Source organism: Streptomyces odontotermitis (assembly GCF_050510915.1).
Taxonomy (GTDB): Bacteria; Actinomycetota; Actinomycetes; order Streptomycetales; family Streptomycetaceae; genus Streptomyces.
The window spans coordinates 55658-281921 of sequence record NZ_JBNJLS010000010.1 but is presented as its reverse complement, the minus strand read 5'-3'; the positions used below and the strand labels follow the sequence as shown (position 1 = coordinate 281921).

Genomic DNA, 226264 nt, shown 5'->3' with positions numbered 1-226264 from the left:
GACGTCCAACTCCCAGTCGTGCCACAGGACATGACCCCGCAGCAGCGGATCGACGCCACCGGGATGGTCGGTCACGCGATACGCGTACCGCCGCCACACGGCGGAGAACCGCGCGTTGAACCCGGCGGGAGCCTCGGCCGCCCTCCACACCCGGACGTCGTGCGGCAGCCGCCCGGCCAGCCGCCGCAGCAGCTTCTCCCGGTGCTCGGCCCACACGCTCTCCGGCAGGTCCACATGGGCCACCTGCCCCCGCGCGTGCACCCCGCTGTCGGTCCGCCCGGCGACGGTGAGCTCGTACGTCTCCTGCGACCGCGTCACGGTCCGCAGCGCGTCCTCGATCTCCCCCTGGACGGTCCGCTGGCCCTCCCGCTGCTTGGCCCAGCCGGAAAAGTCCTTCCCGTCGTACGAAAGGTCAAGGCGCACCCGTACGAACCCGGGCTCTACTTCATCGCTCACACCAGTCATCCTCTCAGCACCCCGCACATGCGAGAGCGGGCCCGCCCCACAGGGGCAGACCCGCTCACGGCAAGGCGCGGCCTTACTTGGACTCGTCGCCCTCGGGCTTCGCGTCCTCGACGACCTCGTCGGCCTTGGCCTCGACGGCCTCGTCCTTCTTGAGGGCGTCTTCCTTGACGGCACGCTTCGTGGCCGCCTCGGCCTCACCGGTGGCCTGCTGGGCCACGGTCAGGGCCTCCACCAGCTCGATGACGGCCATGGGCGCGTTGTCGCCACGGCGGTTACCGATCTTGGTGATGCGGGTGTAGCCACCCGGGCGGTTCTCGTAGCGCGGGCCGATCTCCGTGAAGAGCGTGTGCACGACGCTCTTGTCGGTGATGACCTGCAGCACCTGGCGGCGGTTGTGAAGGTCGCCCTTCTTCGCCTTGGTGACCAGACGCTCCGCGTAGGGACGCAGACGCCGGGCCTTCGCCTCGGTGGTGGTGATGCGACCGTGCTCGAACAGGTCCTTGGCGAGGTTCGCCAGCATCAGCCGCTCGTGCGAGGCGCTGCCGCCCAGACGGGCACCCTTGGTGGGCTTCGGCATGGTGTTTCTCCTTGTGATCTGCCCCGGCCGTGTCAGGTACCGGGGTCAGTGGACCCGCGCCCCGTAAGGGGCGCGGGGAGCTGCGCGAGCAACCACAACGCACGCGCAGCCAAATTCAAACGACCAGTCCCGAGCTCTTAGTACTGCTCGGTCTCGACGAAGCCCGCGTCGGCGTCGTCATCCGCGCCGAAGGCGTCCGCCGCGGCGGTCGGGTCGAAGCCGGGGGGCGAGTCCTTCAGCGCGAGACCCATCCCGTTGAGCTTCATCTTGACCTCGTCGATCGACTTCGCACCGAAGTTGCGGATGTCGAGCAGGTCGGCCTCGGAGCGGGCGACGAGCTCACCCACGGAGTGGATGCCCTCGCGCTTGAGGCAGTTGTACGACCGAACGGTGAGCTCGAGCTCCTCGATCGGCAGCGCCAGATCGGCGGCCAGGGCGGCGTCCGTCGGGGACGGACCCATGTCGATGCCCTCGGCGTCGATGTTGAGCTCACGGGCCAGGCCGAAGAGCTCGACCAGCGTCTTACCGGCAGACGCCATGGCGTCACGCGGACGCATGGCCTGCTTGGTCTCGACGTCGACGATCAGCTTGTCGAAGTCGGTGCGCTGCTCGACACGCGTGGCCTCGACCTTGTACGTGACCTTGAGAACCGGCGAGTAGATGGAGTCGACCGGAATGCGACCGATCTCCTGGCCCACCTGCTTGTTCTGCACGGCGGAGACGTAGCCGCGACCGCGCTCGACGGTCAGCTCCATCTCCAGCTTGCCCTTGCCGTTGAGCGTGGCGAGGACGAGGTCGGGGTTGTGCACCTCGACACCGGCCGGGGGCGCGATGTCGGCGGCGGTGACCAGACCCGGGCCCTGCTTGCGCAGGTACATCACGACCGGCTCGTCGTGCTCCGAGGAGACGACCAGCTGCTTGATGTTGAGGATCAGGTCGGTGACGTCCTCCTTGACGCCCGGCACGGTGGTGAACTCGTGCAGCACGCCGTCGATGCGGATGGACGTGACCGCCGCACCCGGGATCGAGGAGAGGAGGGTCCGGCGGAGGGAGTTGCCGAGGGTGTAGCCGAAGCCCGGCTCCAGCGGCTCGATGACGAACCGGGAGCGGAACTCGTCGACGACCTCTTCGGTCAACGAGGGACGCTGAGCGATCAGCATGAAGTGATTCCTTCAGTCAGGGGCACCCACTATTTGATGCCCTGATTCGTTACAAGGGTACGGGCGATACGGCCCCGAAGAGCCGTACCGCCCGAATCCTCAAGTCAAGCGACGTACGAACGTCAGACGCGACGACGCTTGGGCGGACGGCAGCCGTTGTGCGGCGTGGGCGTCACGTCCTGGATCGAGCCGACCTCGAGGCCGGTCGCCTGCAGCGAACGGATCGCGGTCTCACGGCCGGAGCCGGGGCCCTTCACGAACACGTCGACCTTGCGCATGCCGTGCTCCTGCGCGCGACGGGCGGCCGACTCGGCAGCCATCTGCGCGGCGAACGGGGTCGACTTGCGCGAACCCTTGAAGCCGACGTGGCCGGCGGAGGCCCACGAGATCACGTTGCCGGTCGGGTCCGTGATGGACACGATCGTGTTGTTGAACGTGCTCTTGATGTGCGCGTGGCCGTGAGCGACGTTCTTCTTTTCCTTGCGGCGCACCTTCTTGGCAGCGCCCTGACGACCCTTGGGGGGCATCTATAACTCCTACGGGAGGTGGTCGGTCCTGCAGCGCCAGCTGTCGATAGACCGCTGAGCGAGGACTACTTCTTGCCCGGCTTCTTCTTACCGGCGATGGCGCGACGCGGGCCCTTGCGGGTGCGAGCGTTGGTGCTGGTGCGCTGACCGCGGACCGGCAGGCCGCGACGGTGACGCAGACCCTGGTAGCAGCCGATCTCGACCTTGCGGCGGATGTCGGCCTGGATCTCGCGACGGAGGTCACCCTCGGTCTTGATGTTCGCGTCCACGTACTCGCGGATCTTGACGAGGTCTTCCTCGGTCAGGTCGCGAACACGGGTGTTGCGGTCCACCTCGGTGGCGTCCAGCGTCTGCTGAGACAGCGTCCGGCCGATGCCGAACACGTAGGTGAGGGCGACCTCGATGCGCTTGTCGCGCGGGAGGTCAACACCTTCAACGCGTGCCATTCATGGCTCCTGTGAATCTTCGGAGGTGTGTAGCAGAACCACTCCCAGGTGCCGTATGAGGTACAGCCTGGGTCCCCGGCCTCCGACCGAGGGTGTCGCCCTCCATTACCTGCGATGGAGCTGAAGAGGGACGGGTCCTGCGTATGTACTTGCTGTGCGTCGCGCGAAAATCTGCGAACTGCAGTCGTGCGTCAGCCCTGGCGCTGCTTGTGGCGCGGGTTGTCGCAAATGATCATGACCCGGCCGTGACGGCGGATCACCCTGCACTTGTCGCAGATCTTCTTGACGCTCGGCTTGACCTTCATTGGTGAGGTTCTCCGGGTCAGTGCCACCACCCCGCCGGAGCGGAGTGCGGGCAAGATCTACTTGTACCGGTAGACGATCCGGCCACGCGTCAGGTCGTACGGAGACAGCTCCACCACGACCCGGTCGTCAGGGAGGATGCGGATGTAGTGCATGCGCATCTTGCCGCTGATGTGTGCCAGGACCTGGTGGCCGTTCTGGAGCTCCACCTTGAACATGGCGTTCGGAAGAGACTCGACGACAGTGCCTTCGATCTCGATGGCACCTTGCTTCTTGGCCACGCTTCGCCCTTCGAATCGACTACCTTGATCGACTCCCACCCCGTAGGACCTACAAGCCTGTAGACATACGGATGCACGAGAGCCGACGAGTCAGTCTACGTCAGGGCACCCGGAAAGACGAATCGAGAAAGAATGCCCCATCGGCAAGATCCTTAAGCAAGCGGGAGGTCAGGCCGCGGGATCGGGCGCCGCGACGATCCCCAGCTCCGCCAGCTTCGCCTTGCCCCCATCGGGCGAGGTCAGCACCAGCGGGCCCTCCTCCGTCAGCGCGATGGAGTGCTCCCAGTGCGAGGACCAGGTGCCGTCCGTCGTGATGACGGTCCATTCGTCCTCGAGGACCTCGGTCTTCGGTGTGCCGAGGCTCACCATCGGCTCGATCGCCAGGCAGAGGCCGGGGACCAGCTTGGGGCCGCGGCCGCGCCGGCGCTCCACGTAGTTCAGCAGGTGCGGGTCCATGTGCATCTCGGTGCCGATGCCGTGGCCGCCGTAGTCCTCGATGATCCCGTACTTGCCGCTGGCCGGACGCGGCTGGCGGCGGATGTACGTCTCGATGGCGCGGGAGACGTCGACCAGGCGGTTGCCCTGCTTCATGGCCGCGATGCCCGCCCACATCGACTCCTCGGTCACCCGGGAGAGCTCGACCAGCTCCGGTGCGTGACCGGTGCCCACGAACGCGGTGTACGCGGCGTCGCCGTGCCAGCCGTCGATGATCGCGCCCGCGTCGATGGAGATGATGTCGCCGTCCTTGAGGACGGTCTTGTCGTCTGGGATGCCGTGGACCACGACCTCGTTGACCGAGGTGCAGATGGTCGCGGGGAAGCCGCCGTAGCCGAGGAAGTTCGACTTGGCGCCGTGCTCCGCGATCACCTTGCGCGCGACCTCGTCGAGGTCCCGCGTGGTGGCGCCGGGCACGGCCGCCTCACGGGTGGCCGCGTGGATCGCGGCCACGACCAGTCCCGCCTCGCGCATCTTCGCGATCTGCTCGGGGGTCTTGATCTGCACCATGGGGCTTCAGCTCTCCGTCTCACGTACAACCGTTGTGCACACAACACTACGGCCGCGGCCCCCGTGACGGGGACCGCGGCCGAAGCAGCGTGCTGAAAACTACTTGTCGCCCTTGAGGGCGTCCATCGCGCGCTTCGTGACCTCGTCGACCTTGCCGAGCGCGGAGATCGTGACCACCAGGCCCTGCGAGCGGTAGTAGTCGATGATCGGCTCGGTCTGGGCGTGGTAGACCTCGAGGCGCTTGCGGACGGTGTCCTCGCTGTCGTCGTCCCGCTGGTACAGCTCGCCGCCGCAGACGTCGCAGACGCCCTCGGCCTTCGGCTTGCTGTACGTCACGTGGAAGACGTGGCTCGAGTCCTTGCGGCAGATGCGGCGGCCCGCGATGCGCTTGACCACCTCGTCCTCGGGGACCTCCAGGTCCAGGACCGCGTCCAGCTTCGCGTCGTCGGCCTTGAGGGCCTTGTCGAGCGCCTCGGCCTGCGAGACGTTGCGCGGGAAGCCGTCGAGCAGGAAGCCGTTCACGGCGTCCGGCTGCTCCATGCGGTCCTTGGCCATCCCGATGGTGACCTCGTCCGGCACCAACTGGCCCGCGTCCATGTAGGACTTGGCCTCGATGCCGAGCTCCGTGCCCTGGCTGATGTTGGCACGGAAGAGGTCGCCCGTGGAGATGTGCGGGATCGACAGGTTCTTGGCAAGGAACGCGGCCTGCGTACCCTTGCCCGCACCGGGCGGCCCGACGAGGACGATTCGCATCAGCGGAGGAACCCTTCGTAATTGCGCTGCTGGAGCTGGCTCTCGATCTGCTTCACGGTCTCCAGACCCACACCCACGATGATGAGGATGCTTGTCCCGCCGAACGGGAAGTTCTGGTTCGCGCCGAAGCCCACCAACGCCATCGTCGGTACGAGAGCGATCAGACCCAGATACAGCGAGCCCGGCCAGGTGATCCGGTTGAGCACGTAACTCAGATACTCAGCGGTCGGACGGCCAGCCCGGATGCCCGGGATGAAGCCACCATACTTCTTCATGTTGTCAGCGACTTCGTCGGGGTTGAACGAGATCGCCACATAGAAGAAAGCGAAGAAGACGATCAACAGGAAGTACGTGACGATGTAGTACGGGTGGTTTCCCTTGGTCAGGTGCTGGTCGATCCAGGTCTTCCACTCCGAGTTGCCGCCCGCGAACTGGGCGACGAGCGCCGGGATGTAGAGCAGCGACGAAGCGAAGATGACCGGGATCACACCCGCCTGGTTGACCTTCAGCGGGATGTACGTGGACGTACCGCCGTAGGACCTGCGGCCGATCATGCGCTTCGCGTACTGGACCGGAATGCGCCGCTGCGCCTGCTCCACGAAGACCACCAGGCCGACCATGACCAGGCCGACGAGGATCACGGTGCCGAACTCGATCCAGCCGCCCGCCAGGTCGCCCTGCTTCTTGATGGCCCACAGGGCGCTCGGGAAGGTGGCGGCGATCGAGATGAACATCAGGATCGACATGCCGTTGCCGATGCCCTTGTCGGTGATGAGCTCGCCGAGCCACATCACACAGGCGGTGCCCGCGGTCATGGTGATGACCATGGTGACGGTCACGAAGATCGACTGGTCAGGCACGATCTCGCTGGCCACCTGGCAGCCCTGGAACAGGGTGCCGGTGCGGGCGGTGGCCACCAGGCCGGTGCCCTGGAGGATCGCGAGCGCGATGGTCAGATAGCGCGTGTACTGCGTGATCTTTGCCGTGCCCGCCTGGCCCTCCTTCTTGAGGGCTTCGAGGCGCGGGATCACCACAGTCAGCAGCTGAAGAATGATGCTCGCCGTGATGTACGGCATGATGCCGAGCGCGAAGATCGTGATCTGCAGCAGCGCGCCACCACTGAACATGTTGACCAGACCGAACAGCCCCTGATTGGCGTTGGCCTGGTCCATGCAGGTCTGGACGTTCTTGTAACTGATGCCGGGAATCGGGACGTGCGTACCGATTCGATAGATCACGATGATGCCGAGCGTGAAGAGCAGCTTCTTGCGCAGGTCGGGCGTCTTGAACGCTCGGGCGAACGCGGTGAGCACGGTGCCTCCTGCGACCCCCGCGCACGTGCGTCAGAGGTAGTGGTCTTGGGTTCGACGAATTCGTATAACAGCCAGAAAACCGTGCGGGCAGACCGCACGGACTTTAGACAGTGCACGCCACCTTACCGGCGACCGTGCCCCCCTTGGAACGACCAACCGGGGATGCCCCTTTTGTGGGGCATCCCCGGTTGGGATCGCTCAAGTCATCGAGACGCCTGGGTGATTCAGACGAGCTCGGTGACGGTACCGCCGGCGGCGGTGATCTTCTCCTTGGCGGAGCCGGAGACGGCGTCAACCGTCACCTGCAGCGCCACGGTGACCTCGCCCTGGCCGAGGACCTTGACAAGGCTGTTCTTGCGAACGGCGCCCTTGGCGACCAGGTCGGCCACCGTGACCTCTCCACCCTCGGGGTAGAGGGAGGTCAGCTTGTCGAGGTTCACGACCTGGTACTCGGTCTTGAACGGGTTCTTGAAGCCCTTGAGCTTCGGGAGACGCATGTGGAGGGGCATCTGCCCACCCTCGAAGCGCTCCGGAACCTGGTAACGGGCCTTGGTGCCCTTGGTACCACGACCAGCGGTCTTACCCTTGGACGCCTCACCACGACCCACACGGGTCTTGGCGGTCTTGGCGCCCGGGGCAGGACGGAGGTTGTGGACCTTCAGCGGGTTCTGCTCCGCCATGTCAGTCGACCTCCTCAACCGTCACGAGGTGGCGGACGGTGTGCACCATGCCGCGGAACTCGGGGCGGTCCTCCTTGACGACGCTGTCACCGAGGCGCTTGAGGCCCAGGGTGCGCAGCGTGTCGCGGTGGTTCTGCTTGCTGCCGATGTACGACTTCGTCTGCGTGATCTTGAGCTGTGCCATTACGCACCTGCTCCCGCACGCGCACGAAGGAGAGCCGCGGGGGCGACGTCCTCGAGCGGCAGACCACGGCGAGCCGCGATCTCCTCGGGACGCTGCAGGCCCTTGAGGGCCGCCACGGTCGCGTGCACGATGTTGATCGCGTTGTCGGAGCCCAGGGACTTCGACAGGATGTCGTGAACGCCGGCGCACTCCAGGACGGCGCGCACCGGGCCACCGGCGATAACACCGGTACCGGGGGAAGCAGGCTTGAGCAGGACGACGCCCGCGGCCTTCTCACCCTGGATGGGGTGGGGGATGGTGCCCTGGATGCGGGGGACCTTGAAGAAGTGCTTCTTGGCCTCCTCAACACCCTTGGCGATGGCGGCCGGCACCTCCTTGGCCTTGCCGTAACCGACACCCACGGTGCCGTCACCATCGCCCACCACGACCAGCGCGGTGAAGCTGAAGCGACGACCACCCTTCACAACCTTGGCGACGCGGTTGATCGCGACAACGCGCTCAACGTACGCGGTCTTCTCGGCGGCAGCAGCGCCGCCGTCACGGCCCTTCCGGTCCCGCCGCTCGCCGCCACCGGCACCGCTTCCGCGGCGCTGGGGTCCAGCCATTGGAATTACCTCTCTCTGTTTCCGCTAGCTACGGAACCGGCTCAGAACTTGAGCCCGGCTTCGCGGGCGGCGTCCGCCAGGGCGGCGATGCGCCCGGCGTACTGGTTGCCACCACGGTCGAATACGACAGCCTCGACACCCGCGGCCTTGGCACGCTCGGCGACGAGCGCACCGACCTGCTTGGCCTGGGCCGACTTGTCACCCTCGCCACCGCGGATCGAAGCGTCCAGGGTCGACGCCGACGCAAGGGTGTGACCCTTGAGGTCGTCGATGACCTGAGCAACGATGTTGCGGTTCGAACGCGTCACGACGAGGCGCGGACGCTCCGCCGTACCCGACACGTTCTTGCGGATGCGGATGTGGCGGCGCTGCTTGGCGGCGCGCTTGTAGGCGTCACCCTTAGCAATCTTCACACCGTATGCCATGGCTTACTTACCCGCCTTTCCGACCTTGCGGCGGATGACTTCGCCCTCGTACTTGACGCCCTTGGCCTTGTACGGGTCGGGCTTGCGCAGCTTGCGGATGTTGGCCGCAACCTCGCCGACCTTCTGCTTGTCGATGCCCTCGACAGACAGCTTGGTGGGCGACTCGACCTTGAACGAGATGCCCTCGGGCGCCTCGACCAGGATCGGGTGGCTGTAACCCAGCGAGAACTCCAGGTTGGAGCCCTTCGCCAGGACGCGGTAACCGACACCGCTGATCTCGAGCTTCTTCACGTAACCCTGGGTCACACCGGTGATCATGTTCGCCACCAGCGTGCGGGACAGGCCGTGCAGGGCCTTGTTCTGACGCTCGTCGTTGGGGCGGGTGACGTTCAGAACGCCGTCCTCGCCCTTAGCGATCTCGATCGGCGCGGCGACGGTGTGGGTCAGGGTGCCCTTGGAACCCTTCACCGTGACCGTGCGGCCATCGATGGTGACGTCCACGCCGGCGGGAACCGTGATGGGGAGCTTGCCAATACGCGACATAGCTGTTTCCTCCGTTCCCTTCCGCTACCAGACGTAGGCGAGGACTTCCCCACCCACGCCCTTCTTGCCTGCCTGCTGGCCGGTCAGGAGACCGTGCGACGTGGAGATGATCGCCACGCCCAGGCCACCGAGGACCTTCGGCAGGTTGGTGGACTTCGCGTAAACGCGCAGACCCGGCTTCGAGATCCGCTTGATGCCGGCGATCGAACGCTCACGGTTCGGGCCGAACTTCAGCTCGAGAACGAGGTTCTTGCCGACCTCGGCGTCCTCGACCTTCCAGCCGGTGATGAAACCCTCCTGCTGGAGGATCTCGGCGATGTGCGACTTGATCTTGCTGTGCGGCATCGCCACGGTGTCGTGGTACGCCGAGTTCGCGTTCCGCAGACGCGTAAGCATGTCTGCGATCGGATCAGTCATGGTCATGAATTGGCCTTCGGCCTCTCTCGCCGGGGTTTCCTGTATGCGCCATCCCTCTCCCCACTCATGGGCGGGACGGGTGCGGCGCGGGGACCTACGGCGTAGTAAGTCGTACGGGGCGGCGGGCGCCCAACCCTCCTAGCCTAAGCCATGAAGAGCAGGGCACCCTACCGTCCCATTGCTTACCGAGAGCCCTCAGTAATCCCAACTAGGGGATTACCAGGAGCTCTTGGTCACGCCCGGCAGCTCGCCACGGTGAGCCATCTCACGGAGGCACACGCGGCACAGGCCGAACTTGCGGTACACGGAGTGCGGACGGCCGCAGCGCTGGCAGCGGGTGTACGCACGCACACCGAACTTGGGCTTACGAGCAGCCTTGGCAATCAGAGCCTTCTTCGCCATCTCGCTTACGCCTCCTTGAACGGGAAGCCGAGGTGACGGAGAAGGGCACGGCCCTCAGCGTCGTTGGTCGCCGTGGTGACCACGGTGATGTCCATACCCCGGACGCGGTCGATCTTGTCCTGGTCGATCTCGTGGAACATGACCTGCTCCGTGAGACCGAAGGTGTAGTTGCCACGGCCGTCGAACTGCTTGGGGGACAGACCACGGAAGTCGCGGATGCGCGGCAGCGCGAGCGACAGGGTGCGGTCCAGGAACTCCCACATGCGGTCGCCACGGAGCGTGACGTGGCAGCCGATCGGCTGGCCCTCGCGCAGCTTGAACTGCGCGATGGACTTCCGGGCCTTCGTCACGGCCGGCTTCTGGCCGGTGATCGTGGTGAGGTCGCGGATGGCGCCGTCGATCAGCTTCGAGTCACGGGCGGCGTCGCCGACACCCATGTTGACCACGATCTTGACCAGGCCGGGGACCTGCATGACGTTCTCGTACTTGAACTCGTCACGCAGCTTGCCCGCGATCTCCTCGCGGTACTTCGTCTTGAGACGCGGAGTGGTGGTGGTCGTCATCAGATGTCCTCACCCGTCCGCTTGGCAACGCGGATCTTGTTGCCCTCGTCGTCGAAGCGGTAACCGACGCGCGTGACGACCTTGTTGCCGTCCTTCTCCACGACCAGCTGGACGTTGGAGACGTGGACGGGGGCCTCGGTGGTCACGATGCCGCCGGCCTGCGAGCCGGAGGCCGTGGGGCCGGCCTTCGTGTGCTTCTTGACCCGGTTGACACCCTCGACCAGGACGCGCTCCTCGCGCGGGTAAGCGGCAATGACCTTGCCCTGCTTGCCCTTGTCCTTACCGGTGATGACCTGGACCAGGTCGCCCTTCTTGATCTTCATGCTTACAGCACCTCCGGCGCGAGCGAGATGATCTTCATGAACTTCTTCTCGCGCAGCTCACGGCCCACCGGGCCGAAGATACGGGTGCCGCGAGGGTCGCCGTCGTTCTTCAGAATGACGGCGGCGTTCTCGTCGAAGCGGATGTACGAGCCGTCCGGACGGCGGCGCTCCTTGACGGTGCGAACGATGACCGCCTTGACGACGTCACCCTTCTTCACGTTGCCACCGGGGATCGCGTCCTTGACGGTGGCGACGATGACGTCACCGATGCCCGCGTAGCGGCGACCCGAGCCACCGAGAACACGGATGGTGAGGATTTCCTTCGCACCCGTGTTGTCGGCGACGCGAAGTCGCGACTCCTGCTGGATCACGTCTATCTCCTGTTTGTCTGCCGGTTCCCGGCAGGGACCTTGTCCGTCAAGGGAGTTGGTCCCTGCCGAGCCTGGCGGAACGAACTCCGGGGGAAACCCCCCGGAGAATTACTTGGCCTTCTCGAGGATCTCGACGACGCGCCAGCGCTTGGTCGCCGACAGCGGACGCGTCTCCATCAGGAGGACGCGGTCGCCGACGCCGGCAGCGTTCTGCTCGTCGTGCGCCTTGAGCTTGTTCGTACGGCGGATGACCTTGCCGTACAGCGCGTGCTTGACGCGGTCCTCGACGGCGACGACGACGGTCTTGTCCATCTTGTCGCTGACGACCAGACCCTCACGGGTCTTGCGGAAGCCGCGCTCGGCCTTCGTCTCTTCAGTCACGTTGCTCTCGCTCATCAGGCGCTCTCCACCGTCTCGATGCCCAGCTCGCGCTCACGCATCAGGGTGTAGATCCGCGCGATGTCCTTGCGGACGGCCTTCAGCCGACCGTGGTTCTCGAGCTGACCGGTCGCCGCCTGGAAGCGGAGGTTGAACAGCTCTTCCTTGGCCTCGCGGAGCTTGGCGACAAGCTCCTCGTTGCCCAGCTCGCGCAGCTCGGACGCCTTGGTTCCGGCCGACATCACGCCTCACCTGCCTCGCGCCGGACGATGCGGCACTTCATCGGAAGCTTGTGAGCAGCGCGGGTGAGCGCCTCACGAGCAATCTTCTCGTTCGGGTACGACAGCTCGAACATCACGCGTCCGGGCTTGACGTTGGCGACCCACCACTCCGGCGAACCCTTACCGGAACCCATGCGGGTCTCGGCAGGCTTCTTGGTGAGGGGGCGGTCCGGGTAGATGTTGATCCAGACCTTGCCGCCACGCTTGATGTGACGCGTCATGGCGATACGAGCAGCCTCGATCTGACGGTTCGTCACATACGCCGGGGTGAGCGCCTGGATGCCGTACTCGCCGAACGCAACCTGCGTGCCACCCTTGGACATACCGCTGCGCTTCGGGTGGTGCTGCTTGCGGTGCTTGACCCTACGGGGGATCAGCATTTCGGTCAGGCCTCCGTTCCGGTGCTCTCAGCAGCCGGAGCGGCAGCGGCGGGAGCCTCGGCCTTGGGGGCCTCGGCAGCCGGCGCGGACTGCTGCTGCGGCTTGCGACCGCGGCCGCCACGCTCGCCACCACGGCCACCACGGGCCGGGCGGTCGTTGCCACCACGGGCCGGGCGGTTGCCGGCGCGGGCAGCGGCGTTCTCGGCGCGGACCTCGGCGATGTTCTTGACGTCGCCCTTGTAGATCCAGACCTTCACGCCGATGCGGCCGAAGGTCGTCTTGGCCTCGAAGAAGCCGTAGTCCACGTTGGCGCGGAGCGTGTGCAGGGGCACACGGCCCTCGCGGTAGAACTCCGAACGGGACATCTCGGCACCGCCGAGACGACCGCCACACTGGATCTTGATGCCCTTGGCGCCCGCCTTCATCGCCGACTGCATGCTCTTACGCATGGCGCGACGGAAGGAGACGCGGGAGGACAGCTGCTCCGCAACGGCCTGGGCCACGAGCTGAGCGTCGACCTCGGGGTTCTTGACCTCGAGGATGTTCAGCTGGACCTGCTTGCCCGTGAGCTTCTCGAGGTCACCGCGGATGCGGTCGGCCTCGGCGCCACGGCGGCCGATGACGATGCCGGGACGAGCGGTGTGGATGTCCACACGCACGCGGTCACGGGTGCGCTCGATCTCCACCTTCGAGATGCCGGCGCGCTCCATGCCGGACGTCATCATCCGACGGATGGCGACGTCTTCCTTGACGTAGTCCTTGTACAGCTTGTCGGCGTACCAACGCGACTTGAAGTCGGTCGTGACACCGAGCCGGAACCCGTGCGGGTTTACCTTCTGGCCCATTACCGGGTTCCTTCCTTGCTGCTGACGACCACGGTGATGTGGCTGGTCCGCTTACGGATCCGGTAGGCACGGCCCTGGGCGCGCGGACGGAACCGCTTCAGGGTCGGGCCCTCATCGACGAACGCCTCGCTGATGTACAGCGACGAAGCGTCCGTGTGGTCGTAGTTGTGCGCGGCGTTGGCGATGGCGCTGTCCAGCACCTTGCCGACCGGCACGCTCGCGGCCTGCGGGGCGAAACGCAGGACCGCCTGAGCCTCCGTGGCGTCCATGCCACGGATGAGGTCCACCACGCGGCGGGCCTTCATGGGCGTGACGCGGATGTACCGCGCCTGGGCCCTGGCTTCCATGGTTGTCCCTTCGGTGTTAGTCACAGTCGTTCACACCCCGCTTAGCGGCGCTTCGACTTGCGGTCGTCCTTGACGTGGCCGCGGAAGGTGCGGGTCGGCGAAAACTCACCGAGCTTGTGGCCGACCATCGACTCGGTGACGAACACCGGGATGTGGGTCTTGCCGTTGTGCACCGCGATCGTGTGCCCCAGCATGCTGGGGATGATCATCGAGCGCCGGGACCAGGTCTTGATGACGTTCTTAGAGCCCGCTTCGTTCTGGGCGTCCACCTTCTTGATCAGGTGGTCGTCGACGAAGGGCCCCTTCTTGAGACTGCGCGGCATCTAAACCCGCTCCTAGCGCTTCTTGTTCGACTTGCGGCGGCGGACGATGTACTTGTTGCTCGCCTTGTTGCGATCACGAGTACGACCCTCCTTCTTGCCCCACGGCGAGACCGGGTGGCGACCACCGGAGGTCTTGCCTTCACCACCACCGTGCGGGTGGTCAACCGGGTTCATGACGACACCACGCACGGTCGGGCGGACGCCCTTCCAGCGCATGCGGCCGGCCTTGCCCCAGTTGATGTTCGACTGCTCGGCGTTGCCGACCTCGCCGATGGTGGCGCGGCAGCGGACGTCGACCAGGCGGATCTCACCGGACGGCATGCGAAGGTGCGCCATGGCGCCTTCCTTCGCGAGCAGCTGCACCGAGGCACCGGCCGAGCGGGCGAACTTGGCGCCGCCGCCCGGACGCAGCTCGATGGCGTGCAGCGTCGTACCGACGGGGATGTTGCGCAGCGCCATGTTGTTGCCGGGCTTGATGTCGGCGCCAGGGCCGTTCTCAACCCGGGCACCCTGCGCCAGACCACGCGGGGCGAGGATGTAGCGCTTCTCGCCGTCCGCGTAGTGCAGCAGCGCGATGCGCGCGGTGCGGTTGGGGTCGTACTCGATGTGCGCGACCTTGGCCGGCACGCCGTCCTTGTCGTGACGACGGAAGTCGATCACGCGGTAGGCGCGCTTGTGTCCGCCACCCTGGTGGCGAACCGTGATCCGACCGGCGTTGTTACGGCCGCCCTTGCTGTGCAGCGGGCGGACCAGCGACTTCTCCGGCGTGGACCGCGTTACCTCGACGAAGTCGGCGACGCTGGAGCCACGACGGCCCGGCGTAGTCGGCTTGTACTTGCGGATTCCCATTTCTCAGTCCTCGTCCGATATTCGGACCAGGGCGCTCCGTTAGGAGGCCTGGCCGAAGATGTCGATACGGTCGCCCTCAGCAAGGGTCACGATGGCGCGCTTGGTGTCGGCACGCTTGCCGAACCCGGTGCGCGTGCGCTTCCGCTTGCCCTGACGGTTGATCGTGTTGACGCCGGTGACCTTGACCGAGAAGACCGCCTCGACGGCCTGCTTGATCTGGGTCTTGTTGGCGCCCGGGGCCACGATGAACGTGTACTTGCCCTCGTCCAGGAGCGCGTACGACTTCTCGGAGACGACCGGCTTGACGAGGACGTCGCGCGGGTCCGAGAAGGACTTGCTCAGCGGGGTGGGCTCAACCTCGAACTTGCCCTCGGTCGCGATGCGCTTCGCCTTGGCGACGCGCGCGGCCTTGGCGGCCTTCGCAGCCTTGGACGCAATGCTCTGGTGACGGATGGCCATCAGGCGTCGCTCCCTTCGGTGTCATTGGCCTTCGGGCCGGACACGAAGGACTCGAAGGCGGCCTTGGTGAAGACCACGTCGTCCGAGACGAGAACGTCGTACGTGTTCAGCTGGCCCGGCTCCAGGATGTGGACCTGGGGCAGGTTGCGGGCGGACAGCAGGGCCTTCTCGTTCTCCCGCTCGACGACCAGGAGCACGTTCTTGCGCTCGCTGATCTTGCCGAGGAGAGCCTTGGCGGCCTTGGTGGAGATGTCGCCCTCGACCACGTCGGCGACGACGTGGATACGGCTGTTGCGGGCCCGGTCGGTGAGGGCGTGGCGCAGGGCCGCGGCCTTCATCTTCTTCGGGGTCCGCTGCGAGTAGTCACGCGGCACGGGGCCGTGGACGACGCCACCGCCGGCGAACTGCGGCGCACGGGTCGAACCCTGGCGCGCGCGGCCGGTGCCCTTCTGGCGGTAAGGCTTCTTGCCACCGCCACGGACTTCGCCGCGGGTCTTGGTCTTGTGCGTGCCCTGACGGGCAGCGGCCAGCTGCGCGACAACGACCTGGTGGATCAGCGGGATGCTGATCTTCTCGACGTCGAAGATCTCCGCGGGGAGCTCGACGGTCCCGGCCTTGTCGCCTGCCGGCGAAAGGATGTCAATGGTGCTCATCGGTTCCTCAAGCCCCCTTGGCCGCGGTACGGACCAGGACGAGGCCGCCGTTCGGACCGGGAACTGCGCCCTTGATGAGCAGCAGACCCTTCTCCGCGTCAACGGCGTGGACGGTCAGGTTCTGGGTGGTGACCCGCTCGTTGCCCATGCGGCCCGCCATGCGCATGCCCTTGAAGACACGGCCGGGGGTGGCACAGCCACCGATGGAACCGGGCTTGCGGTGCACACGGTGAGCACCGTGGGACGCCTTGCCACCGTGGAAGTTGTGGCGCTTCATGACACCGGCGAAGCCCTTGCCCTTGCTCTTGCCGGTGACGTCGACCTTGACGCCGGCCTCGAAGGTCTCGGCAGTCAGCTCCTGGCCGAGGGTGTACTCGCTGGCGTCAGCGGTACGGATCTCGACGAGGTGGCGACGGGGGGTCACGTCGGCCTTGGCGAAGTGGCCCTTGAGGGGCTTGTTCACCTTGCGCGGGTCGATCTCGCCGAAGGCGATCTGGACCGACTCGTAGCCGTCGGAGTCATTCGTACGGACCTGGGTAACGACACAGGGCCCGGCCTTGACCACGGTCACCGGGACGACACGGTTGTTCTCGTCCCAGACCTGGGTCATGCCGAGCTTCTCGCCCAGGATGCCCTTGATCTGCTTGGTCATCTCTCCAGCGCCCTTCAGAGCTTGATCTCGATGTCGACGCCGGCCGGAAGGTCCAGGCGCATCAGCGAGTCAACGGTCTTGGGCGTCGGGTCGAGGATGTCGATCAGGCGCTTGTGCGTGCGCATCTCGAAGTGCTCGCGCGAGTCCTTGTACTTGTGCGGCGACTTGATGACGCAGTACACGTTCTTCTCAGTGGGCAGCGGCACCGGGCCCGCGACCGACGCACCAGTACGCGTCACCGTCTCGACGATCTTCTTCGCCGAGGAGTCGATGACCTCGTGGTCGTAGGCCTTGAGCCGGATGCGGATCTTCTGTCCCGCCATGGCTACTTAGTAGTCCTTTGTCTCGTAACGCTCTGGAACCCGGCGGGTTCTTGCTTCTTCCGACCCACGCGGTCGGGCGTGTCGCAACCTCGCTGACACGGATATCCCAAGGGATTTCCCTGCTAGGGGCTGCGGCCCGAGGCCGCGTCCGGGGGAAGAAACCCACCGGGTGCCTGGCTGAGGCACCCCGCCCACGCTTCCCAGAAGATTCCCGTACGTCCGCTCCAGCGCTGCCTTTCGGCAGTTGGGGCGACGAGTACTGTGGGACTCGCTTCCGGTCCTCCCGGCGGGAGGCGCGCAGCATCGGCACTCAACCGAGCAACCCCGACAGTCTGCCATACGGGACGTATCCCTGGCCAATCGAGGCGGGATCGTACCCCACTCCCCGCGTGGTCATGCCCACACCCTCACCCAGCGCTCCTACTTTGCGCCCCTCGGGTGAACAAAAGATGTACATGCATGGAACCTGCACACTCCGCTAACCCTCTTTCCAGACGAAACAACTGGACAGCAGCGCGGCCCCCGACCGCTGCACAGGGTGGACGGAGAGAGGCACGTGCGAGGTTGGCCTGCCTGGAGGACCGGCCGGGGACGGGGCGAAGCCCCCGCAGCCCCGCCCCAGACCCAGGACATACGGGACCCGGGTGCGCCCGGGAAGCGTCCCCGGCGCGGCCCTGCCCCCGCCCGCCGCACCCTCCTCCTGGGCACCGCCGCCGTCGCGGCAGGCTCCGCCGCGGCCGCCTGCACCCGCACACCCGAGGCTCCCCCGCGCAGCAGTACCGCCGCCCCCTCCCCCGCCACGGGCCTGCCCGCCACCCAGTCCGACCGGGCGCTGCTCCTGCAGTTCCTCGCCCACCCGGACGACGACCTGTTCTTCATGAACCCGGACACCCAGCACGCCGTGGCCGCGGGCACCCCCCTGGTCTGCGTGTACGTCACCGCGGGCGAGGCCGACGGGGTCAACAAGATCCCGGGACAGCCGCACCCGCCCGCCGACCAGCCCGCGTACGCGGCCGCCCGCCACCAGGGCCTGCGCCAGTCGTACGCCGAGCTGATCGGGCTGCCGCTGTTCACGCCCTGGCAGACGGGCACCCTCAAGCTGCCCGGCGGCCACCGCGCCGAGGTGAACACGCTGGAGCACGGCGACCGCCGCGTCGACCTGATCCACCTGAACCTCGCCATGCACACCCCGGCCTGGCACATGGGCGCCCCCGCCCTCTGGCGTCAGCCGGGCCTGACGCTGCGCACCGTCATCCCGCAGGGCTCGCCGCTGCGCTCGGTCCAGACGTACGACCACGAGGCCCTGATCGACGTACTCGTCGGCCTCCTGGAGCGCTACCGGCCCACCCTGGTGCAGACGCTCGACCCCGACCCCGACATCCAGCTCAGCGACGAGCGCACCCGCATCCGCGACAGCGAGCAGCCCGGGTACTCCGACCACGCCGACCACACGGCCGTCGCCTCGTTCACCTGGGCCGCGCTGATCCGCTGGGCGCAGACGGCCGAGGGCGGCCCGCCCCCGTTCGTCACCACGGCCTTCCGCGGCTACTACAACAACCACTGGCCGAAGAACCTCCCGACCGCGGTGCTCAAGGCGAAGGCGGCACTGCTGCGGCCGTACGGCGCCGCGCCCGAGTGGCAGTGCGGCAACCCCGCGGGCTGCGGCGACTACAACGTCGGCGGCAACCGCCCCCTGACCAACCGCAAGGGCTGGGTGCGCGCCACCCACTACCGCTACCCGGGCCCGCGGCTGCAGCTGGCCACCGGCCCCGACGGCAGGCTCACCGCGTACGGCGTGCTCGGCCTGCGCGCGGTGCGCTACCAGGAGCGGGCGAACGGGACCTTCGGGAAGCCCGTCGACCTGGGCGGCGGCCCCCTCGCCCCGGTCCTCGGCGCGGCCAGGCTCCCGGACGGGCGCCAGCTCCTGTTCGGGCTCCGGCTCGCCTCGGTGGAGGGGCGCGGCGCGCAGAACGTACGGGAGATCGTGCTCCTGGAGGAGCGCGCGACGGGCACGAAGCGGTCGGGCTTCTCCGCGTGGACGGGGCTCGGCAACCCCGAGCCCGAGCCCGTGCGGGGGCGGCGCATCGGGGTGCCGGTCGCGGTGACCGCGAAGGACGGGCGGGTGCACCTCTTCGTGCGCAACGCCGACCAGGGCATCAGCACGCGTGTGCGCGGGACCGACGGGGTCTGGTCGCCGTGGCGCGACCTCGGCGGCGGCCAGGTGCAGGACGGGCTCACCGCGATCGCCGGGGACGACGGCCAGGTGCATGTGTACGCGCCGGGACGCGAGACCGTGCACCACTGGACGCAGGACGGCCCGGTCCCCTCCGCCGGCCTGCCCGTACCGGCGGACTCCATAGCCGCCCTGGGCAGCCGCCTCTACTACCGGCCGCCCGCCTCGACCGAGCTGATAACCATCGGCGGCGACCCCGTCCGATTCCCCGGCTACGGCCCCGTGTCGGCCGCCGGGGAGTACCTCCTGGGCCGCGATGTGCGCGGCGCCCTGCAGCTCCTGCACCGCGGCCGCCTCACCCACCCGGCCACGGCCCGCAGCAGCCTGGGCGGCCCCACGCTCGCCGACACCCGGCTCGGCCCCGCCGTCGCGGGCCTCTCCCCCGACGCCCGCCCCTGGCTCTGGCGGCCCAAGCAGTCGCAGGCGTAGCCCCCGCGCGCGCCCGGGACAGCCGGGCGCGCGAAAGCAAGCGCGAAAGCAAGCGCGAAAGCAACAAGGCAAGCGAAAGGGCCCGTACGACCGAAGTCGTACGGGCCCTCTCAGGTGCTCGCTGGAGCTACCAGGCTGTCAAGCCAACAAGACTTACTTGTTGATCTTGGTGACCTGGCCGGCGCCCACGGTCCGGCCACCCTCACGGATGGCGAACTTGAGGCCCTCCTCCATGGCGACGGGCTGGATGAGCTCCACCTTCATCTCGGTGTTGTCACCCGGCATGACCATCTCGGTGCCCTCGGGGAGGGTCACGACGCCGGTCACGTCCGTCGTACGGAAGTAGAACTGCGGGCGGTAGTTGTTGAAGAACGGGGTGTGGCGGCCACCCTCGTCCTTCGACAGGATGTACGCCTGCGCCTCGAACTCGGTGTGCGGGGTAACCGAACCCGGCTTGATGATGACCTGGCCGCGCTCGACGTCCTCGCGCTTGATGCCACGGAGGAGCAGACCGACGTTCTCACCGGCCTGGCCCTCGTCGAGCAGCTTGCGGAACATCTCGATGCCGGTGACCGTGGTGGTGGTCTTCTCCTGCTTGATGCCGATGATGTCAACGGTCTCGTTGACCTTCAGGACACCACGCTCGATGCGGCCGGTGACGACGGTGCCACGACCGGTGATCGTGAAGACGTCCTCGATCGGCATCAGGAACGGCTTGTCGACGTCGCGCTCGGGCTCCGGGATCGACTCGTCGACGGCCTTCATCAGCTCGAGGACGGAGTTGCCCCACTCCTTGTCGCCCTCGAGGGCCTTCAGAGCGGAGACCTTGACGACCGGAACGTCGTCGCCCGGGAACTCGTACTCGGAGAGGAGCTCACGGACCTCGAGCTCGACGAGCTCCAGGATCTCCTCGTCGTCCACCATGTCGGCCTTGTTCAGGGCGACAACGATGTACGGAACGCCGACCTGGCGGGCCAGGAGCACGTGCTCCTTGGTCTGCGGCATCGGGCCGTCGGTGGCGGCGACCACGAGGATGGCGCCGTCCATCTGCGCGGCACCCGTGATCATGTTCTTGATGTAGTCCGCGTGACCGGGGCAGTCGACGTGGGCGTAGTGACGCGCCTCGGTCTGGTACTCGACGTGCGCGATCGAGATCGTGATACCGCGCTGGCGCTCCTCGGGAGCCTTGTCGATCTGGTCGAAGGCCGAAGCCTCGTTCAGGTCGGGGTACGCGTCGTGCAGCACCTTGGTAATGGCGGCCGTGAGGGTCGTCTTACCGTGGTCAATGTGACCGATGGTGCCGATGTTGACGTGCGGCTTAGTCCGCTCGAACTTCGCCTTCGCCACTGGGGTCCTCCTGTGGAGTGGTTCTGTACGCCTTACTTCATCGGCGCCAGGTGATCTTTGCTGGGGTGCCCGGGGCCCGGGTCACTCCCTCCCGATTGGGGCGGGAATGACCCGGAGGCTCCGGAGTCAAGCCTAAAGCGTGAACTCGAGTGAGTTACTCGCCCTTGGCCTTCGCGATGATCTCCTCGGCGACGTTCCGCGGAACCTCGGCGTAGGAGTCGAACTGCATCGAGTAGCTTGCGCGACCCGACGTCTTGCTGCGGAGGTCTCCGACGTAGCCGAACATCTCCGACAGCGGGACCAGGCCCTTGACGACCCGGGCGCCACTGCGCTCCTCCATGGCCTGGATCTGGCCACGACGGGAGTTGATGTCGCCGATGACGTCGCCCATGTAGTCCTCGGGCGTGGTGACCTCGACGGCCATCATCGGCTCGAGCAGCACGGGGCTGGCCTTGCGCGCGGCCTCCTTGAAGGCCTGCGAACCGGCGATCTTGAACGCGAGCTCGGAGGAGTCGACCTCGTGGTAGGCACCGTCGATGAGCGTGACGCGGACGCCCGTCATCTCGTAGCCGGCCAGGATGCCGAACTGCATGGCCTCCTGCGCACCCGCGTCCACCGAAGGGATGTACTCCTTGGGGATGCGGCCACCGGTGACCTTGTTCACGAACTCGTACGAAGCGTCGCCGCCCTCGATCGGCTCGATGGCGATCTGGACCTTGGCGAACTGACCGGTACCACCGGTCTGCTTCTTGTGCGTGTAGTCGACGCGCTCGACGGCCTTGCGGATCGTCTCGCGGTAGGCGACCTGCGGCTTACCGACGTTGGCCTCGACCTTGAACTCCCGCTTCATGCGGTCGACAAGGACCTCGAGGTGAAGCTCGCCCATACCACCGATGATGGTCTGGCCGGTCTCCTCGTCGGAGTGCACCTGGAAGGAGGGGTCCTCCTCCGAGAGGCGCTGGATGGCGACACCCAGCTTCTCCTGGTCACCCTTGGACTTCGGCTCGATGGCGACCTGGATGACCGGCGCCGGGAAGTCCATGGACTCCAGGATCACCGGCTGCTTGTCGTCACAGAGCGTCTCGCCCGTGGTGGTCTGCTTGAGACCCATGACGGCGACGATGTCACCGGCGCCCACCGACTCGATCTCCTCACGCTTGTTCGCGTGCATGCGGTAGATCTTGCCGATGCGCTCCTTCTTGCCCTTGACGGAGTTCAGCACCGCGGTGCCGGAGTCCAGGCGACCGGAGTAGATCCGGACGAAGGTGAGCTTGCCGAGGTGCGGGTCGCTCGCGATCTTGAAGGCGAGAGCCGACAGCGGCTCCTCGTCGGACGGCTTGCGCTTGACGACCGTCTCCGGGTCCTTCACGTCGTGGCCCTCGATGGCCTCGACGTCCAGGGGGGACGGCAGGTAGCGCACGACCGCGTCGAGCAGGGGCTGAACGCCCTTGTTCTTGAACGCGGTACCGCAGAAGACGGGGGTGACGGTGGTGTCGCCGCCCTTGCCGGAGGCGATGGTGATGCGACGGATCGCCGCGTACAGCTGCTCCTCGGAGGGCTCCTGGCCCTCGAGGTACAGCTCCATCATCTCCTCGTCGTTCTCCGCGACGGCCTCGAGCAGCTTGCCGCGGTACTCCTCGGCAGCCTCGGTGTGCGTGTCGGGGATGTCGACGATGTCGTAGGCCTCGCCCATCTTGGTCTCGGCGGACCAGACGAAAGCCTTCATGGTGACGAGGTCGACGACGCCCTTGAAGTCAGCCTCTGCACCGATAGGCAGCTGCATGACCAGCGGGGTCGCACCGAGGCGGTCGACGATCATGTCGACGCAGCGGTGGAACTCGGCACCCGTGCGGTCGAGCTTGTTGACGAAGCAGATGCGCGGAACGCCGTAGCGGTCCGCCTGACGCCACACGGTCTCGGACTGGGGCTCAACGCCGGCGACGCCGTCGAACACCGTCACGGCACCGTCGAGCACGCGAAGCGAACGCTCCACCTCGACGGTGAAGTCGACGTGGCCCGGGGTGTCGATGATGTTGATGGTGTGGTCGACGTCGTTCAGCGGCCAGTGACAGGTGGTGGCAGCAGAGGTGATCGTGATGCCACGCTCCTGCTCCTGCTCCATCCAGTCCATCGTGGCGGCGCCGTCGTGGACCTCACCGATCTTGTACGAGACACCGGTGTAGAACAGGATCCGCTCGGTGGTCGTCGTCTTGCCCGCGTCGATGTGGGCCATGATGCCGATGTTGCGCACCTTGGCCAGGTCAAGTGAAGTGGTAGCCATGTCGGCTCAGTCTTCTCTCGGTCTCGATGTGGGTAGCGACTACCAGCGGTAGTGCGCGAAGGCCTTGTTGGACTCGGCCATCTTGTGGGTGTCCTCGCGCTTCTTCACAGCGGCACCGAGGCCGTTGGAGGCGTCGAGGAGCTCGTTGAGCAGACGCTCGGTCATGGTCTTCTCGCGACGGGCGCGGGAGTAACCCACCAGCCAGCGCAGGGCCAGCGTGTTGGCACGACCGGGCTTGACCTCGATCGGAACCTGGTAGGTCGCACCACCGACGCGGCGGGACTTGACCTCGAGGGTCGGCTTGATGTTCTCGAGAGCGCGCTTCAGCGTGATGACCGGGTCGTTGCCGGTCTTCTCGCGCAGGCCCTCCATGGCGCCGTAAACGATGCGCTCGGCGGTGGAGCGCTTGCCGTTCAGCAGCACCTTGTTGATGAGGGAGGTCACCAGAGGAGAACCGTAGACCGGGTCGATGATGACCGGGCGCTTCGGGGCGGGGCCCTTACGAGGCATTCTTACTTCTCCTTCTTGGCGCCGTAGCGGCTGCGGGCCTGCTTGCGGTTCTTGACACCCTGGGTGTCGAGGGAACCGCGGATGATCTTGTAGCGAACACCAGGCAGGTCCTTCACACGGCCACCACGCACGAGCACGATGGAGTGCTCCTGCAGGTTGTGTCCCTCACCCGGAATGTAGGCCGTGACCTCGATCCCGGAGGTCAGACGCACACGCGCGACCTTCCGCAGGGCCGAGTTCGGCTTCTTCGGGGTGGTCGTGAACACACGCGTGCAGACGCCACGACGCTGGGGGGAACCCTCGAGCGCGGGCGTCTTGTTCTTCTCGACCTTGTCCTGCCGGCCCTTACGGACCAGCTGCTGGATCGTAGGCACTACTTCTCCGGTTTCTGTGTGCCGAATAGTAAAGCTAACCTGGAACGTTGCCGACCCACGCGGTCGGGTGTGTCGAATGCTGCAGACTCCCGCTGAAGGCGAGAAGGGCGCAGATTTCGGCGGCCACTTTCGAACCCGCGCTGCGGTCAGGACACGCGCGCGAGCCCAGGCACACCCCAGGCACAAGGTCTGAGCGTACCTAGCTCATCGACTTGGGTCAAAACAAATGGCCACGCACGGAATGCCACGTGCAGTGCGATACGTCACCGCTCTCCCGCCCCGACCGAAGAATGAGACGCCAAGTCTCAGCACCCGGTACCAAAATGCGCCGCCGGGCCATTCCTGCGTCTCCGAGCTCTCCCGCACGAACGCCGAAGGGCGGCCACCCCGGTGGGGTGACCGCCCTTCAACTCACTGGCGCGCCTTACTGGTTGTACGGCCCGTAGTCGTAGTCCTCCAGCGGAACGGCCTGGCCGGAGCCCGTGCCGAACGGGGAGTAGTCGATGTCGTCGTAGCCGACGGCCGAGTACATCGCGGCCTTGGCTTCCTCGGTCGGCTCGACCCGGATGTTGCGGTAGCGGGACAGGCCCGTACCGGCCGGGATGAGCTTACCGATGATGACGTTCTCCTTGAGGCCGATGAGGCTGTCGGACTTGGCGTTGATCGCCGCGTCCGTCAGAACTCGGGTCGTCTCCTGGAAGGAGGCGGCCGACAGCCAGGATTCCGTCGCCAGCGAAGCCTTGGTGATACCCATCAGCTGCGGACGGCCGGAGGCCGGGTGGCCGCCTTCCGTCACGACCCGACGGTTCTCGGTCTCGAACTTCGAGCGCTCGACGAGCTCGCCCGGCAGCAGCTCCGCGTCGCCGGACTCGATGATCGTCACGCGGCGCAGCATCTGCCGGATGATGATCTCGATGTGCTTGTCGTGGATCGACACACCCTGCGAGTTGTAGACCTTCTGGACCTCGCCGACCAGGTGGACCTGGACCGCGCGCTGACCGAGGATCCGCAGCACGTCGTGCGGGTTGGTGGCACCCACGGTGAGCTTCTGGCCCACCTCGACGTGGTCGCCCTCGCCCACGAGCAGACGGGCGCGCTTCGAGATCGGGAACGCCGTCTCGTCGCTGCCGTCGTCCGGGGTGATGACGATCTTCTTGGTCTTCTCGGTCTCCTCGATGCGGACACGGCCCGCGGCCTCGGAGATCGGGGCGACACCCTTCGGCGTACGAGCCTCGAAGAGCTCGACGACACGGGGCAGACCCTGGGTGATGTCGTCACCGGCCACACCACCGGTGTGGAAGGTACGCATCGTCAGCTGGGTACCGGGCTCACCGATGGACTGGGCGGCGATGATGCCGACCGCCTCACCGATGTCGACCAGCTTGCCGGTGGCGAGCGAACGGCCGTAGCAGAAGGCACAGGTGCCGACCGCCGACTCACAGGTCAGGACCGAGCGGGTCTTGACCTCCTCGACGCCGTTGGCGACCAGGGCGTCGATGAGCACGTCACCGAGGTCGACGTTGGCCGGGGCGATGACCTTGCCGTCGACGACGACGTCCTCGGCCAGCATGCGGGCGTACACGGACGTCTCGACGTCGTCCGTCTTGCGCAGGACACCGTCCTCGCCGCGGACCGCGATCTTCAGCTTCAGACCGCGCTCGGTGCCACAGTCCTCCTCGCGAATGATGACGTCCTGCGAGACGTCGACCAGACGACGGGTGAGGTAACCGGAGTCGGCGGTACGGAGAGCCGTGTCCGCAAGACCCTTACGAGCACCGTGAGTCGAGATGAAGTACTCCAGCACCGACAGGCCCTCACGGAAGGAAGCCTTAATCGGACGCGGAATCGTCTCGTTCTTCGCGTTCGACACCAGACCACGCATACCGGCGATCTGGCGCATCTGCATCATGTTTCCTCGGGCACCCGAGTCAACCATCATGAAGATGGGGTTGGTCTTGGGGAAGTTCGCGTTCATCGCCTCGGCGACCTCATTGGTCGCCTTGGTCCAGATCGCGATGAGCTCCTGCGTGCGCTCTTCCTTGGTGATCAGACCGCGCTCGTACTGCTTCTGGACCTTCTCGTCCTGCGCCTCGTAGCCCGCGACGATCGCCTTCTTGGCCTCGGGGACCACGACGTCGGAGATGGCCACGGTGACACCGGAACGGGTCGCCCAGTAGAAGCCCGCCGCCTTCAGGTTGTCGAGCGTCGCCGCCACGATGACCTTGGGGTAGCGCTCGGCGAGGTCGTTGACGATCTCGGAGAGCTGCTTCTTGCCGACCGAGTAGTCGACGAACGGGTAGTCCTCAGGCAGCAGCTCGTTGAAGAGCGCGCGGCCCAGGGTCGTACGCAGCCGGAAGCTGTCGCCCTGCTGGTACTCCTGCTCGCCCTCCTCGACGGCCGGCGGGGTCCAGCCGCGCGGCGGGATGGTGCCCACCGGGAAGCGGATGTCGACCTTCGCCTGCAGCGAGAGCTCACCGGCGTCGAACGCCATGATCGCCTCGGCCGTCGAACCGAACGAACGGCCCTCGCCCTTGACGTCGCGCTCCTCCTCGTCCGTGGTGAGGAAGAAGAGGCCGAGCACCATGTCCTGGGTCGGCATGGTGACCGGACGGCCGTCAGCCGGCTTCAGGATGTTGTTCGAGGACAGCATCAGGATGCGGGCCTCGGCCTGCGCCTCCGCGGAGAGCGGCAGGTGAACGGCCATCTGGTCACCGTCGAAGTCCGCGTTGAACGCGGTGCAGACGAGCGGGTGAATCTGAATGGCCTTGCCCTCGACCAGCTGCGGCTCGAACGCCTGGATGCCGAGGCGGTGCAGCGTGGGCGCACGGTTCAGCAGAACCGGGTGCTCGGCGATGACCTCTTCGAGGACGTCGTACACGACCGTGCGGCCGCGCTCGACCATCCGCTTGGCGCTCTTGATGTTCTGCGCGTGGTTCAGGTCGACCAGGCGCTTCATCACGAACGGCTTGAAGAGCTCCAGCGCCATGGCCTTCGGCAGACCACACTGGTGCAGCTTCAGCTGCGGACCGACGACGATCACGGAACGCGCGGAGTAGTCCACACGCTTACCGAGCAGGTTCTGACGGAATCGACCCTGCTTACCCTTCAGCATGTCGCTGAGGGACTTCAGCGGACGGTTGCCGGGGCCCGTCACCGGGCGACCACGACGGCCGTTGTCGAAGAGGGCGTCGACCGCCTCCTGGAGCATGCGCTTCTCGTTGTTCACGATGATCTCGGGCGCACCGAGGTCGAGAAGCCGCTTCAGGCGGTTGTTGCGGTTGATCACGCGGCGGTACAGGTCGTTCAGGTCGGAGGTCGCGAAGCGGCCACCGTCCAGCTGCACCATCGGACGCAGGTCCGGCGGGATGACCGGCACGCAGTCGAGCACCATGCCCTTGGGGCTGTTGCTGGTCTGCAGGAACGCGGAGACGACCTTGAGGCGCTTGAGCGCACGGGTCTTCTTCTGGCCCTTGCCGGTACGGATGATCTCGCGGAGGCGCTCGGCCTCCTCGTCGAGGTCGAAGGTCTCCAGGCGCTTCTGCAGGGCAGCCGCACCCATGGAGCCGTCGAAGTAGGTGCCGAAGCGGTCGCGCAGCTCGCGGTAGAGCAGCTCGTCGCCCTCGAGGTCCTGGACCTTGAGGTTCTTGAAGCGGTTCCACACCTCGTCGAGACGGTCGATCTCGCGCTGGGCACGGTCGCGCAGCTGCTTCATCTCGCGCTCGGCGCCCTCGCGCACCTTGCGGCGCACGTCGGCCTTGGCACCCTCGGCCTCGAGCTCGGCCAGGTCGGTCTCGAGCTTCTTGGCGCGGGCCTCGAGGTCGGCGTCGCGGCGGTTCTCGACCTGCTGACGCTCCACGGAGACGTGCGCCTCCAGGGAGGGCAGGTCGCGCGTGCGGCGCTCCTCGTCCACGAACGTGATCATGTACGCCGCGAAGTAGATGACCTTCTCGAGGTCCTTCGGGGCGAGGTCGAGCAGGTAGCCAAGGCGCGACGGGACGCCCTTGAAGTACCAGATGTGCGTGACAGGCGCGGCCAGCTCAATGTGGCCCATCCGCTCACGACGCACCTTGGCGCGAGTGACCTCGACGCCGCAGCGCTCGCAGATGATGCCCTTGAAGCGGACACGCTTGTACTTGCCGCAGTAGCACTCCCAGTCCCGGGTCGGACCGAAGATCTTCTCGCAGAAGAGTCCGTCCTTTTCGGGCTTCAGGGTGCGGTAGTTGATGGTCTCCGGCTTCTTGACCTCACCGTGGGACCACTGTCGGATGTCGTCCGCGGTCGCGAGGCCGATCCGCAGCTCGTCGAAGAAGTTGACGTCGAGCACTTGTCGTCAATCCCTCTTTCGGGGTCGTGTCTCAATCATGGTCTGAGGGGGTCCGGGGTGGGGCCGGGTTCTCATCTCCGTACTGCACTTCCGTACGTCCATGAGAACCCGGCCAGACCCGTCAGACCTCTTCGACGCTGCTCGGCTCGCGCCGGGACAGGTCGATGCCGAGCTCTTCCGCGGCGCGGAAGACGTCCTCGTCGGTGTCGCGCATCTCGATGGACATGCCGTCCGAGGACAGCACCTCCACGTTGAGGCACAAGGACTGCATTTCCTTGATGAGCACCTTGAAGGACTCGGGAATGCCGGGCTCGGGGATGTTCTCGCCCTTGACGATGGCCTCGTAGACCTTCACGCGGCCGGTCACGTCGTCGGACTTGATCGTCAGCAGCTCCTGGAGGGCGTACGCGGCGCCGTAAGCCTCCAGCGCCCACACCTCCATCTCACCGAAGCGCTGGCCACCGAACTGAGCCTTACCACCCAGCGGCTGCTGGGTGATCATCGAGTACGGACCGGTCGAGCGAGCGTGCAGCTTGTCGTCGACCAGGTGGTGCAGCTTGAGGATGTACATGTACCCGACCGAGATCGGGTCCGGGAACGGCTCACCGGAGCGGCCGTCGAACAGCCGCGCCTTGCCGGACGGGAGGACCATGCGGTCACCGTCGCGGTTCGGGATGGTGTGCTCGAGGAGACCGGCCAGCTCGTCCTCGCGGGCACCGTCGAAGACGGGCGTCGCGACGTTGGTGCGCGGGGCGACCTGGTCGGCCTCGATGGCCTGCAGGCGCTGCGCCCAGTCGTCACCGAGCGAGGAGACGTCCCAGCCCTGGCTGGCGAGCCAGCCGAGGTGGATCTCCAGGACCTGTCCCGGGTTCATTCGGGACGGCACACCCAGCGGGTTCAGGATGATGTCGACCGGCGTCCCGTCCTCGAGGAACGGCATGTCCTCGATGGGCAGGATCTTGGAGATGACGCCCTTGTTGCCGTGACGGCCGGCGAGCTTGTCACCGTCCGTGATCTTGCGCTTCTGCGCCACGTAGACACGAACCAGCTGGTTCACGCCCGGCGGCAGCTCGTCGCCCTCTTCACGGTCGAAGACGCGGACGCCGATGACCTTGCCGGTCTCGCCGTGCGGCACCTTCAGGGAGGTGTCACGGACCTCGCGCGCCTTCTCACCGAAGATCGCGCGGAGCAGACGCTCCTCCGGGGTCAGCTCGGTCTCACCCTTGGGCGTGACCTTGCCGACGAGGATGTCGCCGGCGATGACCTCGGCACCGATGCGGATGATGCCGCGCTCGTCGAGGTCGGCGAGGACCTCCTCGGAGACGTTCGGGATGTCCCGGGTGATCTCCTCGGGGCCGAGCTTGGTGTCACGGGCGTCGACCTCGTGCTCCTCGATGTGGATCGAGGAGAGGACGTCGTCCTGCACCAGACGCTGGCTGAGGATGATGGCGTCCTCGTAGTTGTGACCCTCCCACGGCATGAACGCCACGAGCAGGTTCTTGCCGAGGGCCATCTCGCCGTCCTCGGTCGCGGGACCGTCGGCCAGGACCTGACCGGCGATGACCCGCGCGCCCTCGTCCACGACGACCTTCTGGTTCACAGAGGTGCCCTGGTTGGAACGGGAGAACTTCGACAGGCGGTACGTGGTGTACGTGCCGTCGTCGTTGGCGGTGGTGATGTAGTCCGCGGAGACCTCCTGGACCACACCGTCCTTCTCGGCCTTCAGTACGTCACCGGCGTCGACCGCGCAGCGGTACTCCATGCCGGTGCCGACGAGCGGCGCCTCGGACTTAATCAGCGGCACGGCCTGACGCATCATGTTCGCGCCCATGAGGGCACGGTTGGCGTCGTCGTGCTCGAGGAACGGGATCATGGCGGTCGCGACCGACACCATCTGGCGCGGCGAGACGTCCATGTAGTCGACGTCCGTGCCGGGCACGTAGTCGACCTCGCCACCACGGCGGCGGACCAGGACGCGGGCCTCGGCGAACCGGAGCTCGTCGGTCAGCGGCGCGTTGGCCTGCGCGATGACGAAGCGGTCTTCCTCGTCGGCCGTGAGGTAGTCGACCTCGTCACCGACGACACCGTCGACGACCTTGCGGTACGGCGTCTCGATGAAGCCGAACGCGTTGATGCGGCCGTACGAGGCGAGCGAACCGATCAGACCGATGTTCGGGCCTTCGGGCGTCTCGATCGGGCACATGCGGCCGTAGTGCGAGGGGTGCACGTCACGGACTTCGAAGCCGGCCCGCTCACGGGAGAGACCACCCGGGCCGAGGGCGTTCAGACGACGCTTGTGCGTCAGCCCCGACAGCGGGTTGTTCTGGTCCATGAACTGGGACAGCTGGCTGGTGCCGAAGAACTCCTTGATGGAGGCGACGACCGGCCGGATGTTGATCAGGGTCTGCGGCGTGATCGCCTCGACGTCCTGGGTGGTCATGCGCTCACGCACGACGCGCTCCATACGGGCGAGACCCGTGCGGACCTGGTTCTGGATCAGCTCGCCGACGTTACGGATACGACGGTTGCCGAAGTGGTCGATGTCGTCCGTCTCGACGATGATCGAGCGACCGGACTCGCCGACCGTCTCGGTCTCACCGGCGTGCAGCTTCACCAGGTACTTGATCGTGGCGATGACGTCGTCGGTGGTGAGCACGCCGGCGTCCAGCGGCTCGTCCGCGCCGAGCTTCTTGTTCACCTTGTAGCGGCCGACCTTCGCCAGGTCGTAGCGCTTCGGGTTGAAGTAGAGGTTCTCAAGCAGCGTCTGCGCGGCCTCGCGCGTGGGGGGCTCGCCCGGACGCAGCTTGCGGTAGATGTCGAGCAGCGCGTCGTCCTGACCCTGGGTGTGGTCCTTCTCCAGGGTGGCGCGCATGGACTCGTACTCGCCGAACTCCTCGAGGATCTGCTCGGTCGTCCAGCCGAGAGCCTTCAGGAGAACGGTGACGGACTGCTTGCGCTTGCGGTCGATGCGCACACCGACCATGTCGCGCTTGTCGATCTCCATCTCCAGCCAGGCACCCCGGGACGGGATGATCTTGGCGGAGAAGATGTCCTTGTCGGACGTCTTGTCGATCGAGGAGTCGAAGTAGACACCGGGCGAACGGACCAGCTGCGACACCACGACACGCTCGGTGCCGTTGATGACGAAGGTGCCCTTGTTCGTCATGAGCGGGAAGTCGCCCATGAAGACCGTCTGGGACTTGATCTCGCCGGTCTCGTTGTTGGTGAACTCAGCGGTGACGAAGAGCGGGGCGGCGAACGTGAAGTCGCGCTCCTTGCACTCGTCGATCGAGTTCTTCGGGGGCTCGAAGCGGTGGTCGCGGAACGTCAGGGACATCGACCCGGAGAAGTCCTCGATCGGGGAGATCTCCTCGAAGATCTCCTCGAGGCCGGACTTGGTGGGGACGTTCTGTCCGCTTTCGAGAGCCGCCTCGACACGAGCCTTCCACGCGTCGTTTCCGAGCAGCCAGTCGAAGCTCTCGGTTTGCAGCGCAAGAAGGTTCGGAACCTCGAGGGGCTCCTTGATCTTTGCAAAGGAGATGCGCAGCGGGGCGGTGCTTGCGCCGTTGTTCGTATTCGCGGTCGAGGCAGTGCGCGAGGCGGCCAAGAGGGGGTCCTTCCGAGGGCTCGGACTCACTACGCGCGTACCGGTCCCAGCTGGACACAGAGACAGAAAAGCCCAGGTCAGGGCAGTTTCAATCCACGGTGCTCAAGCATGGGCATGCCCCTGGTGACGGGCAGGAGGCAGCTAACAGGCAGCGCAAAGGGTCAGTGTAGCCAGTAGGCCCACTGATGTCCAGTGCGGGTTTTGGGAGACCCTCGTTGTTCTCAACACCTGCGGCAAGCCACGTCCTCAGCGCACATCGATACTGCCCTCTTCGCCGCCGATCCATGCCTCGGATGCGGATCGTTGTGACGACGCGTCCTGAGAATTGCGCGCTGCGTGCGGTTCGTCAAGGCCCCCCTGCCCAGACAGGGCTCCGACATCGTCACCGCCAGGGGCCGTTTCGTGGCACAACGAAGATCACCATACTCGCCGGGGCGGACAGTGCAAGGCAGCCGTCACGGGAACGCCAAAGGGCGACCACCCAGATGGGTGATCGCCCTTGGTGAGCGCCTCAAACGGCACTCAGAAGAGTCAGACGACTCGTGAGGTCACTTGACCTCGACGGAGGCGCCGGCGCCCTTGAGGGCCTCGGCGGCCTTCTCCGCGGCGTCCTTGGCGACCTTCTCAAGGACCGGCTTCGGGGTGCCGTCGACGAGGTCCTTGGCCTCCTTCAGACCCAGGGAGGTCAGCTCACGCACGACCTTGATGACCTGGATCTTCTTGTCGCCGGCACCCGTGAGGATGACGTCGAACTCGTCCTGCTCCTCGGCGGCGGCGGCGTCGCCACCGGCAGCGGCACCACCGGCAACGACGACCGGCGCGGCGGCGGCGGCGGTGACGTCGAACTTCTCCTCGAAGGCCTTCACGAACTCGGAGAGCTCGATGAGGGTCATCTCCTCGAACTGCGCGAGCAGGTCGTCCTGGCTGAGCTTCGCCATGATGGCGGTCCTTCCACTAATTCGGCTGGTGCCGGAGTTACATGTGAGGCGGGCGTACATTCAGGCCCGCTGCGACCCGCGCCCTACGCGGCGCAGATCATGACGCGAGCCGAATTACTCGGCACCGCCCTGCTCGGCCTGCTTGGCGCGAAGCGCGTCCACGGTGCGGACGAGCTTCGACGGGAGCGCCTGGAAGACAGAGGCAGCCTGGGACTGCTTGCCCTTCATGGCACCCGCCAGCTTGCTGAGCAGAACCTCGCGGGACTCGAGGTCCGCAAGCTTCTTGATCTCGTCGGCGGACAGCGCCTTGCCATCAAGGACACCGCCCTTGATGACGAGAGCGGGGTTGTCCTTGGCGAAGTCACGAAGACCCTTCGCCGCCGTGACCGGGTCACCGGTCACGAAAGCGACAGCCGTCGAGCCCTTGAGGTGCTCGTCCAGCGGGATCCCGGCCTCGTCGGCCGCGATCTTGGTCAGCGTGTTCTTCACCACACGGTACTGAGCGTTCTCGCCGAGAGAACGGCGAAGCTCCTTGAGCTGCGCCACGGTCAGTCCGGTGTAAGAAGTCACAACAGCAGCGTTGGAGTTGCGCAGCTTCTGCGTGATCTCCTCGACAGCAGCGACCTTGTCGGACGTCGCCATGAGCCTCGGCCTCCTTCCGGGGTGATGATCCTCGACTGACCTTCCGATCAGCCGCACGTCGCCGGACCGCCTGAATCAGGCACGTGAAGAAGGGGCTCTGCAGCAAAACGAAACGCCCCGGCGCAGGCGCACGGGGCGTGAGCTCAACCGGACAGCATGCATCCGGGATCTCTTCCACAGTCACCTGCGCGGGTCGTCCGCAGTTCAGCGGATCCTTCGGCCGCCGCGCACTCGCGAGAGCACACAGCAACGACCAGCGGTCTTTGGCTTCTGTGGAAGAGTACGCGAACGGGTCCGCGTCAAGCAAATCGCTCAGATACCGCCCAGACCGGCGGACCCTCCTGCGCCCGCTCCGCCCTTCTCGAACCCTTCCTTGAGGGTCTTGAACAGGTCGAAGGTGTCCTTGGCGGGCGGCGGTGTCACCTTGGCGGCGGCACCGTAGTCCGAGTACGTCTGCGAGGTCTTCACCGTGCCCTCGGGCGACTTGATGTCGATGTCCATGCGGACCGGGTAGTCGTCCTCGTTGACCCAGACCTCGGTGTCGTAGCCCTTGATGCCCGACTTGTCGATGTTCTTGAAGAGCTGCTCACGCTCGCGCTTGCTGAGGACGTCGTCCAGTGCCTTGTTGGTCGACATCATCTCCTTGACGGTGAGGCGGCCCTTGTAGCGCTGCGTCTGCACGCCGTCGACCGTGGCGGAGCCGAGGTGCTTCAGGTTGGGCGACCCCAGGAGCATCGCGAGCTGCTGCGCCGGGCTCTGGTTCATGTTGTCGAGGCCGCCGGTCAGCATCTTCGTGAGCTTCGGGTCGCCGGCCTCCTCCGCGATGGACTTCATGTCCATCTTCATCCAGCGCTTGCCGTCCATCTTCTTGGCCCCGGCCGCGCCCATGTCCGCGTACATCACGTTGTCGCTCCAGAGCATCCGGATCTTCTCCGGTGCGTCCGGGTCGCCCTCCGTGAGAGCGGAACCCGACATCGTCACGTCCATGACGGACGGGTCCCAGCCCATGACGCCGGTCATCTTCATCTCGCCCGTGCCGCCCATGGCCTTGCCCATCGCTCCGGCGGGGGCCGACATCGTCATCCGGACCTTGGCGGACTTCGCGGCCGAGGTCTTCTTGTACGCGGCGGTGATGACGTCCGTCACCTGCGAGCGGGACTGCGGCTCCCCGGCCTTCCCCGCGCCCTTGTCCGACGAGTCGCCGCCGGAACAGGCCACCGCTCCGGTGCAGAGCAGCGCGGTGGCGAGCACGGCGCCCGCCACCCGCTTGCGGCCCAGATTTCCACGGACAACACCAGTCATGACCCCACCCCTAGGAACACATGATCGACACATTTCGTGTCCTGAGCGTACCTGAGGTGCGATTGTGGATCTTCTGGTTATGCCGCGGGCTGCTGGTTCATGAGCTCCTTGAAGTTCATGGTGTCGGTGGACGAGGGCTTCGCCACGGAGACCGGGGTGCCGTAGTCGCTGTAGTAGGCGGTCTGGGAGAACGTGCCGTTCTTCGTCTCGCCCTTCTCGATCTTCTTGACCAGCAAGTCGTCGCCGTTGACCCAGATGTCGATCTGCTCGGTGCTCATGCCCATCTGATCGAACTGCTTCTTGAGCTCCGACTTCTGCTGCGCGTCCAGATTCGCGCTCTTGCCGGTGAAGTCCGCCACGTCGACCGTGCCCGAGTAGTGGGTCGCCTTCGTGCCGCGGACCGTCTCCTCGCCCACGCGCTTCACATCGCCCGAGGCCAACAGCATCTTCACCGACTGGTTCGGAGTGGTGTTCTGCATCTGGTCCTTGAAGGCCGCGCCCGCGGCACCGCTCATCTTGGCGAGGCTGTCGTAGTCGTACTCGACCCAGTGCTTGCCGTCGCCGGCCTGCGCCGCGAACTTGTCGCCCATGTTCGCGTAGAAGCCGTTCTTCAAATAGCGGTAGTTGATCTTCGGCTGGCCGAGCGCCTTCATCTGCTCGGCCTGGGCGCCGCCGGTGAACGTCACCGTGACGTCCCCCGTGATGCCGTCCGACCAGGCCATGGCACCGTCCATGTCCATCGTCGACTGGCTGCCCATCTGGGTCGTGCCCTCGACCTTGGCGGAGTCCGCCTTGTCCGTCGTCTTCGCGATGCCACGCAGGGCGGCTATGGGGCTGAGCGCCACGCTCCCCTTGTCCTTGGAGCCCTCGTCCTTGCCCGAGCCCCCGTCCGAGGAGCCACAGGCCGCCACGGACGTCAGTGCGGCCGCGATCGCGATGGCCAGGCCCGCCCGGCGCACGGTCGTCGTGCTGTTCATTCGTCCCACCCCTTGTGTCCACACAGAGCCTGCACGCTAGCGCAGCCCTCTGACATCGCGTACCCGCGAACTCAACAAACAAGGACGGGCCCCGCACCTCGAAAGGTTGCGGGGCCCGTCCACGGAACGCGCCGGAGCGCGTCACCTACGCGTACGCGCGACTGCCGTCAGACTGCTCAGACGGCGGCCGGGTCCTCCTCGGTGAGGAGGTTGCGGGTGCGGTTCGAGTCGAGCGGAATGCCGGGGCCCATCGTGGTGGTGATGGCGGCCTTCTTGATGTAGCGACCCTTGGCGGCGGACGGCTTCAGACGGAGGATCTCCTCCAGGGCCGCGCCGTAGTTCTCCACCAGCTTGGTGTCGTCGAAGGACACCTTGCCGATGATGAAGTGCAGGTTCGCGTGCTTGTCGACACGGAACTCGATCTTGCCGCCCTTGATGTCGTTGACAGCCTTGGCGACGTCGGGGGTCACGGTGCCGGTCTTCGGGTTCGGCATCAGACCACGCGGACCGAGCACGCGGCCGAGGCGGCCGACCTTGCCCATGAGGTCCGGGGTGGCGACGACGGCGTCGAAGTCCAGGCGACCCTTGGCGACCTCGTCGATCAGCTCGTCGGCGCCGACGATGTCGGCCCCAGCGGCTTCCGCGGCCGCAGCACGGTCACCGGTCGCGAAGACCAGGACCCGGGCGGTCTTACCGGTGCCGTGCGGGAGGTTCACGGTGCCGCGGACCATCTGGTCGGCCTTGCGCGGGTCAACACCCAGACGGAAGGCGACCTCGACGGTGCCGTCGAACTTGGTCGTGGAGGTCTCCTTGGCGAGACGGACGGCCTCGAGCGGGGCGTAGAGCTTCTCCCGGTCGATCTTGGCGTCCGCAGCGCGGAGGGACTTGCTGCGCTTCACTTCTACTCCTGAGGTTCAGGTATGGAGTTCGTGGTCCGAGCCAGCGCCGGCCCTACCACTGAAAGGTCAAACGGGGTGAGGTCAGCCCTCGACCGTGACGCCCATGGAGCGCGCGGTACCGGCGATGATCTTCGCCGCGGCGTCCAGGTCGTTGGCGTTCAGGTCGGCCATCTTGGTGGTGGCGATCTCGCGGACCTGCGCGTCGGTGATCTTCGCGACCTTGGTCTTGTGCGGCTCGCCGGAGCCCTTCTCGATGCCCGCGGCCTTGAGGATCATCTTGGCAGCCGGAGGCGTCTTGGTGATGAAGGTGAAGGAACGGTCTTCGTAGACCGTGATCTCCACCGGGATGACCCAACCGCGCTGCGACTCGGTCGCGGCGTTGTAGGCCTTGCAGAACTCCATGATGTTGACGCCGTGCTGGCCCAGCGCGGGGCCGACCGGCGGAGCCGGGTTGGCAGCGCCGGCCTGGATCTGGAGCTTGATAAGCCCCGTGACCTTCTTCTTCTTGGGAGGCATGTGCTCTCTCTCCGGGTCTTAGTGAGAGTGTTCAGCCATCCAGTCCGGATCATCCGGATGGAGGCATACCGCACAACGATAACGGGTATCCATGCGCGGCCAAAAACCGAGCAGGTCAGACGGGCTTTGGCAGCCCGTCTGACCTGCTCGGAAGCGTGCGGTCCGGAAGAACCTAGTTCTTCTGGATCTGGTCGAAGCTCAGCTCGACCGGGGTCTCGCGACCGAAGATCTCGACGAGGCCCTTGACCTTCTTCGAGTCGGCGTTGATCTCGTTGATCGTCGCCTGCAGCGTCGCGAACGGGCCGTCGGTGACGGTGACCGAGTCGCCCACCTCGAAGTCCAGGACCTGGACCTCGACCTTGCGCTGCGGAGCGGGCTTGCCCTCGGCCTCGGCGGCCTCGCGGGCGGCCTTCTCCTCGGCCTCCGGGGCGAGCATCTTGACGATCTCGTCCAGGGTCAGCGGGTACGGGTCGTAGGCGTTGCCCACGAAGCCGGTGACGCCGGGGGTGTTGCGGACGACGCCCCAGGACTCGTTCGTCAGGTCCATGCGCACCAGCACGTAGCCGGGGAGCTTGTTCTGACGGATGGTCTTGCGCTCGCCGTTCTTGATCTGCGCGACCTCTTCCTGCGGCACCTCGGCCTGGAAGATGAAGTCCTCGACGTTCAGCGAGACGGCGCGCTGCTCGAGGTTGGTCTTCACGCGGTTCTCGTAACCGGCGTACGTGTGGATGACGTACCACTCGCCGGGGAGAGTGCGGAGCTCGTCGCGGAGGGCGGCGATCGGGTCGACCGGCTCGGCCTCTTCCTCGGTCTCGACGGGCGCCTCGTCCTCGGCGCTCTCCTCGTCGGCGACCTCGGCGACAGCGGCCTCGTCCTCTTCGGACTCCGCGACAGCCTCGGCGTCGCCCTCAAGGTGGAGGGCGGCCTCTTCGGCGGCTGCGCCTGCGGCGGCGTCGGCAGCCTCGGCCTGGTCCGGGCCCTCGGCGTCCGCCGCCTCGACGATGTCGATCTGGTCCTCCACGGACTCCGCCGACTCGATGGCGTCGTTCAGGTTCGGGTCAGACACGGTGGCTGCTTCTTCCTGGATACAAGGGGTGGAACACGCGAATAGGGGCGCCGGGAACGGCGCCCTTCGCTTTCGGCTCAGCCGAAGATGTAGCTGACTGCGTGGTTGAAGCCATAGTCAATCACGGTCACAAGACCAATCATGATGACGACGAAGACAATCACCACGGTGGTGTACGTCGTGAGCTGGCCTCGCGTCGGCCAGACGACCTTGCGGAGCTCGGCGACGATCTGGCGGTAGAAGAGCGCGAGCCGGCCGAAGGGGCCCTTCTTGCCGCGCTTGCCGCCCTTACGAGCCTTCTTCTTCGACTCCGGCGCCTCATCCTGGGCATCAGGCATGTCGATGGAGCCCACGGCGTCCGTCACTCGTCCTCACCTGATTCCGGGTCGTGGCCGTGCCGCGCCCGGTTGAGCCGCACGGCGGTGCATTGCAGTACGTACATGCGCACACATCCTGGCGAAGGAGTGTGTAGCAGGGCCGGAGGGACTTGAACCCCCAACCGCTGGTTTTGGAGACCAGTGCTCTACCAATTGAGCTACGACCCTTTGATTTCCCCCAACCTACCGCATCCGCCCATGTGCACGGAGTGCGTTGAGAGGTTGCGGCCGTTGAAGGCCAACGAGGGAAGAGTGTACGTGGTCTGCGAGCCCCCGTCGAACAGATACGGATCCGATGGTCTTGGAAACCTGTGTGCCGGGCCTCTTGGGGGTCTGGAACCATGGGGCTCATGAGCGCTGCTACTCCTCCCACCGAGCGCCGGGTCTCTGCCCGCATCGGCGCGATCTCCGAGTCCGCGACCCTCGCTGTGGACGCCAAGGCCAAGGCCCTCAAGGCCGCCGGGCGACCGGTGATCGGGTTCGGCGCGGGTGAGCCCGACTTCCCGACCCCGGACTACATCGTCGAAGCGGCCATCGAAGCCTGCAAGAACCCGAAGTACCACCGCTACACGCCTGCGGGCGGCCTGCCCGAGCTCAAGGCCGCGATCGCCGCGAAGACGCTGCGCGACTCCGGTTACGAGGTCGACGCCTCCCAGGTCCTGGTGACCAACGGCGGCAAGCAGGCCATCTACCAGGCGTTCGCCGCGATCCTCGACCCGGGCGACGAGGTCATCGTCCCGGCCCCGTACTGGACCACCTACCCCGAGTCGATCCGCCTCGCGGGCGGCGTCCCGGTCGACGTCGTCGCCGACGAGACCACCGGGTACCGCGTCACGGTGGAGCAGCTGGAGGCCGCGCGCACCGAGCGCACGAAGGTCGTGCTGTTCGTCTCGCCGTCCAACCCGACGGGCGCGGTCTACAGCGAGGCCGACGCGGAGGCGATCGGCCGCTGGGCCGCCGAGCACGGGCTGTGGGTCCTCACCGACGAGATCTACGAGCACCTCGTCTACGGAGACGCGAAGTTCACGTCGCTGCCCGCGATCCTGCCCGAGCTGCGCGACAAGTGCATCGTGGTCAACGGCGTCGCCAAGACCTTCGCGATGACGGGCTGGCGCGTGGGCTGGATCATCGGCCCGAAGGACGTCGTGAAGGCCGCGACGAACCTCCAGTCGCACGCCACGTCGAACGTCTCCAATGTGGCCCAGGCCGCGGCCATCGCCGCCGTCTCCGGCGATCTGACCGCCGTGGAGAAGATGCGCGAGGCATTCGACCGGCGCCGCAGGACCATCGTGCGGATGCTCAACGAGATCGACGGCGTGGTCTGCCCCGAGCCGGAGGGCGCCTTCTACGCCTACCCGTCGGTGAAGGCGCTGCTCGGCAAGGAGATCCGCGGCAAGCGCCCGCAGGACTCGGTCGAGCTGGCCGCGCTGATCCTGGACGAGGTCGAGGTCGCCGTGGTGCCGGGCGAGGCGTTCGGCACGCCGGGCTACCTGCGCCTTTCGTACGCCCTCGGGGACGAGGACCTGGTCGAGGGCGTCTCCCGGCTGCAGAAGCTGCTCGCGGAGGCCCGCGACTGACGCCTTCGCGGTCTTCGCGCTCCACGCGCGCGTGGACGGGCCCCTCCGTAGGAAGTCTCTACGGAGGGGCCCGTTTGTCAGTTCGGGCAGGTACCCGATGGGGAAAAGCGGCTACCGGTACGACAGGTGTGTACGGCAGGATCTTGGGATGGAGCGTGTACGCGACGTAAGAGAGCTGCCGAAGGCCCATCTGCACCTGCACTTCACGGGGTCGATGCGCCCCTCGACCCTGCTGGAGCTCGCCGACAAGTACGGCGTCCGGCTGCCCGAGGCGCTGACCGGCGCCGAGCCACCGAAGCTACGGGCCACTGACGAGCGCGGCTGGTTCCGCTTCCAGCGGCTCTACGACGCCGCCCGGTCCTGCCTGCGGGAGCCCGAGGACATCCAGCGCCTCGTGCGCGAGGCCGCCGAGGAGGATCTGCGGGACGGCTCGGGGTGGCTGGAGATCCAGGTGGACCCGACGTCGTACGCGCCTCGGCTCGGCGGGCTCATCCCGGCCCTGGAGATCATCCTGGACGCCGTGGACAGCGCGCAGCGGGAGACCGGGCTCGGGATGCGGGTGCTGGTCGCGGCCAACCGCATGAAGCACCCGCTGGACGCCCGCACGCTGGCCCGGCTCGCGGTGCGCTACGCCGACCGCGGCATCGTCGGCTTCGGGCTCTCCAATGACGAACGGCGCGGCATGGCACGGGACTTCGACCGCGCCTTCCACATCGCCCGCGAGGGCGGGCTGCTGTCCGCCCCGCACGGGGGCGAGCTGACGGGCCCGTCGTCCGTGCGCGACTGCCTGGACGACCTGCACGCCTCCCGGATCGGGCACGGGGTGCGGGCCGCCGAGGACCCACGGCTGTTGCAGCGCCTCGCCGAGCGGGGTGTGACCTGCGAGGTCTGCCCGGCTTCGAACGTGGCGCTCGGCGTCTACGAGAAGCCCGAGGACGTGCCGCTGCGGACCCTGTACGAGGCCGGGGTGCCGCTGGCGCTCGGCGCCGACGACCCGCTGCTCTTCGGGTCGCGGCTCGCCGCTCAGTATGAGCTCGCGCGGCGCCACCACGGCTTCGACGACGTCGCGCTGGCCGAGCTCGCGCGGCAGTCGGTGCGCGGGTCGGCCGCCCCCGTCGACGTCAAGGAGAAGCTGCTTTCCGGGGTCGACGCGTGGCTGGCTAGCTGATTCCGCTCAGGAGGGTGCGGGCGACGGCGGCCGCGAACTCGTCGACGGGCTGCGGCGGTTGGCCGTCCGGCGTCATTTCGTACGCGAAAGCGCGCTGGGCACAGGCCCCCAGGAGGAGCGACGCGGCGGCGTGGGTGTCGGCGTCCGCGCGGATGCGGCCCGCCTTCTGTTCGGCGCGCAGATAGGCGTCCAGGCCCTCGATGGGCTTGTGCGGACCCGTGCCCATCTCCCGCATGACCTCTTCGTGGCGGCGCTTGAGCTGGGGCTCCGCGTACAGGGAGGCGGCCATCGGGAAGGTCTGGGCGTAGAAGAGGGCCGCCTGGCGGGCGATCTCGGTGAGGTTCTCCTCCACGCTGTGCCCGCCCGAGTCGAGGACGAGCCTGGTCAGGAGCGGGTTGAGCCGGGGCAGCCGTTCGTTGAGGACCGTCACGAACAGCTCCTCCTTGTTGGCGAAGTGCTTGTAGAGAGCCGCTTCGGAGCAGCCGGCCGCCTTGGCGATCTCCTTGGTGGTGGTACGCGCGAGGCCGAGGGTCAGCATGAGTTCGCGTGCGGCGTCGACGAGGCGGGTGCGGGTCGGCTTCTGTTGCATGCGGACTCCAAAAGAAGCTTGACGAGTGGGTGAGTGCCCACTCACCCTAGGGGTGAGTGAATACTTACCCACCTTAGGAGGGTGCGCCATGAAGCTCACAGTTTTCGGTGCGACCGGGGGCATCGGCCAGGAGATCGTCAAGCAGGCCCTCAACGCGGGCCACGAGGTGACGGCGGTCGTGCGGGACCCCGCCCGATTCACGGTGACCGGCGAACGCCTGGAGGTGTTCCGGGCCGATCTCAAGGACGCGGAGGCGCTGCGGCCCGCGGTCGCGGGCCGGGACGCGGTCCTGTCGGGGCTCGGCGCCCGCAAGCGCGCGGACGCGGGGATCGCCACCGAGGTGACCCGTCCGGTGCTGCGGGCGATGGAGGCGGAGGGGGTGCGCCGCCTCCTGGTCGTGAGTGCCGGACCGGTGGGGCTCGAACCCGCGGACACACCGCTGCTGGACCGCGCCATGCGGGCCGTGATCAGCCTGATCCTGAAGGACGTCTACGCCGACCTGACCGCCATGGAGGCCGAGTTGGCGGGCAGCGCGACGGACTGGACGTCGGTGCGGCCGCCGCGGCTGCTCGACAAACCGCTCACGGGCTCGTACCGGACGGCCGTGGGCGGCTTCCCGCGCGCGGGGCGGACGATCGCGCGGGCGGACGTGGCCCACGCGATGCTGGCCATGATCGACGATCCGGCCACCGTGAAGCAGGGAGTGGGGGTGGCTTACTGAAGTGGCCCGCCGGCCACCCTCCGGCCACCGCCTACAGGCTGACGCCCACCGTCACCGGCTCGTTGACCAGCGTGATCCCGAAGGTCTCGCGCACTCCGGCGACGACCTCACGGGCCAGTGCGAGCAGGTCCTCCGTAGTGGCGCCGCCCCGGTTGGTGAGCGCGAGCGTGTGCTTCGTGGAGATGCGGGCGGGTCCCGATCCGTAGCCCTTGGTGAAGCCCGCCTTGTCGATGAGCCAGGCCGCGGAGGTCTTCACACGCCCCTCCCCCGCCGGGAAGGCGGGCGGGGCGGTGTCCGCACCCAGGCGCTGCTCCACGCGCGCGCGGAAGGCGGCGAACTCCTCCTCGGTGAGGATCGGGTTGGTGAAGAAGGACCCGGCCGACCAGGAGTCGTGGTCCTCGGGGTCGAGCACCATACCCTTGCCCGAGCGGAGCTTCAGGACCGTCTCCCGGGCGAGGGCGGCGGGCACGCGGTCGCCCGCCTCCACACCGAGAGTGCGGGCCGTCTCCGCGTACTTGATGGGGGCGCTCTGGCCGCCCGCGTCCTCCAGCTCGAAGCGCACGCGCAGGACCACATAGCGGTCGGGATCGGCCTTGAAGCGGCTGTGACGGTACGAGAAGTCGCACTCGGCGTTCGGAATCGTGACCGTTTCCTGGGTCTTCCGGTCGTACGCGATCACTTCGGTGATCGTCGACGAGACCTCCTGGCCGTACGCCCCCACGTTCTGGATCGGCGTCGCGCCTGCGGAGCCGGGGATTCCGGCGAGGCACTCGACGCCCGCGAGACCCGCCTCGACCGTCCGCGCGACGGCGTCGGTCCAGATCTCGCCGGCCGCCAACTCCAGCTTCGCGCCGTCGAGTTCGAAGCCCTGGGTGGCGATGCGCAGGGCGGTGCCCGCGAAGCCCTTGTCACCGATGACCAGGTTGCTGCCGCCGCCGATGAGCAGCAGTGGCGTACCGGTGTCGTCGGCCTCGCGGACGGCGGCGATCACCTCGGCGTCGGTCGTCGCGGTGATCAGGCGGGTCGCGGGGCCGCCGAGCCGGAAGGTGGTCAGCGGGGCGAGGGGGGCGTCGTGAAGTTCCTGCACGTGCACAAGGGTACGGTCCGTGGCCCCACCGCTCGGGCGGGGCCACGGACCGCGGGAGCCGCCGTGGTCAGACACCGGCCGGGGCGCGCTCCTCGGCCACGGTCTCCACAGCTGCCGAGGCGGAACCCCCGGCCGCCGGCCGCCGCCGCGGCAGCAGCGCCGCCGCCACCGCCGCGAGGGCCACCACCGCGGCGCCCACCCAGAGCGCGGGCTGCAGCCCGTCCACGGCGGCCTGCGGCGACTCCCAGCCGCCCTGGCCGGAGAAGACCGAGGCCAGGATCGCGATGCCGAGGGCGCCGCCGACCTCCCGGAGGGCGTTGTTGGCGCCGGACGCGATGCCCTGCTCCGAGGGGCGGACGCTGGACATGACCAGGTCGGCGGCCGGGGCGAAGTACAGGGCCATGCCGATGCCGCTGAGGATCAGGGCGGGGAGCTGTGCGGCGTACGACACGTCGGTGGCGACGACGGCGGCGAACCAGCCGAGGCCGACTGCCTGCAGCGCGAGCCCCGCGGCGACGACCGGGCGGCCGCCGATCCGGCCCGAGAGATAGCCCGCGATCGGCGAGACGAGCATCGGCATGCCGGTCCAGGGAAGCATCCGCAGCCCCGCCTCGGTGGGCGAGTAGCCGAGGACGCCCTGGAGGAACTGGCTGAGCAGGAAGATCGATCCGAACATTCCGACGAACATCAGCAGGCTGGCAGCGTTGATCGCGGAGAAGGCGCGACTACGAAAGAGGCGCATGGGGAGCATGGGGTTGGCGTTGCGGATGCCGTGATGGACGAACCCGGCAAGGAGTGCGGCGCCCGCGAACAGCCCGGTGAGGACCGGCATGCTGGTCCAGCCGTCGATGTTGCCGCGGATCAGGCCGTACACGATCCCGAAGAGGCCACCGCTGGCGAGCACGGTACCGACGATGTCCAAGGGCGCCCCCGTGCCGTACGACTCCGCGAGGCGCAGCCGGGCGAGCGGCAGCAGGGCCAGGCCGATCGGCACGTTCAGCCAGAAGATCCACTGCCAGGACACGTGTTCGGTGAGGCTGCCGCCGATGAGCGGGCCGCTGGCCACCGCGAGGCCGTTGACGGCACCCCAGATCCCGTACGCCATACCGCGCTTGGCCACGGGCACGGCGGCCGTGAGCAGGGTCAGCGTCAGCGGCATCATGATCGCGGCGCCGACGCCCTGGACCGCGCGGGCGGCGATCAGCCCGCCGATGCCGGGCGCGAGCGCCGCACCCGCGGAGGCGCCCGTGAAGATCACCAGGCCCGTGAGGAAGAGCCGTCGGCGGCCGAAGCGGTCGCCCAGGGCCGCGCCGAACATCAGCAGCACGGCGAAGGTGAGCGTGTAGGCGCTCACGGTCCATTCGAGGTCCTCCAGGGCCCCGCCGAGGTCCTTTCGGATGGAGGGCAGGGCGGTGGTGACCACGAGGTTGTCGAGCGCCGCCATGAATCCGGCGGCGCTGGTGACGACGAGGGCCCAGACGACTCCCCCGCGACGTTCGGCTTGCTGTGACATTGCTTCCCCTTGTTGTTAGTTATCAATGACTAACTTTTGCGGACACAGAAAGCCCGCCCCCATTCACCTGCGCACGACTCAGCCCTTGGGCTGCGACGAGTCGTAGAAGCCCGTCCAGACTCGGTGATCGGGCTGAAAGCCCATCGAGACCAGGACGTTGATGAGCATTCCGTAGGCGAGGAACTGCGTCGTCTCGCCGACGTCCGCCCCCAGCGCCAGCCGGCACACGTCGTACATCTCCATCCACGCCGACCGGAGTGCCTCGCCGAACTCGTGGTCCCCGGCCGCCTCCGCGGCGGCCACGGCGACGTAGATCTGCATCTGCATGAGCAGCTTGTCCGGGTCGTCGGCGATGAGCGCCTGGTAGGCCGCGCCCATGGCGTGCAGGGCGGCCTCCCCCTCGAGCCCCTCGGACGCCTTCCTGAAGACTTCGGTGGTCTCCTGGCAGCAACGCAGGGACGCCGCCTGGAAGATGGCCTGCTTGCCAGGGAAGAGGCGGAAGAGATACGGCTGCGAGACGCCGACCCGCTTGGCGATCGCCTCGGTGGAGGTGCCCTTGTAGCCGCCGCGGGCGAACTCGGTCATCGCCGCGCGGATGACGCTCTCGCGTCGCTCCTCTGCGCTCATCCTTGCCATGCGAGGAAGTTAGTGGCTAATCACTATCTACGTCAAGAAGGTGGACGCCGCCCTGCACCGCATGAGCCCCGCTGCGTACGCGTAAGGGGCACCCGCAATGGCCGGGTGCCCCTTACTGCTACTACGCGCCTTCGAAGTCTGCGAAGGTCAGGCAAGGCGGACGACCGCGCGCGACATGCCGAGGACCTTCTGGCCCGCGCTCATCGCCGTGAGGTCAACCCGCACCTGGCTGTCGTCCAGCTTGGCGGCGACCTTGGCGCTGACCTCGATGGTCGCGCCCTTGTCGTCGTTCGGGACCACGACGGGCTTGGTGAAGCGCACGCCGTACTCGACGACGGCGGCCGGGTCGCCCGTCCAGTCCGTCACCACGCGGATCGCCTCGGCCATGGTGAACATGCCGTGCGCGATGACGTCCGGGAGGCCGACCTCGACCGCGAACTTCTCGTTCCAGTGGATCGGGTTGAAGTCCCCGGAGGCGCCCGCGTATTGGACGAGCATGGCGCGCGTCACAGGGAAGGTCTGGGCCGGCAGCTCCGTGCCGACCTCGACGTCGTCGTAGGAAATCTTCGCCGCCATCGCTTACGCCTCCTCGACCGCACGCGCGACGAGCTTGGTCCACGCGGTCACCACGTGCTCCCCCGCCTCGTCGTGCACCTCACCCCGGATGTCCAGGATGTCGTTGCCCGCCATGGACTTGATCGCCTCGATGGTCGACGTGACCGTGAGCCGGTCGCCCGCGCGCACGGGGCGCCGGTACGAGAACTTCTGGTCGCCGTGCACGACGCGGCTGTAGTCGAGCCCCAGCTGGGGGTCCTCGACGACCTGGCCCGCGGCCTTGAAGCTGATCGCGAAGACGAAGGTCGGCGGGGCGATCACATCCGGGTGCCCGAGCGCCTTGGCGGCCTCCGGGTCGACGTACGCGGGGTTGGCGTCCCCCACGGCCTCGGCGAACTCCCGGATCTTCTCCCGGCCGACCTCATAGGGGTCGGTGGGCGGGTAGGACCGCCCCACGAAGGACTGGTCGAGCGCCATGGCTCGGCACCTCCTGCAGCTGAAGGTCGACTGGCCGAAACAGATGCGGCCTGATCTGTAAACGCCGCGAGGCCGCCCCCAGCAATCGGGGACGGCCTCACGAACGAGCCTGTATTTATCGCGTTTCGCGGTGCGCGGTGTGCGCGTTGCAACGCGGGCAGTGCTTCTTCATCTCAAGACGGTCCGGGTTGTTGCGCCGGTTCTTCTTGGTGATGTAGTTCCGCTCCTTGCACTCCACGCAGGCCAGCGTGATCTTCGGGCGGACGTCGGTGGCAGCCACGTGAGTGCTCCTTGACGGACGGATGGACGGATGAACGCAAAAAAGAGTAGCCGATCGAAGGACCGACCCCACAATCGGCTACCAGGAGTAGCGGTGACCGGACTTGAACCGGTGACACAGCGATTATGAGCCGCTTGCTCTACCGACTGAGCTACACCGCTGCGATGCCGGATCCCCTCGCCCGAAGGCGAGGATCACTCGACATCAGAGCCCCAATGCGGAATCGAACCGCAGACCTTCTCCTTACCATGGAGACGCTCTACCGACTGAGCTATTGGGGCGAGCGATGAAGACATTACACGCTCGGTCGCCGATCGCCCAAATCCGTTTCGCCAGGGCCGTCCGGGGGCATGGGCAGCCTCGTCACTGGCGTCTGGATACGCCCCATCGGTACCCCGCACCACACCGGTACGACTATTGCGCTCCTCCTCGAAGCGGGCCGGTCGTCACCCTAGGCTCGACTCACGCTGCGTGATCTTGTGCGCCTCGTCGCCCCAGCAGCCGCCCCCGAACCACAGGAGCGCGATGCCCGACAGTCAGCCGCAGCAGCCCCACTCCTCCGGGTCCTCCAGCGGCGAGTCCGCCGCCGAGGCGTCTTCCTTGCTGCTGTGCGGGGCCCGGCTCACCGACGGCAGGACCGTGGACGTGCGGCTCGGGGGCGGCCACATCGAGGCGGTCGGGACCGCCGGCAGCCTCACCGCGCACGCCGCGCGCGTGGACCTCGGCGGCTATCTCCTGCTGCCCGCGGCCGCCGAGCCGCACGCCCATGGCGACACCGCGCTGTCCGCGGACGCCGAGGGCCCCGTCTCGTACGAACTGGCGGACGTCCAGCGGCGCACCACCGAGGCCGCCCTGCTGCAGCTCGGCCACGGGGCGACGGCGCTGCGCTCGCATGTGCGCATCGGGGACCTCCAGGGGCTGACGTCGATGGAGGCGGTGCTCCAGGCGCGGCGCTCGCTGCGCGGGCTCGTCGATCTGACAGCCGTGGCGATGCCGCGGCTGCTGACCGGGGTGGCCGGGGCGGACGGGCTCGCGATGCTGCGGGACGCCGTGAAAATGGGCGCCTCTGTAGTGGGCGGCTGTCCCGATGCCGACCCCGATCCGACGGGCTACGCGGAGGCCGTCCTGGAGATCGCGGCGGAGCACGGCTGCCCCGTCGACCTGCACACGGACGGGAGCGACCCGGCGCGGCTCGCCCGGCTCGCCGCGATGGCGGGCGGGCTGCGGCCGGGAGTGAGCATCGGGCCGTGCGGCGGACTCGGGCGGCTGCCCGCCGACGTGGCCTCACGGGCCGCGGATCAGCTGGCGGCGGCCGGGGTGACCGTGGTCTGCCTGCCGCAGGGCGGGTGCGGCGGGGCGGAGAGGCGCGGGGTGGCGCCGGTGCGGCTGCTGCGGTCGGCGGGGGTACGGCTCGCGGCGGGCAGCGGGGCGATGCGCGACGTGTCGAACCCCGTGGGGCGCGGGGATCCGCTGGAGGCCGCCTATCTGCTGGCCTCACGGAGCGGGCTGCGGCCTGAGGACGCGTACGGGGCGGTGAGCGGGGCGGCGCGCGCGGCCATGGGGCTGCCCGAGGTCCGCGTGGAGGCTGGTTTTCCGGCCGAGCTGCTCGCCGTGCGCGGGGACCGGCTCGCGGGCGCGCTCTCGCTCGCGTACAGCCGCATCGTGGTGCACCGGGGGCGCGTGGTGGCGCGGACCAGCGCGGTGCGCGAGTACTGCGATTCGGCGGCTGCCGTCGCGCTCGACCTGCCGCGGCAGGGACGGTCGAAGGGCAGCGAGCAGGGGCGTGCGAAGGGCGGCGAGCCGTCCTGACACGCGCCGGGGGCCGCCGGGCCTGAGCGGACGGACCCGCGTGCCTGTCCGGAAGCGCGCTGCCGGCTGTGGGGGCACGCGCGCGTGCCGGGGCGAAGCGGTCGCGCCTGCCGTACGGTCGGAAGCATGCGCATTGTCATCGCTGGGGGACACGGTCAGATCGCGCTGCGGCTGGAGCGTCTGCTCGCCGCGCGCGGTGACGAAGTAGCCGGGCTGATCCGCAATGCCGGGCAGGAAGCCAATCTGCGGGACGCCGGGGCCGAACCGCTGCTGTGCGACCTGGAGTCGGCGTCCGTCGACGAGGTCGCGCGCCACCTGGAGGGCGCGGACGCGGCGGTGTTCGCCGCGGGCGCGGGGCCCAACAGCGGCGTCGACCGCAAGGAGACCGTCGACAGGGGCGCCGCCGTGCTCTTCGCCGACGCGGCGGAGCGGGCCGGAGTGCGGCGCTATGTCGTGGTGTCCTCGATGGGCGCGGATCCGGCCCACCCGGGCGACGAGATCTTCGACGCCTATCTGCGCGCCAAGGGCGAGGCCGACGCGAACGTACGCGCGCGTGCCGGGCTCGACTGGACGATCCTGCGGCCCGGGATGCTCACGGACGACGCGGGCACCGGTCTCGTACGCCTGGAGGCGTCTACGGGGCGCGGGCCGGTCCCCCGGGACGACGTCGCCGCGGTCCTGGCCGAGCTTCTGGAGAGCGCGGCCACGGCAGGGCTGACACTGGAGCTGGTCAGCGGCTCCACGCCCGTCTCCGTGGCGGTCAAGTCCGTGGCGGGCAACTGAGCTTCTGAGCGCGGAGCGGGCGCGTCAGAACAGCGGCAGCTGGCCCGGGAAGTCCGGGACCGTGTAGCCGTCGAGAGCCGGTTGTGCGGCGCCGAGTTGGGCCAGCCTGCGGGAGCCGGGGCAGGAGACGAGCTCGCCGGTGCCGTGCGCTCCTGGAGGGTCGTGGCGTGCGAAGCGGCCCGCGACGACGGCGATCTCGCGGCGGCACTCCGGGCAGTTCCTGCGACGGGACGACATGGGGACAGTCTGCCCGCGCCGCCGCGGCGTGCATACGAAAAAGCCCCCTCCATGCTGCGTTTCCGCAGTTGGAGGGGGCTTCCTCAATGTGGCGGCGCCAGGATTCGAACCTGGGAAGGCTGAGCCGGCAGATTTACAGTCTGCTCCCTTTGGCCGCTCGGGCACACCGCCTGGGTCGCTGCCTGAGATCCGCTTTGGGGCGGCGCTCCGTGGCAACGACGTAAACGATACCTGATGCACAGGGGTGCTTCGCCACCCGATTGATCGGCACCCCGCGCGGGGGCAGTGGCTAGGCTTTGCGGGATGCGGTCGGCGGCTGTAGGCCGTGTATCCGCTGAGTACGCATACCCCGATACAAGGAGCCACAGGACATGGCCGACTCCAGTTTCGACATCGTCTCGAAGGTCGAGCGGCAGGAGGTCGACAACGCCCTCAACCAGACCGCGAAGGAGATCTCGCAGCGCTACGACTTCAAGGGCACGGGCGCTTCGATCTCGTGGTCCGGCGAGAAGATCCTGATGGAGGCGAGCGGCGAGGAGCGGGTCAAGGCGATTCTCGACGTCTTCCAGTCCAAGCTCGTCAAGCGGGGCATCTCGCTGAAGGCGCTGGACGCGGGCGAGCCCCAGATCTCCGGCAAGGAGTACAAGATCTTCGCCTCGATCGAGGAGGGCATCTCCCAGGAGAACGCGAAGAAGGTCGCCAAGATCATCCGTGATGAGGGCCCCAAGGGCGTCAAGGCGCAGGTCCAGGGCGAGGAGCTGCGTGTCAGCTCCAAGAGCCGCGACGACCTGCAGGCCGTGCAGGCGCTGCTCAAGGGGCAGGACTTCGACTTCGCGCTGCAGTTCGTGAACTACCGCTAGGCGCAGGCGAATCGCTCTCCAGAAGAGGCCGGTCCGCGATCGGCGTCTTCTGGAGAGGGCCGACAGACGTGGGGCGGGCACCCGGACCGGGTGCCCGCCCTTGCTGCTGGCTGCAGTTCTTGTGTCTACGGAGAGGTCAGCGACGGGAATTGCCGAAGAGGAGGCGGTAGGCGATCAGCAGAACCAGGGAGCCGCCGATCGCGGCCGCCCAGGTGGCTCCGTCGAAGAAGTCCTTGACTATGGGGCGGTCGAAATACCGGGCGGAGAGCCAGCCGCCGATGAAGGCGCCGGCGATGCCGATGACCGTCGTACCGACGAAACCGCCCGGGTCGCGGCCCGGCAGCAGGACCTTGGCGATGGCTCCGGCGATGAGGCCCAGAAGGATCCAGCTGAGGATGCCCATGCGGTGACCTGACCTTTCGTGCGCTGTTGTCGGGGAAGACGCCGCGCGGACGGGGCGCGGTTGCGGTGATCAGTAGGGTGCGGCGCATGACACAACCAGAGCTGCGACGGACGTTGGGGGTCGCTGATGCGGTCGTGGTCGGGCTCGGGGCGATGGTCGGGGCGGGCGTCTTCGCCGCTCTGGGGCCCGCGGCGGAGGCGGCGGGGCCGGGGCTGCTCGTCGGCCTCGGGATCGCCGCTGCGGTGGCGTACTGCAACGCCACGGCGTCCGCGCGGCTCGCCGCCAGGTACCCCGCGTCCGGCGGCACCTACGTGTACGGGCGGGAGCGGCTCGGGGAGTTCTGGGGATACCTCGCGGGCTGGGCCTTCGTCGTCGGGAAGACCGCCTCGTGCGCGGCGATGGCGCTGACCGTGGGGGCGTACGCCTGGCCGGGGCAGGCGCATGCGGTGGCGGCGGGGGCCGTGGTGGTGCTGACCGCCGTGACCTACGGAGGCGTGCAGAAGTCGGCGTGGCTCGCGCGCGTGATCGTGGCCGTGGTCCTCGCGGTGCTCGCGGCGGTCGTCGCCGTCTGTCTCGGTTCGGGAGCGGCGGAGGCCGGCCGGCTCGACGTGGACCTCTCCGGTGGGGCGGGCGGGGTGCTGCGGGCGGCGGGGCTGCTCTTCTTCGCGTTCGCCGGGTACGCGCGCGTGGCGACGCTCGGGGAGGAGGTGCGCGATCCGGCGCGGACGATTCCGCGGGCCGTCCGACTGGCCCTCGGGATCACGCTGTGCGTGTACACGGCCGTGGCGGTGGCCGCCCTGTCGGTGCTCGGTGCGGGCGGGCTCGCCGGGGCCACGGCGCCGCTGGCCGACGCGGTGCGGGCCGCGGGAGTGCCGGAGCTCGCGCCGGTGGTGCGGGCGGGGGCGGCGGTGGCTGCGCTCGGGTCGCTGCTCGCGCTGGTCCTCGGGGTGTCGCGGACGGTGCTCGCCATGGCGCGGGACCGGCATCTGCCGGGGGCGCTCGCGGCGGTGCATCCGCGGTTCCGGGTGCCGCACCGGGCGGAGCTCGTGGTGGGCGCGGTGGTGGCGGTGCTCGCGGCGACGGCGGACGTGCGGGGTGCGATCGGCTTCTCGTCGTTCGGGGTGCTGGTGTACTACGCCGTCGCCAACGCCTCGGCGTGGACGCTGAGTTCGTCGCCGCTCGCGCGCGTGGGGCCGCTGGTGGGGGGCCTGGGGTGTGTGGTCCTCGCCTTCGCGCTGCCGGTGGGGGCGGTGGTGGCGGGGAGCGCGGTGCTGGGAGCGGGGGCCGCCGTGTACGGGGTGCGGAAGTGGTTGTCCCGTGGGTAGTTGGGGCGCGCGGCCCGCTGGGCCCGGCCGACGGGGTCGGGACAGCCGGCGTCAGGCGAGCTCGACCTGGACGTGTGCCTCCGCGAGGAACGTGAGGATTTCCTCGAAGGTGTGCGGACGCTGGTCCACGCGCGGGGTAAGGCCCAGGCAGGACCGGGCGATGTGGGCGTCGTGCCAGACGAGGGTGAAGGGCGAGCGGGCGCCGAAGCCGCCGCGGAGGCAGTCGTTGACCGCGTCGAGGTTCCGGCCGTAGTAGCCCCCGGGCCCGTTCACCGCCTCGCTCAGCGCGCAGTAGAAGCCCGGTACGTCGGTGATGTGGCGGCCGTCCAGGTGGTACGTGGCTCCGGGGCCCGCGTCGGGGGTGTACCGCGCGCGGTTGACCAGGGCGGTGCCCATCCAGTGGTGGCGGCCCTCGGTGGTGAGCGGCGCCCACAGGTTGGGCTCGGTGGGGCGGCCGGGCCACCACGTGTCCCAGACCTGCCGGGCCACGGGCGGCGGACGGTCCGACCACGGGTCCAGGGAGAGGTCGACGAGGCCGCGCCCGCGCGCGGACGGGATCCACGCGATGAGCTCGCCCTCCGCGGCTTCCTCCAGCGTCTTACCGGACTCGTCGAGGCGGAGCAGCGCGGCGTGGCCGAGGGCCTCCTTGCCTGCGTCCAGGGCCGTGCGCAGGGCGCCTCGGGGTGCGCAGCCGAGGAGTCGTACCGGGGGCTCCTCCGGTGCGGCCGCCGCGGGGTCGCCGTCCCGTACGCGGGCCAAGTCCCGGCAGGGGCCCCACGGTTCGTCCGCGGGGCCGAGGAGCCGGTAGCCCGGGGACAGGGGCGGGCACTGCGGGTAGTCGGACTGCTCGTCCGCCTCGGACGCCTCGACGGCGAGGTCCAGGCGGGACAGGTCGCGGGCGCAGCGGCGGGCGCCGAGGACCCGTACGTCTTCCAGGTACCACTCCCCCACGCCCGTGTGTGCCTTGTCGAGGATCTCCAGGGCGAGGAAGCCGAGCGGGGCGGAGCCGTCGGCCAGCGCCGCCTCCACGGCAGCGGCCAGCTCTCCCTGCGGGATGCAGCCGAGGAGTTCGTAGCGGGCACGCGCGCGTGGCGGCGGGTCGGCGAAGAGGGCCTCGGCGTCCTCGCAGAGGGCCCAGATGTCGTCGTGCTGGAGGTCCTCGGCGTCGTACGCCGCGAGGGCGTACTTCGGGAGGTGCACTACCAGGCCGCGAACTGCTGGTCCGTGGGCACGATTTCGCGGCCCAGCGGCAGCAGCGAGACCGGGATGAGCTTGAAGTTGGCGACGCCCAGGGGGATGCCGATGATCGTGACGCAGAGCAGGAAGCCGGTGACGATGTGGCCGAGCGCGAGCCACCAGCCCGCGAGCAGCAGCCACAGGACGTTGCCGATGCAGGAGGGGGCGCCCGCGTCGCGGCGCTCAACTGTCGTGTAGCCGAAGGGCCAGAGGGCGTAACGGCCGATGCGGAAGCTCGCCAGGCCGAAGGGGATGCCGATGATCGTGATGCAGAGGATGACACCGGCCAGGAGGTAGCCGAGGAACATCCAGAAGCCGCAGAGGACGAGCCATATGACGTTGAGGATTGTCTTCACTGCTGACGACCTGCCATCCGCTCGAGCCGGGCGATCCGCTCCGCCATCGGCGGATGCGTCGAGAACATCTTGGACATGCCCTGGCCGGGCCGGAAGGGGTTGGCAATCATCATGTGGCTCGCCGTCTCGATCCGGGGCTCGGGCGGCAGCGGGAGCTGCTTCGTACCCGCGTCCAGCTTGCGCAGGGCGCTGGCCAAGGCTAGCGGGTCGCCGGTCAGTTGGGCTCCGGAGGCGTCCGCCTCGTACTCCCTGGAGCGGCTGATCGCGAGCTGGATGATCGAGGCGGCCAGCGGGCCGAGGAGCATGATCAGGAGCATTCCGAAGATGCCCGGTCCGTCGTTGTCGTTCGACCGGCCGACCGGGATCAGCCAGGCGAAGTTGACCAGGAACATGATCACGGAGGCGAGCGCTCCGGCGACCGACGAGATCAGGATGTCGCGGTTGTAGACGTGGCTGAGCTCGTGGCCGATGACGCCGCGCAGCTCGCGCTGGTCCAGGAGGCGGAGGATGCCGTCGGTGCAGCACACCGCCGCGTTACGGGGGTTGCGGCCCGTCGCGAACGCGTTCGGCGCTTCCGTGGGTGAGATGTACAGGCGGGGCATCGGCTGGCGGGCCTCGGTGGAGAGCTCGCGGACCATGCGGTACAGCTCGGGTGCCTCGAACTCGCTCACCGGGCGGGCGCGCATGGCGCGCAGGGCCAGCTTGTCGCTGTTCCAGTACGCGTACGCGTTGGTGCCGAGCGCCACGAGGACGGCGACGATCAAGCCCGTACGGCCGAAGAAACTGCCGATGACGATGATGAGAGCGGACAGTCCCCCGAGCAGTACGGCGGTCTTCAGCCCATTGTGCCGGCGGTGCACGGTGGCCCTCCTGATGGTGCGTGGGGGAACCCTCTGCTGACTGGTCTTCCACTGTTCAGTGGACCCTCCCGTACTGGTCAACGCCAGGCGAGGAGCGCTAGTTCCCTTGTGCGCGCAGGAGCGGTGTGGGCCTTACGGGTGACGGCCTCGGGCCGGTGTCCGGGGGCCGGTCGGGGGCGGCCGTCAGAACAGGCCGGTGTCCGCGAACCGCAGCACGAGCTGGGGCGCTCCGGAGAGGGCCACGGCGAGGACGGCGGTCAGGGAGATGGCCACGGTCAGCGGCGCCGGGACGCGGTGCTTCTGTGGCTCGCCCTCAGGGGCGCGGAACAGGAGCGCGGTCCACTGGAGGTAGTAGTAGAGCGCGATCACGACGTTGGCCGCCATGATCACCGCGAGCCAGCCGAGGCCCGCGTCGACGGCCGCAGAGAAGACCGTGACCTTCGCGAAGAGGCCGATGATGCCGGGCGGCAGGCCCGCGAGGCAGAGCAGGAAGAAGGCCAGGACGATGGCGGCGAGCGGGCTGCGCGCGTACAGGCCACGGTAGTCGCTGACGCGGTTCAGGCGCCGGCTGCGGCCCACGAGGGCGGCCACGGCGAAGGCGCCCAGGTTCACGGCGGCGTACATCAGGGCGTAGGCGACGGTGGAGCCGACCGCCTTCTGCGCGGCGGGGCCGTCGTCCGCGTACCCGGCGGACGCGATGGGCACCAGGAGGTAGCCCGCCTGGCCGACCGAGGACCAGGCAAGGAGGCGTACCGCGCTGTACGCGCGCGTGGACTGCTGCCGCAGCGCGGCCACGTTGCCGACCGTCATGGTGAGCGCCGCGAGCACGGCGAGGGCCGGGCCCCAGACGTCCGCGTACGACGGGAAGGCGACGACGGTGACGAGGATCAGGCCGGTGAAGCCGACCGCCTTGCCGACCACGGAGAGGTACGCCGCAACAGGGAGAGGCGCGCCTACGTAGGTGTCGGGCACCCAGAAGTGGAAGGGGACGGCCGCGACCTTGAAGGCGAAGCCGACCAGGGTGAGGACGACTCCGGTCTGGGCGAGGGTGTCGAGCTGCCCGTCGACGTGCTGGAGCTTGCCTGCGATCTCCGTGAGGTGCAGGGTGCCCGTCGCCGCGTACACGAAGCTGACGCCGAGGAGGGTCACGGCGGTCGCCGTCACGGAGGACAGGAAGAACTTGAGGGCCGCTTCCGAGGACCTCTTGTCGCCGCGCTTGATGCCGACCAGGGCGAACGCGGGCAGCGAGGCCACTTCGAGGGCGACGACGAGCGTGGCGAGGTCGCGGGAGGCGGGCAGGAGGGCGGCGCCCGCCGCGGAGGAGAGCAGCAGGAACCAGAACTCCCCTTCGGGGAGTTCCCGGTCCGCGCGCTTGGCGTCCTTGAGGGTGCTCATCGACAGCAGGGCCGCCAGCAGCGCCCCGCCCAGGACGAGGAGTTGGATGACCAGCGTGAAGCGGTCGGCGGTGTAGCTGCAGGCGTCCGCGCCGCCGCCGGTCAGGCAGAACGTGGAGCGGTCGTCGTCGAGGAGCGGCAGCAGGGCGAGCGCGGCGGCTGCCAGGCCCGCCACGGAGATCCAGCCGAGGAGCGGCTTGCGGTCCCCGGGCAGGAAGAGGTCGGCGACGAGCACGACGAGGCCCACGACCGCCGCGATGGTGGGCGGCGCGATCGCGAGCCAGTCGACGGACTGGACGAGGCTCGCGGCGCTCTCGGTGACGGCTGTCGATGCGGCCACGGTCACGACTTGCCTCCTGCGAGGAGCTGCTGCACGGCCGGGTCGGTGAGGCCGAGGAGAGCCGCGGGCCAGAGTCCGGCGAGGACGGTGAGGGCGACGAGCGGGGTCCAGGCGGCGAACTCGTAGCCGTGGACGTCGGCGAGGGCCTTGGGCGCGGGCTCGTCGCTCGCGGCCCGCGGCATCGGCCCCATGCAGACGCGGCGTACGACGACGAGCATGTACGCGGCGGTGAGCAGGGTGCCGAACGCGGCGATCGACATGAAGGTGAGGAAGGCCGGGCGGCTGAGGTCGTCGGCGGGCCGGAACGCGCCGAACAGGGCGAGCATCTCGCCCCAGAACCCGGCGAGGCCGGGAAGGCCGAGCGAGGCGACGGCGCCGAACGCGAGCAGGCCGCCCAGGCGCGGGGCCCTGCCGTACAGCGCGGCGCCGGACTCCTGCGCCAGGCTGTCGAGGTCGGTGGTGCCCGTGCGGTCCTTCAACGCGCCGACGAGGAAGAACAGCAGGCCGGTGATGAGGCCGTGGGCGATGTTGGCGAACAGCGCGCCGTTCACGCCGGTCGGGCTCATCGTCGAGATGCCGAGCAGCACGAAGCCCATGTGGCCGACGGACGAGTACGCGATGAGGCGCTTGAGATCGCCCTTCGCGCCCTGCTTGGCGAGCGCAAGGCAGGCGAGGGATCCGTAGATGATCCCGACGACCGCGAAGGCCGCGAGGTACGGCGCGAACTCCCGCATTCCGTCAGGCGCAACGGGGAGGATGATCCGGACGAATCCGTACGTACCCATCTTCAACAGCACGCCGGCCAGCAGGACCGAGCCGACGGTGGGCGCGGCGGTGTGGGCGTCCGGCAGCCAGCTGTGCAGCGGCCACATCGGCGTCTTGACCGCGAGCCCGATCCCGATCGCCAGAACGGCGATGACCTGCACGGACGTGGTCAGCCCCCGGCCGTTGTCAGTGGCGAGTGCCACCATGTCGAATGTGCCGGACTTGAGCCCGATGAGGAGCAGGCCCAGCAGCATCACGACGGAGCCGAGCAGCGTGTAGAGGATGAACTTCCAAGCCGCCTGGGTCCGTTGCTCACCGCCCCAGCGGGCGATGAGGAAGTACATCGGGATGAGGACCATCTCGAAGGCGAGGAAGAACAGCAGCAGATCGAGGACGGCGAAGGTCGCGAGGGTGCCGGACTCGAGGACGAGGATCAGCGCCACAAATGCCTTGGGGGACGGGCCCGTCGGCATCTTGAAGTAGGAGTACAGCGCGCAGAGGAAGGTCAGCAGCGCGGTCAGGACCAGGAGGGGGAGCGAGATGCCGTCGATGCCGAGGTGGATGCGCACGTCGAGTGCGGGGATCCAGCTGATATCGGTCGTGGCCTGCATCTTCGACGGATGGTCATGGTCGAAGCCCAGCGCGAGGACGATCGCGGCGAGCAGGATCACGCCGGTCACGGTCACGCCGTGGCGCAGCACGGCCTGCTCCGGCGACTTCCCCTTCAGCCCGGGCGGGGCGGGCAGGAAGGCCGCGGCGGCGCCGATGAGCGGGCCGGCCACGATCAACGCGAGAAGGAACTGCATCACGGATTCGCTGATATCGATCACGGCTGCTCACGCTCCGGCGGTGGCGACGAGGACGGCGGCGACAGCCAGGACGACGGCGCCCGCGAGCAGCGCGCTGAGGTAGGTCTGCACGTTGCCCGTCTGGGCGCGGCGCACCGCGGCGCCCAGCCAGCGGGGGGCGGCGCTCGCACCGCGTACGTAGGTCTCGACCACCTCGCGGTCGAGGAAGCGGACGAGGCTCGCCGCGGCCTGGACCGGGCGCACGAACAGGGCCGCGTAGACGGCGTCGAGGTGGAAGCCGACGGCCGCGTGCCGGTGCAGGGGGCCCAGCAGCAGACGGCCCGGGTCCGCCGGGTCGGGGGCGCTCGCCGGGTCGCCGTACTCGACGGTGTGCGTGGCGATGGCCTCGGCCTCGACGAGTCCGCCGTCGGCGTCCGGAAGGTCGGCGGCGACGGCACCCAGGGGGACGCGGGCGGCGAGGGCCGAGGTGTGCCGCCACGCGCCGTAGGTGACGAGGGCGCCGACCAGGGCGAAGCCCGTGCCGAGGACGGAGGTGGTCAGGGTCGGGGTGAGTTCGCGGCCGTCGAACCAGTCGGGAAGGACACCGACGGAGAGGCCGAAGGCGAGTGAGGGGATGGCGAGCACCCAGAGCACGGCGGTCATGGTGACGGGCTGCCTGCCGTGGTCGGGGGCCGCGGCTCCCTTGCCCCGGAAGGCGAGCAGCCACAGGCGGGTCGCGTAGGCGGCCGTGAGGAGGGCGGTGACCAGGGCGGCGACGAGGACGATCCAGCCCGCCGCGTGCGGGACGGACTCGGCGTGGCCGGTGGCGGCGTGCTCGGCGGACCCGAGCACCGCCTCCTTGGAGAAGAAGCCGCTGAACGGCGGGATCGCGGCGAGCGCGAGGAGCGCCACGCTCATCGTCCAGTAGGCGTCGGGCACGCGGTCGCGGAGGTCCTTCATGCGGGACATCGCGGCCAGGGAGTTGGTGCCCGCGGCGTGGATGATCACGCCCGCGGCGAGGAACAGGAGCGCCTTGAAGGCGCCGTGAGACAGGAGGTGGAAGACGGCGGCGCCGCGGTCGCCGACCGCGAGGGCGCCGGTCATGTAGCCGAGCTGGCCGATCGTCGAGTACGCAAGGACGCGCTTGATGTCGTCCTGGGCGAGCGCGGCGAGGGCCGAACCTGCCATGGTCACGGCGGCCATGACCGCGAGGACGATCAGCGCCGCCTGCGAGGCGGCGAAGACCGGGAGGAGCCGGGCGACGAAGTAGACACCGGCGGCGACCATCGTCGCGGCGTGGATCAGCGCGGAGACGGGCGTGGGGCCCGCCATCGCGTCGGGCAGCCAGGTGTGCAGCGGGAACTGCGCGGACTTGCCCGCCACTCCGGCGAGCAGGAGCAGGGCGATCAGCGTCGGGTGGTCGAGGCCGCCGTCCGCGACCGTCGCGAGGATCTTCGTGATGCGGAAGGAGCCCGCGTCCGTGGCGAGCGCGAACAGGCCGATCAGGAAGGGGACGTCGCCGAGCTTGGTGACCAGGAACGCCTTGAGCGAGGCGGCGCGGGCCTCCGGGGTCTCCCAGTAGTGGCCGACGAGGAAGTACGAGCAGATGCCCATGACTTCCCAGCCCACCAGGAGAACCATCAGGTCGCCCGAGTAGACGACGAGCAGCATCGCGGAGGTGAACAGGGAGACGAGAGCGGCGTACGAGGGGTAGCGCGGGTCGTCGCGCAGATAGCCCGTCGAGTAGATCTGCACACAGGAAGCGACCACGCCGACCAGGACGGCGACGAGGGCCGCGAAGCCGTCGATGTGCAGGGCGAGTTCGATGGGGACCGAGCCGGTCGGAGTGAGCTCGGTGGCGGCGTCGACGGACTGATCGCCGCCCTGGCGGACGGCCACGAGCACGGCGAGCACAAGGGCCGTGAGCGTGGGCAGGACGGCGAGGGGGCGGACGAGACCGGGGGCCCGGCGGCCGAGGAGCAGACCGGCGGCCGCGCCGAGGAACGGCAGGAGGGGGACGAGTACGGCGAGGGTGGTCGTGGTCACGCGGTGGCCTCAGCCTTCTGTGACGGCTCCGCGGGGGCGGGTTCGTCAGCGGCGGCGCCCTCGGCACCGTCGTCCGGGTCATCGGGGTCGTCGGGGCGTTCGGCGGTGTCGCGGAGGTCGTCGACGGCGGACGTGCCGCGGTTGCGGTAGACCGCCAGGACGATCGCGAGGCCGATGCCGATCTCGGCGGCTGCGATGGCGATCGTGAAGAGGGTCAGCGCCTGCCCGGCGTGCAGGGCGTCGCGCAGCCAGACGTCGAAGGCGACGAGGTTGAGGTTGACCGCGTTGAGCATGAGCTCGACGGACATCAGGACCAGGATCGCGTTGCGGCGGGCGAGCACGCCGTAGAGGCCGACGCAGAAGAGGAGGACGGCGAGGACCGCGGGATAGGCGAGGTGCATCAGTTGGTCTCCTCTCGATCCGAACGATCCGAACGATCCGCGCGGCCTGAACGGCCCGAAGCGGTGCGCCGGGCGGGGGCCTTTCCGTCGGTGCTCTCGTCGGCGTCCTTCTTGCGGGACAGGACGATCGCGCCGACCAGGGCCGCGAGGAGGAGGACCGAGAGCGCTTCGAAGGGCAGCACCCAGTGGCGGAACAGGATCGATCCGGTGACGTCGGTGGAGCCCTGCGGGGAGTCCACGTCGATCCACTGCGCGCGGAAGGCGTCGACGACCACCCAGACCAGGGCGGCCGCGGCGGCGACGGCCACCGCGAGCGCGACCGGCCGGTTGCCCGAATCGGCCTCCGGGGAGCGGCCGATGGGCGCCCTCGTGAGCATCAGACCGAACAGGAGGAGGACGACGACGGAGCCCACATAGATCAGGACCTGGACCCAGGCGATGAACTCGGCCGTGAGGAGCAGGTATTCGACGGCGAGCCCGCCGAGCGCCACGACCAGCCACAGCGCCGCGTGCACCAGCTGCTTGGTGGTGACGGTGATGACCGCAGCGCCGAGGGTGACGAGGCCGACGAGCAGGAAGGCGATCTCGACGCCGGTCGGGGAGAGGAAGCCCTGGGGGGCGGTGGCCGCGAGAGTCACGCGTCGCCCTCCGTTCCGGCAGCGGTCCCCGGGGACTCGGCCTCCTGGGCCGCGGCCGCCTGCGCGGCGGCGAGCTTGTCCGCCGCCTTGCGGGCCGCGGCGATCTCCTTCGGCTCCTCGGCGCTCGGGTCGAGGGCGGGCGGGGCCGGGACGGTCCACATCCACTCGCGGAGCTTGTCGCGCTCGTGGGTGAGTTCGTGGATGTCGGTCTCCGCGTACTCGAACTCCGGGGACCAGAACAGCGCGTCGAAAGGACAGACCTCGATGCAGATACCGCAGTACATGCAGAGCGAGAAGTCGATGGCGAAGCGGTCGAGGACGTTGCGGCTGCGCTCGCGGCCGCCCGGGGCGGCCGCCGGGAGCGTCTCCTTGTGCGAGTCGATGTAGATGCACCAGTCGGGGCACTCGCGGGCGCACAGCATGCAGACCGTGCAGTTCTCCTCGAACAGGCCGATGACGCCCCGGGTGCGGGGCGGGAGTTCGGGCTGGACGTCGGGGTACTGCTCGGTGACGGTCTTCTTCGTCATCGTGCGGAGCGTGACGGCCAGGCCCTTGGCCAGGCCGGAGCCGGGGAACGGAGCCACTAGTTGATCGCCACCTTCACGATGCCGGTGAGCGCGATCTGCGCGAGGGCGAGCGGGACGAGGAGGGTCCAGGAGAGCTTCTGGAGCTGGTCCTCGCGGAGACGGGGGTAGGTCACGCGCAGCCAGATGACCACGAAGGCGAGGACGGCCGTCTTCAGCAGGGTCCACAGCCAGCCGAGGCCGTCGGCGCCGCCGGGGCCGTGCCAGCCGCCCAGGAAAAGGACGGTGGTCAGGCCGCACAGGACCACGATCCCCGCGTACTCGGCGAGGAGGAAGAGCGCGAAGCGCAGGCCCGTGTACTCGGTGTAGGCGCCGAAGATGATCTCGGAGTCGGCGACCGGCATGTCGAAGGGCGGGCGCTGGAGTTCGGCGAGGCCCGCCACGAAGAAGACCAGGGCGCCGACGATCTGCCAGGGCAGCCACCACCACTCGAAGGCGTGGAGGATGCCGGGCAGGGAAACCGTTCCGGCGGCCATCGCGACCGAGGCGGCGGCCAGCAGCATGGGGAGTTCGTAGGCGAGGAGCTGGGCGGCGGTGCGCAGGCCGCCGAGGAGGGAGAACTTGTTGGCCGAGGCCCAGCCCGCCATGAGCGAGCCGAGGACGCCGACGCCCATGACGGCGAGGACGAAGAAGATGCCCGCGTCGACGAGCTGGCCGACGGCGCCGTCGCCGGGGCCGATCGGGATGGCGATCAGCACGAGGAGGTAGGGCAGCAGGGCGACGGCGGGGGCGAGTTGGAAGACACGGCGGTCGGCGTCGGCCGGGACGACGTCTTCCTTCTGCGCGAACTTCACGCCGTCGGCGACGAGTTGGGCCCAGCCGTGGAAGCCGCCCGCGTACATGGGGCCGAGGCGGCCCTGCATGTGGGCCATCACCTTGTGCTCGGTCTGGCCGATGACCAGGGGCAGCACGAGGAAGACGACGAAGACGGCGAGGAGCCGCAGGGTGACGTCGAGGGCGTCGGTCACTCCGTTCCTCCTGGATTGTCTTCTGACTCCGGCTTGGCTTCTGGCTCCGGCTTGGCTTCTGACGTCAGCTCGGCTTCTGGCTCCGGCTTGGCTTCTGGCTCCGGCTTGGCTTCTGCTTCTGCTTCTGCTTCTGACGCCTGTGATTCCGGCTTGGCTTCTGACGTCGGCCTGGCTTCCGGCTCCGCCGTCGGCGCCGAGTCGGGCTCCGGCTTGGGCTTCGGGTCGTCGAAGGCGGGCTTCGCGTGGTGCCAGGGGGCGTCCGGGCTGCCGGTCGCCGGGGGTTCCGGCCTCGTCGGGCGCTCCGGGGTCGTCGAGGGCTCCGGGGCCGTCGCCCGCTGGCTCGCCGAGCCCTGGCTCGCACTGCGTGCCCGGCGCGGAGGCTTCGCCTCGGTGGGCTCCGGCGCGCCCGTCGCGGGGGCGGCGGCCTGGCTCGCCGAGCCCTCGCCCGCCGTCCGGGTCCGCCGCGCAGGGCGCTCACCCGCGGCGCCCGCGCGGCCCGCGCCCCGCGCCGGTCGCGCCGGGGCAGGCGGGAGCTGGCCCTTGAGCGGGCCCCACTCGTTGGGGTCGGGCACGCCGGGGGGCAGCATCTGGCGGCGCTTGGGGGCGCCGTGCCCCGCGCCCTCGCCCGGCTCCTTCGCGCCCGGCCACGCCTTCGCGACGCGCGCCGCGAGCACGAAGTCCTTGCGCAGCGGGTGCCCCTCGAAGCCCTCGGGGAGCAGCAGCGGGACCAGGTGCGGGTGGTCCTCGAAGCGGACGCCGAACATCTCGTGGGTCTCGCGTTCGTGCCAGGCGGCGCCCGCGTAGACGTCGACGGCGGAGGCGAGGACCGGGGCCTCGTGCGGCACCGTCGTACGGACGAGGAGGCGGCGCACCGGGGCGAGGGCGACGACGTGGGCGCAGACGCGGAAGCCGGTGCCCGGTTCGTCGACGGCGCTCAGCCAGTCGAAGTAGGTGCAGTTCAGGGTCGTGCGCGCCGTCTCAAGTGCCGTGATCCAGGCGGACGCAGGCACGTCCACCGTCAGGACCTCGTACGACTCCTCGGCCGTCGCCTCGGCGCCGAAGAGCTCCTCCACGGGGCTCGGCAGCCAGCCGGTCATGCCTGTGCCTCCCCCGGCGTCGGCGGTTTCACCAGGTCGCTGCGGAGGGCGGCCGTCGAGGGCCGGCCCGAGCCGTTGGAGCCCCCGCCGTTGGAGCCGTACCGCTCCCCCAGCGACTCGCGGGCGATCTTCTCCTGGAGCTTGAGGATGCCCTGGAGCAGCGCCTCGGGCCGGGGCGGGCAGCCGGGCACGTACACGTCGACGGGGATGATCTGGTCGACGCCCTTGGTCACCGAGTACGAGTCCCAGTACGGGCCGCCGCAGTTGGAGCAGGCGCCGAAGGAGATGACGTACTTCGGCTCGGGCATCTGCTCGTACAGGCGCTTCACGGCGGGGGCCATCTTGTCCGTGACCGTGCCGGAGACCACCATCAGGTCGGCCTGGCGCGGCCCCGGCGCGAACGGGATCACGCCGAGCCGGATGAAGTCGTGGCGGGCCATCGACGCGGCGATGAACTCGATCGCGCAGCAGGCGAGGCCGAAGTTGAAGACCCAGAGCGAGTAGCGGCGGCCCCAGTTGAGGACCACCTTCATCGGCTCGGGCGCCAGCCGGGCGAGCGCGCCCAGCCGCTTCGGCTCGGGCAGCAGGACGGGCACAGGGTCCGGGATCGCCGGGTTCACCGCGTTCTGGTTCTCCGGGGTCACGTCCACGTGAGGACGCCCTTCTTGTATGCGTACAGCAGTCCCACGGCCAGGAAGCCGAGGAAGATGAACATCTCCACGAGCGTCGTCGCGCCGTAGCCGGGCGCGGCGAACACGGTCGCCCAGGGGAAGAGGAAGATCGAGTCCACGGCGAAGATCACGTACAGGAACGCGTAGACGTAGTACCGGACCTGGGTGTGCGCCCAGCCCTCGCCGACGGGGTCGACGCCGCACTCGTACGTGAGGAGCTTCTCCGGGGTCGGCACGACGGGGCGCAGCAGCCGTCCCGCGCCGAACGCGACGCCGACGAAGAGGACGCCCACGAGCGCGAGCAGCCCGACGACGGAGTACGACTGGTAGTAGCTCGCGGCGAGGTGCGACACATGATCGTGCGTCATGTGGTCGTGCGCCGGTGCGTGCACGTCGGCCCTCACTCCCCTGCTTCCACACGGATGTTTCCCTGCGGACCCGCTTCGACGATCTGTACGGACGGGAGTCTAGGCCCTGCTAAAGGTTCGGTAAGCAGAGCGTCAGGCATCTGTCACGGCCATCCCGCCACCGGGTCGGGGAGCGTACCGGGAGGAACCCGGGGCGGAGAGGGGGGGGGTTATCCCCCGTACGCCCCGGCAGCGCACCTCATGGCGTCGCGGCGCGCGGCCGGGCACGCTTGCGCGTATGACCGCGAGCACTTCGACCTCCTCCGCCGCCGCAGCCGCGTCCGCGGGCGCGTCCGCGGGCGCGTCCACGTCCGCCGACGGGCCGCCGCCCGCCCGGTTCGCGTACGGCGGGCACACCTGGCGGGAGATCGCCCATCTGCTGGTGAACCTGCCGATGGGCGTCATCGGCTTCGTCTACGCCGTCACCGTGGTGTTCACGGGCGGCATGCTGTCGGTGACGGTCATCGGCCTGCCGCTGCTCGCCCTCGGCCTTGCCGGCGCGCGGTGGTACGGGCGGATGGAGCGGGCCCGCGCCCGGAAGCTGCTCGGGCTGCACGTCGACGAGCCGAGCCCGCTGCCCGCCGCGCGGCGCAGGGGCGGATTCTTCGGCTGGCTGTGGACCGGGCTCAAGGACCCGGTGGGCTGGCGCACCATGCTGTACGCGGTCATGCGGCTGCCCTGGGGCGTGGTCACCTTCGCGGTCACCGCGGTGGGGCTGTTCGTGCTGTGGCCGGTGCTGCCGTTCGTGGTGCGCGGGCTGACCAACGTGGACCGGGCGATGGTGCGCGGACTGCTGTCCCCGTCCGACGAGTTGGAGCGGCGCATCGCGGAGCTGGAGTCGGACCGGGGCGTCGTCGTGGACACGGCCGCCGCCGACCTGCGCCGCATCGAGCGCGATCTGCACGACGGCGCGCAGGCCCGCCTGGTGGCGCTCGCCATGGGACTCGGCCTCGCCAAGGAGAAGCTCCTGGAGGACCCGGACGCCGCCGCCGAGATGGTCGGCGAGGCGCACGGCGAGGTGAAGCTCGCCCTCCAGGAACTGCGCGACCTGGCCCGCGGCATCCACCCCGCCGTCCTCACCGACCGCGGCCTGAACGCGGCGCTGTCCGCGGTGGCCTCGCGGTGCACCGTGCCGGTGAAGGTGACGGCCGAACTGCCCGAGCGGCCCGCGGAGGCCATCGAGGGCATCGCCTACTTCACGGTCTCCGAGCTCCTCCAGAACGTCAGCAAGCACAGCGGCGCCCGCTCGGCGAGCGTCGACGTGTGGCGGTCCGACCGGCGGCTCCTGATCCAGGTGTGGGACGACGGGCGCGGCGGCGCCACCCTCGACGGCGGCACCGGCATGGCGGGCCTCGCGGACCGGCTCGGCGCGGTCGACGGGCTCTTCGTCATCGAGTCGCCGCAGGGCGGGCCGACGACGATCACGGCTGAACTGCCGTGGCGGGACCGGAAGTCGGCTCCCTAAGGAAGTACCCGTAGAGGGTGCCCGTAAGGAAGTACCCGTAAGGAAGTGCCCGTAGAGGGTGTCCGTAAGGAAGTGCCCGTAGGGGGTGAGTGGGTCCCCTGTGTGATCCCTGCCCATCGTCGAAGCTCGCCAAAGGTAGGGAAAACCCCCGGGCCAAGACGCCGACGTGCTCCATGGCAGCGATGCTCCGGGGCGCGGATTCTGGAGGCACAACTTCTGGAGACACGACGCACGGGGCGGACGCGGTCGCCGTTCGGGACAGCGCATGGCCCGGACGCAGCCGCCTCCCGGAGCAGCAACGGAGCAGAAACGGATGACGCCGATGGTCACGGAGTACGGACAGGGGCAGGGGTACGCGCCGGAGCGGCGGCATCGGGTGCCCTCCGGGCTGCGGGCGCCGCTCGCGGCCCGTACTTGGCGGGAGCTCGGCTATGTGGTGCTCTCGCTGCCGATCGGCATCTGCGCGTTCGCGTTCGCGGTGTCGGTGATGTCGCTCGGCGTCGGGCTCCTGATCACGTTCATCGGCATCCCCGTGCTCGCGTTCGGCCTCTTCGCCTGCCGGGGCTTCGGCGCCCTGGAGCGGCAGCGGGCCCGCGCCCTGCTCGGCCTCGAGGTGGATGCGCCGGAGCCGCTGCGGACCCGGGGCGGCGGGGCGTTCGCGTGGATGGGGGCGATGCTCAAGAGCGGTGCCTCCTGGCGGCATCTGCTGTACGCGCTGATCCACATGCCGTGGGCGCTCTTCTCGTTCGCGGTGGGGGTGGGCTTCTGGTCGTACGGCTGGGCGATGCTGACGTATCCGCTGTGGTTCTGGGTCTTCCCGATGTACGCGGGCCAGGGCGGGCTGCAGATCTACGGCGACGACCAGCACCGCATCTACCTCGACAACCCCTTCGAGATCGGCCTCGTCGCGCTGGTCGGCCTGCTGGTGACGCTCGCCACGCCGTGGATCCTCCGGGCCCTGACCACCGTCGACCGGCTGCTGGTGTTCGGGCTGCTCGGGCCGTCGCGGCTGGCGTCCCGCGTGGTGGAGCTGGAGTCGGACCGGGGCGTCGTCGTGGACACGGCCGCCGCCGACCTGCGCCGCATCGAGCGCGATCTGCACGACGGCGCGCAGGCCCGGCTCGTCACCCTCGCCATGGACCTCGGCCTGGCCAAGGAGAAGCTGACCGAGGACCCGGAGGCCGCCGCGCGCATGGTCGACGAGGCGCACGGCGAGGTGAAGGTGGCCCTGCAGGAGCTGCGCGACCTGGCCCGGGGCATCCACCCCGCCGTCCTCACCGACCGCGGCCTGAACGCGGCGCTCTCGGCGCTCGCCGCCCGCTGCACGGTGCCGGTGCAGGTCGAGGTGGACCTGCCGTCCCGCCCGGCGGCGGCCATCGAGGGCATCGCCTACTTCACGGTCTCCGAGCTCTTGCAGAACATCAGCAAGCACAGCCGGGCCACGCAGGCCGGCGTCGAGGTGTGGCAGGTCGAGAACCGGCTGATGCTCCAGGTCTGGGACAACGGTCAGGGCGGCGCCGACGCGAGCGCCGGGTCCGGTCTCGCGGGGCTCGCCGGGCGGCTGGACGCGGTCGACGGGATCCTCGTGGTCGAGTCGCCGCAGGGCGGGCCGACCACGGTCACGGCCGAGCTGCCCTGGCGCGGCTGAGCGGAACAGTTCGGAAAGCGGCCGAGCGGAACAGTCAGAAGGCCAGTAGGCGGCTGAGCGGAACAGCCGGAAAGCCAGTAGGCGGCTGAGCGGAACAGTCGGAAAGCCAGTAGGCGGTTGAGCGGAGCAGTCAGAAGGCGGCTCTGAGCGGAGCAGTCGGAAAGCAGTCGCGGGCGGCCCGGGGAGCACCCCGGCGTCCCGCATGAGGGCGGGCCCGCCGAAGGCATGGCGCGGCCCGCCCTCATGTGCCGTATCCGGGCTCCGTCCCGCGCCCCTCGGATGCGGGACACCGCTGGTGCAAGGGCACCGAAGCCTGTCGTATCCCCGTCGCTCGGGCGCGTGCGGCTCGCGATGCTGGGATGCTGGATGCTGTTGCACCGGGGCGGGGACAGGGCTGGGGGGCCAAGAACATCGTGGAGGACAAGGTGCGGGTGGTCATCGCCGAGGATTCAGTGCTGCTCAGGGAGGGCCTGACCCGGTTGCTGACCGACCGCGGCCATGACGTGGTCGCGGGTGTGGGTGACGCGGAAGCACTGATCAAGACGGTCACCGAGCTCGGGGAGCAGGGCGCGCTCCCGGACGTGGTGGTGGCCGATGTGCGGATGCCGCCGACGCACACCGACGAGGGGGTGCGGGCCGCGGTCCAGCTGCGCCAGCGCCACCCCGGTCTCGGTGTGCTGGTCCTGTCGCAGTACGTGGAGGAGCAGTACGCGACCGAGCTGCTCGCCGGGTCGAGCCGCGGCGTCGGCTATCTCCTGAAGGACCGGGTGGCCGAGGTCCGCGAGTTCGTGGACGCGGTGGTCCGGGTGGCGGAGGGCGGCACGGCGCTCGACCCGGAGGTGGTGGCCCAGCTCCTGGGGCGCAGCCGCAAACAGGACGTTCTCGCGGGGCTCACTCCGCGTGAGCGGGAGGTCCTCGGTCTGATGGCCGAGGGGCGCACGAACTCGGCGATCGCCCGTCAGCTCGTGGTGAGCGACGGGGCCGTCGAGAAGCACGTCAGCAACATCTTCCTGAAGCTCGGCCTGTCCCAGAGTGACGGGGATCACCGGCGCGTGCTCGCCGTCCTCACCTACCTCAACTCCTAGCAACCTGACACCCTGTCAGATACCGCACCGGCCACAGCACCAGTCACGGAACCGCGCGCAGCAGTACACGCAGCACCACTCCTAGAACACAGTCCTAGAACCAATGGATGAGCGAGGAGCGTCTTTCCATGAAGGGCGAGGGGCGGGTCAGACCATGACGAATCAGGGCATCGCGACGTCTCAAAGTAGCGTCCAGGATGCGAGAGGCCCGAGGAAGGCAACCCTCACCGACGTAGGGTGGGCCTTGCGAGGGCCGGTCGTCCCGTCCTTCCAGCTCAGCCGCCTCGAGGGAGGTCCAGTTCAGTGACCAGCCAGGTCAGTAGCCCAGCCGAGCAGGCCGACGGGGCTGTCGTCGGAGAGCAACGCAAGCCTGCGGGCGAGAAGGACGTACGCCGTCTCGACCGGGTGATCATCAGGTTCGCGGGGGACTCTGGTGACGGTATGCAGCTCACGGGCGACCGTTTCACCTCGGAGACGGCGTCGTTCGGCAACGACCTCTCGACGCTGCCGAACTTCCCGGCCGAGATCCGTGCCCCTGCCGGCACCCTGCCGGGTGTCTCCTCGTTCCAGCTGCACTTCGCCGACCACGACATCCTCACTCCGGGCGACGCCCCGAACGTGCTGGTGGCGATGAACCCGGCCGCGCTGAAGGCGAACATCGCCGATGTGCCGCGCGGCGCGGAGGTGATCGTCAACACGGACGAGTTCACCAAGCGGGCGATGCAGAAGGTCGGCTATGACGTCTCTCCGCTGGAGGACGGCTCGCTGGACGGCTACAACGTCCATCCGGTGCCGCTGACCACGCTGACGGTCGAGGCGCTCAAGGAGTTCGACCTGTCCCGCAAGGACGCCGGGCGCTCCAAGAACATGTTCGCGCTGGGTCTGCTGTCGTGGATGTACCACCGGCCGACCGAGGGCACGGAGAAGTTCCTGAAGGCGAAGTTCGCGAAGAAGCCGCAGATCGCGGCGGCGAACATCGCGGCGTTCCACGCCGGCTGGAACTTCGGTGAGACCACCGAGGACTTCGCGGTCTCCTACGAGGTCGCCCCGGCCGCCACCGCCTTCCCGACGGGCACGTACCGCAACATCTCGGGGAACCTGGCGCTGTCGTACGGGCTGATCGCGGCCGGGCGGCAGGCGGATCTGCCGCTGTACCTGGGCTCGTACCCGATCACCCCGGCCTCCGACATCCTGCACGAGCTGTCCAAGCACAAGAACTTCGGTGTGCGGACCTTCCAGGCCGAGGACGAGATCGCGGGCATCGGTGCCGCGCTGGGTGCGGCCTTCGGCGGCTCGCTGGCCGTGACCACCACGTCCGGTCCGGGCGTGGCGCTGAAGTCGGAGACGATCGGCCTCGCGGTCTCGCTCGAACTGCCGCTGCTGATCGTGGACATCCAGCGCGGCGGGCCCTCGACCGGCCTGCCGACCAAGACGGAGCAGGCCGACCTGCTGCAGGCGATGTACGGGCGCAACGGCGAGGCGCCGGTGCCGATCGTCGCGCCCAAGACCCCGGCGGACTGCTTCGACGCGGCCCTGGAGGCGGCGCGGATCGCGGTCACCTACCGCACCCCGGTCTTCCTGCTCTCGGACGGCTACCTTGCCAACGGCTCGGAGCCGTGGCGGATCCCCGAGGTGGACGAACTGCCGGACCTGCGGGTGCAGTTCGCCTCCGGCCCGAACCACACGCAGGATGACGGCACCGAGGTGTTCTGGCCCTACAAGCGCGACCCGCAGACCCTCGCGCGGCCGTGGGCGGTGCCGGGCACACCGGGCCTGGAGCACCGGATCGGCGGCATCGAGAAGCAGGACGGCACGGGCAACATCTCCTACGACCCGGCCAACCACGACTTCATGGTCCGCACCCGGCAGGCCAAGATCGACGGCATCGAGGTGCCCGACATCGAGGTCGACGACCCGAACGGGCAGGCCAACACCCTGGTCCTGGGCTGGGGTTCGACGTACGGGCCCATCACCGCCGCCGTGCGCCGGCTGCGCGCGGCCGGGGAGAACATCGCGCAGGCCCATCTGCGCCACCTCAACCCCTTCCCGCGGAATCTCGGCGAGGCCCTGAAGCGTTACGACAAGGTGGTGATCCCCGAGATGAACCTCGGTCAGCTCGCCACCCTCATCCGGGCGAAGTACCTGGTGGACGCCCACAGTTACAACCAGGTCAACGGCATGCCGTTCAAGGCTGAGCAGCTCGCCACGGCTCTCAAGGAGGCCATCGATGGCTGACACGACGACCACGGAAGGTACCGGGGGCACGACCGAGACGCTTCTCTCGCTCGTCCCCAAGGCCGAGGCCAAGCAGTCCATGAAGGACTTCAAGTCCGACCAGGAAGTGCGCTGGTGCCCCGGCTGCGGTGACTACGCGATCCTCGCCGCCGTGCAGGGCTTCATGCCCGAGCTCGGCCTGGCGAAGGAGAACATCGTCTTCGTCTCCGGCATCGGCTGCTCCTCCCGCTTCCCGTACTACATGAACACGTACGGGATGCACTCCATCCACGGCCGCGCCCCGGCCATCGCCACCGGACTCGCCTCCTCCCGGCGGGACTTGAGCGTGTGGGTGGTCACCGGTGACGGCGACGCGCTGTCCATCGGCGGCAACCACCTCATCCACGCCCTGCGCCGCAACGTGAACCTGAAGATCCTGCTGTTCAACAACCGGATCTACGGGCTCACCAAGGGCCAGTACAGCCCCACCTCGGAAGTCGGCAAGATCACCAAGTCGACGCCGATGGGTTCCCTGGACGCCCCCTTCAACCCGGTCTCCCTGGCCATCGGGGCCGAGGCGTCCTTCGTCGCCCGGACCGTGGACTCCGACCGCCAGCACCTCACCTCGGTGCTGCGCCAGGCCGCCGACCACCAGGGCACCGCGCTGGTGGAGATCTACCAGAACTGCAACATCTTCAACGACGGCGCCTTCGAGGTCCTCAAGGACAAGCAGCAGGCCGAGGAGGCCGTGATCCGCCTGGAGCACGGCAAGCCGATCGTCTTCGGCACCGATGAATCCAAGGGCGTCGTACGGGACTCGGTCACCGGGGACCTCAAGGTCGTCGCGGTCACCGAGGACAACAAGGCGCAGATCCTCGTCCACGACGCGCACGCCGCGTCCCCGACGACGGCCTTCGCGCTCTCCCGCCTCGCCGACCCCGACACCCTGCACCACACCCCCATCGGCGTCTTCCGCTCCACCGACCGGCCGGTCTACGACACGCTCATGTCCGACCAGCTCGACACCGCCATCGAGCAGAACGGCAAGGGAGACCTCGCCGCCCTGCTCGCCGGCGGCGACACCTGGACCGTCGTCGGCTGACACCGATCACGTCAACCGCCGCAGTACGAGGCCCGGTTCTGAACCTTCAGGACCGGGCCTCGTCGTATCAGGACCGGGCCTCGTCGTATCAGGACCGGGCCTCGTCGTATGCCACGCGCGCCTTCCGCACGTCGTCCAGGCGCTGCTCCGTCCACGCCGCGAGGGCGCGGACCTGACCGGCGGCCTCGCGGCCGAGGTCCGTCAGGGAGTAGTCGACGCGGGGCGGGATCACCGGCTTGGCGTCGCGGTGGACGAGGCCGTCGCGCTCCAGGGTCTGCAGGGTCTGGGTCAGCATCTTCTCGCTGACCTTGCCGATCGCCCGGCGCAGCTCGCTGAAGCGGTACGAGCGCTCCTCCAGGGCGATCAGGACCAGCACGCCCCAGCGGCTGGTGACGTGCTCCAGGACGAGGCGCTGGGGGCACATCTCGTCGCCGCTCAGATTCCATTCACTTACCGCCATGCCAGTACCTTACTTCAAAGTGGGTACTTTCGAATAGTTAGCGCTCCCCGTACGCTCGGTTCCAGAAGCAGCGGAAGCCCCCCGTACCAGGAGATTCACGACATGAGCATCGTCGTCACCGGAGCCACCGGACACCTCGGCCGTCTCGTCATCGACGCCCTTCTCGACCGCGGCGTGCCCGCGGCCGGCATCGCCGCCGCCGTCCGCGACAAGGGCAAGGCCGCCGACCTCGCGGCTCGCGGGATCGAGCTGCGCATCGCCGACTACAGCGCCCCCGAGACGCTGGCCGGGGCCTTCCGCTCCGGCGACCGCGTCCTGCTGATCTCCGGCAGCGAGGTCGGGCGGCGCGTGCCGCAGCACACGGCGGTCGTCGAGGCGGCGAAGGCGGCGGGCGTCGCGCAGCTCGCCTACACGGGCATCCTCGGCGGACCCGACGCGGACTTCCTCCTGGCCGACGAGCACAAGGTCACCGAGCAGGTCGTCCTCGACTCCGGTCTGCCGTACACGTTCCTGCGCAACGGCTGGTACCACGAGAACTACACGGAGAACCTCGCCCCGGTCCTCGCGCACGGCGCCGTCGTCGCCAGCGCGGGCGAGGGGCGGGTCGCCTCGGCCTCGCGCGCCGACTATGCCGCCGCGGCCGCCGCCGTCCTCACTGGCGAACTCGACGCCCACCTGGGGCGCGCCTACGAGCTGAGCGGGGACGTCGCCTGGTCGTTCGCCGAGTACGCCGCCGAGGTCGCGCGGGCGTCCGGCAAGGAGATCGCGCACCGCGACGTCCCGGCCGCCGCACACCTGGAGGTCCTGACCGGCGCCGGGGTGCCGCAGCAGTTCGCGGAGATCCTGGTCGACGTGGACGCGGCGGTGGCTCGTGGCCGCCTGGCCGGGACCAGTGGGGAGCTCTCCCGTCTGATCGGGCGCCCCACGACTCCGCTGGCCTCGGCGGTGGACGTCGCGGTCAAGGGCTGACTTCCGGGCGGGGCACGGGCCGTCGGACCGGGCCGTCGGACCGGGCCGTCGGACCGGGCCGTCGGACCGGGCCGTCGGACCGGGCCGTCGTGGGTCATGAGTGTTCATCCCTCACGGGCATGACAGATCCAGGTCTTTCCCGATACTTTCACCCGGGCAGCGTGGTGCTGCCGTGCGTGAAGGAGGGGCCGTGGGGTCCAGGAGTGAGCAGCGCGTCGGGCTGCTGAACGGCTTCGCGGCGTACGGGATGTGGGGGCTCGTGCCCCTGTTCTGGCCGCTGCTCAAGCCCGCCGGGGCGGCCGAGATCCTGGCCCACCGCATGGCGTGGTCGCTCGTCCTGGTCGTCGTCGTGCTGCTGTGCGTGCGGCGCTGGGCGTGGGCGCTGGAACTGCTGCGCCAGCCGCGCCGGCTGGGCCTGGTGGCGGTCGCCGCCGCCGTCATCACCGTCAACTGGGGCGTCTACATCTGGTCGGTGAACTCCGGCCACGTCGTGGAAGCCTCCCTCGGCTACTTCATCAACCCGCTGGTCACCATCGCGATGGGCGTCGTGCTGCTCGGCGAGCGGCTGCGGCCCGTGCAGTGGGCGGCGGTCGGCGTCGGCCTCTGCTCGGTCCTCGTGCTCGCCTTCGGATACGGGCGGCCGCCGTGGATCTCCCTCGTCCTCGCCTTCTCCTTCGCCACGTACGGCCTGGTGAAGAAGAAGGTGAACCTGGGCGGCCTGGAGTCGCTCGCCGCCGAGACCGCGATCCAGTTCCTGCCCGCGCTCGCCTATCTGATCTGGCTCGGCACCCAGGGCGGGCTCGCCTTCGGGCAGCACGGCCCGGGGCACGCGGTGCTGCTCGCGGCGACCGGTGTGGTGACCGCCGTGCCGCTGGTGTGCTTCGGCGCGGCCGCAATCCGGGTGCCGCTGTCCACGCTCGGGCTGCTGCAGTACCTGGCGCCGGTCTTCCAGTTCGTGATCGGCATCCTCTACTTCCACGAGGCGATGCCGATCGAGCGGTGGGCCGGGTTCGGCCTGGTGTGGCTGGCGCTCGCGCTGCTGACCTGGGACGCGCTGCGGACGGCGCACCGGGGCCGGGTGGAGCTCGCCCGGGCCGCGGCGGCCACAGCGGCCGCGGAGCGGGAGCGGGCCTCCCGGGAGGGCGCACCCCGGGAGACCGTGGGCTGACTGGCCCGGGAGACCGCGGGTCGGCCCGCGGCTACGACCACGCACCGGCCGCGGCCGCCGACTTCACGTACGCGGAGAAGTCGCGCGGCTCGCGGCCGAGGACGTCCCGGACGCCGCTCGCCACCGAGGAGTTGTGGCCCTCGGAGAGCCAGACCAGGACGTCCGCGAGCGAGCGGGCGTCGGCCTCGGGGACCCCGTCCGCGGTGAGCTCGGCGGTGTACGCGTCGGCCGTGATCGCCTCGAAGCGCATCGGACGCCCGGCCGCCGCGGAGATCTCCGCCACCGCCTCCGCGAAGCTGAGCGCGCGCGGCCCGGACAGCTCGTAGACCTTGCCGGTGTGGCCCTCCTCGGTGAGCAGGGCCACCACGACGTCGGCGATGTCCTCGGCGTCGATCATCGGCTCCGGGACGGCGCCGGTCGGCAGCGCAAGGCGGCCCGCGAGCAGCGGCTTCCGGAAGATGTCCTCGGTGAAGTTCTGCGCGAAGTTGTTGGGCCGGATCACCGTCCAGTCCACTCCCGCCGCGCGCACCACGCGCTCCGCCTCCGCCATCGACGGCTCGAAGGAGTCCCCGTACTTCTCGACGCCCCGGCCCGAGAGGACCACGAAGCGGCGCACGCCCGCGGCCTGCGCCCGCTCGACGAAGGCGGCGATCGGCTCGGGGCGGGGCGGCGGCACCAGATAGACGGCGGACACCCCTTCCAGGGCGGGGCCCCAGGTGGCGCTGTCGGTCCAGTCGAAGGGGGTCTCGGCGGTACGGGAGGCGGCGCGCACGGGCCGCCCCGCCGCCCGCAGCCGGGCCACGACGCGGCGGCCGGTCTTGCCGGTGGCGCCGAGGACGAGGACAAGTCCGGGTGCGGGTGCGGGCTCATGTGTGTTCGTGTCGTAGGTCGTCATGGGTCCAGCCAACCGGCCTTCCGGTACGGGGGACATGGGCGTCCGTCTCGCCCCCATGGGTGTCCGTCTACCGTGGTGGGGTGGACGCTCTGGGGGATCTGATGCGAGGGGTGCGCGCGGACGGCGCGCTGTTCGACCGGGCCGTGCTCAGCGGGCCGTGGGAGCCGCGCCGCACCGGGGGCGCGGCGCTCGAACTGATCACGGTCGTACGGGGCTCCGCCCGCATCACGGACCCGGCGGGCGGCGCCCCGCACGGCCTGCGCGAGGGCGGCGCCGCCGTGATCTGCACGTCGGCGCCCACCACGGTGACCGCCGAGGGCGAACTGGTCACCGGCGCCTACGAGTTGGCGGGCTCGGTCGGGCGGCGGCTGGTCAGCGCGCTGCCGCCGGTCCTCGTCGTGCCGTCCGACGAGGAGTGCCTGCCCATCGTGGAGCTGATCGCCGCCGAGGTGGCCGCCGACCGGCCGGGACGCCAGTACGTGATGGACCGGATGCTCGACTGGATGCTGGCCTGCACCCTGCGCGAGTGGTTCGACCTGCCCGAAGCCTGCCCGCCCGGCTGGTACCGGGCGCTCGGCGACGACGTGGTCGGGCCCGCCCTGCGCGCCATGCACGAGGAGCCCGCCCGGTCCTGGACGGTGGCCGGGCTCGCGGCGCACGCGCAGGTCTCCCGCGCCGCCTTCGCCCGCAGCTTCGCCGAGCTGGTCGGCAAGCCCCCGATGGCGTACCTCACCGAGTGGCGGATGACGCTCGCCGCCGAGCTCCTCGCCGAGCCCGGTGCGACGGTCGCCGGGGTGGCGGGGCGGGTGGGGTACGCCGACGGGTTCGGCTTCAGCGACGCCTTCAAGCGGATCCGGGGCATCGCGCCGAGCGGCTACCGGGCTTCGCTCACGGCCGTGGGCTGAGCGACGTCCGAGCCCGAACCCGCCTGCTCCGGGCGTGCGTTCACCACACCGCCGGGAACCCCCTTGCGGGACCGCAGCCCGAAGACGGCGACCGCCGTGCCGACCGCCACCATCGCCACCGGCACCACGAGCGCCGCCCGGTACGCCGAGAGGGTCTCCCCCGCACCGGCTCCCGCGTCCGGAGAGGCGAGCCCGTACACCGCCGTCACCGCCGAGACCCCTATCGCCGCGCCGAACTGGGTCGCGGTGTGCAGGAGCCCGCCCGCGAGCCCCTGCTCCGACTCCTGCACGCCGTCGGTCGCCGCGATCGTCAACGGGCCGTAGGCCAGGGCGAAGGCGACGCCCGCGAGGAGCAGCGCCGGGAACATCACCGCGTACGTCCAGTCCGGGCCGACCGGCAGGAAGAACCCGTACGCGAGGACCGCGAGGACGAACCCGCCGAGGATCACCCGGGCGTTGCCGTAGCGATTCACCAGGCGGGGCGTCAGCGTGGGCGCGAGCACCACGTCACAGCCCATGGCGATCAGGGCGACGGCGGTCTGCCAGGACGTCCAGCCGCGCAGCTCCTGGAGGTAGAGGGTGAGCACGAACTGGAAGCCGAAGAAGGCTCCGACGAAGAGCAGCGCCCCGAGCCCCGCCCTGACCACCGAGCCCGTACGGAAGATCCCGAGCCGGACGAGGGGCTCGGCCACGCGGCGCTCGATGCCGACGAACACGGCGACGAGCAGCAGCCCCGCCAGCGCCGCGCCCACCGTCAACGGCCAGCCGGCCAGGCCGTGTTCGAGCCGCACGATCCCGAAGGCGAGCAGCAGCATCGCACCGGCCGCGGTGGCCGCTCCCGCGAGGTCGAAGCCGCTCCGCCCTCCCCTTGGCGCGGGCCGGGCGGCGGGCACGGGAACGAACCGCAGCGCCGCCGCGAGGAGGGCGCCCGCGAGGATCACAGGGGCGAAGAACACCCAGCGCCAGCCGAGTTCGGTCAGCAGGCCGCCGATGACGAGGCCGAGCGAGAAGCCCCCGGCACTCGTACCGGCGAAGATCAGCAGGGCCCTGTTGCGCTCGGGCCCCTCCGCGTACGAGGTGGTGATGAGCGACAGCGCGGCGGGCGTCATGAACGCGGCGGACACCCCCGTCACGAAGCGCGCGACGATCAGCATCCAGCCCTCCGTCGCGAAGCCGCCGAGGCCGGAGAAGACGAGGAAGGCACCGAGCCAAATCAGGAACATCCGGCGCCTGCCCAGCAGGTCGGCGGCCCGGCCGCCGAGCAGCGTGAAGCCCGCGTACCCGAGGACGTAGGCGCTCAGCAGCCAGGCCGCCGTGCCCGTGGACAACTCCAGATCGGATCTGATCGACGGCACGGCGACCGCGATCATGGCTACGTCGATGCCCTCCAGGAAGATCGTTCCGCAGAGGACCAACAGCAGTGCCCAGGCGCGTGCGCGCATGACGTTCTCCTTGAGCTCAACACACGGACCACCAGCGGTAGTTACCGAGCCGCCGGTCAGTTCCCTCTTGTAACCACTGCGATGCTGCGGCAGCATCGACGGTCATGGAAGAAGGCACTTCAAAGTCACCGAGTGACTGCGCGAGCACCGTGGACTACGGCGACGCCGATCCCTTCCAATGGGATACGCGCGAGGACTGCCAGGTGCGCCAGATACTCGACCGGATCGCCGACAAGTGGTCGCTGCTCGTCATCGCCCTGCTCGACCGGCGCAGGCTGCGCTTCACCGAGCTGCGGCGCGAGATCGACGGGATCAGCCAGCGCATGCTCACCGTCACGCTGCGCCAGCTGGAGCGGGACGGCCTGGTCAAGCGCACGGTCCACCCCGTCGTCCCGCCCCGCGTCGAGTACGAACTCACCCCGCTCGGCGGGACGTTGCACCACACCATCCAGTCCCTGGTCTCCTGGACGGAGGAGCACCAGAACGAGATCGCGGGGGCGCGGGCCGACTACGACGCGCGGGAGGCGGCCGCCCTGTAGGCGGAGACGACCCCGAGCAGGCAGAGGTCCATGCCCAGCTCGACGACGGCCGCGAACTGGTCCATCGTGAACTTGAAGACCTGCCCGAACAGGATGTCCGCGAGCAGCGCCGCCTGGAACAGCCGGAAGGCGGCCGCCCGGTCCGTGCGCAGCCGTATCAGGCCGGCGACGCCGAGCGCCGCCGAGACCACCTCCGTCAGCGCGACGGCCAGATTGGCGCCCTCCTGCGGGTCGTTCGCCAGTGCTCCGTCGTAGACGTCCCACGACATCATCCCGGCGAAGAGCAGCGCCTCGGTCAGCACGCAGAACACGGCGAGCACGAACACGGCGCGGGTGCGGGCGATCCGGTGCAGGCCGCGCCCGGTCTTGCGGGCCGCCGCCCGCCACCGGGCGGCGGGTGCGGGCGGGCGCTGCGGAAGGGTGGCGAGCAGCCGGGCGAGCGCCACGTCGACCTCGCGCTCCGAACCCGCGAGCAGGCCGAGGGCCAACTCCCGCTGCTCGGTGGTGAGTCCTGAGGTGACGCCGGTCAGGGCGAGGTCGGCGGCGTGTGCGGTGTGCTGGTCGGCGGTCCCTGCACTCCGGGTGCTGCGCGTGCCGCGTGTGCTGCCTATACCTCGCGTGCTGCGTGCGCGGAGCCTGTGCGTGAGGACCAGGAGCAGCGCGAAGCTCGCGTAGATGAGCCCGGCCGCGGGTTGGTAGAAGTAGCCCGGCTCGTCCGTGACCTGCTTGCCGATCTCGTCGATGAAGAGGCCGAAGCCGACCCCGCCGACGACGGCGACCCCGCGCCGGGCCGCTCTGCCGGAGCAGGTGAGCGCGAGCAGAATCGCCGCCGTCATCAGCAGGCCGCCCCAGAGCATGTGGGCGATGTGCAGGCCGCCGCCACCGCCGCTGCCGAGCTTGGGATACCCGGCGAGGGAGAGGAAGGCGCGCGTGGCCAGGACCGTGGCGATCCCGCACAGCGTGAAGGCCATGAGGTGGGCGGGGGCGCCGGGCGTGCGGACGAGCACGCGGGCACGCCGGGCGGAGGGCTGTTGCTGCGCGTACGTCTGCTGCGTGTGCTGCGTGTGCGGCATGTGTGTGCTCTCCCCCGATGGCGGCCCACGGCGCCGAGCCGCTCGTGCCGGGCGGCGCTCCCGTGCGATTCCAGCCTGCGCCCGGCACCCGCCGCCCCGCGATCCGGGATCACCCCGACCCACCCCTCAACTCCCCCTTAGGTGCCGGGAGTCGCACACCCAGGGGTCCGCGGGTCGCGCGCTTGAACCTCACATCAATGTCAGGGTCGACCATCCCGGCATGCGAACTCGAACGCGAACCCTCAGCCCGGACAGCCCTGTTGCGCCTTCCTGGAGCACGCCGCGGGAGGCGGAGCGGAAGCTTCCCCTTCTGGCCCTGCTCGCCCTCGCCACCGCCGTCTTCATCACCAGCCTCACCGAGACCCTGCCCGCCGGGGTCCTGCCCGCGATGAGCGCCGACCTCGGCGTCAGCGAATCCGCGATGGGGCAGTCCGTGACGATCTACGCGATCGGCACGGCGCTCACCGCGATCCCGCTCACCGCGGCCACGGCGGCCTGGCGGCGCAAGCGGCTGCTGCTGGCCGCGATGGCGGCCTTCGCCGTCGCCAACACCGTCACCGCTCTCTCCGCCGACTATCTCCTCACCATGGCCGCCCGGTTCGTCGCCGGGGTGGCCGCGGGGCTCGCCTGGGCGCTGCTCGCCGGGTACGCGCGCCGCCTCGCGCCCCCCGGACTCCAGGGCCGGGCCATCGCCGTCGTCATGACCGGCATCCCCGTCGCCCTGTCGCTCGGGGTGCCCGCGGGGACGTTCCTGGGCGAGGTGCTCGGCTGGTGGGTGGCGTTCCTGCTCATGACGGGGCTCGCGGTCGGCGTGATCGCCTGGATCGCCGCCCTCGTCCCCGACCAGCCCGGTGAGCGCCCGGACGGCGGGCGCGCCCCCGTGATCCGTGCCCTCGCCGTCCCCGGTGTGACCCCGGTCCTCTTCGTCACCCTCGTCTTCGTCCTCGCCCACACCGTCCTCTACACGTACATCGCCACGCTCCTCGACCACCTCGGCATGGGCGACGCCACCGACATCGTCCTCCTTGTCTTCGGCGGCGCCTCCTTGGTGAGCATCTGGGTCGTGGGCGCCCACATCCACCGGCGGGCGCGCGTCCTCATGCTCGCCAGTGCTCTCTTTGTCGCCGCCGGGGCCGCCCTGCTGGCCGTGGTCTCCGTGGCGCCGGGGGCCTCCTGGACCGAGGCGCTGGTCTACGGGGCGGTCGCCCTGTGGGGGCTCGGCTGGGGCGGCGCACCGACCCTGCTGCAGACCGCCGCGGGCGAGGCCGGGGGCGAGGCGGCGGACGCGGCGCAGGCCATGCTCGTCACCCTGTGGAACGCGGCGATGGCCGCGGGCGGTGTCGTCGGCGGTGTGCTGCTCGGCCTGTTCGGGTCGGCGTCCTTCTCCTGGAGCGTCCTCGTGCTCCTGATGCCCGTCCTCGCCGTGGTGATCGCGGCGCGCACGCACGGCTTTCCGGTGCGGCGGTGACGACCTGCCGCCGCGGCGGTGAGGATCCATTGTCAGTGGGCCCGGCTATAACTGCCCCATGACCTTGCACTGGAAGCTCGTCGTCGACGCGACCGACCCGCATGCCCAAGCCGCTTTCTGGGCCGAGGCGTTGGGATATGAGGTGGAGGACAACAGTGAGCTGATCGGCAAGCTCCTCGGCTTCGGCGCCGTACAGGAGTCGGAGACCCTGGAGTTCCGGGGGCGCCACGCCTTCCGCGACCTCATCGCGGTACGGCATCCCGAGGACCCGTACGACCAGGAGAGCGGCACGGGCCTCGGGCGCCGGATCCTCTTCCAGCGGGTGCCCGAACCGAAGCCGGACACCAAGAACCGGCTGCACATGGACGTGCACGCGGCGCCGGGCGAGCGGGACGCCGAGGTCACACGCCTGGAGGGGCTGGGCGCGGGCGTGGTGCGGCGGGTGGCGGCGCAGGGCGGCGAGTGGATGGTGATGACGGATCCGGAGGGAAATGAGTTCTGCGTCCACTGACGGGGGACCAGAATTCAAGGATTTCCGATTCCCCTTTCCGTAAAGGAACTTCAGTACAGCCCAACTGATCCCCAGAACATATCCGCTCTCCCTGGATTCCCGTACGGCGCATATGAAAGTCTCCCTTGCATTCGGCAACGCACAGAATTCACAGGGAAGTTGAGCACGTGCGAAAGACATCCTTCATGGCCGCCGCCGTTGTCGCGGCGTTCGCCCTGACCCTGACCGGCTGCGGCGGGGGCGACGACGACACGGGGGCGGCAGGGAGCGAGGACACCTCCTCGGCGCCCTCCTCCTCCGAAGCCACCCCGAGCACGCGCCCCACCCCCACCAGGCACCCGACCCCCACCAGGACGACCAAGAGCCCCACTTCGAAGGCCACCCCCACCCCACGCCGTACGCCCACGGCCCGCCCCACCACGCCGAGCCGCGCCCCGAAGCCCGCCCCCAGCCGTCCGGGCGGCAACACCGGCGGCAGCGGCGGCAGTGGAGGCAGTGGAGGAACGGGCGGCAGCGGCAGCGGCGTTCAGGGCACCTGGTACCACGCCGTACGCCTGCCCAACGGTCAGCTCGGCGTCCTGACGATCAGGGGCACCTCGTTCTCCGAGTCGGCGGGCGGCAGGACCTGCGCCGGGACCATCGTCAGCATGAAGGTCACCCTCTCCTGCGGCGGCAGCTCCAACACGGGGAGGGCCACCGTCACCGGGAGCGGTTCCGGCCAGAAGATGGCGGTCACCTGGCCCGACGGCAGTGCGGACCGGTACACCCGCACCAAGCCCTCATAATCCCTCGGCCGATCCCTGGCCGGGGCACACAATGGCGGCATGAGCGTCGTCATACGTCCCCTCAGCGGCCCTGAAGAAGTGGGCCTGTTCAATCAGCTCCCGTACACCCTCAACCACGAGATCGCCGAGGACCTCGCGGGCGGCCGTCGCAGGCCCGAGTGGATGTGGGTCGCCCTGCGCGGGGACCAGGTCCTCGCGCGGATCGCGTGGTGGGGGCGGGCGGCCGAGGACGAGCCCCTGGTGCTCGACGTCTTCGACGTGCTCGACACGGGCCCCGCGGACTCCACCGCCGAGGGCGCCGCGTCCCTCCTCCTCGACACCGCCCTGGAGAAGGTCGTCCCGGTCCGGGAGGACCAAGTGCGGCCGGAGTACAGCCGGTTCCTCCCCGGCGACTGGCGCGAGGTAGCCGCCGAGCGGCGTGCCGTGGAGCGCCGCGTCGGGCTCCTGGAGGCGGCCGGGGCCCGGCACTCCGTGGAGCGGCTGCGCCTCCAGTGGGAGCCCGGCAGCCCGGTGCCCGAGCCCGACGGCCGCCTCCTCTTCCGGCCCGTCGAGGAGACCGACGCCGGGACCGAGGAGCTCATCGGCCTGATGACCCGCGCCCTCGACGGCACCCTCGACCACTACAGCCGCACCGAACTCGCCCGCATGACGCCCCGCGAGGCCGCCGTCGAGCACTACGAGGGCGAGCTCGCCCGGTACGGGACTCCCCGCTCCTGGTGGCGCATCGCCACGCTCCCCGGAGGCGAGCCCGTGGGCTTCGTGATCCCGGCCCGCAACAGCTACAACGCGATCATCGCCTACATCGGGATCGTCCCCGAGCACCGCGGCCACGGCTACATCGACCCGCTCCTCGCCGAGGGCACCCGGGTGCTCGCCGCCGAGGACGTGCCCCGGATCCGGGCCTCGACCGACCTCGGCAATTCACCCATGGCGGCGGCCTTCGCGCGTGCCGGATATGTCACGTTCGAGCGGGAATTCAAGATGGCTTGGGGCCGCCCCTGAGGGGAACTCTCACGGCCCCACGAACAGATAGATGAGTGAAGGCTGAAGTCGCCGGGCCTTCACTCAGGGGCACGTGGGAACCAGTAGGGGGCGTCAGCAGCATGGCCGATACCGGGACCCACGCTGATACCGGGATCGATGCCGCTACGGATGCCGATACGGGGATCCATACGGATACGGGAACCCGAGCCGGTACCGGGACCCACGCCGACGCCGGAACACGAGCCGGTACCCGCATCGGCACCCGGACCAGCACCCGCCCCCTCCTCGTCCTCTCCCTCACCTTCGCCCTCCTCTCCCTCGTCCTCGTCCCGCTCAACCTCCCGCTCGGCTGGGACGAGACCGTCTACGCCAGCCGGTTCGGCCCGTACGCGCACGGGCCCGCCGTGCCGTTCAGCGCGCCCCGCACCCGTGGCGTACCGCTGCTCATCGCGCCCGTCGCGTCCTGGAGCGACTCCGTCGTGCTGCTGCGGGTGTGGCTGACGCTGCTGTCGAGCGCCGCGCTCTACCTGGGGTTCCGGCCGTGGCTGCGGGTGCTGCCGGGGCGGACGGCCGTCGTCGCCGGCGCGCTCTACGGCAGCCTCTGGTTCACGCTCTTCTACGCGGGCGCCGCCATGCCCAACCACTACACGGCCATGGGCGCCACGGCGGCCACCGGCCTCCTCCTGCGCGGCAAGGGGCGCCCAACTCCGCGTACGTACGCGGGAATCGCCGTCGGCACGGCTCTGGCCACGCTCATGCGCCCCAACGACGGTGCCGCCGTCGCCGCGCCGCTGCTGCTCGCCGCGGTGTGCGTGCCGCGGTGCCGGGGGTGGGGGCGGGCCCTCGCGGTCGCCGGCGGGTTCGCGGCGGGTGCGGTGCCGTGGGCCGTGGAGGCGGTGGTGCGCTTCGGGGGCGTGGGCGCGCGGCTCCGCGAGGCCAGCGACGTGCAGGGCGGACTGCGGCCCGGCCCCTCGGCGCTGTACCAACTGACGGCGCTGGACGGGCCGTTGCTCTGCCGCCCCTGCGAGGGCGACCGGCTGCAGCCCGTCGCACTGGAGTGGTGGATCGTGCTGCCGGTACTGGTGGCGCTCGGGCTGTGGGCGCTGCATCGCACCAGCACCAGCACCAGCCCCCGCGCCCGCACCGCCGCCTGGCTCGCCCTCGCCGTCGGGCTCTGTGCCGCCGCCCCGTATCTCCTCCTCGTCCCCTACGGGGCGCCCCGCTTCCTGCTGCCCGCGCACGCCCTTCTCTCGCTGCCCGCCGCCCTCGGCGTGCTCGCCGTCGCACGGCTGCTGCGGGCCCGGCTCCGGCCCGCCGCGGCCACGGCCGTCATCGCCGCCGCCGTCGCCGGTCACCTCGGCGCCCAACTCCCCTTCACGTCCACCAATACGGGGATCCAGAGCCGGGCCCGCGGCGACTGGCCGCGCGTCGCCGCCGTCCTGCGCGACGAGGGGGTGCGCGCCCCCTGCGTGCTGCGCGGGAACACCTCGGTGATCCCCATCGCGTACGCCACCGGGTGCGCGGCCGGGCCGCGCGGCACCCGGAGCGGCGGCGCTCCGCCGCCCGACGCCCTCGTCCTGCGGAAAGCGGAACCTCCCGGGTGGGCCCGCGACTGGCCCCGCCACTCGGTTCCGGACACCTATGCCCCTGGCTGGACGGTGGCCCTCAACCCGGAGCCGCCGCAGCACCCTTGAGGGACTTCCCGTGCACCACCTGAGCGCCCTCTGAGTGTCCCCTGAGCGCTCCCCCGGGACACCCCTCGCCGCTATGCGGAACGTACCGTCCGGATCGCGCTCTTGACGTCACGTGAATCCCACCCTCACCATCAGGCTCGCCAACACCCGTTCGGGGAAGACCCGTTCGGGATTCATGGAAATCGGAGCCCCCCACATGAAACTCTCCGTTCCCGGGCGTACCGCGGCAGCCGCCGTCATAGCCGTCGGCGCGCTCCTCACCACCAGCGCGATCGCCGGTGCCGCCCCCACGTCCCAGGCATCCAAGGCCGCGGCCCCCGACATCTCGGTGGCCAACGTCAAGGCGCATCTGAACGAACTGCAGTCCATAGCCGACGCCAACGGCGGCAACCGCGCGCACGGCAGCAAGGGCTACCAGGCGTCCCTCGACTATGTGAAGGGGAAGCTGGACGCGGCCGGATTCACCACCTCCGTGCAGGAGTTCACCTCCAACGGGAAGACCGGCTACAACCTCGTCGCGGACTGGCCGGGCGGCGACGAGGGGCAGACCGTGATGCTCGGTTCGCACCTCGACAGCGTCGACTCCGGTCCCGGTATCAACGACAACGGCTCGGGTTCCGCCGCGATCCTGGAGACAGCCCTGACCGTCGCCAAGGAGAACTACAAGCCCGCCAAGCACCTGCGGTTCGCCTGGTGGGGCGCGGAGGAGCTGGGGCTCGTCGGCTCCTCGCACTACGTCGACAGCCTCGCCACCGGTGACCGTTCGAAGATCAAGGACTACCTGAACTTCGACATGATCGGCTCCCCGAACCCCGGCTACTTCGTCTACGACGACGACCCCACCATCGAGAAGACCTTCAAGGACTACTTCGCCGGGCTCAACCTCGCCACCGAGCCGGACGAGGAGGGCGACGGCCGCTCGGACCACGCGCCCTTCAAGGACGCGGGCATCCCGGTCGGCGGCCTGTTCAGCGGCGCCGACTACGAGAAGACCGCGGAGCAGGCGCAGAACTGGGGCGGCACGGCCGGGAAGCCGTTCGACCCCTGCTACCACTCGGCCTGCGACAAGACGTCGAACATCGACGAGACCGCGCTCGACCACAACAGCGATGCCATCGCGGTGGCGCTGTGGGGGCTCTCCGCGTAACTCCCGTCCCGGGGGCCGCTCTTGAGGGCGGCCCCTCAGGGATGCTCCCCTGGACGCGATTACATGCGTGTGCATAAACTGCACACGCATGTAATCGCGACGAGGGAGTATGGCCATGACCCGGAAGTTCCTGTTCGTGCTCGGCAGCGCCCGCACCGGAGGCAACTCCGAGCTCCTGGCCCGCAAGGCCGCCGAGCAGCTCGCCCCCGACGTGGAACAGCGCTGGCTCCACCTCGCCGAGCACCACCTCCCGGACTTCGAGGACCACCGCCACGACGAGACCCGCCCCCGCGCCCGCCCGCGCCCCGTCGGCGACAACGAGGCGCTGCTCCTGGACGCGACCCTCGAAGCCACCGACATCGTCATCGTGTCGCCGCTGTATTGGTACTCGCTCTCGGCCACCACGAAGCGCTACCTCGACTACTGGGACGCCTGGCTGGAGGTCCCGGAGGTCGACTTCAAGAACGCTCTCGAAGGCCGCACCCTGTGGGGCGTGACGGCGCTCGCGCACAGCGAGGAGGAAGTGGCCGCCCCGCTGATCGGCACCCTGAACCACACGGCCGCCTTCTTCCCGATGCACTTCGGGGGCGTCCTGCTCGGCAACGGCTCCCGGCCCGGCAACGTCCTGACCGACACCGAGGCCCTCGCCCGCGCCAAGACCTTCTTCACGCAGGAGCCGGCGCTGGCCCGCTACCCGTACCAGGACCAGGGCCCGGACCAGGACCAGGGCCCGGACCAGGTCTGACCGCCGGTACTGGCCGCCGGTACTGACCGCCGGGCGCTGGCCGCCAGGAACGGACCGCTGCGCGGCGGCCGCTACGCCGTGATGTCCTTCGCGCCGAACCGCGCCCACGCCGCCGAGCCGAACACCGCCGCGTACAGGCCCTGCAGGCCGAGGTTCTTGACCAGCTCGTCCCAGTACACGGGCTCGCGCATCAGGTCGGCGAAGGACAGCCAGTAGTGCGAGAAGAAGTACGGCTGGACCGCGTGGAGCTGGGGGATCTGGTCGAGGATCTGGACGGTGATCAGCAGGCCGACGGTCGTGGCCATCGCCGCGATGCCGCTGCCGGTCAGGGTCGACACGAACAGGCCGAGCGCCGCGACCCCGACCAGTGACGCGGCCACCACGAGGGCGATCAGCAGCGCGCGCAGCATGCCGTCGGCCAGGCTGATACGGGTACCGGAGATCGTGGTGAGCTCGCCCAGCGGGAACAGCAGGGCGCCGACGAGGAGGGCGGAGGCCGCCACCATCAAGGTCGCGACCAGGCAGAAGGCCATCGTGGTCGCGTACTTGACGAGCAGCAGCCGGGTGCGGCCCGCCGGGGCGACCAGGAGGTAGCGCAGGGTCCCGGAGTTGGCCTCCCCGGCGATCGCGTCGCCCGCGATCACGCCGACGGCCATGGGCAGGAAGAACGGCAGGGTCGCGGCGAGCGCGGTGAAGACCAGGAACAGGCCGTTGTTGGTGATCTGCGCGATGAACGCGGGCCCGCCGCCCTCGCCGCCCCCGCCGACCGTCGAGCCGTCGCTGGTCTCGATCTTCACGGCGACGCCGATCAGGATCGGCACCGCGACCAGCACGCCGAGCAGCGCGAGGGTGCGCCAGCGGCGGAAGGTCACGGAGAGCTCGCTGCGGAGGAGGCCGAAGGTCCACAGGGGGCCGGTGGTTCGGCTGCCCCCGAGGTCGGCTGCCTGGAGTTGCTCAGCCTGCGACATCGAAACCCTCCCCCGTCAGGGCCACGAACGCGTCCTCCAGAGAGGGGCGTTCGAGGCCGAAGCCGCGGACACGGACGCCCGCGCGCACCAGTGCGGCGTTCAGCTCGGCGAGGTCGGTACCGGCACCGGGGCCTGTACTGGTGCCGGGTCCAGTACTGGTGCCGGGTCCTGTACTGGTGTCGGGGCCGGGTGGCTCGCCGGTCACCCGGTCCTCCGTCACCACCAGGTCGGCGACGCCGTGCTCCTTCAGGACGCGGGCCGCTTCGCCGGGGTCCGGGGTCGTCACGGCGAGCCGCCCCCGTACGCCCGCGGCGAGTTCGGCCACCGACCCCTGGGTGATGAGACGGCCCTGGGTCATCACGGCGGCGTGCGTGCAGACCTGCTCGATCTCGTCGAGGAGGTGGGAGGAGAGGAACACCGTCGTCCCGTCCGACGCCAACTCCCGCACCAGCGAGCGGATTTCCCGCATCCCCTGCGGGTCGAGGCCGTTGGTCGGCTCGTCGAGCACCAGGAGGCGGCGTGGCTGGAGCAGGGCGGCGGCGAGGCCGAGGCGCTGCTTCATGCCGAGCGAGTACGCCTTCGCCTTGCGGCCCGCGGCGGCGGTGAGGCCGACCCGGTCGAGCGCGGCGGCGGCCCGGGCCCGGCGGGTGCGCGGGTCGGCTGTGGGATCGGCGGCGTCGTAGCGCAGGAGGTTGTCGCGGCCGGACAGGAACCCGTACAGGGCGGGGCCCTCGATCAGGGCGCCGACGTGCGGCAGGACGGAGCGCGTCGCGCGCGGCATGGCGCGGCCGAGGACCCGGGCACCGCCGGAGGTGGGCTCGATGAGGCCCATCAGCATGCGGATGGTGGTGGTCTTGCCGGAGCCGTTGGGCCCCAGGAAGCCGAAGACGCTGCCCGCCGGGACGGTGAGATCGAGGCCGTCGACGGCGAGATGCCTCCCGTACCGCTTGGTCAGCGCGTGGGTCTCGATCACGCTCTCGGTGTCCTGCACGTGTTCCCCTCCCCTGGCCCGCTACCCACCGTACGGCTGAGCGGCGGGCCGGGGGTGTCGCCCCCTCGGCCCGCCGCTGTCTCCTGCCGTGGTCCCTAGTGCGCCGCGTTCGCCGCCTTCACCAGCGCGTCCTTGGTGACCGCGCCGACGTAGACCTTGCCGTCGTCCGTGATGAGGGCGTTGATCAGGCGGGTCTTGAAGACCGTGCCCGAGCCGAACTTCCCGGTGACCTGGTCGCCCAGGGAGTCGAGGAACTTGGCAGCGTCCGGCGGGAGTTCGCCGGTCTGGGCCGACGGGATGCCGCGGCCGCCGGGCACCTTCAGCTCGGCGATGGCGCCCCAGCCCTCGCCGACCACGTTCACGCCGCCGGGGCCCGCGGTGCCCTCGGCGTCCGCGAACCCCTTGCCGCCGAGGCTCTTGTCGAGGTCCTTGTCGAGCTCCTTGCCCAGCTCCATGCCCTCGCGGGCGTCACGGTGCTTGGCGCCGCGCTGCTCGTCGCCCTCGGTGACCTTCGTGCCCTTGGGGGGCGTGAAGTCGAAGGTGGACGCCGACGGCTTGGAGAAGTCGACCTTCGTGAAGCCCGCGTCCACGACGGCCGCGCCGCCGCCCGCCGGGGTCAGCGTGAACTTGAGCGGCACGCCTTCCTTCGCGTCGACCGCGACGGTGATCTGTCCGACCGTCGAGCCGGACTGCTTGGGCTTGATGACCAGGCGGTAGGCGTCGCGGCCCGCGACCTGCGCGGTGCCGTCGACCTTCACGGACGTCGTGTCGTCGACCGCCTTCAGGGCCTGCTTCGCGAGCTCTTCGGGGGTGGCGGGAACGTCCTTCGGGAGCTTCTTGTGGCCGCTGTCACCGCCCTGGTCGCCCTTGTGGCCCTGCTGCTTGGAGTGGAACGCCTCGTTCGACGCGCTGTCGTACGCCCACATCTCGTCGCCGTTGTGGAAGAGGCTGTACTCCGAGGCGTCGTCCAGGATGGAGAGCTTCTGCTTGTCGGGACCGTCCGCCGCGACCCGCAACGTGTGCGTGCCGGAGGCGAGTTCGAGCAGCTTGGACGAGGGGTCGGCCGACGATCCGCCGTCGCCCCGGCCCCCGCCGCCCCCGCCCGCGAAGCCGCCGGCGAGCCCGGAGGCCACGGACGGCAGGCCGAGGTCGGTGCTGACCTTCACGGTGCCGGACAGCTGCTGGGTGTCCGACTTGGCGATCTTCTCGATGAGTTCCTGTGCCGTGACCTTCGGCAGATCGGGGTCGCCCGAGCTGGCGAGCGCCGGGACCAGCCCGATGGTCGCCGCCGCCACCCCGATCACCGCGACCGGGACGGCATAGCGCGCCGCCTTGCGGCGACGCACGCGCGGCTCCCCGGCTGCGCTGGTGTCCTGCTCCGGTTCGTACGGTGCCATTGTGTGCCCTACCTCCGTGGTCGGCGGCGGCCTGCCCTGTACGTGCGGTCGTCCACCCCGCGCCGCCATTCTCACCCGATTTGGTGAGGAGTGGTTGTTTCTTGCCGGACCTTGCTTCCCTCCATACGACCAAATCGGCCAGGCGGAATCGTCAGACCCCGGGAGCAACTCCACGTACTGCCACGGGATGACGTGAAGAGGCGGCGCCTCCCCCATCCCGTAGGGGAAGGCGCCGCCGACCGTGAGGGGCGCTCAGCGCTGCACGAACACGTAGTCGGCCCGGTAGGGCACGCCCACGACGGCTCCCTTCGCGCAACTGCCGGACGGGGCGACGCCGCCCACGGTGTTCAGGCGGAGGATCTCCGCGGTGCCGGCGAGCAGCCCCTGCCGCTTGCCGGTCCGGGTGGCCCTGAGGTCCAGCTCCGGGATGTTCTCGGCCCCGTTGGGCGTCTTGCTGATCAACTGGCCGGTGACGGCGCTGCGGTCGGGCGCGATCCACTGCGGCGTACCGGAGTTGGGGGCGACGAAGCTGTGCGCGATGTTCCCGCCGAGGCGGGCCCGCACGTCGCGCTGCGCGAAGGCGAACTTCCCGGAGCCGTCGTCCGCCTTCTTGCACTCGTAGATCTGCTCGCCCTGGATCACCGACGCCTGGAAGCTCGCCCTGGCGCTCTGGAAGCCGACGTTCGCCGAGACCGTGTGGAGCTGGCCGCGGACGGCGCCGCCCGGGAACTCGGCGGTGTGCAGGTTGGCGTAGAAGCCGCCCGGGTCGGCCTTCAGCTGCTTCAGGAGCGCGGCGTCCGCGACCTTGACGGTGCCGGTGACGCTGTTGCCCTTGACGGCGCCGAGCAGCTTGGTGAAGTCGACCTTGACGCCGCCGTTGACGCCCTTGCCCCCCTGGTGGATGTGGAGCATGGTGGGCCGCCCGGTGCCGCGCCACTTGACCGTCACCGTGACCCGGTCGCCCTTGACCTGGACGAACTCCAGGGCCTTGCCGTCCTTGTCGCCGACGGCGGGGCCGCCCGGTACGGGCACCTCGTTGGCGCCGTTCATGCTCGCCACGAGGAGCGCGCCGCCGCGGGCGGCCAGGGCGCCGCCGCTCTGGACCTCGGCGGACTGGCTGCGCAGGCCGCTCACACCGCCCTCGGCCGAGTCGCCGTCGCCCGGCAGCACGAAGGCCGTGACCCCGGCGGCGGCAGCGACGACCACGGCAGTCGAGACGAGCAGTACCCGGCGACGCCTCGTGGACGTGGTGGCGGATGCGGACGTGGATGTGCTGAACGTACCCATGGTGTGACTCCCCCCTGCGGGCCGGCGTCCCCAGCGGCGCCGGCTTCTGGGCGGGAGTACGGACCGATTCCTAGCCTGGACTCAATCCAACCTGGAACTCATCGAGTGACCTGCGTCACACTCGGGGGTGCAGCGGGCTCAGCCCGCCCGGTGCACCACCGCGTCGCACAGCTCCAGCAGCGACGTCTTCGCGTCGCACTCGGGCAGCGGCGCGAGCGTCGCGCGGGCCTCCTCCGCGTACCGCACGGTGTCCCGGCGGGCCTGCTCCAGGGCGGGGTGGGCGCGCAGCTGGGCGAGGGCGTCGGCGTGCCGGGCGTCGTCCGTCAGGTCGGAGTCGAGGAGCTCGCTCAGGGCGATGTCCTCGGCCAGGCCGAGCTTGCGCACGCGCTCGCGCAGCCGCAGGACCGGCAGCGTCGGGATGCCCTCGCGCAGGTCGGTGCCGGGCGTCTTGCCCGACTCGTGCGAGTCCGAGGCGATGTCCAGGACGTCGTCGGCGAGCTGGAAGGCGACGCCGAGCCGCTCCCCGTACTGGGTGAGGACGTCCACGACGGTCTCGTCGGCGCCCGACATCATCGCGCCGAAGCGCCCCGAGACGGCGATCAGCGAGCCGGTCTTGCCGCCGAGCACGTCCAGGTAGTGGTCGACCGGGTCGCGTCCGTCGCGCGGGCCCGCCGTCTCCAGGATCTGCCCCGTGACCAGGCGTTCGAACGCCTCCGCCTGGATGCGGACGGCCTCGGGGCCGAGGTCGGCCAGTATGTGCGAGGCACGGGCGAACAGGAAGTCGCCGGTGAGGACCGCGACCGAGTTGCCCCAGCGCTGGTTGACGCTCGGGACGCCGCGGCGCACATCCGCCTCGTCCATCACGTCGTCGTGGTACAGCGTCGCGAGGTGGGTGAGCTCGACGACCACCGCGGACGGCACGACTCCGGGGGCGTACGGGTCGCCGAACTGGGCGGCGAGCATGACCAGGAGCGGCCGGAAGCGCTTCCCGCCCGCGCGCACCAGGTGCTGCGCGGCCTCCGTGATGAACGGGACCTCACTCTTGGTGGCCTCGAGCAGCCCCTCCTCGACGGCAGCCAACCCGGCCTGGACATCGGCTTCGAGAGCCTGGTCCCGCACGCTCAGCCTGAACGGCTCGACGACGGTCACGAGCGGTCTCCTGTCTGCTGACGATCACAAGGTCGGTCATTGGTCGATGACACGGTTTGTCGATGTGTCGCTGCCATCACTCAAGTCAGCGTATCCGGTCGCCTTTCGATCACAGCGGGGGCCCGGCTGCGCTTGAACGAGCGCAGCCAGCCCGGGCGGACCTCGATCACCACCGGTATGTTCGTGATCAGCCTGTATGCCCGAGAGACCCGTCCTAGCACATACGTCACGCAATGAACGGAAGCGGAACCTTTGTCTCGTAATCCGGCTGAGACGCAGCCTTCCACAGAGCCGCCGCCGGGCGACGACACCGCGTTCTTCGGGCAGCCGCGCGGGCTGCTCACCCTGTCGGGCCTGGAGGTCTGGGAGCGGTTCTCCTTCCTCGGCATGCAGGCCATCCTCGTCCTGTACTTCGCGGACTCGGTCGCGAACGACGGCATGGGCATGGACCCCGGAACGGCGGCGTCCGTCTCGGCCGCGTACGGGACGCTCGTCTATCTGGTCTCGGTGGCGGGCGGCTGGCTCGCCGACCGGATCCTCGGCTCGTACCGCGCGGTCCTGTGGGGCGGCATCCTCATCGCCTGCGGCCACTACTCGATGGCCGTGCCCACGCCGACCATGACCTGGGTGGGCCTCGGCCTGATCAGCGCGGGCACCGGCCTCCTGAAGCCCAACGTGGCCTCCATGGTGGGCAAGCTCTACCGCACCGAGGACGAGCGGCGCGACGCCGGATTCGCCCTCTACTACATGGCCATCAACATCGGCGCCTTCGCCGGACCGCTGATCACCGGCTGGCTCGGCGACCACAAGGGCTGGCACTGGGGCTTCTCCGCGGCCGCGATCGGCATGACCTTCGGGCTCGTCCAGTACGTCGCCGGGCGGCGCCACCTTGCCGGGCGCGGACACACCGCGGAGTACGCCCTGCCGCCCGAGGGGATGCGCCGGGCGGTGCGCCTCATGGCCGCCGGGGCGGTCGTGGTGGCCGCGCTCGCCGCGCTGCTCGCGGGCGTCGGCTGGCTGACGATGGACCGCTTCGTGGACGTGCTCACCGTCATCTCCGTGATCGCGCCCGTCGTGTACTTCGCGGTGATGTTCAAGAGCCCGCGCGTGACGGCCGAGGAGCGCGGGCGGCTGCGCCCCTACCTGGTGCTGTTCGTCGCGTCCGTCGCCTTCAACTTCATCCTGTTCCAGGCGTACTCGACGATGATGCTCCTGGCCTCGACGAACGCCCGCACCGAGATCCTCGGCTTCCACTTCCCCGCCAGCTGGTACGCCTCCGCGCTCGGCGCCTTCGAGGTGGCGCTCGCGCCCGTGGTCGCCGCCGTGTGGGCGCGGATGGGGCCGCGTCAGCCGCACGCCTCCAACAAGATCGCGCTCGGCGTGATCCTGGGCGGCCTCTCCTTCGTCCTGATGGTGCTGCCGACGACCGGGCACTCCGGGGACTCGTACAAGATGGCGGCCTGGTGGATCGTCGGGTCCTACCTGCTGCTCGGGCTCGGCGACATCCTTCTGGAGACCTCCGGGATGTCGGCCACCACGAAGCTCGCCCCGAAGGCGTTCGCCAGCCAGACCATGTCCCTGTGGTTCCTGTCGCTGGCCCTGGCCCTGGCCAACGGCATCCAGGCACAGACCGTGAAGCTCTACGGCAAGGTCTCCAACCCCGCGTACTTCGGCGTCAACGGCGCCCTCGCGATCGCCGTCGGCGTCGCCGTGATCGCCCTCGCGCCCTGGCTGCGCCGCACCATGCACCCCGTCCACTGAGGACATCCCGTCCACCGAGGTACCCGTCATCATGACCGACATCCAGATCCGCCACTCCTTCCCGTACGAGACCACGCGCGAGGACGTCCGGATCCCGCTGCCGGACGGAACACGCCTCTACGCGCGCGTGTGGCGCCCGGTCACCGACGAACCCGTCCCCGCCCTCCTGGAGTACCTCCCCTACCGCCTGACCGACTGGACGGCGCCCCGCGACTGGCAGCGCCACCCCTGGTACGCGGGCCACGGCTACGCCTCCGTGCGCGTCGACGTGCGCGGGCACGGGAACTCGGAGGGGCTGCCCGGGGACGAGTACGACGCGACGGAGCTCGCGGACGGCGTGGCCGTGGTCGAGTGGCTGGCCGCGCAGCCCTGGTGCACCGGCAAGGTCGGCATGTTCGGCATCTCCTGGGGCGGCTTCAACTCCCTGCAGATCGCGGCCCTCGCGCCCGAGGCGCTCAAGGCGGTCGTCACCGTCTGCTCCGCCGACGACCGCTATGACAACGACGTGCACTACATGGGTGGTTCCGTCCTCGCCGTCGACATGCACGCGTGGGCGGCCACGATGCTGGCCTTCGTCTGCCGCCCGCCGGACCCGCAGTACATGGGCGAAAAGCGGCGCGAGGAGCGGCGCGAGGAATGGCGCGAGGAATGGCGCGAGCTGTGGCTGAAGCGCCTGGAGGCCGTCGACCCCTTCATCCACACCTGGCTCGGCCACCAGACCCGTGACGCCTACTGGAAGCACGGCAGCGTCTGCGAGGACTACTCCGCGATCAAGGCGGCCGTCCTCGCGGTGGGCGGCTGGCACGACCCGTACCGGGACACGGTGCTGCGCCTCGTCGAACATCTCCCCGGAGACGTACGGGGGTTGATCGGGCCCTGGTCGCACCAGTACCCGGACCGGGGCCTGCCGCCGGGCCCCGCCATCGGCTTCCTCCAGGAGACGCTGCGCTGGTGGGACCACCACCTCAAGGGCGTGCCCAACGACGTCATGGAGGAGCCGAAGCTGCGCTCCTGGATCAGCGAGTCGCACCGGCCCGCGACGGTGTACGAGGAGCTCTCCGGCGGCTGGGTCGGCGACCCCTCCTGGCCGTCCCCGAACGTCACACCCGTCGCGTACGCCCTCCAGGGAACCCCGGTCCGGGTCGACTCCCCCATGCACACGGGGCTGGACGCGGGCCGCTTCTTCCCCTTCGGGAACGACGCCGACCTGCCGCCCGACCAGCGCGAGGAGGACGCGAAGTCGGCATGCTTCGAATTCCAAGTGGATCAGCTGGTACGGGTATTGGGGCGCCCCCGCGTCACCCTGCGCCTGCGCATGGACGTCCCCTACGGGCAGGCCGTCGCCCGGGTCTGCGACGTGGCCCCGGACGGCGCCTCGACCCTCGTCACGCGCGGGGTGCTCAACCTGTCGGCCCGGGGCGGCCGGGACCGCGCCGACGCCTGGCCGCTCGGCGCCACCGAGGACGTCACCTTCGAGCTCAACGGCATCGGCCACACCTTCCCGCCGGGCCACCGCATCCGGCTCGCGGTGTCGTCCGCGTACTGGCCGTGGATCTGGCCGCAGGCGGACTCGGCGGGCTTCACGCTCGACCCGGCGGGCAGCTCCCTGGAACTCCCCGTACGGGACGGCGACTTGGACCCCTCGATCACCTTCGAGCCCCCGGAGCAGTCGGAGCCCCTAGGGGTGATGTTCCCCGCCACGCTCGACGAACAGCGGCCCGAGCGCCTCGTCGTCCGCGACGTGGCCAAGGGCGAGTGGCGCCTGGAGGTCGACCCGCGCTACGGCGGGACCCGGGTCTACCCGGACGGCCTGGAGTTCACCGAGGACGCCCTGGAGACGTACACGATCGACGAGGCGGACCCACTGAGCGCCCGCACCCGCTCCGACTGGCACATCCGCCTGCACCGCCCCGAGCTCGCCTGGGACGTGACCGTCGAGACGCACTCCGAGATCACCTGCGACGCGGCGGACTTCATCACCTCGAACGAGGTGGTGTGCCGGGACGGCGGCGAGGTGGTGTTCCACCGGACGTGGGAACGGCGGATCCCGCGCACGGCGGGGTGAATTCTCAGGACGCTCAGGGCACTCAGGACGCTCAGGGCACTCGGGTCGCTCAGGGCGCGGCGGGGTGAATTCTCACTGCGGGTCGCCCAGCAGCCGCTCCAGCACCACCGCGATCCCGTCGTCCTCATTGGACGCCGTCAACTCATCGGCGACGACTTTCAGTTCGGCGTGCGCGTTGGCCATGGCGACGCCGCGCGCGGCCCAGGCGAACATCGGGATGTCGTTGGGCATGTCCCCGAAGGCGAGGGTGTCGGCGGCCGAGAGCCCGAGCCGCTCGGCCGCGAGCGCGAGCCCCGTCGCCTTGGTCACGCCGCACGGCTGGAGCTCCACGGTGCCGGGCCCCGACATCGTCACCGTGGCGAGGGTGCCCACGGCGGCCCGGGCCACCGCCGCCAACTCGTCGTCCGCGAGGGTCTGGTGGCGCAGCAGGACCTTGCTGATGGGCTCCTCCCACAGCAGGTCGCGCCCCGGCACCCGGACCGCGGGGAGCGTGGGGTGCGGCATCTCGTAGCCGGGCTCGATGAGCGTGAGCCCGTCCACGCCGTCCTGGTCCACGGCCGCGTAGACCATCCCGACCTCCGCCTCGATCTTGCCGAGCGCCGCCTCGGCGAGCTCCCGGTCGAGGGTCACGGACCACACCATCCGGTCACAGCGCGCGTCATACAGCTGCGCGCCCTGCCCGCACACCGCGAGCCCGTGGTTGCCGAGCTCGTCGAGGAGCGGCTTCACCCTTGGGGCGGGCCTCCCGGTGACCACGAGGTGCCGTGCCCCCGCTGCCACGGCCCGTGCCAGCGCGTCCCTCGACCGGTCGGAGACGGTGTCGTCGCCGCGCAGCAGCGTCCCGTCCAGGTCGGTGGCGATGAGGGCATATGCGATCTGAGCGGCCATGATCAGAGAATACGGACCTATGGGCTCACTGGCCCCTCCTCGGAGCGCCCGGCACGCGAACACTCCGCGTCAGCGCGGCATGCCGTACCTTTGGGCCTCGCAGAGTGCCCATGATGCGAGTGCGACGGGGGAACACCACGGGAGGCCACCGGCCGGCGGATCGGCATGTCCTGGATCTGGACAAGGATCCGACTCCGGGCGACCCGCAGCGGGTCCGTCAACTCGCCATGAACCCGCATGACTTCGCGGATGACGTGTCCGATGTGCTCCGTGACATCAAGGGGATGACGGGCGAGGACGCGATCCTGTCCTGGGCGGGCAAGACGGCGGAGTCGTTCACGGCTGAGTTCGAGGACGCTCCGGGGAAGCTGAAGAAGCTCAAGAAGAGCTACGAGATGGCCGGTGACGCGCTCGCGGACTACTGGCCCAAGCTGGAGCGTGCCCAGGCGCTGGCGGACAAGGCGCTGGCCAAGGGCCGCGAGGCCCAAGGGGATTTGAGCGACGCCAAGTCCAAGCTGTCCTCGGCCGACTCGTGGGTGGACCGGGCGGGCAAGGAAGCCGACAAGTACAAGAACAAGGACGGCGACAAGGGCAAGGACGTTCCCAAGCCGGACGAGGACAAGGTCAAGGCCGCCGCCCGCAACGCGCATGCCGCCGAGAAGGCCCAGTCCGACGCGAAGTCAGACGTCTCCAACGCGCAGGGCGCCCTGGACGCCGCCAAGAAGATGGCGGAAGACGCCCGCAAGATGCGCGAAGAGGCCGCGGGCACGGCGAAGAAGAAGATCGACGAAGCCTCCGACGCCGGCATCCACAACCGCAAGTGGTGGGAAGAGGTCGGGGACTGGGTCTCCGACAACTGGGACACCATCGTCGCCGTCTGCAAGGTCGTCGTCGCCGTCCTCGGCATCGTCGCCATGATCATCGGCGGTCCGATCCTCGGGGCAATCGTCCTGGTCGCCGCCCTCGTCGTGCTGGCCGACACCCTCAACAAATACGCCAACGGGCAGGCGTCTCTCTGGGACGTCGCGTTCGCCGCCCTGGACTGCATACCCGGCATGAAGGGACTCACCTCCCTGCGCGGACTCGCCAAGGGACTCAAGGGGCTCAGCAAGATCGGCCTCAAGGGCATGGCCATGGGCGTCAAGGGCATGGGCAAGCGCATGCAGGGCCTGGGCCGGAAGATGAAGGAGCTCTTCACCTGCGGCGACCCCATCGACATGGCCACCGGCCAGATGGTCATGTCCCTCACGGACGTATCGCTGCCCGGAGTGCTCCCTCTCGACCTGGAGCGGAGCCACCGCACGGGCGTGCGGGCGGGCCGCTGGTTCGGCTCCAGCTGGATATCCACGCTCGACCAGCGGCTGCTGGTCGGGGACGACGGACTCCGGCTCGTCGCGGCCGACGGAACGGTGCTGTACTACACGATCCCCGAAGCCGACGACCCGCAGGGCCCGATCGTCGGTCCCAACTGGCCCCTGCACTGGGACGGTTCACCCGGTGGCACGATGACCGTCCAGCAGCCCGAGTACGGCACGACACTCAGCTTCGCGTCCGTGCCCGGGGGCCGGTCCGGCGAGCTGTCCCTGGTCCGGACGGCCGACCGCAACGGCAACACCGTCGACATCCGGTACGCGGCCGACGGCTCCCCCGCCGAGCTGGTCCACCACGGCGGCTACCGGGTCGGCGTCACCACGGACGGGGACCGCGTCACCGCCCTCGACCTGCTGAGCGCACCCGGAGAACCGCGCCTGGTCGCCTACGAATACGACGAACAGCGGCGCCTCGTCGGGGTCACCGACTCGAGCTCCGTTCCCCAGCGCTACTCCTACGACGACCAGCAGCGGATCACCGGCTGGCAGAGCCGTGACGGTGACTGGTACCGGTACGCGTACGACGACGCCGGCCGCTGTGTCCGCACCGGCGGCGTCGACGGCGTCCTCGCCTACACCTACGCGTACGACGACGAGGCCCGCACGACGGTCGCGACCGACTCCCTCGGGCACTCCCTCACCTACCGCTTCGACGAGGGCTACCGGCCCGTCGCCGAGACCGACCCCCTCGGCCACACCACCGTGCGCACCTGGGACGGCCAGGGCCGCCTGGAGTCGCTCACCGACCCGGTCGGCAGGACCACCCGCTACCGCTACGACACGGCGGGCAACGTCACGGAGCTGGTCCGCCCCGACGGCGGCGTCATCACCCGTGAGTACAACGAGCTGCACCTCGCCACCAAGGTCACGCAGCCGGACGGGAGTTCGCTGCACTCCGTCTACGACGACCGGGGCAACCGGGTCGCCGTCGTGGATCCGCTCGGCGCCACGACGTCCTTCACGTATGACGAGCGCGGCGGTCTCACCGGCGTCACCGACGCGCTCGGCAACCGGCAGCAGACCGTCGTCAACGACGCCGCGGGCCTCGTCGTCGAGACCACGGACGCACTGGGTGCCCGCAGCAGCTACGCCCGGGACCCCTTCGGCCGCATCACCCGCCTCACCGACCCCGTGGGTGCCGTCACCGAGGTCGGCTGGACCGTCGAGGGCCTGATCTCCTGGCGCGAGCTGCCGAACGGAACGCGGGAGCACTGGACGTACGACGCCGAGGGCAACCCGATCGAGTTCCGCTCCTCGACCGGCCGCCACAGCACCTACCAGAACACCCACTTCGACCTGGTCACCGCCCGCGAGGACGACGACGGCACGGTGGAGCGATTCACCTACGACACCGAACTGCGCCTGCGAAGCGTCACCAACGCGGCCGGGCAGAGCTGGAGTTACGCGTACGACCCCGTGGGCCGTCTGATCTCCGAGACGGACTTCAACGGCCGCACGCTGACCTACCGCTACGACGCGGTGGGCCGCCTCGTGGAGCGCGTGAACGGTGCGGGTCAGCGCACGGCTTTCCGGCACGATGTGCTCGACAACGTCGTCGCCATGGACGCGGACGGCGCCACCACCACCTACGCCTACGACCGGACCGGCCGGCTCGTCCACGCCCGCAACGCCGAGGTGGAGCTGGGCATCGAGCACGACGCCCTGGGACGCGTCCTGTCCGAGAGCTGGAACGGGCACGCGGTCCGCTCCACGTACGACCTCATCGGGCGCCGCACCGAGCGCAGGACTCCGGGCGGGGCGGTCACCCGGTGGACGTACCGGGCCGAGGACCGGTCCGTGGTGCAGGGGATGGGGCGGCACGACATCACCTTCCAGTACGACATCGTGGGCCGGGAGACGCAGCGGCTTCTCGGCGACGTCGCGCGCCTCACCCATGACTGGGACGCCGAGCGGCTCACGACCACGCAGCGGCTCACCCCGGCCCACGGCGCCCGGTCCCCACTGCGGGAGCGCACCTACACGCACCGCGCCGACGGCAGGCTCGCGGCGACGACCGACCTGCACGACGGCGAGCGCACCTTCGAACTCGACCGCGCCGGACGGGTGCTGGCGGCACGGGGCGGCCCCTGGGACGAGACCTACGCGTACGACGCGCTGGGCAACGTCACGGACTTCGGCACGTCGGCGCCGGTACGGGACGAGGTCGGCCCCGGCGAGCGCACGTACTTCGGCACCCTCGTCGAACGGGCCGGGCGCACCTCCCACCGGCACGACGGCCAGGGCCGGGTGATCCGGCGCCTGACCAGGCTGCTGTCCGGCGGGCGGCGCGAGTGGCGCTACCGCTGGAACGCCGAGGACCAGCTCACCGACGTCCACACCCCGGACGGGCGCCACTGGCACTACGTGTACGACCCGCTGGGGCGACGCGTCGCGAAGCAGCTCCTCGGTGAGGACGGCGTCACGGTCGTCGAGCAGGTCTCCTTCTTCTGGGACGGCGACCATCTCGCGGAGCAGTCCGTCGAGGCGGCGGGCCGGACCGTCAGCACCTCGTGGGACCGGACGCACGGCGAGACGCCGGTGAGCCAGCGGGTACGCACCTCGTCGGCCGCCGGGCTCCCGGACGATGCCCCGCAGGCGGAGATCGACGAGCGCTTCTACGCCATCGTCACCGACCTCATCGGCACCCCGACCGAACTGCTCGACCCCGCGGGCGACATCGTCTGGTCCCGTTCGGCGACGCTGTGGGGCAGCCCGGTGGGCGCGGGAGACGGGGCGGTGCGCCCGGGCGGCGGGACCGGCGTCGACTGTCCGCTGCGCTTCCCGGGCCAGTATCACGACGCCGAGACGGGACTGCACTACAACCACCACCGCTACTACGAGCCCGGCACCGCGCGCTATCTGAGCCCCGACCCGCTGGGGCGGACCGCGGCGCCGAACCACCACGCGTATGTGCCGAACCCGCTGCAGTGGATGGACCCGCTGGGTCTCAAGGCGCCCTGCATGGTGGACCTCTACCACGGCACGTTCGGCAACGCGGCGGACGCGATCCAGCGCCATGGAATCGACGTGACCCGCAGCACCCGCAAAATGGACTTCGGCCGCGGCGGGTTCTATGTCACCAACAACAAGAAGCAGGCCCTGGACTGGGCCAAGCGGCAGGCCGCGAAGGAGGGGGACGACCCCGCGATCCTGCACTTCCGCGTACCGAAGGCCGAGCTGGACAAGTTGAACGGCAAGGTCTTCGACGGCCCGAGCAAGGAACTCGACGACTTCTTCAGAACACACCGCGGTGGCGGCCCCATGCACAGCTATGAAATGGTCGAGGGCCCCATGCTGCGGAATGTCGGGGGGTTCATGAAGAAGGGCGAGGAATCCGTCCTCAGCGGCCACCAGATCGCGATCTTCTCCGACAACGCGGCGAAACTCTTCGACAGATCCCTGTCGACCATCTACGGACCCGGCAGATAGAGCACCATGACAGCTGAATTCCTGATGCGCCTCGACGACGGCATGCTCGCGTTCTTCCGCGAGATCGTGGACGAGGCCGTGACCCGTTTCGGGATCTCCCGGGCCGAAGCCGTGGCCCGGGTCAACGAGCGGTACGGGAGCCTGGAGATCGGGCCCTACCCGGACCTCATGTGCCATGAGATGCCGGAATTCTGGGCGTTCGGGCTGTACTTGAAGGAGCGCCCGGGCGGACCGCTGCTCCCCTCGGGCGACCCGGACGAGGACGTCGACTTCTCCGCCTACGACATCCGTCCCGCGCCGCCCGAGGGCTCCGCCGCCTGGACGCTCCCGTACGACGCCTCCTAGCCGTGCGCCCGCGCCAGATGCCCCGCCAACCGCGGTGACGCATACTCCGTCCCGCACACGAACCGCATGATCGGCCCGTACGAGGAGCCGCCCAGCATGCCCGTGAAGTAGAGGCCCGGTACCGAGGAGACATAGCCGGCGCCCAGCTTCGGGGTGCCGCGGCTGGTGGCGAGGCGGGCGCGGAGGGCGGGGCCGAGGAAGTCCATCGCGTTGACGTCGACGCGGTAGCCCGTTCCCGCGATGACGTGGTCCGCCGCCAGTTCCTCGACGCGGCCGCCGGGGGTGCGGACGGTCAGGACCGGACCGCCGTCGCGCGCCTCCGCCTTGGTGATGGCCGCGATCTCGCGGGTGGTGACCCGGCTCTCGTAGCGGTCGCGCAGCCACCAGGCGCCGAGCGGGCCCAGGATGCGGCGGACCAGGAAGTGCCGGGCCTGCGGGGGCAGATAGCGGTACGGGTGGGGGTAGTAGCTGAGGGCGTAGAGGGACCAGGCGCGGCCGAACGGCGACTCGGGGCGCAGCTTCGGCTGCTTCCACGGGGGCGCCCCGAAGCCGACGGCGCCCTTGCCGCGGGCCACCACCCGCACGTGCGCCCCCGCCTCCGCCGCCAGCACGGCCGTCTCCAGGGAGGACTGGCCGGCGCCCACGACGAGCAGCTGACGGCCCGCGTAGCGGGACAGGTCGCCGTGTTGCGAGCTGTGCGAGACAGGCCCTGTGGGGGTGGGTCCGTCCGGGGCGGCCGCGGCGAGCTCCGGGGGCAGATGGCTGAGTCCGGACAGTCCGGTCGCGACGACGACCGCGCGCGCCGTGAACTGCTCCCCGGAGTCCAGCTTCAGCTCGAAGCCCTCCGTGCCGCGCCGGTCCACGGAGACCACGCGCACCCGCTCGAGCTCGGGCACGAGCCGGCTCTGGAACCAGTCCCCGTACGCCACGAACGTCTCGATCGGGATGATGTCCTCGTCGGTCACGAGGCGCGGGATGCCCGCGTCGTCGCAGTAGTCGGCGAGGGTGTGGCCGCGCTGCGGCGCGTCGATGCTGGAGGCCGCCGGTGTGGACTTCAGCAGCATGCCCTTGGGCATGTGGGTGCGCCAGCTCACCATGGGCTCGCCGAAGACGCGCACCGGGATGCCGCGGGCCCGCAGATGGGCCGCGGCGGACAGGCCGTAAGGACCGGCCCCGATGACTGCAACTGGTTGGATCACGAAGTCCCTCCCCAAGGACGACACTCACTTCGTGCACCGCGGCACTCACTTCGCGCGCCGCGTCAACTCCCGGCGCTCCCCCTCCTGTTGGTGCGCCACAACTGGTACAGATGCTTCGCCCCCGGCCGTACGAAACGCGCGAGCATCGTGAAGAACGGCAACATGTCGTCCGCCGCGAGCCACGCCAGCTCGGTGGAGGACGGGCGGGCCGGCGCGTGCGGCGTCGTGTAGCCGCTGCGGCGGTACGCGAGGAGGGCGGGCAGGTCGATGTTCTCCACCATGTAGCGGTGGCCGGCGCGCTGTTCGCCCTCCGGGACGGCGCGGCCGGTCAGTTGCAGATGCATGGCACGGACCACGTCGATGCCCGACTCGCTCTCGAAGAGGCGGAACTGGGCGCCCATGCGGGGGTTGAAGTCGAGGAGCTTGTACCGGCCGTCACGCCGGTCGAAGCGGAGGTCCAGGTCGATGATGCCGGTGAAGCCGATCTGCTTGATGAACCGCGCGGTGAGGTCGGCGAGTTCGGGATTGTCCACCACGTACGCGTTCGCCGTCATGCCCGCGTGCGGCGGCCAGGAGCGGACCTTCACTCCGGTGAAGAGCGCGAGGGGCGTGGAGTCCGCGTCGAAGTACGCGTGCACGATCCAGTCCTCCGCCTGCTCCCGCGGCAGATACTCCTGGAGGATCACTCCGGGGCGCTCACCCCAGTCCCGGGCGAGGGTGAGCAGGCCCTCGGGGGTCTCGATGCGGGTGGTGCCGTTCACCGCGGGCTGTTTGCGGCGGGTGAACGCCTCGCGGTTCTTGGCGACCACCGGGAAACGGGCCGCCCCGGCGAACTCCTCGATGTCGGCGTACGACTGCGGGAACGCCGCCGACGGGGAGGCGATGCCGTGCTCCACACACAGCTCGTGCAGCCCCTGCTTGCTGGCGAGGCGGCGGGGTAACTCGGGCTCCACACGCGGGAAGAGGAAGCCGCCGAAGCCGCTCTCCTTGTCGCCCAGCTCCTTCTGGTGCTCGGCGATGAGGACGGCCGCCTCCTCGTCCGTGGGGATCAGCACCGTCGGCCGCCCGATGCGGCGCCCGACCCGCAGCAGGCCGTCCACCAGCCGCTCCGGGTCCTCCGTGCCCGTGGTCCGCCACGGGAAGGCGCGGGTGAGGTGGCGGGAGGCGGCCGCGGGGGTGTAGCGGTCTTCCGTGATCGCGTACATGGGCACGCCGAGGCGGCCGAGGCTGCGGATGGCGCCCACGCCGCCGTGGTGCAGCGGGTAGTCGCCGAACTTCACGATCAGTCCGGGCACGCTGCGGTCCGGCTCGAACGGAAGGCTCCTGCTGTTGGCGGCCACACGTCCCCCTCCGACCCGGACCCACCCATCCATCCACGCCCGCTTCCCCCAAAGGACGCTAAGCCGGAACTGAGCACTCCAGCAAGACCTATTCGGACATTGCGAACTCTTTAGGCACTGCCCCTGATACGGGTTCCCACGTAACGTGTGGCACACCCCGATGGAAGTGAGGCAGGTACGCATGTCCGAGCAGACCCCGCTCGATGTCCCCGAGGGCGACCCCTTCGGTCCGCACAACCTTCCCTACGGTGTGTTCTCACTGCGGGGCGCCCCGCAGGGCGACCGGCGGGTGGGGGTGCGCCTGGGCGCGCACGTCCTGGACGCGGGCGCCGCCGCGGCCGCGCTCGGCTCCCCGTATGTCTCCCTGCTCGCGCAGCCCACCCTGAACCCGCTGCTCGCGGCGGGCCGCACGGCGTGGAGCGACGTGCGCCGGGCGCTCACCGCGTGGGTCACCGTGCCCGCCCACCGCGCCGTGGTGGAGCCGCTGTTCCACCCGCTGTCGGAGGTGGAGCTGCACCTTCCCTTCGAGGTCGCGGACTACGTCGACTTCTACGCCTCGGAGCACCACGCCACGCACCTGGGGCAGATCTTCCGCCCCGACGCGCCGACCCCGCTCACCCCCAACTGGAAGCATCTGCCGATCGGTTACCACGGCCGGTCCGGCACCGTTGTCGTCTCCGGAACGGACGTGGTACGTCCGACCGGGCAGCGCAAGACGCCCGCCGAGACCGCCCCCGTCTTCGGCCCCTCGGTCCGGCTCGACATCGAGGCGGAGGTCGGCTTCGTGGTCGGCACGCCGTCGACGCTCGCCACGCCCGTGCCGCTCGCGGACTTCCGCGACCACGTCTTCGGGCTCTGCCTCCTGAACGACTGGTCGGCGCGCGACATCCAGGCGTGGGAGTACGTGCCGCTCGGCCCCTTCCTCGGCAAGTCCTTCGCGACCTCGGTGTCCGCCTGGGTCACCCCGCTGGAGGCCCTGGACGCGGCGCGCGTGACCCCGCCCGAGCGCACCCACGAGCTCCTCCCCTACCTCGACGACTCGGCGGAGTCGGTGGCCGACGAGCCCGGCGGCTACGACCTGCGCATGACCGTGACGCTCAACGGCCACGTGATCTCCGAGCCCCCTTTCTCGACGGTGTACTGGACGGCCGCCCAGCAGCTCGCCCACATGACGGTCAACGGCGCGTCCCTGCGCACCGGCGACCTCTACGGCTCGGGCACCGTGAGCGGCCCCGAGCCGACCCAGTACGGCTCCCTGATCGAGCTGACGTGGAACGGCCGCGACCCGCTCGAACTCCCCGACGGCAAGCGGACGTTCCTGGAGGACGGCGACGAGGTCACGCTGTCGGCGTGGGCCCCGGGGCCGGACGGGACGCGGGTGGGTCTGGGCGAGGTGACGGGGCGGATCCTGCCCGCTCGGTAGCCCTCGCGGGCGGCGGCTGGTCACTGGGCCCCCAGGGGCGGTGCCGGGCGGGCTGGTGGCCCGCCCGGCCTCCCGGTGCTGCTGCCCCGGGAGAGAGGGCCTACCAGCCCAGCTCCGGATCCGGCTCGGCGTCCCAGGCCAGGTCCGGCTCCTCTCCCGGGGCGCCCGGGGACGGCGTGGCCGGGGACGGCGTGGCCGGGGCGCCCGGGGACGGCGTGGCCGACGACACGGGCGAGCCCTGCGCGGGCTGCGGGACAGTGCCACCGTCGAAGCCGCCGCCGGTGCCGCCCCCGAACCCGGCCAGAACCTCCAAGACCCCCTCCCCGTACGTCGCCAGCTTCTTCTCGCCGAGGCCGCTGATGCCGCCGAGCTCCGCCATCGACCCGGGCCGCAGCGTGGCGATCTCCCGGAGCGTGGCGTCGTGGAAGATCACATAGGCCGGGACGCCCCTTTCCTTCGCCTGCGCTCCCCGCCAGGCCCGCAGCTCCTCGAAGAGAGGCACCAGTTCCTCGGGCAGGTCGGCGGCGGCCGCCGCCTTGGGCTTACGCTCGCCACCCGCTCCGCCGCTGCCCCGCCGGGAGGCTGCCGCCCGCTTCGGCTCCTTGCGCAACCGCACCTCGCGCTCCCGGCCGAGGACGGAGCCGCTGGCCTCGGTCAGCACCAGCGTCCCGTACTCCCCCTCGACCGCGATGAGGCCCTGGGCCAGCAACTGCCGCACCACGCCCCGCCATTCGCCCTCGCCGAGCTCCTCGCCGATGCCGAAGACGCTCAGCTGGTCGTGGTCGAACTGGATGACCTTCGCCGTCTTGCGGCCGAGCAGGATGTCGATGATCTGGCCCGTGCCGAACTTCTGGCCGCGCTCGCGCTGCAGGCGCACCACCGTGGACAGGACCTTCTGTGCCGCGACCGTGCCGTCCCAGGTCTCGGGCGGGGTGAGGCAGGTGTCGCAGTTGCCGCACGTGGCCGCGACGGGCTCCTGGCCGAAGTAGGTGAGGAGCTGGGCGCGGCGGCACTGGGCCGTCTCGCACAGGGCCAGCATCGCGTCCAGGTGGGCGGCGGCGCGGCGCTGGAACGCCTCGTCGCCCTCGCCGGACTGGATCAACTTGCGCTGCTGCACGACGTCTTGGAGTCCGTAGGCCATCCAGGCCGTGGAGGGCTGTCCGTCGCGGCCCGCGCGGCCCGTCTCCTGGTAGTACCCCTCCACCGACTTGGGCAGGTCGAGGTGGGCGACGAAGCGGACGTCCGGCTTGTCGATGCCCATGCCGAAGGCGATGGTCGCGACCACGACCAGGCCCTCCTCGCGCAGGAAGCGGGACTGGTGGGCGGCGCGCGTCGAGCCGTCCAGGCCCGCGTGGTACGGGACCGCCTCGATGCCGTTGCGCGAGAGGAACTCGGCGGTCTTCTCCACCGAGTTGCGCGAGAGGCAGTAGACGATGCCCGCGTCGCCCTCGTGCTCCTCCTTGAGGAAGGAGAGCAGCTGCTTCTTCGGGTCGGCCTTCCCGACGATGCGGTACTGGATGTTGGGGCGGTCGAAGCTCGCCACGAAGTGCTTCGCGTCGGGCATGCCCAGGCGCTGGGTGATCTCGCGGTGGGTGGCGTCCGTCGCCGTCGCCGTCAGGGCGATGCGCGGGACGTCCGGCCAGCGCTCGCCCAGCAGGGAGAGGGAGAGGTAGTCAGGGCGGAAGTCGTGGCCCCACTGCGCCACGCAGTGCGCCTCGTCGATCGCGAAGACGGAGATCTTGCCGCGGGAGAGCAGGTCGAGCGTGGCGTCCAGGCGCAGCCGCTCGGGGGCGACATAGAGGAGGTCGAGCTCGCCCGCGAGGAACTCGGCCTCCACCGTGCGGCGCTCGTCGAAGTCCAGCGTCGAGTTGATGAAGCCCGCCCGCACGCCGAGCGCCCGCAGCGCGTCCACCTGGTCCTGCATGAGCGCGATGAGCGGGGAGATCACGACGCCGGTGCCGGGTCTGACCAGGGCCGGGATCTGGTAGCAGAGCGACTTGCCGCCGCCGGTGGGCATCAGGACGACCGCGTCCCCGCCGTCCACCACATGCCCGATGATCGCCTCTTGCTCGCCCCGGAAGGCGTCGTACCCGAATACCCGGTGGAGCGTCCGCAGCGCGTCGCTCTCCACCACCTCAGTCATCCCGTCGACCCCACTGATCCCGCTCATCGCCGTGCCCCCGCCTGTCGCGCCTCGACCACTGCGTCCACGATAGGCGCCCGCGCCGACACCCCGAGAGTTATCCACAGGCCCGCCCGGAGAACGGCACGCTCCCACAGAACCGCCCGGCCCCCTTGTCGAACAGAGGGCCGGGCGGCACCGGGCGTACGGAAGTGATCGGCTAGCGGACGAAGACCCCCGCCTGGTTCGCCAGGTCCAGGAAGTACTGCGGGGCCACACCGAGCACGAGCGTGACCGCCACGCCCATGCCGATCGCCGCCATGGTCAGCGGCGACGGGACCGCGACCGTCGGGCCGTCCGCCTTCGGCTCGCTGAAGAACATGAGCACGATCACGCGGATGTAGAAGAACGCGGCGACGGCCGAGGAGAGCACACCGATCACGACCAGCGGTCCCGCGCCGCCCTCCGCCGCCGCCTTGAAGACGGCGAACTTGCCCGCGAAGCCGGAGGTGAGCGGAATGCCCGCGAAGGCAAGCAGGAAGATCGCGAAGACCGCCGCGACCAGCGGCGACCTGCGGCCGAGCCCCGCCCACTTCGACAGGTGCGTCGCCTCGCCGCCCGCGTCCCGCACCAGCGTGACCACCGCGAACGCGCCGATCGTCACGAAGGAGTAGGCGCCCAGGTAGAAGAGGACCGACGAGACGCCGTCCTCACTGGTGGCGATGACACCGGCCAGGATGAAGCCCGCGTGGGCGATCGAGGAGTAGGCGAGGAGCCGCTTGATGTCGGTCTGTGTGATCGCGACGATCGCACCGCCGAGCATCGTGATCACCGCGACGCCCCACATGACCGGCCGCCAGTCCCAGCGCATCCCCGGCAGGACCACGTAGAGGAGCCGGAGCAGGGCGCCGAAGGCCGCGACCTTCGTGGCCGCCGCCATGAAGCCGGTGACCGGGGTCGGCGCTCCCTGGTAGACGTCGGGCGTCCACATGTGGAAGGGCACCGCGCCCACCTTGAACAGCAGGCCCATCACAACGAGGGCCGCGCCGACCAGGAGCAGCGCGTCGTTGCCCATCGTGCCGGCCAGGGCCGGGTCGACGGTCTTCACGCTGCCGTCCACGACGCTCGCGATCTTCGCGTACGAGACGGAGCCCGCGTACCCGTAGAGGAGCGCGATGCCGAAGAGCGTGAACGCGGAGGCGAAGGCGCCGAGCAGGAAGTACTTCACCGCGGCCTCCTGCGACATGAGCCGCTTGCGGCGGGCCAGGGCGCACAGGAGGTAGAGCGGCAGGGAGAAGACTTCCAGGGCGATGAAGAGGGTCAGCAGGTCGTTGGCCGCCGGGAAGACGAGCATGCCGCCGATCGCGAAGAGCGCGAGCGGGAACACCTCGGTGGTGGTGAACCCGGCCTTCGTGGCGGCCTGTTCGGCCTCGCTGCCCGGCACGGCACCGGCCTGCGCGACGAAGGAGTCGACGCGGTTGCCGTGCGCCTCCGGGTCGAGGCGCCGCTCCGCGAACGTGAAGATCGCGACGAGTCCGGTGAGCAGGATCGTCCCCTGGAGGAACAGCGCGGGGCCGTCCACCGCGATCGCACCCATCGCCGCGATGTGCGCCTTCGTGGTGCCGAAGCCGCGGGCGGCGAGCCCGACGACCGCCGCGAAGGCCGCCGCGAGGGCGACCACCGAGACGAACACCTGGGTGTAGTAGCGGGACTTGCGCGGCACGAAGGCTTCGATGAGCACTCCGATGACCGCCGCGCCAATGACGATCAAGGTCGGGGAGAGCTGGCCATACTCGATGTTGGGGGCGTCGATCTTGTCGATCTGATCGGCCGCCGCCGTTGTCCACAGGCTGTGGACGGCTGATGCGCTCACTTGGCCGCCTCCACCTCGGGCTTGGGGTCCTTCTTGTGTACGTCGGACATGGTGTGCTTCACGGCCGGGTTCACCAGCTCGGTGAGCGGCTTCGGGTAGACGCCGAGGCCGATCAGGAGCGCGATCAGCGGTGCGACGACCACGAGTTCACGGACCTTGAGGTCGGGCATGGCCGAGACCTCGGGCTTCACCGGGCCCGTCATCGTCCGCTGGTAGAGGACGAGGGTGTAGAGCGCGGCGAGCACGATGCCGAAGGTCGCGATGATCCCGACCACCGGGTAGCGCGCGAACGCGCCCACCAGGACCAGGAATTCACTCACGAAGGGCGCGAGCCCGGGGAGCGAGAGGGTGGCCAGACCACCCACCAGGAAGGTGCCCGCGAGCACCGGGGCGACCTTCTGCACCCCTCCGTAGTCCGCGATGAGGCGCGAGCCGCGCCGCGAGATCAGGAACCCGGCGACCAGCATCAGCGCGGCCGTCGAGATGCCGTGGTTGACCATGTAGAGCGTCGCGCCCGACTGGCCCTGGCTCGTCATCGCGAAGATGCCGAGGATGATGAACCCGAAGTGCGAGATCGACGCGTACGCCACCAGGCGCTTGATGTCGCGCTGGCCGACGGCGAGCAGCGCCCCGTAGACGATCGAGATCAGGGCGAGGACGAGGATCACCGGCGTCGCCCACTTCGACGCCTCCGGGAAGAGCTGGAGGCAGAAACGCAGCATCGCGAAGGTGCCGACCTTGTCCACCACTGCCGTGATGAGCACGGCGACCGGGGCCGTGGCCTCGCCCATCGCGTTCGGCAGCCAGGTGTGCAGCGGCCACAGCGGGGCCTTCACCGCGAAGGCGAAGAAGAAGCCGAGGAAGAGCAGCCGCTCCGTGTTGGTCGCCATGTCGAGCGAGCCGTTGGCGCGGGCCTCGGCGATCTCCTGGAGGGAGAAGTTCCCGGCGACCACGTAGAGGCCGATCACCGCGGCCAGCATGATGAGGCCGCCGACGAGGTTGTAGAGGAGGAACTTCACCGCCGCGTACGAGCGTTGCGCCGAGGCGTTCTCGTCGCTGCCGGCGTGGGCGCGGTCTCCGAAGCCGCCGATGAGGAAGTACATCGGGATGAGCATGGCTTCGAAGAAGATGTAGAAGAGGAAGACGTCGGTGGCCTCGAAGGAGATGATCACCATCGCTTCCACGCCGAGGATGAGGGCGAAGAAGCCCTGCGTCGGCCGCCACCGGGAGCTCTTGGTCTCCAGGGGGTCGGCGTCGTGCCAGCCCGCCAGGATGATGAAGGGGATCAGCAGGGCGGTGAGCGCGACGAGGGCGACGGCGATGCCGTCGACGCCGAGCTCGTAGCGCACTCCGAAGTCCGCGATCCAGGCGTGCGATTCGGTGAGTTGGTAGCGGTCGCCGTCCGGGTCGAAGCGGACCAGGACGGCCACGGCGAGCGCGAGCGTCGCGAGCGAGACCAGGAGCGCGAGCCACTTGGCGGCGGTCCGCCGGGCGGCCGGTACGGCTGCCGTGGCGATCGCGCCGACCGCGGGCAGGGCCGCCGTCGCTGTCAGGAGAGGAAAGGACATCGGTATCAGACCGCCCTCATCAGCAGGGTCGCGGCGATGAGCACCACGGCGCCGCCGAACATCGAGACCGCATACGAGCGGGCGTAGCCGTTCTGGAATTTGCGCAGCCGCCCGGAGAGCCCGCCGACCGAGGCCGCCGTGCCGTTGACGACTCCGTCGACCAGGGTGTGGTCGACGTAGACCAGGGAGCGCGTGAGGTGCTCGCCGCCGCGCACCAGGACGACGTGGTTGAAGTCGTCCTGGAGGAGGTCGCGGCGGGCGGCCCGGGTGAGCAGCGAGCCGCGCGGGGCGACGGACGGGACCGGGCGGCGCCCGTACTGGGCCCAGGCCAGCGCGACGCCGATGACGAGGACCACCATGGTGGCGCCCGTGACGGCGGCGGCGCTGAGCGGGGAGTCGCCGTGGTCGTGGCCGGTGACCGGCTCCAGCCAGTTCAGGAAGCGGTCGCCGATGCTGAACAGGCCGCCCGCGAAGACCGATCCGAAGGCGAGCAGGATCATCGGGATCGTCATGGACTTCGGGGACTCGTGCGGGTGCGGCTCGTTGCCCTCCGCGTCCGCCTCCCAGCGCTTCTCGCCGAAGAAGGTCATGATCATCACGCGCGTCATGTAGTACGCGGTGATGGCCGCGCCGAGCAGGGCGACGGAGCCGAGGATCCAGCCCTCCGTGCCGCCCTTGGCGAAGGCCGCCTCGATGATCTTGTCCTTGGAGAAGAAGCCGGACAGGCCGGGGAAGCCGATGATGGCGAGGTAGCCGAGCCCGAAGGTCACGAAGGTCACCGGCATGTACCTGCGCAGGGCGCCGTACTTGCGCATGTCCACCTCGTCGTTCATGCCGTGCATGACCGAACCGGCGCCGAGGAAGAGCCCGGCCTTGAAGAAGCCGTGCGTGACCAGGTGCATGATCGCGAAGACATAGCCGATGGGGCCGAGGCCCGCGGCCAGGATCATGTAGCCGATCTGGGACATCGTCGAGCCGGCGAGGGCCTTCTTGATGTCGTCCTTCGCGCAACCGACGATCGCACCGAAGAGGAGCGTGACCGCGCCGACCACGGTGACCACCAGCTGGGCGTCCGGCGCCCCGTTGAAGATCGCGCCGGAGCGGACGATCAGGTAGACGCCCGCCGTCACCATCGTCGCCGCGTGGATGAGGGCCGAGACCGGGGTCGGGCCCTCCATCGCGTCCCCGAGCCAGGACTGCAGCGGCACCTGCGCGGACTTGCCGCAGGCGGCGAGCAGCAGCATCAGGCCGATCGCGGTGAGCTTGCCCTCGCTCGTGTCCCCCGTGGCCTCCAGGACCGGCCCGAAGGCGAAGGTCCCGAAGGTGGTGAACATCAGCATGATCGCGATCGACAGGCCCATGTCGCCGACCCGGTTGACCAGGAACGCCTTCTTCGCGGCGGTGGCCGCGCTGGGCTTGTGCTGCCAGAAGCCGATCAGGAGGTACGAGGCGAGGCCCACGCCCTCCCAACCGACGTACAGCAGCAGGTAGTTGTCGGCGAGGACCAGAAGGAGCATCGCCGCGAGGAACAGGTTCAGATAGCCGAAGAAGCGGCGGCGCCGCTCGTCGTGCTCCATGTACCCGATCGAGTAGATGTGGATCAGCGTGCCCACACCAGAGATCAGGAGGACGAACGTCATCGACAACTGGTCGAGCTGGAAGGCGACATCCGCCTGGAAGCCCTCCACGGGGATCCAGCTGAACAGATGCTGCGACAGGTGGCGCTCCTCGGCGCCCTTGCCGAGCATGTCGGTGAAGAGCGCCACACCGATGACGAAGGAGACGGCCGCGAGCAGCGTGCCGAGCCAGTGGCCCACGCGGTCCAACCGCCGCCCGCCGCACAGCAGTACGGCCGCTCCGAGCAGAGGCGCCGCGATGAGCAGCGCAATCATCTTCTCCACGTTTCAGCGACCCCTTACAGCTTCATCAGGCTGGCGTCGTCGACCGAGGCCGAGTGGCGGGAGCGGAACAGCGACACGATGATCGCGAGCCCGACCACGACCTCCGCGGCGGCGACGACCATCGTGAAGAAGGCGATGATCTGGCCATCGAGGTTGCCGTGCAGCCGGGAGAACGTGACGAACGCGAGGTTGCAGGCGTTCAGCATGAGCTCGATGCACATGAAGACCACGATCGCGTTCCGCCTGATCAGGACGCCGGCGGCGCCGATCGTGAACAACAGGGCGGACAGATAGAGGTAGTTGACCGGGTTCACTTCGACGCCTCCTCGGTCGACGTCCGCTCGAGGCGCTCGGCCGAGCGCTGTTCCAGGGCGCGCAGGTCGGCCATCGCCTCGTCCGACACGTCCCGGATCTGGCCGCGGTCGCGCAGCGTCTTGTTGACCGTGAGCTCGGACGGGGTGCCGTCCGGGAGCAGGCCCGCGATGTCCACCGCGTTGTGCCGGGCGTAGACACCGGGGGCGGGCAGCGGCGGAAGGTGCTTGCCCTCGCGCACACGCTGCTCGGCCAGCTCGCGCTGGGTCTTGGCGCGCTCGGTGCGCTCCCGGTGGGTGAGCACCATCGCGCCGACCGTCGCCGTGATCAGCAGGGCGCCGGTGATCTCGAAGGCGAAGACGTACTTCGTGAAGATGAGGGAGGCGAGTCCCTCCACGTTCCCGTTCGCGTTCGCCTTGCCGAGGCCGTTGAACTCCTTCAAGGAGGCGTTCCCGATCCCGGCGCAGAGCAGGATGCCGAAGCCGAGGGCGCCCAGGGCGGCGAGCCAGCGCTGCCCCTTGATGGTCTCCTTCAGGGAGTCGGCGGCGGTGACGCCGACCAGCATGACGACGAACAGGAAGAGCATCATGATCGCGCCGGTGTAGACGACGATCTGGACGATGCCCAGGAAGTACGCGCCGTTGGCGAGGTAGAAGACCGCCAGGATGATCATGGTCCCGGCCAGGCACAGCGCGCTGTGCACGGCCTTCTTCATGAGGATCGTGCACAGCGCGCCGATCACGGCGACCGTGCCGAGCACCCAGAACTGGAATGCCTCGCCGGTGGACGTGGAGTAGGCGGCGAGTTGCTGCATCACGCCTCCACCTCCTTGGCCCGCGGCGTCTCCTCGGCCTTCTCGCCCTTGGAGACGGCGACTTGGGGAACCGTCCCGGCGGCGGCCTCGGTGACCAGCCCCCGGTAGTAGTCCTGCTCGTCCATCCCCGGGTAGATGGCGTGCGGCGAGTCGACCATGCCCTCGTCGAGCCCGGCGAGCAGCTGCTCCTTGGTGTAGATCAGGTTCTCGCGGCTGCTGTCGGCCAGCTCGAACTCATTGGTCATCGTGAGCGCGCGCGTGGGGCACGCCTCGATGCACAGGCCGCACAGGATGCAGCGGGCGTAGTTGATCTGGTAGACGCGGCCGTACCGCTCGCCCGGGGAGTAGCGCTCCTCCTCCGTGTTGTCCGCGCCCTCCACATAGATGGCGTCCGCGGGACAGGCCCAGGCGCAGAGCTCGCAGCCCACGCACTTCTCCAGGCCGTCCGGGTGGCGGTTGAGCTGGTGCCGGCCGTGGAAGCGCGGAGCGGTGGTCTTCTGCTGCTCCGGATACTGCTCGGTCAGCCGCTTCTTGAACATGGCCTTGAAGGTCACGCCGAAGCCCGCGACGGGATTCTGGAACCCCTGGTCCGACTGGTTCGCCCCGGCCGACTGGCGCGCCTGCTCCGGCAGCCCTGCCGGATCCTTCCGGGCGGGGTGCTTGGACTGCTCAGCCATCGGACGCCTCCTTTCCGTCACTTTGAGTATCCGGGCCACCACTGACAATCAACTCCCGCTCCTGGCGCGACGGTCGACGCGGCACGGGCGGCAGGGTCTGTCCGGGCAGCGGCGGCACCGGGAAGCCCCCGGCCATCGGGTCGAAGGCGGCGTCGGACTCCTGCTCGGCCCGCGCTGCCGCCTCCTCCTTGCCGCGCTTGTCCCGGAAGATGTCGACGACCACGGAGAGCAGCAGGAGCGCGATGACGGCGCCGCCCACATAGAGCGCGATCGAGGTGAAGTCGTAGTCCTCGTTCCGCATCGCCCGCACGGTGGCGACGAGCATCAGCCAGACCACGGAGATCGGGATGAGGACCTTCCAGCCGAGCTTCATCAGCTGGTCGTAGCGGACGCGGGGCAGCGTGCCGCGCAGCCAGATGAAGAAGAACAGCAGCAGCTGGACCTTGAGCACGAACCAGGCCATCGGCCACCAGCCGTGGTTCGCGCCCTCCCAGAAGGTGGAGATGGGCCACGGGGCCCGCCAGCCGCCCAGGAAGAGCGTGACCGAGACCGCCGAGACGGTGACCATGTTGACGTACTCGGCGAGCATGAACATCGCGAACTTGATGGACGAGTACTCGGTGTTGAAGCCGCCCACCAGGTCGCCCTCGGACTCCGGCATGTCGAACGGGGCGCGGTTGGTCTCGCCGACCATCGTCACGATGTAGATCAGGAACGAGACCGGGAGCAGCAGCACGTACCAGCGGTCCGCCTGCGCCTCCACGATCGCCGAGGTCGACATCGACCCGGAGTAGAGGAACACCGAGGCGAACGCGGCGCCCATGGCGATCTCGTACGAGATCATCTGCGCGCACGAGCGCAGGCCGCCGAGCAGCGGATACGTGGAGCCGGAGCTCCAGCCCGCGAGCACGATGCCGTAGATGCCGACCGAGGCGACCGCGAGGATGTAGAGCATCGCGATCGGCAGGTCGGTGAGCTGCATCGTGGTGCGGTGGCCGAAGATCGAGATCTCGTTGCCTGCCGGACCGAAGGGGATCACCGCGATCGCCATGAAGGCCGGGATGGCGGCGACGATCGGCGCGAGGACATAGACCACCTTGTCCGCACGCTTGACGATCAGGTCCTCCTTGAGCATCAGCTTGATGCCGTCCGCGAGGGACTGGAGCATGCCCCAGGGGCCGTGCCGGTTGGGGCCGATGCGCAGCTGCATCCAGGCGACGACCTTGCGCTCCCAGACGATGGAGAAGAGCACCGTCACCATCAGGAAGGCGAAGCAGAAGACCGCCTTGATGGCGACCAGCCACCAGGGGTCGCGCCCGAACATGGAGAGATCCTCGGCGGCCAGCGGCAGCGTGTCGGCTGCGAGCGGCATCATGACTGCACCTCCTGCTCCTGAGCGGGCTCGACGCGGACGGCCGGGCCGATCTTGACCAGCGCGCCCGGTACGGCGCCCGTGTCGGCGGCGACGCCCCCTCCGGTGGAGTTGAGCGGCAGCCACACCACGCGGTCCGGCATCTCCGTGACCTGGAGCGGGAGTTCGGTGCGCCCGGCGGTGCCGGTCACCGCGAGGACGTCGCCGTCCTTGACGCCCACCTCGGCGGCGGTGGCGGCCGACACACGCGCGTGTGCCGCGTGCCGTGTGCCCGCGAGCGCCTCGTCGCCCTCCTGGAGGCGGCCCTGGTCGAGCAGCAGCCGGTGGCCCGCGAGCACGGCCTCCCCGGCGCCGGGCCGCGGCGGCTGCACCGCCGTCTCCAGCGGCTCCGTCGCGTGCGGCCCGTCCCAGCCGCCGAGCCGGTCCAGCTCGCGGCGGATGGTGACGATGTCGGGCAGGCCCAGGTGGACGTCGCCCGCGTCGGCCAGCATCTGCAGCACGCGCGCGTCGGTCGGCGCGAGCGTGCGGGTCATCTGGTCGGGCTTCAGCGCCGCCTCGAACATCCGGGCCCGTCCCTCCCAGTTGAGGAACGTGCCCGGCTTCTCGGCGACGGCCGCGACCGGAAGAACCACGTCCGCACGCTCGGTCACCTCGCTCGGCCGCAGCTCCAGGGAGACCACGAAGGCCACCTCGTCGAGCGCCTCACGCGCGCGCGTGGGGTCGGGCAGGTCCGCGACCTCGACGCCCGCCACGAGCAGCGCCCGCAGCTCGCCGGTGGCGGCGGCCTCCACGATCTGGCCGGTGTCGCGGCCGTAGCGGTGCGGGAGTTCGGCGACGTTCCACGCGCTCGCGACCTCGTCACGCGCGCGCGGGTCGGTCGCCGGGCGCCCGCCCGGAAGCACCGACGGCAGCGCGCCCGCCTCGACCGCGGCCCGCTCGCCCGCCCGGCGCGGGATCCACACCAGGTGGGCGCCGGTCGCGGACGCGGCCCGTACGGCGGCGGTGAGCCCGCCGGGCACGCCCGCGAGCCGCTCACCGACGACGATCACCGCGCCGTCGGCGCGCAGCGCCTCGGCCGCCGCCGTCCCGTCGGCCTCCAGGCCGACCCCGGCGGCGAGCGCGTCCAGCCACTCCGTCTCGGTGCCCGGCGCGGCGGGCAGCAGCGTGCCGCCCGCCTTCTCAAGGCCACGCGTCGCGAACGGCGCCAGGGAGAAGGTGCGCTGGCCGTGCTTGCGCCACGCCTTACGAAGTCGCAGGAAGACCCCGGGCGCCTCCTCCTCGGACTCGAACCCGGCGAGCAGCACCGCGGGCGCCTTCTCCAGGGCGGTGTACGTGACGCCGCTCCCGTCGAGGTCCCGGCCGCGCCCGGCGACCCGCGCCGCCAGGAAGTCGGCCTCTTCGCTGCTGTGCACCCGCGCGCGGAAGTCGATGTCGTTCGTGTCGAGCGCCACGCGCGCGTACTTGCTGTAGGCGTAGGCGTCCTCGACGGTCAGCCGGCCGCCGACGAGCACCCCGGCACGCCCGCGCGCGGCGGCGAGACCGGTGGCGGCAGCCGCGAGCGCCTCTGGCCAACTGGCGGGCTCCAGCTCACCCGTTGAGGCGTTCCGCACCAGCGGGGTCGTGAGCCGGTCCGGCTTCTGCGCGTACCGGAAGCCGAACCGCCCCTTGTCGCAGATCCACTCCTCGTTGACCTCGGGGTCGTCCTGGGCGAGCCGCCGCATGACCTTGCCGCGCCGGTGGTCGGTGCGGGTCGCGCAGCCGCCGGAGCAGTGCTCGCACACCGAAGGCGACGACACCAGGTCGAAGGGCCGGGAGCGGAACCGGTACGCCTGCGAGGTGAGCGCGCCCACCGGGCAGATCTGGATGGTGTTCCCGGAGAAGTACGACTCGAAGGGGTCGCCCTCGCCGGTGCCGACCTGCTGGAGCGCGCCCCGCTCGATGAGCTCGATCATCGGGTCGCCGGCGATCTGGTTGCTGAACCGGGTGCAGCGCGCGCACAGCACGCACCGCTCGCGGTCGAGCAGCACCTGTGTGGAGATCGGCACCGGCTTCTCGTACGTCCGCTTCTTGCCCTCGAAGCGGGACTCCGCGTTGCCGTGCGACATCGCCTGGTTCTGCAGCGGGCACTCGCCGCCCTTGTCGCAGACCGGGCAGTCCAGCGGGTGGTTGATGAGCAGCAGCTCCATCACGCCGTGCTGGGCCTTCTCGGCGACCGGCGAGGTGAGCTGCGACTTGACGACCATCCCGTCGGTGCACGTGATCGTGCAGGAGGCCATCGGCTTGCGCTGGCCCTCCACCTCGACGATGCACTGGCGGCAGGCGCCCGCCGGGTCGAGCAGCGGGTGGTCGCAGAACCGGGGGATCTCGATGCCGAGCAGCTCGGCGGCGCGGATCACCAGCGTCCCCTTGGGGACGCTGATGTCGATGCCGTCGATGGTCAGCGAGACGAGGTCCTCCGGCGGAACGGACGCCTCCCCTCCCCCGGAGGGAGCGCTGTTCGTGGTCACTGTCATGCGTTCACCTCCGAGGTGCTACCGGCGGGCCGGTCGGCCCAGGCGGTCGACTTGGCGGGGTCGAAGGGGCAGCCGCCGCCGGTGATGTGCTGCTCGTACTCCTCGCGGAAGTACTTGAGCGAGGAGAAGATCGGCGAGGCGGCGCCGTCACCGAGGGCGCAGAAGGACTTGCCGTTGATGTTGTCGGCGATGTCGTTCAGCTTGTCGAGGTCGGACATGACGCCCTTGCCGTCCTCGATGTCCCGGAGCAACTGCACGAGCCAGTACGTTCCTTCGCGGCACGGCGTGCACTTTCCGCAGGACTCGTGGGCGTAGAACTCGGTCCAGCGGGTGACGGCGCGCACGACGCACGTCGTCTCGTCGAAGCACTGGAGGGCCTTGGTGCCGAGCATGGATCCGGCGGCGCCGACCCCCTCGTAGTCCAGGGGGACGTCCAGGTGCTCGTCGGTGAACATCGGGGTCGAACTGCCGCCCGGCGTCCAGAACTTGAGCCGGTGCCCGGGGCGCATGCCGCCGCTCATGTCGAGGAGCTGGCGCAGCGTGATGCCGAGCGGCGCCTCGTACTGGCCGGGCGAGGCGACGTGCCCGCTCAGCGAGTACAGCGTGAAGCCGGGGGACTTCTCGCTCCCCATCGACTTGAACCACTCCTTGCCGCGCTGAAGGATCGCGGGAACAGAAGCGATGGACTCGACGTTGTTCACCACAGTGGGGCAGGCGTAGAGGCCGGCGACCGCAGGGAAGGGGGGACGCAGTCGCGGCTGGCCGCGGCGGCCCTCGAGCGAGTCGAGCAGCGCGGTCTCCTCACCGCAGATGTACGCGCCCGCGCCCGCGTGCACGGTGATGTCGAGGTCGAGTCCGCTGCCGAGGATGTCCTTGCCGAGGAAGCCCGCGTCGTACGCCTCGCGCACGGCCTCGTGCAACCGCCGCAGTACGGGGACGACTTCACCGCGCAGATAGATGAAGGCGTGCGAGGAGCGGATCGCGTAGCAGGCGATCACCATGCCCTCGATGAGGGAGTGCGGGTTGGCGAAGAGGAGGGGGATGTCCTTGCAGGTCCCGGGCTCCGACTCGTCGGCGTTGACGACGAGGTAGTGCGGCTTGCCGTCGCCCTGCGGGATGAACTGCCACTTCATTCCGGTGGGGAAGCCGGCGCCGCCGCGGCCGCGCAGCCCCGCGTCCTTCACGTAGGCGATGAGGTCGTCCGGCGCCATCGCGAGGGCCTTGCGCAGCCCCTCGTATCCCTCGTGGCGGCGGTAGACGTCGAGCGTCCAGGACTTCTCCTCGTCCCAGAAGGCCGACAGGACCGGCGAGAGCAGCTTCTCCGGGCTCGTCTCGTTGATCTCGGCTGCCAACGTCATCACTCCCCCTCCTCGGCAGTCGGTCCGGCCGGGTGCGCCGGGTCGGAGGCCGAGGTCGTCTGCGGCGCGTCGTGTGAGCTCGGGTGTCCGGCGGGCGGCTCGTCGCTCGGGTAGCCCGAGGAGCGCGGCGAGACCACCTTCGCGGCCGCCACCTCGCCCTTGGCCAGGCGCAGCCCGATCAGCGACGCGGGCCCGGCGGCGCCGCTCGCCTCGACGGCGCCCTCCCGCTCGTCCGGGAACCCGGCGAGGATGCGGGCGGTCTCCTTGTACGTGCACAGGGGCGCACCGCGGCTGGGCCTGACGACCTTCCCGTCGCGCAGGTCGTCGACGAGGCGCTTGGCGGACTCGGGGGTCTGGTTGTCGAAGAACTCCCAGTTGACCATCACCACGGGGGCGAAGTCGCAGGCCGCGTTGCACTCGATGTGTTCGAGGGTGACCTTGCCGTCCTCGGTGGTCTCGCTGTTGCCGACGCCGAGGTACTCCTTGAGCTCCTCGAAGATGGCGTCGCCGCCCATGACGGCGCACAACGTGTTGGTGCAGACGCCCACTTGGTAGTCGCCGCTCGGCTTGCGGCGGTACATCGTGTAGAAGGTCGCGACCGCCGTGACCTCGGCCGTGGTCAGGCCGAGCACGTCCGCGCAGAACTGCATGCCGGTGCGCGTGACATGGCCCTCCTCCGACTGCACGAGGTGCAGCAGCGGAAGGAGCGCGGAGCGCGAGTCCGGGTAGCGGGCGACGACTTCCTTCGCGTCCGCTTCGAGCCGGGCCCGTACGTCGGCCGGGTAGTCGGGGGCGGGCAGCTGGGGCATCCCCAGGCTCACGCCCTCGGAAGGTGTGGCGGTCACCGGTCGACGCCTCCCATCACGGGGTCGATGGACGCGACGGCGACGATGACGTCGGCGACCTGGCCGCCCTCGCACATCGCCGCCATGGCCTGGAGGTTGGTGAAGGACGGGTCGCGGAAGTGGACCCGGAAGGGACGGGTGCCGCCGTCGGACACGGCGTGCACGCCGAGTTCGCCCTTGGGCGACTCCACGGCGGCGTACGCCTGTCCCGGCGGGACCCGGAAGCCCTCGGTCACCAGCTTGAAGTGGTGGATCAGGGACTCCATGGAGGTGCCCATGATCTTCTTGATGTGGTCGAGCGAGTTGCCCAGGCCGTCAGGGCCGAGGGCGAGTTGGGCGGGCCAGGCGATCTTCTTGTCCCCGACCATGACGGGTCCGGGGGCGAGCCGGTCCAGGCACTGCTCGACGATGCGCAGCGACTGCCGCATCTCCTCCAGGCGGATCAGGAAGCGCCCGTAGGAGTCGCAGGTGTCGGCGGTCGGGACGTCGAAGTCGTACGTCTCGTAGCCGCAGTACGGCTGGGTCTTGCGCAGGTCGTGCGGGAGTCCGGCCGAGCGCAGGACGGGGCCGGTGGCGCCGAGGGCCATGCAGCCGGCCAGGTCCAGATAGCCGACGTCCTGCATGCGGGCCTTGAAGATGGGGTTCCCGGTGGCGAGCTTGTCGTACTCCGGGAGGTTCTTCTTCATCTTCTTCACGAACTCGCGGATCTGGTCCACGGCGCCCGGGGGCAGGTCCTGGGCGAGGCCGCCGGGCCGGATGTACGCGTGGTTCATCCGGAGGCCGGTGATCAACTCGTAGATGTCGAGAATGAGTTCACGATCACGGAAGCCGTAGATCATGATCGTCGTGGCGCCGAGCTCCATACCGCCGGTGGCGATGGCGACGAGGTGCGAGGACATCCGGTTCAGCTCCATCAGGAGCACGCGGATGATGTTCGCCCGGTCCGGGACGTCGTCCTCGATGCCGAGGAGCTTCTCGACGGCGAGGCAGTACCCCGCCTCGTTGTAGAACGGCGTCAGGTAGTCCATGCGCGTGACGAAGGTGGTCCCCTGCGTCCACGTGCGGTACTCGAGGTTCTTCTCGATGCCCGTGTGCAGATAGCCGATGCCGCAGCGGGCCTCGGTGACCGTCTCGCCGTCGATCTCCAGGATCAGGCGCAGCACCCCGTGCGTGGACGGGTGCTGCGGACCCATGTTGACGATGATGCGCTCGTCGTCGGACTTGGCCGCGGACTGGACGACCTCGTCCCAGTCGCCACCGGTGACCGTATATACGGTGCCCTCGGTGGTCTCGCGGGCGGAAGCCTGGGAAGTGGATGTTCCCTGAGTGGCAGACATCAGCTGTACGACCTCCGCTGGTCCGGAGCCGGGATCTGGGCGCCCTTGTACTCGACGGCGATGCCGCCGAGGGGGTAGTCCTTGCGCTGCGGGAAGCCCTGCCAGTCGTCCGGCATCATGATCCGCGTCAGCGCCGGGTGGCCGTCGAAGATCAGGCCGAAGAAGTCGTACGCCTCGCGCTCGTGCCAGTCGTTCGTCGGGTAGACGGGGACCAGCGAGGGGACGTGCGGATCGTCGTCCGGCGCGCTCACTTCGAGGCGGATCAGCCGGTTGTGGGTGATCGAGCGCAGGTGGTAGACGGCGTGCAGCTCACGGCCCTTGTCGCCGGGGTAGTGCACGCCGCTCACGCCGGTGCACAGCTCGAAGCGCAGGGCCGGGTCGTCGCGCAGGGTGCGGGCGACGCGGACGAGGTGCTCGCGCGCGATGTGGAAGGTGAGCTCGGCGCGGTCGACGACGGTCTTCTCGATCGCGTTCTCGGGGACGAGGCCCTGTTCCTCCAGGGCGCCCTCCAGCTCGTCGGCGACCTCGTCGAACCAGCCTCCGTAGGGGCGGGTGGACTCGCCGGGCATCCGGATCGAGCGGACCAGGCCGCCGTAGCCGGAGGTGTCGCCGCCCTTGTCGGCGCCGAACATGCCGCGCTGGACGCGGATCTCCTCGCCCTGGTCGCCGCGCTGGCCCGGGAGGTTGGCGGCGCTGAGGTCCTTTTCGGGATTGGTCCCGTTGCTGTGCGCGTCGCTCACCGCAGCAGCCCCTTCATCTCGATGGTGGGGAGCGCCTTGAGGGCCGCCTCCTCCGCCTCGCGGGCCGCCTCCTCGGCGTTCACGCCGAGCTTGGAGGTCTGGATCTTCTGGTGGAGCTTGAGAATCGCGTCCATCAGCATCTCGGGCCGCGGCGGACAGCCGGGCAAATAGATGTCAACTGGGACAATGTGGTCTACACCCTGAACAATTGCGTAATTGTTGAACATCCCGCCCGATGAGGCGCAAACCCCCATGGAAATGACCCACTTGGGGTTCGGCATCTGGTCATAGACCTGCCGCAGGACGGGCGCCATCTTCTGGCTCACCCGCCCGGCCACGATCATCAGGTCCGCCTGTCGCGGCGATCCCCGGAAGACCTCCATGCCGAAGCGCGCCAGGTCATAGCGCCCGGCGCCGGTCGTCATCATCTCGATGGCGCAGCACGCGAGGCCGAACGTGGCCGGAAAGACGGATGACTTGCGCACCCAGCCCGCGGCCTGTTCGACGGTGGTCAGCAGGAATCCGCTCGGCAGCTTTTCTTCGAGTCCCATAGCTCCTGGCCCCTCAGTCCCATTCCAGGCCGCCGCGCCGCCACACGTACGCGTACGCGACGAAGACGGTGAGCACGAAGAGCAGCATCTCCACGAGCCCGAAAATCCCCAGGGCGTCGAAGGTGACGGCCCAGGGGTAGAGGAAGACGATCTCGATGTCGAAGACGATGAAGAGCATCGCCGTCAGGTAGTACTTGATGGGGAAACGCCCACCGCCGGCCGGTGTCGGCGTCGGCTCGATGCCGCACTCATAGGCTTCGAGCTTGGCCCGGTTGTAGCGCTTCGGACCGATCAGCGTGGCCATGACCACGGAGAAGATCGCAAAGCCTGCCCCGAGGGCTCCCAGTACGAGGATGGGCGCATACGCGTTCACCGCTCCTCGCTCCTCTCAGTCGGCACTGACTGCTGGCGGCGCTGGTCCTGATTCCTGCCGAAGATCGCTTACATGTGAAGCAGGTCACAAGCCCAACTGCCCCGCATCTTATGCCCGCCGGTCTGTGATCTGCGACACGGGGTACGACAACTGCTTTGTGATCTCCACCACCTGACGAAGGATCATGAAGTCGGATGAGCGGTGATCTTCGTACGCGAAGCGCCTGAGTGATCACCAGAGGTGACATCTCAGTGCGTCACCCCTGGTGAGAGCGGGTTCGCACTATCAAGAGGTAGACCGCTCAAGCAAATTGGCGCTGGACGCGCGCGCTTGATAGAGGAGCCGCGTTCACATCAGGGCGGGGCGAGTGTGAATGGAGGTGCGGGGGTGCCGATGCGTGCACACGTTCACGAGCGCCGGCCGACAGTCCCCTCCATGGCCTTCCGAACGGCCCACAGATTTACGGGACATCTCAGGGAGGTCTCAGCGAGATCTCAGGGAGATCCCCGAGGGGGTCATGCTGTGACCTGTGCCACAGCACCCTTCGGGCCCAATAAACCGGGCTTGGCCATTGGCCTCAACGGGTGGTAGTCCACGGGCAATTCGGACGTATCACAGAAAACCCATGATCACAGGCGTGATCGACCGTGTCCGCATTGCCCGTTACGGCGTCAATAAGAAGCGACACGCCCGGGATTCGGGGCTGGATTCCGTAACTGTGGCGCACCACACGTTTCTTGAAGGGAACCGTGGGTCCCTGATAGCGGTTGTTCTCATGTCCCACACCGCTCACATACCCAGCCACCGGAAGCCCCGCCGCAGCGCGTCGAAGATGGCCCTGCGCGCAGGAGTTGCCGGTGGCGTCCTCAGCACCCTGGCAGTGGCCGGCGCCGCTGGTACGGCGAACGCCGCCGAGCCGGTGACCGAGACCATCGAGATGCCCACGCTCACGAGCGACCTGTCCACGCAGATCGCCCAGTCCGCGGACGCCACCCAGCAGACCGCGGACGCCTACGAGTCCCGCGCCGAGCAGGACGCCGCCGCCGCCAAGGCCGCCAAGCAGGCCGCGGCCGACCAGGCGAAGGCCGAGAAGGAAGCCAAGGCGAAGGCCAAGGCCGAGGCCGCCGCGAAGAAGAAGGCCGCCGCCGAGCGCGCCTCCCGCTCCGCCGAGCGCACGGACCTCTCCACGCAGTCCTCCTCCGCCTCGGACGACTCCGGTTCGTCCGTGAGCGCCCCGAGCGGCAGCGTCGGCTCCGTCATCAGCTTCCTCAAGGCGCAGCTCGGCGACGCCTACGTCATGGGCGCCTCCGGCCCCAACGCCTGGGACTGCTCCAGCCTCGTCCAGGCCGCCTTCAAGCAGGCCGGCGTGAGCCTGCCGCGCGTCTCCCAGGACCAGTCGACGATGGGCACCGAGGTCGGCACCTCGAACCTGCAGGTCGGCGACATCCTGTACTGGGGCGGCAAGGGCTCCGCGTACCACGTGGGTGTCTACATCGGTAACGGCCAGTACCTGGACGCCGCCAACCCCGGCAAGGGCGTTGTCATCCAGGACCTGTCCGGCTACCCCGCCTCGGGCGCCGTCCGCGTCCTCTGAGGGCCGCACACAGAGCACAGCCAAGGGCCGGAACCCCCCTGCGGGGTTCCGGCCCTTGGCGCGCCCTCAGCGGCGTCTCACGGCCTCAGCGCCGCCTCGACGCCTCCCGGAACGTCTTCCGTACGGACGGACGGTCGACCCACATCGTCAGGAGCGTCGTCACCAGGGCGATCCAGAACAGCGTTCTGGGGATCCCTCGTTCGGTCCACGGCACCAGGTCGAGCACCAGCGTGCAGGCCATCACGGCGGCGGACTGCCCCGCGGCCAGCCGGGCCCACCCGTCGCGGCGCAGCAAGGAACGCACGTTCAGGCGGACGCCCTTGCGCCGCCGGTAGAACCGCAGCGCCGCGCCGAGCAGCCAGATCGCGGTGAGCGGCACCAGGTTCCACAGCCGCTGGCCGAGGGAGAGCGGCAGTTCGAGCGGGGTCTCGCCGTCGGTCGGGTACAGGTCGAGGGCGCTCGCGGCGATGAGCAGGAGACAGAACAGCGCGAGCCAGCGGGTGCCGCGCAGCATCCGGTAGGTGGCGGCGTCGAGTTCGCTCTGCAGCACCGGTGATCCGGGGGCTGCGGCGAGCGCGTCGGCCACCATGTCGGCCGCGTCGGCGGCGCGCGTGCCCGGGGTGTTGGCGGCCTTCCGCGTCTGCCCGGCCAGCGCCTCCTGGTGCGTGGGGTCGAGCCGCAGGATGGCGCGCTCCATCGCGTCGACGGTCTCCTTGTCGCCGGAGAGGTCGGCGATGAACTTCGCGGTCTCGTACGCGCCGATCTCCTCCGGACCGAGGCGGATCGCCTCCCGGGCCAGCTCCCTCGCCTCACCGGCCACCGCCTGGATGTCAGCGAACTCCAGGCGCCCACCGGGACCGATCTCCTTGCCGCGGCGGACGACGGCCGCCCGGAACACCAGGTCGGCGAGCATCGAGTAGCCGCCCCAGAACTGCGGGTTGAGCCGGACCGCCGCACGCAGCGCGTCCTCCGCCTTGTCCAGGCCGGCGCCGCTCAGCCGCAGCGCCTGGGAGTGCACCAGAAGGACGTTGACGTTCTCCGGCGTGAGCTGCAGGGCCCGCTCGGTCGCCTCCAGCGCCTGCCGCGGGCGGTCGGCCCTCAGCTGACAGCGGGCGAGCTGCTCCCACGCCGCCACGTCGTCGGGCTCCTCGGCGAGCCTGCGCCCGAGGAGCTCCACCGCTTCGTCGTACCGTTCGAGCGCGACGAGCCCCTCGGCCCGCTCGACCGCCTGATCCAGACTCACAGCTTCCGCTTCTTCTTCAGGTAGGCGACAAGGTCGTCGTACGTGCCGCCCTCGTTCGCGTACATCGCCACGTTGCGGGCGGACGCGAACCAGGGGTCGGCGGACGGCACGGTCTGCTTGACCGCGCCGAGCAGGTCCTTCATGCCGATCATGCGGGCGGTGCCGGTGCGCGCCGAGTCGAGCAGCGCGGTCTCGGCCGCCCCCTCGCAGATGTGGGCGAGGTCGGCGCCGGAGAGGCCGTCGGTGGCCTTGGCGAGCTTGCCCAAGTCGACGTTCTCGATGGGGCGTTCGCGCAGGTGGTAGCGGAGGATGGCCTCACGGGCCGGGGCGTCGGGCGGCAGCACGAGCAGGGTGCGGTCGAAGCGGCCGGGGCGGCGCAGGGCGACGTCGACGTCCCAGGGGACGTTCGTCGCGGCGAGCACGAAGACGCCCTCGTTGGCCGCGGCGTCGACGCCGTCGAGCTCGGTGAGCAGCTGGTTGACGGTGTTGCGCATGCCGCTGCTCTGGGTGCGGCTGCGCTTTCCGCCCAGGGCGTCCAGTTCGTCCAGGAACACGACGCAGGGGGCCTGACGGCGGGCGGTCTCGAAGACCTCGTGCATGTTGCGCTCGGAGTTGCCGATCCACATGTCGAGGACGTCGTTGACCGACACCGACAGGAAACTGGCGCCGAGTTCACCGGCGACGGCGCGGGCGATGAAGGTCTTTCCGCAGCCGGGAGGCCCGTACAGGAGGAGGCCGCCCCGCAGGCTCTTCCCGTACAGCTTGCGCAGTTCGGGGTTGCGCAGGGGGGCGAGGAACGCGGCTTCGAGGCGGTCCTTGACGTCCTGCATGCCGCCGACGTCGGCGAGCCGGACGGCGCCGGGCGCCGCCGTGTCCTCGACGTCCCACGCCTCCGCGTCGCCGGGGTCCCCGCTGCCGTCCTCGGCGAGCGGCGCCTCCACGAACCGGGGCGGGACGGCGTCGCCGACCTGGTCCTCGGCGGCCTTCCAGTCGAAGCGGGGCTCGGTCGCCGCCTGCTGAACGGGGGCGGGGGCAGGGCCGCCCATCGCGCGGGCCATCAGCTGCTGGGCCTGTGCGTCGCCCGGCGCGTGCTGCAGGGCCACGGCGGCTTCGGCGATCGCGGCGTGCGACTGGCCCGATTCCAGGAGGAGTTGGGCGAGGTGCAGGCGCAGGGGGACGTCCTGAGGTGCGGCGGCGACGGCCGTACGCAGGCTCTGTATGAGGGGTGATTCAGGGGAGGCGGGAGGTTCGGCCGACATGGCGCCCACTGTACGAAGCGGGCGCCACGGTCGAGCGAGCGGGCTCAGGCTTCCACGGCCAGCTCCCCCATCGCGCCCCAGCCCTCGTTCGGGATGTCGGCGTTGATGATCTCGGGGGTGGCGGCGATGAGCCCGGCCATCGTCTCCAGGCCCGCCTTGAAGTGGTCGGACTGCACGTGCACCGCGCCCGCCTCGGCGTCCCGGAAGCCCTCCAGGAGGACGTACTGGTTCGGGTCGTCGACGCTGCGCGACCAGTCGAAGAAGAGGTTGCCCTCCTCGGCGCGGGTGGCGGCGGTGAACGCGGCGGTGCGCTCCAGCCAGGACTCGGCGTGCTCGGGGCGGACGGTGAACTTCACTGCGATGAAAATCATCCGTCCACCCTGCCTCTGACCTGGCGTATTGACCAAATCGGACCAATACGCCGCAGGAGCCGCCGCTACGCCCCGGGGGGCCGGCCTCACGCCTTGGGGGCCACCTTGGACAGGCCGTTGATGATCCGGTCCATCGCGTCCCCGCCCGTCGGATCCGTCAGGTTCGCCAGCATCTTCAGCGTGAACTTCATCAGGACGGGGTGGGTCAGTCCGCGCTGCGTCGCGATCTTCATGACCTTCGGGTTGCCGATGAGCTTCACGAAGGCGCGGCCCAGCGTGTAGTAGCCGCCGTAGGTGTCCTTGAGGACCTTCGGGTAGCGCTGGAGGGCGAGTTCGCGCTGGGCGGGCGTCTGGCGGGCGTGGGCCTGGACGATGACGTCGGCCGCGATCTGGCCGGACTCCATGGCGTACGCGATGCCCTCGCCGTTGAAGGGGTTCACCATGCCGCCCGCGTCACCGACCAGGAGCAGGCCCTTGGTGTAGTGCGGCTGGCGGTTGAAGGCCATGGGCAGGGCCGCGCCGCGGATCGGCATCGTCATGTTGTCCGGGGTGTAGCCCCAGTCCTCGGGCATCGAGGCGCACCACGCCTTCAGGACCTCGCGCCAGTCGAGCTCCTTGAACGCGGCGGAGGAGTCGAGGATGCCCAGGCCGACGTTGGACGTGCCGTCGCCCATGCCGAAGATCCAGCCGTAGCCGGGCAGGAGCCGGTCCTGGGAGCCGCGGCGGTCCCACAGCTCCAGCCACGACTCCAGGTAGTCGTCGTCGTGGCGCGGGGACGTGAAGTACGTGCGGACGGCCACGCCCATCGGACGGTCCTCGCGGCGGTGCAGCCCCATCGCGAGGGAGAGCCGGGTCGAGTTGCCGTCGGCCGCGACGACCAGCGGGGCGTGGAAGGTCGCCGGCGTCTTCTCCTCGCCGAGCTTGGCGTGCACGCCGGTGATGCGGCCCGTGCGGTCGTCGACGATCGGGGCGCCGACGTTGCAGCGCTCGTACAGGCGCGCGCCCGCCTTCTGCGCCTGGCGGGCCAGTTGCTCGTCGAAGTCGTCGCGCTTGCGCACCAGACCGTAGTCCGGGTACGAGGCGAGGTCCGGCCAGTCCAGCTGGAGGCGGACGCCGCCGCCGATGATGCGGAGGCCCTTGTTCCGCAGCCAGCCCGCCTCTTCGGAGATGTCGATGCCCATGGAGACGAGCTGCTTGGTGGCACGGGGGGTGAGTCCGTCGCCGCAGACCTTCTCCCGCGGGAACGCGGTCTTCTCCAGGAGGAGCACGTCGAGCCCGGCCTTCGCCAGGTAGTACGCCGTGGTCGAACCGGCGGGCCCGGCTCCGACGACGATGACGTCCGCGGTGTTTTCGGAGAGCGGCTCGGTCACGGCGGGTTCTCCCCAAGGCTCGACTTCTGTGTGCCGACGGGCACGGAACAGAGGCAGTCTATGAGGCCGTACCGATCCGCCGGGCGAAGGGGCCGGTGCCGCAGGGCGCTGTGGCGCCCGGGTGCCTGGCGGCCCGCCGGGCGCGGGTCTACCCTTCCGGTACCGCCGGGGGGGTGACATCCGTGCCAGGGACGTCCGACGCAGCCCGTCCCCTTCACCCGGACCGAGCTCGAACCAGACGGTGACCACGGCGCCGCGCGGAACTTCGGCGCCGGGAATGGGGTACCCCCCTGCTCGAACGGAGTCGGGAGCCTGGGGGCGCCGGGGTGCGGGAGCCTCGACGCCCCGTGCCTCCCGGCGGCGGGCTGCGCCGGGAGCTGCCCACGTCCTCCGACCCGGCCGACCCGGCTCTGTTCAGTCCGTGAGCTTCCAGGAGTCCAGGGCCCGTTGGTGGGTCTGAGCGCCGTAGTCCGCCGGCCAGAAGTCCTCGCGCCACGACAGCTGGATCGCGTACTCGGTGCCGTCGTCCGCGATGTAGCTCTGGTCGATCGCGTGGATGGCGCGGTCCTGGTCGTCGGTGTACGTGTACTCCCAGATCGCTCCGGGCCGCCCCTGGAAGGTGTTCTTCTCCAGGCGCACCCGCTGGTAGTCCGACCACTTCTTGTTCTTCTCGGCGTGGGCCTCGCCGTCCTTGAGGTTCTCGTACGAGGTGTAGTCCGCCTTCGGGATCACACCGATGAGGAACTCCTCGCGCCCCGTGCTGCCCGCGTACGTGCGCTGCGTCGGGTTGTCGCCCGCCTGGAGCGTCCACCCGGCCGGGGCGACGAACGAGAAGCCCTTCGCGTCCTCCACCCGGACCGAGCCGCCGTCCTCCCCGAGGTCGCCGGAGTCGGCGCCCGGGTCGTCCGACGTCTCCGCGGAGGGGGTGGGGCTCGACGTCTCCTGCGCCGAGGGCGTCTGCGAGGGCTCCTGCTCGTGGGTCCTGCTCACCCCCGCCTTCCCGTTCTTGCCTTCCTTGCCGCCGCCGTCCTTGTCGTCGTCGTGGTTCTGCCAGAGCAGGACGCCCGCCGCGACGGCGCTGCCGATGAGGAAGGCACCCGCGAGAGTCGCCACCCAGATGACGGCGCGGCGGCGGGGAGCCGGGGTGGCCGGGTCCGGCACCGGGGGCTGCTGGCCGACGTAGGTCGCGTACTGGGAGAGGTCGTGGGGGCCGACGGGGGTGGCAGGAGTCGCTGGGGTGGCTGGCGTGGCTGGGGTGGCTGGCGTGGCTGGGGCTCCCGGAACAACCGGTGCCGCACCCGGCGCCGGCATGTCCGGCGCACCGACAACTCCCGCCGAAGCGAAGGCACTTGGGACGCCCGCCCCCGACCTGCTCCCCACCATCTGCAGCAGGAACGGCGCGAGGAACACCGCCACGCCCACCCACAGCATCCCGAAGAGCAGCGCGTCCGGCACGCTCGTGCCCGCCTCGATGCTGCCCTTGCCGCCCGCGCTGCCGCCGGTGTAATCGCTGCCGCCGCTGTAGTCGCTGCCACCACTGCCGAAGCCGCCCCCGCCTCCGCCCCCGCCCCCGTAAGGCGACGAGGCGCTGGCGCTCACCTCCATGCCGAAGCCGCTGATCCCCGCGAGGAAGAGGAAGAGGAGGAAGGAGATGCCGCCGGCGAGGAACTGCTCGCCCCGGCGGGCGGAGCGGCGCGCGGCGAGCACGCCGATGGTGAGCGCGCACACGACGCCGAGCCCCAACGCTCCCACGACCGCCCAGTCGTTGGCGTAGTCCCCCAGCTCGGAGAGGCCGAACGACTCGCTCTCCGCACCGCCACCGCTGCCGAGCGAGGAGCCCGAGCTGTCCGCCTTGGCCTCGGCGGGCGCGCCCCAGCTCAGGCCGAGGGCCATGACGCCGAGGTTGGGCAGCACGAGGAGGGCGGCCACGAGCGGGGAGACGGGAGAGTCGTCGGAGTCGGTGAGCCGGTCGAGGTCGTCGAGCTGGCCGATGCTGATGTACGCGACGACCGCGGCAAGGGCGATCACGACGGCGAGCGCCTTGACGGCCGTACCGGCGGCGCGCACCGCGGTGTGGGCGGCGGGGCGGGCGGCCAGCCAGTGCGCGAGGTCGTCCTGGTGCAGCACCGCGCAGGAGACGGCGAGTCCGAGCACGAGCGCGCCGAGCGCGGACAGCGCCGGGACCGAGGAGAACTCGACGCCGTCGACCTCGGGCTGCGCGAAGAGCGCGAGGACGAGGGTGGCGAGGGTCACGAGGAGCGAGATGCGAACGGCCGCTTCCAGACCGTCGGTTCGCCCGATCGTCGTCGCCCCCGCCTCTGCGGCGCGCCGCCGGTTACGGCTCCTGACGACGCGTACGCCGATGTAGAGCGCCAGGATCCACAGGACCGTGACCGTGAGCGGGGTGAGGGAGAGGCTGTACGACCCTTCGACGGCGATGTCGCGCGAGCTGCCGCCCAGGCCCGAGCCGTCCCCGATGGACGTCCGGTCCTGACCGCTGAACTCGAAGCCGCCGCCCACTCCTTGGAGGAGCAGCGCGAGCGCCATCCGCAGCCGGTCGGTGAACCCGACCACGACCTCCTCGTCCTGCCCGTACGAGGGAATGGCGATCCCCACGGCCCCCACGAGGAGCAGCACCACGGGCCAGAGCGCGGCCTGCACGGACCCGGCCCAGTCCCCGCGGAAGGCCCGCCCGAAGAAGGCGCCCACGGGTGAGGGGCCTGCGGGGTGCGGGGGTGGCGGGGGCAGGGTGGGGGCGGCGAAGGCCGGAGGGGCTGCGGGGGCTGCAGGGGCTGCGGGGGCTGCGGAAGCGGGGACGTAGGTGGGTGGGGATGAGGGCGGCGGGGAGGCGGGTGGGGCCGCGGGGGGCTGAGGGGGTGTCTTGCCCGCTTCGGGGGGAGGCGTCAACTCGCCGCTCGTTGCGGGGAGTTCGCGCCCGCACTTCATGCAGAAGCGCGCCTCGTCCAGTCTTTGGGCACCACAGTGCGGGCAGTACGACGCCATGGGGACACTCCGTCGTTGGGGAGTCGAGCGGGGAGGGGGACGTAAGGGGTGGGGCAGTGTCTCAGCGGTGTATCAACTGACACATCTTCCCCGGCCCCCGGTTCCCGTCAACTCCGGCCGTGACGGAGCCGGTTCACTTGATGCCGCGGTGCAGCGCGACGACGCCGCCCGTGAGGTCGCGCCAGGCCACCTTCGACCAGCCCGCGGCCTGCAGCTTCGCGGCGAGCGCGGGCTGGTCGGGCCAGTCGCGGATCGACTCGGCGAGGTAGACGTACGCGTCCGGGTTGGACGAGACCGCGCGGGCGACCGGCGGCAGGGCGCGCATCAGGTACTCGGTGTAGACCGTGCGGAACGGTGCCCACGTCGGGTGCGAGAACTCGCAGATCACGACGCGGCCGCCGGGCTTCGTGACCCGGTACAGCTCGCGGAGCGCCTGGTCGGTGTCCTGGATGTTGCGCAGGCCGAAGGAGATCGTGACCGCGTCGAACGTGTCGTCCCTGAACGGCAGCCGGGTCCCGTCGCCCGCCGTGAACGGCATCCACGGGTGGTTGCGCTTGCCGACCCGGAGCATGCCGATCGAGAAGTCGCAGGGCACGACGTACGCGCCGGCCTGCGCGAAGGGCTGGGAGGAGGTGGCCGTGCCGGCGGCGAGGTCGAGGATCTTCTGCGCCGGGCGGGCGTCGACCGCCTTCGCGACCTCCTTGCGCCAGAGGCGGGACTGGCCGAGCGAGAGCACGTCGTTGGTGAGGTCGTAGCGTTCCGCCACGTCGTCGAACATGGAGGCGACTTCGTGCGGCTGCTTGTCCAAGTTTGCTCGGGTCACCTGGTCATTGTGTCAGGCCCGGGGGCCCGGCTCCCTTGGGGTGTGCCGGGCTCTCCTCCGCCTGCGGCGGGCCCTTCGCCTGCGGCGGGCTCTCGCCTTCGCGTCTGCCGGGGACGGCACTTCGGCGGGTGCGGCGTGCGCGTGGTTGCTCGCGCAGTTCCCCGCGCCCCTGCAGGGCGCCCTCTCGCGGCCACCGCACCCCAGTAAGGGCACCGTCTCACTTACTGCGGTACACCAACCGCCCCGCCACCACCGTCGCCACACACGTCCCCGGCCCCCGCCGCACCAGCTCCCCCCTGTCCGCCACGTCGAACACCGCGAAGCGGGCCGGGCCGCCCGCGGCCAGCGGGGGAAGCAGGACCAGCGGGGCCGGGGAGAGGGATGCGGGGCCCGGGAGTTGAGGGGGGCGTTGGCCCACTGCCAGGCCCGCTCTGCGGATCGCGTCCAGGACGGGGCGGGCACGCAGCTCGCCCGCGATCGCCACCGTGCCGTGGGCCAGGAGGCGCTGGACGCCGCGGCGGGCGCTCGCGCCGAGGCGGGACGGGTCGGAGCGGAAGATCGACTTCGCGCGCTCCCCGCCGATGGGGTCCGTGCCCAGCTCGTCGGCCTCGCGCGGGTCCGGGTGGTACGTGGCTTCCAGGAGCTCCGGACCGTACGGGTTGAGCAGGCCCGGCGTGAGGATGCCCGGCCAGCGGCGGACGCGGGCCGAAGGGTACGCGGCGGCCAGGTCCTCGTACGGGCCGACGGCGGCGACCGTCGCACCCTCGACCAGGACCGCCGCCTCCGGAGAGCGCTCGGCGACGTGAAGTGTCAGCAACGCAGGCTCAGTTGGTGGCCAGGAGCTTCAGCTCCGGGTGGGCCGTGCCGCCCTCGATCGCGGTGGACGAGATGTGCGAGGCCACACGGTCGTCGACCGGGTCGTTCGCCGGGTCGTCGTGGACGACGAGGTGCTCGTAGGTCGTGGCGCGCTGGGCCGGGACGCGGTCCGCGGTGCGGATCATGTCGATCATCTCGCGGAGGTTCGAGCGGTGCTTGGCGCCCGCCGAGGAGACCACGTTCTCCTCCAGCATCACGGAGCCGAGGTCGTCCGCGCCGTAGTGGAGGGTGAGCTGGCCCGCCTCCTTGCCGGTGGTGAGCCAGGAGCCCTGGATGTGCGCGACGTTGTCGAGGAAGATCCGGGCGATGGCGATCATGCGGATGTACTCGAAGATCGTCGCCTGGGTGCGGCCCTTGAGGTGGTTGTTCTCGGGCTGGTACGTGTACGGGATGAAGGCCCTGAAGCCCCCGGTCCGGTCCTGTACGTCGCGGATCATGCGCAGGTGCTCGATGCGCTCGGCGTTCGTCTCGCCCGTGCCCATGAGCATCGTGGAGGTGGACTCGACGCCCAGGTTGTGGGCGGTCTCCATGATCTCGAGCCAGCGCTCGCCGGACTCCTTGAGCGGGGCGATCGCCTTGCGGGGGCGCTCGGGGAGCAACTCCGCGCCCGCGCCCGCGAAGGAGTCGAGCCCGGCGGCGTTGATGCGCTGGATGGCCTCCTCGACGGAGACCTTGGAGATGCGGGCCATGTGCTCGACCTCGGACGCACCGAGGGAGTGGATGACCAGCTGGGGGAAGTCCTTCTTGATCGCCGAGAAGTGCTTCTCGTAGTACTCGACGCCGTAGTCCGGGTGGTGGCCGCCCTGGAACATGATCTGGGTGCCGCCCAGCTCGACGGTCTCCGCGCAGCGGCGCAGGATGTCGTCGAGGTCGCGGCTCCAGCCCTTCTTCGTGTCCTTCGGAGCGGCGTAGAAGGCGCAGAACTTGCACGCCGTCACGCAGACGTTCGTGTAGTTGATGTTCCGCTCGATGATGTACGTCGCGATGTGCTCCGTACCGGCGTAGCGGCGGCGGCGCACGGCGTCGGCGGCGGCGCCGAGGGCGTGCAGCGGGGCGTCGCGGTAGAGGTCGAGCGCCTCTTCGGGGGTGATCCGCCCACCTGCGGCGGCACGGTCGAGGACGGACTGGAGGTCGGCCTTCTCGGTCACCGTCGGGTCCCTTTCGTGGGGGTTGCGGGCGGACCGACCCAGCGTACGTCAGGCGGTGAACGCCCCAAGGAGCAGGCCCACGAACGCGCCGCCCACGAGGAACGGGCCGAACGCGATCGCCGTCTTGCGGCCCGCCTTGCGCACGACGACGAGCCACATTCCGTACAGCGCGGCGAGGACGAATCCCGCGAACGTGCCGAGGAGCAGCACCCCCCACCCGTACCAGCCGAGGACCGCGCCCAGGCCGAGGGCGAGCTTCACGTCGCCGAAGCCCATGCCGTTCGGGTTGATGAGGAAGAGGACGAAGTAGCCGCCGCCGAGCGCGAGCGCGCCGAGCGCGGCGCCCGTCCAGGAGCCGCCGTGCTCGGGCAGGAGCGCGGCCACCCCGAGCAGCGCCAGGGCCGCGGCGGCGAGCGGAAGGGTCAGGACGTCCGGCAGCCGCTGCACCGTGAAGTCGACGACGGCGAGCAGCACGCCGAGGGGGGCGAGCAGCAGCCAGGCGGCGAGTTCGGGGCGCGGCCCGGTCGCGGCGGCGAGGGCCGCGCAGACCAGGGCGGTGGCGGTCACCACGAGCGGGGCGCTCGGGCCGTACCCGTCCCCCTTGTCGCGGCAGCGGGCCAGGCCGAGCCAGCCGGTGAGCGGATGGCCTGCCGGGCAGACCGTGCGCCACTGTTCGTCGGGGGCGACGGAGAAGCGGTACGCGGGGCGCGGGACGAGGAGACCGGCGAGGGCGCCCCAGAGCAGGGCGCCCACCGTGAGGATCAGCTGCACCGGGTCACCCGACGGCGCTGAGTCCGCTGCGCCAGGCCGGGAGCAGCTCGTCGAGGAGCGCCTCGGTCCGGGGCGGCAGTCCGCGCGCGCCGCTGCGTGCGACCAGGTCGGCGGCGAGCTGCTGGAGGCGGTCCGGGTCCTCCAGGGTGTGGGTGGCGCGCAGCAGCTCGTTCCACAGGCGCTCGTCGGTGGGCGCCGAGTTCATCGCCGCGCCGAGCGCCTCGATGGCCTTCTCCGCGCGCCCCTTCTCCAGGTGGAACTCGGAGAGGGCGAGGCCGATGTCGGCGACGAGGAGCGGGAGTTGGGCGTCGATGATCTCGTGCGTGAGCCAGCGGTAGCGGCCCTGCGGGCGGTCCGCGAGGAGCGGGCCGCGCACCAGGACGAGCGCGTCGGTGAGCATGCGCCCGCGCACCTGGCGGCTGTTGGCTCCGCGGCCCTGCGTGGCCTCGTGGTAGAGCGAGCGCAGCACGTCCAGGTCGGAGACGACGGACTTGGCGAGCTTGAGCCGCCCGCTCTCGTCGGTCTTCAGGCGCGGGGTGCCGTCGGCGTCCTGGCCGAGCCAGTGGGCGAGCCGGTCCAGGAGGGCGTCGCGCACGTCGTCGGTGACGCCGCGCGGCCACAGCGAGGAGACGAGCACGCGCGGGTGCACGCCCTCGCGGTGCAGGAGCAGCAGTGCGAGCGCCTCGTGGAGGAGGGCGCTGCGCTCGCCGTCGGGCGAGTCCAGGCCGATGATCTCGTAACTGCCGACCATGCGGGCGTAGACGGCGGGACGGCCCTGTTCGGTGACGTCGACGAGGAAGGGCGGGGCGGTCGCGGACGTGGCCCCCGACCCGGGGTCCCCGGCGCCCGTGGTGCCGCCCTGGTTCGGGTCGGCCTCGACGAACAGCTCGACGACGGCGCGCTGGGTCGCCTCCGGGAGCGTCTGCGCCTCCAGTTCGAGGCCGAGGAGCGGGGCGAGGAGCTTGCCCTGTCGGGTGATCTCCATCTCCCAGGCGGCGCCGGGCAGTCCGCCGCTCTCGGTGCTCTCCGTGCCGACGAGGTAGCCGATGCCGAGGCGGCTCGCGTCGGCGGCCAGCTCGGCGAGCTTGACCGCGTCGTCGTCGGTCGGCTGCGCGGCGAGCAGCACGAGGTGCGGGGCCCAGCGGGTGTGCTGGGCGGGGCCGGTGCGGCCGGTGAGGACCGAGTCGTGCCCGGCGGCGCCGAGCGCGCCGCGCCGCTGCCGCGTCTCGGCCTCCATGGTCTCGATGAGCGCCTCGACGTCCTCCAGGTGCCGCAGACGGTTGGGCGCGAGCGGGGTGAGGTCCTGGCCGAAGCCGACGAGCGTGATGGTCATGCGGTCCGACCAGCCGTTGGTGGCGAGTTCGGCGGCGACGGAGGCGAAGACGGCGGCCCGGTCGCTCTCGCTGCCGCTGAGCGAGACGATCCCCGGCACGGCCTCCAGGTTCAGCAGGAGCCGCGAGTCGTCGAGGGTGCCGAGGCTGACGAGCCCCGGGTAGGGCGCGGCGGTCTCGCTCTCCTCGTAGTTCTCGGCGTCGGTGCGGGCCAGCATCCAGAACGTCTGGTCCTGCCCCAACTGCCAGGGCGCGGGCGGCCGTCCGGCGGGCTGGGCGAGCTGGAGGTGCAGATCGCCGTTGCTCATCCAGGCCGCGTACACGGTCGGCAGGGGGCGGTTCTCCTCGGCGAGCGAGGCGGCGAGCCCGCGCAGCGAGAGGTCGAGGAGGCGCACGCCGTCGGGGTCGGCACCGACCAGGAGCGCGTCCTGGGCGTCGGCGGCGGAACCGGTCGGGGTGGGCGGCTCCATGCCGCGGCGGCCACCGAGCGCGCCCATCGCCGACTGCCACAGGGCGTGCCTGCGGCGGCGGCCGAGCGCGCCGAGGAGACCGGCGGCGAGGAGGGGGGCGCCGAGGAGCGCCTCGGGCAGCCCGAAGTCGAAGCCGCTGTCGTGGGAGGAGTCGTGGGAGGAGGAGCCGGTGGCGGCGGGGGTGCGGGCCTCGCCGCGGTGACCGCTGTCGCCGGGGCGCTGCTCGGGCACGACGATGTGGGCGGTGTCGCGATCGGTGGCGGAGCCTCCGCCCTGCTGACCACTGCCCTGCTGCCCGCTGCCCTGCTGACCGCTGCCCTGCTCGCCCGCTCCGCCACTGCCGGTCTTGGCGTAGTCGGAGATCTGCTCCTTCAGGTCCTCGGAGACCTTGGGTGCCTCGTCGGGCATCTGGACGAGCTCGCCGCCGTGGGCGTCGCCGGGCATCTCCATGATCCAGCCGGGCCGGATCAGGCTGGCCTCGGACAGCCGCGAACCGTCGGGCTGCACCCGGTCCTTGTTGAGCTCGTAGATCTCCTTGTAGCGACGGCCGTCGCCCAGGTGCCGCTCGGCGATCTCCCAGAGCGAATCGTGGTGACGGCCCTCGGGCGGCTGGATCCGGTAGTACTTCGTGTCACCGTGCTTGTGGGCGGCGCTCGCTCCGCTGTCGGCGTGCGCGGCGGCCTGATCGGCCTGCTGCGCGATCGCGCTCGCGGCGTCGGCGGCGGCGCTCTGCTGCTCCTGCCCGAAGAGCCCGGGGGTCTGCTGGGCGGACGCGGCGGAAGCGGGCTTCTGATTGCCTTCGAGCGACTGCCCGAACTGCGAGAGACCGGGCGCGAAGCTCGCAGCGGTGGCGCCCACCAGGAGCAGCGCGGCAACGAGCTGCCGGGCGAGCATCTGGCTGGGCCCGGCCCCCGGCACCCGCCCCGGAATGCCGACCCCGGACAGCGCGGCCTTCACCTCGACGAGCACGCACGCGGTGAACTGCGCCCAGGCGAGCCACACCACGACGGTCAGGATGTGGATGAAGGTCCCGGCCGTGATCTCGTTCTGCAGCCAGTCCATGGACGGTGCCCCGCTGGGCAGCGGCCACCCCACGAAGTACGCGAGGGCCCCGGGCACGCCGACCACGAGCGCGGCGAGCGCGACGAAGGCGAAGAGCGCCTTGACGAAGTCCCCGAACGTCCGACGACGCCGGGGCAGGGGCTGTGGCGTCCGGTTCCGCGGAGCCGACGAGCCGCCCGTCGAGCTGGAGGTGGTGCGCGCCATGGCGGGAATCCTGTGTCCTGGTGGCGGTGACTGAAACTGCTCGGACCGGGACCGCTCAGACTGACTGAGGCTGCTCGGACCGAAGTACTGAGCCGATGGTACGGAAGGTGTCGGAGGTCAGACAGGGCCTTCCGTCCGCCCCCTGTCCGTTAACGACCGAATTACTCGGTAAGCGCACCGGCCCGACGACCACAGCTGCCCACCAGGAGAACGCCCATGACCCGCCCTGGGCCCGGCCCCTTTGCCGCACGTCACATTTCTGGCACGGAAGAGGCTCGGCGAACCGGACGGACCGAGCAGACCGCGGAGGCCCGGCGGACCGCGCAGCCCCCTCCCCCGGTTCCCACCATCGATGCCGCACTGGCCAGCCGGCCGGCCGATCGACGACGCCGGCGGGCCGGGCAGCGGCGACCCGGGCATCGGCGACCCGGCTGGTGGTCCAGAAGGAGCACGGCTGGCAGCGGATCGAGGACCCCTTCCCGTACAAGTACTCCATTGATCTGGCGAGCGAGGAGGAACTGTACGGCGGGCACAGCGTCGACAAGCATGTCGGGCTGACGGATCTCCAGTTGGCGAACATTGATAAGTGGCTTCAAGGCCCGCCGCCTCCGGATCCGGGCGACAAGGAAGACTTCTCCGTGGGTTCGGTGCCCTCGGGGCCGCTGGCGGCCCCGGTCGTGACCGGCCGTACGGCTCCGGTGGTGGGTGGCCATCCGACGCCGCCGAAGGACGCACACGGTGTCCTGACGGTGCTCAAGTACGAGCCGAGCCTGGACCCGCCCTTCGTCGTCCTGACGTCGATGCCCCAATGAGGAGTGAGGAGACAGCGATGGTCGAACTCGACGAGCGGTCGTGGGCCGAGGCGATCGGGATGTACGAGCGTCGGACGACGGTTGCCAAGGTGACGGGCAGAGAGCACGAGAACTGGGCGCTCGACTTGGCCACCCTGATGCGCGGTGACACCCGCGACATCCGCGGCTGGCGCACAGTGGACAAATGGGAAGGCGAACTCGACAGGCTCGACGACCCGTCCTACCCCTTCGTCATGCCCCCGGAGACCATCGCGACGGCGGACGTCAGGAAACCTCACCTGTATGAGATCCCACGTTCTCAAGCCGTACGGTTCCTCGTGGCCCTGTCCACGCCCTGGATCGATGTCACAAAGGAACCGGATTTCGAAGAGCGCAGGGAGGGCCTTGAAGCGAAGGCCCGAGTCATCCTGTCGCGCTTCCCTGAAGACTCACACTTCTACGCGAACACCGGGCACAGCAGCAGTACCCGCGACTACTACCAGCGGGTTTCTGGTTGGTACTCCTTTTCCGTGCGCACCTTCGACTTCGGCTTGGTACTCGTCTCGGAGACGGAGGTCGGGATGGTCTGGTCATTCCGCTGATGTGACGCGATCCGTCGTGCCGACCCGATCCTCCGTACCGCCCGTCATGGAGAAGCCCCGTGCGCACCCGCACCGCCACCTACCCCGACCCCACGACCGCCCAGTGGGCGACCCAGCACGTCGTCACCCGCAACGAGCAGGCCATCCACCACTGGCTGGCTCAGGCCACGCGAGCGCGGCTGACGATCGAGGCGGCTTGGCCGTCGCGGCAGGAGCCGGTCGGCCGGGTGCTGCTGCAGGCGATGATGCTGGCGGGGCGCGGAGCCGTCGACGTACGGGCCGCCCGGGTGGTGCTGCGCCGCGAGCCGTCCGCCGCGCACGGGTTCGCCGTGCACGCCAGTTTCCCCGTCTACGTGTGAAGGCGGTGGGTGGACCGTGGCGCTGACGCCCCTTGAACACGACCGCAAGTACGGCGAGTTGGACCAGGTCCTGCGCGCGTACGTCGGCCAGCCCGCCGACGACAGCGAGGATCGACCGGGTACGGCCCTGACCGCGTACCTGCGGCACACCTGGCACACCCGCCCCTGGGCGCTCGCCGACCACATCCGGCACAGCGTGGTGGCGGGCCAGGTACCGGCGGCTCCGGCGGCCCCGGCGACCCACTGGGAGTGGCACGCCCGCTTCCCCGAGCTCGGGCAGTTCCTCGGTGGATGGTTCTCACAGGACATGCCTGACGAGTTCGGCACGCCCGACGGACACGACGCGGCGGTGGCCGACTACCGGGCGTCAACCGATCCACGGCTCGTCGCCCGGCTTGTCGGTGAGATCCGGGAACTGCTGGCCCTTGGGCTCGAAGAGAGCGAATACGCGGTCGGGGCAGCGGAGTTGGGCATGGAGGTCGAGGCCCCGCCCCCGTACACCGTGAGCGGATGGCTCGCACTGGTGGCCGCTCGGCTCACCTAGGACACGCACGCCCACCGCCGGCCTCGCTCCTCACCGCCGCGACACCCAGCTCGCACCACACGTACTTGCCCCGGTTGCCGTCCCTGGCCGACGGCTGCCACCCCCACAGGTCGGCACACGCGCGGATGAGCGTGAGACCACGGCCCTCTTCCAGTTCGGCCAGGTCACCCAACGGCGTCACGGATTCGGGGAGTTCGGGTTCGGCATCCCACGAGCCGATCCGCAGCACTCCCCCCGACCAGCACACCCGCAGCGTCGCGGGGCCCTTCGTATGACGTACGGAATTGGAGACCAGCTCCGTCGCGAGCAGCTCGGCCACGTCGACGTGGCGGATCAGCCCGTGCATCGTGAGGATCAGGCGGAGAGTGCGGCGGCAGACGGTGACGGCGCGGGGGTCGTTGGGGATGGAGAGGGAGTACTCCCAGGGTTCGCTCGGACTTCTCGGTTCGCTTTCCGGCACAGCTGAGCTCCTGTCGGAGAGAGGGAGGGGAGTCGAGGGGCGCGGCGGTGGTGGGCGGTGGCAGTGTCGCGGCCGCCGTGGCATGGCGGGGCGGTGCGCTTCCGGGGTCCCGGGGGTTCCGCAGCGTGTGTGCGTCGCATCACTGAGAGTAAGGCCACAATTTGGGACCCCGCAAGCCGTTGCCGTAATCTGCCCCTCGAACGAGGCTCTGCCGCAAGGCAGTTGAACCCAAGGAGGCAGACATGGCGCGCAGAAAGCAGCCCACCGCACGCCAGGAGCGCCTTGGTTCCGAGCTGCGCAAACTGCGTGAGGCGGCAGGACTCAAGGGGCGCGAGGCCGCCGCGCTGCTCGGGACGGACTCGGCACAGATGAGTCAGATCGAGTTCGGTACGGCGGGCGTGAGCGAGGAGCGCGTACGGCGACTCGCCGCTCACTACTCCTGTACAGACGGCGAGTTGATCGATGCGCTGGTGGCCATGGCGACCGATCGGACATCCGGCTGGTGGGAGAAGTATCGGGGGCTGCTACCCACGTCGTTTCTGGACCTCGCCGAACTGGAGCACCACGCGACGTACCGGCTCGATGTGGAGTTCCTGCATGTACCCGGCCTGTTTCAGACGGAGGACTACGCCCGCGCCATCTTCCGCAACCGAGTCCCCGAACTCCCTGAGGACGACCTCGAACTCCGCGTCCGCCACCGAGTGGAACGCAGGGGGATCATCGAGGCCCCTGCCGCCATCCCGTACGAAGTGGTCATCCATGAGGCGGCGCTGCGCATCAGGGTGGGCGACCGTACCGCTTCACGAACTCAGCTCGGCCACATCCTGGACCTCTCGGATGCGGACAACATCACTGTCCGCGTCGTGCCTTTCGACCTGGACGGCTTCGCCGGAGCCACGAACGCCATGATGTACGCGGGCGGCGCCGTGCCCAGGCTGGACACAGCGGTGCGCGATGCGCCTCATGGCGCGGCCTTCATCGACTCCGAAGCTCAACTCGGCGCCTTTCGAACGCTCTTCCGTAAAGTGGAGGCAGTGTCACTCGACCCCAAGCGGTCGCGTGACTTCATCCACAGGCTGGCGAAGGAACCGTGAGGCACGCCGTGACCACCCCTCGCACGTGGCGGAAGTCGTCCTACTCCGGAAGCGGCGACGGCAACAACTGCGTAGAGATAGCAAACCTGCCCACCCAAGTCGCCGTCCGCGACTCCAAGAACCCGGCCCACGGCACCCTCACCGTCCCGGCCGACGCCTTCACGTCGTTCATCGAGACGATCAAGGAAGGGTCGCTCAAGGTACTCCCGCCACCGTGTGACGACTGATGGCGGGGGAACACATCGACGACCCCGCCGAGGGTGGAAAGTCGTGTCGGGAGTGCGCAACAAGCTGGAGAGCTGGTGACTGCGGTCCGGGGAAACGGTCGAGGAAGCGTGGCGGACCTTGCGTGGCCGCCGTTGAACGGGGCGTGCGGCGCTCCCTGGGTGATCTTCGCCCCCGAGGGATCGGCCGAGGTGCGCCACCGGCTCACCGCCCTTGAGGCGAAGGGCTGCCAGATCCACCGCTTCGACGCGCACGACCTGCTGACCGAGCAGGCCGTCTACCGGTCCTTCGCGGAAACCCTCCGATTCCCCGGCTACTTCGGGTGGAACTGTCACGCCATGGTGGACTGCCTGGACGACTTGTGCGGGGCGGTCACGGGTGGTGGGGCCGGGATCGTCGGGGTCATCCGGGGCGTGGACGAGCGGCTGGTCGAGGCCGAACACTTTCCGTTGTTCGTGTCCGTCCTCTGCCAGGGGGCGGACCGGGCCAATTCGGCGGTGGATCTCGACGGGTCCCCCTTGGACCGGCCCGCGATCGCCGAGCATTTTCTGTTCGAGTTCAGCTTCGAGTCCAGCGCACTCGATCCGGGGGTGCTGGAGCTGGAGAAGGCCGCGCGCAGAGTGGAGGAGGACCCCGACCTGGTCGTCACCCGGGGAGAGGGGTTCGTCGGGGTCGCCCTCGACCCCGACGTGTGGCACTGACGGAACCGGTCCGGGTTTCAGAACCAGCCGTTCAGAACCAGTCGTTCTGGACCGCAGCGATCACCACGGCGACGACCAGCACACACACCACGATCGCCCACACACAGCCCCGCTCGCCGGAGGCAGACGTGTCGTGCGTCCGCTCGGTGAGCCACATGTTCCCCGCGACGCGCACCCGCTCCTGCGGTGCGTGGCTGCGCACCGCTTCGAGGGCCGCCTCCAACGCCGCTGCGGGCGGCGGGTGTTCGCGGTCCCGGCCGCGTACGTCGATGAGGAGCCCGGCGGGACCGGACGGGAGACGGAGCCAGGCCGCGTCGATGTCCTCGGCACCCGCCGCGAAGGCCGCGCTCTCCACGTCGTCGAGCATGGCGCCCAGGTGGTCGGGGGCCGAGGTGACGTCCCGGTGGACCTCCGTGCCGAGCGGGGGCCCCGCTCCCCGTACGCCGTCCACCTGGGCACGGGTGAGGTGACGGCCGCCGCCGGCCGCGCCCGCGTCGACACAGAGGCCGAAACCGCCGGGGATCGCCGCGATCAACTCACCTACTGATCCCGGGCGTTGGGGGACGGAGCCGCCGGGCACGTCCGCCGCGTCCTGGCTCGGCGTCGTCGAGGCCACGACGCACGGTTCCGTGGTGTGGTCCGTCCTGCACGGCTCGCCCTCGGGGTCCGTCCAGAGGTGGAGGCCCGCCAGCGGGAACGGGAGCCGTCCGGGCCAGACACGGTCGTCCGGCCCGGGGGCCGCGCCGCCGTCAGCCCCGGAGGTCTGCGCGCACATAGCAAGGCTCCACATCCGTCAGGACCAGGCGGCGGAACTCCTCCGGGAGGTCGTCGAGCGCGATGATCTGCATCGGGTCCGGAAGGCGGGTCTCGGCCGCCGCTTCCATGATCGCGTCATTCACCGCCCGGTCCTGGGCCGCCACCTCGCCGGGCACGGGCCCGTCGGCGGCGCCCCCGGTGTCGTACACCATCAGGATCTTCTCGCGCGCGTCCGCCACCTGGTACCGCGTGCAGTACAGGCGGCGCAGCGCGTGGACGTCCGCGACCCGCGCGAGGACGGCGGGCAGCAGCCGGGCCGGGCTCTCGGCACTCGCCTTGATCTTGATGAACGCCCCGGCGGGGAACGGGACCCCCGCCGCGATCACCGCGTCCCGCTCCTCCGCGGCCACGTAGAGCGGCGAGGCCGCCTTCGGGTTGATCAACAGGCCGCAGACCGGCGGGAGTTGAGCGAGGAGTTCCACCACCGGGATCTGGTACAGGTGGTAGTCGTCCGGCAGGACCTCGCGGATCTCGTCGGGCTCCGTGTACGCGACGGCGCACGGCTCCCCGGACACGACGGTGAACAGCGGCTCCGGGCCACGCTCGGTCTGCTTCACGCCGATCAGGACCGTGCTGTCGGCGAGCCGGTAGATCAGCGGCGTGGCCGTGATGCGGGGGCCGCTCGGTTCACCAGGGCTGTTCACAGGGGGATCTCCTGGTTACCGGCTCGCCAGCCCTTGGGGGCGGGAGCGACGACGGCCATGAAGCACCTGTCGCCGAGCGACATGCGCGGAAGGGGCAGCGGGCCCTCGGCACCGATGACGTGGAGCGCGAAGTTGGGCGGGAAGCGGAACGTCTCCCGCAGCAGCTCCACGTGGAACGGCCGGGCGAGTTCGAGCTGCCAGACGCCGATCTTGGGGTCCATCAGGTGCCAGTCCCTGACGACGCTGTTGCCCCAGCTCAGCTCGGCCTCGACGACGGGGGCGAAGTGGGCGTGCGGGTGCTGTCTGGTGCCGCTCGCCGCGACGCGCAGCCGGCCGTGCGGCTCACCTGACTCGCGCGGCTCGCCCGACTCACGCGGCTCACCCGACTCGCGCGGCTCGCCCGGCTCACTCGACTCGCTCACCGTCCGCTCCCGTTCTCCCGGAAGACCGAGCTGATGTTGTTCACGCCCACCACCGGGTTCTTGATCGCGTTGCCCGCGTCCACGACTCCCGCCGTCTGGCCGTTCGTCAGGATCGGGGAGCCCGGCGTCAGGTCCAGGTTGTGCAGCGGGATGGACTGGCCCGGCGCGCCCGTGTGGACCATGCCCCACGGTTCGTAGCCGAGCGCGTTGCCGCCGCTGTCGATGACGGTGATGTTGCCCGCCTTGACGTGCTCCATGACGTCCGGGACGTAGTACTGGCGCAGTCCGCCCTCGCCGAACTGGGGGTTCGCCGTGGCGTGCGAGGTGGCGGCGCCGACGTCCTCGTTGAAGCGCAGGGTGACGCCCTCCGGGCGGTAGTGGTGCAGGATGTTGCGGCCCGCGTCGAGGTCCGCGGGGCCGACCTGAACCCCCCGGCTGATCGCCGCCGAGTCCCCACCGAGCGCCGCCATCGTGCCCTCCGGCATGGAGAAGCCGGTCAGGATCGGGTGCAGGGCCTCCATGTCGGTACCCGCCGAGATGACGGTGTTCGACCAGTTGTCGATGCCGATGTACGCGCCCTGCCCCTGCCACGCGTTGGCGATCCGCCACGCCTCCGGGCTGCTCGCCCCGGTGACGCCCTTCCAGCCGTCCGCCAGGCCGGAGAAGCCGGACTTGAACGAGCCGAACACCCCGGAGCCCTCGCCGAAGCCCGCCCCGAACCCGGTCAGGCCGCCCGGCACGCCGTACCGCAGGTCCGTCGCCATGCCCGTCAGCTTGCCCCAGGCCGTCGTGGGCAGCGCCTTCATCAGGCCGGGCAGCGCACCGCGGCCCTGCCACAGCGCGAGCGGCGCCTTGCCGAATGCCTTGAGCGCGTCCAGGCCGACCCCGGCCAGATGGCCGCCGACGCCGAGCAGGCCACTGCCGCCGAGCGCGGCGCCCTCCACCCACGCGCCCTTGAGCGCCGCGAGCGAGGTGAGCCCCTTCGTCATGGGAATGCAGCTCAGCGCCGCGAGCCCCACGTCCCACAACGAGGCTTTCCCCTGGGCGTATTTGGCGAGGGTGTCCGCGAGCACGATCAGCGCCGCCGCGAACACGATCCAGGCGATCGGGCCGCCGACGATCAGCGCGATGATGCCGCCGATGGCGACCACGACCTTGGCGATCGTGACCAGGCCGTCCCAGACCTTCCCGGCGACGTCCTTCAGCTTGTCCCAGAAGGAGTCCGGCGGAATGCCCGCGTCCGCCGCCTCGCGGATCTTCTTCTCGGCGGTGCCCGCGGCCGTGTCGCGCAGCGTGGCCGCCTGCCCGGCGAGCTTCTTGGCCGCCTCCAACTGGGCCTCGGGACCGGCCAGTTGACCGCTCAGACTGCTCACCCGGTCCTTGGCGGCGTTGTGCTTGCGCGTCGCCTCCTTGACCTTGTCCTCGTCCGGCGGCTTCGGCCTGTCGGCGTCCTTGTCGAGGTCGCTGAGGGTGCCGCGCGCCGTGGACAGCTGTGAGCGCAGGCTCTTGACCTGCTCGTACACCTCGCGGCCGCTCGCCAGCGCACGGTCGGCCTGCGACTGGGCGGTCTCCAGGTCCTTGATGTACGCGTCGAGGGCGTCGGCGGCCTGCCCGTGCGAGTCGCCGACCTTCTTCAGCTGCTTCGGGAAGTCCCCGACCGCTTCCTTGAACACGTCTCCTGCGGCGCCGATCCACTCCATCGCGCCGTGGTCCTTGGACAGCGACTTCACGCCGCGTGCGGCGGTGTCGGCGTCGTCGGCGATGGTGCGCACCGTCCGCGCCAGGAGCCGGAGCCGGGCCGGGTCGCCCGGCGCCGGGTCGGCGTCGCGGTCGAGGATGTGCCAGTCGGTGGGCCGCCCGCTCACGCGTCCTCACCCTCCTCCGCAGCACCGTCCGGCGCCGCACGGATCAGCTTGCCCGCCTCGAACAGGGCGAACGTCGACGTGATGGCGTCGAAGACGTCGTGCAGGCCCCGGGCCACCTCGATGGCGGGGCTGCTGCAGGAGACGATCGCCACCCGGTTCACGCCGGGCACGGGGACGTACGTCTGCATGGTGGCGACGCGGATCGCGGGACTGCCGGGGCCGCCCGCCGGATCGTGCACGTCCTCGACCCCGTACGAACGGGCCGCGAGCCCACCCGCCTCCGGCAGGTCGACCGTCGTGACCTCCGTCCACGGGTCCCCCTCCTTCTTCGGCCGCTTCACCGCGAGCGGCGCGAGGAGCGGCGCCACCCGGTCCTCCGCGTCGGAGCTCGCGTCCAGCGGCCCCCGTACGAAGGAGACGGTGACGCTCGCGGGCAGCAGCCCGTCGGCCACGGGCTCGGCCATCACGGCGCAGAAGACGGCGCCGGAGTCCCAGGCGGCCGCGGCCTGCCTGCGCAGCAGCCTGACCACGTCGGCGCGGCGCTCGCGCAGCTCGGGGGCGTCGGCCATGCGCGCGCGGACCAGGTCGGCGGCGGAGGCGTCGCGGGTGGCGGGGCGCAGGTCGATCTCGTACCAGGCGTCGGGGACGCGGAGGGCGTAGCCGTGCCCGGTGTCGAAGGCGGGACCCCCGCTCATCCCTTCTTCCCCCCGCCCTGCCCCTTGCCGTCGCCCTTGCCGTCGCCCTTGGTGGCGTCGCGCAGCTGCTTGCCGAGGTCGTCGTCGAGCTTGCGGAACGCCTTCACGGACTCGATGGCCATCGTGGCGAGGGTGCCGCCGGTGTCCTTGACGTGCTTGCGGCCGTCGCGCCAGTGCTTCTCGAAGCCGTGCATGGCGTCCTTGACCCGGTGGTCGCCGTAGTCGGAGTCGTACCAGTCGACCATGTTCCGGGCCCCCTCCAGGCCGTAGAGCATGCGCGCGAGGCGGCCGCCGAACTCTTCGAGCGCGTCGGTGTCCATTCCGAAGTCGGTCACGGGTCCCCCGTCCCTGGTCTGCACAGTGGCCGCAGCAGTGTGGCCGAGCGTCTGCTGGCTGAATATCTGCTGGCTGAAAACAGACTAGCCCGCCTCACCACACGACCCCCACCCCCGGAACCACTCCACGCGTCATACTCGTCTGGACACTCGTCTCGGCACACGAACGAGCGCGGACCAGGGGGGACACGTCATGGGTGGCAAGGGAAAGAGCGACCTCGCGCTTCCGCTCAGCGAACTGGAGCACTACGGAGACCGGCTGCGGTCCATCAAGGACCGGATGAACCGGACGAAGAAGACTTTCCAGCAGTACGAGGACGACCTGGGCGACGGCGGTCTGTACGACTCCCTGGAGGACTTCGAGTCCGGCTGGGAGGACGGCCGCGAGGACATCACCCAGCAGCTCGACGCACTCGCCAGCATGTCCGACGCGGTCGTCCGCGAATTCAAGAAGCTCGACGACGACCTGGCCAAGCAGGCCCAGGACGGCGTGAAGGGGGAGGACAAGGGCGGGAAGGGCGGCAAGGACAAGTAGCCTGCGAGGCGGTGCAGCCCCAGCTCACCCGGTCACGAACTGCCGGAATCCAGCAAGGAGTTCAGGCGGGTTGGCCGCCTCGGTCGCCTCCGCCTCCCAGCCGGGGCAGTCCATGTCGAAGAAGACTCAGCATGCTCGACGTGCTCAGTCATGACACACCCTCCTATACGTGATCGAACCACTGCCGCCCCTCCCTCCTCTCAACTCCCATGCGTAGCATGGCCCGTCCATGCCCGGCGCACGGCTGGGCACGGTGACGGACTCGGCAGCGAACGGAAGAGGGCGATCGGGAATGGATGAGCTGGCACCGGACGAACCCCGGGACATAGCCGGCTACCCACTCCTCGCCCGGCTCGGCGAGGGCGGCATGGGCATGGTGTACCTGTCGCACACCCGCGGCGGCCAGCCCGTCGCCCTGAAGGTGGTGCGCCGGGAGTACGCACAAGACCCCGAGTTCCGCAGGCGCTTCACGCAGGAAGTCGGCGCCGCACGCCGCGTGCAGGGCGTGTACACCGCGCCCGTGCTCGACAGCTTCACCGAGGGGCCCGAGCCCTGGCTCGCCGTCAGCTATGTGGCGGGGCCCTCGATCGCGGCCGCCATCTCCGAACACGGGCCGCTGCCCGTACGGACAGTGCTGCAGCTGACGGCGGGCATCGCCGAAGCCCTGCAGACGATCCACGCGGCCGGCGTCATCCACCGCGACCTCAAGCCCTCCAACGTCCTGCTCGCCGGCGACGGACCGCGCGTCATCGACTTCGGCATCGCCCGCGCCGCCGACTCCACGGCCCTCACCGGCAGCGACGTCCGGCTCGGCACCCCCGCCTACATGGCCCCCGAGCAGGCCATGGGCGGCGATGTCAGCCCGGCGCTCGACATCTTCGCGCTCGGCCTCGTCGCCTACTTCGCCGCGACCCGCAGCCACCCCTTCGGCGACGGCAACTCGCACGCGCTGCTGTACCGGATCGTCTCGTCCGAACCCGAACTCAGCGCCTGTCCCGCCGAGTTGCGGGAGCTCATCGGCGCCTGCCTGGCGAAGGACCCGGCCGCGCGGCCCACCCCCACGCAGCTCATCGACATGTGCAACGCCCTCGCCGGTACGGGGGGTGTGGTGCGCCACGAGGGGTGGTGGCTGCCGCCGGCCGTGGCTCAGCAGATCGCCGAGCGGGAGCAGACGGTGCGGCTGCGGATGGGCGGGCCGGGGCGGCCGGGGTCCGGGGCTGCGGTGCCGCCCATGCCCGCGCAGGGGCCCGTGCCCACGCGGCCGGGGCTCGGTCCGGACACCGCGTTCGCGGCGGGGGCGCCGACTCGGCCGGAGCACACTCCGGGGCAGGTGTTCGCGGCGGGGGCGCCTACCGCGCCCGCGCAGGGGCCCTTGGTGGCGGGGCACACGGCCGGAGACACGGCCGCCGGGCGTACCCGTCGCCGCACGCCGTTGGCCGCCGTGCTGGCCGTGGCGGGGGTGCTCGCCGTCGGGGGCGGGGGGTTCGCCGCGTACAAGCTGATGGGTGATGACGGCGGCAAGGGCGACAAGAGTGCCCAGGGCAGCACGTCCGGTACGGGGAGCGAGGCTTCGGGGAACTCGGGGGAGAAGGAGCCAGGTGGTGGTGGGGCGTCCGGCGGGAGCGGGGCCGACGCCAATGGGCCCAAGACGGAGGCTGGTTGGCAGGTCAGTACTCCGGACAAGACCGTCGTGTTCCGGCCACCCACGTTCAAGCCGGACAGCAGGGCCCACCCCGGCGTCGACGCCTGCAGACCGGACACATCCTCACGTCTGAGCTTGTCCGGCCTGACTGCCGAGAAGGACCTGAACTTCCTTTCGACGAGCGGCGATTACCTCACCTACTACAACTGCGCGGAACCCGTTGGCCCCAACGGAATTCGCCTCGCCGACGAGGGTGGCACGTTCGGCAGCCTCACCAAGGAGCACCCCACTCCCAGTGAGTGCCAGGCAGCCGCAGAGTCGGCGAACCTGCCCAACCCGATCCCGCCGAGCAAAATACGGGACGACTCGGTCCTGAAGACCGGCACCGGGATCTGCGTTCAGTCCGAAGACGGAACCCTCACCCATCTACGGGTGAAGAGGATCAACAAGGAGCCGGCGAACAACAATCTCCGCACTTACGTGTTCGCCGCCACGCAGTGGAAACGGGAGAGCTGAGCTCGGACGAGCCTCCGGAACCTCCGGAGGCTCACCCCGTCTCGTTCTCCGCCACCGCACGCCCGTGCACCGTCACCGATCCCCCGTAGAACATTCCGGTGAAGATCGGGTCGTACGTCATCTGGACCTCGACCTCGACCTGCTGGGCGTTGGCCGCCACGCAGTGGGTCGCGGCGACGTCCGCGCCGGTCATGCCGAGTTCGCGGGTGAACGCCTTGGCGCGGGCCTCGCAGTTCTCGTACTTGATGGGGGCGCCTTCGCTGCCCTCGTAGATCGCCTCACGGTCGATGTCCTGGGCGGCGTAGCGCGCGGCCTGCTCCGCTATGTCGGCGGCACGTTCGCGCTTCGAGATGGACAGGCCCCCGTCGATCACGAACGCGGCGAGCGCCAGGAAGACGATCGCGAAGATGATGACGGCGGCCGCGCCGGAGCCGCGGTCGTCGAGGCGGTCGCGGCGGGCCTGCGCCCATCCACGTACGGACTCCCGTACGCCGTGAAGCCCCCTCATGTCGACCTCCGCAGCGGATCGATCGGCGAACTGAACTCGGCGTCCAGCGTGGTGTCGATGTCCAGGCCGAGCATGCCGAGGCCGCGCACCTCGCAACTCACCTTGACGCTGAAGAACTCGGCGTCGGCGTAGTCACCGCTGGTCCGGTTGACCGTGACCGGGCCGATGCAGACGTCCTCCAGGTCGGCGGCGGCCGCCTTCTTCGCCTCGGCGAGAGCCGTGCCGCCGTTCTTCTGGATCGATCCCGCACGGGCGGCATCCCGCGCGGCGCCATCGAGCGCCCCACGGCCGTCCACGAGCTGGCCGAAGGCCACCAGGACCAGGATGAAGAGGATCATCACGGGGGCGAGGATGACGACCTCGATGGTCGAGATGCCCCGGTCCGAACCCTGCTCAGAGTCCTGATCCGCTCCCCGTATGCCCGGCACGGGCACCATCTAGTTCTCCCCGTCCTTCACGAACCGCTCCACCGGCCCGGACGACTGCGCGTGCACCGTGAAGTCGAGCCCCGGGAACACCGACGGGACCTTCGCGGAGATCTCGATGCCGACTGTGTTCTGCTCCGGCTGGATCGTCTTCACATCGGGTCCGACCACCAGGCTCGGGCCGAGCTGCTCGATGTACTGGTCGACGACCCCCCGCGCCTTGCCCTGCCAGGCACCGGGCTCTTTGTCCGCCGTCGCGCGGGCCTTGCGCGCCCCTGCCTGGGCCGCCGCCTGGGCGACGTGATCCGCGAAGAAATACAGCGCGAACTGCACCGTCGCGAAGATCATGAAAAAGAGCACAGGGGTGAGCAGCACGAACTCGATCGCGGTCATGCCGGACTCGCCGCGGGTGGAGCCTGCCTCCACTCTGCGGCGCACGAACTCCCGCACGCGTCTCACCACGGCCGCCGTGTCCTCTGTTGTCGGCCCGCTACTTGCAGGTCTTGTCGTTGGTGGCGCCCTCGATGCAGTCCTTGACGTTGTTCGCGCCCTTGTCCAGAGCCTGGTTGATGATGGCCGCGACGACACCGACGATCGCCACGACAACCGCCGAGATGATGACCCACTCCACCGCGGACGCGCCGCGGTCGAGCTCGCCGGAGCGGACGCGCTGGACGCGGCCCTGGAAGAAGGTGACGAGGAAGTCGACAGCCGGGATTCCGGTGTTGAAGTTCCGTTCGGTCATGGTGAGTTGTCCTCTCGAGGAAATAGTGGGTGAGTCATCACTCCACGGTCAGTCAGGCACCTTGAAACACGCGCATCGCCGCGGGAAAGATCAGGAAGACCAGGAAGCCCGCACAGAGCAGGAGTTGGGCGACCAGCATCGACTGGGACTTCTCACCCGCGCTGCCCTCGATGTCGGCGAGCTCGCGGTGGCGCATCGTCTCGGCACGGGAGGCCAGCGAGTCGCGCACCTTCGCGCCGTCGTCGGCCACCAGGGCGAGGGACGACGACAGCTCCTTGAGCTCCTCGACGCCCAGCTGGTCACCCAGCTCGCCGAGGGCCTGCCACTGGCTGACGCCGGTGATGCGGGCGTCAGCGAGGGCGTTGCGGATGCGCTGCGTCGCCCAGCCGTCGGAGACCTCGGCAGCCGCCATGAGCGCCTCGGGCAGGCCCCGGCCGCCCGCGAGGCTCATCGACACGAGGTCCAGATAGGCGCCGATGACGCGGCGTAGGTCGCGGCGCTTGTCCGCCGCGTCCCGCCGCACTTCGAGGTCGGGCAGGAAGAAGAACAGGGCGCCGAACATCAGCGCCAGCCACACCGGAATGATCGGGCTGCTGCCAAGGCCGAGCTGCCAGACAATGGCGAACAGGAACGGCCCGAAGAACACGCCAGCCGCCGCCAACAGCACCTTCGTCGCCAGGAACTTCTCCCAGCTCCGGTCGAGCACCGCCAAGTCAGCCCGCAGCGACCGCATTTCCCAGCCCTGCTGGATGTAGAAATCGGAGACGCGCTGCCCCACCCGGGAGCGCACGCCGCCGAAGCGGCCGCCGGACTCGTCCGTGGTGCGGTGCTTCGTCTCGTACGCCGTGCCGCGCGCCCGCATCGCGTCGATGCGGGCCACGGTTGCGACGGCGCTGCGCTTGCTGGGCATCAGCGCCCGGACCAGGGCGAAAATGCCCAGGCCCAAGACGGCGCCGACGAGTATCGGCATGGTCAGGCTCATCGACGTACTCCCTCCGACGGACCCGCTGGATAGGGCGAGTTGGCGTGCGGCGGCAGCGTCTGCGCCGAGCCGCCGTCCGGCTGCGGCTCACCGCCCTGGCTGGGACCGCGCGGGCGCACAAACTGCACCCCGGGCTCATCCTTGACCAGGAAGCGATCCGGCGTCTCGACCGTCGACAGCTTCCGCAGCCACCAGAAGCCCAGCGCGAACAGCGCGCACACGATGGCGAGGACGATCTGGCCCAGCGCCGTGCCGTAAGGCGAAACAAACTCCCGATTGAAGATCGCAAGCCCGAGCACGAACGCGACGGACACCGCCACGACGATCTGCACGGAACGCCGCGTCGAGGCGCGCTGCGCCATCACGCGCTGGCGCATGTCGACCTCCTCGCGCGCCGACTTGGCGAGCGCGCCGAGGACCTGGCGCAGACCGGGGCCGCGCAGCTTCGCGTTGAGGATGAGGGCCGCCACGATGATGTCGGCGGAGGCGTCGTCGATCTCGTCGGCGAGGATCTGGAGGGCCTCGGGCAGCGGGGTGCGGGCCCGCAACCGGTCGACCAGGGCGTCGAGATGGGGCCGCAGCACCGGCGCGGCCGCGCGCGCCGACGCGGGGATGGCCTGCTCCAGGCCGACCGCGCCCGCGATGGTGTCGCGCAGCGACTCCGTCCAGGCCGCCAGGGCCTCGACGCGCTTCATCTGGGCCCGCTCCTCCTTGGCACCGCCGAAGAGCTTGTCCCAGAAGAAGACGAGTATCCCGGCCGCGATGCCCGCCACCGCCCACCGCGTGAGCAGCAGCACGACCAGGCCGATGCCGACGGCGAGCGAGCCGCGCCGGCCCGCGAACCGCAGCAGTTCGTCGGCCCGCTCGCCGGCCCGCTGCTTCTCGTGCTCGGGCTTCGCGGGCAGACCGCGCAGCGCCACCGCGAAGAGCGCGATGCCGCCGCCGACGGCGACGCCGCACGCGAGCGCGTACAGGACGGGCAGGGAGAACAACCCGTCCATGGAGCCGAGTGAGTTCATGTCGTGCTCACCCCCACTGCCCGGCAGGGCGGTAGCCGAAGGCCGCGAGATCGTCGAGGCAGGCGATGGGCGCGTGCGAGACGACGCGTCCGTCCGGTGCCTCGGCGAAGACCTCGCTGGACAGCACCCGGCCGTCGACGCCGTTGACCTCGCGCACCGAGGTCACCATGCGCTGGAGGCGCCCGCCGGTCTGGTAGTTGTTGCGCCGCTGGATGAAGACGACGAAGTTCACGGCGCCGGCCACCAGCATCTGGCTGGCCTCGATCGGGAGGCGCTCGCTGGCCTGCAGCGCGTACGTGGAAATACGGTTGAAGACCTCGCTGGAGCTGTTGGCGTGGATCGTCGACAGCGAGCCGTCGTTGCCCTGCGACATCGCGTTGAGCATGGTGACGATCTCGTCGCCGAGCACCTCACCGACGATGACCCGCGAGGGGTTCATGCGCAGCGAACGGCGCACCAGCTCCGCCATCGAAATCATGCCCTGGCCCTCGGAGTTGGGCAGCCGCTCCTCGAAGGCGACGACGTTCGGGTGCAGATCGGCGAAGGTGTCGAGGCCGAGCTCCAGGGCCCGCTCCACCGTGATCAGACGCTCGTGCGGCGGGATCTCGTTGGCGAGGGCACGCAGCAGCGTGGTCTTACCGGCGTTGGTGGCTCCCGCGATCATGATGTTCTTGCGCGCCCGGACCGCACACGCCAGAAAGTGCGCGACTTCCGGCGTCAGCGTCCCGTTCCCCACCAGGTCGGACATGAAGACCTTGCCCATGCGCGCACGCCGGATGGAGAGCGCGGGCCGCCGCGTCACGTCCATGACGGCCGACAGTCGCGAGCCGTCCGGGAGACGCAGGTCGAGCTGGGGGTTGGCGGAGTCGAAGGGCCGGGACGAGAGGCCCGAGTAGGCGCCGAGCACCTGGATGAGCTCGATCATCTCCTCGTCGGACTCGGCGACGGGGTCGGCCTTGACCTCGCGCCCGTCGGCGTATCCGACGAACACCTGGTCGTAGCCGTTGATGTCGATGTTCTCGACCTCGGGGTCGTCGAGCAGCGGCTGCAGGCGCCCCACGCCGAAGAGCGCCGCGTGCACGGCGGACGCGTACTGCTCCTCGGTCTCGGCGTCGAGCGGGGTGCGCCCGGCGCTGATCTCGATCCGCGCGTACTCCTCCAGTATCTGGGCGATGACGGCGCGCGCGTACTGCCGCTCGTCCTCGCCCGACATCGGGGTGACGCCGGAGACCTGGTCGAGTCTGCGCTGCTCGGCGATGCGGTCACCGGCGTCCTGCCGGAACCGCTTGACGAGCTGGTGGTCGACGGTGGTCATCGGCCCGCACCCGCCGCCGGGTTCGGGTTCGCCGCGGGGTTGGCCCAGGCGGCGCCGTACTGCTGGGAGAGGTCGACGGTGACCTTGCGGGCGGACCGGATGAGCATCGACTTGTCGAGCCGCCCGCGCCTGCGCCCGGCCAGCTGCTCGGCGCCCGCGAGGTCGTCGGCGAGGGTGCCGACGACCCGGGCCCCGGTCTGCGCGGCCACCAGCATGTCGTTGACCTGGTGGACGAGCTTGGCGGATGTGCCGGGGTCGGCGATGAGCAGCACGCCGATGAGCGGCATGGCGAGGGAGGCGGCGCCCCTCGGCCCGCCGTGCAGCTTGGCGGAGAGGGCGGCGGCCCGGTCCCGCACCCGGGCGATGGCCTCGGGCTCGGTCCGCGACACGAGGAGGACGAGCGAGGCGTGCGGGAACAGCTCGACGGCAGGGGTGTCCCCGCTGATCCGCCCGCAGTCGGCGATGACGTCGGCCGGCGCGTTCGGGGACTCCCCGAGCTGCGCGAAGGCGTGCCCGAGCGTCGGCCAGAGCCCCACGAGCCCGGCGGCCTGCTCGGCCACTCCGAGCCCCACGAGCACTTCGAGTCCACCGCTCAACGGCTGGGCGTGGTCCCAGAGTTGATCCGGTACGAGTCCCCGGCGCGCGGTGGCGGCGATGCTGAGCATCCCCGTGTTCGGGTTGAGCGGACCCCCGTGGGCGGCGGCGCTCCGGTACACCAGGTCGCCGCCCGCGGGGTCGGTCTCCGCGACCAGGACGCGACGCGGCCAGACGGCGGCGAGCGCCACGGCGGCGGTGGTGACCCCCGGGGACCCCTTGTCGGCGGCGAGAGCGATAAGCGCCATATCCGTGCCTCTGTCCCTGTCCCTGTCTCTGTGTCTTCTCGGCTGCCTGCGGCTACTTCTCGGCGTGCCGCTAGTTGCCGGCAGGAGTGACGTAGACGACGGAGACCTCGTTGGCGGCCGCGGCCGAGGTCAGTGCCCCGGCGTCGGCCTCGTCGACGAGCAGCGTGATGCTGAGGTTGCCGCTGCTGACCGTCGAACCGTCGCTGCCGCCAACGGTGTTGACGCGGGCCTTGGCGACGATGGGCTCACCGGCGGCGGAGGACCCGCCACTGGCCCCGCCCTTGCCGCCGGAATTGCCGGAGTTGCCGGAGCTGTTGGCCCCGACGTGGTAGGCGGCGACGGTGTCACCGACCTTCAGACCTGCCGGGAACTGCCCCTCCTTCAAGGACAGCCCGACCGCGGCCTTGCCCGCCGGGATGCCGCCCTTGTCGGAGAACATCTCACCGACGGCGACGGCGCCCTTCGGGATGGTGTTGGTGGCCTTGAGCTTCGCGAGCGCACCGACCTGCGACCACTTGACGTAGTTGATGCCGGTGCCATCGGCGACCATGACCGAGTCCACGTTCACGCCCTTCTTGACGGACTCCCCGGCCGGGATCTCCTTGATGACCTTGACGACCTCGACACGGTCACCGGCCCGCAGCACGAGCATGGTGGCGCCGAGCGCGCCGATCAGAATCAGCAGAACGGCCAGCGCGGCGAGCGCGGGTTTGCGCTCGCGAGGCGGCGCGGGAAGGCGCTCACCGACGGCACCCTGAGCCGGTGTGGCGGAGCGTCCACTGCCCGCCCCCGTACGCTCTTGGATCTTCACGCAACTGCTCCCCGCACGCCCAAGAAAATTCGGTCATTTGAGACACTTCAGTGCGCTGCTCGCGCACTCTGAGGTGGGCTTCGAATCGCCCCTTCGCCCCCAGTCATGGTGTCAAGTCATCGCACCGTATCAGCAGCACATAAGCCCCTCAAGGCGCGTTCCGAATCGCGAACCGCACCGCGACCTGGCACCTCTGGAGCCGCCCGCCATCGTTATTCACGCGCAATCCGCACTCAATGGTTCCGACATCTGGTTCGGGGCTGGTGGACGGGGGCGAGTGTGCGAGAGCGAACAGAGAGTGTTTGCAGCGGGACTGAACGAGGGGCGAATTCGGGCCGTAAGGGCCCTTCTCCGGCTGAACCCACAGGTGCGCACACCCCTCTATCAGGCGAAAGCATCAACTCCTGCTACGTGAGAGTGACTTAGCCCCCCCATGCGTGGAATGAAGCAGTACAAGATAGCGGCAACAGGGACAAAGAGAGGGGCGTCGGCCACCACGGCAGCGACCGTGGCGACGACCCTCGCGGTGCTCGCGGGGACGGCGATCGCGGGGACGGTGAACGCCCCGGCGGCCCACGCGATCATCGGCGGCACGGCGGCGCCGAACGACGCGTACCCCTTCATGACGGCCCTCCTGGAGAAGGGCCGCGGCACCCCGCAGGACCGCCAGTTCTGCGGGGCGAGCCTGGTCAGGCCGGACGTGGTGATGACGGCGGCGCACTGCCTGGTGGACGAGGAGACGGGCAGGCCCGTCAGCCCGAAGACCCTCCAGGCGGCGGTGGGCCGCACGGTCCTGTCGTCGACCGGCCAGGGCGCGACCCGCAACGTGGCGAAGGGCGGGGTGGTGGTCCACCCCCGCTACCTGAAGGGCCAGGAGGCGTACGACATCGGCTTCGTCCAGCTCTCGAAGCCGGTACGGGGCGTGGCCCCGGTCACCCTCCCCACCCAGGGCACGGACGCCCTGATCCGCCCCGGCCAGAAGGCCACGGTGACGGGCTGGGGCAACACGGACTCGGCCCTCCCCCACACCCCGGACCGCCTGCGCCAGGTGAGGGTCCCTGTCTTGTCGCACGCGGAATGCAAGGTGAGCTACAAGGAGTACGACGCGAAGGTCAACTTCTGCGCGGGAGTCGAGGGCAAGGACTCCTGCCAGGGCGACAGCGGCGGCCCCGCCTTCCGCAAGGTGCCGGGCCGGGAGGCCCCCATCCAGACGGGGGTCGTGTCGTACGGGGACGGGTGCGGGGAGCAGGGGGCTCCGGGTGTGTACGTGTCGCTGAGCTCGTCGAAGCTGTGGAAGACGTTGGGGGAGTCGGTGGAGGGGGAGAGGGTGCGGGGGGTTTTGCGGAGGGGCTGAGGGTTTGGGGGTGCTGGCCGCCGTGGGGGCCCTTCCTCCCCGGCGGCCGGTTTCCGGCGAGAGATGTCTCGTTGAAGTAACAGCTTCCCCTGCCCGAACTCGACACTTCCCGCCCGAACTTGCCCCCTTTTGTACTGGGCATTTACACGGTCGAGACCCTTGACACTTCAGGGGCTTGACCCTGGTGCTGAGGATGTCCACTTCAGTACCTTCGGATGGCTTGAGGAACTGTCGCCCCACCGGGAGTCGCTCGTGAACCGCAGTCGTGCTCTGTCCGTCGCCGTCTCACTGACGGCTTCCGCCGCTCTGTTGCTCACCGGGTGCGGGGGCGGGGACGACAAGGATTCCGGGGACAAGATCGCGGGGGCGGGGGACGGGAAGAAGAAGGAGTCTCCGAGTGCGAGTGCGAGTTCGGGGGCGAAGATCGATCGGCCCGACATCAAGCTGCCGTCGGACCTGAAGCTCACCGTCAAAGACTCGAACTTCTCAGACCCGGACCAGTCAGCCGCCTGGAACGACGCCCGGAACTACACGCAGTCCATCGCGTACGGGATCGTGAAGCAGGACGCGGAGGACGCCGCGTACAAGTTCTACTCGGAATACGGTGGCCCGTCCTTCGTCTACGCGAAGGACCAGATCAAGAAGAACGTCGCCGCCGGCTTCACCATCACGGGTGAGCGCAGCGTCGAAAACGTGACAGCCAAGACCATCACGAAGCACAAGAACGTCGTCGTCACTTTCTGCACCGATGACACCAAGTACTTCAGCAAGGAAGTGAAGACCAAGAAGGTCCACCAGACCAAGCCCAGCGTCAAGGACTACTCCTTCTGGCAGGTTTCGATGAAGGCCGCCAAGTCGAACAAGGGGCTCTGGCGGGCAGACCGGATCAAGGTGGAGGCCAACGCCCAGCAGTGCAAGGGATAACGGGGATGAACATGCGCAAGTCGCTCATAACATCCGCTTTTTGCGGCGCACTGATCTTGTTGTCCAGCACGCCGGCACTCGCCGGTGGAGAGATCAGCACCGACAGCGGCGCCACCAAGGACTCCGGCAGCGACCGCGACGTCGGCGCCTACGCCAAGATCTCCTTCCGGTCTTCGGGGAACGCCAAGGGCGGCGGCCCCATCACGTCCGTGGACACCAACTGGACGCCGCCGCCGTGCTGGTACGCACCCGAGTGGAAGGCCAGCGAGTTCCGCGGCTACCGCGACCGGCTGTACTACGGCGCGCGGCACGATCCGGGTGCCCCTCGCGACGCCCTCAATGAAATGTCGGACGAGAACCAGAAGTACGCCAAGGACAACTACAACATCGACAAGGAGAAGGAAGGCATGTGGTGGGGCGCCCAGTTCAGCCCCGACGCCACGCTCGAGGAGCAGCAGAAGTGCAGCAAGCCTCCCTTCTGGGTCAAGAACGGTGAGAAGCCCGACGTCGAGAACGTCATCGACGCAGAGGTCCTCGCCAATCTCGCCTACAACCACATCAAGGTCCCCGGCACCAAGGTGACCCTCGCCCCCAACGGTCCCTCCAAGGTCAACATGCCGACCTGGGCCTGGCTGGACAAGACGAACTTCAAGCCGGTCTCGGTGACGGCTTCCCTCGACGCGGGCGACCTCCACATCGAGGCGACCACCACCGCCACGCCGTCCTCCCTGACGTTCAAGCCGGGCACCGAGGACGCCACGATCCACCCCGCCTCGGGCGAGTGCGCGGTGAACAAGGACGGTTCGATCGGCGAGCCGTACGCGAAGGGCAAGGCCGACCAGACCCCGCCCTGCGGCGTCACCTACCTCCGCTCCTCCGGCAACGGCACGTTCAACCTCCAGGCCACCGCGGTCTGGAAGATCTCCTGGACGGGCACGGGCCAGGCCGAAGCGAAGAACCTCCCCGACGGCGAGTACGGCAACAACCAGCCGGTGAAGGTCGAGGAGGCCCAGGCTGTCAACCGCTGAGGCGGCCGCACGCCGGCTGAGCCGACACCAGCACAACGCGGAGGGGCAGGTCACACGGACCTGCCCCTCCGCTCATCTCTGCCCCAACTCCCCCACTCCGAGGAGCCCTCAGTGCCGCACCGCCACCCCCTCGCCACTCTCATCGCCGCCTCCCTCGCCACGGCCGCCACATTCCTCACCCTGACGGCATGCGGCGGCAGCGAGGAAGACAGCAAGAACGACAAGGGGAGCAAGACCTCCGACTCCGCCCCTGCCAAGGGGCAGGAGGAACCCCAGAAGGAGAAGCGGGCCACGGCGGCCCAGCTCTCCCTGGCCGGCAGCGAGGTGGCGGGCTACAGCATCCGCAAGCCGTCCACCGACTACGTCTTCGCGAAGTCAAGGGACAACATCAAGCTCTCCAAGCCGGTCTGCGCCCCACTCGGCCACGCGATGAGCCAGTTCCCCGTCGGCACCCCGGCCCCGCAGGACGACCAGGTCCGGGTCCACATCGCGGAGGCCAAGAAGTTCAGCGGCGTCTTCACCTACATCACCATCGCCACCTACGCACCGGGCAAGGCCCAGGCCGCCCTGTCCGACATGAAGAAGGCTGTCGGCGCCTGCAAGGACGGGTTCACCGCGAAGGGCGACAAGCAGTCCAACCCGTACGACTCCATCGCCCCCGAAACCCCTGGAACCCCCGATACCGTCCCCACGAAGACCGCCGACGACTCACTCGCCTTCAGGGCCACGGCCAAGTACCAGGGCCACACCCACACGTTCCACACCCAGGCCACCCGCCACGGCGACACCCTCGCGATCTACTTCTCCACGGACGGCTCCGCCTTCACCGAGTCCCGCCCGGGCGACGGCAAGCTCTTCCCGGCGGTGGTCAAGGCCCAGGAGAAGAAACTCGGTTGAGCCATCACGCGCGGCCTTGGCGATCTTCTCGGCGTGGCCCCACGATGGGATTCCCGGCGAGCGCCGCTGCGACCTGCTCCTGAAAGAAGTCAAAGTTGGACAGGGCGAACGAACCGCAAGGATCCGCGCGCTCGGAGATCCGCTGATCGTTCTCGTCGACGTAGTCCTTGTAGTACGCGTCGTAGAAACAGTGCTGCTTCAACAGATCATCCGGAGTCAACTCCGCATGCTGCACGGTCCGGAAGTATCCCTTGTTCCAGACCCAGTTCATGGTGAAGAACGGCGGCATCAGCAGTCGATCGGGGGTGAGGCGATCCAGGTCCGGCTTCTGATCGACCGAGGGGATGTCGTAGATGTACGCGAGGATACCGCCGGGAAAGCGAGCCTCAGGGGTGCTTTCCCCCACCTTGACGATGCGACCGAATCGGTAGCTGTCATCTTCCAGTTGAAGGACGAACACGTCACCGGGGACGTGCTGCCTGCGCTGTCCCTTCATCTTCTTCAGCTGCATGGAACATCGTCGGGCTTGGGGACGTCTCCCTTGCCCCCGCCGCCCTTGTCCTTGTACTTGTCGGCCTCCTTGCCCGCCCGATCCACCCACGAGTCGGCCGAGGACAGCTTGGACTTGGCGTCGGTCAAGTCGCCTTGGGCCTCACGCCCCTTGGCGAGGGCCTTGTCGGCCAGCGCCTGCGCGCGCTCCAGCTTGGGCCAGTAGTCCGCGAGCGCGTCGCCCGCCATCTCGTAGCTCTTCTTGAGCTTCTTCAGCTTGCCCGGAGCGTCCTCGAACTCGGCGGTGAAGGACTCGGCCGTCTTGCCCGCCCAGGACAGGATCGCGTCCTCACCGGCCATGCCCTTGATGTCACGGAGCACATCCGACACGTCGTCCGCGAAGTCGTGCAAGTTCTTGGCGAGTTGGCGAACCCGCTGCGGATCGCCCGGAGTCGGATCCTTGTCCAGGTCCAGAACATGCCAGTCCGCCGGACGGTGCCCTCCCATGGTGCCTCCCCCGTAACAGCCACCTCGTAAATGCCGTACGCGGGTGCGAAGTTACTAGGTCGCCGGACAGGCAGGAAGCGGTTGACGCGCGGGGGACCTACTTGGCCTGATCCTTTGATCCGCCGCCCTTCGGGTCCGCGACGAACGAGCCCATGCCGGGAGTCGTGATGATGAGCTCCTCCGCGCGCAGAGCCGCAGTCGCCTTGCGCACGGTGACGCGAGAAACGCCGAATTCGCCCTCAAGCTGCACTTCGGAGATCAGACCGTGCACGGGGTACGCGCCGTCGGCGATCCGCTGACGGATCACTTCGGCGATCTGCACCCACTTGGGCCTCGTCGGATTGAATTCGAACACAGCTGAACTGTAGTGGGCCGCCTTACAGGTGCGAGGGTGCGGCCACGACACTCGGCTTCCCGTACGACTCCCGGCACAACTCCCCCTACAAAGCGATCCACTTGACGTGCTCCTGGGTGTCGGCGTAGGCGGCGTCGGCCTACCAACAAGAGCGCGATGAGCGCCCGGCCACCCGTGCGGATGTGCGCCCGGTGCCGGCGCACCACCGACGCCCCCGTCCTCGTACACGAAGTGCACGCCGCCACGGGTCCGGGGTTCAACGTGTACGCGTGCGTAGGGTGCGCGCCTCTCTATCCGCCAGATCAAGATGCGCTTGAGCTGCTCGGAGCCGCTGCGCAGTCACGTCACACTGACCAGCCATAAGTGAAAGTCGATGCCCCGGTTCCACATTGCGGGACCGGGGCATCAGAATGCCCATCAATTCCCGGTTCACCCCCATTAGGCCACCCCCGTAAGCCAATTCACTCTGGTGAAACCGCACACCCCACGGTTACCGTCATTGCCCTTGACGGAAATCGTGCCCCACCTCGGCCCGGCCCAGCCCACCAGGAGTCCATCGTGAACCGCCGCACTCTGCCCGTCGCTGCCGCGCTCGCCGCGACCGCAGCCCTGTTGCTGACGGCCTGTGGAAGTGGGGACGACGGCAAGTCCAAGGACAACGACAAGATCGCCGGTGCCGGTCAGGGGTCGGAGAAGCCGAAGAAGTCGGGCGAGCCCGCGGGTGGTTCGGAGGAGGACGCGTCGGACGGCGTGGACCTGTCCCTGCCCAAGGACATGAAGCTGGTCTTCGACTGGGACAAGCCGAAGGACAAGAATGAGGCGGCCGCGATGGGCGACGCGGCCAACTACCTGCGCGCCGTTTACCGGGGCGTCGACAAGCGGACTACGAAGGACGCGGCGCTGACCGCGTACGCCACGGACGACGGTCTGCGTTACGCGAACGTGCAGATCAATGACCGCGTCAAGGGCGGCTGGACCTCGACGGGCACCCTGCGCCACTACCAGGCCACCACGCGCTCCACCGCGAACGGCAATTCGGTGGAGGTCGCATTCTGCGCGGATGCCACGAAGTTCTACAGCAAGGAAGTGAAGACCGGAAAAGTCCTGAAAACCAAGCCCAGCATCTCGGACTTCGACTACTACAAGATCGTGATGGTCAAGTTCCCGACCGGCAAGGGCCTGTGGCAGGCATCCAAGGTGTTCGTGGATACGAAGGCGGCGAAGTGCCAGTGAACGGAAGACGACGTACGGCTCTCTCCACCGCAGCCCTGGCTCTCGCCCTGGGCACCACCGCGCTCGCACAACCCGCCTACGCGGGAGAACAGCCGAGCAAGGGCCATGGCTCCACCAAGGAAGAGGGCGGCGGCGACAAGGGCGGCATCTACGCCGCCGCCCAAGTCCACTACTCCGGCTCCGTCGCCGAGGGCGGCAGCAAGGGCAACGTCGAGTCCACCGACGTCAATTGGAACCCTCCTCCCTGCTGGTACGCCCCTTACCTCGGTGCCAAGGACTTCAAGAAGAAGATGTCCAAGAGCATCAAGGACCAGATGAACGCGCCCGGCATGACCGGTCACGCGGGCTCGGCCCTCAGCGAGATGCAGCGCCACTACGAGGACGACTACGGCTGGACCGACCACCCCGGCTACAAGGACTACAACACCGACAAGGACGGCAAGGGGATGTTCTGGGCCGGGGTCGAGAACCCCAACGAGCCCGACTACCTCAAGCGGACCGGGTGCAGCGAGCTGCCCTTCTGGGTGGACAACGGTGAGCCCGCCCCGCCCCAGTACGAAGAGGCCATCACCCCGAAGATGCTGGCCGCCCTCGCGTACCAGCACATGCAGCTCCCTGACACCAAGGTCACCCTCGCCCCCGACGGCAAGTCCAAGGTGAACCTGCCGACGTGGATCTGGCTGGACAAGGCCAAGTTCGACGAGGTCCAGGCGACGGCGGAGATCAACGTTCCCGGCTTCCACCTCCAGGCGACGACGACCGCGAAGCCCAAGTCGCTCACGCTCAACCCGGGTACGGAGAACGCCACCACCATCCCCGCCAACGGCGAGTGCCCCATCGTCGGCGGCAAGATCGGTGAGCCGTACGCCAAGGGCAAGGCCGACAAGACCCCGCCGTGCGGCATCACGTACCTCCGCTCTTCGAACGGCGGCACGTTCCCGCTGAAGGCGACCCTGACGTGGGAGATCAGCTGGACGGGCACGGGACAGGCGGGAGCGCAGCCCATGCCCAACGGCACGATCGAGGCCGTCCAGGAGATCGCGGTCGAGGAGGCCCAGGCGGTCAACCGGTGATCCAGCAATCCACCGGTGATCCAGCAAATCCACCGGTGATCCCGTGATCCGCTGACGGTCCAGCTCTACGCAGCAACTGCGAAGCCCCGGACGCCGCCCTCCACGAGTGGCGTCCGGGGCTTCGTCACGTCAAGACGGGCTACTCCGCGAACCGGAACGTGGACGTCACCGCGTCGAAGATGTCGAAGAAGGAGTCCGCGAGGTCCAGGATCTGGCTGCTGCCGGACACCAGCGCCACCTTGCCCTCCTGCCCCGGCACGGGGATGAAGGTCTGCATGAGCACGACCCGCACCGTCCGGTCGTCCCCCGGCACGGACACGTCCTCGATCCCGTACGTACGTGCTGCGAGCCCGACCCCCGGGATGTCGACGGTGGTCACCTTCCGCCAGGCGTCGCCCTCGCGCTTGGCCTCGCGCACCGCGAGCTGGGCGACGATCTGCGCGGGGTCGGTGGGCAGGAAGTCGCCCTTCTCCGTCCGGGCGCCGACCAGCGACACGGTCACGGATCCGGTGATCGGGGTGTCGCCGCCGAAGCTCTCGGCCATGCAGCCGCAGTACAGCGCCCCGGACTGCCACGCCTCCTTGGACGCCTTGCGCAGGAACGCCTCGAAGGTCTCCCGGTGCGGGGCCAGCTCCGGCCGCTCCCGCACCCGGTCGTTGATCATCTGCCGAATGCTGGCGTCCCGCGACTCGGGCCGCACGTCGAACTCCCACCAGGTCTCCGGCACCTTGATGCTGAAGCCACCGCGCGCGATGGTCTGCGCTTCCGTGTAGCGGGCCATGGTGTCCCCGTCCCCTCGGTCCCGTGTGAGCCTTGCCGGCGTCGGCTCGGCGGTCGTGGGTCGTCAGCCTAATCGGCCGGGGTCAGCCTTTCGAACGATGGCTGTCGCACACGTCACCGCACGTCCATCTCAATGAGCGCACCCCAAAGCAAGTAAATGGAATCCCAAGAGGGAACCAATAGGACTTCAACCGCTCTGTCGCCAACCCGCGATCTTCACCCCCTGCACACCTTCGCCTCATATCACCCACCCCGGTCCCCTCAGTCACCCCTAGCGCAATCTTGACCCCCCTAATATGTTTTTCCACCTCGGCGATACGCTCTTCGCACGGAAGGTCACAACGGGGCCGTAGTCGACACCACCGTGAACTACCCCTGCACAGACCCCAGTTGGCGATGCCCGCCGCCAGCACCAGCATCCACTTGCTCGCTCAGGGGAACCGGACCACGACATGAGTGACCTACGGCTCGACGACACGATCTTCGCGGAACTGAAGAAGACGTTCTCCACGGTCAGTGACCGGATGGACGCCGTGCGACGCACGCTCAAGAACACGGACGGGTCGGTCGTCGGCGCGAAGAGTCTCGTCGAGGACGTGCACGACTTCTCCGACGAGTGGAGCTACGGAGTCAAGCAGCTCGGCAAGCACACGCACGGCGCCGTCAAGATGATCGACAAGATCGACACCGAGTTCAGCAAGCTCGACCAGGACCTGGCCGAGTCGCTCAAGTCGACGAAGAAGAAGGGCAAGTGACGTGGCGGGCAAGCGTCCGGCCTTTCCGCACATCGGCTGGGACCCCACCCCGGGGGACGTGGAAGACACCCGGGATCTCGCGAAGAAGCTCGGCGGTCTGGCCGGTGAACTCGGCGACGCGCTGAAGAACTTGGAGCGCATCGAGTGCGGAGCCTGGAAGGGCAAGACCGCGCTCGCCTTCACCGAGTACATCGGGGAGGACGTCACCCCGCTCATCCGCAAGAGCCACGACTCCTTCGACAAGGCTTCGCGCGCGCTGCACAAGTGGGCCGGCGAGCTCCACGAGTTCCAACGCGAGGCGGACCTCCTGGAGAAGAAGGCCGGGGAGAAGCTCGAAGAGCGGGACAAGGCCAAGTCCAAGTCCGAGGAAGCCAAGGCCAAGGGCGGCAAGGAAGCGGAGAAGGACAAGGGCTTCGGCGAGGAGTCCTCGGCCGTCGACCAGGTCACCAACGAGGTCCACGACCTCGAGGACCGCTACAACAAGGCCGCCGGCCAGATCAGCAAGGAGCTCGACAAGGCGGACGACATCGCCCCGGACGAGCCCGGCTTCTGGGACAAGCTCACCAAGGGGGTGGCAGACGCGTGGGACGCCGCCGGCAAGTGGATCAAGGACCATGCCGATCTCATCAAGCTGATCGGTGATCTGCTGAGCGACCTGACGGCGGTGCTCGGTCTGCTGGCCATCATCACCCTTCCGTTCCCGCCTCTTGCGGCGATCTTCGGCACGGCCGCCTTGATCACGAGTGGACTCGCGCTGGCGGCGCATGGGCTGGCGAAGGCCGCCGGGGCTGATGTGAGCTGGATGCAGATCGGGATGGATGCGGTGGGGCTGATGCCGGGGATCGGCATGTTCAGCAAGGGGATCAAGGTTGCCGGTAAGGCAAAGGCGGCAACCACCGTGACCAATCTCGGCAAGGGGTTCAAGGCCACCAGGATCGGTGAGGGGAAGATCCTCATGAGCTTCGGAAAGAGCTCTCAGGGTCTCACTGGTGGTTTCGGCAAGGCCGGGCTGGTGAAGATCGGCGGCAAGTCCGGGGACGTCTGGGAAGTCTCGCATGCCACCAGCGGATTGAAATCACGCATGGGCGGATTGGCCTATGCGGGGTACCACGAAGGGCAGTGGCTGGGTTCCAAGGGGCTGAACATGATCCCCAAGGTGAACATCAATCCCATGGGCGCCGGTATCGCCATCGACGCCGGAGCGAAGATCTTCCCCAAGATCACGAGCATCCACCAGCACGTGGGAGAAGCTCTCTTCCCCGGCGACCGGTTCGAGAAGTCCGCCACCGCGGGCTGAGTCTCCATGGCGCAGTGACAGAGTGGAGAACGCACGACATCGGTCCCGGAGTCGCCACGCAGGAAGAAGCGTACTGATATGAGCATCTGGCTGCCCGAACCGGGGGAAATTCTCTACACCCGTGAACCGATCACTTTCGCGACGGGCGAGGCGCCGCGTGTCAGAGGGATGCGCTGGTTCCGCGACACCGAGCGCAATGACATCCAGGGCGAGTTGGAGGGATGGCCCGAAGGGCCGGAGTACACAGCTCGCTCGACCAGCGGCTCGGTTGCGCGCACCGTCGGCAGAGGCGGGGTCATGGCTCTCGGCGCGGCGGTCATGGCGGTCCTCAGCGCAGCCGGAGGCAACCTCAGCGGCGGCTCAGGAGAAGACTCTGGCTCCGATACGCCTGACAGCCCCGCAGACGAGGTCGAAGACTTCCCCGTGATGTGGGCGGCCGAGGGCACCATCGCCCGAACCTTGCCATGGCAGTTGGATCCCGGCCGGTCGAACGAGAAGCACTACCAAACGCATATGAGCATCACGGACCGACGGCTGGTCGTTGTCGGGCTCCCTCTCTATAAGAAGGACGAGGACCGCATCGAGGACGAGGTCCTCTGGGAGACCCCCCGATCCACCATCGACAGAGCCGAATCCCGGAACTTCAAAGACGGATTTGACCTGCAGATCGTCTTCACCGACGGCTCGTGGTGCAGGATGCGATCGACTTCATATGCTCGGCGGAGGATTCTCCGATACCTGGCCAAGCAGCTCGACTTCGTCCCACTCGACGCGCTCACACCGTCCCAACAGGCCACCGTGGAAGCCTTCGTCACGGATTACGAGCCGGACGCCGGTCCTCCCCTGATCACCCAGAACTCCTGCGGCTGCTACCGCGTCGAAGTAGTGCTGCCGAGCAAAGTCAACGCGTACTTCGGCGCCAGGGACTGGGACATGGTCATGGATACCGACGGAAAGAAGTTGGAACTGACGGAGTACCACCCGGAAGACCTCTCCGAGAACAACCTCTGACCCCGCCCAGGACGGCCCCCTCGTGACATCCCTTGCCGATTCCGTGAATGCCCTGCCCCCCGCCTCCACGGACGAAGAGCCTCCACCGATCTGGTTCCTCTCCCCTGAAGGCTTCTTCGCGCTTCCCCTGGCCGCCACTCCCGAAGAACGCACCGAACGCGCCCATTCCTTCGTACGAGAGCTGTACTCGCGCGGCGACGACAGCATCTGGGAACCCGCCGCCCCCTACTACTCGGCGATCGCGGAACTCATGGCGGACACGGGCGTCTCGTACGCGGCGATGGGGCTGTTCTCCACGGCGGAGGAGACCGAGGGCACCGAGGAGAACACGGGAGAGGACGACGTCTTCCGGGCCGCCGGGTCCGACGGCGTGGCCCAGTGCGCCTTCACCGTGGCCGCCGTCCCGACGGACCAGGCGCGGGCCGACACCGACGTCGTCGCCCAGGGAATTCTCGCGATCCTCTCGCGTGATCCGTACAACGACGCCCGCTGGCTCGATCTGCCCTGCGGTCCTGCGGTGTCGTGCGTCACCCTCAAGGAATTCAAGCTCAATCCGGAAGTGACCGAGAGCGGCGAGGCGGTGGAGCTCCTCACCGGACAGATACAGGTCCATGTCCCCTTCCCCACAGGTCCGTTCACAGCGGTCTTCACGCTCTACACCGCTTCCACGGATTACTGGGGCGAGTTCTGCGACATGATGGCGTCGATCCTCCAGACGGTCAGCTTCACCGAGCCCTCAGGGGTGGACACGGAAGAGGACGCGGAAGGAGACGCATAAGAGGAGGACGTCGCGGCAGGCTGACTCGCCGCCCTCGGCTCACCAGAGGCTCGACTCCATGGGCGCCATGCGCAGTCCGCGCTTGGTCAGCAGCGTCATCTCCGTCTCGACCCCGTGTTTGGGATGCACGGGCTTGGCGCGAGTGGTTTCGACGAGGAACTTGCCGTTGGGGCGGCGCGTGACGATGGGGTCCACCGTGGGATCACGGTCTGCCTCGGTCACGACGTGCTTGGCGATGTAGGCCCGATGACGCCGCGGCAGTGACTCGACGGCGACCAAGCCCGTCGGCTGCACAAGATGGATCGGCACTCGCCATGCGAAGCGCTCCTCGGGCGGAGCCAGTCGGCACCAGGAGCCGTCCGCGAAGCAGATCTTCACGTCCCCCCACACCTTGCTGTACGGCATCCTCTCCACGCTCGCGATGTGCTCCCGCCCGATCTCCCAGAGGACTTCGTCCTGGTCGGGGTCGTCGCCGGGAAAGCCGAGGACGACGATGCGCCGGTCGGTGACGACCAGGTGGGTGCGGTAGTCGCCGTCGGGCCGGCGGGCCGGGTCGAGCTGCCAGGGCAGGGTGCGGGCCATGCTCCCCGGCGCGGCCCACATGACGGGGAAGTCATCGACCTCGTCCTCGGGCTTCCTGGGGCGGCCCGGCCCTCTGCTGCCACCGCCGGAGCCCCCGCTGGGACTGGCCCCGTCGAGTATGGCCGCGAGCACGACGAGGACGACGGCGGCGAGGGCCCCGAGCCCGAAGAGGCCGGCCTTGCGGAGGGACTTGGGTGCCCTGCGCTTGGAAGGGGGCGCCGGGTTAGGGGTATAGACGGGCCCCTTCGGCCAGCCGGACAGCACCAACTCGCCTTGGATGTCCCTGCGTTCCGTATCTCGGAACCAGCGCATGCCGTCGACGGTGTCTGCCGTTCCACTGGCGAAGGCGATGGAGTCACGGGCGAGGAGGGTTTCGCCCGGGGCGGGGGTCCACGGTGCCATAGAAGCCGCTCCACTGTTGTTCTCTGAGAAGACCTGTAGGGCTTGTAGAGCTTGCAGGGCTTGCAGGGCTTGCAGGGACGTACGGCAGGCTAACGAAGCCCGCTGTGCGGTACACACCCGAGGGTGTGAACCCCACCACGGCATCGGCGGCTCAGCAGCTCCTCAGCCCTCTCCCCCTCCCCTCCCAATTCCTCAGCGCCCCAGCGCCTTCCGAGCCTCCCCCAGAGACATCTCCAGGTCCCTGCGCCCCGGGTCCGACTCCGGTAGGTGCGCTCGGCAGCGTTCGAAGAACGTCCTCGCCGACCTGTACGCCGCTTCGAGCACCCCGGTGGCCGAGGATGCGTCGATGATGCGAGCACCATCCTTCGTCGTGATCCGGTCGTCCTTGCCGAGCGTGAAGTTCAGCTGGAACGACGAGTCCGTCCCCACGAAGTGGAAGGACCCACTCCCGCCCACGGCGAGGGCCCTCAGGCCGTCGAGGAGGTCGCTCAGCGCGACGGAGATCATCATCGACTGGTCCGGGATGTGTCCCCGCGACGTCGCCCGCCCCTCGCCGCCCATCACTTCCATGTCGCCCAACGCGAAACCCGGCGAGGGAGGTTCGAGCTCGGACGGGTCCACGTCGAACGAGAAGCGGATCATTGGCGGCTCTTTTCCCCTGAGGGCGACCGCCCGCTCGGTATCGCGACGGCACGCCGATGCTACGACCTGAGCACCTCGTCCTCGCCGTGGCCCAGCTCCTCGTCGTAGCCAAGCTCCTCCTCGATGCCCAGCTCTTCAGCCGCGTGCCAATTCACGGGGTTCGGCCGGTCAGCGCCGGTGGCGAGCCTGCGGAAGTCACCGCTCCACAGCACCTCAGCCCCCTCTCCACCCCCCGGCGCCCCCAACGCATCAGCCCCACCCCGCAAAACCCGCGCCCTCCGACAGAGCACCAGCCCCGGAGCCCCCGCCTCTCCCTCTGCCCCGCCCCCTCCCTGAAGGGCAAAGGCCACGTCACGGAAACCCCCATCAGGCTGTGCGCCAGCAGCCAGTTCCAGTAGAGCCGCCCGCTCCCGTGCCGTGCCGTGGCGGAGCTCGGGGGCCACGTACCGCGTGCCGACCTGCATCGCGGTGACTCCCTCGAAGTGCAGGTCGAGGCAGGTCTCGTGCTCGGCGTCGGGGACCGCCCGGAACAGCAGTTGCGAGTGGCCCACTCCGTAGCGCCACAGGCGGAAGGTGCGTGGCGAGCGGAAGGTCTCCCACCCCTTCACTCGAGGTCCGCCCCTCCGTGCGAGAGATCCCTCAACTCCGAGCGAGCCGAGTCGAGTTGACGGCAGTCAGTCGGCACGAGGTCCACGACCTCCACCACCGTGCAGCCCGCCCCCACACACGCAACCGCCAGCCGCCGCACAATCCGTTCCAGCTCCGTCCGCATAAGCCCCCATCAGCACGGCATCAACACCCCATCAGCAACTCATCAAACCCGAACTGATCTTCCCCCTCCCCCCATCGCCCCAGGTTCAACTAATCCCATGAGTGACCTCTACATCGACTACGACATGCTGGAGAAGACCCAGCACGACATCGCCAACATCTCCGACGTCATGCGGAAGCCCTGCCGCGAGATGGACGACGTCGACGGCAAGTCGATGGGCGTGTTCAAGCTCGCCAAGCGCATGGACGACTTCGGGGACGAATGGTCGTACGGGATCAAGCAGTTGGCGAAGTTCTCGAAGTCCGCCTCCAAGGCGCTCGGGAAGATCAAGAAGAGCTTCGAGGACCTGGACGACCAGATCGACCACGAGCTGCGCAAGAAGCCCGCACCGGCGAAGGGGCACGGAAAGTGAGCGGCTGGGACTCCGACGCCCCGTGGCTGCGGCCCGACCCCGCCGCCGACGCCCGCTTTCCCGCGATCGGGTTCTGCCCCTGCCCGGGCGACCAGCGCACCGCCGAACACGTTGCGGCCATCGTGCGCCGCACCGCGAACTCTCTGCGCGACATCGCTCACGTACTGAACGGAACCGGGCGCGGTGACTGGCGCGGCAAGGCAGCCGAGGCGTTCCGGGAGCAGTTCCACGACGACTTCCGGCCCAAGGTCGAGGACGCGCGGGACTCCTTCGGCCAGGCCGCGCAGGCGTTGGAGGACTGGACGTCGTACATGGAAGGGCGGCAGCGCGAGGCCGACAAACTCGAACAGCTGGCCCAGGAGGCGAAGGACCGGGCGGGCGCCGCCCAGAAGGACCTCGACGGGATGCCGCCCAAGCCCGGCACCGGCTTCCCCGGCGGACCCGGCGGCCCGCCGCCGAAGGACGAGTCCCACGAGGACAAGGCCAAGCGCGAGAAGCTGGAGGCCGACCGGAGCGGCAAGGAGAAGGCCCTGCACTCCGCCAACGGGGAGCTGGAGGAGCTTCGCGGACAGGCCGAGCGGCTGCGGAACAAGTACACGGAAAAGGGCGAGTCCGTCGCTGACCGGCTCAAGCACGCCATGGACATCGCGCCCAACGAGCCCGGCATTTGGGACCGGATCGGCGACGCGATCAGCGAACTCGCCGACACCATCGGAGAGATCAGCGATGCCATTCTCGACGAGATCAAGTCCGTCTTGAAGGAGCTCGCGCCGCTCCTCAAAGTGCTCGGCGACATCGCCGGGTTCGCCAGCACCGTGCTGGGTCTGCTGTCGCTCATCCCCGGACTCCAGTTCCTCGCACTCCCCGCGCTGATCCTGGGCGGCGTGGCGCTGGCCAGTCACTACCTGTCCGCCGTCGGAACGACCGGCAGCTTCATGAAGGCCCTCACCGACCCGACCGTCATCATCGACGCCGTCACCCTCGCCTTCGGCGGTGCCGCCTTCGGCGCCGGGCTGAAGCTGATGAAGGCGGCAGGCGCCACGGGCAGCTACGCGAAGATCGCCGGCGCCACGATGAAGGTCGGCAGCAAGTCCGGGCTGCCCAGCGTGCCGGGATACTTCCGGTTCTGCGCCGGGATGGGCAAGGGGGGCCTGCAGACGACGGAGTTCGGCTTCCAGGCCGCCCGGTTCACCAACACCATCGGCGGCAACTTCATGGGACTCGTACCGGGTGGTGGCGCGGCGGCTCTGGGGCAGATCTCCCAGGGGCAGTCGCCATGGTCCATGCCCAAGATGCCCAACCTGGGGAAGTTCCCGACCCCCACCGGTCCCTTCCTCATCCCCCGACAGAGCGGCAACTGATCAGAGATGTCCTCCCCTGCCTCCTCCGCCTCCCCTGCTTCCTCGGCTTCCCTCTCCTCCCCTGCCTCCCTCTCCTCTCTCTCTTTCGAGGGGTCCTCTCACGCCCCCGGCACGAGCGACACAGGCGGCACGGGCGGCACGGGCGGCACGGGCGGCACGGGCGGCACGGTCAACCTCTACGCTCCCGAGGACTGGTTCGATCTCGTCGCCGGTGACAACGAGACCCTCGCGCACGCCCGCTGTGCCGACCTCATCGACAAGAGCTACCCGCACCGCGAGCCCGGTCTGCGGGCCGACCTCACCGAGGCCCTCATGGTCTGGCGCAGCACGCTCCGGGAGCAGGGCGCCATCGCGTACGGTCTCGTGTCGCTCCCCGAGACCGAACTCGGGCCCGCGGTCTGGCAGATCATGGCCGCTGTCGTCGATCTGCCGGTGGCTCAGCCCGACATCGACCTGGGAACGGTCATCTCCCGTCTGTTCGGTGAGGAGTTGGCCGACCGTGAGGTGTACGTAGAGACGTACCCGACAGCCATGGGCATCGGGCTCGGGGTCATTTCCCGGCCGGTCATGTCCGACGAGGGCGCGCTCCTCCTCTTTCCCCCCGCCCAGGAGGGGGTCGATGACCGAGAGGGGGGCGATGACCGAGAGGGGGCCGATGACCGAGAGGGGGGCGATGACCGAGAGGGGGGCGGAGCCGGACGCATCGGGCTCGCCATCTCCCTCTCGTGCACGCCCGGCTCCACCCACGGGCTCCTCGTCGTCGGCAACTGCCTCGACCCTGATCAAGTCCTGCCCCTCGCGGGCGCGGTCGCCCTCATCGGCGGCAACTCCACGTTCGCCGAAGTCGATGACGCGGACGAGAGCAGCGGGACGGACAGCGCCGCGTGAACCATAGAGGAGGGCCCATGAACATCGGTGACGGCACACCCGGCCCCGGCACGCCCGGCCCCGGCGAACCCTTCGCCGTCCACACCCTCAGCCACCGCCTCAACGGCATCCAGCACCGCCTGTCCCGCGCCGCCCTCACCCGCCTCGGGCTCCTCCTCGGTCTGGCCGCCTGCGCACTGCCCTTCGCGCTCCGTCTGCTCCTGCTTCTCGTACGCGGGGACAGCTGGGTGGCGTACGCGATGCTGGTCGTCGTGGCCGGCGGACTGCTCGTCCTCCTCACCGAGGTCAACTACTTCGGCGGGACCTGGTACTTCACCCTCGGGTACGCCGTCGCCGCGGTCGCTCTCACGCTCTTCTGCTGGAACGGCCACTCCGCCGACGTGCTCGCCGCCCGTGGCCGCTGGACCCCGGTGACCGTGACGGAGCTCGTGACGCAGCCCAGGCAGGACCCCGCATGCCGGCTGAGCCGGGTCTCCGGCGGCAGCCGGATCGCACCCGACCTGGACAACTGCGGCGGCCTCGCCCGCGGCGACCGGCTCACCGTGCTCGAAGACCCCAAGGGCGAGGTGGGACCGGAGCGGTCGGCACCCAGCACGGTGGGCACGTATGTCGCGGCGGGGATCTCCGGTGCGGCGCTCGTGGCCGTGGTGACCTGCGCGTTCGCCGTAGGCCGCCGCACCCGACCCACGAACCCGAACGCGAACCCGAACCCGAACCCGACTGCTTACCCGAACCCGTACCAGCGATGAATCTCCGCCCCCGTGCCCGCCCTCTCCCACCCGCCCCCCACCCCCTCGCCTGGCCCGACCGGGCCTCCCTCCTCACCACCCGCGCCGCGGCCGTCGCGGAGCTGACCCGGGGCGCCCTGCGGCTGCGCGATCTCGGCTGGGCAGCGCTCACCATCCTGGTCGTCGGGGCGAGTTGGCTGATCCTGACAGGGGCCGTGACCTGGCTGGGCGACCTCGCAGACCTCGGTGTTCCCGACTCCCCCGACGCCGTCGAGTGGGGCGTGGGCACCACGGCCGCCGCTCTGGCACTCGCCGTCGCGGGACTGGCCCTCGCCGGATTTGCACGCGTACTGCGCCGCGGGCGCCTGACCCGGCGGCTGCTCGCGGAGTGGACGGCGCTGGACCGCGACCCGGCGGCCCGTTCGCTGCCGCCGGGGGCGATCCCGGACGAACTCGCCTCCCCCTGGGACCTGCTGCGGGCGGACGGCCTTGGCGGGACAAGGCCGCCGTGTACCACGCGCGCCGCGGTCACCTCGTCCATGTCTCCGGCGCGGTCATCGCGTGGCTGACGCTGCCCTCAGCGCCCCTCATGTTCGGCCTGGTGGCAGTCGCCACGGCGGCCTCCTCCGGCTACCCGGTGGCGCTGGTGCTCGCGGGCCTGGGAGTGATGTTCACCGCCGTGGGCGGCTGGGCACTGGGGACGGGACTCCGGCACTGGTTCTGGGCGGTACGGGAGGCTCGGGGCCGGGTGAAGGAGCAGCGGGGGTGGGGGTAGTCGGGCACGTCGGCGACGGCCTGACCCCCGTTTCGCCGGAGCGAACCGGCCAGTAAAGTGCGGCGGGTCAGCCGACGGGCAGCAGGGGGAGACAGATGAGGCACATACGGGCAAGCCACTACAGCCCTCCCACCTCTCCCGTCACCCGGCGCGGGATACCCCTCCTCACCGTCCTCGGCGCCCTCGTGGCGCTCCTCTTCGCAACCGCCATCCCGTCGTCAGCCGCCGACGACAGCGAGAGCGACAGCACCGGCACTGGCACCGGCACCTCCCAAGCCGCCACCCTCGCCGCCCACCTCCGCAAGAACCCCGTCTACGTCACGGACCAGCTCCCCCGCAAGCTCCCCCGCTCCACCGCCCCCGATTTCGCGAAGCTGGCGAAGCGGACGGGCGTGCCGACGTACGTCCTCGTCCTGCCCGACCAGGTGACGAGCGACGGCGGGCGGCTACTCGGGGCCGTGCACGACCGGCTCGGGCGGGACGGCCTGTACGTCCTGGCCGACGGGGACGGCGTGGCCGACGCCGCCGCCTTCGGGGTGCGCGCCCCGGCCGACGACGCCATGACGGTCACCATCTACGAACTCCCTTACGACGCCGACACATTGACCGTCTTCGAACGCTTCGCGGACGTCATCGCGCAGGGCAGCACCAAGGCGGCCGCCCGCGCCGAGGAGGCCCGCGAGAAGCACGGCGGCGACAACGGCGACGAGCCCGAGTCCCAGTACATCGGCGCGACCGACCGCGACAACCAGTCCTTCGTGACGGGCATCGCGCTCGTCGGCGTCCCGCTGCTGATCCTGCTGCTCAGCCCGTACGTACGGAGGTGGGTGCGGCGGAACAGGGGGATGGGCCCCGCGTCGACATCCGGCACGACAGCCGGGACGGCGTCCGGCTCGGCATCCGGCACCGCATCCGGCACCGCATCCAACAACCGCCGCATGACCACCGGTTCGAAGGCCATCGCCTGGTCGAGGTCCCGAGCGGGCCGCGTCGAAGTCAGCGCCGCGCTCCTCTCCGTCGTCGCGGTCGCCGTCACCGCCCTGCTCCTCTTCGACCAGAAGCCCCCGGCCACGGACGCCTCGCCCACGCCCACCGCCGCCGACCTCTCCGCCCGCATCGACCGCGTGGCGGACGGCCTGAAGCGCGACCCGGTCTACAGCGACCCCGAGAGCCCCCGCGTCCTGGACGCCGATCAGCTCGCGCAACTCCACACCCGCATCGCCAAGTTGAAGCAGCGTCTGCCTCTCCACGTCGCGCTCGTACCGCAGTTGACGGAGGACGAGTCCGCCGGCGACGCGGATGCCTTCACCCAGGCGGTGCGCGACAAGCTCGACAATCTCGGCAAGGGCAGCGAGGACGGCAAAGACAGCAAGCCCGGCAAGGCCAGCGAGGACGGCAAGGCCAGCAAGGACGGCGTGTACATCGTCGCCGATCCGCTCTCCGGCACCATCGACACCGTCTCGTACGAGGCGCACGTCGACGCCAATCTCGTGGCCTTCGACGTGCCGGACAAGATCCGCTACGGCACCGACAAGGACGACGAAGCGGTCGACCACCGCATCGGAGAGCGCCTGGACGACCTGGTGACCTTCCTCGGCAAGGCCCCGCGCATCGACGCCCCGGAGACGTCCTCGCTCGGCTCGTCCGGCCCCGACCCGACCGACTCCCAGAAGGAGGACGTCCACGGAGTCTTCTTCGCCGGGGACTTCTGGCCGGGCCTGATGATCGGCGCGCTGGCCGCCGTGCTGGTCTTCATGGTCGCGGCGGCGGTGCTGGGCATCGTGCGCCTGTCCGTACCGTCACTGCGCCGCAGGAGCCGTATGACATCGGCCCTCGGCACACCGACAGGCACCGGCGGCAACGGCGGCCCCTCCTTCGAGGCCCCCGCCGACCCCTCCCCCAAGTACCTGCGCCGCACCGCACGCGACGAACTCGACACACTGGCACGCGAGTTCGCCACGGCAGACTCGCCTTCGCCCTCGCCCTCGCCCTCATCCCCGACCACCCCCCTCCGCGACCGGATCAGAACCCGCGTCTGGGACTGCCTGGACGCCGCGACCCTCCTCGCCGACCGCGCGGGCGGCGGCCCGGACGGCCGCGTGGACGACGACGCGGCCCCCGCCGACCTCGCCGCCGCCATCGTCCTCGCCCGCTCGGCCCGCGCCCTCCTCGCCACCGGCACCGACAAGCCGTCCTGCGCCCTCAACCCCCTGCACGGCCCGGCGGTGAGCTGGCGCGACGCCAAGTTCACGCCCGAGGACCGCAGGCGGAGCCACATCCCCGTCTGCGCGCGGTGCCGTCCGGCCGTCGAGGAGTGGCCGGACCTCGCGCACACGCTGCGCCTCACGCTCCCGGGCCCGGGCCCGAGGTCGCGTTCGTCCCGTACGCCGTACGTGGACGCGCCCGGCCCGATCTCCGCGGCACGCGCCGGAATCCCCCAACTCATCCGCCAGGCAAGGGAGTACGCCGGTGTCCAGTGACTTCAAGCGCCACAAGCGCCCCGCCACCCGCCCCCTCTCCCCCTTCTCGACGGCAACGGCACTCCTCCTGAAGGCGCTGACGGCGCTGATGACCCTGACGGCCCTGACAGCCCTGACGCTCCTCACGGCCCCCACGTCCACGGCGGCACCCGAGCCGAGCCCCGGCGCGAAGATCGCCAAGGCCCTGCGCACCTCCCCGGTGTACGTGGACCCGGCGTACGCGTCGGCCGTCCCGCCCGCCCGCCAGAAGCAACTGGCCCGCCAGATCGACCGAACGGGCCTGCCCATCAAGGTCGTTCTCATCCCCCTCACCAAGGGCGACGCCTTCGACGGCGAAGCGGTAAACCTCGGCTCGGTCCTGCGCGACCGCATCGACCAGCGGGACCTGATCCTGGTGACGAGCAGCGAGACGAGCCGGGACGACCTGAAGGGCTTCGAGTGGCCCGACGGCAAACACCAGGCGAGTGACGCGGCCAACGCGGTCTACTTCATGGACGAGTTGGACGACGCCCCGCTCGGTGACCGTACGGCGAAGGCCATCGACATCATCAAGCAGGGCAACGGCAAGGCGGTCTACGAGAAGGAGACGGAGAAGCTCAACGGGCACACGGCCGGTTCCTCCTCCGGCTCTTCCTCCGGCTCTTCCTCCGGCTCCTCGCTCTCCCAGGGCCCCACCGCACCCGACCGCAACAAGGGCGAGGGCACTCCTTGGCTCCCCCTCCTCCTGGCCCTGGCAGCCCTGGCGGCCATCACCACCACAGGCACCCTCTACTACAGGCGCCACCGCAGGACACATGCGTCGTCCGCATCCCCCTTCGCCTTCCCCCAGGCGGTGTTCGCGGCGGCCCGCGCGGCGGACGAGGCGGAGCTGCGGCGCCGCGCGGAGGCGGAGATCCTGGCACTGGGCGAAGCGGCCCAATCGGCAGACTCCTCTACAACACCGGGACTGCAGAAGGCGCTTGACGCCTACGACGCGGCGGGCACGGTCCTGGACGGAGCGCGCGGCCTCGCGGATCTCGCGGGGGTCCTGGCCCTGGTGGCGGAAGGCCGCGACGCCCTGTCCCCCACACCCCACAAAACCCCCCGCCCCCTACCCCTCTGCTTCTTCAACCCCCTGCACGGCCGGGCCACCCGCACAGTCCGCTGGCGCCCCCTGGGCCACCGCACCCACCTCAAGGTCGCGGCCTGCCCCGACTGCACCCAGTCGGTCCACGCCCACAAGCCCCCGGAGGTCCTCACCGACACGGCCACGAACACGGGCGGCGGCACCAGCACCGGCAGGACGTCGTCGGGCCCCCATGAGGTCCCGTACTTCGAGGTCGCCCCGGACCGGAGCGTCTGGGCGGCGACGGGCTACGGCTCCCTGCTCAAGGACCCGGAGGACAGCTTGGCGTCGCGGGTCGGGCGGGGGGACTTCTCGCGGGGACGAACCGCGTAGCGAACCCGCCCGGCCGTGATCCCGGGATCACGGCCCGGGATCACGGCCCGGGATCACGGCCCGGGATCACGGCCCGGGATCACGGCCCGGATCCAACCAATCCCGGGCGACTTCTCCTGACTTACGGGAATCAGTCCAGCCTCCGCGTGAGGTTCGCCCTGGCCAAATCGGCTCCCCCGCCATTACGGTCATCCACTTGACTGTTCCATTGCCTGGGCATTGCCCGGGCATGCCCTCGCACGCCCTGTTCCGAGAGGCCACCACGCATGGCGAATGACGCCGACCTCAAAGTCAACGTCGACCTGCTCGTGAACTCGGAGTCACGGCTCAAGAGCCTCCGGCGGGAGTTCAGGAACCTGGGCAACCGCAACGAGGACATGCACCCGTACTGGGGAAGCGGCGAAATCACCGACGCCATGGACGAGTTCGTGGACAACTGGGACGACTACCGGGGCAAGATGCTCGAAAGCATCGACACGGTGGGCAAGTTGGTCAAATCCACCATCGACGGTTTCGAAGGACTCGACGCCGACCTCGCCAAGGGGCTGCGGGAGGGCAAGAAGAAGTGACCGCTTCCTCCAAGCACCGCCCCCGCGACTGGCACCCGATCGCCGAGTCCGACCCGGTCCCCGGCGACCCCGAGGAGATTCGCGCCGAGGTCAAGCACATGGTGGGCGTCGCCTCGTCCCTGCGCGAACAGGCCCGCCTGCTGCGGGGCATCGACGACGACAACGAACTGAAGGGCAAGTACGCGAACTCCCTGCGCGAGGAGTCCGGCGTGCTGGAGAAGCACCTGCGCGAGGTCGCCGGCCGCTACGAGCGCGTCCACGGACACCTCACCAACTGGGCGGACGACCTGGAGGACTTCCAGTCCCGCGCCGACAAGGTGCTCACGGAGGCCAGGCAGCGGCAGGACGAGGTCGAGGCCGAGAAGAAGAAGCAGGAGAACGACGCCAAGCACGGCTCGGGCGACGGTGACAAGGGGAAGGGGAAGGGGGACAAGGGCAGCGGGGACAAGGAGTCCGGGTCCTCCGGCGGCGACTCCGACGCCGACCCCCTGCGCGAGTTCCGCGACCGGCTCGAGACGATCAAGGGCGAGCGCGACGACCGCGCCCGCCACCACGCCGGCAAGATCCGCGACCAGCTCGACGACGTCATCGAGGACAGCTGGTGGGACAACGTCAAGGGCTGGATCCACGAGAACGTGGAGGCCATCAAACTCGTCCTGGACGTCCTCGGCTGGGTGGCGACGATCGCCGGCATCCTCGCCCTGTTCATCCCCGGCCTCAACCTCCTGGTCATCGCGCTCTCCGTCGCCGTAGCCCTGACCAGACTCGTGATGTTCGCGGCCGGTGAGGCGAGCCTCGCCGAGGTCCTCGTCGACTGCATCGGCCTCGTCACCATGGGCGTGGGCGTGCGGATGCTGTCGAAGCTGAAGGTCGCCGACAAGGTGCTCAAGGGCGCGTCGAAGGCTCAGCGCCTGAGCCGCCTCAAGTCCGCGGTGCGCGCGAACAAGGCGGCGCGCGAGGAGATGGCCCGCGTCATCGCGACGACCGGCGACGACGGCCTGCGCTCCTTCGCCCGGCAGTCGATGAACCGCATGCGCCGGGAGATTCTCGACAACGCGGGCCGCGTCTCCGACGAGGCACCGGTCCGCCTCAACCGCCTGGAGCGGATGGGCCTCGGCGACAGCGACGCGCGCGCGGCGGTCGAGAACATCCGCAGGAACGCCGGCACCTTCCCCGAGTCCGGGGCGCAGGTCATCGGCAAGTCGGAGAACTACTACAAGGTCGCCGTCGGCGCGGCCGCCACCGGCACGGCGGCCGACGTCACCGACAAGGCGCTCGGCGAAAGCCCTACGCTTCCCGACAAACCCTTCTACGCGCCTTACGAAGACGGCAAGGGCGAACTCTGGAAACTGCCCGCAGACACCCACTGGTAGAGACTGATAGAGAACGCGATGACTTCAGACGCACCCGACCGCGACCGGACCTCCACCGGCCCGCCCGGCCGCCTCGGCGGCGGACACATCGCCCTGGCACGGCTCTGCCTCATCGTGGGCCTCGGCTCGATCGTCCTGGTGGCCGTGGCCGCCCGGCTCGACGACCCGGCGAAGGACATCGCGTACTGGATCCAGCGCGGCATCGTCTCGGCCGCGGTCCTGACGCTCCTGTGGCTGTTCACGAAGCACCCGCGCCACTCCGAACGCCCCGCCGAGCTGACGCTCCCGCTCGGCGTCTCGGCGACCCTCGCCCTCGCGGCCCTGGCGACGGGCTTCTGGCCGGGAGCCGTAGCGGCGCTGGTCACCCCGCTGCTCGTGGCGGGCTCCTGGCTCGCGGCGAAGCGAGGCGACGGACGTGGCTGAGGGAACGGCCGAGGAAGCGGCCGAGGTAACGGCCGAGGTAACGGCTACGAGAACAGCCACGGCGGACGCAAAATCCCCCACCGGCTACAACCTCGTGCCGCCGCCCGGCTGGGACAGCATCCCGCTCCAGGACGGCTCGGCGGCCAACGACACCATTCTGCGGATCGTCGACCGCGCGGTCCGTGAACTGCCGCAGGACCTCCCCCGCGACGACGTGAGCAAGGCCCGCCTGGAGCTCTTCAAGCGCCTCAAGCAGGCCGCGGGCCAGGCGGCCAAGGGCCACGGCCTGACGCTCTACCTGCCGGTGGAGCGCATCCACGGCACGTACGTCCCGGCGTCCTTCGTCGTCTCCGAGGCGCTCGCGGGGCCGGGCATCGACGCCCCCGCCGACGAGGTCATGCGCCTCGTCACCGCCGGTCGCGGCGAGTCCGAGTCGGTGGAGGTCGACGGCGCCCAGGGCACCCGTATCGACAGGATCGTGCCGCCGCCGAAGGACGCGGAGTTCGCGTACGCGTCGCGCCGGGTCGAATACGTGATCCCGGTGCCGGGCGCGCCCACCCCCCGCTGGCTGACCGTCGCCTTCAGCACGATCGGCGGCGGCCACCCGGACGGGGAGCTCTCCGATGTGCTGGTCGACGTGTTCGACGCGGTGATGACGACGTTCCGCTGGAGCTACGGCACAAACGACGCGCCCGCCGCCCCCAGCCATCGGAGCAGCAACGCATGATCTTCTACGAGACGGAGGCCGACCCCGAGGAGTGGTTCCCGCTCCCCCTCCATTGGAAGGCCGCGGACGTGCAGCGGATCGAGGAGTGGGCGAGGACCTGCGCCGAGATCATGTACCGCCGCCACAAGGGCTGGTGGAAGCGCCCCGACCGCAAGGCCCTCACATCCCGCTTCCGCCTCCTCCAGGAGGCGCACCCGCACCCGGGCATCCCCGCGGACCAGGTGTTCCTGTACGGCGGCGACCCGCGCCGTGTCCCGCAGCCCGTGTACGCGCTCTCGGTGACCCCCGACGGCGAGGACCGCGAAGCGGGCCTGCGCACACTGGTCCAGGCCGACGAGAAGCACCCCGTCCGCCCACCCGACGTCACCCCCTTCACCTTCACCCGCGCGGGCGCGAAGGGCCTCCGCTGCCTGCGCTACTTCGGCGACGGCGACCAGCTCTGCGTCTCGGTCAACTACGCGTGGTGGTCCGAGGAACACCAGGTCTACGCGTCCCTGCGCACGGTGAGCGGCGACCTCGGCTGGCTCTTCGCACACGACGACGTGTTCGACGAGTTCGCGCAGGGGGCCTGGCTGAAGACGGCTCCGACCTGACGCACCCCAATCCCCCTGCCCCTGCAACCTTGAGCTCCCCTACCCTCTCGCCCCCTCGCCCCCTCGATCGTCACCCACGGTCTGCGCGCGCAGCCGCCGCCCGGCTCTTCCCCTTCCCCTTCTTCCGCAACTTCCGCATGCGCGCCCGCCGTTCAGCGGCGGCGCGCTCGGATGACGCCGCACTCCTCCGGTAGAGGATCCACCCCACCACACCCACCGTGAGCAGATACATGAGGAACGCGCTGCCGCTCCCCGGGATGTAGGTACAACCCGGCTTGTACGAGCGGCAGTTCTTGCCGGGCAGCGCGGCCAGGACGTAGAGCCCCGCGCCGATGGCCACCCACCAGCACGCCAGCGCACTGGCCCAGGTGACCCGGCCCCTGCCCCCGGTCCGATCCGAGGCGACCGCACTCAGCCACAGCCCGGCCACCACCCCTCCCAAGGTGACAAGCCCGCAGACCGCCCCGAACGTCCACCCACCCCCGGGCCACTCCAGCACCACCGGCGCGGTACGCCGCACCATCCACTTCCAGCCGCCCAGGGCCAGCACGGTCACGGAACCAAAGGCCAACACCAGGGCAAGCGCACCCACCACGGCAGCAACCGGGCCCCCGAGGCTCCGCCATCGGTCTGTCATTCCGCCCATCACCGGCCATCACCGGCCATCAGCATGCGCATCATCAGCAGTCACCTGCAGTGAAGGCATCATCTCGTCCACCATCCGGGTCAGTTCGCCGGAGTCAGAAGCAGTGCCCCAGCGGCCTGTCACAACTACTGCGTCATCATTGATGGTTGGGCAAACCGCGTAACGTATGAACTCCACAAGCCGACCACCGAAGCCCAGAACACCCTTCGTCTTCACTGTCGCTTGCACGCGGACCGCCGGGCCGGCGGGAAGCTCCAGGTAGCTCACTTCGGGCTCAGAGACGACCTGGGCGTCCTTCCATTCCAGGAGAAGAGGCTGAAGCTCTTCGGGCGTAGGCCGCACCCCTTCCTCCCCATACACCTTGACGTCCAGAGTGGCCGCTTCCACGCCCGAGTCGGCATAGAAGGCGCCCTTCAGGACGACGGCGTCCCCCTCGGCGAGTGCCGAAGCCGTCAGGCTCACCCAGCCGGGCAGAAAGTCCAGCGAGTACGTAAAAGCACACTCGTCACGGTGTGGCTCAGTCATGGGCGATCCGCTCCCCTGCATGCTCGCTCACCGTCATTCCCAGTAGAGCGTCCCCGCCACTACGTCGAACAGCTCCACCATCTTGTCCGCCAAGGGATCGATCGGGGTGGAGAAGTTCATGAGCAGCCAGGAGGTGGTGGCGGGAATGGGGACGTAGTAGGCGAGCTTCGTGGTCGGGAGCGTGTTGCCCAACTGCCGTTCGGGGTCTGGTTCTTCCCTCGTTCTCTGGCGGACGGCTTCGCCCGCGGCTTCCAATTCCACGACGCCGATCTCACTGCCGGACCCGTTTCGGCCGTCCAGCACAGTCACATGCTCGGCGAGAGCGGCCACGTCCAGGTCCTCCGGCCAGGTGCCGGGCGGTGGCATGCTGATCAACAGGGACGAGGCCAGCGGAATCGGCCCGACGGTCAGCGTCGACAGGTAGAGCTCCATGCCGCCCGCCTGATACGACTCTCTCGCCTTCCGCTGCAGTTCCCGCATGAACTGTTCCTTGGCCCGTGGAGCGTTGTCCACACCGCGGAACTGGCGCTCGGCCAGGGCAATGATGGAACGGTCCCGGTCGTCGGGATCGAGCGCGAGCTGGAACCAGCCGTCGGGAACGATGACGTTGTAGTTCGATGGCGGGGAGGTGAATTCGCTTGCCTTTTTCATCAGTTCCCCATCAATTCGCCTGACTGCCAGAGATCTCGTTTCCTCCGGCGTCGACATAGACGAGTGACATGGTCGCCACCAGTTCGTCAGCCAGCTGTGTGAGCTCGTCGGAGTTCGCAGTACTGTCCCAGTTGAAGGTGACCACGCTGATTGTGTTGAAGCCCTGCGGAAATATGGCGTACTTGATGAACTCGCCGAGCTGGCTGCCCAGGCCGAGGCGCCGCTTGGTCTTCACCACTCCCTGGACGCGCACTGCGGCACAGTCGGCCAGATCCATATATGCGACATCCGGTTCCCCGACGACCACGGCGTTCGACCAACTCAGGAGGAGCGGTGTCACCTCTGCGGGCTCCGGCTGGGGCACCCCTTCATCGCCGTACGAGTCGAGCATCATGTCCGCCAGCCTGACGCCTCCACGCGTGTAGTAGGACGCGGCCAGATTCGGTTCGTCGTTGTTCAAGTACAGCGCACGGCTGACCATGTCGTCGACCAACTTGCGGGAACTGACCGTCAGTTCGAGATCATTGAATTCGTTGGCGGCCCGAGCGGCGACGGCGAGGGCTTCGGACTCGTCCCGTTCGTCAAGCGTCAGATCCACCCAGCCGTCCTGGAATTCGAAACGACACTTGTAGTCTTCGGCCGTCGGCGGGCGACTGGATGGCATGTTCACTCTGAATCCTCTTTAGTCGAGGAGGGGATTGAGGTTGCTGTCGATGGCAAGGCCACCAAGGGTAACTCCAGAGCCAACGAGCGACACTCCTGTGGCCGTGCGCGAGATCCTGTTGATGCTTATTGAATCACCCAGTCCCTGGGTAGCGAACTTAATGTCCTTGAGATGCGATGCAACCCCCGGATCGGCCATGGAGAAAGATCTGCCCGCCCCTAGAACCGCATTCCCTTCACCTCGCATGGTCACTGCTCGCCACGCATCGCGATAGTTTCCACTACCGGGCTTGAGAGTTCGCAGACTATCCTTCCAAGCCGCACCGGAGAACGGCTCCGTAAAAGGTTCCCTTACCGAAGACCAGCCGTCCCCCTTCTGCAGCTTGAACTTCTCCATCTTTCCCGCTACAGACTCTTTGAACGACCCCCAGGGCCTCGACTTCAGGACCTTGAATTCCTTTCCAGCAGTCTTGTTCAGGCCCTTGAGCGCACGCTGGGACTGCTTGGCGGTGCGCGCAATCCCTGCTTTACCCAGCTTCCCCAAGGCGCCTTTCGCATATCGCCCGGCAACCTTGGAGAACGCCTTCCCGACTCCCATCATCATGAACCCGAGCGCCGAGAACCCGAGATCCATCAGGCTCGCGTCCCCTCGCATGAACTGAATCAGCGTGGTGACCGTACTGATCAGCGTCGCAAGCATCGCCAAGGACCCCAGAACTCCGGCCAATGCCTGTCCGATGATGGGAATCCACCCGACCACGAGCGAGGCCACTCCCAGCCAGGTCGCGGCCTGGCCGAAGAACTCACCGATGCTGTCGACCCAGTCGTCGAACTTGTCCCAGAAGCCATCCTTCAGCGAGTCACTACTGATGACCGCACCGATCGCCTCACGCGCCCGCCTCGCCGCCTCGTCACGGATCCGCTTGGCCTCGCCGATCTTCTCCCGGGCCGCCTCGATCTCGTCCCCGGCCGCGTCCCGCTGGTCCTCGATCTTCTTGCGCTCGGCCTTCTGGTCGCCCTCGTCCCCGGCACCCTTGCCGGCGCCCTTGCCGGCGCCCTTGCCGTCGCCCGTGCCGCCGCTCCTGCCCTCGCCCTTTCCGCGCAGGCCGTCCAGGCTCCGCTGCGCCGCCCCCTTGCGGTCGTCCGCGTCCTGCGCTTCCTTGCGTGCCGCGTCCGCGATCTCCTGCGCGCGGTGCAGGTCGGTCGCGTAATTCGTGGGCTTGGCGTGCAGTTTGTCCTGGTAGGTGCCGCCGATCTCGTCCACCCGTGTGCCGATGGCATCGGCCGCCGTGTCGTAGCGCTTGAAGGCGGCCTCGAGCTTCTTGACGTTGCCGTCGGCCTTCTCGCGGAACTCCTTGCCCGCCTTGCTGTCCCAGGCGTCGACATCGGCGACCGCCTTGAGGTTGCGGATCTGGCGGCCCAGTTCGTCGGCGGTCTTGCGCAGCTGTCTGCCCAGGGACGCCATCTGGTCGGGGTCGCCGGGAACGGGGTCGGTGTCCGCGACCGGGTGCCAGTCGCGCGGTCGTCCTGCCACGGGCTACGTGCCTCCCTCGGCCTGCGGGGACGCCTTGGGTGCCTTGGGTGCCTTGGGCCCCACGGGGTCCTGCGCGCCCCTGATCGCCTCGGCGAGTTGGTGATCGATGTCCTCGTACGCCTTGCCCGCCGCCTTGGCGATCTGGGCCAGGGAGTCGACCTCCGCCGTCAGCTCCTTGCGCTTGTGCTCCCAGTTCTTGGCGAAATCCTCGAACTTGTCCGCGAGGTCGCCGTCCCCGAAGTCGTCGCCGTACTTGCCGCTGAGCTTGTCCAGGCCCTCGAACGCCTTCTTGATGTTGCTGAGCCCGGTGCCCATGCCCTTGATCACCTCAAGGTCGAGCCTGGTGTGATCGCCCTCATCGCCCATGCGGTCCTCACAGTGGTGGCACAGAAAAAAGCAGAGTGCGGCAGGGCATGCATCGCACCCCACCGCACTCCGAAAAGCAAACCGCGACAGAACCCAAGGGCTACTTGCCCTTGACGCCCCGAGCCAGCTCGTCATCCAGGTCCTCGTACGCCTTCGCGGCGTTCGTCAGGAACTTGCCCATGCCCTCGAGGCCCTCGATGGTCTCCTTGGCGCCCTTCTTGAACTCCTTGAAGGAGTCCTCGAACGCCTGCGAACCCTTGCGGGTCGTGTAGCCGTTCTTGACCAGGCCCTCGATGAAGCGCTCCAGAGCGTCGAGCTTCTCGTCGATCTTGTCCTTGGCGTCGGTCAGCTTGCCCGCCGCGTTCCGCATTTCCTCGTATGTGATATCTGCGTCTTTGGCCATGAGGCTTCACATCCAATCCAACTCGCCGCAGGGCCATCCCCCTTGGCTCCCCTTCGCGGATGCGATCGATCGTGCGATCGTCCGCTCTTGAGCCAGCAGCTTACGGGTGGGGCCGTTGGGATCACACCCCGGTTGAGTTACAGGACTGCTATGACCCGGACGGCACCCGTGCACAAGTCAGCACACAAGAGGTCCATGAGGTCCCCCACAGCCCGTTGCCTCTGGGAAGGGGGGAGCAGATATCGTCACAGGGATTGGCCGGGGTGGTTGACTCGGCCGGCTTGGCTGAGGCTGTGGTGAGCCCTCGGGGCTCTGGGGAGGACGATCGTGCGCCTGACTCTGACCGTCGTCGATCCGCTCGGCGGCGCCCACGCCGACGTGGTGCTCGACGCCGATCCTGAGTCCTCCGTGGGGGACATCGCCAAGGAGCTCGCCTCCCAGGTGGGATACGGGGGCGGCGACGCCCAGATCATTCCGCTCGGCGGGCACCAGCACCAGCAGCAGGGAGCCGGTGGGGGCGCGCCCGTCGTGTACGTCGACGGGTATCCCGTCGATCCCTCCGCGACCATCGGGACCTCCGCCCTGCGCGAGGGCGCCATCGTCAGCCTGCACGATCCCGCCGGCTGTCTGACCGGGGAGCCCACGGGCCTCGTCGAGCTGCGCATCGCGGGCGGCCCCGCGGCCGGGGCCGTGCACCGGCTCGGGATCGGGCGCTACGACATCGGCAGCGGCCCGGCCTCGTACATCCGTATCGACGATCCGGAAATGCCCGCCCGCGCGCTCACTCTGGCCGTCGCCACCGACGGAACCTGCCAAGTCCATGTGCATACGGACAAGAAGGACGCCACCCTCGACGGGAAATCCTTCGCCGACCTCGAAGAAGAAGAGAAGAAGAGCAAGAACAAGGGCGCGGATGACGAGAGCGGCAATGGCCGCAAGCGGCGCAAGAAGCGGAAGAAGAGGGACATTGAAGAAGGCGCCAGCGGGAGTCGTGCGAGTGGCGCCGCTCCGGCCGTTCCCAAGCGCAAAAAGGATGAATGGCCTCTCGGCGCCCAAGTCGCCGTAGGAAATACCCTCCTCGAACTCGACCGTTACTCGCCGCCCAACGCCGCCCTCAAGTGGTCCGAGGACGGCGGCGGGCTCGACTACAACCGGCCGCCGCGGCTGCGGCCGCCGGACCGGCAGACGAAGTTCCGGCTGCCCTCGCCGCCCCGTGACTACGAGGCCCGGCCGCTGCCCTGGCTGATGGCGATCACGCCGGTCGTCGGCGCCGTCGTGTCCGTGGCGATCACCCAGCGCTACTACTACCTCTTCATGGCCGCGCTGAGCCCGATCATCCTCTTCGGCAACTACTTCATGGACAAGAAGCACGGGCGCAAGTCCCATGCCAAGCAGAAGAAGGAGTACGAGGAGCACAAGGCGCGCATCGAGAAGGACGCCCAGGAGGCACTTGTTGCCGAGCGGGTTGCCAAGCGGCAGGCCATTCTTGATCCGGCCGGGATCCTGTCCCTGAGCACCGGGCCTCGTACGCGGTTGTGGGAGCGGCGGCGGACCGACGCCGACCATCTGCTGCTGCGCGTCGGCACCGGGCGGCTCGACTCCGAGGTCGTGCTCGACGACCCGGAGCAGGACGAGCACAAGCGTCAGGTGACGTGGAAGATCGAGGACGCGCCCGTCGCGCTTTCCCTGCGGGATCTGGGAGTTGTCGGCATCGCCGGGCCCGGGGACTCCGCGCAGTCGCTCGGGCGGTGGGCCGTCGCGCAGACGTCCGTGCTGCACAGCCCGCTCGACGTACAGTTCTATGTGCTGACCGAGAACAGCGGGCAGCAGAGCTGGGACTGGATGCGGTGGCTGCCGCACGCGCGGCCCGCCGGGTCCCAGGACGTCAACATCCTCATCGGGACCGACGCCGAGACCGTCGGCGCGCGCATCGGTGAGCTCACCCAGCTCCTCGACGCGCGGCAGAAGGCCGCGAAGGAGAGCGGGCAGCGGGAGAAGGCGTCCTTCGGGGACCCCGACATCGTGGTCATCTGGGACGGGTCGCGGCGGCTGCGGTCGATGCCCGGTGTGGTGCGGCTCCTCAAGGAGGGCCCGGCCGTCTCCATGTACGCGCTCTGCCTCGACTCCGAGGAGCGGTTCCTGCCCGGCGAGTGCCAGGCCATCGTCGTCGCCGAGCCGCGCCCCGAGGAGATCGCCCTGCCCGGGCGGCCCCCCGTACCCGCGTCGCCGCCCGCCGGCGCCCCCGTGCCGCCCAACGCTCCCGGTGGCTTCCCCTCCTTCCAGGCGTGGCACACCGCCGAGCCCGACGACCACGCCGCCGGGGACGAGAAGCCCCTCGAACTGCGGCTGCGCGTCGAGCAGACCGGGACCGCCCGGATCCGCAAGGTCCGGCCCGATTTCGTCTCTCCTGCTTGGTGCGGACGCCTCGCGCGTGCGCTCTCTCCGCTGCGGGACATCAGTGGGGAGACAGAGGACTCCGCCCTCCCGGGGTCGTCCCGGCTGCTCGACGTCCTCCAGCTGGAGCCGCCGACCGGTGACGCGATCACCGCGCGCTGGCGCATGGGCGGGCAGTCGACGATGGCTGTCATCGGTGAGTCGTACGACGGGCCCTTCGGTATTGATATGCGGCGGGACGGGCCGCACGGACTCATCGCCGGTACCACCGGTTCCGGTAAGTCCGAGCTCCTGCAGACCATCGTGGCCGCGCTCGCCGTCGCCAATACGCCCGAGAACATGACCTTCGTCCTCGTCGACTACAAGGGTGGCTCGGCGTTCAAGGACTGTGTGAAGCTGCCGCACACCGTCGGCATGGTCACCGACCTCGACGCCCACCTCGTCGAGCGCGCCCTGGAGTCGCTCGGCGCCGAGCTGAAGCGGCGCGAGCACATCCTGGCCGCCGCCGACGCCAAGGACATCGAGGACTACCAGGATCTGGTGCGGCGGGATCCCTCGCACGCGCCCGTGCCCCGACTCCTCATCGTCATCGACGAGTTCGCGTCCATGGTGCGTGACCTGCCCGACTTCGTGACGGGGCTCGTGAACATCGCTCAGCGTGGTCGTTCGCTCGGCATCCACCTGATGCTGGCCACGCAGCGGCCCTCCGGTGTCGTGTCGCCCGAGATCCGCGCCAACACCAACCTCCGCATCGCCCTGCGCGTGACGGACGGCGCCGAGTCCAGCGACGTCATCGACGACCCGGCGGCCGGCCACATCGCCAAGAGCACGCCCGGACGCGCGTACGTGCGACTCGGGCACGCCTCCCTCGTCCCCTTCCAGTCGGGGCGGGTCGGTGGCCGCCGTCCCGGGCAGACCGACCCGGCCGTCCTCGCCCCCTGGGCGGGCTCCCTCGACTGGGCCGACCTGGGCCGCGCCGCCCTGGTCAAGCCCAAGGCCGAGGCCCGCGAGGAAGAGGAGATCACCGACCTGAAGGTGCTCGTCGACGCGGTCAACGACGCCAACCGCGCCATGGGCATCCCGCCCCAGCACAGCCCCTGGCTGCCCGCGCTCTCCGAGACGCTGCAACTCGACGAGATCGACGCGCTGCCCGTACCGGCGAAGGCCGGTGCGCTCGCACCCGCCCCGTTCGGCCTGGAGGACATCCCCGCGGACCAGGCGCGGCGCGCGGTCGCCGTCGACTTCGCGTCGTTCGGGCACCTGCTCATCGGTGGTGCCCCGCGCTCCGGCCGCTCCCAGGTGCTCCGCACCATCGCGGGCTCCCTGGCGCGCACGCACTCCAGCGCCGACGTCCACATGTACGGCATCGACTGCGGCAACGGCGCGCTCAACGCCTTCACGCGCCTGCCGCACTGCGGCGCCGTCGTCAGCCGCAACCAGACGGAGCGCGCGGTCCGCGTCATCACCCGCCTCAAGGACGAACTGACGCGCCGCCAGGACCTGTTGGCCGACAAGGGCTTCGCCGACATCGGCGAGCAGCGCTCCTCGGTCGGCGAGGAGGAGCGGCTCCCGCACATCGTGATCTTCCTCGACCGCTGGGAGGGCTGGCTGCCCACGCTCGGCGAGTACGACCACGGCGAGCTGACCGACACCCTGCAGGCGATGATGCGCGAGGGCGCGAGCGTCGGCATCCACCTGATCATCACGGGTGACCGGCAGGTCCTCATCGGGCGCATGGCCTCGCTCACCGAGGACAAGTACGGCCTGCGGCTGGCCGACCGCTCCGACTTCTCGATGCTCGGCATCAACGCCCGCAAGGTCCCCGAGGAGATCCCGCCGGGCCGCGGCTTCAAGAACGAGCACGGTACGGAGACGCAGTTCGCCCTGCTCGCCGAGGACGCCTCGGGTCAGGGCCAGGCCGCCGCGCTCACCGCGATCGGCGAGGCCGCGGCCGCGCGGGACGCCGATGTGCCGCGCGCCCGCCGCCCGTTCCGGGTGGACGTGCTGCCGAGCCGGATCTCCTTCGCGGACGCCTGGGAGATGCGGGACCCGGAGGTCGCCGCATCCAAGCTGTGGAGCCTGGTCGGCATCGGCGGCGACGACATCATGGGCTTCGGCCCCGACCTCGCGCAGGGCGTGCCCACGTTCGTGGTGGCGGGCCCGGCCAAGTCGGGCCGCAGCACCACGCTGATGAACATCGCCCGTTCGTATCTGACGCAGGGCGTACGGATCGTCGTCGCCGCCCCGCGCCCCTCGCCGCTGCGCGAACTGGACGGCCAGGACGGCGTGTTGAAGGTCTTCACGGGCGACGACATCGAGAGCGACGAGTTCAAGGAGGTCGTCGAGTCGGCGACGCCCGAGGAGCCCATCGTCTGGATCATCGACGACGGCGAGGTGCTCGAGGACTGCGACGCCGAGCGGGAGTTCAAGCGGCTCGTGCAGCGCGGCACCGAGCGGGGCCTCGCCCTGGTGCTCGGCGGCGACGAGGAGGAGGTGTGCGGCGGCTTCTCCGGCTGGCAGGTCGAGGCGAAGAAGGGCCGCCGGGGCATCCTGCTGTCCCCGCAGGACTCGTCGAGCGGCGAACTCATCGGCGCCCGCACCACGCGCAGCATGGTCGGCGGCCCGATCGCCCCGGGCAAGGGCATGCTGCACCTGGGCAACGGCGAGGTCGTCACGGTCACCACGCCGATGTAGGGCGGCTTGCCTACGGCCGCGGCGCCCGCTACGGCCGCGGCGCCCGCTACTGCCGCGGGGCTCGCTACTGCCGGGACAGCGTGGCCCGGGGGTCTCCCGCCCCCGGGTCCTCGGACGTGTAGCGGAGCTGCGTGCCCTGCTTGCCGCCGTGGTCCACCGGGCGCAGATACACGGTGTGTTCGGACTGCGAGCACTGCCCCCCGTTCCCCTCCTTGCCCTTGCCCGTCGCGACGAGTTCCTTCTTCGTGACGGACTTGAGGGTCAGGACGTCCTCGCAGGTGTTGCCGATCGGGTCGTCCTGGAGGACGGTGCCGACGCGCTCGCCGGGGGCGGCGTCCTTCAGGGTCACGGTGAAGGTGCCCAACGGGATGACGGTGGCGCCGTGCTTGGCGGTGGCCTCGCCCTTCCAACTGCCTTCGTACGCCGCGGGGATGCCCTGCGCGTCACCGGAACCGTCACCGGCACCGTCGCCGTCGCCGGATCCGCTGGAGTCGGCCGTGGGCTGCGCCGTCGGCCGGCCGCCCGCCTCCTTGTGCCCGTCGCCGTCACCGCTGCCGGGCAGCAGGTTGAACACGAACACCGAGCCCACCGTCACCGCAGCCAGCGCCCCCGCGACCGCCAGGGCGACCGTGCAACTCACCCTGCGGCCGCGCCCGTTCGGCCCCTCGGGGACGGACGTCGCGGCCACCGAGACGGAGAGCTTGCCGGGGGGTGGGGCGTCCTGCGGGGACGAGGCATCCTGAGGGGACGGGGCCTCGGCCGGGGCCTCAGGAGGCACAGTCACAGCCGGGGTTACGGAGGGAGGGGCGCCGTACGAAGCGTCCGGAGGCCCGAACACCCCCTCCACGGAAGGGGAGTTGAAGGCGACGAGACCCGACTGGACCCCCTCCGGCGGCGCCGCATCCTGCGCGCCCCCCGCCCCCGTATCCATGTCCAGCAACCGCACCGCGCTCCGGCTCACCCGCTCCACCACCGCCCCCGGCAGCCACCCGGCCGCCACGAGCCGTTCGGCGCCCTCGGGGGCGAGGCGCTCGGCGAGCTCCTGAGGGGTGGGCCGGGCGCCCGGCTCCTTCGCGAGGCAGGCGGCGGCGACCGACCGCAACTCCCCCTCCAGCCCGCCCAGTTCGGGCTCCTCGTGGACCACCTTGTAGAGGAGGGCCGCCGAGGAGTCGCCGGGGAAGGGGGACTCCCCCGTCGCCCCGTACGCGAGGACCGCGCCCAGCGAGAAGACGTCGGACGCGCCCGTGACGCCCTTGCCGAGGATCTGCTCGGGGGCCATGTAGCCGGGTGAGCCGATGGAGACGCCGGTGGACGTGAGCGAGGCCGTGCCGTCCGTGGCGCGGGCGATGCCGAAGTCGATGAGGCGGGGGCCGTCCAGGGTGAGCAGCACGTTCGACGGCTTCACGTCGCGGTGCACCAGGCCGAGGCCGTGGACGTGGGAGAGGGCCTCCGCGAGGCCCGCGCCGAGGACCCGTACGGAATGGGCGGGCAGCGGGCCGAGGTCGCGGACCGCCTCCGCGAGGGAGGGGCCGGCCGCGTAGCCGGTGGCGACCCAGGGCACGGAGGCGTCCGGGTCGGCGTCCAGGACCGGGGCCGTCCAGTCGCCGCCGACGCGGCGGGCCGCGGCGACCTCGCGCCGGAAGCGGGCGCGGAACTCCTCGTCGAGCGCGAAGTGCGGGTGGACGATCTTGACGGCGACGGTGCGGCCGCCGGAGCTGCGCCCCAGATAGACCCGGCCCATGCCGCCCGAGCCGAGCCGGCCGAGGAGTCGGTAGGGACCGATCACGGTCGGTTCACCGGATTCGAGCGGGTGCATGACGAAGGCCCTCCCCCAGGCGTGGTCTGCCGAACTGCCGACCGTCCTCCACGGATCAGCGTAGACCGGGAACGGTCCGGCCCGTTTGCCCCTCTTCATGGGAGTAATCGCCCAAACAACCACTTACCTAGCGAGATCACAATGAATCGTCGTCGACTGACCACGGTCACGGTCGCCGCCGTGGCCACCTCCGCGCTGGCCCTCTCCGCCTGCTCCAGCGACAAGGGCGACCCGGTCAGCTTCGACAACCCGAAGCAGGGCCAGGAGAAGGGGCAGGGCCACGCCCCGAGCGGCTCCGCGCAGGCCCGGAAGACCCGCCTGCCCACCGGCCCGAAGTCCGCCTTCACCACCGAGAGCACCCTCGACGACGGCACCAAGATCGGCGTCACGACCCTGAAGGGGAAGAAGTCCGGGTTCACCGGGAAGGTCTGGGTCTGGGCGCCGAAGCAGTACTTCGACCCGAAGTACGCGAACAGCGGCTTTCCTGTACTGATAGCCCTGCCCGGCGGCCCCGGCTACCCCAATAACTATTGGATGGGCACGGACCTGAAGCTGGAGAGCAGCATCGCGAAGTGGTCCAAGGAGGGAAAGAGCCTGCCGTTCATTGTCGTGATGCCGGTGCTCAACCCGGACGACAAGTTCTATTACGACGGCAGCGACATTCCGGGGCAGAAGAAAATGGGCACCTGGATGACCGACGACGTCCCGGATTTCGTGAAGGCGAATTTCCGTACGTTCAAGTCAAGGGACGGATGGGCCTTCATGGGGTCCTCTTCCGGGGGATTCGTGGGCCTGAAGTCCGTGCTGAAGTACCCGGACCGCTTCAAGGCCGTCATCGCCAGCGGCCCCGACACGGTGCCGGACTCCCCCCTGTGGCGCGGCCACGAGGCGGAGCGCCAGGCCAACAACCCGGAGAAGCTGGCGAAGGCCCTCGCCGACCGCAAGGGCCCCGAGGTGGACATCGCCTTCCAGATCGGCACGGCGGAGTCCGGCCAGGCGAACCTGCGCTCCTTCATGAAGAAGTACGGCAAGGGCCCGGTCAAGACGCGGCTCAACGTGATCCCGGGCGGCGGCCACAACGCCAGGAGCTACGTCCCCGCCATGGCCAACGGCCCCATCCAGTGGATCAGCAAGCACATGCAGGCCCCGATCCCCGACAACGGCTAGGGCCTGACGCCTAGGGCCTGTCCGGGAGCAGCTCCACCCGTACGTCCGCCGGGAAGCCCGTCGTCGCGCCGACCCGGCGGGCGAACTCGGCGACGCCCGCGAGCTGCGGCCCGCCGAAGCGGAAGTCGAGCGTCGTGAAGTACTGCTCCAGGACGCCCGCGTCGAAGGTCTCCCAGCGCGCCGCCTGCTCGGAGACCTTCGTGACCTCGTCCAGGGAGAGGTCGCGGGAGGCCAGGAACGCCTGGTGGACCTCGTGCACCATCTGGGGCTCGCGCTCCAGGTAGTCGCGGCGCGCGGCCCAGACCGCGAAGACGAACGGCAGGCCCGTCCAGTCCTTCCACATCTGCCCGAGGTCGTAGACGTCGAGGCCGAGGCGCGGGCCGTCGTGCAGATTGGCCCGCAGCGCCGCGTCCCCGATGAGCACGGCCGCGTCGGCCTCCTGCATCATCAGGCCCAGGTCGGGCGGGCAGGTGTAGTAGTCGGGCCGGACCCCGTAGCGCTCGGCGAGCAGCAGCTGGGCCAGGCGCACGGAGGTGCGCGAGGTCGAGCCGAGCGCGACCCGGGCGCGGTCGAGCTGGTCGAGCGGGACCTGCGAGACGATCACGCAGGACATGACCGGGCCGTCGCAGCCGACCGCGAGGTCGGGGAAGGCGACGAGCTCGTCGGCGTTCCTGAGGAACTCCACGAGGGTGACGGGCGCGATGTCGAGCTCGCCGCGCACCAGCTGTTCGCTGAGCTTCTCCGGGGTGTCCTTCGAGAGCTCCAGGTCCAGGAGCGCCCCGGTGCGGGCGAGCCCCCAGTACAGCGGGAGGCAGTTCAGGAACTGGATGTGACCGACGCGCGGCCGGGTGCTGCGGCGGGGGCCGACGGACGCGATGGCGTCCGAGTCGGCAACGGTGTCCACAGGAGAATTGTCCACATCGTGGAGGCTAGCCCCCATGCGGTACGGTCCTTGCGACCGGGGCCCCCGACCGCCCCGTCAACCCCGTAGAGGGCCTCATCAAACCTCCGAGTGACGTGATCTTGCCCCCTATTGCTTTCGGGTGCCTGCGTGCTAAGCTCGCCACAAGTTGCAGTTTGGTTTCCCTTGCAGTACAGAGCCTGCGGAGCATGTGACCCGCGGGCTCTCGTCGTTTTCAGACTTATGCAGTTGTTTAAACAATCGCAGGTTCTGGAGCAGGGCAACCCTTTGGCCCAAGGAGGGCTTATGGCTACCGGAACCGTGAAGTGGTTCAACGCTGAAAAGGGCTTTGGCTTCATTGCCCAGGAAGGCGGCGGCCCGGACGTCTTCGTCCACTACTCCGCGATCAACGCTAGCGGCTTCCGCTCCCTCGAGGAGAACCAGGCCGTGAGCTTCGACGTCACGCAGGGCCCGAAGGGTCCGCAGGCGGAGAACGTCACCCCTGTCTGAGCCTTCGAGTCCCTGACTCGCAAGCTCGGCACAGTGCCGTGATGCGGAACTGAGAGAAGTACCCAAGGAGCCCTGCCCCTTCGCCCAGCGCGAGGGGAGCGGGGCTCCTGCCTTTTGCCACGACGTTGCCACGACGCACCGCGAGGCGCGCCGCCTACGAGGCGTGCTGCATCACCAGGACGAACGTCGTGCCCGGTTCCAGGGCCTCGTACGCGTGCGGGACGTCGCCCCGGTAGGCCATGTAGTCCCCCGGCCCCAGCTCCACCGACTCGTCCCGCGGGCCCGCCAGGACCCGGCCCGTGCTGACGATCAGGTGCTCCACCGTGCCCGGGTTGTGCGGGTCCGACTCGCGCGCGGAGCCCGGCTCCATCGCGCCGTGGTAGATGTCGCGGCGCACGCCCGAGGGGCTCGCGGAGAGCAACGTGCCCGCGTACGAGGCGCGTTCGGAGTGCATCGTCGGGCCCTCGCCCGCGCGGATCACCGTCACCGCGGGGGCCGGTGACTCCACCAGGACGCTGAAGGGGACGCCGAGGGCCACGGCGAGGGCCCAGACCGTCTCGATGCCGGGGTTGCCCGTCGCCGCCTCCAGCTGGGACAGCGTGGACTTGGCGATGCCTGCGCGCTTGGCCAGCTCCGAGAGGGAGAGTCCGGCCCTGGTCCGCTCCCGGCGCAGCGCCGAGGCGATCCACTCGCGCGGCAGCCGGGACTCTTCGGTCGTCATCTGCACACCTCTGCTGTTCGCTACGGAAGGACGATCGTTCGGCTTGACGAACGCCACTCGTTCCGCCCATCCTACGACGCATGCGTTCGTCACACCGAACAGAAGACCCAGTAAAGCGAACAGGCGGGGAGGGCGGGGACGACGGCGGGGGGTTCGTGCGGCTCGCTCAGCTGCCGCCCGGAGTGCTGCGCGACATCGCCCTGGTCTGGCTCGCCGACGCCGTCGTCGGCGTCTCCTTCGGCGCGATCGCCGTCGCGGGCGGGCTGCCGGTCTGGGTGCCGGTCACCATGTCGCTGCTCGTGTACGCGGGCTCCGCCCAGTTCAGCGCCGTCGGGATCCTGACCGCGGGCGGCGGGCCCGTCGCGGCCGCCGCGACCGGGCTGCTGCTCAACTCCCGTACGGCGGCGTTCAGTCTGGCGCTCGCCGACGACCTCGGGCGGTCCTGGGCCGCCCGGCTGATCGGCGCGCACCTCATCACGGACGAGACCGCGGCCTTCGTGCTCGCCCAGGAGGGGCGGCGCCGGCGCAGGGCCGCCTTCTGGATATCCGGGATCGGGCTCTTCGTGGCATGGAACGTGAGCGTGCTCGCAGGTGCGCTCGCCGGGTCCGTGCTCGGGGACACCGACCGGTTCGGCCTCGACGCGGCGTTCCCTGCGGTGCTGCTCGCGCTGGTGCTGCCCGCACTGCGCGGGGACAGCAGGGCGCGGCGGGCCGCGGCTGCCGGAGCGGTGATCGCCGTTGCCGCGGCTCCCGTCCTCCCGGCCGGGGTGCCGGTGCTGCTCGCCCTGGTCGGGCTGCTCGCCGCGCGGCGCGGGCCCGTCCGTCCCCGTCGCAGGCCCGTTTCGAAGAATGCCCGATGAACGCGTATCTCGCCTGTGTCCTCGCCCTCGCCGCCGGGACCTATGTCTTCCGGCTCGCCGGGCCGCTCCTGCACGGGCGCGTGGAACTGCCCGTCCGCGTGCAGGAGTTGCTGGCCGTCGGCGCCACCGTCCTGCTCGTCGCGCTGCTCGCCACCGGGGCGCTCACCGAGGGGCAGGGGTTCGCGGGGTGGGCGCGGCCCGCCGGGGTGCTGGTCGGCGGGGTGCTCGCCTGGCGGCGTGCGCCGTTCGCCCTGGTCGTGGTGGGCGCCGCGGGGGCTACCGCGCTGCTGCGTCTGGCGGGGGTGCCGTAGCCGTGGCGTAGAGCTCGTCCACGACCGGCCCGAAGCGTTCCGTGACCGCCCTGCGGCGGACCTTCAGGCTCGGGGTGAGCAGGCCGTCCTCCACCGTGAAGTCCTCGTCCAGGACGGCGAAGGCGCGGATGCGGGCCGGGTGGGAGACCGTCGCGTTGGCCGCGTCGACGGCCTCCTGGACGAGGGCGCGGACGCGCGGGTCGCGGCCGGGTGCACCGGACAGCTCGACGCCCTCACGCTGCGCCCACCCCCGTATCTCGTCCGCGTCCAGGGTGATGAGGGCGACGGGGTACGGACGCTGGTCGCCGATCATGACCGCGCGGGAGACGAACCGGGACTGCTGGACGGCGAGTTCGCTCAGCGACGGGGTGAGGTTCTTGCCGCCGGACGTGATGATCAGGTCCTTCTTGCGGCCCGTGATGGTGAGGTAGCCGTCCTCGTCGAGTGCGCCCAGGTCGCCGGTGTGCAGCCAGCCGTCGGAGTCGAGCGCGGCGGCGGTGGCGGCCGGGTCGCCGTGGTAGCCGGGGAAGACGTTCGCGCCCCGGGCGAGGACCTCGCCGTCCTCGGCGATGCGGACCTCGCAGCCCGCGACCGGGCGGCCGACCGTGCCGTAGCGGACGGCGCCCGGGTGGTTGAGGGTGATGACCCCGGCCGACTCCGTCATCCCGTAACCCTCGTAGACGTCGATCCCGCAGGCGCGCAGGAAGTCGATGGTCTGCGGGGCGATGGGCGCGCCGCCCGTGAGCGCCCAGCGCACCCGGCCGCCGAGCGCCTGCCGGACCAGGCCGTAGAGGGCCTGGTCGGCGGCCTCGTACGCCTCCTTGAGCTCCGCCGGGAGCGCGCCGTCCGCCGCCAGGACGCCGATGCGCACCGCCTCCTCGAACCGCTCGCGCCCGCCCTCCTGGGACTCCGCGAGCGACAGGACCATCGCGTGCACCTTCTCGAACAGGCGCGGCACGGACGGGAGATGGGTGGGCCGGGCCTCGGCCAGCTCGGCGACGACGTTCTCGATGCGGCCGCCGAAGTAGCAGATCGCGCCGCCGTGGATGAGGGTCGTCACCTCGATGAGCTGGGCGAGCAGGTGCGCGAGCGGGAGGTAGAGATAGGTGGCGTCGCCGGGGCGGCTGTCGATCAGCGGGAGGGTGCTCGCCTGGACGGCGCCGAGGTTGCCGTGGGTGAGGCGGCAGCCCTTGGGGAGGCCGGTGGTGCCGGAGGTGTAGATGATGGTGGCGAGGTCGTCGGGGGTGCGGGCGTGCGCGCGCGAGAGCAACTCGGCGGGGTCGGCTGTGGCGTCGGGGGACTCCGGCGTCATGAGGATCACGTGGCGCAGGGCCGGGAGGCGGTCCCGCAGTGCCTCCACCCGTGCCGCCTTCGCCTCGTCCTCGCAGACCGCGACCGTCGCCGCCGAGTCGCTGAGCACCCACTCCAGCTCCTCGTCGCCCGCCGTCGGGTAGACCGGCACGACCACGGCGCCCGCCGCGAACACCGCGAAGTGCGTGTACGTCCACTCGGGCCGGGTCTCGGCGAGGATCGCCACGCGGTCGTCCGGGCGGACGCCGAGGGCGAGCAGGCGGGCGCCCGCGGACCGCACCTGCGCGCGCAGCCCCTCGTACGAGATCTCCTGCCAGGTGGCGCCCCTCTTGAAGCGGAGCGCGGGCGCCTCGCCGTAGCGGTCGGCCGCCCACTCCGTGAGCACGGACAGGGTGCTTGGCTGGTCGGGCTGCTCAGGCTGCTGCTGCATGCGTACGACGCTAAGGAGCGGACACGGCGCGGCGGGATGACGGAAAACGTCACCGGAGCTGGCCTACGCGCTCATGACCGCGGGCGCCCGGCCCGCTACCGTCGTGTTCATGGCGAGGCGGACGATCACCGTGCATCATGTGCGGGCCGTGCTGCGCGGGGCCGAGCGGCACGGCGTCGACACCGTGCCGCTGCTCCAGGCCGCACAGATACCGCCGCTGCTGCTCGGCGACGACCGGGCCCGCGTCACCCCGTACCAGTTCGCCCGGCTCTTCCGGGAGTTGTACCGGGTCACGGGCGACGAGTTCCTGGGGCTCGGCTCGGCGGTGAGCAGGCCGGGGACGTTCGCGATGATGTGCCACGCCGCGCTCGGCTGCCGGGACCTGGGGGCGGCGGTGCGGCGCGGGGTCACCTTCTACGGGCTCTTTCCCGGCGGGCCCGACCTGGCCCTGGAGCGGGACGGGGACGCGGCCGTCCTCGTCGTACGGGGCGACCTCGATCAGGACTACTTCCTCGCCGAGTGCCTGCTCATGATCTGGCACCGGCTGTGCAGCTGGCTGATCGGGCGCCGGATCCCGCTGCACCGGGCGGAGTTCGGGCATCCGCCGCCCCCGCACAAGGACGAGTACGAGCTGCTCTTCGGCTGCCCCGTGCGGTTCGGCGCCGCGCGCACGGAGGCGGCCTTCGACGCGCACTGGCTGGACGCGCCGCTGGTCCGGGACGAGTCCGAGCTGCGCGAGATGCTGCGCCGGGCCCCCTTCGAGCTCCTGTCGCGGCGCGAGTACGGCACGACGGTCGCCGAGCAGGTGCGCCGCGCCCTCGTCCAGTCGCTGCGGGACTCGCCCCGGCTGCCCTCGCTCGGGGACGTGGCCGGGCGGCTCGCGGTGAGCCCGGCGACGCTGCGCCGCCGGCTCGCCCAGGAGTCCACGTCGTACCAGCAGTTGAAGGACGCGGTGCGCAGGGACGCGGCGATCGCGGGGCTCGCCGAGGGGCGGGAGCCGATCGCGGACCTGGCGGCGCGGCTCGGGTTCTCCGAGGACACGGCCTTCCACCGGGCGTTCCGGCGCTGGACGGGGACGACGCCGGGGGCGTACCGACAGGTGAACACGGTCCTGGGCCCCGGCGGCGGGGTCAACGAAGCTGAGCGTTCCGGTCAGCGCTGATCTTACTCACCGGTCACTACGGTCGACGGGCGAACTACCGAGCCGCAGTGCACAGTTGGGAGAGCCGCATGCACGGACGCAAGGGACGCAACGTACGCACCAGCTTCAGAGCGCTGGCCGTCGTGGCCGCGCTCGGCCTCTCGGCCGCGACCCCCGCGCTCGCGCGGTCCGCCGGAGAACCCGCGACCGCCGGAGACTCCGCGGCCGCCGACGCCCCCGGCGACATCGTGAGCTCAGAGCCGAGCAGCTTCCACCCCCTGCCGGGGCAGCCCACCAACACCAAGGCGTGGAAGATCAACTACCGGTCGACCACGGCGAAGGGCGAGCCGAACACGGTCTCCGGCACGGTCATCGTGCCGCAGGACGGCAAGAAGGGACCGCGCCCGCTCATCACGTACGCCGTCGGGACGGTCGGCGTGGGCGACCGCTGCGCGCCCAGCGCGGGCTTCCCGAAGGGCACCACCATGGAGGCCAACCTCATCCAGCAACTCACCCTGCGCGGCTGGGCGGTGGCCGTCACCGACTACGAGGGACTCGGCACCCCCGGCGACCACACCTACACGGTGGGCCGCGCCGAGGGCCAGGCCATGCTGGACGCCGCGCGCGCCGCGATCCGGCTGCCCGAGGCGGGTCAGGCGGGTCTCTCCAAGGACTCGCCGGTCGGCATCATGGGCTACTCGCAGGGCGGCCAGGCGTCCTCGTGGGCGGCCGAGCTGCACGGCTCGTACGCGCCGGACCTGAACGTGAAGGGCACGGCGACCGGCGGCGTCCCCGGCGACCTGATGAAGGTCGCGAAGTTCAACGACGGCTCGTACGGGTCCGGGCTCGTCTTCATGGCGGCGATCGGCCAGAACGCGGCGTTCCCGGAGCTGAGGCTCGACTCGTACCTGAACGCGCGCGGCAAGGACCTGATCGGCAAGCTCAAGGAGAGCTGTGTGATCGACGGTTCGATCGGCGGCTCGTTCACGAAGATCGCCGACGTGACGACCAAGAACCCCCTCGAACAGCCCGACTGGCAGCAGCGGCTCAGCGAGTCGCAGGTCGGCACGCGCGCCCCGGACGCGCCCGTGTACCAGTACCACGTGATCACCGATGAGCTGATCCCGTACGGGGTGGGCAAGCAGGTCCGTGACGACTGGTGCGCGAAGGGCGCGAACGTCGAGTGGCACACGATCCCGGTCGGCGAGCACGTCAGCGGCGTCATCACACAGTCGCCGCTGGCCGCGAACTGGCTGGCGGAGCGGTTCGCGGGGAAGTCGGCACACGGTAACTGTCAGTAGCCATACGGCTGTTGCGGGTCCGGCGCCATGAGGTGGCGCCGGGCCCGCTCTCTTGGTGCGATGTGTGCGGCCATGGCCGAATAGGCGTTCTCCCTCCCGTCCCCACCGACCGCTAGCGTGCTCCGGCGCGGGGGCACTCCAAGCGGTTGAAGAGAGGGCTCATCAGGCATGTTCTATTGCTTGTTCAAGTGGTTGGTACTGGTGCCGCTGCTGCGCTGGGTGCTCCGCCCGCGCGTCGAGGGGCGCGGCCGGGTGCCGGGGCGGGGCCCGGTGATCGTCGCGGGGAACCACCAGTCCTTCGCCGACCAGTTCCTCCTGGGCGTGACGCTCCGTCGCCGGATCAACTTCCTCGCGAAACAGGAGTACTTCACCGGACCGGGGCTGCGGGGGCGGCTCACCGCCGCCTTCTTCCGGGGCATCAGGGCGATCCCGGTGGACCGCTCCGGGGGCGGCGCGGGCCGGGCCGGGTTCGCGGCGGGGCTCGGGGTCCTCGCCCGGGGCGAGCTGCTCGGCATCTTCCCGGAGGGCACGCGCTCGCACGACGGCCGCCTCTACAAGGGCCGGGTCGGAGTCGCCGCGCTGGCGCTCCGCACGGGCGCGCCGGTCGTCCCGTGCGCCCTGATCGGCACGTTCGAGGCGCTGCCCCGGGGGCGCAGAGTGCCGCGCCGCGTGCCGGTCACGGTGCGGTTCGGGCGCCCGCTCGACTTCTCCCGGTACGCGGACGGCCTCGACGGCCGGGAGCCGGACCAGGCCGTGCTGCGGGCGGTCACGGACGACATCATGGACGCCGTACGGGAGTTGTCCGGTCAGGACTACGTGGACACGTACGCGACCGAGGCGAAGAAGGCGGAGAAGGCGGGTACAGAGACCGAGCCGGTCGCGACGGCATGACGCGTGACGGCGTGACTCACTCCGCCGCGCACGAGCTCCCGTTCGCGGGCATCTCCCCGTACAGCAGATACGAGTTCACCTTTTCCCGTACGCACTTGGAGCCCAGGTAGCCGGTGTGGCCGTCGCCCTTGTTGTCCAGGAGCACGGCCTGGGAGCCGAGGCGCTTCGCGGTCTCCTCCGCCCAGCGGTAGGGGGTCGCGGGGTCGCCCCGGGTGCCCACCAGGAGGAAGCGGTGCGGGGTGTCGACGTCGCGGACGTCCTCGCGGATGTAGTCCGTGCCCGCGGGCCTGCCGTAGCAGAGCAGGACCGGGATCAGCATGGACCGGCCGAAGACGGGCGAGGTCTGCTCGAACTCCTCGGTGAGGCGCGGGATTTCGCGTTCGAGGCGGGCGGCGGCCGGGCGGTCGGGGTCGTCGGCGCAGTTCACGGCCATCAGGGCGGCGGTCATGTTGTCGGCGGGGATCTTGTCGGGCGAGACGGTGGGGCGAGCAGAGCTCGTGGGGGACGTCGCCTGTTGGGCCAGGGCGCCGCCCATGCGGATCAGGGCCCTCGGGTCGCCGTCCGCCATCAGGCCGCCGAGTGCCTGGGAGAGCGCGGGCCACGCCTGCCGGCTGTAGAGGGCCTGGCCGAGCACGCTCACCAGGTCCTGGCCGGTGAACTGCTCGCCGTCCAGGGACTGCAGCGGCGTCTCGTCCATGTCCTTGACCAGCTTGGTCATGGCGGTGCGGGCGGTGCGGGCGTTCGTGCCGAAGACGCAGCCCGCGTTGCCGGTGCACCAGGTGAGGAAGTTGTCGAGGGCCGTCTGCCGCCCCTCGGCGCCCACCCGGGCCTGCTCGGCCACGTCCTCGGTGAGCGTGTCCACGCCGTCGAGGACCACCCGGCCGACCTTCTTGGGGAACTGCGCGGCGTACACGGCGCCGAGCCGCGTCCCGTACGAGAAACCCAGGTAGTTGAGCTTCTTGTCGCCGAGCGCCTGGCGCATCACGTCCATGTCGCGGGAGACGTTGACCGTGCCGACGTACGGCAGGACCGGGCCGGAGTCCTTGGCGCACTGGGCGGCGGCCTTGCGCAGGTCGGCGAGGATGCCGGCGGGGTCGTTCCCGGCCTGCTCGCCGGCGTCGGCCGTGCCCGGGTCCGTGGCGTCGATGTCCGAGGCGGCGTCGCCGCAGCTCACGGGCGCGCTGAGGCCGACGCCACGCGGGTCGAAGGAGACGACGTCGTAGTCCTTGCCGAGGTAGGAGAACTCCTTCTGCGCGCCCAGCAGGGCGGAGACTCCCGCGCCGCCGGGACCGCCGAAGTTGAGCAGGAGGGAGCCGCGGGGCTTGCCGTGCGCGCTCGACTTGATGCGGATCATCGCGAGGTCGACGGTGTCGCCCGCGGGTTCGGCGTAGTCGAGGGGGACGGTGGCCTTGCCGCACTGCACGCCGTCACGTCGGCTCTTGGGCAGCCCCTCGGCCTGCTCGCAGGTGCCCCACTTGATCTTCTGCGTGTAGTAGCGCGAGAGATCGGGTCCCGTGGACGGTGCGGGCGTCGCGGACGGTGCGGCCTGGGCGGCCACCGGGAGCCCGGCCAGGGCCAGCGCGGCGACGACGGCGAGCACGGTGGGTCTACGCATCGGCAACCTCCAAGGGAGTGCCCTCTGGGTCACCCTACGGGCGCTCCCACCGCCTCGCCCGTTCAGCGGGGTCACTGTGCGTGACGGGAGCGGGGCAGCAGCCAGGCGGCGAGTGCGGCCGTCGCGCACAGGGCCAGGCCCACGATCAGCAGGCTCTCGTGCATCCCGGCGAGGGAGAATCCGGTGCCGGATCCCGTACCGGACCCCGTGCCGGATCCGGTGCCACCGTCCGCCGCGAGCAGCGAGCCGAAGAAGGCCACGGCGAGCGCGCCACCGGTCTGCCGCAGGGCGTTGAGCAGGCCGGACGCCGTGCCCGCCCGGTGCCCCGGCACGCTGTCCAGGAGCTGCGCGGTGAGCGCCGGGACCGCGAGGGCGCCGCCGATGCCGGTGGGGATCAGCAGGACGAGGACGAGCCAGACCGGGGTGGCGGCCGTCAGCGGGAGCAGCACGAACATCGCGAGGGCGAGGATCGCCTGGCCCGCCACGACGACCGGGCGGCGCCCGAAGCGCTGGGCGAGGCGCGGCGAGACGAGATTCGTGGAGGTGATGATGGCGGCGAGCGGCACGAACATCAGCCCCGCGGCCGTCCCCGACATCCCGCGCAGCTCCTGCAGATAGAGCCCGAGCAGGAAGATCAGCCCGTAGAAGCCCGCGTTGATGGCGAAGCCCGCCGCGAGCGAGACGCTGACCTCGCGGTTGCGCAGCATGCTCAGCGGAACCATGGGCGCGTGGTGGCGCTTCTCGACGGCGTAGAAGCCGAACCCGGCGGCGACGGCAACGGCGAGGGCCAGCAGTACGGGTCCCTGGGTCCACCCCGAGTGCCCGCCCTCGATCACTCCGTACGCCAGTCCGGCGAGCGCGGCGACGGCGGTGACCTGACCGGCGAGGTCGAGCGGGGCGGCCCGGCGCGGGGAGCGCGCGGTGCGGGTGAGGAGGGCGAGGATGACGGCGCCGACGGGCAGGTTGAGCAGGAACACGGCGCGCCAGGAGGCGACTTCGGTGAGCACCCCGCCGAGCACCGGCCCGGCGGCCATGGCGACGGAGCCGCCCACGGTCCACAGGGCGACGGCGCGGGCCCGGCGCCCCGGCTCCTCGTACGCCTGCCGGATCAGCGCGAGCGAGGCGGGCATCACGACGGCGGCGGCCCCGCCCTGTGCGACCCGGGCCGCGATGAGCGAGCCGATGCCGGGGGCGAGGGCGCAGGCGAGCGAGGCCGCCGTGAAGAGACCGATGCCCCACGCGTACGCCCGGCGCGCCCCCGCCCGGTCGGCGAGCGCGCCGGCGGAGAGCATCAGGGCGGCGAACATCAGCGTGTACGCGTCGACGACCCACTGGAGGCCCGCCATGCCCCCGTCGAGGGACGAACGGATCGCGGGCAGCGCGATGTTGACGGCGGAGACGTCGATGCTGATGACGGTGAAGCCGAGGAGGGCGGCGAGGAGGGCGTAGGGGCGGCGGGGCGCACCCTGCACCGGGGCGGGTGCCGGGCCGGTCCGCCGGGAAGGCCGTACGGCCGTGATCGATGAGGACATGGCCCCTACTTTCAGCGCGCTGCGGCCGCGGTGGCAGGCCGCTGTGTTCCTGGCCCTGACAGGGCCCCCCACCGCCGGGGCCCGGCTGGGAGAATCGAGTCCATGAGCGAAGGCACGGAGCTGGGCCGGTACCTGAGGGCGCGGCGCGCCCGCGTGACTCCCGAAGAGGTGGGCCTGCCCGCCGGGGCGGGGCTGCGCCGCACGCCCGGCCTGCGCCGCGAGGAGCTGGCGATCCTCGCGGGGGTGAGCGTCGACTACTACACACGCCTGGAGCGGGGCCGCGAGACCAACCCCTCCACCGCCGTGATCGACGCCCTCAGCCGCGCCCTGCGCCTGTCCGGGGACAGCCACGAGCGCCTGCACGACCTGGCCGAGCTGGCCTCGGGCCGGTTCACGGAGCCCCGCCCGACCGACGACCACACGGTGCGCGAGTCGGTCCTGCAGATGCTGGAGGCGCTGCGTCCGCTGCCCGCGTACGTGGTGAACGCGCACAGCTACCTGCTGGCCGCGAACCCGGCGGGCCGCCGCCTGCTGCCCGGCGTCTGGGACTGGCCCCCGGAGAAGCGCAACGTCGTCCGCTACCTGTTCCTGCACCCGGTGGGCCGCGTCCTGTACGACCCGTGGGAGGAGACCGTCGCCAAGTCGGTGGCGCATCTGCGGGCGGTCGGCGGCACCGACCTGGACTCCCCCGAGCTGACCTCTCTCGTCGGTGAACTCCTCCTCAAGTCACCGGAGTTCGCCAGCATCTGGGACCAGTACGACGTGTGCGAGCGCGGCGGCGGCGTCAAGTGCTTCCAGCACCCGAAGGTCGGCGAGATGACCCTCACGTACGAGGTGATGAAGCTGGCCCGCACCGCCGGACAGCGCCTGGTGGTCTACCAGGCACCGACCGGCGGCGCGGACGAGGAGGCGATGCTGAAGCTGGACGGCGCGGCCGGATCGCGTACGGACCGTGGGAACTAGTCGGCGTACAACTCCTCGATGACCTCGGCGAAGTCCCGCTCGATGGCGGCCCGCTTGACCTTCAGCGAGGGCGTGAGGTGCCCGCTGTCCTCCGTGAAGTCGTGCGGCAGCACCACGAAGCGGCGGATCGACTCGGCGCGCGAGACGAGCTTGTTGGCGTCGTCGACGGCCCGCTGCAGGGTGGCGAGCAACTCCGCGTCCGTCACCAGCTGTTCGACCGGCACGTCCTGCTTCTTCTTCATCTGCCGCCAGTGCGCGATCCCGTCCTCTTCGAGGGTGACCAGGGCGGTGATGTACGGGCGGTCGTCCCCGACGACCATGCACTGGCCGATCAGCGGGTGGGCGCGCAGCCAGTCCTCCAGGGGCGCGGGCGCGACGTTCTTGCCGCCGGTCGTGATCAGGATGTCCTTCTTGCGCCCGGTGATGGCGAGGTACCCGTCCTCGTCCAGGGCCCCGATGTCCCCGGTGGCGAACCACGCACCGGCCGCGGGCCCGCCCGCGACCCGCCCGGCCTGCCCGTCCCAGTACCCGCTGAAGACCTGCCCGCCGCCGAGCAGCACCTCACCGTCGTCGGCGATCCGCACCCGCGTACCGGGCAGGGGCCAGCCCACCGTCCCCATCCGGGGCTTGAGGGGCGGCGTGACGGTCGCGGCCGCGGTGGTCTCGGTGAGCCCGTACCCCTCGAAGATCTCGATGCCCGCGCCCGCGTAGAAGGCGGCGAGCCGCCGCCCGAGCGGGGAGCCCCCGCAGATCGCGTACCGCACCTTGCCGCCGAGGGCCGCGCGGATGCGCCGGTAGACGAGCGGATCGTAGAGCGCGCGGGCGAGCCGCAGCCCCACCCCGGGCCCCGGCCCGCTCCCGTGCTGCGCGGCCTCCACCGCCTCCCCGTACTTCCGGGCGATGCGCGCGGCACGGTCGAACGACGAGGCGCGCCGCATCCGTTCGGCCGTCGCCCGCCCCGTGTTGAAGACCTTCTCCAGTACGTACGGGATGGCGAGCAGGAACGTCGGCCGGAACCCGGCGAGGTCGCCGAGCAGGTCCTCGGTCCTGATCGACGGCGCGTGCCCGAGCCGCACCCGCGCGCGCAGACAGCCGATGGCGACCATGCGCCCGAAGACGTGCGAGAGGGGCAGGAAGAGCAGCGTGGAGGCGGGCTCCTTGCTGACGGACTTGAAGACGGGGTGGAGCAGCTCGATGGCGTTGTCGACCTCGGCGAAGAAGTTCCCGTGGGTGAGCACGCACCCCTTCGGCCGCCCCGTGGTCCCGGACGTGTAGATGAAGGTGGCGATGGTGTCGGGCCCCAACTCCCCTCTCCGCGCGGCGACTTCCTCGTCACTGACGCCCCGCTCCCGCCCGAGCTCGGCGAGCCTCCGCACGTCCCCCTTCTCGAAGGTCCACAGCAGCGCCAGGTCCGGGATCCGGTCCCGCTCCGGCCCGAGCGCGGACGCCTGCTCGGCGGTCTCGACGGCGAGGGCGACGGCGCCGGAGTCCTGCAGGATCCAACGGGTCTGGAAGGCCGAAGAGGTCGGGTACACGGGCACGGTCACCAGCCCCGCGGCCCAGGCGGCGAAGTCGAGCAGCGTCCACTCGTACGTGGTCCGCGCCATGATGGCGAGCCGGTCCCCGGGCCTGAGCCCCTCGGCGACCAGCCCCTTGGCGACGGCGAGCACTTCCCCGGCGAACTCCCCGGCACTGACGTCGGCCCACCGCCCACTGACGGGGTCCTTCCGGCTGAGGACGGCGTCGTGGGGGGCTTCGCGGGCGTTGTCGAAGGGGATGTCGGCGAGGGAGCCGCGTCGTGCGGGCGGCACGATCGGCAGCACGGAGGCTTCACGGACGGTGCCGTGTTCCAGCTTCAGCTCCGGCGGGACGAGGGGCGGTGGGGCAGACATGGGCAGCAGCTCCGGGGGCGGCGGGGGGAAGGGAGGTCGGTCGTCACCGTTGTGGGCAGGCGTTCCGCCACTACGGGCGCTCGAGAACGGCGGTCACCCCGAGGCCACCCGCAGCACAGATGGAAATCAGCCCCCGCCCCGAACGGCCCCGCTCAGCAAGCAACTTGGCCAGCGTGGCGACAATGCGGGCCCCCGTCGCGGCAAAGGGATGCCCCGTGGCAAGAGAGGACCCGGCGACATTGAGCCGGGAGGGGTCGACGGGCCCGAGCCCCGCCTTCTCCCAGGCGGCCAGCGTCGCAAGCACCTGCGAGGCGAAAGCCTCATGCACCTCGACGAAGTCGAAGTCCTCGATCCCGAGCCCCACCCGCTCCAGCATCCTCGGCACCGCGTACCCCGGCGCCATCAACAGCCCGTCCTCACCCCCCGCGACGTCCCCGCCCACAAAGTCGACGGCGGCCGTCTCGTACGCGGTCAGATAGGCCAGCGGCTCGAGCCCCCGCTCCCCCGCCCACTCCTCGCCAGCGAGAAGAACGGTCGCCGCCCCGTCCGTCAGCGGCGTCGAGTTCCCGGCCGTCATGGTCGCCCCGCCCGGCCCGGGGTCCTTCACCCCGAACACCGGCTTCAGCGCGGCCAGCTTCTCCGCGGTCGAGCCCGGCCGCAGGTTCTGGTCCCGCGCGACCCCGCGGAACGGCACGACGAGGTCGGTCATGAACCCCCGCTCGTACGCGGCGGCGAGCCGCTGGTGGCTGCGCGCGGCCAGCTCGTCCTGCGCCTCCCGGCTCACCCCCCACGCACGCGCGGTGACCGCGGCGTGCTCGCCCATCGAGAGCCCGGTGCGGGGCTCGGCGTTGCGCGGGATGTCGGGGACGAGATGTCCGGGACGTATCCGGGCAAGTGCCTTGAGCCGGGCGCCCGTCGAGCGGGCGCGGCGGGCGGCGAGCAGGATCTTGCGGAGGTCGTCGTTGACGCCGAGGGGCGCGTCGCTCGCGGTGTCGGAGCCGCCCGCGACCGCCGATTCGACCTGCCCCAGCATGATCTTGTTGGCGGCGGAGATGACGGCCTGGAGGCCGGTCCCGCACGCCTGCTGGATGTCGTACGCGGGGGTGCGCGCGTCGAGCTGCGAGCCGAGGACGGTCTCGCGGGCGAGGTTGAAGTCCCGGCTGTGCTTGAGCACGGCACCGGCCACGAACTCGCCGACGGCGCCCGGCTCCTGGAGCCCGTACCGGCTGACGAGCCCGTCGAGCGCGGCGGTCAGCATCTCCTGGTTCGACGCGGTCGCGTACGGACCGTCCGAGCGCGCGAACGGAATGCGGCTCCCGCCGACGACCGCGACCCTGCGGGTGGTGGGAAGTTTCGTCTCTGCCATCTCGACCGGCTCCTGACCCTTGAGTAACCTTACTCAGAAGTAAATTTACGACCGAGCAGGGAGTTGGACAATGGCCGACCGCTATCTGAACTTCACCGGTACCGGCCCCGGCCGGTTCCTGACCCGGCGCCTGGGTCTCCCGCAGCCGTCCGCGCTGCGTCGCTGGTCGGTCGAACGCCCCTCCCTGGAAGGGCCGTTGCTGCATCTCACCGTGGGCAAGGGGCTGCCGGGACTGGACGAGGTCCTGGTCCGCACCGGACTCACGCCGGGCGCCGAGCATCCCGCGGCGGTCGTGCTCGACGCGACCGGGGTCGACGGCGTCGCGGGCCTCGCCGAGGTGCACGCGGCCCTGCACCCCGTGGTGCGCTCGGTGGCGGAGTCCGGGCGCGTGGTCGTTCTCGGGGCACCCCTTTCGGCACAGGACCACCATCAGGCGGCGGCCCAGCAGGCGCTGGAGGGCTTCGTGCGCTCGCTCGGCAAGGAGCTCGGCCGGGGCCGCACGGCCACGCTGGTCCGGATCGCGGACGGGGGCGGGGCCGGGGGCGGAGGCGGGGACAAGGCCGGGGACAAGGCCGGGAGCGGGGCCGGGGCGGCGGCCGCCGAGTCGACGCTGCGCTTCCTCCTCTCCCCCAAGTCCGCGTACGTGAGCGGACAGGTCATCGAGGTGGGCGCGGCAGCGGAGGCCGAGGCCCCGGACGACGTGGCCCCGGACGACGTGGTCCCGGGCGACGCGGCCCCGGACGCCGATCCCCGTCCTCTGTCCGGCCGGACCGCGCTCGTCACCGGGGCGGCGCGCGGCATCGGCGAGGCCGTCGCGGAGGTCCTCGCCCGGGACGGGGCGCATGTCGTCGTGCTCGACATCCCCTCCGCACAGGGCGACTTGGTACGGGTCGCGGACCGGCTCGGCGGCACCGCGCTCCCCCTCGACATCACCGCCGACGACGCGGGCGAGCGGATCGCGGCGGCGCTCCCCGACGGGCTGGACGTCCTCGTCCACAACGCGGGCATCACCCGGGACCGCAAGCTCGCCAACATGGGCGCGGACCGGTGGAGTTCCGTCCTCGACGTCAACCTGGCGAGCGTGCTGCGGACGACGGACGCGCTGCTGGCGTCGGGGACGCTGCGGCGGGGCGGGCGGATCGTGGCGACGGCGTCGATCGCGGGCATCGCGGGGAACGCCGGCCAGACCAACTACGCCGCCAGCAAGGCGGGGATCATCGGACTCGTCCGCTCACTCGCACCGCGCGCGGCCGCGGAGCACGGTGTGACGGTCAACGCGGTCGCCCCCGGCTTCATCGAGACGAAGATGACGGCGGCGGTCCCTCTCTTCATACGGGAAGCGGGGCGCCGCATGAACTCCCTTGCGCAGGGCGGACTTCCGGTGGACGTCGCGGAGACGACGGCGTGGCTGGCCCACCCCGGGTCGGGCGGCGTGAACGGGCAAGTGGTCCGGGTGTGCGGGCAGTCGCTCCTGGGTGCGTGAGCCTTTGGGCCGTGTCCGTCTTGCCCCTACTCGGGGCCGGACTCCCCCGCCGCTCCGCGGCGGTCTCCCACCCTCCCCAAGCTCTCAAGGAGCAGGGGCCCCCTTCCCGTATCCCTCTCACGCGAGGTCAGACCCATGCCCGGCACCGTCTCCCTCACCACCCCACCCTCTCTCCCACCCCTCCTCCTCCGCGGCGCCCTCCTCTCCCCCCTCAAACGCCCCCGCCCCGACGCCCAAGTCCCGCACACCCGGCTGACGTTGAAGGGCACCCGGATCCGCGACAAGGACCTCACCTCGTACGAACGCGTCTGCGGCTTCCCCACCGACCGCGCCCCCGGGCAGGACGAGCTGCCCGTCACCTACCCCCACGTCCTCGGCTTCCCCCTCACCATGCGCCTCATGGCGGCCCGGGACTTCCCGCTCCCCCTCCTCGGCCTCGTGCACACCTCCATCGAGATCAGCCGGCACCGCCCCCTCCTCCGCACCGACGAGCTCGAACTCACCGCGTACGCCGAGCCGCTGCGCCCGCACCGGCGCGGCACCGAGGCCACACTCGTCACGGAGGTACGCGTCGACGGCGACCTGACCTGGGAGTCCCGCTCCACGTACCTGGCCCGGCACAAGACATCAGGCCCGGCACGGGAACCCGTACCGGCACAGGACCCCGTGAAGGAAGCGACGCCCGCAAAGGAAGCGGTCCCCGCCCGCGCCGAGTGGCCCCTCCCGGCCGACCTCGGCCGCCGCTACGCCACCGCCTCCGGGGACCACAACCCCATCCACCTGCACCCGCTGACCGCCCGCCTCTTCGGCTTCCCGCGCGCCATCGCCCACGGCATGTGGACGGTCGCCCGCTGTCTGGCCGAGTACGGGACGTCGGGCCCGGAACCGGTGCGCGTACGCGCCGAGTTCAAGGCACCCGTGCTGCTGCCGACCACGGTGACGTACGCGTCCGAGGGGTCCGCCTTCGAGCTCAGGGGCGGCAAAGAAGGCGAACGGATTCACGTACGAGGTGAAGTCCTACCCCTCGACGGCCGCCGCCCCGGCGGCGACCGGTGACCACCGCCGCCCCTCCATCAAGTTCCCCAGGCCCGCCCAGGCGAAGTTCATGAGCGTCGCCGCGGCCTCTTTCGCCGACACCGAGGGGTCCGTGTTGGCCCACCCGGCGAGGGACTCCGCGGCGCCGACGAGGGCCTGGGCGAGACCGGCGACCTCCCGCTCCCCGAGCGAGGGGTCGCCGTGCGCCTCCCGGGCCGCCGCCGCGATCAGCGAGGTCACGAACGCCACGATCTCCTCGCGCATCACGGCGACCTCGGCGGCGAACGGCTCGCCGTGCGTGCGCGCCTGGCTGTGCAGCACCGCCCAGGCGTCGGGGTGCTCGGCGGTGTGCGCGAAGAAGGCGGTGAGCCCGCCCCACAGCTGCCGGTCGGCGGAGCCGTCGCCCGTCACCCCGGCGCGCACGGCGGCCACGAGCGCCGCGGCCTCCCGCCGGATGCAGGCGGTGAAGAGGTCTTCCTTCGAGTTCAGATACAGATAGACCAACGGCTTGGAGACGCCCGCGAGTTCGGCGATCTCGTCCATGGACGCGGCCCGGTAGCCGCGCTGCCCGAAGGTCGTCACGGCGGCGTCGAGCATCTGCCGCTCCCGCACGGCCCGCGGCATCCGCTTCTGCCGCACCACCTGCTCCCGAGCCACCCCGACCGCCCCCTTGCTCCTGTACGTCCCGGCCTGTACGTCCCCGGTCAGAGCCAAGCGTACGGTCACCCCGCACCGCCCCGGACACGCCTGCGCCCCGCACCGGAAGTCCGGTACGGGGCGCAGCGCGGTGACGGCCGTGGCAGCGGCCGGACGGACTCAGGCGGCGGCCGGAGCAACCCCCGGCTCATCCACCGGCGAAGACGAGGCGTGCTCGTACGCCTCCTTGTCGAGGATGTTCTCGCGGGCCGCGACGATCACCGGGACGAGGGCCTGGCCGGCGACGTTCGTGGCCGTCCGCATCATGTCCAGGACCGGGTCGATCGCGAGGAGCAGGCCGACGCCCTCCATCGGCAGGCCGAGGGTGGACAGGGTCAGGGTCAGCATGACCGTGGCGCCCGTCAGACCGGCCGTGGCGGCCGAACCGACCACCGAGACGAAGGCGATGAGCAGGTACTCCTTGATGCCCATCTGCACGTCGAAGATCTGCGCGACGAAGATCGCGGCGATCGCCGGGTAGATCGCGGCGCAGCCGTCCATCTTGGTCGTGGCGCCGAACGGCACCGCGAAGGACGTGTACTCCTTCGGCACGCCGAGGCGCTCGGTGACCTTCTGGGTCAGCGGCATGGTGCCGACCGAGGAGCGGGAGACGAAGGCCAGCTGGATCGCGGGCCAGGCGCCCTTGAAGAACTGCAGCGGGTTGACCTTGGCGACCGTGGCGAGCAGCAGCGGGTAGACGCCGAACATCACCAGGGCGCAGCCGATGTAGATGTCGGCGGTGAACGTCGCGTACTTGCTGATCAGGTTCCAGCCGTAGTCGGCGATGGCGAAGCCGATGAGGCCGACGGTGCCGATCGGCGAGAGCTTGATGACCCACCACAGGGCCTTCTGCAGCAGCGCCAGGATCGACTCGCTGAGGTCGAGGATCGGCTTGGCCTTCTCGTCGCCGATCTTGAGGATCGCGATGCCCGCGACGGCCGCCATGAAGACGATCTGCAGGACGTTGAGCTGGGTGAACGGCGTGATGACGTCGGTCGGGATGATCCCGGTGAGGAAGTCGATCCAGGAGCCGGTGTGCTCCGGCTTCGAGCCGTCCTTGGGGGTCAGGCCGGTGCCGGCGCCGGGGTTGGTGACCAGGCCGATGACGAGGCCGATGACCACGGCGATCAGCGAAGTGATCATGAACCAGAGGAGCGTGCGGGTCGCGAGCCGGGCGGCGTTGTTGACCTTACGCAGGTTCGTGATCGAGATGAGGATGGCGAAGAACACCAGCGGGGCGACCGCGAGCTTCAGCAGGCCGATGAAGGTGTCGCCGACCTTGGAGAGGGTGGTGACGAGCCAGGAGACGTCCTGGCTGCGGGCGATCCAGCCGAGCAGGACACCCAGGACCAGACCGCCGAGGATCTGGGCCCAGAAGGGGAGCTTCAGGAACTTGGGTATCTGGAAGCCGGAGCCGCCGGACCCGGAGGTCTTGGGCTCGTCGGCAGGGGACGCGGAATTCGCGGACACGGAAACACTCCGGGTAAAGACGGGGGGCGTGAGAAGCGGGAGCGCGGCGACCGCGAAGGGTCACGGGCGCCGCTGCAGTGCAGATGTCGAAGTCGTTCAGATGACGCGACACGCCGCGGACATGCAGCGGCAGAGGTCGACATGCAGGCGCGCCACGAGCGGGGGGCTCATGGCGTAGCGGTGCGCTGCTGCTGTCTTCATGTCGAACACGTTAACACTTGAACTTTGAGAACATCAAAGGTCTTGTTTGAGGCAAGAGATGCGCCAGCCACACCGCAAGACGGCTGGAAACGCACGGTGCCCCGGCGCCGGAGCATCAGCTCCGGTGCCGGGGCACCGTGTGAGTGTGAGGAAGGTTACGACCGGGCGGCGCGCGCCGCGTCGTCCGCGACGTCCTCCTGGCTGCGGTTGGCCTCGAGGTTGGCCTTGGCGCGGTCCACGCGCGCGACGACGGTCTCGGAGGCGCGGTCGCGCTCCTTGCGCAGGGCGACGTAGCTGATGGGCGCGGAGATCACCATGGCGAGCAGCAGCACCCACAGAAGGTTGGAGTCGCCGAGGCCGCGCGGCAGGATCTCGGCGTAGACAAGGCCCCAGACGACCAGGAAGCAACCCGCGAAGATCCCGAGGCGCATCAGCGTGTAGCGGAGCATGTCAATCCACTCTTCCGTTCCGAATTGGGCCCGAGTTGGACGAGCCTCTCCAGTGAAGCACGCGAGCCGCCGTGCGCGGGAAGGGGGTGGGGGCTCTCACGCCGTGCGGCTCTCACGCCAGCGGCAGCAGGAACGTGATGTCGTCGCGGTCGTCGCCCGGCGCCACCCGGATCATGCCCGGTGCCCGCCCGACCTCCTTGTAGCCGCACGAGGTGTAGAAGCGGTCGACGCCGATGCCGCCCCGGCAGGTGAGCCGGATCGCCTCGATCCCGTCGAGTCCGCGGGCGGAGTCCTCGACGGCCGCCATCAGGTCCCGCCCGTATCCCTTGCCCTGGTGCCTGGGGTGGACCATCACCGTGTAGAGCCAGACCCAGTGGCGCATCAGGCGGTGCGTGTTGTGGGTGAGGAAGGCGGTCGCGGCGACGGCGCCGTCCTCGTCGTAGCCGACCAGGAGCCGGGTGCGGCCCTCGGCCATGGCGGCCAGGTGCTTCACGAACTCGGGCCGTATCTCGTCGGGCGTCGCGGGCGGTACGAAGCCGACGGCCCCGCCCGCGTTCGTGACGTCCGCCCACAGGGCGAGGACGCCGTCGCGCAGGTCGGGGCCGACGGGCGGGTCGAGCTGGAACGTCAGAGCCATGCGGTCCAGGCTCGCACGGCGCTCAGACGCGCATGGCCTGCGGGGTCTCGCGCAGCAGCGGGTCCGGGCCCTCGTACTCCCGGATCGCCTCGTAGCGGGTGTTGCGCTCGACGGGGCGGAAGCCCGCCTCGCGGATCAGGTCGAGCAGGTCCTCGCGGGTCAGCTTGTTCGGGGTGCCGAAGTTGTCCGCGTCGTGCGTGATCTTGTACTCGACGACCGAGCCGTCCATGTCGTCGGCGCCGTGCTGGAGCGCGAGCTGCGTGGTGTGCAGGCCGTGCATGACCCAGAAGACCTTGACGTGCGGGACGTTGTCGAAGAGGAGGCGGGAGACCGCGAAGGTCTTCAGGGCCTCGGCGCCGGACGCCATCGTGGTGCGCGCCTGGAGCTTGTTGCGGACCTTGCCGTCCTGCATGTCGACGAAGTCGTGCTGGTAGCGCAGCGGGATGAAGACCTGGAAGCCGCCGGTCTCGTCCTGCAGCTCGCGCAGGCGAAGCACGTGGTCGACGCGGTGGCGGGGCTCCTCGATGTGGCCGTACAGCATCGTGCACGGGGTCTTCAGACCCTTCTCGTGCGCGAGGCGGTGGATGCGCGACCAGTCCTCCCAGTGGGTGCGGTGGTCCACGATGTGCTGGCGGACCTCCCAGTCGAAGATCTCCGCGCCGCCGCCGGTGAGGGATTCGAGGCCGGCCTCGATGAGCTCGTCGAGGATCTCGCCGGCGCTCAGCCCCGAGATGGTCTCGAAGTGGTGGATCTCGGTGGCCGTGAACGCCTTCAGGGAGACGTTCGGCAGGGCCTTCTTCAACTCGCTGAGGGAGCGCGGGTAGTAGCGCCACGGCAGGTTCGGGTGCAGGCCGTTGACGATGTGCAGCTCGGTGAGGTTCTCGCCCTCCATCGCCTTGGCGAGGCGGACGGCCTCCTCGATGCGCATCGTGTACGCGTCCTTCTCGCCGGGCTTGCGCTGGAAGGAGCAGTAGGCGCAGGAGGCGGTGCAGACGTTCGTCATGTTGAGGTGACGGTTGACGTTGAAGTGGACGACGTCGCCGTTCTTCCGCGTCCGCACCTCGTGCGCCAGGCCGCCGAGCCAGGCCAGGTCGTCGGACTCGTACAGGGCGATGCCGTCCTCGCGGGACAGCCGCTCCCCGGCCCGGACCTTCTCCTCCAGCTCACGCTTGAGCCCTGCGTCCATGCCCTTACGCCCCTACTTCTCCGCTGCCTACTGCTACCGACACAACTGCGCCCACCGTACGCCTTGGCCGCTACACCTCTTCGGGCAGCTCTCCGACGCGGTTCTCCCACTTCGTGGAGAGGACGATGGTGGTGCGGGTGCGGGAGACGCCCTTGGTGCCGCTGAGGCGGCGGATCGTCTTCTCCAGACCGTCCACGTCGGTGGCGCGGACCTTGAGCATGTACGAGTCGTCGCCCGCGATGAACCAGCAGTCCTCGATCTCGTGCAGGTCCTTGAGGCGGCGCGCGACGTCCTCGTGGTCGGCGGCGTCGGAGAGCGAGATGCCGATGAGGGCGATGACGCCGAGGCCGAGCGAGACCGAGTCCACGGTGGCGCGGTAGCCGGTGATGACGCCGGCGGCTTCGAGGCGGTTGATCCGGTCCGTGACGCTGGGCCCGGAGAGGCCGACGAGCCGGCCGAGTTCGGCGTACGAGGCCCGGCCGTTCTCCCGCAGGGCCTGGATGAGCTGCCTGTCCACGGCGTCCATAGGTGCGATGCCTTTCATTATTCAGCGATACCGCGAGTCTATGTGTAGAATCTAAGGCGCGACAGGGTTTAAACCCTGCGATTCTCTCGAATTTTCAACCGATCAACAACGATCCTTCAGGAGTGAGCCACACCGTGTACTCGATCGAGATGGCCTACGCCCGTATGCGCGAGCTGCAGGACCTGGCCAACCGCTCGCGTGCCCACCAGACCGCCACCGCCGCGCGCAAGGGCCTCGGCCGCAAGCGCACCGCGAAGAAGCGGTAACCCCTTACCGGCAGGCTCCCTTGCGGGCCGCCCCCTCACGAGCTGCGCGGGCCTCCCCCCAGCTCTCCCTCCCACCGGCGGTACAGCCGATGCGGCACCCCTGCCGCATCCAGCACCCGCCCGGCGACGAAGTCCACCAGATCCTGGATGTGCGTCGCCCCCGCGTAGAACGCCGGAGAGGCGGGCAGCACGATCGCGCCCGCCTCGTCCAGGCTCACCAAGTGCTTCAGCGTCTGGCCGTTCAGCGGAGTCTCCCGCACGGCGACGACCAGCTTCCGCCCCTCCTTGAGCGTCACGCTCGCCGCCCGCTGGAGCAAGTCCTTCGAGAGCCCGAGCGCCACCCCCGCCACGCAGGCCGTGGACGCGGGCACGATGAGCATCCCCTTCGCCGGATACGACCCCGACGAGGGCCCCGCGGCCAGGTCACCGGCCGCCCAGTACCGCACGCCGCTCACGTCCACGTCGAACGTGCCCGGCTTCCCGTCCGCGCCGTGTCCCAGCCACTGGCCGAGATCGTCCTGCCAGTGGGCGTCGCGGAAGGAGATCCCCGTCTCGTCCAGCAGCGTCAGGCGCGAGGCGCGCGAGACGACGAGGTCGACGCTCTCCCCCGCCGCGAGCAGCGCCCGCAGGACCGCCGCGGCATACGGGGTCCCGGAGGCGCCCGACACCCCCACGATCCAAGGCTTACGCTCTGTATCTCCTGCGTTCACGCTGTGAGCCTAGACGGTCAGGCCGCGCACGAGCAGATCGAGCAGCGCGCAGACGAAGAGTGCGATGCCGATGAAGCCGTTGACCTGGAAGAACGCCCGGTTGAGTCGGGACAGGTCATGGGGCTTCACGATCGTGTGCTCGTACAGGAAGGCACCGGCGACGATCACCAGGCCGAGCCAGAAGAAGGCGCCCGCGTCCGTGGCGACCGCGTACCAGACGAAGAGCGCCGTGGTCACGAGGTGACAGCCGCGCGCACCCCGGACGGCGGCCGGGATGCCGAAGCGGGCCGGCACCGACATCACGCCGATCTCGCGGTCCGTCTCCACGTCCTGGCAGGCGTAGATCAGGTCGAAGCCGCCGATCCACACGCCGACCGCGAGCCCGAGGATCACCGCGTCCCACGACCACGAGCCGGAGATCGCGATCCAGGCGCCGACCGGGCCGATCGCCTGGGCGAGGCCGAGGATCGCCTGCGGGAAGTTGGTGAACCGCTTGCCGTAGGGATAGACCACCATCGGGATCACCGCGAGCGGCGCGAGCGCCAGGCAGAGCGGGTTCAGGAGCGCGGCCGCGCCGAGGAAGACGACGAGCGCGATGAGCGCCCCCGTCCACGCGGACTTCACCGACACGGCGCCCGTGACGAGTTCGCGGTGGGCGGTGCGCGGATTGCGGGCGTCGATCTCGCGGTCGATGATCCGGTTCGCGGCCATGGCGAAGGTGCGAAGGCCGACCATGCAGATGGTGACGAGCAGCAGCCGCCCCCAGTGGATGTTCCTGTCCACCTGGAACATCGCGGTGAGCGAGGCGATGTAGGCGAAGGGCAGCGCGAAGACCGAGTGCTCGATCATGACGAGGCGCAGGAAGGCGCGAACCTTGCTGTCCGGCTCGGCGGGACCGGACCCTCCGATGACTCCTTCTGCGGTACTCATCACGAGAGCCCGTACTCCTTCCACCGGCGGTCGACCTTCGCCGCCGTCTCCGGGTCGGACAGGACCATCTCGGGCCAGCCGCCGTCCCGGGTGTAGCCCTCCTCGGGCCACTTCTTCGTCGCGTCGATGCCCGCCTTGCCGCCCCAGAACTGCTGGTACGAGGCGTGGTCGAGGTGGTCGACCGGGCCTTCGACGACGGTGAGGTCACGGGCGTAGTCGGTGTTCCCGAGCGCACGCCACGACACCTCGTGCAGATCATGCACGTCACAGTCCTTGTCCACGACCACGATCAGCTTCGTCAGGGACATCATGTGCGCGCCCCAGATCGCGTGCATCACCTTCTGGGCGTGCTTGGGGTACTTCTTGTCGATCGAGACGATCGCGCAGTTGTGGAAGCCGCCGGACTCGGGCAGGTGGTAGTCCACGATGTCCGGGACGATGATCTTGAGGAGCGGCAGGAAGAACCGCTCCGTGGCCCGACCGAGCGGCCCGTCCTCCGTCGGCGGCCGGCCGACCACGATCGACTGGAGCAGCGGCCGCTTCCGCATCGTCACGCAGTCGATCTTCAGCGCGGGGAAGGGCTCCTGCGGGGTGTAGAACCCGGTGTGGTCGCCGAAGGGCCCTTCGGGGAGCATCTCGCCGGGCTCCAGCCAGCCCTCGATGACGACCTCGGCGTTGGCGGGCACCTGGAGCGGGACCGTCTTGCAGTCGACCATCTCGATGCGCTTGCCCTGGAGGAAGCCCGCGAGGAAGTACTCGTCGATGTCGCCGGGCAGCGGGGCCGTGGACGCGTACGTCACCGCGGGCGGACAGCCGAAGGCGATCGCGACCGGCAGCTTCTCGCCGCGGCGCGCGGCCACCTGGTAGTGGTTGCGGCTGTCCTTGTGGATCTGCCAGTGCATGCCGATGGTGCGCTTGTCGTGGCGCTGGAGGCGGTAGAGCCCGAGGTTGCGGATGCCGGTGTCGGGGTCCTTGGTGTGGGTGAGCCCCAGGTTGAAGAAGGAGCCGCCGTCGTCCGGCCACGTGAAGAGCGCCGGCAGCCGGTCCAGGTCGACGTCGTCGCCGTGCAGGACGACTTCCTGGACGGGGGCGTTGTCGGACTTCACCTTCTTCGGCGGTACGTGGGTCATGGCGCCGAGCTTTCCGAACGCCTCGCGGACGCCGACGAAGCCGTGCGGGAGCTCGGGCCTGAGCAGGCCGCCGATCTTGTCGCTGATCTCTCCGTACGACTTCAGGCCGAGGGCCTTGAGCAGGCGGCGGTCGGTCCCGAAGACGTTCATCGCCAGGGGCATCGCGGAGCCCTTGACGTTCTCGAAGAGCAGGGCGGGGCCGCCCGCCTTCTGCACCCGGTCGACGATCTCACCGACCTCCAGGTAGGGGTCGACCTCGGCCTTGATGCGCTTGAGATCGCCCTCGCGCTCCAGTGCGCGGAGCAGGGAGCGAAGATCGTCGTAAGCCATGCGTTCCAGTATGCCGGGGCGCTTATCGGCGCTGAACGCGCCTCGTCCTCAAAC

At 69.8% G+C, this 226264-nt stretch carries 224 protein-coding genes, 4 tRNA genes and 2 pseudogenes (1 of these 230 only partly in view); 74 read left to right on the top strand and 156 right to left on the bottom strand.

The features are described from left to right. From truA to rpsJ, 31 genes are all read right to left on the bottom strand, one after another. A protein-coding gene (gene truA / locus ACQB60_RS27240) for a tRNA pseudouridine(38-40) synthase TruA (protein WP_496928720.1) crosses the window boundary here: on the bottom strand, positions 1–456 show its 5' portion. Its footprint begins 408 nt before the window's first position; only the first 456 of its 864 coding nucleotides appear in the window; it begins with the start codon at positions 454–456; the stop codon falls past the left edge of the window. Between the two features lie 82 nt (positions 457–538). Beyond that, complete coding sequence (gene rplQ, locus ACQB60_RS27235; protein WP_384829964.1) at positions 539–1042, bottom strand: 50S ribosomal protein L17; 504 nt, start codon at positions 1040–1042, stop codon at positions 539–541. A gap of 137 nt (positions 1043–1179) precedes the next feature. Continuing rightward, positions 1180–2202: a DNA-directed RNA polymerase subunit alpha gene (locus tag ACQB60_RS27230; protein WP_016645160.1), complete on the bottom strand. Its 1023-nt coding sequence runs from the start codon at positions 2200–2202 to the stop codon at positions 1180–1182. Between the two features lie 122 nt (positions 2203–2324). Further along, entirely contained in the window at positions 2325–2729 is a 405-nt protein-coding gene (gene rpsK, locus ACQB60_RS27225; RefSeq protein WP_003948617.1) for a 30S ribosomal protein S11, read from the bottom strand. A 65-nt stretch (positions 2730–2794) separates the two neighbouring features. After that, positions 2795–3175, bottom strand: coding sequence for a 30S ribosomal protein S13 (rpsM, locus tag ACQB60_RS27220; protein ID WP_055698234.1), 381 nt, complete (start codon positions 3173–3175; stop codon positions 2795–2797). Positions 3176–3366: 191 nt separating this feature from the next. After that, entirely contained in the window at positions 3367–3480 is a 114-nt protein-coding gene (rpmJ, locus tag ACQB60_RS27215; protein ID WP_003948619.1) for a 50S ribosomal protein L36, read from the bottom strand. 57 nt (positions 3481–3537) lie between these two features. Next, positions 3538–3759, bottom strand: a complete 222-nt coding sequence (gene infA / locus ACQB60_RS27210; RefSeq protein WP_003948620.1) for a translation initiation factor IF-1 — start codon at positions 3757–3759, stop codon at positions 3538–3540. 168 nt (positions 3760–3927) lie between these two features. Further along, on the bottom strand, positions 3928–4764 hold the full coding sequence (gene map, locus ACQB60_RS27205) for a type I methionyl aminopeptidase (protein WP_496928719.1): 837 nt from the start codon (positions 4762–4764) through the stop codon (positions 3928–3930). Positions 4765–4863: 99 nt separating this feature from the next. Then, positions 4864–5517 carry an adenylate kinase gene (locus ACQB60_RS27200; RefSeq protein WP_496928718.1) on the bottom strand — a complete coding sequence of 218 codons (654 nt, stop codon included), beginning with the start codon at positions 5515–5517 and terminating at the stop codon, positions 4864–4866. Further along, complete coding sequence (gene secY, locus ACQB60_RS27195) at positions 5517–6830, bottom strand: preprotein translocase subunit SecY (protein ID WP_384829955.1); 1314 nt, start codon at positions 6828–6830, stop codon at positions 5517–5519. Before secY ends, ACQB60_RS27200 begins: the two co-directional genes overlap by 1 nt. 224 nt (positions 6831–7054) lie before the next feature. Beyond that, a complete protein-coding gene (rplO, locus tag ACQB60_RS27190) occupies positions 7055–7510 on the bottom strand; it encodes a 50S ribosomal protein L15 (RefSeq protein WP_384829952.1) in 456 nt (151 codons plus the stop codon). Between the two features lies 1 nt (position 7511). Further along, the gene (gene rpmD, locus ACQB60_RS27185) at positions 7512–7694 is read right to left on the bottom strand and encodes a 50S ribosomal protein L30 (RefSeq protein ID WP_496928717.1); all 183 of its coding nucleotides are present in this window, start codon (positions 7692–7694) and stop codon (positions 7512–7514) included. Further along, the gene (gene rpsE, locus ACQB60_RS27180; RefSeq protein WP_005313527.1) at positions 7694–8299 is read right to left on the bottom strand and encodes a 30S ribosomal protein S5; all 606 of its coding nucleotides are present in this window, start codon (positions 8297–8299) and stop codon (positions 7694–7696) included. Before rpsE ends, rpmD begins: the two co-directional genes overlap by 1 nt. Before the next feature lie 41 nt (positions 8300–8340). Continuing rightward, entirely contained in the window at positions 8341–8724 is a 384-nt protein-coding gene (gene rplR, locus ACQB60_RS27175; protein WP_496928716.1) for a 50S ribosomal protein L18, read from the bottom strand. Between the two features lie 3 nt (positions 8725–8727). After that, positions 8728–9267 (bottom strand): 50S ribosomal protein L6, encoded by a 540-nt coding sequence (gene rplF, locus ACQB60_RS27170; protein ID WP_384829942.1) that lies wholly within the window; start codon positions 9265–9267, stop codon positions 8728–8730. A gap of 24 nt (positions 9268–9291) precedes the next feature. Next, complete coding sequence (rpsH, locus tag ACQB60_RS27165) at positions 9292–9690, bottom strand: 30S ribosomal protein S8 (RefSeq protein ID WP_018528360.1); 399 nt, start codon at positions 9688–9690, stop codon at positions 9292–9294. Positions 9691–9900: 210 nt separating this feature from the next. After that, positions 9901–10086, bottom strand: a complete 186-nt coding sequence (locus tag ACQB60_RS27160) for a type Z 30S ribosomal protein S14 (RefSeq protein WP_003956452.1) — start codon at positions 10084–10086, stop codon at positions 9901–9903. Positions 10087–10091: 5 nt separating this feature from the next. Beyond that, a complete protein-coding gene (gene rplE / locus ACQB60_RS27155; protein WP_384829939.1) occupies positions 10092–10649 on the bottom strand; it encodes a 50S ribosomal protein L5 in 558 nt (185 codons plus the stop codon). After that, entirely contained in the window at positions 10649–10972 is a 324-nt protein-coding gene (gene rplX / locus ACQB60_RS27150; RefSeq protein WP_030685463.1) for a 50S ribosomal protein L24, read from the bottom strand. The genes rplE and rplX overlap by 1 nt, the downstream gene beginning before the upstream one ends. Before the next feature lie 2 nt (positions 10973–10974). Then, positions 10975–11343: a 50S ribosomal protein L14 gene (rplN, locus tag ACQB60_RS27145; protein WP_003974257.1), complete on the bottom strand. Its 369-nt coding sequence runs from the start codon at positions 11341–11343 to the stop codon at positions 10975–10977. A 108-nt stretch (positions 11344–11451) separates the two neighbouring features. Continuing rightward, a complete protein-coding gene (gene rpsQ / locus ACQB60_RS27140) occupies positions 11452–11739 on the bottom strand; it encodes a 30S ribosomal protein S17 (protein WP_384829935.1) in 288 nt (95 codons plus the stop codon). Next, positions 11739–11963 (bottom strand): 50S ribosomal protein L29, encoded by a 225-nt coding sequence (rpmC, locus tag ACQB60_RS27135; RefSeq protein WP_017949657.1) that lies wholly within the window; start codon positions 11961–11963, stop codon positions 11739–11741. Before rpmC ends, rpsQ begins: the two co-directional genes overlap by 1 nt. Further along, complete coding sequence (gene rplP / locus ACQB60_RS27130) at positions 11963–12382, bottom strand: 50S ribosomal protein L16 (protein WP_017949658.1); 420 nt, start codon at positions 12380–12382, stop codon at positions 11963–11965. Before rplP ends, rpmC begins: the two co-directional genes overlap by 1 nt. Positions 12383–12387: 5 nt before the next feature. After that, positions 12388–13227, bottom strand: a complete 840-nt coding sequence (rpsC, locus tag ACQB60_RS27125) for a 30S ribosomal protein S3 (protein ID WP_384799824.1) — start codon at positions 13225–13227, stop codon at positions 12388–12390. Next, the gene (gene rplV / locus ACQB60_RS27120; protein WP_031012097.1) at positions 13227–13574 is read right to left on the bottom strand and encodes a 50S ribosomal protein L22; all 348 of its coding nucleotides are present in this window, start codon (positions 13572–13574) and stop codon (positions 13227–13229) included. Before rplV ends, rpsC begins: the two co-directional genes overlap by 1 nt. A gap of 41 nt (positions 13575–13615) precedes the next feature. Then, the gene (gene rpsS / locus ACQB60_RS27115) at positions 13616–13897 is read right to left on the bottom strand and encodes a 30S ribosomal protein S19 (protein WP_384829932.1); all 282 of its coding nucleotides are present in this window, start codon (positions 13895–13897) and stop codon (positions 13616–13618) included. Positions 13898–13909: 12 nt separating this feature from the next. Further along, positions 13910–14746 carry a 50S ribosomal protein L2 gene (rplB, locus tag ACQB60_RS27110; RefSeq protein WP_384829929.1) on the bottom strand — a complete coding sequence of 279 codons (837 nt, stop codon included), beginning with the start codon at positions 14744–14746 and terminating at the stop codon, positions 13910–13912. Positions 14747–14785: 39 nt separating this feature from the next. Continuing rightward, complete coding sequence (gene rplW, locus ACQB60_RS27105; protein ID WP_384829926.1) at positions 14786–15205, bottom strand: 50S ribosomal protein L23; 420 nt, start codon at positions 15203–15205, stop codon at positions 14786–14788. Then, on the bottom strand, positions 15205–15858 hold the full coding sequence (gene rplD / locus ACQB60_RS27100; protein WP_384829923.1) for a 50S ribosomal protein L4: 654 nt from the start codon (positions 15856–15858) through the stop codon (positions 15205–15207). The genes rplW and rplD overlap by 1 nt, the downstream gene beginning before the upstream one ends. Positions 15859–15865: 7 nt before the next feature. Continuing rightward, on the bottom strand, positions 15866–16510 hold the full coding sequence (gene rplC / locus ACQB60_RS27095; RefSeq protein ID WP_384829919.1) for a 50S ribosomal protein L3: 645 nt from the start codon (positions 16508–16510) through the stop codon (positions 15866–15868). A 14-nt stretch (positions 16511–16524) separates the two neighbouring features. Continuing rightward, entirely contained in the window at positions 16525–16833 is a 309-nt protein-coding gene (rpsJ, locus tag ACQB60_RS27090) for a 30S ribosomal protein S10 (protein ID WP_003948644.1), read from the bottom strand. Between the two features lie 631 nt (positions 16834–17464). Here rpsJ and ACQB60_RS27085 point away from each other — a divergent pair. After that, positions 17465–19495: a PIG-L family deacetylase gene (locus ACQB60_RS27085; RefSeq protein ID WP_496928737.1), complete on the top strand. Its 2031-nt coding sequence runs from the start codon at positions 17465–17467 to the stop codon at positions 19493–19495. A 153-nt stretch (positions 19496–19648) separates the two neighbouring features. Here the strand turns inward: ACQB60_RS27085 and tuf are convergent, their stop codons facing one another. From tuf to ACQB60_RS27010, 15 genes are all read right to left on the bottom strand, one after another. After that, a complete protein-coding gene (gene tuf, locus ACQB60_RS27080) occupies positions 19649–20842 on the bottom strand; it encodes an elongation factor Tu (RefSeq protein WP_384829916.1) in 1194 nt (397 codons plus the stop codon). 154 nt (positions 20843–20996) lie between these two features. Beyond that, positions 20997–23123: an elongation factor G gene (fusA, locus tag ACQB60_RS27075; RefSeq protein WP_496928715.1), complete on the bottom strand. Its 2127-nt coding sequence runs from the start codon at positions 23121–23123 to the stop codon at positions 20997–20999. 39 nt (positions 23124–23162) lie between these two features. Further along, positions 23163–23633 carry a 30S ribosomal protein S7 gene (rpsG, locus tag ACQB60_RS27070; protein WP_003974303.1) on the bottom strand — a complete coding sequence of 157 codons (471 nt, stop codon included), beginning with the start codon at positions 23631–23633 and terminating at the stop codon, positions 23163–23165. A 2-nt stretch (positions 23634–23635) separates the two neighbouring features. Beyond that, positions 23636–24007 carry a 30S ribosomal protein S12 gene (rpsL, locus tag ACQB60_RS27065; RefSeq protein ID WP_003948652.1) on the bottom strand — a complete coding sequence of 124 codons (372 nt, stop codon included), beginning with the start codon at positions 24005–24007 and terminating at the stop codon, positions 23636–23638. Positions 24008–24431: 424 nt separating this feature from the next. Further along, on the bottom strand, positions 24432–28331 hold the full coding sequence (locus ACQB60_RS27060; protein WP_496928714.1) for a DNA-directed RNA polymerase subunit beta': 3900 nt from the start codon (positions 28329–28331) through the stop codon (positions 24432–24434). Between the two features lie 121 nt (positions 28332–28452). Beyond that, positions 28453–31938, bottom strand: a complete 3486-nt coding sequence (gene rpoB / locus ACQB60_RS27055) for a DNA-directed RNA polymerase subunit beta (RefSeq protein ID WP_384829892.1) — start codon at positions 31936–31938, stop codon at positions 28453–28455. 548 nt (positions 31939–32486) lie between these two features. Then, entirely contained in the window at positions 32487–32876 is a 390-nt protein-coding gene (rplL, locus tag ACQB60_RS27050) for a 50S ribosomal protein L7/L12 (protein ID WP_384829889.1), read from the bottom strand. Positions 32877–32990: 114 nt separating this feature from the next. Continuing rightward, positions 32991–33518, bottom strand: coding sequence for a 50S ribosomal protein L10 (gene rplJ, locus ACQB60_RS27045; protein WP_384829886.1), 528 nt, complete (start codon positions 33516–33518; stop codon positions 32991–32993). A gap of 312 nt (positions 33519–33830) precedes the next feature. Continuing rightward, positions 33831–34820, bottom strand: coding sequence for an SCO4651 family lipoprotein (locus ACQB60_RS27040; RefSeq protein WP_496928713.1), 990 nt, complete (start codon positions 34818–34820; stop codon positions 33831–33833). 77 nt (positions 34821–34897) lie between these two features. Next, positions 34898–35797: an SCO4651 family lipoprotein gene (locus ACQB60_RS27035; RefSeq protein ID WP_496928712.1), complete on the bottom strand. Its 900-nt coding sequence runs from the start codon at positions 35795–35797 to the stop codon at positions 34898–34900. 176 nt (positions 35798–35973) lie between these two features. Beyond that, positions 35974–36696: a 50S ribosomal protein L1 gene (rplA, locus tag ACQB60_RS27030; protein ID WP_384829877.1), complete on the bottom strand. Its 723-nt coding sequence runs from the start codon at positions 36694–36696 to the stop codon at positions 35974–35976. Between the two features lie 81 nt (positions 36697–36777). After that, the gene (gene rplK, locus ACQB60_RS27025; protein WP_100594902.1) at positions 36778–37212 is read right to left on the bottom strand and encodes a 50S ribosomal protein L11; all 435 of its coding nucleotides are present in this window, start codon (positions 37210–37212) and stop codon (positions 36778–36780) included. 172 nt (positions 37213–37384) lie between these two features. Beyond that, positions 37385–38278 (bottom strand): transcription termination/antitermination protein NusG, encoded by an 894-nt coding sequence (gene nusG, locus ACQB60_RS27020; RefSeq protein ID WP_384829874.1) that lies wholly within the window; start codon positions 38276–38278, stop codon positions 37385–37387. A gap of 77 nt (positions 38279–38355) precedes the next feature. Continuing rightward, the gene (gene secE / locus ACQB60_RS27015) at positions 38356–38643 is read right to left on the bottom strand and encodes a preprotein translocase subunit SecE (RefSeq protein ID WP_384829871.1); all 288 of its coding nucleotides are present in this window, start codon (positions 38641–38643) and stop codon (positions 38356–38358) included. Positions 38644–38750: 107 nt separating this feature from the next. Beyond that, positions 38751–38823, bottom strand: a tRNA-Trp gene (locus tag ACQB60_RS27010). A 182-nt stretch (positions 38824–39005) separates the two neighbouring features. Between ACQB60_RS27010 and ACQB60_RS27005 the strand changes: the two genes are divergently transcribed. Both ACQB60_RS27005 and ACQB60_RS27000 read left to right on the top strand, forming a co-directional pair. Then, positions 39006–40232, top strand: coding sequence for a pyridoxal phosphate-dependent aminotransferase (locus tag ACQB60_RS27005; RefSeq protein ID WP_384829868.1), 1227 nt, complete (start codon positions 39006–39008; stop codon positions 40230–40232). 148 nt (positions 40233–40380) lie between these two features. After that, positions 40381–41400 (top strand): adenosine deaminase, encoded by a 1020-nt coding sequence (locus ACQB60_RS27000; RefSeq protein ID WP_496928711.1) that lies wholly within the window; start codon positions 40381–40383, stop codon positions 41398–41400. Here ACQB60_RS27000 and ACQB60_RS26995 read toward each other — a convergent pair. Continuing rightward, positions 41393–41989, bottom strand: coding sequence for a TetR/AcrR family transcriptional regulator (locus ACQB60_RS26995; protein ID WP_384829862.1), 597 nt, complete (start codon positions 41987–41989; stop codon positions 41393–41395). The two genes, ACQB60_RS27000 and ACQB60_RS26995, sit on opposite strands and share 8 nt — an antisense overlap. An 88-nt stretch (positions 41990–42077) precedes the next feature. Here ACQB60_RS26995 and ACQB60_RS26990 point away from each other — a divergent pair, with 88 nt between their 5' ends. Next, on the top strand, positions 42078–42710 hold the full coding sequence (locus ACQB60_RS26990) for an NAD(P)-dependent oxidoreductase (protein ID WP_496928710.1): 633 nt from the start codon (positions 42078–42080) through the stop codon (positions 42708–42710). 31 nt (positions 42711–42741) lie between these two features. Here the strand turns inward: ACQB60_RS26990 and ACQB60_RS26985 are convergent, their stop codons facing one another. The 8 genes from ACQB60_RS26985 to ACQB60_RS26950 all read right to left on the bottom strand — a co-directional run bounded on the left by ACQB60_RS26985 (position 42742) and on the right by ACQB60_RS26950 (position 47539). Continuing rightward, complete coding sequence (locus tag ACQB60_RS26985) at positions 42742–43797, bottom strand: UDP-N-acetylmuramate dehydrogenase (protein ID WP_496928709.1); 1056 nt, start codon at positions 43795–43797, stop codon at positions 42742–42744. A 67-nt stretch (positions 43798–43864) separates the two neighbouring features. Beyond that, on the bottom strand, positions 43865–45310 hold the full coding sequence (locus ACQB60_RS26980) for an MFS transporter (protein WP_496928708.1): 1446 nt from the start codon (positions 45308–45310) through the stop codon (positions 43865–43867). A 78-nt stretch (positions 45311–45388) separates the two neighbouring features. Next, complete coding sequence (locus ACQB60_RS26975) at positions 45389–45946, bottom strand: TetR/AcrR family transcriptional regulator (RefSeq protein ID WP_496928707.1); 558 nt, start codon at positions 45944–45946, stop codon at positions 45389–45391. Positions 45947–46093: 147 nt separating this feature from the next. After that, a complete protein-coding gene (locus ACQB60_RS26970; protein WP_496928706.1) occupies positions 46094–46522 on the bottom strand; it encodes a MaoC family dehydratase in 429 nt (142 codons plus the stop codon). Between the two features lie 3 nt (positions 46523–46525). Continuing rightward, complete coding sequence (locus ACQB60_RS26965; protein WP_496928705.1) at positions 46526–46978, bottom strand: FAS1-like dehydratase domain-containing protein; 453 nt, start codon at positions 46976–46978, stop codon at positions 46526–46528. A 115-nt stretch (positions 46979–47093) separates the two neighbouring features. Then, entirely contained in the window at positions 47094–47258 is a 165-nt protein-coding gene (gene rpmG / locus ACQB60_RS26960; RefSeq protein ID WP_003948671.1) for a 50S ribosomal protein L33, read from the bottom strand. Between the two features lie 88 nt (positions 47259–47346). Continuing rightward, positions 47347–47419 (bottom strand) — tRNA-Met (locus ACQB60_RS26955). 47 nt (positions 47420–47466) lie between these two features. Further along, a tRNA-Thr gene (locus tag ACQB60_RS26950) sits at positions 47467–47539 on the bottom strand. Between the two features lie 244 nt (positions 47540–47783). Between ACQB60_RS26950 and ACQB60_RS26945 the strand changes: the two genes are divergently transcribed. Both ACQB60_RS26945 and ACQB60_RS26940 read left to right on the top strand, forming a co-directional pair. Continuing rightward, positions 47784–49067: an amidohydrolase family protein gene (locus ACQB60_RS26945; RefSeq protein ID WP_496928704.1), complete on the top strand. Its 1284-nt coding sequence runs from the start codon at positions 47784–47786 to the stop codon at positions 49065–49067. A 126-nt stretch (positions 49068–49193) separates the two neighbouring features. After that, positions 49194–49850 (top strand): SDR family oxidoreductase, encoded by a 657-nt coding sequence (locus tag ACQB60_RS26940; protein ID WP_496928703.1) that lies wholly within the window; start codon positions 49194–49196, stop codon positions 49848–49850. Positions 49851–49874: 24 nt separating this feature from the next. Here the strand turns inward: ACQB60_RS26940 and ACQB60_RS26935 are convergent, their stop codons facing one another. Both ACQB60_RS26935 and ACQB60_RS26930 read right to left on the bottom strand, forming a co-directional pair. Continuing rightward, positions 49875–50087, bottom strand: a complete 213-nt coding sequence (locus tag ACQB60_RS26935; RefSeq protein ID WP_384829835.1) for a hypothetical protein — start codon at positions 50085–50087, stop codon at positions 49875–49877. A gap of 89 nt (positions 50088–50176) precedes the next feature. Further along, positions 50177–50258: transfer RNA gene (locus ACQB60_RS26930), tRNA-Tyr, on the bottom strand. Between the two features lie 200 nt (positions 50259–50458). Between ACQB60_RS26930 and ACQB60_RS26925 the strand changes: the two genes are divergently transcribed. Further along, positions 50459–50947, top strand: coding sequence for a YajQ family cyclic di-GMP-binding protein (locus ACQB60_RS26925; protein WP_496928702.1), 489 nt, complete (start codon positions 50459–50461; stop codon positions 50945–50947). Positions 50948–51083: 136 nt separating this feature from the next. Here ACQB60_RS26925 and ACQB60_RS26920 read toward each other — a convergent pair whose 3' ends face one another. After that, on the bottom strand, positions 51084–51350 hold the full coding sequence (locus tag ACQB60_RS26920) for a GlsB/YeaQ/YmgE family stress response membrane protein (protein ID WP_384829829.1): 267 nt from the start codon (positions 51348–51350) through the stop codon (positions 51084–51086). Positions 51351–51436: 86 nt separating this feature from the next. Between ACQB60_RS26920 and ACQB60_RS26915 the strand changes: the two genes are divergently transcribed. Then, positions 51437–52675: an APC family permease gene (locus ACQB60_RS26915; protein ID WP_496928701.1), complete on the top strand. Its 1239-nt coding sequence runs from the start codon at positions 51437–51439 to the stop codon at positions 52673–52675. A 51-nt stretch (positions 52676–52726) separates the two neighbouring features. Here the strand turns inward: ACQB60_RS26915 and ACQB60_RS26910 are convergent, their stop codons facing one another. The 13 genes from ACQB60_RS26910 to ACQB60_RS26850 form a co-directional block, all read right to left on the bottom strand. Beyond that, the gene (locus tag ACQB60_RS26910; protein WP_496928700.1) at positions 52727–53875 is read right to left on the bottom strand and encodes a barstar family protein; all 1149 of its coding nucleotides are present in this window, start codon (positions 53873–53875) and stop codon (positions 52727–52729) included. Next, on the bottom strand, positions 53875–54267 hold the full coding sequence (locus tag ACQB60_RS26905; protein WP_496928699.1) for a YccF domain-containing protein: 393 nt from the start codon (positions 54265–54267) through the stop codon (positions 53875–53877). Before ACQB60_RS26905 ends, ACQB60_RS26910 begins: the two co-directional genes overlap by 1 nt. Then, on the bottom strand, positions 54264–55127 hold the full coding sequence (htpX, locus tag ACQB60_RS26900; RefSeq protein ID WP_384829817.1) for a zinc metalloprotease HtpX: 864 nt from the start codon (positions 55125–55127) through the stop codon (positions 54264–54266). The genes ACQB60_RS26905 and htpX overlap by 4 nt, the downstream gene beginning before the upstream one ends. A gap of 183 nt (positions 55128–55310) precedes the next feature. Continuing rightward, positions 55311–56867 (bottom strand): NADH-quinone oxidoreductase subunit N, encoded by a 1557-nt coding sequence (locus ACQB60_RS26895; protein ID WP_496928698.1) that lies wholly within the window; start codon positions 56865–56867, stop codon positions 55311–55313. After that, on the bottom strand, positions 56864–58456 hold the full coding sequence (locus ACQB60_RS26890) for an NADH-quinone oxidoreductase subunit M (RefSeq protein WP_496928697.1): 1593 nt from the start codon (positions 58454–58456) through the stop codon (positions 56864–56866). The genes ACQB60_RS26895 and ACQB60_RS26890 overlap by 4 nt, the downstream gene beginning before the upstream one ends. Positions 58457–58462: 6 nt before the next feature. Next, positions 58463–60460 (bottom strand): NADH-quinone oxidoreductase subunit 5 family protein, encoded by a 1998-nt coding sequence (locus ACQB60_RS26885; protein WP_496928696.1) that lies wholly within the window; start codon positions 60458–60460, stop codon positions 58463–58465. After that, positions 60457–60861, bottom strand: a complete 405-nt coding sequence (gene nuoK / locus ACQB60_RS26880; protein WP_384829806.1) for an NADH-quinone oxidoreductase subunit NuoK — start codon at positions 60859–60861, stop codon at positions 60457–60459. Before nuoK (ACQB60_RS26880) ends, ACQB60_RS26885 begins: the two co-directional genes overlap by 4 nt. Beyond that, the gene (locus tag ACQB60_RS26875) at positions 60861–61499 is read right to left on the bottom strand and encodes an NADH-quinone oxidoreductase subunit J family protein (RefSeq protein WP_496928695.1); all 639 of its coding nucleotides are present in this window, start codon (positions 61497–61499) and stop codon (positions 60861–60863) included. Before ACQB60_RS26875 ends, nuoK (ACQB60_RS26880) begins: the two co-directional genes overlap by 1 nt. Then, positions 61496–62083, bottom strand: coding sequence for a NuoI/complex I 23 kDa subunit family protein (locus ACQB60_RS26870; protein WP_496928694.1), 588 nt, complete (start codon positions 62081–62083; stop codon positions 61496–61498). Before ACQB60_RS26870 ends, ACQB60_RS26875 begins: the two co-directional genes overlap by 4 nt. After that, a complete protein-coding gene (locus ACQB60_RS26865) occupies positions 62083–63051 on the bottom strand; it encodes a complex I subunit 1/NuoH family protein (RefSeq protein ID WP_384829796.1) in 969 nt (322 codons plus the stop codon). The genes ACQB60_RS26870 and ACQB60_RS26865 overlap by 1 nt, the downstream gene beginning before the upstream one ends. Continuing rightward, positions 63048–64148 carry an NADH-quinone oxidoreductase subunit C gene (locus tag ACQB60_RS26860; RefSeq protein ID WP_496928693.1) on the bottom strand — a complete coding sequence of 367 codons (1101 nt, stop codon included), beginning with the start codon at positions 64146–64148 and terminating at the stop codon, positions 63048–63050. Before ACQB60_RS26860 ends, ACQB60_RS26865 begins: the two co-directional genes overlap by 4 nt. Further along, a complete protein-coding gene (locus tag ACQB60_RS26855) occupies positions 64145–64798 on the bottom strand; it encodes an NADH-quinone oxidoreductase subunit B (protein WP_496928692.1) in 654 nt (217 codons plus the stop codon). Before ACQB60_RS26855 ends, ACQB60_RS26860 begins: the two co-directional genes overlap by 4 nt. Beyond that, on the bottom strand, positions 64789–65187 hold the full coding sequence (locus ACQB60_RS26850) for an NADH-quinone oxidoreductase subunit A (RefSeq protein ID WP_384830149.1): 399 nt from the start codon (positions 65185–65187) through the stop codon (positions 64789–64791). The genes ACQB60_RS26855 and ACQB60_RS26850 overlap by 10 nt, the downstream gene beginning before the upstream one ends. A 277-nt stretch (positions 65188–65464) precedes the next feature. On the opposite strand from ACQB60_RS26850, the gene ACQB60_RS26845 reads away from it, so the two are divergent. The 5 genes from ACQB60_RS26845 to ACQB60_RS26825 all read left to right on the top strand — a co-directional run bounded on the left by ACQB60_RS26845 (position 65465) and on the right by ACQB60_RS26825 (position 72740). Next, positions 65465–66691, top strand: a complete 1227-nt coding sequence (locus ACQB60_RS26845; RefSeq protein ID WP_496928691.1) for a sensor histidine kinase — start codon at positions 65465–65467, stop codon at positions 66689–66691. Positions 66692–67013: 322 nt separating this feature from the next. Continuing rightward, the gene (locus ACQB60_RS26840; RefSeq protein WP_496928736.1) at positions 67014–68339 is read left to right on the top strand and encodes a sensor histidine kinase; all 1326 of its coding nucleotides are present in this window, start codon (positions 67014–67016) and stop codon (positions 68337–68339) included. A gap of 425 nt (positions 68340–68764) precedes the next feature. Further along, positions 68765–69424 carry a LuxR C-terminal-related transcriptional regulator gene (locus ACQB60_RS26835; RefSeq protein WP_496928735.1) on the top strand — a complete coding sequence of 220 codons (660 nt, stop codon included), beginning with the start codon at positions 68765–68767 and terminating at the stop codon, positions 69422–69424. 303 nt (positions 69425–69727) lie between these two features. Continuing rightward, positions 69728–71659 (top strand): 2-oxoacid:acceptor oxidoreductase subunit alpha, encoded by a 1932-nt coding sequence (locus ACQB60_RS26830; RefSeq protein WP_496928690.1) that lies wholly within the window; start codon positions 69728–69730, stop codon positions 71657–71659. Continuing rightward, on the top strand, positions 71652–72740 hold the full coding sequence (locus ACQB60_RS26825; RefSeq protein WP_496928689.1) for a 2-oxoacid:ferredoxin oxidoreductase subunit beta: 1089 nt from the start codon (positions 71652–71654) through the stop codon (positions 72738–72740). Before ACQB60_RS26830 ends, ACQB60_RS26825 begins: the two co-directional genes overlap by 8 nt. Before the next feature lie 88 nt (positions 72741–72828). On the opposite strand, the gene ACQB60_RS26820 is transcribed toward ACQB60_RS26825, so the two are convergent. Further along, entirely contained in the window at positions 72829–73200 is a 372-nt protein-coding gene (locus tag ACQB60_RS26820; protein ID WP_496928688.1) for a winged helix-turn-helix transcriptional regulator, read from the bottom strand. Between the two features lie 102 nt (positions 73201–73302). On the opposite strand from ACQB60_RS26820, the gene ACQB60_RS26815 reads away from it, so the two are divergent. Both ACQB60_RS26815 and rarD read left to right on the top strand, forming a co-directional pair. After that, positions 73303–74169 carry an SDR family oxidoreductase gene (locus tag ACQB60_RS26815; RefSeq protein WP_496928687.1) on the top strand — a complete coding sequence of 289 codons (867 nt, stop codon included), beginning with the start codon at positions 73303–73305 and terminating at the stop codon, positions 74167–74169. 247 nt (positions 74170–74416) lie between these two features. Further along, on the top strand, positions 74417–75337 hold the full coding sequence (gene rarD, locus ACQB60_RS26810) for an EamA family transporter RarD (RefSeq protein ID WP_496928734.1): 921 nt from the start codon (positions 74417–74419) through the stop codon (positions 75335–75337). A gap of 31 nt (positions 75338–75368) precedes the next feature. Here rarD and ACQB60_RS26805 read toward each other — a convergent pair whose 3' ends face one another. Continuing rightward, the gene (locus ACQB60_RS26805) at positions 75369–76232 is read right to left on the bottom strand and encodes an NAD(P)H-binding protein (RefSeq protein WP_496928686.1); all 864 of its coding nucleotides are present in this window, start codon (positions 76230–76232) and stop codon (positions 75369–75371) included. Between the two features lie 80 nt (positions 76233–76312). Between ACQB60_RS26805 and ACQB60_RS26800 the strand changes: the two genes are divergently transcribed. Continuing rightward, positions 76313–77137: an AraC family transcriptional regulator gene (locus tag ACQB60_RS26800; RefSeq protein WP_496928685.1), complete on the top strand. Its 825-nt coding sequence runs from the start codon at positions 76313–76315 to the stop codon at positions 77135–77137. Here the strand turns inward: ACQB60_RS26800 and ACQB60_RS26795 are convergent. Then, positions 77107–78579: an MFS transporter gene (locus tag ACQB60_RS26795; protein ID WP_496928684.1), complete on the bottom strand. Its 1473-nt coding sequence runs from the start codon at positions 78577–78579 to the stop codon at positions 77107–77109. The genes ACQB60_RS26800 and ACQB60_RS26795 overlap by 31 nt on opposite strands. A gap of 104 nt (positions 78580–78683) precedes the next feature. Between ACQB60_RS26795 and ACQB60_RS26790 the strand changes: the two genes are divergently transcribed. Further along, the gene (locus tag ACQB60_RS26790; protein ID WP_496928683.1) at positions 78684–79118 is read left to right on the top strand and encodes a winged helix-turn-helix transcriptional regulator; all 435 of its coding nucleotides are present in this window, start codon (positions 78684–78686) and stop codon (positions 79116–79118) included. On the opposite strand, the gene ACQB60_RS26785 is transcribed toward ACQB60_RS26790, so the two are convergent. Further along, positions 79088–80191, bottom strand: coding sequence for a hypothetical protein (locus ACQB60_RS26785; RefSeq protein ID WP_496928682.1), 1104 nt, complete (start codon positions 80189–80191; stop codon positions 79088–79090). The genes ACQB60_RS26790 and ACQB60_RS26785 overlap by 31 nt on opposite strands. 220 nt (positions 80192–80411) lie before the next feature. On the opposite strand from ACQB60_RS26785, the gene ACQB60_RS26780 reads away from it, so the two are divergent. The 7 genes from ACQB60_RS26780 to ACQB60_RS26750 all read left to right on the top strand — a co-directional run bounded on the left by ACQB60_RS26780 (position 80412) and on the right by ACQB60_RS26750 (position 87525). Then, the gene (locus ACQB60_RS26780) at positions 80412–81659 is read left to right on the top strand and encodes an MFS transporter (RefSeq protein WP_496928681.1); all 1248 of its coding nucleotides are present in this window, start codon (positions 80412–80414) and stop codon (positions 81657–81659) included. A 58-nt stretch (positions 81660–81717) separates the two neighbouring features. Next, on the top strand, positions 81718–82170 hold the full coding sequence (locus tag ACQB60_RS26775; protein WP_496928680.1) for a VOC family protein: 453 nt from the start codon (positions 81718–81720) through the stop codon (positions 82168–82170). A gap of 167 nt (positions 82171–82337) precedes the next feature. Further along, entirely contained in the window at positions 82338–82955 is a 618-nt protein-coding gene (locus ACQB60_RS26770) for a hypothetical protein (protein WP_496928679.1), read from the top strand. Positions 82956–82994: 39 nt separating this feature from the next. Next, entirely contained in the window at positions 82995–83957 is a 963-nt protein-coding gene (locus tag ACQB60_RS26765) for a GNAT family N-acetyltransferase (protein WP_496928678.1), read from the top strand. Positions 83958–84058: 101 nt separating this feature from the next. Further along, positions 84059–85633: a glycosyltransferase family protein gene (locus ACQB60_RS26760; protein WP_496928677.1), complete on the top strand. Its 1575-nt coding sequence runs from the start codon at positions 84059–84061 to the stop codon at positions 85631–85633. Positions 85634–85829: 196 nt separating this feature from the next. Beyond that, complete coding sequence (locus tag ACQB60_RS26755) at positions 85830–86780, top strand: M28 family metallopeptidase (protein ID WP_496928676.1); 951 nt, start codon at positions 85830–85832, stop codon at positions 86778–86780. A gap of 115 nt (positions 86781–86895) precedes the next feature. After that, positions 86896–87525, top strand: a complete 630-nt coding sequence (locus ACQB60_RS26750) for a flavodoxin family protein (protein WP_496928675.1) — start codon at positions 86896–86898, stop codon at positions 87523–87525. 71 nt (positions 87526–87596) lie between these two features. On the opposite strand, the gene ACQB60_RS26745 is transcribed toward ACQB60_RS26750, so the two are convergent. The 5 genes from ACQB60_RS26745 to ACQB60_RS26725 form a co-directional block, all read right to left on the bottom strand. Then, positions 87597–88493 (bottom strand): ABC transporter permease, encoded by an 897-nt coding sequence (locus ACQB60_RS26745; RefSeq protein ID WP_496928674.1) that lies wholly within the window; start codon positions 88491–88493, stop codon positions 87597–87599. Next, positions 88480–89484 carry an ABC transporter ATP-binding protein gene (locus tag ACQB60_RS26740; RefSeq protein ID WP_496928673.1) on the bottom strand — a complete coding sequence of 335 codons (1005 nt, stop codon included), beginning with the start codon at positions 89482–89484 and terminating at the stop codon, positions 88480–88482. Before ACQB60_RS26740 ends, ACQB60_RS26745 begins: the two co-directional genes overlap by 14 nt. A gap of 95 nt (positions 89485–89579) precedes the next feature. Further along, positions 89580–90881 (bottom strand): LolA family protein, encoded by a 1302-nt coding sequence (locus ACQB60_RS26735; protein ID WP_496928672.1) that lies wholly within the window; start codon positions 90879–90881, stop codon positions 89580–89582. A 252-nt stretch (positions 90882–91133) separates the two neighbouring features. Next, positions 91134–92168 (bottom strand): CHRD domain-containing protein, encoded by a 1035-nt coding sequence (locus tag ACQB60_RS26730; protein ID WP_496928671.1) that lies wholly within the window; start codon positions 92166–92168, stop codon positions 91134–91136. Between the two features lie 138 nt (positions 92169–92306). Continuing rightward, positions 92307–93317, bottom strand: a complete 1011-nt coding sequence (locus tag ACQB60_RS26725; RefSeq protein ID WP_496928670.1) for a polyprenyl synthetase family protein — start codon at positions 93315–93317, stop codon at positions 92307–92309. A gap of 252 nt (positions 93318–93569) precedes the next feature. On the opposite strand from ACQB60_RS26725, the gene ACQB60_RS26720 reads away from it, so the two are divergent. Next, positions 93570–95078 carry a peptide MFS transporter gene (locus tag ACQB60_RS26720; RefSeq protein ID WP_496928669.1) on the top strand — a complete coding sequence of 503 codons (1509 nt, stop codon included), beginning with the start codon at positions 93570–93572 and terminating at the stop codon, positions 95076–95078. A gap of 31 nt (positions 95079–95109) precedes the next feature. After that, entirely contained in the window at positions 95110–97143 is a 2034-nt protein-coding gene (locus tag ACQB60_RS26715) for a CocE/NonD family hydrolase (RefSeq protein WP_496928668.1), read from the top strand. Between the two features lie 72 nt (positions 97144–97215). Here ACQB60_RS26715 and ACQB60_RS26710 read toward each other — a convergent pair whose 3' ends face one another. After that, positions 97216–98031, bottom strand: coding sequence for an HAD family hydrolase (locus ACQB60_RS26710; RefSeq protein WP_496928667.1), 816 nt, complete (start codon positions 98029–98031; stop codon positions 97216–97218). A 110-nt stretch (positions 98032–98141) separates the two neighbouring features. Between ACQB60_RS26710 and ACQB60_RS26705 the strand changes: the two genes are divergently transcribed. Continuing rightward, positions 98142–102830, top strand: a complete 4689-nt coding sequence (locus ACQB60_RS26705; protein WP_496928666.1) for an RHS repeat-associated core domain-containing protein — start codon at positions 98142–98144, stop codon at positions 102828–102830. A 6-nt stretch (positions 102831–102836) separates the two neighbouring features. Beyond that, positions 102837–103175, top strand: coding sequence for a hypothetical protein (locus tag ACQB60_RS26700; RefSeq protein WP_496928665.1), 339 nt, complete (start codon positions 102837–102839; stop codon positions 103173–103175). Here ACQB60_RS26700 and ACQB60_RS26695 read toward each other — a convergent pair. Beyond that, complete coding sequence (locus ACQB60_RS26695) at positions 103172–104374, bottom strand: FAD-dependent oxidoreductase (RefSeq protein ID WP_496928664.1); 1203 nt, start codon at positions 104372–104374, stop codon at positions 103172–103174. The two genes, ACQB60_RS26700 and ACQB60_RS26695, sit on opposite strands and share 4 nt — an antisense overlap. Positions 104375–104436: 62 nt before the next feature. After that, on the bottom strand, positions 104437–105714 hold the full coding sequence (locus ACQB60_RS26690; protein WP_496928663.1) for a carboxylate--amine ligase: 1278 nt from the start codon (positions 105712–105714) through the stop codon (positions 104437–104439). 181 nt (positions 105715–105895) lie between these two features. On the opposite strand from ACQB60_RS26690, the gene fahA reads away from it, so the two are divergent. Continuing rightward, positions 105896–107137 carry a fumarylacetoacetase gene (gene fahA / locus ACQB60_RS26685; RefSeq protein WP_496928662.1) on the top strand — a complete coding sequence of 414 codons (1242 nt, stop codon included), beginning with the start codon at positions 105896–105898 and terminating at the stop codon, positions 107135–107137. 100 nt (positions 107138–107237) lie between these two features. Here fahA and recQ read toward each other — a convergent pair whose 3' ends face one another. The 15 genes from recQ to ACQB60_RS26610 all read right to left on the bottom strand — a co-directional run bounded on the left by recQ (position 107238) and on the right by ACQB60_RS26610 (position 125493). Then, positions 107238–109280: a DNA helicase RecQ gene (gene recQ / locus ACQB60_RS26680; protein ID WP_496928661.1), complete on the bottom strand. Its 2043-nt coding sequence runs from the start codon at positions 109278–109280 to the stop codon at positions 107238–107240. A 199-nt stretch (positions 109281–109479) separates the two neighbouring features. Then, positions 109480–111132 carry an NADH-quinone oxidoreductase subunit NuoN gene (gene nuoN / locus ACQB60_RS26675; protein ID WP_496928660.1) on the bottom strand — a complete coding sequence of 551 codons (1653 nt, stop codon included), beginning with the start codon at positions 111130–111132 and terminating at the stop codon, positions 109480–109482. After that, entirely contained in the window at positions 111129–112700 is a 1572-nt protein-coding gene (locus ACQB60_RS26670) for an NADH-quinone oxidoreductase subunit M (RefSeq protein WP_496928659.1), read from the bottom strand. Before ACQB60_RS26670 ends, nuoN begins: the two co-directional genes overlap by 4 nt. Positions 112701–112705: 5 nt before the next feature. After that, complete coding sequence (gene nuoL / locus ACQB60_RS26665; RefSeq protein WP_496928658.1) at positions 112706–114601, bottom strand: NADH-quinone oxidoreductase subunit L; 1896 nt, start codon at positions 114599–114601, stop codon at positions 112706–112708. A 14-nt stretch (positions 114602–114615) separates the two neighbouring features. Further along, positions 114616–114915, bottom strand: a complete 300-nt coding sequence (gene nuoK / locus ACQB60_RS26660) for an NADH-quinone oxidoreductase subunit NuoK (RefSeq protein WP_384829707.1) — start codon at positions 114913–114915, stop codon at positions 114616–114618. Next, positions 114912–115730, bottom strand: coding sequence for an NADH-quinone oxidoreductase subunit J (locus tag ACQB60_RS26655; RefSeq protein WP_496928657.1), 819 nt, complete (start codon positions 115728–115730; stop codon positions 114912–114914). Before ACQB60_RS26655 ends, nuoK (ACQB60_RS26660) begins: the two co-directional genes overlap by 4 nt. Beyond that, entirely contained in the window at positions 115727–116404 is a 678-nt protein-coding gene (gene nuoI / locus ACQB60_RS26650; RefSeq protein ID WP_496928656.1) for an NADH-quinone oxidoreductase subunit NuoI, read from the bottom strand. Before nuoI ends, ACQB60_RS26655 begins: the two co-directional genes overlap by 4 nt. Then, positions 116397–117779, bottom strand: coding sequence for an NADH-quinone oxidoreductase subunit NuoH (gene nuoH / locus ACQB60_RS26645; protein WP_384829702.1), 1383 nt, complete (start codon positions 117777–117779; stop codon positions 116397–116399). The genes nuoI and nuoH overlap by 8 nt, the downstream gene beginning before the upstream one ends. Further along, the gene (locus ACQB60_RS26640; RefSeq protein WP_496928655.1) at positions 117776–120289 is read right to left on the bottom strand and encodes an NADH-quinone oxidoreductase subunit G; all 2514 of its coding nucleotides are present in this window, start codon (positions 120287–120289) and stop codon (positions 117776–117778) included. The genes nuoH and ACQB60_RS26640 overlap by 4 nt, the downstream gene beginning before the upstream one ends. Next, positions 120286–121650, bottom strand: coding sequence for an NADH-quinone oxidoreductase subunit NuoF (gene nuoF, locus ACQB60_RS26635; protein WP_496928654.1), 1365 nt, complete (start codon positions 121648–121650; stop codon positions 120286–120288). The genes ACQB60_RS26640 and nuoF overlap by 4 nt, the downstream gene beginning before the upstream one ends. Next, positions 121647–122456 (bottom strand): NADH-quinone oxidoreductase subunit NuoE, encoded by an 810-nt coding sequence (nuoE, locus tag ACQB60_RS26630; RefSeq protein WP_496928733.1) that lies wholly within the window; start codon positions 122454–122456, stop codon positions 121647–121649. The genes nuoF and nuoE overlap by 4 nt, the downstream gene beginning before the upstream one ends. A 32-nt stretch (positions 122457–122488) precedes the next feature. Further along, complete coding sequence (locus ACQB60_RS26625) at positions 122489–123829, bottom strand: NADH-quinone oxidoreductase subunit D (RefSeq protein ID WP_496928653.1); 1341 nt, start codon at positions 123827–123829, stop codon at positions 122489–122491. Then, entirely contained in the window at positions 123829–124569 is a 741-nt protein-coding gene (locus ACQB60_RS26620; protein WP_496928652.1) for an NADH-quinone oxidoreductase subunit C, read from the bottom strand. Before ACQB60_RS26620 ends, ACQB60_RS26625 begins: the two co-directional genes overlap by 1 nt. Continuing rightward, positions 124566–125120: a NuoB/complex I 20 kDa subunit family protein gene (locus tag ACQB60_RS26615; RefSeq protein ID WP_010041554.1), complete on the bottom strand. Its 555-nt coding sequence runs from the start codon at positions 125118–125120 to the stop codon at positions 124566–124568. The genes ACQB60_RS26620 and ACQB60_RS26615 overlap by 4 nt, the downstream gene beginning before the upstream one ends. Positions 125121–125133: 13 nt before the next feature. After that, the gene (locus ACQB60_RS26610) at positions 125134–125493 is read right to left on the bottom strand and encodes an NADH-quinone oxidoreductase subunit A (protein ID WP_003992243.1); all 360 of its coding nucleotides are present in this window, start codon (positions 125491–125493) and stop codon (positions 125134–125136) included. 775 nt (positions 125494–126268) lie between these two features. Here ACQB60_RS26610 and ACQB60_RS26605 point away from each other — a divergent pair. Beyond that, the gene (locus ACQB60_RS26605; RefSeq protein ID WP_496928651.1) at positions 126269–127087 is read left to right on the top strand and encodes a C40 family peptidase; all 819 of its coding nucleotides are present in this window, start codon (positions 126269–126271) and stop codon (positions 127085–127087) included. An 85-nt stretch (positions 127088–127172) separates the two neighbouring features. Here ACQB60_RS26605 and ACQB60_RS26600 read toward each other — a convergent pair whose 3' ends face one another. From ACQB60_RS26600 to ACQB60_RS26550, 11 genes and pseudogenes are all read right to left on the bottom strand, one after another. Beyond that, positions 127173–128330, bottom strand: a complete 1158-nt coding sequence (locus tag ACQB60_RS26600; RefSeq protein ID WP_496928650.1) for a TPR domain-containing protein — start codon at positions 128328–128330, stop codon at positions 127173–127175. Beyond that, positions 128327–129589 (bottom strand): ATP-binding protein, encoded by a 1263-nt coding sequence (locus ACQB60_RS26595; RefSeq protein WP_496928649.1) that lies wholly within the window; start codon positions 129587–129589, stop codon positions 128327–128329. Before ACQB60_RS26595 ends, ACQB60_RS26600 begins: the two co-directional genes overlap by 4 nt. Positions 129590–129633: 44 nt before the next feature. Continuing rightward, positions 129634–129960 carry a putative quinol monooxygenase gene (locus ACQB60_RS26590; protein WP_496928648.1) on the bottom strand — a complete coding sequence of 109 codons (327 nt, stop codon included), beginning with the start codon at positions 129958–129960 and terminating at the stop codon, positions 129634–129636. A gap of 86 nt (positions 129961–130046) precedes the next feature. Then, entirely contained in the window at positions 130047–131330 is a 1284-nt protein-coding gene (locus tag ACQB60_RS26585) for a geranylgeranyl reductase family protein (RefSeq protein ID WP_496928647.1), read from the bottom strand. A 414-nt stretch (positions 131331–131744) separates the two neighbouring features. After that, positions 131745–134039 (bottom strand): serine/threonine kinase C-terminal domain-containing protein, encoded by a 2295-nt coding sequence (locus ACQB60_RS26580; protein ID WP_496928732.1) that lies wholly within the window; start codon positions 134037–134039, stop codon positions 131745–131747. A 222-nt stretch (positions 134040–134261) separates the two neighbouring features. Continuing rightward, a pseudogene (locus tag ACQB60_RS26575) lies at positions 134262–134333 on the bottom strand (zinc-ribbon domain-containing protein); the annotation flags it as partial. 133 nt (positions 134334–134466) lie between these two features. Further along, the gene (locus tag ACQB60_RS26570) at positions 134467–135156 is read right to left on the bottom strand and encodes a demethylmenaquinone methyltransferase (RefSeq protein WP_496928646.1); all 690 of its coding nucleotides are present in this window, start codon (positions 135154–135156) and stop codon (positions 134467–134469) included. A gap of 217 nt (positions 135157–135373) precedes the next feature. After that, a complete protein-coding gene (locus ACQB60_RS26565; protein WP_496928645.1) occupies positions 135374–135973 on the bottom strand; it encodes an imidazolonepropionase-like domain-containing protein in 600 nt (199 codons plus the stop codon). A 7-nt stretch (positions 135974–135980) separates the two neighbouring features. Next, positions 135981–137180, bottom strand: coding sequence for a cyclic dehypoxanthinyl futalosine synthase (mqnC, locus tag ACQB60_RS26560; protein ID WP_496928644.1), 1200 nt, complete (start codon positions 137178–137180; stop codon positions 135981–135983). Positions 137181–137228: 48 nt separating this feature from the next. Beyond that, entirely contained in the window at positions 137229–137951 is a 723-nt protein-coding gene (locus tag ACQB60_RS26555) for a prepilin peptidase (RefSeq protein WP_496928643.1), read from the bottom strand. 4 nt (positions 137952–137955) lie between these two features. Beyond that, positions 137956–141018, bottom strand: a complete 3063-nt coding sequence (locus ACQB60_RS26550) for a BTAD domain-containing putative transcriptional regulator (RefSeq protein WP_496928642.1) — start codon at positions 141016–141018, stop codon at positions 137956–137958. A gap of 434 nt (positions 141019–141452) precedes the next feature. Between ACQB60_RS26550 and ACQB60_RS26545 the strand changes: the two genes are divergently transcribed. From ACQB60_RS26545 to ACQB60_RS26530, 4 genes are read left to right on the top strand one after another with little or no spacing between them, the layout of a single operon-like run. Next, on the top strand, positions 141453–141830 hold the full coding sequence (locus ACQB60_RS26545; RefSeq protein ID WP_496928641.1) for a hypothetical protein: 378 nt from the start codon (positions 141453–141455) through the stop codon (positions 141828–141830). Between the two features lie 17 nt (positions 141831–141847). After that, positions 141848–142411, top strand: coding sequence for a hypothetical protein (locus ACQB60_RS26540; protein WP_496928640.1), 564 nt, complete (start codon positions 141848–141850; stop codon positions 142409–142411). A 59-nt stretch (positions 142412–142470) separates the two neighbouring features. Continuing rightward, complete coding sequence (locus ACQB60_RS26535) at positions 142471–142770, top strand: RNase A-like domain-containing protein (protein WP_496928639.1); 300 nt, start codon at positions 142471–142473, stop codon at positions 142768–142770. Positions 142771–142786: 16 nt separating this feature from the next. Next, positions 142787–143314, top strand: coding sequence for a contact-dependent growth inhibition system immunity protein (locus tag ACQB60_RS26530; RefSeq protein ID WP_496928638.1), 528 nt, complete (start codon positions 142787–142789; stop codon positions 143312–143314). Here the strand turns inward: ACQB60_RS26530 and ACQB60_RS26525 are convergent. Further along, positions 143307–143774, bottom strand: coding sequence for an ATP-binding protein (locus ACQB60_RS26525; RefSeq protein ID WP_496928637.1), 468 nt, complete (start codon positions 143772–143774; stop codon positions 143307–143309). The genes ACQB60_RS26530 and ACQB60_RS26525 overlap by 8 nt on opposite strands. Positions 143775–144016: 242 nt before the next feature. On the opposite strand from ACQB60_RS26525, the gene ACQB60_RS26520 reads away from it, so the two are divergent. From ACQB60_RS26520 to ACQB60_RS26510, 3 genes are all read left to right on the top strand, one after another. Further along, positions 144017–144868, top strand: coding sequence for a helix-turn-helix domain-containing protein (locus ACQB60_RS26520; RefSeq protein WP_496928636.1), 852 nt, complete (start codon positions 144017–144019; stop codon positions 144866–144868). 8 nt (positions 144869–144876) lie between these two features. Beyond that, positions 144877–145095 (top strand): DUF397 domain-containing protein, encoded by a 219-nt coding sequence (locus ACQB60_RS26515; protein ID WP_496928635.1) that lies wholly within the window; start codon positions 144877–144879, stop codon positions 145093–145095. A gap of 108 nt (positions 145096–145203) precedes the next feature. Further along, the gene (locus ACQB60_RS26510; protein ID WP_496928634.1) at positions 145204–145794 is read left to right on the top strand and encodes a barstar family protein; all 591 of its coding nucleotides are present in this window, start codon (positions 145204–145206) and stop codon (positions 145792–145794) included. A gap of 31 nt (positions 145795–145825) precedes the next feature. Here ACQB60_RS26510 and ACQB60_RS26505 read toward each other — a convergent pair whose 3' ends face one another. Genes ACQB60_RS26505 through ACQB60_RS26480 form a run of 6 tightly spaced genes read right to left on the bottom strand, consistent with a single transcriptional unit; the run spans position 145826 to position 150571 of the window. Next, the gene (locus ACQB60_RS26505) at positions 145826–146569 is read right to left on the bottom strand and encodes a hypothetical protein (RefSeq protein WP_496928633.1); all 744 of its coding nucleotides are present in this window, start codon (positions 146567–146569) and stop codon (positions 145826–145828) included. Further along, a complete protein-coding gene (locus ACQB60_RS26500; protein ID WP_496928632.1) occupies positions 146544–147254 on the bottom strand; it encodes an enhanced serine sensitivity protein SseB C-terminal domain-containing protein in 711 nt (236 codons plus the stop codon). The genes ACQB60_RS26505 and ACQB60_RS26500 overlap by 26 nt, the downstream gene beginning before the upstream one ends. Then, the gene (locus tag ACQB60_RS26495; protein WP_496928631.1) at positions 147251–147676 is read right to left on the bottom strand and encodes a hypothetical protein; all 426 of its coding nucleotides are present in this window, start codon (positions 147674–147676) and stop codon (positions 147251–147253) included. Before ACQB60_RS26495 ends, ACQB60_RS26500 begins: the two co-directional genes overlap by 4 nt. Beyond that, positions 147673–149541, bottom strand: coding sequence for a putative T7SS-secreted protein (locus ACQB60_RS26490; protein WP_496928630.1), 1869 nt, complete (start codon positions 149539–149541; stop codon positions 147673–147675). Before ACQB60_RS26490 ends, ACQB60_RS26495 begins: the two co-directional genes overlap by 4 nt. Further along, positions 149538–150236, bottom strand: coding sequence for a hypothetical protein (locus tag ACQB60_RS26485; protein ID WP_496928629.1), 699 nt, complete (start codon positions 150234–150236; stop codon positions 149538–149540). The genes ACQB60_RS26490 and ACQB60_RS26485 overlap by 4 nt, the downstream gene beginning before the upstream one ends. Then, positions 150233–150571 carry a hypothetical protein gene (locus ACQB60_RS26480; RefSeq protein ID WP_496928628.1) on the bottom strand — a complete coding sequence of 113 codons (339 nt, stop codon included), beginning with the start codon at positions 150569–150571 and terminating at the stop codon, positions 150233–150235. Before ACQB60_RS26480 ends, ACQB60_RS26485 begins: the two co-directional genes overlap by 4 nt. Positions 150572–150764: 193 nt before the next feature. Here ACQB60_RS26480 and ACQB60_RS26475 point away from each other — a divergent pair, with 193 nt between their 5' ends. Both ACQB60_RS26475 and ACQB60_RS26470 read left to right on the top strand, forming a co-directional pair. Next, on the top strand, positions 150765–151106 hold the full coding sequence (locus tag ACQB60_RS26475) for a hypothetical protein (protein WP_496928627.1): 342 nt from the start codon (positions 150765–150767) through the stop codon (positions 151104–151106). Positions 151107–151398: 292 nt separating this feature from the next. Next, a complete protein-coding gene (locus tag ACQB60_RS26470; RefSeq protein ID WP_496928626.1) occupies positions 151399–153264 on the top strand; it encodes a serine/threonine-protein kinase in 1866 nt (621 codons plus the stop codon). Between the two features lie 31 nt (positions 153265–153295). Here ACQB60_RS26470 and ACQB60_RS26465 read toward each other — a convergent pair whose 3' ends face one another. From ACQB60_RS26465 to ACQB60_RS26425, 9 genes are all read right to left on the bottom strand, one after another. Then, positions 153296–153772 (bottom strand): TadE/TadG family type IV pilus assembly protein, encoded by a 477-nt coding sequence (locus ACQB60_RS26465; RefSeq protein WP_496928625.1) that lies wholly within the window; start codon positions 153770–153772, stop codon positions 153296–153298. Next, positions 153769–154209: a TadE/TadG family type IV pilus assembly protein gene (locus ACQB60_RS26460; protein ID WP_496928624.1), complete on the bottom strand. Its 441-nt coding sequence runs from the start codon at positions 154207–154209 to the stop codon at positions 153769–153771. The genes ACQB60_RS26465 and ACQB60_RS26460 overlap by 4 nt, the downstream gene beginning before the upstream one ends. After that, positions 154210–154590 (bottom strand): TadE family protein, encoded by a 381-nt coding sequence (locus tag ACQB60_RS26455; RefSeq protein WP_496928731.1) that lies wholly within the window; start codon positions 154588–154590, stop codon positions 154210–154212. A gap of 97 nt (positions 154591–154687) precedes the next feature. Continuing rightward, positions 154688–154942 (bottom strand): hypothetical protein, encoded by a 255-nt coding sequence (locus tag ACQB60_RS26450; RefSeq protein ID WP_496928623.1) that lies wholly within the window; start codon positions 154940–154942, stop codon positions 154688–154690. A gap of 52 nt (positions 154943–154994) precedes the next feature. Next, on the bottom strand, positions 154995–155924 hold the full coding sequence (locus ACQB60_RS26445) for a type II secretion system F family protein (protein ID WP_496928622.1): 930 nt from the start codon (positions 155922–155924) through the stop codon (positions 154995–154997). Then, on the bottom strand, positions 155921–156943 hold the full coding sequence (locus ACQB60_RS26440; RefSeq protein WP_496928621.1) for a type II secretion system F family protein: 1023 nt from the start codon (positions 156941–156943) through the stop codon (positions 155921–155923). Before ACQB60_RS26440 ends, ACQB60_RS26445 begins: the two co-directional genes overlap by 4 nt. A gap of 7 nt (positions 156944–156950) precedes the next feature. Beyond that, on the bottom strand, positions 156951–158258 hold the full coding sequence (locus tag ACQB60_RS26435; RefSeq protein WP_384829645.1) for a TadA family conjugal transfer-associated ATPase: 1308 nt from the start codon (positions 158256–158258) through the stop codon (positions 156951–156953). Next, complete coding sequence (locus ACQB60_RS26430; RefSeq protein WP_496928620.1) at positions 158255–159100, bottom strand: hypothetical protein; 846 nt, start codon at positions 159098–159100, stop codon at positions 158255–158257. The genes ACQB60_RS26435 and ACQB60_RS26430 overlap by 4 nt, the downstream gene beginning before the upstream one ends. A 70-nt stretch (positions 159101–159170) precedes the next feature. Beyond that, positions 159171–159911, bottom strand: a complete 741-nt coding sequence (locus tag ACQB60_RS26425) for a hypothetical protein (protein WP_496928619.1) — start codon at positions 159909–159911, stop codon at positions 159171–159173. Positions 159912–160419: 508 nt separating this feature from the next. Between ACQB60_RS26425 and ACQB60_RS26420 the strand changes: the two genes are divergently transcribed. The 4 genes from ACQB60_RS26420 to ACQB60_RS26405 all read left to right on the top strand — a co-directional run bounded on the left by ACQB60_RS26420 (position 160420) and on the right by ACQB60_RS26405 (position 164114). Beyond that, positions 160420–161265: a S1 family peptidase gene (locus tag ACQB60_RS26420; RefSeq protein ID WP_496928618.1), complete on the top strand. Its 846-nt coding sequence runs from the start codon at positions 160420–160422 to the stop codon at positions 161263–161265. A 252-nt stretch (positions 161266–161517) separates the two neighbouring features. Beyond that, positions 161518–162189, top strand: coding sequence for a hypothetical protein (locus ACQB60_RS26415; protein WP_496928617.1), 672 nt, complete (start codon positions 161518–161520; stop codon positions 162187–162189). Positions 162190–162248: 59 nt separating this feature from the next. Continuing rightward, positions 162249–163217, top strand: a complete 969-nt coding sequence (locus ACQB60_RS26410; RefSeq protein WP_496928616.1) for a hypothetical protein — start codon at positions 162249–162251, stop codon at positions 163215–163217. 111 nt (positions 163218–163328) lie between these two features. Beyond that, positions 163329–164114, top strand: a complete 786-nt coding sequence (locus ACQB60_RS26405) for a hypothetical protein (RefSeq protein ID WP_496928615.1) — start codon at positions 163329–163331, stop codon at positions 164112–164114. Positions 164115–164118: 4 nt separating this feature from the next. Here the strand turns inward: ACQB60_RS26405 and ACQB60_RS26400 are convergent, their stop codons facing one another. The 3 genes and pseudogenes from ACQB60_RS26400 to ACQB60_RS26390 all read right to left on the bottom strand — a co-directional run bounded on the left by ACQB60_RS26400 (position 164119) and on the right by ACQB60_RS26390 (position 165465). Continuing rightward, a complete protein-coding gene (locus ACQB60_RS26400; protein ID WP_496928614.1) occupies positions 164119–164625 on the bottom strand; it encodes an immunity 26/phosphotriesterase HocA family protein in 507 nt (168 codons plus the stop codon). Between the two features lie 5 nt (positions 164626–164630). Further along, positions 164631–165110 (bottom strand): annotated as a pseudogene (locus tag ACQB60_RS26395) (WXG100 family type VII secretion target); the annotation flags it as partial. 97 nt (positions 165111–165207) lie between these two features. Then, positions 165208–165465, bottom strand: a complete 258-nt coding sequence (locus ACQB60_RS26390) for a GntR family transcriptional regulator (RefSeq protein ID WP_496928613.1) — start codon at positions 165463–165465, stop codon at positions 165208–165210. A gap of 558 nt (positions 165466–166023) precedes the next feature. Here ACQB60_RS26390 and ACQB60_RS26385 point away from each other — a divergent pair. Both ACQB60_RS26385 and ACQB60_RS26380 read left to right on the top strand, forming a co-directional pair. Further along, positions 166024–166698 carry a hypothetical protein gene (locus ACQB60_RS26385; protein ID WP_496928612.1) on the top strand — a complete coding sequence of 225 codons (675 nt, stop codon included), beginning with the start codon at positions 166024–166026 and terminating at the stop codon, positions 166696–166698. After that, positions 166695–167771, top strand: coding sequence for a hypothetical protein (locus ACQB60_RS26380; protein WP_496928611.1), 1077 nt, complete (start codon positions 166695–166697; stop codon positions 167769–167771). Before ACQB60_RS26385 ends, ACQB60_RS26380 begins: the two co-directional genes overlap by 4 nt. Positions 167772–167910: 139 nt before the next feature. Here ACQB60_RS26380 and ACQB60_RS26375 read toward each other — a convergent pair whose 3' ends face one another. Beyond that, positions 167911–168552 carry a hypothetical protein gene (locus ACQB60_RS26375; RefSeq protein WP_384829628.1) on the bottom strand — a complete coding sequence of 214 codons (642 nt, stop codon included), beginning with the start codon at positions 168550–168552 and terminating at the stop codon, positions 167911–167913. A gap of 451 nt (positions 168553–169003) precedes the next feature. On the opposite strand from ACQB60_RS26375, the gene ACQB60_RS26370 reads away from it, so the two are divergent. The 4 genes from ACQB60_RS26370 to ACQB60_RS26355 all read left to right on the top strand — a co-directional run bounded on the left by ACQB60_RS26370 (position 169004) and on the right by ACQB60_RS26355 (position 172392). Next, positions 169004–169306: a hypothetical protein gene (locus ACQB60_RS26370; protein WP_384829626.1), complete on the top strand. Its 303-nt coding sequence runs from the start codon at positions 169004–169006 to the stop codon at positions 169304–169306. Position 169307: 1 nt separating this feature from the next. Continuing rightward, entirely contained in the window at positions 169308–170603 is a 1296-nt protein-coding gene (locus ACQB60_RS26365; protein ID WP_496928610.1) for a putative T7SS-secreted protein, read from the top strand. A 78-nt stretch (positions 170604–170681) separates the two neighbouring features. Further along, positions 170682–171614: a hypothetical protein gene (locus ACQB60_RS26360; RefSeq protein ID WP_496928609.1), complete on the top strand. Its 933-nt coding sequence runs from the start codon at positions 170682–170684 to the stop codon at positions 171612–171614. Positions 171615–171636: 22 nt separating this feature from the next. Next, positions 171637–172392, top strand: coding sequence for a hypothetical protein (locus ACQB60_RS26355; RefSeq protein ID WP_496928608.1), 756 nt, complete (start codon positions 171637–171639; stop codon positions 172390–172392). Positions 172393–172431: 39 nt separating this feature from the next. Here the strand turns inward: ACQB60_RS26355 and ACQB60_RS26350 are convergent, their stop codons facing one another. The 3 genes from ACQB60_RS26350 to ACQB60_RS26340 form a co-directional block, all read right to left on the bottom strand. After that, on the bottom strand, positions 172432–173376 hold the full coding sequence (locus tag ACQB60_RS26350; protein ID WP_496928607.1) for a hypothetical protein: 945 nt from the start codon (positions 173374–173376) through the stop codon (positions 172432–172434). Positions 173377–173568: 192 nt separating this feature from the next. Beyond that, positions 173569–174018 (bottom strand): hypothetical protein, encoded by a 450-nt coding sequence (locus tag ACQB60_RS26345; RefSeq protein WP_496928606.1) that lies wholly within the window; start codon positions 174016–174018, stop codon positions 173569–173571. 59 nt (positions 174019–174077) lie between these two features. Then, complete coding sequence (locus ACQB60_RS26340; RefSeq protein ID WP_496928605.1) at positions 174078–174626, bottom strand: hypothetical protein; 549 nt, start codon at positions 174624–174626, stop codon at positions 174078–174080. A gap of 261 nt (positions 174627–174887) precedes the next feature. On the opposite strand from ACQB60_RS26340, the gene ACQB60_RS26335 reads away from it, so the two are divergent. From ACQB60_RS26335 to ACQB60_RS26275, 13 genes are all read left to right on the top strand, one after another. Beyond that, entirely contained in the window at positions 174888–175202 is a 315-nt protein-coding gene (locus ACQB60_RS26335) for a hypothetical protein (protein ID WP_496928604.1), read from the top strand. Beyond that, positions 175199–176563, top strand: a complete 1365-nt coding sequence (locus ACQB60_RS26330; protein ID WP_496928603.1) for a putative T7SS-secreted protein — start codon at positions 175199–175201, stop codon at positions 176561–176563. Before ACQB60_RS26335 ends, ACQB60_RS26330 begins: the two co-directional genes overlap by 4 nt. 6 nt (positions 176564–176569) lie before the next feature. Further along, positions 176570–177451, top strand: a complete 882-nt coding sequence (locus ACQB60_RS26325; protein WP_496928602.1) for a hypothetical protein — start codon at positions 176570–176572, stop codon at positions 177449–177451. Between the two features lie 17 nt (positions 177452–177468). Then, the gene (locus ACQB60_RS26320; protein WP_496928601.1) at positions 177469–178200 is read left to right on the top strand and encodes a hypothetical protein; all 732 of its coding nucleotides are present in this window, start codon (positions 177469–177471) and stop codon (positions 178198–178200) included. Continuing rightward, positions 178197–178748: a hypothetical protein gene (locus ACQB60_RS26315; RefSeq protein ID WP_496928600.1), complete on the top strand. Its 552-nt coding sequence runs from the start codon at positions 178197–178199 to the stop codon at positions 178746–178748. Before ACQB60_RS26320 ends, ACQB60_RS26315 begins: the two co-directional genes overlap by 4 nt. A 32-nt stretch (positions 178749–178780) precedes the next feature. Beyond that, complete coding sequence (locus tag ACQB60_RS26310) at positions 178781–178954, top strand: hypothetical protein (RefSeq protein ID WP_496928599.1); 174 nt, start codon at positions 178781–178783, stop codon at positions 178952–178954. Between the two features lie 95 nt (positions 178955–179049). After that, positions 179050–181434 carry a hypothetical protein gene (locus ACQB60_RS26305; protein ID WP_496928598.1) on the top strand — a complete coding sequence of 795 codons (2385 nt, stop codon included), beginning with the start codon at positions 179050–179052 and terminating at the stop codon, positions 181432–181434. Further along, on the top strand, positions 181424–182872 hold the full coding sequence (locus ACQB60_RS26300; protein WP_496928597.1) for a hypothetical protein: 1449 nt from the start codon (positions 181424–181426) through the stop codon (positions 182870–182872). Before ACQB60_RS26305 ends, ACQB60_RS26300 begins: the two co-directional genes overlap by 11 nt. Positions 182873–183138: 266 nt before the next feature. Beyond that, the gene (locus ACQB60_RS26295) at positions 183139–183441 is read left to right on the top strand and encodes a DUF6317 family protein (RefSeq protein ID WP_496928596.1); all 303 of its coding nucleotides are present in this window, start codon (positions 183139–183141) and stop codon (positions 183439–183441) included. After that, positions 183438–184814, top strand: a complete 1377-nt coding sequence (locus ACQB60_RS26290) for a putative T7SS-secreted protein (RefSeq protein ID WP_496928595.1) — start codon at positions 183438–183440, stop codon at positions 184812–184814. The genes ACQB60_RS26295 and ACQB60_RS26290 overlap by 4 nt, the downstream gene beginning before the upstream one ends. Positions 184815–184832: 18 nt before the next feature. Further along, positions 184833–185237, top strand: coding sequence for a hypothetical protein (locus tag ACQB60_RS26285; RefSeq protein WP_496928594.1), 405 nt, complete (start codon positions 184833–184835; stop codon positions 185235–185237). Continuing rightward, positions 185230–185964, top strand: coding sequence for a hypothetical protein (locus ACQB60_RS26280; protein ID WP_496928593.1), 735 nt, complete (start codon positions 185230–185232; stop codon positions 185962–185964). The genes ACQB60_RS26285 and ACQB60_RS26280 overlap by 8 nt, the downstream gene beginning before the upstream one ends. Beyond that, entirely contained in the window at positions 185961–186557 is a 597-nt protein-coding gene (locus tag ACQB60_RS26275; protein ID WP_496928592.1) for a hypothetical protein, read from the top strand. The genes ACQB60_RS26280 and ACQB60_RS26275 overlap by 4 nt, the downstream gene beginning before the upstream one ends. Positions 186558–186627: 70 nt before the next feature. Here ACQB60_RS26275 and ACQB60_RS26270 read toward each other — a convergent pair whose 3' ends face one another. The 7 genes from ACQB60_RS26270 to ACQB60_RS26240 form a co-directional block, all read right to left on the bottom strand. Beyond that, complete coding sequence (locus tag ACQB60_RS26270) at positions 186628–187113, bottom strand: hypothetical protein (protein WP_496928591.1); 486 nt, start codon at positions 187111–187113, stop codon at positions 186628–186630. 99 nt (positions 187114–187212) lie between these two features. Further along, positions 187213–187728 (bottom strand): hypothetical protein, encoded by a 516-nt coding sequence (locus tag ACQB60_RS26265; RefSeq protein ID WP_496928590.1) that lies wholly within the window; start codon positions 187726–187728, stop codon positions 187213–187215. 33 nt (positions 187729–187761) lie between these two features. Then, entirely contained in the window at positions 187762–188379 is a 618-nt protein-coding gene (locus tag ACQB60_RS26260) for a hypothetical protein (RefSeq protein WP_496928589.1), read from the bottom strand. Between the two features lie 10 nt (positions 188380–188389). Continuing rightward, positions 188390–189049 (bottom strand): hypothetical protein, encoded by a 660-nt coding sequence (locus ACQB60_RS26255; RefSeq protein WP_496928588.1) that lies wholly within the window; start codon positions 189047–189049, stop codon positions 188390–188392. Positions 189050–189061: 12 nt separating this feature from the next. Continuing rightward, complete coding sequence (locus tag ACQB60_RS26250) at positions 189062–190576, bottom strand: hypothetical protein (RefSeq protein WP_496928587.1); 1515 nt, start codon at positions 190574–190576, stop codon at positions 189062–189064. A 3-nt stretch (positions 190577–190579) separates the two neighbouring features. Then, the gene (locus ACQB60_RS26245; protein WP_496928586.1) at positions 190580–190942 is read right to left on the bottom strand and encodes a hypothetical protein; all 363 of its coding nucleotides are present in this window, start codon (positions 190940–190942) and stop codon (positions 190580–190582) included. Between the two features lie 100 nt (positions 190943–191042). Further along, positions 191043–191345, bottom strand: a complete 303-nt coding sequence (locus ACQB60_RS26240) for a WXG100 family type VII secretion target (RefSeq protein ID WP_384829590.1) — start codon at positions 191343–191345, stop codon at positions 191043–191045. Positions 191346–191672: 327 nt separating this feature from the next. Between ACQB60_RS26240 and ACQB60_RS26235 the strand changes: the two genes are divergently transcribed. Continuing rightward, positions 191673–196433: an FtsK/SpoIIIE domain-containing protein gene (locus ACQB60_RS26235; protein WP_496928585.1), complete on the top strand. Its 4761-nt coding sequence runs from the start codon at positions 191673–191675 to the stop codon at positions 196431–196433. Between the two features lie 64 nt (positions 196434–196497). Here the strand turns inward: ACQB60_RS26235 and ACQB60_RS26230 are convergent, their stop codons facing one another. Continuing rightward, the gene (locus tag ACQB60_RS26230) at positions 196498–198249 is read right to left on the bottom strand and encodes a serine/threonine-protein kinase (protein WP_496928584.1); all 1752 of its coding nucleotides are present in this window, start codon (positions 198247–198249) and stop codon (positions 196498–196500) included. A 141-nt stretch (positions 198250–198390) separates the two neighbouring features. On the opposite strand from ACQB60_RS26230, the gene ACQB60_RS26225 reads away from it, so the two are divergent. Then, positions 198391–199416 carry an alpha/beta hydrolase gene (locus ACQB60_RS26225; RefSeq protein ID WP_496928583.1) on the top strand — a complete coding sequence of 342 codons (1026 nt, stop codon included), beginning with the start codon at positions 198391–198393 and terminating at the stop codon, positions 199414–199416. A gap of 10 nt (positions 199417–199426) precedes the next feature. Here ACQB60_RS26225 and ACQB60_RS26220 read toward each other — a convergent pair whose 3' ends face one another. Then, positions 199427–200335 carry a menaquinone biosynthetic enzyme MqnA/MqnD family protein gene (locus ACQB60_RS26220; protein WP_496928582.1) on the bottom strand — a complete coding sequence of 303 codons (909 nt, stop codon included), beginning with the start codon at positions 200333–200335 and terminating at the stop codon, positions 199427–199429. A 288-nt stretch (positions 200336–200623) separates the two neighbouring features. On the opposite strand from ACQB60_RS26220, the gene ACQB60_RS26215 reads away from it, so the two are divergent. After that, complete coding sequence (locus ACQB60_RS26215) at positions 200624–200827, top strand: cold-shock protein (protein ID WP_003998944.1); 204 nt, start codon at positions 200624–200626, stop codon at positions 200825–200827. Positions 200828–200981: 154 nt separating this feature from the next. Here ACQB60_RS26215 and ACQB60_RS26210 read toward each other — a convergent pair whose 3' ends face one another. Next, complete coding sequence (locus ACQB60_RS26210; protein ID WP_384829579.1) at positions 200982–201548, bottom strand: helix-turn-helix domain-containing protein; 567 nt, start codon at positions 201546–201548, stop codon at positions 200982–200984. A gap of 80 nt (positions 201549–201628) precedes the next feature. On the opposite strand from ACQB60_RS26210, the gene ACQB60_RS26205 reads away from it, so the two are divergent. Both ACQB60_RS26205 and ACQB60_RS26200 read left to right on the top strand, forming a co-directional pair. Continuing rightward, complete coding sequence (locus ACQB60_RS26205) at positions 201629–202408, top strand: AzlC family ABC transporter permease (protein ID WP_496928581.1); 780 nt, start codon at positions 201629–201631, stop codon at positions 202406–202408. Then, on the top strand, positions 202405–202719 hold the full coding sequence (locus ACQB60_RS26200; protein ID WP_496928580.1) for an AzlD domain-containing protein: 315 nt from the start codon (positions 202405–202407) through the stop codon (positions 202717–202719). Before ACQB60_RS26205 ends, ACQB60_RS26200 begins: the two co-directional genes overlap by 4 nt. Here ACQB60_RS26200 and ACQB60_RS26195 read toward each other — a convergent pair. Continuing rightward, a complete protein-coding gene (locus ACQB60_RS26195; protein WP_496928579.1) occupies positions 202685–204460 on the bottom strand; it encodes an AMP-dependent synthetase/ligase in 1776 nt (591 codons plus the stop codon). The genes ACQB60_RS26200 and ACQB60_RS26195 overlap by 35 nt on opposite strands. 109 nt (positions 204461–204569) lie before the next feature. On the opposite strand from ACQB60_RS26195, the gene ACQB60_RS26190 reads away from it, so the two are divergent. From ACQB60_RS26190 to ACQB60_RS26180, 3 genes are all read left to right on the top strand, one after another. Further along, positions 204570–205622, top strand: coding sequence for an AraC family transcriptional regulator (locus tag ACQB60_RS26190; protein ID WP_496928578.1), 1053 nt, complete (start codon positions 204570–204572; stop codon positions 205620–205622). A gap of 68 nt (positions 205623–205690) precedes the next feature. After that, on the top strand, positions 205691–206902 hold the full coding sequence (locus ACQB60_RS26185) for a lipase family protein (RefSeq protein WP_496928577.1): 1212 nt from the start codon (positions 205691–205693) through the stop codon (positions 206900–206902). Positions 206903–207070: 168 nt separating this feature from the next. After that, the gene (locus ACQB60_RS26180; RefSeq protein WP_496928576.1) at positions 207071–207793 is read left to right on the top strand and encodes a lysophospholipid acyltransferase family protein; all 723 of its coding nucleotides are present in this window, start codon (positions 207071–207073) and stop codon (positions 207791–207793) included. Between the two features lie 16 nt (positions 207794–207809). Here ACQB60_RS26180 and ACQB60_RS26175 read toward each other — a convergent pair whose 3' ends face one another. Together ACQB60_RS26175 and ACQB60_RS26170 are read right to left on the bottom strand one after the other, a co-directional pair. Then, positions 207810–209408, bottom strand: a complete 1599-nt coding sequence (locus ACQB60_RS26175; protein WP_496928575.1) for an alpha/beta hydrolase — start codon at positions 209406–209408, stop codon at positions 207810–207812. Between the two features lie 71 nt (positions 209409–209479). Further along, complete coding sequence (locus tag ACQB60_RS26170) at positions 209480–210940, bottom strand: MFS transporter (protein WP_496928574.1); 1461 nt, start codon at positions 210938–210940, stop codon at positions 209480–209482. A gap of 102 nt (positions 210941–211042) precedes the next feature. Here ACQB60_RS26170 and ACQB60_RS26165 point away from each other — a divergent pair, with 102 nt between their 5' ends. Continuing rightward, a complete protein-coding gene (locus tag ACQB60_RS26165; RefSeq protein WP_496928573.1) occupies positions 211043–211903 on the top strand; it encodes a helix-turn-helix transcriptional regulator in 861 nt (286 codons plus the stop codon). Here the strand turns inward: ACQB60_RS26165 and ACQB60_RS26160 are convergent. Together ACQB60_RS26160 and ACQB60_RS26155 are read right to left on the bottom strand one after the other, a co-directional pair. Further along, entirely contained in the window at positions 211900–213795 is a 1896-nt protein-coding gene (locus ACQB60_RS26160) for an AMP-dependent synthetase/ligase (protein WP_496928572.1), read from the bottom strand. The genes ACQB60_RS26165 and ACQB60_RS26160 overlap by 4 nt on opposite strands. Positions 213796–213865: 70 nt before the next feature. Next, a complete protein-coding gene (locus ACQB60_RS26155; protein WP_496928571.1) occupies positions 213866–215161 on the bottom strand; it encodes an acetyl-CoA C-acetyltransferase in 1296 nt (431 codons plus the stop codon). A 70-nt stretch (positions 215162–215231) separates the two neighbouring features. Between ACQB60_RS26155 and ACQB60_RS26150 the strand changes: the two genes are divergently transcribed. Both ACQB60_RS26150 and ACQB60_RS26145 read left to right on the top strand, forming a co-directional pair. Then, positions 215232–216644: a 3-oxoacyl-ACP reductase gene (locus tag ACQB60_RS26150; protein ID WP_496928570.1), complete on the top strand. Its 1413-nt coding sequence runs from the start codon at positions 215232–215234 to the stop codon at positions 216642–216644. Positions 216645–216779: 135 nt separating this feature from the next. Beyond that, positions 216780–217700, top strand: coding sequence for a MaoC/PaaZ C-terminal domain-containing protein (locus ACQB60_RS26145; protein WP_496928569.1), 921 nt, complete (start codon positions 216780–216782; stop codon positions 217698–217700). On the opposite strand, the gene ACQB60_RS26140 is transcribed toward ACQB60_RS26145, so the two are convergent. From ACQB60_RS26140 to ACQB60_RS26115, 6 genes are all read right to left on the bottom strand, one after another. Further along, positions 217662–218303: a TetR/AcrR family transcriptional regulator gene (locus tag ACQB60_RS26140; RefSeq protein WP_496928730.1), complete on the bottom strand. Its 642-nt coding sequence runs from the start codon at positions 218301–218303 to the stop codon at positions 217662–217664. The genes ACQB60_RS26145 and ACQB60_RS26140 overlap by 39 nt on opposite strands. Positions 218304–218495: 192 nt before the next feature. Then, positions 218496–219845, bottom strand: coding sequence for a dicarboxylate/amino acid:cation symporter (locus tag ACQB60_RS26135; RefSeq protein WP_496928568.1), 1350 nt, complete (start codon positions 219843–219845; stop codon positions 218496–218498). 356 nt (positions 219846–220201) lie between these two features. Next, on the bottom strand, positions 220202–220495 hold the full coding sequence (locus tag ACQB60_RS26130; protein WP_496928567.1) for a DUF4229 domain-containing protein: 294 nt from the start codon (positions 220493–220495) through the stop codon (positions 220202–220204). A 112-nt stretch (positions 220496–220607) separates the two neighbouring features. Beyond that, positions 220608–221132, bottom strand: coding sequence for a GNAT family N-acetyltransferase (locus ACQB60_RS26125; RefSeq protein WP_496928566.1), 525 nt, complete (start codon positions 221130–221132; stop codon positions 220608–220610). A gap of 22 nt (positions 221133–221154) precedes the next feature. Beyond that, entirely contained in the window at positions 221155–222318 is a 1164-nt protein-coding gene (gene mqnE / locus ACQB60_RS26120; protein WP_496928565.1) for an aminofutalosine synthase MqnE, read from the bottom strand. A gap of 70 nt (positions 222319–222388) precedes the next feature. After that, entirely contained in the window at positions 222389–222844 is a 456-nt protein-coding gene (locus ACQB60_RS26115; RefSeq protein ID WP_384829543.1) for an Lrp/AsnC family transcriptional regulator, read from the bottom strand. A gap of 122 nt (positions 222845–222966) precedes the next feature. Between ACQB60_RS26115 and ACQB60_RS26110 the strand changes: the two genes are divergently transcribed. Next, positions 222967–223110, top strand: coding sequence for a hypothetical protein (locus ACQB60_RS26110; RefSeq protein WP_384829541.1), 144 nt, complete (start codon positions 222967–222969; stop codon positions 223108–223110). A 35-nt stretch (positions 223111–223145) separates the two neighbouring features. Here the strand turns inward: ACQB60_RS26110 and ACQB60_RS26105 are convergent, their stop codons facing one another. From ACQB60_RS26105 to ACQB60_RS26095, 3 genes are read right to left on the bottom strand one after another with little or no spacing between them, the layout of a single operon-like run. After that, positions 223146–223820, bottom strand: a complete 675-nt coding sequence (locus tag ACQB60_RS26105) for a UbiX family flavin prenyltransferase (protein ID WP_496928564.1) — start codon at positions 223818–223820, stop codon at positions 223146–223148. 9 nt (positions 223821–223829) lie between these two features. Continuing rightward, complete coding sequence (gene mqnP, locus ACQB60_RS26100; RefSeq protein ID WP_496928563.1) at positions 223830–224750, bottom strand: menaquinone biosynthesis prenyltransferase MqnP; 921 nt, start codon at positions 224748–224750, stop codon at positions 223830–223832. After that, complete coding sequence (locus tag ACQB60_RS26095) at positions 224750–226210, bottom strand: menaquinone biosynthesis decarboxylase (protein ID WP_496928562.1); 1461 nt, start codon at positions 226208–226210, stop codon at positions 224750–224752. The genes mqnP and ACQB60_RS26095 overlap by 1 nt, the downstream gene beginning before the upstream one ends. Between the last annotated feature and the right edge of the window lie 54 nt (positions 226211–226264).

Bases quoted from the DNA above. Each gene is read 5' to 3' on its own strand.
- rplQ (WP_384829964.1), bottom strand. From the start codon at position 1,042: ATGCCGAAGCCCACCAAGGGTGCCCGTCTGGGCGGCAGCGCCTCGCAC.
- ACQB60_RS27230 (WP_016645160.1), bottom strand. From the start codon at position 2,202: ATGCTGATCGCTCAGCGTCCCTCGTTGACCGAAGAGGTCGTCGACGAG.
- rpsK (WP_003948617.1), bottom strand. From the start codon at position 2,729: ATGCCCCCCAAGGGTCGTCAGGGCGCTGCCAAGAAGGTGCGCCGCAAG.
- rpsM (WP_055698234.1), bottom strand. From the start codon at position 3,175: ATGGCACGCGTTGAAGGTGTTGACCTCCCGCGCGACAAGCGCATCGAG.
- rpmJ (WP_003948619.1), bottom strand. From the start codon at position 3,480: ATGAAGGTCAAGCCGAGCGTCAAGAAGATCTGCGACAAGTGCAGGGTG.
- map (WP_496928719.1), bottom strand. From the start codon at position 4,764: ATGGTGCAGATCAAGACCCCCGAGCAGATCGCGAAGATGCGCGAGGCG.
- ACQB60_RS27200 (WP_496928718.1), bottom strand. From the start codon at position 5,517: ATGCGAATCGTCCTCGTCGGGCCGCCCGGTGCGGGCAAGGGTACGCAG.
- rplO (WP_384829952.1), bottom strand. From the start codon at position 7,510: ATGGCGGAGCAGAACCCGCTGAAGGTCCACAACCTCCGTCCTGCCCCG.
- rpmD (WP_496928717.1), bottom strand. From the start codon at position 7,694: ATGGCACAGCTCAAGATCACGCAGACGAAGTCGTACATCGGCAGCAAG.
- rpsE (WP_005313527.1), bottom strand. From the start codon at position 8,299: ATGGCTGGACCCCAGCGCCGCGGAAGCGGTGCCGGTGGCGGCGAGCGG.
- rplR (WP_496928716.1), bottom strand. From the start codon at position 8,724: ATGGCATACGGTGTGAAGATTGCTAAGGGTGACGCCTACAAGCGCGCC.
- rplF (WP_384829942.1), bottom strand. From the start codon at position 9,267: ATGTCGCGTATTGGCAAGCTCCCCATCACGGTTCCCGCCGGCGTGGAC.
- rpsH (WP_018528360.1), bottom strand. From the start codon at position 9,690: ATGACCATGACTGATCCGATCGCAGACATGCTTACGCGTCTGCGGAAC.
- ACQB60_RS27160 (WP_003956452.1), bottom strand. From the start codon at position 10,086: ATGGCGAAGAAGGCTCTGATTGCCAAGGCTGCTCGTAAGCCCAAGTTC.
- rplE (WP_384829939.1), bottom strand. From the start codon at position 10,649: ATGACGACCACCACCACTCCGCGTCTCAAGACGAAGTACCGCGAGGAG.
- rplX (WP_030685463.1), bottom strand. From the start codon at position 10,972: ATGAAGATCAAGAAGGGCGACCTGGTCCAGGTCATCACCGGTAAGGAC.
- rpsQ (WP_384829935.1), bottom strand. From the start codon at position 11,739: ATGAGCGAGAGCAACGTGACTGAAGAGACGAAGGCCGAGCGCGGCTTC.
- rpmC (WP_017949657.1), bottom strand. From the start codon at position 11,963: ATGTCGGCCGGAACCAAGGCGTCCGAGCTGCGCGAGCTGGGCAACGAG.
- rplP (WP_017949658.1), bottom strand. From the start codon at position 12,382: ATGCTGATCCCCCGTAGGGTCAAGCACCGCAAGCAGCACCACCCGAAG.
- rpsC (WP_384799824.1), bottom strand. From the start codon at position 13,227: ATGGGCCAGAAGGTAAACCCGCACGGGTTCCGGCTCGGTGTCACGACC.
- rplV (WP_031012097.1), bottom strand. From the start codon at position 13,574: ATGGAAGCCAGGGCCCAGGCGCGGTACATCCGCGTCACGCCCATGAAG.
- rpsS (WP_384829932.1), bottom strand. From the start codon at position 13,897: ATGCCGCGCAGTCTCAAGAAGGGGCCCTTCGTCGACGACCACCTGATC.
- rplB (WP_384829929.1), bottom strand. From the start codon at position 14,746: ATGGGAATCCGCAAGTACAAGCCGACTACGCCGGGCCGTCGTGGCTCC.
- rplW (WP_384829926.1), bottom strand. From the start codon at position 15,205: ATGGCCATCCGTCACCAGAGCATTGCGTCCAAGGCTGCGAAGGCCGCC.
- rplD (WP_384829923.1), bottom strand. From the start codon at position 15,858: ATGAGCACCATTGACATCCTTTCGCCGGCAGGCGACAAGGCCGGGACC.
- rplC (WP_384829919.1), bottom strand. From the start codon at position 16,510: ATGACCAAGCAGATCAAGGGCATCCTGGGCGAGAAGCTCGGCATGACC.
- rpsJ (WP_003948644.1), bottom strand. From the start codon at position 16,833: ATGGCGGGACAGAAGATCCGCATCCGGCTCAAGGCCTACGACCACGAG.
- fusA (WP_496928715.1), bottom strand. From the start codon at position 23,123: ATGGCTACCACTTCACTTGACCTGGCCAAGGTGCGCAACATCGGCATC.
- rpsG (WP_003974303.1), bottom strand. From the start codon at position 23,633: ATGCCTCGTAAGGGCCCCGCCCCGAAGCGCCCGGTCATCATCGACCCG.
- rplL (WP_384829889.1), bottom strand. From the start codon at position 32,876: ATGGCGAAGCTCAGCCAGGACGACCTGCTCGCGCAGTTCGAGGAGATG.
- rplJ (WP_384829886.1), bottom strand. From the start codon at position 33,518: ATGGCGACGTCCGACAAGGTCGCTGCTGTCGAGGAGATCACGCAGAAG.
- ACQB60_RS27040 (WP_496928713.1), bottom strand. From the start codon at position 34,820: ATGACTGGTGTTGTCCGTGGAAATCTGGGCCGCAAGCGGGTGGCGGGC.
- ACQB60_RS27035 (WP_496928712.1), bottom strand. From the start codon at position 35,797: ATGAACAGCACGACGACCGTGCGCCGGGCGGGCCTGGCCATCGCGATC.
- rplK (WP_100594902.1), bottom strand. From the start codon at position 37,212: ATGCCTCCCAAGAAGAAGAAGGTCACGGGGCTTATCAAGCTCCAGATC.
- ACQB60_RS27005 (WP_384829868.1), top strand. From the start codon at position 39,006: ATGAGCGCTGCTACTCCTCCCACCGAGCGCCGGGTCTCTGCCCGCATC.
- ACQB60_RS27000 (WP_496928711.1), top strand. From the start codon at position 40,381: ATGGAGCGTGTACGCGACGTAAGAGAGCTGCCGAAGGCCCATCTGCAC.
- ACQB60_RS26995 (WP_384829862.1), bottom strand. From the start codon at position 41,989: ATGCAACAGAAGCCGACCCGCACCCGCCTCGTCGACGCCGCACGCGAA.
- ACQB60_RS26990 (WP_496928710.1), top strand. From the start codon at position 42,078: ATGAAGCTCACAGTTTTCGGTGCGACCGGGGGCATCGGCCAGGAGATC.
- ACQB60_RS26980 (WP_496928708.1), bottom strand. From the start codon at position 45,310: ATGTCACAGCAAGCCGAACGTCGCGGGGGAGTCGTCTGGGCCCTCGTC.
- ACQB60_RS26975 (WP_496928707.1), bottom strand. From the start codon at position 45,946: ATGGCAAGGATGAGCGCAGAGGAGCGACGCGAGAGCGTCATCCGCGCG.
- ACQB60_RS26970 (WP_496928706.1), bottom strand. From the start codon at position 46,522: ATGGCGGCGAAGATTTCCTACGACGACGTCGAGGTCGGCACGGAGCTG.
- ACQB60_RS26965 (WP_496928705.1), bottom strand. From the start codon at position 46,978: ATGGCGCTCGACCAGTCCTTCGTGGGGCGGTCCTACCCGCCCACCGAC.
- ACQB60_RS26945 (WP_496928704.1), top strand. From the start codon at position 47,784: ATGCCCGACAGTCAGCCGCAGCAGCCCCACTCCTCCGGGTCCTCCAGC.
- ACQB60_RS26940 (WP_496928703.1), top strand. From the start codon at position 49,194: ATGCGCATTGTCATCGCTGGGGGACACGGTCAGATCGCGCTGCGGCTG.
- ACQB60_RS26935 (WP_384829835.1), bottom strand. From the start codon at position 50,087: ATGTCGTCCCGTCGCAGGAACTGCCCGGAGTGCCGCCGCGAGATCGCC.
- ACQB60_RS26925 (WP_496928702.1), top strand. From the start codon at position 50,459: ATGGCCGACTCCAGTTTCGACATCGTCTCGAAGGTCGAGCGGCAGGAG.
- ACQB60_RS26920 (WP_384829829.1), bottom strand. From the start codon at position 51,350: ATGGGCATCCTCAGCTGGATCCTTCTGGGCCTCATCGCCGGAGCCATC.
- ACQB60_RS26915 (WP_496928701.1), top strand. From the start codon at position 51,437: ATGACACAACCAGAGCTGCGACGGACGTTGGGGGTCGCTGATGCGGTC.
- nuoK (WP_384829806.1), bottom strand. From the start codon at position 60,861: ATGCACCTCGCCTATCCCGCGGTCCTCGCCGTCCTCCTCTTCTGCGTC.
- ACQB60_RS26860 (WP_496928693.1), bottom strand. From the start codon at position 64,148: ATGACCGGCTGGCTGCCGAGCCCCGTGGAGGAGCTCTTCGGCGCCGAG.
- ACQB60_RS26850 (WP_384830149.1), bottom strand. From the start codon at position 65,187: ATGACGCACGATCATGTGTCGCACCTCGCCGCGAGCTACTACCAGTCG.
- ACQB60_RS26845 (WP_496928691.1), top strand. From the start codon at position 65,465: ATGACCGCGAGCACTTCGACCTCCTCCGCCGCCGCAGCCGCGTCCGCG.
- ACQB60_RS26840 (WP_496928736.1), top strand. From the start codon at position 67,014: ATGGTCACGGAGTACGGACAGGGGCAGGGGTACGCGCCGGAGCGGCGG.
- ACQB60_RS26825 (WP_496928689.1), top strand. From the start codon at position 71,652: ATGGCTGACACGACGACCACGGAAGGTACCGGGGGCACGACCGAGACG.
- ACQB60_RS26820 (WP_496928688.1), bottom strand. From the start codon at position 73,200: ATGGCGGTAAGTGAATGGAATCTGAGCGGCGACGAGATGTGCCCCCAG.
- ACQB60_RS26815 (WP_496928687.1), top strand. From the start codon at position 73,303: ATGAGCATCGTCGTCACCGGAGCCACCGGACACCTCGGCCGTCTCGTC.
- rarD (WP_496928734.1), top strand. From the start codon at position 74,417: ATGTGGGGGCTCGTGCCCCTGTTCTGGCCGCTGCTCAAGCCCGCCGGG.
- ACQB60_RS26805 (WP_496928686.1), bottom strand. From the start codon at position 76,232: ATGACGACCTACGACACGAACACACATGAGCCCGCACCCGCACCCGGA.
- ACQB60_RS26795 (WP_496928684.1), bottom strand. From the start codon at position 78,579: ATGCGCGCACGCGCCTGGGCACTGCTGTTGGTCCTCTGCGGAACGATC.
- ACQB60_RS26790 (WP_496928683.1), top strand. From the start codon at position 78,684: ATGGAAGAAGGCACTTCAAAGTCACCGAGTGACTGCGCGAGCACCGTG.
- ACQB60_RS26785 (WP_496928682.1), bottom strand. From the start codon at position 80,191: ATGCCGCACACGCAGCACACGCAGCAGACGTACGCGCAGCAACAGCCC.
- ACQB60_RS26780 (WP_496928681.1), top strand. From the start codon at position 80,412: ATGCGAACTCGAACGCGAACCCTCAGCCCGGACAGCCCTGTTGCGCCT.
- ACQB60_RS26775 (WP_496928680.1), top strand. From the start codon at position 81,718: ATGACCTTGCACTGGAAGCTCGTCGTCGACGCGACCGACCCGCATGCC.
- ACQB60_RS26765 (WP_496928678.1), top strand. From the start codon at position 82,995: ATGAGCGTCGTCATACGTCCCCTCAGCGGCCCTGAAGAAGTGGGCCTG.
- ACQB60_RS26760 (WP_496928677.1), top strand. From the start codon at position 84,059: ATGGCCGATACCGGGACCCACGCTGATACCGGGATCGATGCCGCTACG.
- ACQB60_RS26755 (WP_496928676.1), top strand. From the start codon at position 85,830: ATGAAACTCTCCGTTCCCGGGCGTACCGCGGCAGCCGCCGTCATAGCC.
- ACQB60_RS26750 (WP_496928675.1), top strand. From the start codon at position 86,896: ATGACCCGGAAGTTCCTGTTCGTGCTCGGCAGCGCCCGCACCGGAGGC.
- ACQB60_RS26745 (WP_496928674.1), bottom strand. From the start codon at position 88,493: ATGTCGCAGGCTGAGCAACTCCAGGCAGCCGACCTCGGGGGCAGCCGA.
- ACQB60_RS26735 (WP_496928672.1), bottom strand. From the start codon at position 90,881: ATGGCACCGTACGAACCGGAGCAGGACACCAGCGCAGCCGGGGAGCCG.
- ACQB60_RS26730 (WP_496928671.1), bottom strand. From the start codon at position 92,168: ATGGGTACGTTCAGCACATCCACGTCCGCATCCGCCACCACGTCCACG.
- ACQB60_RS26715 (WP_496928668.1), top strand. From the start codon at position 95,110: ATGACCGACATCCAGATCCGCCACTCCTTCCCGTACGAGACCACGCGC.
- ACQB60_RS26710 (WP_496928667.1), bottom strand. From the start codon at position 98,031: ATGGCCGCTCAGATCGCATATGCCCTCATCGCCACCGACCTGGACGGG.
- ACQB60_RS26705 (WP_496928666.1), top strand. From the start codon at position 98,142: ATGATGCGAGTGCGACGGGGGAACACCACGGGAGGCCACCGGCCGGCG.
- ACQB60_RS26700 (WP_496928665.1), top strand. From the start codon at position 102,837: ATGACAGCTGAATTCCTGATGCGCCTCGACGACGGCATGCTCGCGTTC.
- fahA (WP_496928662.1), top strand. From the start codon at position 105,896: ATGTCCGAGCAGACCCCGCTCGATGTCCCCGAGGGCGACCCCTTCGGT.
- recQ (WP_496928661.1), bottom strand. From the start codon at position 109,280: ATGACTGAGGTGGTGGAGAGCGACGCGCTGCGGACGCTCCACCGGGTA.
- ACQB60_RS26670 (WP_496928659.1), bottom strand. From the start codon at position 112,700: ATGTCCTTTCCTCTCCTGACAGCGACGGCGGCCCTGCCCGCGGTCGGC.
- nuoI (WP_496928656.1), bottom strand. From the start codon at position 116,404: ATGGCTGAGCAGTCCAAGCACCCCGCCCGGAAGGATCCGGCAGGGCTG.
- nuoH (WP_384829702.1), bottom strand. From the start codon at position 117,779: ATGATGCCGCTCGCAGCCGACACGCTGCCGCTGGCCGCCGAGGATCTC.
- ACQB60_RS26640 (WP_496928655.1), bottom strand. From the start codon at position 120,289: ATGACAGTGACCACGAACAGCGCTCCCTCCGGGGGAGGGGAGGCGTCC.
- nuoE (WP_496928733.1), bottom strand. From the start codon at position 122,456: ATGCCCCAGCTGCCCGCCCCCGACTACCCGGCCGACGTACGGGCCCGG.
- ACQB60_RS26625 (WP_496928653.1), bottom strand. From the start codon at position 123,829: ATGTCTGCCACTCAGGGAACATCCACTTCCCAGGCTTCCGCCCGCGAG.
- ACQB60_RS26615 (WP_010041554.1), bottom strand. From the start codon at position 125,120: ATGGGACTCGAAGAAAAGCTGCCGAGCGGATTCCTGCTGACCACCGTC.
- ACQB60_RS26605 (WP_496928651.1), top strand. From the start codon at position 126,269: ATGTCCCACACCGCTCACATACCCAGCCACCGGAAGCCCCGCCGCAGC.
- ACQB60_RS26595 (WP_496928649.1), bottom strand. From the start codon at position 129,589: ATGTCGGCCGAACCTCCCGCCTCCCCTGAATCACCCCTCATACAGAGC.
- ACQB60_RS26590 (WP_496928648.1), bottom strand. From the start codon at position 129,960: ATGATTTTCATCGCAGTGAAGTTCACCGTCCGCCCCGAGCACGCCGAG.
- ACQB60_RS26550 (WP_496928642.1), bottom strand. From the start codon at position 141,018: ATGGCGCGCACCACCTCCAGCTCGACGGGCGGCTCGTCGGCTCCGCGG.
- ACQB60_RS26540 (WP_496928640.1), top strand. From the start codon at position 141,848: ATGGTCGAACTCGACGAGCGGTCGTGGGCCGAGGCGATCGGGATGTAC.
- ACQB60_RS26520 (WP_496928636.1), top strand. From the start codon at position 144,017: ATGGCGCGCAGAAAGCAGCCCACCGCACGCCAGGAGCGCCTTGGTTCC.
- ACQB60_RS26505 (WP_496928633.1), bottom strand. From the start codon at position 146,569: ATGTGCGCGCAGACCTCCGGGGCTGACGGCGGCGCGGCCCCCGGGCCG.
- ACQB60_RS26485 (WP_496928629.1), bottom strand. From the start codon at position 150,236: ATGAGCGGGGGTCCCGCCTTCGACACCGGGCACGGCTACGCCCTCCGC.
- ACQB60_RS26475 (WP_496928627.1), top strand. From the start codon at position 150,765: ATGGGTGGCAAGGGAAAGAGCGACCTCGCGCTTCCGCTCAGCGAACTG.
- ACQB60_RS26470 (WP_496928626.1), top strand. From the start codon at position 151,399: ATGGATGAGCTGGCACCGGACGAACCCCGGGACATAGCCGGCTACCCA.
- ACQB60_RS26465 (WP_496928625.1), bottom strand. From the start codon at position 153,772: ATGAGGGGGCTTCACGGCGTACGGGAGTCCGTACGTGGATGGGCGCAG.
- ACQB60_RS26460 (WP_496928624.1), bottom strand. From the start codon at position 154,209: ATGGTGCCCGTGCCGGGCATACGGGGAGCGGATCAGGACTCTGAGCAG.
- ACQB60_RS26455 (WP_496928731.1), bottom strand. From the start codon at position 154,590: ATGACCGCGATCGAGTTCGTGCTGCTCACCCCTGTGCTCTTTTTCATG.
- ACQB60_RS26450 (WP_496928623.1), bottom strand. From the start codon at position 154,942: ATGACCGAACGGAACTTCAACACCGGAATCCCGGCTGTCGACTTCCTC.
- ACQB60_RS26445 (WP_496928622.1), bottom strand. From the start codon at position 155,924: ATGAGCCTGACCATGCCGATACTCGTCGGCGCCGTCTTGGGCCTGGGC.
- ACQB60_RS26440 (WP_496928621.1), bottom strand. From the start codon at position 156,943: ATGAACTCACTCGGCTCCATGGACGGGTTGTTCTCCCTGCCCGTCCTG.
- ACQB60_RS26435 (WP_384829645.1), bottom strand. From the start codon at position 158,258: ATGACCACCGTCGACCACCAGCTCGTCAAGCGGTTCCGGCAGGACGCC.
- ACQB60_RS26430 (WP_496928620.1), bottom strand. From the start codon at position 159,100: ATGGCGCTTATCGCTCTCGCCGCCGACAAGGGGTCCCCGGGGGTCACC.
- ACQB60_RS26400 (WP_496928614.1), bottom strand. From the start codon at position 164,625: ATGCAGCTGAAGAAGATGAAGGGACAGCGCAGGCAGCACGTCCCCGGT.
- ACQB60_RS26375 (WP_384829628.1), bottom strand. From the start codon at position 168,552: ATGGCCCGCTACACGGAAGCGCAGACCATCGCGCGCGGTGGCTTCAGC.
- ACQB60_RS26370 (WP_384829626.1), top strand. From the start codon at position 169,004: ATGAGTGACCTACGGCTCGACGACACGATCTTCGCGGAACTGAAGAAG.
- ACQB60_RS26360 (WP_496928609.1), top strand. From the start codon at position 170,682: ATGAGCATCTGGCTGCCCGAACCGGGGGAAATTCTCTACACCCGTGAA.
- ACQB60_RS26350 (WP_496928607.1), bottom strand. From the start codon at position 173,376: ATGGCACCGTGGACCCCCGCCCCGGGCGAAACCCTCCTCGCCCGTGAC.
- ACQB60_RS26345 (WP_496928606.1), bottom strand. From the start codon at position 174,018: ATGATCCGCTTCTCGTTCGACGTGGACCCGTCCGAGCTCGAACCTCCC.
- ACQB60_RS26335 (WP_496928604.1), top strand. From the start codon at position 174,888: ATGAGTGACCTCTACATCGACTACGACATGCTGGAGAAGACCCAGCAC.
- ACQB60_RS26325 (WP_496928602.1), top strand. From the start codon at position 176,570: ATGTCCTCCCCTGCCTCCTCCGCCTCCCCTGCTTCCTCGGCTTCCCTC.
- ACQB60_RS26320 (WP_496928601.1), top strand. From the start codon at position 177,469: ATGAACATCGGTGACGGCACACCCGGCCCCGGCACGCCCGGCCCCGGC.
- ACQB60_RS26315 (WP_496928600.1), top strand. From the start codon at position 178,197: ATGAATCTCCGCCCCCGTGCCCGCCCTCTCCCACCCGCCCCCCACCCC.
- ACQB60_RS26305 (WP_496928598.1), top strand. From the start codon at position 179,050: ATGAGGCACATACGGGCAAGCCACTACAGCCCTCCCACCTCTCCCGTC.
- ACQB60_RS26295 (WP_496928596.1), top strand. From the start codon at position 183,139: ATGGCGAATGACGCCGACCTCAAAGTCAACGTCGACCTGCTCGTGAAC.
- ACQB60_RS26285 (WP_496928594.1), top strand. From the start codon at position 184,833: ATGACTTCAGACGCACCCGACCGCGACCGGACCTCCACCGGCCCGCCC.
- ACQB60_RS26275 (WP_496928592.1), top strand. From the start codon at position 185,961: ATGATCTTCTACGAGACGGAGGCCGACCCCGAGGAGTGGTTCCCGCTC.
- ACQB60_RS26265 (WP_496928590.1), bottom strand. From the start codon at position 187,728: ATGACTGAGCCACACCGTGACGAGTGTGCTTTTACGTACTCGCTGGAC.
- ACQB60_RS26260 (WP_496928589.1), bottom strand. From the start codon at position 188,379: ATGAAAAAGGCAAGCGAATTCACCTCCCCGCCATCGAACTACAACGTC.
- ACQB60_RS26245 (WP_496928586.1), bottom strand. From the start codon at position 190,942: ATGGGCGATGAGGGCGATCACACCAGGCTCGACCTTGAGGTGATCAAG.
- ACQB60_RS26240 (WP_384829590.1), bottom strand. From the start codon at position 191,345: ATGGCCAAAGACGCAGATATCACATACGAGGAAATGCGGAACGCGGCG.
- ACQB60_RS26230 (WP_496928584.1), bottom strand. From the start codon at position 198,249: ATGCACCCGCTCGAATCCGGTGAACCGACCGTGATCGGTCCCTACCGA.
- ACQB60_RS26225 (WP_496928583.1), top strand. From the start codon at position 198,391: ATGAATCGTCGTCGACTGACCACGGTCACGGTCGCCGCCGTGGCCACC.
- ACQB60_RS26215 (WP_003998944.1), top strand. From the start codon at position 200,624: ATGGCTACCGGAACCGTGAAGTGGTTCAACGCTGAAAAGGGCTTTGGC.
- ACQB60_RS26210 (WP_384829579.1), bottom strand. From the start codon at position 201,548: ATGACGACCGAAGAGTCCCGGCTGCCGCGCGAGTGGATCGCCTCGGCG.
- ACQB60_RS26205 (WP_496928581.1), top strand. From the start codon at position 201,629: ATGCGTTCGTCACACCGAACAGAAGACCCAGTAAAGCGAACAGGCGGG.
- ACQB60_RS26200 (WP_496928580.1), top strand. From the start codon at position 202,405: ATGAACGCGTATCTCGCCTGTGTCCTCGCCCTCGCCGCCGGGACCTAT.
- ACQB60_RS26195 (WP_496928579.1), bottom strand. From the start codon at position 204,460: ATGCAGCAGCAGCCTGAGCAGCCCGACCAGCCAAGCACCCTGTCCGTG.
- ACQB60_RS26190 (WP_496928578.1), top strand. From the start codon at position 204,570: ATGGCGAGGCGGACGATCACCGTGCATCATGTGCGGGCCGTGCTGCGC.
- ACQB60_RS26185 (WP_496928577.1), top strand. From the start codon at position 205,691: ATGCACGGACGCAAGGGACGCAACGTACGCACCAGCTTCAGAGCGCTG.
- ACQB60_RS26180 (WP_496928576.1), top strand. From the start codon at position 207,071: ATGTTCTATTGCTTGTTCAAGTGGTTGGTACTGGTGCCGCTGCTGCGC.
- ACQB60_RS26175 (WP_496928575.1), bottom strand. From the start codon at position 209,408: ATGCGTAGACCCACCGTGCTCGCCGTCGTCGCCGCGCTGGCCCTGGCC.
- ACQB60_RS26170 (WP_496928574.1), bottom strand. From the start codon at position 210,940: ATGTCCTCATCGATCACGGCCGTACGGCCTTCCCGGCGGACCGGCCCG.
- ACQB60_RS26165 (WP_496928573.1), top strand. From the start codon at position 211,043: ATGAGCGAAGGCACGGAGCTGGGCCGGTACCTGAGGGCGCGGCGCGCC.
- ACQB60_RS26160 (WP_496928572.1), bottom strand. From the start codon at position 213,795: ATGTCTGCCCCACCGCCCCTCGTCCCGCCGGAGCTGAAGCTGGAACAC.
- ACQB60_RS26155 (WP_496928571.1), bottom strand. From the start codon at position 215,161: ATGGCAGAGACGAAACTTCCCACCACCCGCAGGGTCGCGGTCGTCGGC.
- ACQB60_RS26150 (WP_496928570.1), top strand. From the start codon at position 215,232: ATGGCCGACCGCTATCTGAACTTCACCGGTACCGGCCCCGGCCGGTTC.
- ACQB60_RS26145 (WP_496928569.1), top strand. From the start codon at position 216,780: ATGCCCGGCACCGTCTCCCTCACCACCCCACCCTCTCTCCCACCCCTC.
- ACQB60_RS26140 (WP_496928730.1), bottom strand. From the start codon at position 218,303: ATGCCGCGGGCCGTGCGGGAGCGGCAGATGCTCGACGCCGCCGTGACG.
- ACQB60_RS26130 (WP_496928567.1), bottom strand. From the start codon at position 220,495: ATGCTCCGCTACACGCTGATGCGCCTCGGGATCTTCGCGGGTTGCTTC.
- ACQB60_RS26125 (WP_496928566.1), bottom strand. From the start codon at position 221,132: ATGGCTCTGACGTTCCAGCTCGACCCGCCCGTCGGCCCCGACCTGCGC.
- mqnE (WP_496928565.1), bottom strand. From the start codon at position 222,318: ATGGACGCAGGGCTCAAGCGTGAGCTGGAGGAGAAGGTCCGGGCCGGG.
- ACQB60_RS26115 (WP_384829543.1), bottom strand. From the start codon at position 222,844: ATGGACGCCGTGGACAGGCAGCTCATCCAGGCCCTGCGGGAGAACGGC.
- mqnP (WP_496928563.1), bottom strand. From the start codon at position 224,750: ATGAGTACCGCAGAAGGAGTCATCGGAGGGTCCGGTCCCGCCGAGCCG.
- ACQB60_RS26095 (WP_496928562.1), bottom strand. From the start codon at position 226,210: ATGGCTTACGACGATCTTCGCTCCCTGCTCCGCGCACTGGAGCGCGAG.